This window comes from Candidatus Dadabacteria bacterium, from assembly GCA_009840385.1.
In the GTDB taxonomy this organism is placed as follows: Bacteria; Desulfobacterota_D; UBA1144; order Nemesobacterales; family Nemesobacteraceae; genus Nemesobacter; species Nemesobacter australis.
This window is the reverse complement of sequence record VXNX01000009.1, coordinates 1-215,172: the sequence shown is the minus strand read 5'-3', so window position 1 is coordinate 215,172 and position 215,172 is coordinate 1. Positions and strand designations below refer to the sequence as shown.

General features: G+C 48.9%; 192 protein-coding genes and 6 tRNA genes. 92 read left to right on the top strand and 106 right to left on the bottom strand.

Features of this window, described 5'->3' with window-relative positions:
- The coding region (locus F4X55_04170; GenBank protein MYC40192.1) for an AAA family ATPase at positions 1-2,992 on the top strand (2,992 nt) is incomplete at its 5' end.
- Positions 2,993-2,998: 6 nt separating this feature from the next.
- Positions 2,999-3,691 carry a glycosyltransferase family 2 protein gene (locus F4X55_04165; GenBank protein ID MYC40191.1) on the top strand — a complete coding sequence of 231 codons (693 nt, stop codon included), beginning with the start codon at positions 2,999-3,001 and terminating at the stop codon, positions 3,689-3,691.
- Between the two features lie 14 nt (positions 3,692-3,705).
- Here the strand turns inward: F4X55_04165 and F4X55_04160 are convergent.
- Both F4X55_04160 and F4X55_04155 read right to left on the bottom strand, forming a co-directional pair.
- A tRNA-Arg gene (locus F4X55_04160) sits at positions 3,706-3,779 on the bottom strand.
- A 39-nt stretch (positions 3,780-3,818) separates the two neighbouring features.
- Positions 3,819-4,640 (bottom strand): glutaminyl-peptide cyclotransferase, encoded by an 822-nt coding sequence (locus F4X55_04155; GenBank protein MYC40190.1) that lies wholly within the window; start codon positions 4,638-4,640, stop codon positions 3,819-3,821.
- A 163-nt stretch (positions 4,641-4,803) separates the two neighbouring features.
- Here F4X55_04155 and F4X55_04150 point away from each other — a divergent pair, with 163 nt between their 5' ends.
- The 5 genes from F4X55_04150 to F4X55_04130 are packed head-to-tail and all read left to right on the top strand — an operon-like array spanning position 4,804 to position 9,455.
- Positions 4,804-5,463, top strand: coding sequence for a metal-dependent transcriptional regulator (locus F4X55_04150; GenBank protein ID MYC40189.1), 660 nt, complete (start codon positions 4,804-4,806; stop codon positions 5,461-5,463).
- 11 nt (positions 5,464-5,474) lie between these two features.
- Entirely contained in the window at positions 5,475-6,458 is a 984-nt protein-coding gene (locus F4X55_04145; GenBank protein MYC40188.1) for a manganese transporter, read from the top strand.
- A complete protein-coding gene (locus F4X55_04140; protein ID MYC40187.1) occupies positions 6,458-7,234 on the top strand; it encodes a metal ABC transporter ATP-binding protein in 777 nt (258 codons plus the stop codon). The genes F4X55_04145 and F4X55_04140 overlap by 1 nt, the downstream gene beginning before the upstream one ends.
- The gene (locus F4X55_04135) at positions 7,234-8,358 is read left to right on the top strand and encodes a metal ABC transporter permease (GenBank protein ID MYC40186.1); all 1,125 of its coding nucleotides are present in this window, start codon (positions 7,234-7,236) and stop codon (positions 8,356-8,358) included. Before F4X55_04140 ends, F4X55_04135 begins: the two co-directional genes overlap by 1 nt.
- Positions 8,355-9,455 carry a metal ABC transporter permease gene (locus tag F4X55_04130; GenBank protein ID MYC40185.1) on the top strand — a complete coding sequence of 367 codons (1,101 nt, stop codon included), beginning with the start codon at positions 8,355-8,357 and terminating at the stop codon, positions 9,453-9,455. Before F4X55_04135 ends, F4X55_04130 begins: the two co-directional genes overlap by 4 nt.
- Positions 9,456-9,487: 32 nt before the next feature.
- Here the strand turns inward: F4X55_04130 and F4X55_04125 are convergent, their stop codons facing one another.
- Positions 9,488-10,195 carry a hypothetical protein gene (locus F4X55_04125; GenBank protein MYC40184.1) on the bottom strand — a complete coding sequence of 236 codons (708 nt, stop codon included), beginning with the start codon at positions 10,193-10,195 and terminating at the stop codon, positions 9,488-9,490.
- 113 nt (positions 10,196-10,308) lie between these two features.
- Here F4X55_04125 and F4X55_04120 point away from each other — a divergent pair, with 113 nt between their 5' ends.
- A complete protein-coding gene (locus F4X55_04120; GenBank protein ID MYC40183.1) occupies positions 10,309-11,517 on the top strand; it encodes a glycosyltransferase family 4 protein in 1,209 nt (402 codons plus the stop codon).
- A 1-nt stretch (position 11,518) separates the two neighbouring features.
- Here the strand turns inward: F4X55_04120 and der are convergent, their stop codons facing one another.
- Both der and F4X55_04110 read right to left on the bottom strand, forming a co-directional pair.
- Positions 11,519-12,865: a ribosome biogenesis GTPase Der gene (gene der, locus F4X55_04115; protein MYC40182.1), complete on the bottom strand. Its 1,347-nt coding sequence runs from the start codon at positions 12,863-12,865 to the stop codon at positions 11,519-11,521.
- A 51-nt stretch (positions 12,866-12,916) separates the two neighbouring features.
- Positions 12,917-16,666, bottom strand: coding sequence for a translocation/assembly module TamB (locus F4X55_04110; protein MYC40181.1), 3,750 nt, complete (start codon positions 16,664-16,666; stop codon positions 12,917-12,919).
- Between the two features lie 371 nt (positions 16,667-17,037).
- Between F4X55_04110 and F4X55_04105 the strand changes: the two genes are divergently transcribed.
- A complete protein-coding gene (locus tag F4X55_04105; protein ID MYC40180.1) occupies positions 17,038-18,408 on the top strand; it encodes a M23 family metallopeptidase in 1,371 nt (456 codons plus the stop codon).
- A complete protein-coding gene (gene rlmB / locus F4X55_04100) occupies positions 18,405-19,151 on the top strand; it encodes a 23S rRNA (guanosine(2251)-2'-O)-methyltransferase RlmB (protein MYC40179.1) in 747 nt (248 codons plus the stop codon). Before F4X55_04105 ends, rlmB begins: the two co-directional genes overlap by 4 nt.
- Here the strand turns inward: rlmB and ligA are convergent.
- The 3 genes from ligA to F4X55_04085 are packed head-to-tail and all read right to left on the bottom strand — an operon-like array spanning position 19,138 to position 24,674.
- Positions 19,138-21,201 (bottom strand): NAD-dependent DNA ligase LigA, encoded by a 2,064-nt coding sequence (ligA, locus tag F4X55_04095; GenBank protein ID MYC40178.1) that lies wholly within the window; start codon positions 21,199-21,201, stop codon positions 19,138-19,140. The genes rlmB and ligA overlap by 14 nt on opposite strands.
- Before the next feature lies 1 nt (position 21,202).
- On the bottom strand, positions 21,203-22,921 hold the full coding sequence (polX, locus tag F4X55_04090) for a DNA polymerase/3'-5' exonuclease PolX (protein MYC40177.1): 1,719 nt from the start codon (positions 22,919-22,921) through the stop codon (positions 21,203-21,205).
- Between the two features lie 16 nt (positions 22,922-22,937).
- Complete coding sequence (locus F4X55_04085) at positions 22,938-24,674, bottom strand: AMIN domain-containing protein (GenBank protein ID MYC40176.1); 1,737 nt, start codon at positions 24,672-24,674, stop codon at positions 22,938-22,940.
- Between the two features lie 105 nt (positions 24,675-24,779).
- On the opposite strand from F4X55_04085, the gene F4X55_04080 reads away from it, so the two are divergent.
- The 3 genes from F4X55_04080 (at position 24,780) to F4X55_04070 (ending at position 26,934) form a co-directional block, all read left to right on the top strand.
- Positions 24,780-25,547 carry an MBL fold metallo-hydrolase gene (locus tag F4X55_04080; GenBank protein ID MYC40175.1) on the top strand — a complete coding sequence of 256 codons (768 nt, stop codon included), beginning with the start codon at positions 24,780-24,782 and terminating at the stop codon, positions 25,545-25,547.
- A gap of 36 nt (positions 25,548-25,583) precedes the next feature.
- Positions 25,584-26,807 carry a 2,3-bisphosphoglycerate-independent phosphoglycerate mutase gene (locus F4X55_04075; protein ID MYC40174.1) on the top strand — a complete coding sequence of 408 codons (1,224 nt, stop codon included), beginning with the start codon at positions 25,584-25,586 and terminating at the stop codon, positions 26,805-26,807.
- 41 nt (positions 26,808-26,848) lie between these two features.
- A tRNA-Leu gene (locus F4X55_04070) sits at positions 26,849-26,934 on the top strand.
- Positions 26,935-27,009: 75 nt separating this feature from the next.
- Here F4X55_04070 and F4X55_04065 read toward each other — a convergent pair.
- Positions 27,010-27,615, bottom strand: coding sequence for a tetratricopeptide repeat protein (locus F4X55_04065; protein MYC40173.1), 606 nt, complete (start codon positions 27,613-27,615; stop codon positions 27,010-27,012).
- Positions 27,616-27,834: 219 nt separating this feature from the next.
- On the opposite strand from F4X55_04065, the gene F4X55_04060 reads away from it, so the two are divergent.
- Genes F4X55_04060 through F4X55_04050 form a run of 3 tightly spaced genes read left to right on the top strand, consistent with a single transcriptional unit; the run spans position 27,835 to position 31,662 of the window.
- On the top strand, positions 27,835-29,208 hold the full coding sequence (locus F4X55_04060) for a nodulation protein NfeD (GenBank protein MYC40172.1): 1,374 nt from the start codon (positions 27,835-27,837) through the stop codon (positions 29,206-29,208).
- A 12-nt stretch (positions 29,209-29,220) separates the two neighbouring features.
- The gene (locus tag F4X55_04055; protein ID MYC40171.1) at positions 29,221-29,973 is read left to right on the top strand and encodes a slipin family protein; all 753 of its coding nucleotides are present in this window, start codon (positions 29,221-29,223) and stop codon (positions 29,971-29,973) included.
- A 36-nt stretch (positions 29,974-30,009) separates the two neighbouring features.
- Positions 30,010-31,662, top strand: coding sequence for a hypothetical protein (locus F4X55_04050; protein MYC40170.1), 1,653 nt, complete (start codon positions 30,010-30,012; stop codon positions 31,660-31,662).
- Positions 31,663-31,690: 28 nt separating this feature from the next.
- Here the strand turns inward: F4X55_04050 and F4X55_04045 are convergent, their stop codons facing one another.
- Positions 31,691-33,124: an aldehyde dehydrogenase family protein gene (locus F4X55_04045; GenBank protein ID MYC40169.1), complete on the bottom strand. Its 1,434-nt coding sequence runs from the start codon at positions 33,122-33,124 to the stop codon at positions 31,691-31,693.
- A gap of 349 nt (positions 33,125-33,473) precedes the next feature.
- Here F4X55_04045 and F4X55_04040 point away from each other — a divergent pair, with 349 nt between their 5' ends.
- The 29 genes from F4X55_04040 to F4X55_03900 all read left to right on the top strand — a co-directional run bounded on the left by F4X55_04040 (position 33,474) and on the right by F4X55_03900 (position 69,672).
- Entirely contained in the window at positions 33,474-34,928 is a 1,455-nt protein-coding gene (locus tag F4X55_04040) for an aminotransferase class V-fold PLP-dependent enzyme (protein MYC40168.1), read from the top strand.
- A gap of 86 nt (positions 34,929-35,014) precedes the next feature.
- Entirely contained in the window at positions 35,015-36,016 is a 1,002-nt protein-coding gene (locus tag F4X55_04035) for an ABC transporter permease (GenBank protein ID MYC40167.1), read from the top strand.
- On the top strand, positions 36,013-37,011 hold the full coding sequence (locus tag F4X55_04030; GenBank protein ID MYC40166.1) for an ABC transporter permease: 999 nt from the start codon (positions 36,013-36,015) through the stop codon (positions 37,009-37,011). The genes F4X55_04035 and F4X55_04030 overlap by 4 nt, the downstream gene beginning before the upstream one ends.
- Before the next feature lie 24 nt (positions 37,012-37,035).
- Positions 37,036-38,013 carry an ABC transporter ATP-binding protein gene (locus F4X55_04025; protein MYC40165.1) on the top strand — a complete coding sequence of 326 codons (978 nt, stop codon included), beginning with the start codon at positions 37,036-37,038 and terminating at the stop codon, positions 38,011-38,013.
- Entirely contained in the window at positions 38,000-38,980 is a 981-nt protein-coding gene (locus F4X55_04020; protein MYC40164.1) for an ATP-binding cassette domain-containing protein, read from the top strand. The genes F4X55_04025 and F4X55_04020 overlap by 14 nt, the downstream gene beginning before the upstream one ends.
- Positions 38,981-39,081: 101 nt before the next feature.
- The gene (locus F4X55_04015) at positions 39,082-39,591 is read left to right on the top strand and encodes a DUF177 domain-containing protein (GenBank protein ID MYC40163.1); all 510 of its coding nucleotides are present in this window, start codon (positions 39,082-39,084) and stop codon (positions 39,589-39,591) included.
- Positions 39,592-39,611: 20 nt separating this feature from the next.
- Entirely contained in the window at positions 39,612-39,815 is a 204-nt protein-coding gene (locus F4X55_04010) for a 50S ribosomal protein L32 (GenBank protein ID MYC40162.1), read from the top strand.
- Between the two features lie 15 nt (positions 39,816-39,830).
- Positions 39,831-40,772 (top strand): ACP S-malonyltransferase, encoded by a 942-nt coding sequence (gene fabD, locus F4X55_04005; protein MYC40161.1) that lies wholly within the window; start codon positions 39,831-39,833, stop codon positions 40,770-40,772.
- The gene (gene fabG / locus F4X55_04000; protein MYC40160.1) at positions 40,753-41,502 is read left to right on the top strand and encodes a 3-oxoacyl-[acyl-carrier-protein] reductase; all 750 of its coding nucleotides are present in this window, start codon (positions 40,753-40,755) and stop codon (positions 41,500-41,502) included. Before fabD ends, fabG begins: the two co-directional genes overlap by 20 nt.
- 26 nt (positions 41,503-41,528) lie before the next feature.
- On the top strand, positions 41,529-41,795 hold the full coding sequence (gene acpP / locus F4X55_03995; protein ID MYC40159.1) for an acyl carrier protein: 267 nt from the start codon (positions 41,529-41,531) through the stop codon (positions 41,793-41,795).
- A 6-nt stretch (positions 41,796-41,801) separates the two neighbouring features.
- Entirely contained in the window at positions 41,802-43,034 is a 1,233-nt protein-coding gene (gene fabF, locus F4X55_03990) for a beta-ketoacyl-ACP synthase II (GenBank protein MYC40158.1), read from the top strand.
- A gap of 150 nt (positions 43,035-43,184) precedes the next feature.
- On the top strand, positions 43,185-45,851 hold the full coding sequence (gene acnA, locus F4X55_03985) for an aconitate hydratase AcnA (GenBank protein ID MYC40157.1): 2,667 nt from the start codon (positions 43,185-43,187) through the stop codon (positions 45,849-45,851).
- Between the two features lie 86 nt (positions 45,852-45,937).
- Positions 45,938-47,182: an isocitrate dehydrogenase (NADP(+)) gene (gene icd, locus F4X55_03980; GenBank protein ID MYC40156.1), complete on the top strand. Its 1,245-nt coding sequence runs from the start codon at positions 45,938-45,940 to the stop codon at positions 47,180-47,182.
- Positions 47,183-47,221: 39 nt separating this feature from the next.
- Positions 47,222-48,172, top strand: coding sequence for a malate dehydrogenase (gene mdh / locus F4X55_03975; protein ID MYC40155.1), 951 nt, complete (start codon positions 47,222-47,224; stop codon positions 48,170-48,172).
- 83 nt (positions 48,173-48,255) lie between these two features.
- Positions 48,256-48,987, top strand: coding sequence for a succinate dehydrogenase (locus F4X55_03970; protein ID MYC40154.1), 732 nt, complete (start codon positions 48,256-48,258; stop codon positions 48,985-48,987).
- Entirely contained in the window at positions 48,984-50,708 is a 1,725-nt protein-coding gene (locus F4X55_03965; protein MYC40153.1) for an FAD-binding protein, read from the top strand. Before F4X55_03970 ends, F4X55_03965 begins: the two co-directional genes overlap by 4 nt.
- Positions 50,708-51,439, top strand: coding sequence for a succinate dehydrogenase/fumarate reductase iron-sulfur subunit (locus F4X55_03960; GenBank protein ID MYC40152.1), 732 nt, complete (start codon positions 50,708-50,710; stop codon positions 51,437-51,439). The genes F4X55_03965 and F4X55_03960 overlap by 1 nt, the downstream gene beginning before the upstream one ends.
- Before the next feature lie 14 nt (positions 51,440-51,453).
- The gene (sucC, locus tag F4X55_03955; GenBank protein ID MYC40151.1) at positions 51,454-52,620 is read left to right on the top strand and encodes an ADP-forming succinate--CoA ligase subunit beta; all 1,167 of its coding nucleotides are present in this window, start codon (positions 51,454-51,456) and stop codon (positions 52,618-52,620) included.
- Between the two features lie 52 nt (positions 52,621-52,672).
- Positions 52,673-52,918, top strand: coding sequence for a hypothetical protein (locus F4X55_03950; protein MYC40150.1), 246 nt, complete (start codon positions 52,673-52,675; stop codon positions 52,916-52,918).
- Positions 52,919-53,120: 202 nt separating this feature from the next.
- Positions 53,121-53,906 (top strand): site-specific DNA-methyltransferase, encoded by a 786-nt coding sequence (locus F4X55_03945; protein ID MYC40149.1) that lies wholly within the window; start codon positions 53,121-53,123, stop codon positions 53,904-53,906.
- Positions 53,903-54,367 carry a restriction endonuclease gene (locus tag F4X55_03940; GenBank protein ID MYC40148.1) on the top strand — a complete coding sequence of 155 codons (465 nt, stop codon included), beginning with the start codon at positions 53,903-53,905 and terminating at the stop codon, positions 54,365-54,367. Before F4X55_03945 ends, F4X55_03940 begins: the two co-directional genes overlap by 4 nt.
- 12 nt (positions 54,368-54,379) lie before the next feature.
- The gene (locus tag F4X55_03935) at positions 54,380-55,681 is read left to right on the top strand and encodes a hypothetical protein (GenBank protein MYC40147.1); all 1,302 of its coding nucleotides are present in this window, start codon (positions 54,380-54,382) and stop codon (positions 55,679-55,681) included.
- A 49-nt stretch (positions 55,682-55,730) separates the two neighbouring features.
- Complete coding sequence (locus F4X55_03930; protein ID MYC40146.1) at positions 55,731-57,641, top strand: DEAD/DEAH box helicase; 1,911 nt, start codon at positions 55,731-55,733, stop codon at positions 57,639-57,641.
- On the top strand, positions 57,638-58,471 hold the full coding sequence (locus tag F4X55_03925; GenBank protein ID MYC40145.1) for a DUF3883 domain-containing protein: 834 nt from the start codon (positions 57,638-57,640) through the stop codon (positions 58,469-58,471). Before F4X55_03930 ends, F4X55_03925 begins: the two co-directional genes overlap by 4 nt.
- 54 nt (positions 58,472-58,525) lie before the next feature.
- The gene (locus tag F4X55_03920; protein MYC40144.1) at positions 58,526-61,936 is read left to right on the top strand and encodes a TM0106 family RecB-like putative nuclease; all 3,411 of its coding nucleotides are present in this window, start codon (positions 58,526-58,528) and stop codon (positions 61,934-61,936) included.
- Positions 61,937-62,282: 346 nt separating this feature from the next.
- A complete protein-coding gene (locus F4X55_03915; protein ID MYC40143.1) occupies positions 62,283-63,143 on the top strand; it encodes a sigma-70 family RNA polymerase sigma factor in 861 nt (286 codons plus the stop codon).
- A gap of 26 nt (positions 63,144-63,169) precedes the next feature.
- Complete coding sequence (gene dnaK / locus F4X55_03910) at positions 63,170-65,089, top strand: molecular chaperone DnaK (protein MYC40142.1); 1,920 nt, start codon at positions 63,170-63,172, stop codon at positions 65,087-65,089.
- Positions 65,090-65,178: 89 nt separating this feature from the next.
- A complete protein-coding gene (locus tag F4X55_03905; protein ID MYC40141.1) occupies positions 65,179-66,492 on the top strand; it encodes an ATP-binding protein in 1,314 nt (437 codons plus the stop codon).
- A gap of 171 nt (positions 66,493-66,663) precedes the next feature.
- Positions 66,664-69,672, top strand: coding sequence for a hypothetical protein (locus tag F4X55_03900; protein MYC40140.1), 3,009 nt, complete (start codon positions 66,664-66,666; stop codon positions 69,670-69,672).
- A gap of 456 nt (positions 69,673-70,128) precedes the next feature.
- Here the strand turns inward: F4X55_03900 and F4X55_03895 are convergent, their stop codons facing one another.
- From F4X55_03895 to F4X55_03870, 6 genes are read right to left on the bottom strand one after another with little or no spacing between them, the layout of a single operon-like run.
- Complete coding sequence (locus F4X55_03895; GenBank protein MYC40139.1) at positions 70,129-70,872, bottom strand: hypothetical protein; 744 nt, start codon at positions 70,870-70,872, stop codon at positions 70,129-70,131.
- A 19-nt stretch (positions 70,873-70,891) separates the two neighbouring features.
- Positions 70,892-71,395, bottom strand: a complete 504-nt coding sequence (locus tag F4X55_03890) for a TIR domain-containing protein (GenBank protein ID MYC40138.1) — start codon at positions 71,393-71,395, stop codon at positions 70,892-70,894.
- Between the two features lie 14 nt (positions 71,396-71,409).
- Positions 71,410-71,994 (bottom strand): 7-cyano-7-deazaguanine synthase, encoded by a 585-nt coding sequence (locus tag F4X55_03885; GenBank protein ID MYC40137.1) that lies wholly within the window; start codon positions 71,992-71,994, stop codon positions 71,410-71,412.
- Positions 71,985-72,689 (bottom strand): hypothetical protein, encoded by a 705-nt coding sequence (locus tag F4X55_03880; protein MYC40136.1) that lies wholly within the window; start codon positions 72,687-72,689, stop codon positions 71,985-71,987. The genes F4X55_03885 and F4X55_03880 overlap by 10 nt, the downstream gene beginning before the upstream one ends.
- Entirely contained in the window at positions 72,689-73,660 is a 972-nt protein-coding gene (locus F4X55_03875) for a hypothetical protein (GenBank protein MYC40135.1), read from the bottom strand. Before F4X55_03875 ends, F4X55_03880 begins: the two co-directional genes overlap by 1 nt.
- A 35-nt stretch (positions 73,661-73,695) precedes the next feature.
- The gene (locus F4X55_03870) at positions 73,696-74,130 is read right to left on the bottom strand and encodes a DUF4231 domain-containing protein (protein MYC40134.1); all 435 of its coding nucleotides are present in this window, start codon (positions 74,128-74,130) and stop codon (positions 73,696-73,698) included.
- 412 nt (positions 74,131-74,542) lie between these two features.
- Between F4X55_03870 and F4X55_03865 the strand changes: the two genes are divergently transcribed.
- The 6 genes from F4X55_03865 to lpdA (F4X55_03840) all read left to right on the top strand — a co-directional run bounded on the left by F4X55_03865 (position 74,543) and on the right by lpdA (F4X55_03840) (position 84,000).
- A complete protein-coding gene (locus F4X55_03865; protein MYC40133.1) occupies positions 74,543-75,409 on the top strand; it encodes a toll/interleukin-1 receptor domain-containing protein in 867 nt (288 codons plus the stop codon).
- A gap of 105 nt (positions 75,410-75,514) precedes the next feature.
- A complete protein-coding gene (locus F4X55_03860; protein ID MYC40132.1) occupies positions 75,515-76,426 on the top strand; it encodes a TIR domain-containing protein in 912 nt (303 codons plus the stop codon).
- Positions 76,427-76,497: 71 nt separating this feature from the next.
- Positions 76,498-78,168, top strand: coding sequence for a DUF262 domain-containing protein (locus tag F4X55_03855; GenBank protein ID MYC40131.1), 1,671 nt, complete (start codon positions 76,498-76,500; stop codon positions 78,166-78,168).
- Between the two features lie 413 nt (positions 78,169-78,581).
- On the top strand, positions 78,582-81,251 hold the full coding sequence (aceE, locus tag F4X55_03850; GenBank protein ID MYC40130.1) for a pyruvate dehydrogenase (acetyl-transferring), homodimeric type: 2,670 nt from the start codon (positions 78,582-78,584) through the stop codon (positions 81,249-81,251).
- A gap of 16 nt (positions 81,252-81,267) precedes the next feature.
- Positions 81,268-82,563, top strand: a complete 1,296-nt coding sequence (locus F4X55_03845; protein ID MYC40129.1) for a branched-chain alpha-keto acid dehydrogenase subunit E2 — start codon at positions 81,268-81,270, stop codon at positions 82,561-82,563.
- Positions 82,564-82,569: 6 nt separating this feature from the next.
- Entirely contained in the window at positions 82,570-84,000 is a 1,431-nt protein-coding gene (gene lpdA, locus F4X55_03840) for a dihydrolipoyl dehydrogenase (protein MYC40128.1), read from the top strand.
- A gap of 103 nt (positions 84,001-84,103) precedes the next feature.
- On the opposite strand, the gene F4X55_03835 is transcribed toward lpdA (F4X55_03840), so the two are convergent.
- A complete protein-coding gene (locus tag F4X55_03835) occupies positions 84,104-84,595 on the bottom strand; it encodes an N-acetyltransferase (protein ID MYC40127.1) in 492 nt (163 codons plus the stop codon).
- A 329-nt stretch (positions 84,596-84,924) separates the two neighbouring features.
- Here F4X55_03835 and rpsT point away from each other — a divergent pair, with 329 nt between their 5' ends.
- A complete protein-coding gene (gene rpsT / locus F4X55_03830; GenBank protein ID MYC40126.1) occupies positions 84,925-85,206 on the top strand; it encodes a 30S ribosomal protein S20 in 282 nt (93 codons plus the stop codon).
- Here the strand turns inward: rpsT and holA are convergent.
- From holA to F4X55_03815, 3 genes are all read right to left on the bottom strand, one after another.
- Positions 85,203-86,213 (bottom strand): DNA polymerase III subunit delta, encoded by a 1,011-nt coding sequence (gene holA / locus F4X55_03825; protein MYC40125.1) that lies wholly within the window; start codon positions 86,211-86,213, stop codon positions 85,203-85,205. The two genes, rpsT and holA, sit on opposite strands and share 4 nt — an antisense overlap.
- Positions 86,210-86,629, bottom strand: coding sequence for a nucleoside-diphosphate kinase (locus F4X55_03820; GenBank protein MYC40124.1), 420 nt, complete (start codon positions 86,627-86,629; stop codon positions 86,210-86,212). Before F4X55_03820 ends, holA begins: the two co-directional genes overlap by 4 nt.
- Before the next feature lie 105 nt (positions 86,630-86,734).
- Entirely contained in the window at positions 86,735-87,172 is a 438-nt protein-coding gene (locus tag F4X55_03815; protein MYC40123.1) for a hypothetical protein, read from the bottom strand.
- 292 nt (positions 87,173-87,464) lie between these two features.
- On the opposite strand from F4X55_03815, the gene F4X55_03810 reads away from it, so the two are divergent.
- The 4 genes from F4X55_03810 (at position 87,465) to recN (ending at position 92,967) form a co-directional block, all read left to right on the top strand.
- On the top strand, positions 87,465-89,099 hold the full coding sequence (locus tag F4X55_03810) for a hypothetical protein (GenBank protein ID MYC40122.1): 1,635 nt from the start codon (positions 87,465-87,467) through the stop codon (positions 89,097-89,099).
- 168 nt (positions 89,100-89,267) lie between these two features.
- Positions 89,268-89,870 carry an adenylyl-sulfate kinase gene (gene cysC / locus F4X55_03805; protein MYC40121.1) on the top strand — a complete coding sequence of 201 codons (603 nt, stop codon included), beginning with the start codon at positions 89,268-89,270 and terminating at the stop codon, positions 89,868-89,870.
- A gap of 136 nt (positions 89,871-90,006) precedes the next feature.
- Positions 90,007-91,263: a glutamate-5-semialdehyde dehydrogenase gene (locus tag F4X55_03800; protein MYC40120.1), complete on the top strand. Its 1,257-nt coding sequence runs from the start codon at positions 90,007-90,009 to the stop codon at positions 91,261-91,263.
- 42 nt (positions 91,264-91,305) lie between these two features.
- Complete coding sequence (gene recN / locus F4X55_03795) at positions 91,306-92,967, top strand: DNA repair protein RecN (GenBank protein ID MYC40119.1); 1,662 nt, start codon at positions 91,306-91,308, stop codon at positions 92,965-92,967.
- On the opposite strand, the gene F4X55_03790 is transcribed toward recN, so the two are convergent.
- Entirely contained in the window at positions 92,960-93,523 is a 564-nt protein-coding gene (locus F4X55_03790; GenBank protein MYC40118.1) for an arginine decarboxylase, pyruvoyl-dependent, read from the bottom strand. The two genes, recN and F4X55_03790, sit on opposite strands and share 8 nt — an antisense overlap.
- A 72-nt stretch (positions 93,524-93,595) precedes the next feature.
- On the opposite strand from F4X55_03790, the gene F4X55_03785 reads away from it, so the two are divergent.
- Positions 93,596-94,429 (top strand): deoxyribonuclease IV, encoded by an 834-nt coding sequence (locus F4X55_03785; protein MYC40117.1) that lies wholly within the window; start codon positions 93,596-93,598, stop codon positions 94,427-94,429.
- On the opposite strand, the gene F4X55_03780 is transcribed toward F4X55_03785, so the two are convergent.
- Positions 94,426-95,184: a hypothetical protein gene (locus F4X55_03780; GenBank protein ID MYC40116.1), complete on the bottom strand. Its 759-nt coding sequence runs from the start codon at positions 95,182-95,184 to the stop codon at positions 94,426-94,428. The genes F4X55_03785 and F4X55_03780 overlap by 4 nt on opposite strands.
- A gap of 53 nt (positions 95,185-95,237) precedes the next feature.
- On the opposite strand from F4X55_03780, the gene F4X55_03775 reads away from it, so the two are divergent.
- Genes F4X55_03775 through F4X55_03765 form a run of 3 tightly spaced genes read left to right on the top strand, consistent with a single transcriptional unit; the run spans position 95,238 to position 96,975 of the window.
- On the top strand, positions 95,238-96,119 hold the full coding sequence (locus tag F4X55_03775; protein MYC40115.1) for a hypothetical protein: 882 nt from the start codon (positions 95,238-95,240) through the stop codon (positions 96,117-96,119).
- A 9-nt stretch (positions 96,120-96,128) separates the two neighbouring features.
- The gene (gene ybeY, locus F4X55_03770; GenBank protein MYC40114.1) at positions 96,129-96,605 is read left to right on the top strand and encodes an rRNA maturation RNase YbeY; all 477 of its coding nucleotides are present in this window, start codon (positions 96,129-96,131) and stop codon (positions 96,603-96,605) included.
- 52 nt (positions 96,606-96,657) lie between these two features.
- On the top strand, positions 96,658-96,975 hold the full coding sequence (locus F4X55_03765; GenBank protein ID MYC40113.1) for a transcriptional regulator: 318 nt from the start codon (positions 96,658-96,660) through the stop codon (positions 96,973-96,975).
- A gap of 59 nt (positions 96,976-97,034) precedes the next feature.
- Here F4X55_03765 and scpB read toward each other — a convergent pair whose 3' ends face one another.
- Genes scpB through F4X55_03735 form a run of 6 tightly spaced genes read right to left on the bottom strand, consistent with a single transcriptional unit; the run spans position 97,035 to position 102,391 of the window.
- Positions 97,035-97,586 carry an SMC-Scp complex subunit ScpB gene (gene scpB, locus F4X55_03760; protein MYC40112.1) on the bottom strand — a complete coding sequence of 184 codons (552 nt, stop codon included), beginning with the start codon at positions 97,584-97,586 and terminating at the stop codon, positions 97,035-97,037.
- Between the two features lies 1 nt (position 97,587).
- Positions 97,588-98,349, bottom strand: coding sequence for a hypothetical protein (locus tag F4X55_03755; GenBank protein MYC40111.1), 762 nt, complete (start codon positions 98,347-98,349; stop codon positions 97,588-97,590).
- Complete coding sequence (locus F4X55_03750; GenBank protein MYC40110.1) at positions 98,346-99,011, bottom strand: site-2 protease family protein; 666 nt, start codon at positions 99,009-99,011, stop codon at positions 98,346-98,348. The genes F4X55_03755 and F4X55_03750 overlap by 4 nt, the downstream gene beginning before the upstream one ends.
- A gap of 10 nt (positions 99,012-99,021) precedes the next feature.
- Positions 99,022-99,915, bottom strand: a complete 894-nt coding sequence (gene xerD / locus F4X55_03745) for a site-specific tyrosine recombinase XerD (GenBank protein MYC40109.1) — start codon at positions 99,913-99,915, stop codon at positions 99,022-99,024.
- Positions 99,916-99,921: 6 nt separating this feature from the next.
- Entirely contained in the window at positions 99,922-101,178 is a 1,257-nt protein-coding gene (locus tag F4X55_03740; protein MYC40108.1) for an adenosylhomocysteinase, read from the bottom strand.
- A gap of 19 nt (positions 101,179-101,197) precedes the next feature.
- Positions 101,198-102,391 carry a methionine adenosyltransferase gene (locus F4X55_03735; GenBank protein ID MYC40107.1) on the bottom strand — a complete coding sequence of 398 codons (1,194 nt, stop codon included), beginning with the start codon at positions 102,389-102,391 and terminating at the stop codon, positions 101,198-101,200.
- Positions 102,392-102,523: 132 nt separating this feature from the next.
- On the opposite strand from F4X55_03735, the gene rpe reads away from it, so the two are divergent.
- The 3 genes from rpe to F4X55_03720 are packed head-to-tail and all read left to right on the top strand — an operon-like array spanning position 102,524 to position 104,703.
- Complete coding sequence (rpe, locus tag F4X55_03730; protein MYC40106.1) at positions 102,524-103,198, top strand: ribulose-phosphate 3-epimerase; 675 nt, start codon at positions 102,524-102,526, stop codon at positions 103,196-103,198.
- A 37-nt stretch (positions 103,199-103,235) separates the two neighbouring features.
- A complete protein-coding gene (locus F4X55_03725) occupies positions 103,236-103,892 on the top strand; it encodes a hypothetical protein (protein ID MYC40105.1) in 657 nt (218 codons plus the stop codon).
- 1 nt (position 103,893) lies between these two features.
- Positions 103,894-104,703: a hypothetical protein gene (locus F4X55_03720; GenBank protein ID MYC40104.1), complete on the top strand. Its 810-nt coding sequence runs from the start codon at positions 103,894-103,896 to the stop codon at positions 104,701-104,703.
- A gap of 38 nt (positions 104,704-104,741) precedes the next feature.
- On the opposite strand, the gene F4X55_03715 is transcribed toward F4X55_03720, so the two are convergent.
- The 9 genes from F4X55_03715 to F4X55_03675 all read right to left on the bottom strand — a co-directional run bounded on the left by F4X55_03715 (position 104,742) and on the right by F4X55_03675 (position 114,150).
- The gene (locus F4X55_03715; protein MYC40103.1) at positions 104,742-105,776 is read right to left on the bottom strand and encodes a histone deacetylase; all 1,035 of its coding nucleotides are present in this window, start codon (positions 105,774-105,776) and stop codon (positions 104,742-104,744) included.
- On the bottom strand, positions 105,751-107,025 hold the full coding sequence (locus tag F4X55_03710; protein MYC40102.1) for a bifunctional folylpolyglutamate synthase/dihydrofolate synthase: 1,275 nt from the start codon (positions 107,023-107,025) through the stop codon (positions 105,751-105,753). The genes F4X55_03715 and F4X55_03710 overlap by 26 nt, the downstream gene beginning before the upstream one ends.
- 44 nt (positions 107,026-107,069) lie before the next feature.
- Positions 107,070-107,447, bottom strand: coding sequence for a holo-[acyl-carrier-protein] synthase (gene acpS, locus F4X55_03705; protein MYC40101.1), 378 nt, complete (start codon positions 107,445-107,447; stop codon positions 107,070-107,072).
- Between the two features lie 34 nt (positions 107,448-107,481).
- Positions 107,482-108,195, bottom strand: coding sequence for a pyridoxine 5'-phosphate synthase (locus F4X55_03700; protein MYC40100.1), 714 nt, complete (start codon positions 108,193-108,195; stop codon positions 107,482-107,484).
- Positions 108,196-109,575, bottom strand: coding sequence for a phosphoglucosamine mutase (locus F4X55_03695; GenBank protein ID MYC40099.1), 1,380 nt, complete (start codon positions 109,573-109,575; stop codon positions 108,196-108,198).
- Between the two features lie 3 nt (positions 109,576-109,578).
- Positions 109,579-110,538, bottom strand: coding sequence for a hypothetical protein (locus tag F4X55_03690; GenBank protein MYC40098.1), 960 nt, complete (start codon positions 110,536-110,538; stop codon positions 109,579-109,581).
- Positions 110,538-111,335, bottom strand: coding sequence for a TIGR00159 family protein (locus F4X55_03685; GenBank protein ID MYC40097.1), 798 nt, complete (start codon positions 111,333-111,335; stop codon positions 110,538-110,540). The genes F4X55_03690 and F4X55_03685 overlap by 1 nt, the downstream gene beginning before the upstream one ends.
- 3 nt (positions 111,336-111,338) lie before the next feature.
- Complete coding sequence (folP, locus tag F4X55_03680; GenBank protein ID MYC40096.1) at positions 111,339-112,124, bottom strand: dihydropteroate synthase; 786 nt, start codon at positions 112,122-112,124, stop codon at positions 111,339-111,341.
- Between the two features lie 172 nt (positions 112,125-112,296).
- Positions 112,297-114,150, bottom strand: coding sequence for an ATP-dependent metallopeptidase FtsH/Yme1/Tma family protein (locus F4X55_03675; GenBank protein MYC40095.1), 1,854 nt, complete (start codon positions 114,148-114,150; stop codon positions 112,297-112,299).
- A gap of 317 nt (positions 114,151-114,467) precedes the next feature.
- On the opposite strand from F4X55_03675, the gene F4X55_03670 reads away from it, so the two are divergent.
- On the top strand, positions 114,468-116,312 hold the full coding sequence (locus F4X55_03670; protein ID MYC40094.1) for an ATP-binding protein: 1,845 nt from the start codon (positions 114,468-114,470) through the stop codon (positions 116,310-116,312).
- A 48-nt stretch (positions 116,313-116,360) separates the two neighbouring features.
- Here F4X55_03670 and F4X55_03665 read toward each other — a convergent pair whose 3' ends face one another.
- Positions 116,361-117,272 carry a cysteine synthase family protein gene (locus tag F4X55_03665; protein ID MYC40093.1) on the bottom strand — a complete coding sequence of 304 codons (912 nt, stop codon included), beginning with the start codon at positions 117,270-117,272 and terminating at the stop codon, positions 116,361-116,363.
- A gap of 35 nt (positions 117,273-117,307) precedes the next feature.
- Positions 117,308-117,493 (bottom strand): hypothetical protein, encoded by a 186-nt coding sequence (locus F4X55_03660; GenBank protein ID MYC40092.1) that lies wholly within the window; start codon positions 117,491-117,493, stop codon positions 117,308-117,310.
- Positions 117,494-117,613: 120 nt separating this feature from the next.
- On the opposite strand from F4X55_03660, the gene F4X55_03655 reads away from it, so the two are divergent.
- Positions 117,614-120,214, top strand: a complete 2,601-nt coding sequence (locus F4X55_03655) for a PBP1A family penicillin-binding protein (GenBank protein ID MYC40091.1) — start codon at positions 117,614-117,616, stop codon at positions 120,212-120,214.
- A gap of 43 nt (positions 120,215-120,257) precedes the next feature.
- Here F4X55_03655 and purU read toward each other — a convergent pair whose 3' ends face one another.
- The 6 genes from purU to F4X55_03625 all read right to left on the bottom strand — a co-directional run bounded on the left by purU (position 120,258) and on the right by F4X55_03625 (position 125,407).
- Positions 120,258-121,127, bottom strand: a complete 870-nt coding sequence (gene purU, locus F4X55_03650) for a formyltetrahydrofolate deformylase (protein ID MYC40090.1) — start codon at positions 121,125-121,127, stop codon at positions 120,258-120,260.
- Positions 121,128-121,195: 68 nt separating this feature from the next.
- Complete coding sequence (locus F4X55_03645; GenBank protein ID MYC40089.1) at positions 121,196-121,987, bottom strand: SDR family oxidoreductase; 792 nt, start codon at positions 121,985-121,987, stop codon at positions 121,196-121,198.
- A gap of 3 nt (positions 121,988-121,990) precedes the next feature.
- Positions 121,991-122,353 (bottom strand): zinc ribbon domain-containing protein, encoded by a 363-nt coding sequence (locus F4X55_03640; protein ID MYC40088.1) that lies wholly within the window; start codon positions 122,351-122,353, stop codon positions 121,991-121,993.
- Positions 122,354-122,595: 242 nt separating this feature from the next.
- Positions 122,596-123,258 (bottom strand): hypothetical protein, encoded by a 663-nt coding sequence (locus tag F4X55_03635; protein MYC40087.1) that lies wholly within the window; start codon positions 123,256-123,258, stop codon positions 122,596-122,598.
- Entirely contained in the window at positions 123,216-124,658 is a 1,443-nt protein-coding gene (locus tag F4X55_03630; protein ID MYC40086.1) for an iron-sulfur cluster-binding protein, read from the bottom strand. The genes F4X55_03635 and F4X55_03630 overlap by 43 nt, the downstream gene beginning before the upstream one ends.
- Positions 124,655-125,407: a (Fe-S)-binding protein gene (locus tag F4X55_03625; protein MYC40085.1), complete on the bottom strand. Its 753-nt coding sequence runs from the start codon at positions 125,405-125,407 to the stop codon at positions 124,655-124,657. Before F4X55_03625 ends, F4X55_03630 begins: the two co-directional genes overlap by 4 nt.
- A gap of 172 nt (positions 125,408-125,579) precedes the next feature.
- On the opposite strand from F4X55_03625, the gene F4X55_03620 reads away from it, so the two are divergent.
- Entirely contained in the window at positions 125,580-125,921 is a 342-nt protein-coding gene (locus tag F4X55_03620) for a histidine triad nucleotide-binding protein (protein MYC40084.1), read from the top strand.
- A 38-nt stretch (positions 125,922-125,959) separates the two neighbouring features.
- Here the strand turns inward: F4X55_03620 and ileS are convergent, their stop codons facing one another.
- The 3 genes from ileS to F4X55_03605 form a co-directional block, all read right to left on the bottom strand.
- Positions 125,960-128,779 (bottom strand): isoleucine--tRNA ligase, encoded by a 2,820-nt coding sequence (gene ileS / locus F4X55_03615; GenBank protein ID MYC40083.1) that lies wholly within the window; start codon positions 128,777-128,779, stop codon positions 125,960-125,962.
- A 79-nt stretch (positions 128,780-128,858) separates the two neighbouring features.
- On the bottom strand, positions 128,859-129,194 hold the full coding sequence (locus F4X55_03610) for a hypothetical protein (GenBank protein ID MYC40082.1): 336 nt from the start codon (positions 129,192-129,194) through the stop codon (positions 128,859-128,861).
- Between the two features lie 111 nt (positions 129,195-129,305).
- Positions 129,306-130,643, bottom strand: coding sequence for a hypothetical protein (locus F4X55_03605; protein MYC40081.1), 1,338 nt, complete (start codon positions 130,641-130,643; stop codon positions 129,306-129,308).
- Positions 130,644-130,895: 252 nt separating this feature from the next.
- Between F4X55_03605 and F4X55_03600 the strand changes: the two genes are divergently transcribed.
- Positions 130,896-131,765, top strand: coding sequence for a DUF547 domain-containing protein (locus F4X55_03600; protein ID MYC40080.1), 870 nt, complete (start codon positions 130,896-130,898; stop codon positions 131,763-131,765).
- Positions 131,766-131,985: 220 nt separating this feature from the next.
- Here F4X55_03600 and F4X55_03595 read toward each other — a convergent pair whose 3' ends face one another.
- A complete protein-coding gene (locus F4X55_03595) occupies positions 131,986-132,870 on the bottom strand; it encodes a hypothetical protein (GenBank protein ID MYC40079.1) in 885 nt (294 codons plus the stop codon).
- A 29-nt stretch (positions 132,871-132,899) separates the two neighbouring features.
- Positions 132,900-133,196, bottom strand: coding sequence for a hypothetical protein (locus F4X55_03590; GenBank protein MYC40078.1), 297 nt, complete (start codon positions 133,194-133,196; stop codon positions 132,900-132,902).
- A 237-nt stretch (positions 133,197-133,433) separates the two neighbouring features.
- Here F4X55_03590 and fsa point away from each other — a divergent pair, with 237 nt between their 5' ends.
- Complete coding sequence (gene fsa, locus F4X55_03585; GenBank protein MYC40077.1) at positions 133,434-134,078, top strand: fructose-6-phosphate aldolase; 645 nt, start codon at positions 133,434-133,436, stop codon at positions 134,076-134,078.
- On the opposite strand, the gene F4X55_03580 is transcribed toward fsa, so the two are convergent.
- The 16 genes from F4X55_03580 to F4X55_03505 form a co-directional block, all read right to left on the bottom strand.
- Entirely contained in the window at positions 134,056-134,823 is a 768-nt protein-coding gene (locus tag F4X55_03580) for a TlyA family RNA methyltransferase (GenBank protein MYC40076.1), read from the bottom strand. The two genes, fsa and F4X55_03580, sit on opposite strands and share 23 nt — an antisense overlap.
- The gene (locus tag F4X55_03575; protein ID MYC40075.1) at positions 134,807-135,691 is read right to left on the bottom strand and encodes a polyprenyl synthetase family protein; all 885 of its coding nucleotides are present in this window, start codon (positions 135,689-135,691) and stop codon (positions 134,807-134,809) included. The genes F4X55_03580 and F4X55_03575 overlap by 17 nt, the downstream gene beginning before the upstream one ends.
- On the bottom strand, positions 135,692-135,952 hold the full coding sequence (gene xseB, locus F4X55_03570) for an exodeoxyribonuclease VII small subunit (protein ID MYC40074.1): 261 nt from the start codon (positions 135,950-135,952) through the stop codon (positions 135,692-135,694).
- Complete coding sequence (locus F4X55_03565) at positions 135,942-137,801, bottom strand: hypothetical protein (protein ID MYC40073.1); 1,860 nt, start codon at positions 137,799-137,801, stop codon at positions 135,942-135,944. Before F4X55_03565 ends, xseB begins: the two co-directional genes overlap by 11 nt.
- A 322-nt stretch (positions 137,802-138,123) precedes the next feature.
- Positions 138,124-138,666, bottom strand: coding sequence for a hypothetical protein (locus F4X55_03560; GenBank protein MYC40072.1), 543 nt, complete (start codon positions 138,664-138,666; stop codon positions 138,124-138,126).
- A 70-nt stretch (positions 138,667-138,736) separates the two neighbouring features.
- On the bottom strand, positions 138,737-139,549 hold the full coding sequence (locus F4X55_03555) for a hypothetical protein (GenBank protein ID MYC40071.1): 813 nt from the start codon (positions 139,547-139,549) through the stop codon (positions 138,737-138,739).
- A 252-nt stretch (positions 139,550-139,801) separates the two neighbouring features.
- Positions 139,802-139,878: transfer RNA gene (locus F4X55_03550), tRNA-Met, on the bottom strand.
- 298 nt (positions 139,879-140,176) lie between these two features.
- Complete coding sequence (gene hemC, locus F4X55_03545) at positions 140,177-141,079, bottom strand: hydroxymethylbilane synthase (protein ID MYC40070.1); 903 nt, start codon at positions 141,077-141,079, stop codon at positions 140,177-140,179.
- Positions 141,048-142,376: a glutamyl-tRNA reductase gene (locus tag F4X55_03540; GenBank protein ID MYC40069.1), complete on the bottom strand. Its 1,329-nt coding sequence runs from the start codon at positions 142,374-142,376 to the stop codon at positions 141,048-141,050. The genes hemC and F4X55_03540 overlap by 32 nt, the downstream gene beginning before the upstream one ends.
- A gap of 29 nt (positions 142,377-142,405) precedes the next feature.
- Entirely contained in the window at positions 142,406-143,110 is a 705-nt protein-coding gene (locus F4X55_03535; protein ID MYC40068.1) for an SDR family NAD(P)-dependent oxidoreductase, read from the bottom strand.
- Positions 143,103-143,534: a 6-pyruvoyl tetrahydrobiopterin synthase gene (locus tag F4X55_03530; protein ID MYC40067.1), complete on the bottom strand. Its 432-nt coding sequence runs from the start codon at positions 143,532-143,534 to the stop codon at positions 143,103-143,105. Before F4X55_03530 ends, F4X55_03535 begins: the two co-directional genes overlap by 8 nt.
- Positions 143,528-143,950 carry a 6-carboxytetrahydropterin synthase gene (locus F4X55_03525; protein ID MYC40066.1) on the bottom strand — a complete coding sequence of 141 codons (423 nt, stop codon included), beginning with the start codon at positions 143,948-143,950 and terminating at the stop codon, positions 143,528-143,530. The genes F4X55_03530 and F4X55_03525 overlap by 7 nt, the downstream gene beginning before the upstream one ends.
- Before the next feature lie 51 nt (positions 143,951-144,001).
- On the bottom strand, positions 144,002-145,543 hold the full coding sequence (locus tag F4X55_03520) for an NADH-quinone oxidoreductase subunit M (GenBank protein ID MYC40065.1): 1,542 nt from the start codon (positions 145,541-145,543) through the stop codon (positions 144,002-144,004).
- Positions 145,544-145,766: 223 nt separating this feature from the next.
- Positions 145,767-146,702 (bottom strand): LLM class flavin-dependent oxidoreductase, encoded by a 936-nt coding sequence (locus F4X55_03515; GenBank protein ID MYC40064.1) that lies wholly within the window; start codon positions 146,700-146,702, stop codon positions 145,767-145,769.
- A 21-nt stretch (positions 146,703-146,723) separates the two neighbouring features.
- Positions 146,724-147,620 (bottom strand): radical SAM protein, encoded by an 897-nt coding sequence (locus F4X55_03510; protein ID MYC40063.1) that lies wholly within the window; start codon positions 147,618-147,620, stop codon positions 146,724-146,726.
- Positions 147,621-147,816: 196 nt separating this feature from the next.
- The gene (locus F4X55_03505) at positions 147,817-148,290 is read right to left on the bottom strand and encodes a hypothetical protein (GenBank protein MYC40062.1); all 474 of its coding nucleotides are present in this window, start codon (positions 148,288-148,290) and stop codon (positions 147,817-147,819) included.
- A gap of 614 nt (positions 148,291-148,904) precedes the next feature.
- Between F4X55_03505 and hflX the strand changes: the two genes are divergently transcribed.
- The gene (hflX, locus tag F4X55_03500) at positions 148,905-150,182 is read left to right on the top strand and encodes a GTPase HflX (GenBank protein ID MYC40061.1); all 1,278 of its coding nucleotides are present in this window, start codon (positions 148,905-148,907) and stop codon (positions 150,180-150,182) included.
- Positions 150,183-150,281: 99 nt separating this feature from the next.
- Here the strand turns inward: hflX and F4X55_03495 are convergent, their stop codons facing one another.
- Together F4X55_03495 and F4X55_03490 are read right to left on the bottom strand one after the other, a co-directional pair.
- On the bottom strand, positions 150,282-150,473 hold the full coding sequence (locus tag F4X55_03495) for a hypothetical protein (protein ID MYC40060.1): 192 nt from the start codon (positions 150,471-150,473) through the stop codon (positions 150,282-150,284).
- Positions 150,474-150,506: 33 nt separating this feature from the next.
- Entirely contained in the window at positions 150,507-151,523 is a 1,017-nt protein-coding gene (locus F4X55_03490) for a nitroreductase family protein (protein MYC40059.1), read from the bottom strand.
- A 183-nt stretch (positions 151,524-151,706) separates the two neighbouring features.
- Here F4X55_03490 and F4X55_03485 point away from each other — a divergent pair, with 183 nt between their 5' ends.
- Entirely contained in the window at positions 151,707-152,861 is a 1,155-nt protein-coding gene (locus F4X55_03485) for a thiolase family protein (GenBank protein MYC40058.1), read from the top strand.
- A 185-nt stretch (positions 152,862-153,046) separates the two neighbouring features.
- On the top strand, positions 153,047-155,632 hold the full coding sequence (gene clpB, locus F4X55_03480) for an ATP-dependent chaperone ClpB (GenBank protein ID MYC40057.1): 2,586 nt from the start codon (positions 153,047-153,049) through the stop codon (positions 155,630-155,632).
- A 163-nt stretch (positions 155,633-155,795) separates the two neighbouring features.
- Here the strand turns inward: clpB and F4X55_03475 are convergent, their stop codons facing one another.
- The 3 genes from F4X55_03475 to ispG all read right to left on the bottom strand — a co-directional run bounded on the left by F4X55_03475 (position 155,796) and on the right by ispG (position 159,150).
- Entirely contained in the window at positions 155,796-156,146 is a 351-nt protein-coding gene (locus tag F4X55_03475) for an STAS domain-containing protein (GenBank protein MYC40056.1), read from the bottom strand.
- Between the two features lie 147 nt (positions 156,147-156,293).
- Positions 156,294-158,027 (bottom strand): proline--tRNA ligase, encoded by a 1,734-nt coding sequence (locus F4X55_03470; protein MYC40055.1) that lies wholly within the window; start codon positions 158,025-158,027, stop codon positions 156,294-156,296.
- Positions 158,028-158,091: 64 nt separating this feature from the next.
- Complete coding sequence (gene ispG, locus F4X55_03465) at positions 158,092-159,150, bottom strand: flavodoxin-dependent (E)-4-hydroxy-3-methylbut-2-enyl-diphosphate synthase (protein ID MYC40054.1); 1,059 nt, start codon at positions 159,148-159,150, stop codon at positions 158,092-158,094.
- 234 nt (positions 159,151-159,384) lie between these two features.
- Here ispG and F4X55_03460 point away from each other — a divergent pair, with 234 nt between their 5' ends.
- From F4X55_03460 to F4X55_03445, 4 genes are all read left to right on the top strand, one after another.
- On the top strand, positions 159,385-159,783 hold the full coding sequence (locus F4X55_03460; protein MYC40053.1) for a metal-sulfur cluster assembly factor: 399 nt from the start codon (positions 159,385-159,387) through the stop codon (positions 159,781-159,783).
- 13 nt (positions 159,784-159,796) lie between these two features.
- On the top strand, positions 159,797-160,843 hold the full coding sequence (locus tag F4X55_03455) for an Mrp/NBP35 family ATP-binding protein (GenBank protein MYC40052.1): 1,047 nt from the start codon (positions 159,797-159,799) through the stop codon (positions 160,841-160,843).
- Positions 160,844-161,028: 185 nt separating this feature from the next.
- A complete protein-coding gene (locus tag F4X55_03450) occupies positions 161,029-161,979 on the top strand; it encodes a DnaJ domain-containing protein (protein ID MYC40051.1) in 951 nt (316 codons plus the stop codon).
- Positions 161,980-162,051: 72 nt separating this feature from the next.
- On the top strand, positions 162,052-162,288 hold the full coding sequence (locus F4X55_03445; protein MYC40050.1) for a DUF1844 domain-containing protein: 237 nt from the start codon (positions 162,052-162,054) through the stop codon (positions 162,286-162,288).
- A gap of 9 nt (positions 162,289-162,297) precedes the next feature.
- Here the strand turns inward: F4X55_03445 and F4X55_03440 are convergent, their stop codons facing one another.
- Genes F4X55_03440 through F4X55_03420 form a run of 5 tightly spaced genes read right to left on the bottom strand, consistent with a single transcriptional unit; the run spans position 162,298 to position 166,673 of the window.
- Entirely contained in the window at positions 162,298-163,200 is a 903-nt protein-coding gene (locus F4X55_03440; GenBank protein MYC40049.1) for a sugar kinase, read from the bottom strand.
- Between the two features lie 8 nt (positions 163,201-163,208).
- A complete protein-coding gene (gene mtnP / locus F4X55_03435) occupies positions 163,209-164,021 on the bottom strand; it encodes an S-methyl-5'-thioadenosine phosphorylase (GenBank protein MYC40048.1) in 813 nt (270 codons plus the stop codon).
- 38 nt (positions 164,022-164,059) lie between these two features.
- A complete protein-coding gene (gene rsmG, locus F4X55_03430) occupies positions 164,060-164,722 on the bottom strand; it encodes a 16S rRNA (guanine(527)-N(7))-methyltransferase RsmG (protein ID MYC40047.1) in 663 nt (220 codons plus the stop codon).
- On the bottom strand, positions 164,719-165,510 hold the full coding sequence (locus F4X55_03425) for a tRNA (adenine-N1)-methyltransferase (protein MYC40046.1): 792 nt from the start codon (positions 165,508-165,510) through the stop codon (positions 164,719-164,721). Before F4X55_03425 ends, rsmG begins: the two co-directional genes overlap by 4 nt.
- Entirely contained in the window at positions 165,507-166,673 is a 1,167-nt protein-coding gene (locus F4X55_03420) for an MFS transporter (GenBank protein ID MYC40045.1), read from the bottom strand. Before F4X55_03420 ends, F4X55_03425 begins: the two co-directional genes overlap by 4 nt.
- Before the next feature lie 123 nt (positions 166,674-166,796).
- On the opposite strand from F4X55_03420, the gene F4X55_03415 reads away from it, so the two are divergent.
- Positions 166,797-166,869: transfer RNA gene (locus tag F4X55_03415), tRNA-Lys, on the top strand.
- A 10-nt stretch (positions 166,870-166,879) separates the two neighbouring features.
- Positions 166,880-166,957: transfer RNA gene (locus F4X55_03410), tRNA-Glu, on the top strand.
- A gap of 170 nt (positions 166,958-167,127) precedes the next feature.
- On the opposite strand, the gene pckA is transcribed toward F4X55_03410, so the two are convergent.
- The 13 genes from pckA to F4X55_03345 all read right to left on the bottom strand — a co-directional run bounded on the left by pckA (position 167,128) and on the right by F4X55_03345 (position 180,541).
- The gene (gene pckA, locus F4X55_03405; protein MYC40044.1) at positions 167,128-168,687 is read right to left on the bottom strand and encodes a phosphoenolpyruvate carboxykinase (ATP); all 1,560 of its coding nucleotides are present in this window, start codon (positions 168,685-168,687) and stop codon (positions 167,128-167,130) included.
- 170 nt (positions 168,688-168,857) lie between these two features.
- Positions 168,858-169,760, bottom strand: coding sequence for an alpha/beta hydrolase (locus F4X55_03400; GenBank protein MYC40043.1), 903 nt, complete (start codon positions 169,758-169,760; stop codon positions 168,858-168,860).
- 7 nt (positions 169,761-169,767) lie between these two features.
- Positions 169,768-170,670, bottom strand: coding sequence for an alpha/beta hydrolase (locus tag F4X55_03395; protein ID MYC40042.1), 903 nt, complete (start codon positions 170,668-170,670; stop codon positions 169,768-169,770).
- Between the two features lie 152 nt (positions 170,671-170,822).
- Positions 170,823-171,044, bottom strand: a complete 222-nt coding sequence (locus F4X55_03390; GenBank protein MYC40041.1) for a hypothetical protein — start codon at positions 171,042-171,044, stop codon at positions 170,823-170,825.
- A 109-nt stretch (positions 171,045-171,153) separates the two neighbouring features.
- On the bottom strand, positions 171,154-171,783 hold the full coding sequence (nth, locus tag F4X55_03385; protein ID MYC40040.1) for an endonuclease III: 630 nt from the start codon (positions 171,781-171,783) through the stop codon (positions 171,154-171,156).
- A gap of 186 nt (positions 171,784-171,969) precedes the next feature.
- Positions 171,970-172,236, bottom strand: coding sequence for a ferredoxin family protein (locus tag F4X55_03380; protein MYC40039.1), 267 nt, complete (start codon positions 172,234-172,236; stop codon positions 171,970-171,972).
- A gap of 100 nt (positions 172,237-172,336) precedes the next feature.
- Complete coding sequence (secG, locus tag F4X55_03375; GenBank protein ID MYC40038.1) at positions 172,337-172,801, bottom strand: preprotein translocase subunit SecG; 465 nt, start codon at positions 172,799-172,801, stop codon at positions 172,337-172,339.
- Between the two features lie 3 nt (positions 172,802-172,804).
- Positions 172,805-173,599 (bottom strand): triose-phosphate isomerase, encoded by a 795-nt coding sequence (locus tag F4X55_03370; protein MYC40037.1) that lies wholly within the window; start codon positions 173,597-173,599, stop codon positions 172,805-172,807.
- A 98-nt stretch (positions 173,600-173,697) separates the two neighbouring features.
- Entirely contained in the window at positions 173,698-174,837 is a 1,140-nt protein-coding gene (locus F4X55_03365) for a pyridoxal phosphate-dependent aminotransferase (GenBank protein ID MYC40036.1), read from the bottom strand.
- A 38-nt stretch (positions 174,838-174,875) separates the two neighbouring features.
- Entirely contained in the window at positions 174,876-175,391 is a 516-nt protein-coding gene (gene def / locus F4X55_03360; GenBank protein MYC40035.1) for a peptide deformylase, read from the bottom strand.
- Positions 175,392-175,441: 50 nt separating this feature from the next.
- Complete coding sequence (locus F4X55_03355; protein ID MYC40034.1) at positions 175,442-175,732, bottom strand: integration host factor subunit beta; 291 nt, start codon at positions 175,730-175,732, stop codon at positions 175,442-175,444.
- 98 nt (positions 175,733-175,830) lie between these two features.
- Complete coding sequence (gene metH, locus F4X55_03350) at positions 175,831-179,532, bottom strand: methionine synthase (GenBank protein MYC40033.1); 3,702 nt, start codon at positions 179,530-179,532, stop codon at positions 175,831-175,833.
- An 85-nt stretch (positions 179,533-179,617) separates the two neighbouring features.
- The gene (locus tag F4X55_03345) at positions 179,618-180,541 is read right to left on the bottom strand and encodes an MBL fold metallo-hydrolase (protein ID MYC40032.1); all 924 of its coding nucleotides are present in this window, start codon (positions 180,539-180,541) and stop codon (positions 179,618-179,620) included.
- A 50-nt stretch (positions 180,542-180,591) separates the two neighbouring features.
- Here F4X55_03345 and F4X55_03340 point away from each other — a divergent pair, with 50 nt between their 5' ends.
- Both F4X55_03340 and F4X55_03335 read left to right on the top strand, forming a co-directional pair.
- Positions 180,592-181,827: a threonine synthase gene (locus F4X55_03340; protein ID MYC40031.1), complete on the top strand. Its 1,236-nt coding sequence runs from the start codon at positions 180,592-180,594 to the stop codon at positions 181,825-181,827.
- Between the two features lie 75 nt (positions 181,828-181,902).
- A complete protein-coding gene (locus F4X55_03335; GenBank protein MYC40030.1) occupies positions 181,903-182,175 on the top strand; it encodes a MoaD/ThiS family protein in 273 nt (90 codons plus the stop codon).
- A gap of 50 nt (positions 182,176-182,225) precedes the next feature.
- On the opposite strand, the gene dnaJ is transcribed toward F4X55_03335, so the two are convergent.
- From dnaJ to hrcA, 3 genes are read right to left on the bottom strand one after another with little or no spacing between them, the layout of a single operon-like run.
- Positions 182,226-183,305: a molecular chaperone DnaJ gene (gene dnaJ / locus F4X55_03330; protein ID MYC40029.1), complete on the bottom strand. Its 1,080-nt coding sequence runs from the start codon at positions 183,303-183,305 to the stop codon at positions 182,226-182,228.
- 27 nt (positions 183,306-183,332) lie between these two features.
- Positions 183,333-183,935, bottom strand: a complete 603-nt coding sequence (gene grpE / locus F4X55_03325) for a nucleotide exchange factor GrpE (GenBank protein MYC40028.1) — start codon at positions 183,933-183,935, stop codon at positions 183,333-183,335.
- A complete protein-coding gene (hrcA, locus tag F4X55_03320) occupies positions 183,932-184,969 on the bottom strand; it encodes a heat-inducible transcription repressor HrcA (GenBank protein MYC40027.1) in 1,038 nt (345 codons plus the stop codon). Before hrcA ends, grpE begins: the two co-directional genes overlap by 4 nt.
- Positions 184,970-185,146: 177 nt before the next feature.
- Between hrcA and F4X55_03315 the strand changes: the two genes are divergently transcribed.
- The 4 genes from F4X55_03315 to F4X55_03300 all read left to right on the top strand — a co-directional run bounded on the left by F4X55_03315 (position 185,147) and on the right by F4X55_03300 (position 188,452).
- Entirely contained in the window at positions 185,147-185,866 is a 720-nt protein-coding gene (locus F4X55_03315) for a hypothetical protein (GenBank protein ID MYC40026.1), read from the top strand.
- Positions 185,867-185,967: 101 nt separating this feature from the next.
- The gene (gene lpdA, locus F4X55_03310) at positions 185,968-187,398 is read left to right on the top strand and encodes a dihydrolipoyl dehydrogenase (GenBank protein ID MYC40025.1); all 1,431 of its coding nucleotides are present in this window, start codon (positions 185,968-185,970) and stop codon (positions 187,396-187,398) included.
- Positions 187,399-187,425: 27 nt separating this feature from the next.
- Positions 187,426-188,103, top strand: a complete 678-nt coding sequence (lipB, locus tag F4X55_03305) for a lipoyl(octanoyl) transferase LipB (protein MYC40024.1) — start codon at positions 187,426-187,428, stop codon at positions 188,101-188,103.
- A 31-nt stretch (positions 188,104-188,134) separates the two neighbouring features.
- Positions 188,135-188,452, top strand: coding sequence for a tetratricopeptide repeat protein (locus F4X55_03300; protein MYC40023.1), 318 nt, complete (start codon positions 188,135-188,137; stop codon positions 188,450-188,452).
- Positions 188,453-188,457: 5 nt separating this feature from the next.
- Here F4X55_03300 and F4X55_03295 read toward each other — a convergent pair whose 3' ends face one another.
- A complete protein-coding gene (locus F4X55_03295) occupies positions 188,458-188,892 on the bottom strand; it encodes an EamA family transporter (GenBank protein ID MYC40022.1) in 435 nt (144 codons plus the stop codon).
- A 139-nt stretch (positions 188,893-189,031) separates the two neighbouring features.
- On the opposite strand from F4X55_03295, the gene F4X55_03290 reads away from it, so the two are divergent.
- The 3 genes from F4X55_03290 to F4X55_03280 all read left to right on the top strand — a co-directional run bounded on the left by F4X55_03290 (position 189,032) and on the right by F4X55_03280 (position 190,792).
- On the top strand, positions 189,032-189,301 hold the full coding sequence (locus F4X55_03290; protein MYC40021.1) for a hypothetical protein: 270 nt from the start codon (positions 189,032-189,034) through the stop codon (positions 189,299-189,301).
- A 94-nt stretch (positions 189,302-189,395) separates the two neighbouring features.
- A complete protein-coding gene (locus F4X55_03285; GenBank protein ID MYC40020.1) occupies positions 189,396-189,776 on the top strand; it encodes a response regulator in 381 nt (126 codons plus the stop codon).
- A 95-nt stretch (positions 189,777-189,871) separates the two neighbouring features.
- The gene (locus F4X55_03280) at positions 189,872-190,792 is read left to right on the top strand and encodes a branched-chain amino acid transaminase (protein MYC40019.1); all 921 of its coding nucleotides are present in this window, start codon (positions 189,872-189,874) and stop codon (positions 190,790-190,792) included.
- Between the two features lie 47 nt (positions 190,793-190,839).
- Here the strand turns inward: F4X55_03280 and F4X55_03275 are convergent, their stop codons facing one another.
- Positions 190,840-191,460, bottom strand: coding sequence for a glutathione S-transferase family protein (locus F4X55_03275; protein MYC40018.1), 621 nt, complete (start codon positions 191,458-191,460; stop codon positions 190,840-190,842).
- A gap of 85 nt (positions 191,461-191,545) precedes the next feature.
- On the bottom strand, positions 191,546-193,015 hold the full coding sequence (locus F4X55_03270) for a leucyl aminopeptidase (protein MYC40017.1): 1,470 nt from the start codon (positions 193,013-193,015) through the stop codon (positions 191,546-191,548).
- Between the two features lie 166 nt (positions 193,016-193,181).
- On the opposite strand from F4X55_03270, the gene F4X55_03265 reads away from it, so the two are divergent.
- The 6 genes from F4X55_03265 to F4X55_03240 are packed head-to-tail and all read left to right on the top strand — an operon-like array spanning position 193,182 to position 200,783.
- Positions 193,182-194,330 carry a M20/M25/M40 family metallo-hydrolase gene (locus F4X55_03265; protein ID MYC40016.1) on the top strand — a complete coding sequence of 383 codons (1,149 nt, stop codon included), beginning with the start codon at positions 193,182-193,184 and terminating at the stop codon, positions 194,328-194,330.
- Positions 194,331-194,333: 3 nt separating this feature from the next.
- Positions 194,334-194,696 (top strand): cobalamin biosynthesis protein CbiX, encoded by a 363-nt coding sequence (locus F4X55_03260; protein MYC40015.1) that lies wholly within the window; start codon positions 194,334-194,336, stop codon positions 194,694-194,696.
- A gap of 17 nt (positions 194,697-194,713) precedes the next feature.
- Positions 194,714-195,442, top strand: a complete 729-nt coding sequence (locus tag F4X55_03255; protein MYC40014.1) for an HAD family hydrolase — start codon at positions 194,714-194,716, stop codon at positions 195,440-195,442.
- A gap of 15 nt (positions 195,443-195,457) precedes the next feature.
- On the top strand, positions 195,458-197,137 hold the full coding sequence (locus F4X55_03250) for a long-chain fatty acid--CoA ligase (GenBank protein MYC40013.1): 1,680 nt from the start codon (positions 195,458-195,460) through the stop codon (positions 197,135-197,137).
- Positions 197,134-199,368: a phosphoribosylformylglycinamidine synthase subunit PurL gene (gene purL, locus F4X55_03245; protein MYC40012.1), complete on the top strand. Its 2,235-nt coding sequence runs from the start codon at positions 197,134-197,136 to the stop codon at positions 199,366-199,368. The genes F4X55_03250 and purL overlap by 4 nt, the downstream gene beginning before the upstream one ends.
- A gap of 2 nt (positions 199,369-199,370) precedes the next feature.
- Entirely contained in the window at positions 199,371-200,783 is a 1,413-nt protein-coding gene (locus tag F4X55_03240) for an amidophosphoribosyltransferase (protein ID MYC40011.1), read from the top strand.
- A 33-nt stretch (positions 200,784-200,816) separates the two neighbouring features.
- Here the strand turns inward: F4X55_03240 and F4X55_03235 are convergent, their stop codons facing one another.
- The 11 genes from F4X55_03235 to tuf form a co-directional block, all read right to left on the bottom strand.
- Complete coding sequence (locus F4X55_03235; GenBank protein ID MYC40010.1) at positions 200,817-203,501, bottom strand: valine--tRNA ligase; 2,685 nt, start codon at positions 203,499-203,501, stop codon at positions 200,817-200,819.
- Between the two features lie 38 nt (positions 203,502-203,539).
- A complete protein-coding gene (rpoC, locus tag F4X55_03230) occupies positions 203,540-207,682 on the bottom strand; it encodes a DNA-directed RNA polymerase subunit beta' (protein MYC40009.1) in 4,143 nt (1,380 codons plus the stop codon).
- A gap of 18 nt (positions 207,683-207,700) precedes the next feature.
- The gene (gene rpoB, locus F4X55_03225; protein MYC40008.1) at positions 207,701-211,891 is read right to left on the bottom strand and encodes a DNA-directed RNA polymerase subunit beta; all 4,191 of its coding nucleotides are present in this window, start codon (positions 211,889-211,891) and stop codon (positions 207,701-207,703) included.
- Positions 211,892-211,944: 53 nt separating this feature from the next.
- Entirely contained in the window at positions 211,945-212,328 is a 384-nt protein-coding gene (locus F4X55_03220) for a 50S ribosomal protein L7/L12 (GenBank protein MYC40007.1), read from the bottom strand.
- Between the two features lie 38 nt (positions 212,329-212,366).
- Positions 212,367-212,888 carry a 50S ribosomal protein L10 gene (locus F4X55_03215; protein MYC40006.1) on the bottom strand — a complete coding sequence of 174 codons (522 nt, stop codon included), beginning with the start codon at positions 212,886-212,888 and terminating at the stop codon, positions 212,367-212,369.
- A 36-nt stretch (positions 212,889-212,924) separates the two neighbouring features.
- Positions 212,925-213,650, bottom strand: a complete 726-nt coding sequence (locus F4X55_03210) for a 50S ribosomal protein L1 (protein ID MYC40005.1) — start codon at positions 213,648-213,650, stop codon at positions 212,925-212,927.
- Between the two features lie 17 nt (positions 213,651-213,667).
- Positions 213,668-214,087 carry a 50S ribosomal protein L11 gene (gene rplK, locus F4X55_03205; protein ID MYC40004.1) on the bottom strand — a complete coding sequence of 140 codons (420 nt, stop codon included), beginning with the start codon at positions 214,085-214,087 and terminating at the stop codon, positions 213,668-213,670.
- Position 214,088: 1 nt separating this feature from the next.
- Entirely contained in the window at positions 214,089-214,649 is a 561-nt protein-coding gene (gene nusG / locus F4X55_03200; protein ID MYC40003.1) for a transcription termination/antitermination factor NusG, read from the bottom strand.
- Positions 214,650-214,674: 25 nt separating this feature from the next.
- Complete coding sequence (gene secE / locus F4X55_03195; GenBank protein MYC40002.1) at positions 214,675-214,878, bottom strand: preprotein translocase subunit SecE; 204 nt, start codon at positions 214,876-214,878, stop codon at positions 214,675-214,677.
- A gap of 15 nt (positions 214,879-214,893) precedes the next feature.
- Positions 214,894-214,966, bottom strand: a tRNA-Trp gene (locus F4X55_03190).
- Between the two features lie 24 nt (positions 214,967-214,990).
- On the bottom strand, positions 214,991-215,172 hold a 182-nt coding region (gene tuf / locus F4X55_03185), incomplete at its 5' end, for an elongation factor Tu (protein MYC40001.1).

Below are 215,172 nucleotides of genomic sequence, written 5' to 3'. Positions count from 1 at the left end.
CCGGGCGGGGGCGGGGTCGGGAAAGACGAGGGCGATAATAGCTAGGTATCTCGGCATTCTCGAGGCCGGTGAAGCGGATATTCCTCAGATCGTGGCCGTTACTTTTACGGAGAACGCTGCGAGTGAGCTCAAGTCGAGAATAAGCACGGAAATCTCAAAATATATTGATGCTCACGGCTACAGGGGAAATATCTCCGAAGGGTGGCGCAGGAGGTTCTTTTCCGCCCCCATAGGCACTATCCACAGCTTCTGTTCAGGGATACTGAGGGAAAACGTCTTTGATTCAGGACTTCCTTTGGACTTCTCTGTAATTGAAGGCTCCGAGAAAGACGCTTTTTACGAACAGAATATCGGCAAGTTCCTTCTTATGGGAATCGAGGACGGTGACCCAAGGCTGCAAAGACTTCTTAAGATGGAATCTTATGATTACGCTCAGATCTTGAAGATCATAGCCATGATACTGAAGGAAGCTGTGAGGCTTCACCTGGTTCCTCCTTTTCGCTATTGCGGGGAAGATGTCAGTCTTGAGAAGCCCGATCCGCAGAGACTTGAATCCATGAATGAAAGGCTTCACAAGGTGATTGAAGAATATATCTCCGTTCTTTCATCCCGTTCCGAAAAGAAAAAACAGGTTCTGCACGATCTCAGCGGAAAAATAGACATGACTCTGGGTATTGACCGGAACATCCGCTACCTAAAAGCTGTCTATGAACAGGCGAAAAGCGAAATGACAAAGTCCGAAGTTGAACGCTCAAGGCTTATGCTTCTCGATACGGTCTTTTCGGTAATGGGATACTACGACTCGGAAATTAACTCTATTTATCTTGATTTATCGGGCGACGCGTATCGTTTTCTAAAGCAGGTGAAAGTCTCCGAGGAGAAAATAGAGTATGAGGACATGATACGTCTCACGATCGAGTTGCTAAAAGAAAACCCGGAGATATTAGGCTATTACAGGAATTTCTTAAAGTTTATTATAGTTGATGAATTCCAGGATACGGACTCCCTTCAGCTCGAGTTGATGGAGCTTCTTACAGGCGGCGACTCTGGCGGCAGCCTTATCGTAGTCGGCGACGTAAACCAGTCCGTTTACGGTTTCAGGGGGGCCGAGCCAGAGATGTTCGGGAGAATACTTGGGGATAAGAACTTCGGGAAGATTTCCTTCGCGGCCAACTACCGCTCCCGTGACAGGCTCATAGAGTTTTTCAATCTTTTTTTCGCAGGCACTTTCCCCGAAGGATATTATGAAGAAATGACGGTTCCTGTCCCCCAGCCCGATCCCCGTATTCCGGTTGAGATTATTGCATGCGAAGGCACGAAAGCCGACGAGTCGGTTGAACGGGAAGCCCGTGCCGTGGCATCGAAGATAAAAGAGATACAGGAGTCTTCAGGGAAAATCGCCCTTCTGTTCAGAAGGTCTTCAAACGCCTCTGTCTACGAGAAGGCACTTGCACGGGAGGGAATCAGGTTTCAGTCCCGCATGGGGCGCGATTTCTATGATCTTCCCGAGGTAAGGGACGTTATGTCCATGCTCAGGTACTTTCTCAATCCACAGGATAAACTGGCGCAGGCGTCAGTGCTCAGATCTCCTTACTTCGGGGCTTCTGATGATGAGCTTTTCTCCCATTTTTGCGGGGAGGGGGAGCAAAACAGCTCCAGGGTCAGGGAATACCTCTGTTTTCTTGATGAAAAAAGAAGGGAGTACATTGACGGAGATGCTTTCAGGACTGTCTATTTCGCCGTAAACGGGCTTGGTTGTTCCGCCGCGGTCCAGGCGCTTCCCGGCGGCAGGGCCAAATATCTCAATCTCAAAAAAGTTCTTCTGGTAACGGAAAATCTGGTTTCCCACAAGGGATACGGGCTTTCCCAGGTGGTTGAACACTTTGATTCCATGCGCCGAACTTATGAAGAAGAGCAGGTGTTTGAGGAAACGAGGGACGACAGGGTAGTGAAACTCATGACGGTTCACGGGGCAAAGGGGCTTGAATTCCATACCGTCTTTCTCTGCAACACTAACTACCGGAGGGTAACGTCGTCCGAGAGGGTGATGGCGGATATAGAAAAAGGTTTCGTAGTGAGATACCCCGCCTCCTCTTCGGATGACTGGGAGGAGCTTAAATCCCGCGTCGAGAGAAGAGAAGCATGGGAAGAGAGAAGGGCTCTCTATGTGGCCATGACCCGGGCAGAGGAAAGACTTTTCATATGTTTTAGCGGACGCCGAATGGCCAGAGAAGAGCGCATACAGGTGGAGGCTGGCAGCTTCGCCGAACTTATCGATTCAAAGCTCTCCCTGTCTTCCCGTTGTCTTGAGATGCCGCAAGGGTTTACCGACGATGCCTGGGGAATTTCCTTCTCGGGGCTTTACGACGGGGAAGTTTCAAAGGAATCTGACACTATCTCGGACACTTCTTCCTCGGAAAGAGAAACTCCTCTGGACCTTAAGTACATGGAGCCCGTCTACAGCAAGGAAGATAAGCCGCAGCGTACGGAGATTTCCCCGCTTCCCGACCTGTTTTCTCCGACCGACCGCCTAAAAGACCCCGAAAGAGTGGGAAGCATAATGCACAGATTCCTTGAGACCTGGGATTTCAGGGAAGAAGCGGTTGAAAAGGAAATTGAATTCGTTCTGGGCGAATTTCTTGTTTCAACCCCCAATATGAAAGATTTGCTGCGGGAGCTTTCTTCAAACCTTCTTGAATCCGAGCTTTTTCCCTTTATCCGTGCGGCTCAGAAAGTCAGAAGGGAGCATAAATTCGTCTTTGACCCCGGGGAGAGCGTTTCGAAAAGAGGCAGGATAGATCTTCTGACCGAAGAAGAGGGGGGAATGCGTCTTTTCGACTACAAGTACAGAGAATCGATAGATGACGATGCCCGTGAGACTTATAAAGAGCAGATGGACGGTTACTGCGAGGCAATACGCTCAAAGTTTGAAAAACCGCTGCTCTCGCGCCACATAGTTCTTATTCCGCAAGTGGAGCTTGTCTCCATATAAGATTCCATGGAAAAGACGGTTGTTATAATCCCAGCCTTAAATGAAGAGGGCTCCATAGGACAGGTAATCGCGGATATTCCCCAGGACCTTGTAACGGAGATAGTTGTTGTCGATAACGGTTCGACCGATTCCACCGCACGCGTTGCTTCGGGTAGTGGGGCCACCGTTATAGACGAAGAGAGAAAAGGGTACGGACAGGCTTGCCTTGCGGGGATGAACTACATTAAGAATTCTTCATATCTACCTGATATCATAGTATTTCTGGATGGAGACTATTCTGATTATCCGGGAGAAATGAAAACCGTCATCTCCCCGATAACCGAGGGAGGATATGATCTCGTAATAGGGTCGAGAACCATCGGCGAAAGAGAGAAAGGAGCGCTTTTGCCCCAGGCCCTTATGGGAAACTACGTTGCAACCAGGCTTATAAAGCTGTTTTACGGAGTGGGTTTTACCGACCTGGGCCCCTTCAGAGCCATAAGATATGACAAGCTTCTTTCTCTTGACATGAGGGACAAGACCTTCGGATGGACGGTTGAGATGCAGATAAAGGCCGCCAAGAAGGGACTTCACTGCACCGAGGTTCCGGTGAGTTACAGAAAGAGAATAGGAACCTCAAAGGTAACCGGAACAATCACGGGAAGCCTGATGGCTGCGGTAAAGATTACCTGGATGATATTCAGGCAGCTTTTTTCGTAGAGTTTCTGCTGGCGCGTCCCCGGCAGGATTCGAACCTGCGGCCTCAGGATTAGGAATCCTGCGCTCTATCCAACTGAGCTACGGGGACACAGAAGGGAAAATGAGTCTACCCGCTTGGATTTCCCGTTCAAGGGGAAGCGGAATCGATTCTTATCTCAAAAACCTCGGACCAGTACTTTCCCGTTATAAAGAAAGTGTCAGAAGAGGATTTCCAGGCGATTCCGTTCAGCACTTCCGCTCTTTCGGGAAGGCTCAACCTTTTTCTTAATTCCCCGAGGCTTATGCGTCTCTCCACCACGCCGCTCTCGGGGTTTACGACCACGATATCGTCTGAGTTCCATATGTTGCAGTAGATTTTTCCCCCTGCGTACTCAAGTTCGTTAAGCATACTGACAGGGGATCCGCCTTCTTTGACGCTTAATGTCTTTGTTACTTCGAAGCTCTCGGGAGAGAGAAAATACAGTTTTTCGGTCCCATCGCTCATTATAAGGCTGGTTCCGTTGTCTGTAAGCCCCCATCCTTCGGTTGAATAGGTGAATGATCCCTTGCGCTGCAGGTTTTCCTTGCCGTATATGAAACCCCGACCGGACTTCCAGGTGAGCTGGTATATGCTCTTGCCTATTACGGTAAGACCTTCGCCGAAAAACTTCTGTGGGAGGTTTACCTTGGCAAGCACCTCTCCGGTGGCTGGGTTGGTTTTTCTAAGAGAAGACTTTCCGTAAAGGCCGGTACTTTCATAAAGGAAACCGTCTCTGTAGACAAACCCTTGGGTGAAGGCCGTCGGGTCGTGCGAAAAAGAGTTAAGCACCTTGAAGGTAGCGCGGGCAGGAGGATTCTCCTTGCTCTCCGTTGTGGAAGATGCGGAAAAAATAAGGAGAAAGAAGAAGATAAAACCTGTCAAACTTCCGGTAAAGACATTCTTTCTTCTGCTATATGGCTTCTTCCACATGGGGCTTATTCTAAGCCATAAACACCTCTTTTCGAAACCCCGCGATTTTTCCTTGACAGGCGATCTGTTTTTGCTAGAATTAAAAACAAATTTAGACAAGACTAAAATAATTTTTTGTCTGTCTGAATCTTAAGCGGTTTTTTTGAAGATAAAGAGAGAAAAGATGCTTTCACAGTCAATAGAGGATTACCTGAAGACTATTTACGAGGTTGAGGCTTCCGAAGGGAAGGTTTCGACCAGTGCGCTTTCGGAAAAACTGGGCGTGTCTCCGGCTTCGGTGACGAGCATGGTGAAGAAGCTCTCGGAGAAAAAGCTCATAACCCACAAGCGCTACCAAGGGGTGAAGCTTACACCCGCGGGCAGGAAAATAGCTCTTGAGATAATCAGACATCACCGGCTTATCGAGCTTTACCTAAAAGAAGCTCTCGGCGTTCCTTGGGACCAAGTGCACGAGGAAGCCGAGAAATGGGAACACGTGCTCTCAGAGGATCTTGAGGACAGGATTGACGAGTTTCTCGGCTATCCGGTCACTGACCCGCACGGTTCCCCGATTCCGCGTCGCGACGGCACTATGATCGTGAGGCAGTGCAGCGCCCTTGTGGAGATTGAGCCCGACACTTTGGTAAAAGTGGTCGAGGTGAGCGATCACGACCCGGAGCTGCTTCGTTACCTGGGCGGGATAGGTCTCTACCCGGAAACCGAGATGACGGTTGTCTCGAAGCAGCCGTTTCAGGGTCCCATAATCGTTGAACTGACCGGGAAGGAGTATCCGATAGGGCGAAACGCGGCCAAGTACATATTGGTTGAGGAAGCGAAGAACTGAGAGAGGAAAAAATGAAAATCATAACGGGGATGCGGTTTCTTCTGGTGTCCGCGCTGCTGGTCTTCTGCGCTGCCTGCGCCGAGAGCAGCGGGAGCATAAAAAGAGAAAGCACGATAAAGGTGGTTACGACCACATCGATAATCGGGGATCTTGTCGAGAACATCGCCGGGGAGGCCGTTGAGGTCACCTCCCTTATGGGGACTGGGGTTGATCCCCACCTCTACAAGGCAAGTGCCGGGGACGTGGAGAAGCTTGCCGGCGCCGACATGATCTTCTACAACGGCCTTAATCTCGAGGGAAAGATTACTGATGTCTTGGGGCAGATGAGAAAAAACGGGATATTCACCGTGGGCGTTGCGGAGGGGATTGACAAGTCTCTGCTTTTTTCTCCCGAGGAGTATCAGGGGTATTACGACCCGCATATCTGGTTTGACGTGGCTCTCTGGAAAAAGGCGGCTAAGGTGGTAATGGAGGCGTTTACACTCTACGACCCGGAAAACGCCCCCGTCTACAGACATAACGCTGAATCCTATCTCGAAAAACTTGACCTGCTGCAGGTCTACATACAGAAAAAAATCGCCACGCTGCAACCCGATAGAAAGGTGCTTATAACGGCCCATGACGCGTTTAACTATTTCGGAAAAGGCTACGGGTTTGAGGTAATGGGACTTCAGGGAATAAGTACCGACTCCGAAGCCAGCGTTGCGGACATAAAGAACCTCTCAAAAACAATCACCGAGCGGAAGATTCCGGCCGTTTTCGTTGAAACTTCAATCTCTCCGAGATACATGCGAGCTCTTCGGGCCTCCGTGAAGGCAAGAGGCTTCGATGTTCGCATAGGCGGAAGTCTCTACTCGGATTCAATGGGCAACCCGGGAACGGAAGAAGGCACATACATAGGAATGTTCAAAAGCAACGTGGATACCATAGTCGAGTCCCTGAGCCGGAGTATCGAGGTTGCCGATTCCAATTCCAAGGCCGCCGGAGATGGGTGATGAATACCGGAGAGCAGAATCCGGCCGTTCCGGCAATCCGTGTGACGGATCTTACGGTCGCTTACGGAGACAAGACCGTTCTTTGGGATATAGATCTTGAGATTCCCAAGGGCTCGATGGTCGGGGTCGTGGGGCCAAACGGCGCCGGCAAGACAACGCTCATAAAGTCTATCCAAGGGCTTGTTCCCCGCGTCGCGGGAGTCGTTTCCATCCACGGAAGACCCTACGAAAAGCAGAGAAAGGAAGTCAGCTACGTCCCCCAGAGGGGTTCTGTGGACTGGGATTTCCCCACGTCTGTTGTGGATACGGTGAAAATGGGAAGTTACGGGGATCTTGGCTGGATAAGGCGTCCCGGAAAAAGGGAACACGAAAGGGCGCTTAGTGCTCTTGAGAAGGTCGATATGCTTGAGTTCGCCCAGAGGCAGATAAGCCAGCTCTCGGGGGGGCAGCAGCAGAGAGTGTTTCTCGCTAGGGCCCTTGTTCAGAGCGCATCGGTCTATCTGCTGGATGAGCCTTTCCAAGGGGTTGACGCCACGACCGAAAAAGCCATAGTCAGGATACTGAAAGAGCTTGTCACCGGGGGAAAAACAGTACTTGCGGTTCATCACGATCTTAACACCGTTTCCGAATACTACGAGCGGATCGCCATTCTTAACGTGGGACTTGTGGCTTCGGGAAGGGTGGATGACGTTTTCAATTCTGAAAACCTCATGAAGGCTTACGGGGGCAAGACCTCCTTTTTTCCCGAGAGAAAAGCAGACAGAAGGGCAGTGTGATGCTCGAATTTGTGGTTGAGCTTTTCTCTGACTATACGGCCAGAACAATTCTTCTGGGAGCGGCTTCGCTTGGAGTTGTGAGCGGCGTGGTCGGCTCATACGCGGTGCTGAGAAAGCAGAGCCTTGTGGGCGATGTCATGTCGCACGCGGCGCTTCCGGGCATAGTGCTTGCCTTCATCATAGTGGGAGTTAAGGAGCAGCTGCCGATTTTTATCGGGGCTGCGCTCTCCGCCATCCTGGCAGTTTTTTTAATCAATCTCGTTACGGAGAACTCAAGGGTAAAAACTGACAGCGCTATGGGAATGGCTCTTTCGGTTTTTTTCGGACTGGGACTTGTCCTTCTTACCTACGCGCAGAGAATTCCAGATGCCAACCAGGCGGGACTTGATAAGTTTCTTTTCGGTCAGGCCGAGGCGCTTGTTGAAAAAGACGTTCTGGTTATAGGTCTTACAGGCTTTTTCGCCCTCCTAGTAGTGGGGCTTTTCTGGAAGGAGTTCAAGCTCCTCTGCTTCGATCCGGATTTTGGCGGAACCATGGGTTTTTCCATGAAATCTATGGACATGCTCGTTACGGCCGTGATAGTGTCGGCGATAGTGATCGGGCTTCAGACAGTGGGAGTCGTGCTTATGAGCTCAATGCTGATTGCCCCCGCGGTCGCGGCCAGGCAGTGGACCGGCAGCATGGGCTTGATGATTGTTCTCGCGGCTTTTATAGCGGTTATCTCCGGCGTTACGGGTGTTGCGCTGAGTGCGGGGCTTGAGAACGTGCCGACGGGACCCGCGGTTATAGTTTGCGTGAGTGTTATCGCTTTTTTCTCCATTCTTTTTTCTCCGAACGGGTTTTTCATCCTGAAGTTCAAAGACGCGAAGAGCAGGAGGGAAATAAAAAAGGACTATGTCCTAAAAACCCTACACGATCTCGCCCTTGAACATGACGATCCCAGCTACGCGCATTCCGAGAGACTGCTTGCGCTTGGGAGCGAAAAGGGTTTTAACGTTAAAAAAAGTCTCTGGGAACTTCAGACTGCGGGACACGTGGAGAGTGTCGGGGAGGATAACTGGCGTCTTACCCAAAGCGGTATTCGCGAGGTCAGGAAACTTTCCCCGTTGGAGAGAAACCGGTGAGTCCGCATCAATTTGATATACAGCTGGTAGCCGTTATAGTGGCGGCTTCATGCTCTATACCCGGGGCGTTTCTTGTTCTCAGAAGAATGTCCATGATGACCGACGCAATCAGTCATTCCGTTCTGCTTGGAATAATACTCGCTTTTTTCCTCGTCAAAGACCTGTCGTCACCGCTCCTCATAGTGGGGGCCGCCGTCAGCGGGGTGCTTGCGATCTCGCTGATAGAAGCGGTCAACCGCTCAAGGCTTGTGAAAAAAGACGCGTCCATAGGAATTGTCTTCCCCTTTCTTTTCAGCGTGGCAGTCATACTGCTTTCCAAGTACGCTCGAAACGTGCATATTGACACTCACTCCGTGCTTCTCGGAGAAATAGCTTTCGCACCCTTTAACCGGTTCATCGTGTCGGGCATGGATCTGGGACCCGTGTCGGCTTACGTAATGGGTTCGATTCTTCTTTTGAACCTTCTTTTCATCTCCTTTTTCTACAAGGAGCTTAAGGTGTCTACATTTGATGAGAGCTTCGCTTCGTCGATAGGCTTTCGCCCCCGCCTGATTCACTATCTGCTCATGGCGGTCGTGTCGCTTACATGCGTCGGGGCGTTTGACGCGGTGGGTTCGATACTGGTTATAGCTCTTATAGTGATTCCGCCGTGTTGCGCCTACCTTCTTACGGATTCGCTTTTCAGGATGATCTCTCTTAGCGTGGTTTTCGGCATTTCGGCGGCCATTTCAGGATTCTGGGTTGCCAACTGGCTTGATGTCAACATAGCGGGCTCGATGGCCTCTGTGTGCGGGGTGTTTTTTCTCGCGGTTTTCCTCTTTGCTCCGCAAAGGGGGCTTTTCGGCATAATGAGAGAAAAAAGAAGGCAGAGGATGGATTTTGCTGAGGCCTCGCTTCTCGTAAGTCTTTACAACCAGGAAAAGGGGGAGGCGGTAAAGAACCATCCCGACAGCAGGGGGATGTTCCGGTCAGCCGATTTTGCTTCTAAGGTGGTCGGATTTCTGAGACAGAAAGGAGAGATAGCGGTTACGGGTGGAGAACTCCTTCTCACTGAGAGAGGAAGGAAGAGGGCGCGGATGACCGTGGAGGGAAGATAGAGAGAACAGGGGTTCGAGAAACCCAACCCAGCCTATTCTATCTCAATTATGGTTGCCTTGACGGTTTTACTGTCATTCGTCAGTTTTCCGTCTATTTCGACCTTACGTCCGGGAGATATTTGGTGACACATAGGATCGTCTTCTCCCAGTATTTCCGTACCGTCCAGCTTGACAGTTATTAGTTCGGATTCTCTACCCTCAGACGATATCGTAACTTCTATCTGCCCGTTTATTTCCTCGTTTCCTTCAGTGCAGTCCTCGTTGTTGGAAACTTCTCCATTGAAGGTTATGTCAACCTCTTCCCGATCATAATCCAGGTCCCCGTCGACCTCAATGGTTATATCCTCAATCTCAATTGTTGCTCCGGGAAAAATCTCGATTCTTCCCCTGCCGATTGGAGAATTCTCGTCCCCGCTCTCAAAGATTTCAAGTTCGACTTCCGGATCGAGATCTCCTTCTATGGTGAATTCCTCATCTTCGGATACCCCGGTAACTTCGCAGCACTCTTCTTTGTCCTCTCCTCTAATGGTGCTTGCCTTTACGATAAAGCTTGAACCGTCGTGCGTCGCCGGTATGTTTTCTATTATTCCAATTATCGTCTCATTGGTTTTCACGTTTAGATTGCTGTTATTTCCGCTGCCGAAATCGATATCCAGGCCGCATCCCGAGACTGCAAATAAGGAAATAAAAAGGAAAAACAGGTAGATTTTCACGGTGCTTGCGCGGGTTTTGGTGTGCATTAAAGTCCTCTGAATTTTAATTGTACTGCAGCAGGTAATAACATGAAGATCGTATTAGTTTATTTCCCCACCCAGTTTAACTCTCAAGAGATTTTACCGCAATATCTGCCAATATGAAAAAAACAAATGTGCTTTTCATCAATCACTCGGTAAGGGACGGAGGACCGGGGAGAAGTCTCCTCTACATACTGAAGTATATCGACCGGGAAAAGATAAATCCGTTTGTGCTTGTCCCGAAACACGACATATTCTCTGAGAGTCTTAAATCCGAGGGAATTTTCGAAAACGTTATAGTTGACCCCAGGTTTCCAGAGAACATACAGAAATCAGCAATGGTAGCGGACACCACGCGTGCGCCAGGTGTGCTGAGAGTTTTTTCCATAATCGCAAACATAGTGAATATGCTCCGTCTGCTCTGCGGTTCCCCGAAGATAATCAGGGAAAACGGAATCGACATTATCTACTGCAACGGCACACTTGCCAAAATCGTGGGCACCCTGATCGGAAGGAAAAACAAAAAACCCGTTATCTGGCACGTAAGGAACATACAGCAGACCCGGTTTATGAAGTCTCTTATGGAAACGCTCTCGGGGTTTAGGTGCGTGAAAAAGATAATATGCGTTTCCCGGGCCACGGCGGAGCCGTTTCGAAGAGCAAAAAGCAAGATTCACGTCGTTTATAACGGTATTGATCCCGCGGACTTTGACAGGGAGTCCGTCCGGGGTTCTCTGAGGGAGGAATTTTCCATACCCACGGATACGGTGCTTGTCGGAAACACCGGAAGGGTGGTCCCGAGAAAGGGCTACGTGGAGTTCATCGACACTGTCAGCCGGATTGTTTCAGAGAACGACATGAAGGGGAAGGTAAAGTTCGTCATAGTCGGAGATACTCCGTGGTTTTTCCCGAAAAACCATCTGCGGGAGCTTGAAGATTACGCGGAGGGACTGGGAGTGCGGGACAGCTTTGTCTTTACCGGATACAGAGAAGACGTGAGGCCGTATCTAAAGGATTTTGACCTCTTCGTGATTCCGTCCAATTACCCGGATCCTTTTCCAAGGTCCGTTATAGAGGCGATGGCATTTGCTCTTCCCGTCGTGGGTTTTTCGATAGGTGGCATAGCGGAGGCCGTGGAGGACGGAGAGACGGGTTTTATCTGCGACCCCGGGGATTTTGAGAAGATGGGGGAGAGCATATCGATTCTTGCACGGGACGCGCAACTCCGGGGTCAAATGGGCCCGAACGCGAGGCGCAGGGTAATGGAAATGTGCTCGGCGGAAGATCGAACCGCGGATATACAGAAAATAATACTCGAGGCCGGGTGATCTAGACCTCTTTTCCTTCCCTGTCCCGAAACAGAAGCTTCAGGGGAACTCCCTCGAAGTCCCCGTACGCCCTTAGCTGGTTCTCAAGGAACCTCCTGTAGTTCTCCGGTATGCCCTTTGCCGAATTGGTGAAGATCGTGAAAGTCGGTGGCGCGGTGAAGGGCTGGGAGATATAGAAAAGCTTGATTTCCTTTCTCCTGTAAACCGGGGGAGGGTGGCGTTTTGTAAGGTCTTCGAGGAACCTGTTAAGCTTCCCGGTGGGCAGTTTCCTCCTGAAATTGCTCTCTACCCGCTCAACAACGTCGAAAATTTTTCCGACTTTTTTGCCGGTAAGCGCGGAGATTGTAAGCACGGGGGCGTAATCAACCCCGACTAGTCTCTCCTTTGTTATCTCTTCTATATCTTCGGGGTCCGCTATGTCTTCGGGAGCGAGATCCCATTTGTTAAGCAGTATTATAAGGGCCCTGTTTCTGTCTTTTACGAGTTCCGCGAGACGCGAGTCATGGTGAGTCGGGCCCTCCTGTCCGTCTATCATAAGCAGCACGATGTGGGCTCTTTCGATCGACCTTATGGCCCGAAAGACGCTGTGTTTTTCAACTAGTGCGTCTATTCTTGACTTTCTTCTTATCCCGGCGGTATCGATAAAAACGTATTTTTTCCCGTCTTTTTCATAGATGGAGTCCACGGGGTCGCGGGTTGTGCCCGGAGTGGGGCTCGTTATGAGCCTGTATTCTCCGAGTATCCTGTTCACCAGCGTGGATTTTCCAACGTTGGGTTTGCCGATAACGGCGATTCTGGTTCCCTCGGATTCCTCCGATTCTTCTTCCGGCTGTCCGGAAGCTTCTATGCAGGAAGCGATCTGTTCCACCAGTTCGTAGATATTTTTGTTGTGAAGCGCGGAGATCGCCATGAATTCATCTGAGCCCGTTCCGTAGAATTCGTAGGTCTTGAGCACCTGTTTTATGTTTCCATGGTCGACTTTGTTTACCGCGTAGATGACCTTTTTTTCGGTCCTTCTAAGATATTGAACTATCTCCGAGTCCTGAGGCAGAGCCCCGTCCTGGCCGTCAAAAAGCATCACCACGAGGTCCGCTTCGGAAATGGCCACGTCTATCTGCTCTTTTATAAGAGAGTAGTCTTCGTCGTCTTCGCCTAGGGAGAGACCTCCGGTGTCAACGAGAGTGAACTCCTTTTCCTTCCATCGGGTGTCTTCATAGACTCTGTCTCTTGTGACGCCCGGGATGTCCTCCACTATCGTCTTGTTCCACCCTATTATCCTGTTAAAAAGGGTGGACTTTCCGACATTTGGCCTTCCAACTATGGCTACGATCGGTTTTTGCCCGTTCATTGCGTTTCTCCGCTATTGGTCCCCGGATGAGTTTCCCCGAAGTTTAACGTTTTAGAAATTGAAATTGTAGAAGAAGTCGACTCCTGGGTTCTCTCCCCCCATCTGACTTTCTACCGAGAATCTTCTGTTGAGCTTCCATTCAAGATTGAGCTTGTTGCGCATCTGCGTTGTCTGGTCAATCGGTGTCTGGGAGGGAGATCTCTCGTAGCCGACAAAAATATCCCTTGTCACGTAGGAACCGACCTTGAGGGTGCTGTCCTCAAGTCCCCGCTCTCCTTCCTGGATGCTCAGAAGATCAAGACCGATTTCCGAGCTCAGGAGCTCGGAGATCCCGCCTGCGGCAACCGCCGTTGCGAATTTTCCCACAAAAGCTCTCTGCTGGGTCTGAAGTCTGTTGCTCGAAGCTCCGAAAACTATATAGGATATTATGTCAATCTCTTCAAGATCCGGGTTGCTTGACAGAGACAGGTCCGGTTCTCTCAAATTTCCGGTAACGGCCACATGCACGTCAACATCGCCGGCATCATAATATGCCTTAACGTTTAAAGCGGGATTATCCGACGCTCCCGTGAAGTTAAGCGTGGCGTCCTCTATGTCGAAAAGCTTTCCGAAGACGGTGTAATATCCCTCGGACGACACTATGTTTCCCTGCATGTTGAGATCTGTGCCCGGTTTTTTCTTAAGCCTGAGTTTTCCGCGCGTGTTAAAGTTGGCTTCCTTGGTTTTTATCCACGTGCCGGAAGAGATGTCAACTGAAATATTCATTTCGGTCTTCTCTCTGTAAAAATCGCTCTGGTTCTGTTCCTCAAGCGAGAACTCGCCGGCGAAACTCTCGGTTCTGTCTATGAAACTGATATCCTTTACGCTCTTCACTCTTCCGGGGTAAAGACGGATTCTGCCTGCCGTGACCTTCGTATCTCCCGTTACATTAAGAAACTCGCCTTTTTTCTCTATCTTCAGATTGCCGGACAGGTCTGTTTTTATTGAGTGGGGGTTAAAGCGGATTTTCTCCATATCAAGATCCGCGCGGTAAGTGAAATCAGAAAGGTTCATTCTGCCTTTCATGTAGGCTTTCCCCTTTGCCGAACGGAACTCCGTTCTGGGCAGGGTGAGTCTTGTGCCGTTAAATGAAAGTTCGGCGTGCTGGGTGGACAGACTGTTTCTAAGCTGGCTCAAAAAAAGCTTCATATCATTTACTTCAACGTTTCCTTTTACCCACGGTTTCTCCAGGGTGCCTTTAAGGGAAAGGCCTCCGGATGAGAAACTTCCTTCGATTTTCTCTATGGAGTTTGAAAAAATTTTCAGGAAGTCGAGTTTGTACCGGTCAGATGTCAACTCAAGGTCCATCGAAGATCCCATTATCGCCTCGAGGTAGCTTCGGGCGTCCTCTGGGACCAGCAGGTCTCCCCGCAGACTGAGGCTTTTCTTCTGGTCGAGCGAGGACACGAGATCGAGGGAAAGTTTTCCTTTTTCCCCGCGGAGGCTGACTTCCGTTTCTCCTGTTGAGGAGAATCCGTAGAAGAAGCCGTCTGATTTTACTTCGGCATGAACGGATGGGGCGGTAAAGGGGCCGCTGACTTTGACTTTTCCGTCAAGTGTTCCCCCCAGGTCGTGTCTTAGATTGAGGGCTTTCGATATGATCAGCGGATTGAAATTCGTCATGTCCGCCCGCAGTTCGACTGTCTTTTCCTTCCGGTTGATTTCTCCGAGAAAACTGGTGATTTTCCCTTCTCCGTAGAAAAATTCATCTCCCTTGAGCCTTGTTCTTTCAGAAGATATATCAAGGAAGATGTCTCCTTTGCTCCTAAACCGTTTTTCGGCCAGAAGACCTTCAAGATATGTCATTTTTATTTTTTTCTCGTGGCCCAAGATGCCGTCAACACTGAATTCTGAAGAGGCGAAGGAACCGTCTTTCTTGCTTAAAAGGGCACCTACTTCAATATGGGTTTCCGTTCCCCGCAGCTTTGCTTCGAGTGTGTCCGAGGAATTGCCCAAAACGCGGGCTCGCTGCGCTTTGAGTGCCATATCGAACGACACCTTGGGAGCGTTTTTCAGATCGATCCGTGTACTGGACTCAACCGACATGTCCTGAGCTATGAAATCTTTTTCATAAGCGAAGCTTTCTACCTGCGAGGTTGCCTTGATCAGTGGAGTGAAAATGTCTCCGCTGATTTTTCCTCTCGAGCTTATTTTTCCTAGAAACAGTGGGATTCTTTCGTCAACCTCGGAGAGGAAACCAAGGTTCTGCGCCGCGAATTCAAAGGAGAAGTCAAGACCCTTTTGGATTTCTTCTGTTTTCTCAGCGGATAAGGAGAATTCATCGGATGAGATATTTAGTCTGTTTATCGTCAGCACTCCTTTCTCAATGCCGGCATCAATTTGGGAATCTATGTTCGTTATCCTGTAAAATCCGTCTGTCCTCAGGTCGGCATTCACCCGCAGATCCACGTCTTCGAAGAACTTGCCTTTTTTTGGTACCGCTCCCCGGAAAGTCGCGCTTCCGTCAACATAGTTGTCAATCGTTATATCCGGGAATTCAAGCTTTAGCTTGAACCGTTTTGCTTTTGAGACTATATCGAAATCCGTACCCTCGTTTCCGAGCGCCAGATAACCTACGACCTGAAGTTTGCTTTGCTCGCCGTCGATTACGTCAAGGTAATCGGGCTCGACCCGCAGGGAATACGTTTCCCTGCTTGCCCAGCTGCCGCTTACCCTGAGATTTGAGTTTAACCTTGAATTATCTCCGAATTTCAGGGGGTAGGGCGTACGGTTGAGCATCTCGGTCAGCTCATCTGTGTCCGCGTCGTTTAGCTTTGCCGAGAAGTCAAACCAGTTTCTCTCTCCTTCCCCTAGCCATTTTTTAAAGTCTACGCTTCCTTTTATACGGGACTCTCCGAATCCTCCGCCTATCGTGCCTTCTATGAGTGCTTTTGTTCCGTTAATTCTGGCCGGTTTAAGATCCGTCCAGAACCGCTCCCCGTTAAGAAAAGAATCCCGGGCCGAGAGCTCCATCGTGCCGACCAGGTTGTCCCGGGAGTGCATTTTGACCTTTGTTTTTGCCTGAAGGTTAAGCTCTCCCTTGCCGTCTATTCCAAGTGAGTCGAAATACACTGTCATGTCAAATTCAGGGTTTCTCAGGTTTTTTGCGGTGCCGCTTCCCCTAATCGGTACCCCTTCAACCTCAAATCCGGCGTCTTCGAATACACAGTTCCAGGAAGCTATATCGATCTTTCCCCTGAGATTCCTTATCCTGATTGTGGGGGACACGTAGTTGAAATTTACGTCCTTGGCGTCAAGCTCGATCTTTTTCGTGAGTTCCACGATGTTTATGGAGAAAAACGACTCCTCCACGAGGTCAAACTCCCAAACCTTGTTTTTTGTGTGGTCACTGATCAAAACACGGGAGTTGCGGATTCTGTTGTTTGAGAATATAAGACTTATTCTTGGTTCCTGCGGACGCTCAGCGGCTTTATCCTTGGTTTTGAGTTTTTTGAAATTCCATAGCCCGCTGCTGTCTTTTTCAAGCAGGAGTTTTAGACCTTCTATCTCCGTGTTCGATAAGTAGAGTTTTTTTCTCGAGATTATTGAATAGAGAAGAGGGATCGAATAGTTAGTTGAGAGTTTTTCAATTTCTATGAAGTCCTCCCCCGCTATTTTTACCTCAATATCGTCTATCTCCATCGTGGAGATTATGCTTCCTTTGATATCCCCGAGACTGATATGGAAATTGGGGATCGAGTTAAGCCTTTGTTCTATGAGGTTTTTTGCGTATATGCGGCTTTGCTCGGTCTGGGAGAACAAAAAGAGTCCTACGACAAGGACAAAAAATACTGCCGCAAATATAAAGAAGATGGTTCTTTTACGCACTATCTTTAGGGAAAATGCTAGGGAGTTTACCCTCGGTCACGCTATAATGATCTGGATTTTCCTACCAAGCCTATTATACTTAAAAGCGGCCAAATAAAAACAGAATTTGACTGGGCTGTCCGGAAGGTCCTTTTCACAGCACTTTTCTGTTTACTGGGGACTTTTTCCGTAAAAAACCGCGTCGCGCGGGGATGGATCTGTATTCCCGAGACGGTTTTAACATAAAACATTTTTGTTGTCTAAGTTCTTCTTATGACATGAAAAACGAAGCGACTGCCACCGCAACTCAAAGGAGGTTGTTTTAAATGCTAAAGGTATCCGGGAAACGGGTTGCCGCTGTTTTTGGGATTTTGCTTCTGGTCATTGCCATCATAAAAGTTATCTCCATCGCTGAGATGAGTCCTCCCGTCATATCCATTGAGCGGGATATCAAGAATCTGGGCACAAAACCCTTTGAGGTGACCGTGTCCGATAAGGGCACCGGGCTTGCCAAAGTGCGTATCTACCTGCTTGACACTTACGGGGAGTCCGTTCTTGTTGAGAAGGAGTATAAGAAAGTAACAAAAAGCGATGTGATTAGCGTGAGCATCAACCCTGAAAAGCTTGGTATAAAAAGCGGTACGTCGGAAATTTTCATAGAGGTGACCGATAATTCCATGTTCTCTGGAAAGGCTGTTTTCAGCGAGAAAGTCACCCTCGATTTCCTCCCTCCGGAGATACAGGAACTCTCACCCATGCTGTATATAAGACACGGGGGCGCCGGAGTCGTTGTATACAAGACCTCAGAGGACACGGTCACAAGCGGGGTCGAAATAAAAGACCTTTTTTTTGAAGGTTACGGCGGATATTTCGAGGACCCTCTGATATACCTTGCCTTTTTCGCCTATCCGTACGATGCTCCCAAGGGAGAGAAGATAGAAATTTTTGCCACCGACGCGGCTGGCAACGAAGTCAGGGAGTCCGTTTCTTACCGGCTTCTGAGGGCGCCGTACTTAAAGGACGAAATAGCTCTCTCCGAATGGTTTCTCAAGAAAAAGGTTCTTCCGCTTTTCAACAAGGTTTACGGTTATGCCTCGGTTACCGATGACGGGAAAACCGATTTTCGTAAAGCGTTTCTGAAGATCAACAACGAGACGAGAAAGGAAAACGACAACAGGATATATGAGGTCGGAAGACAAAGCGGGGATAAGATGCTCTGGAAAGGAAAATTCAATCAGCTTCCCAATTCCAAGGTGGGCGCGACATTTGCGGATCACAGGAAATACCTGATGGACGGCGAAGTGATTGACAGGCAGTATCACCTCGGCTACGACCTTTCCGTTACCAGGAAGCACCCCGTTCCCGCCTCTAACAGCGGAGTGGTGGTTTTTGCCGATCACCTCGGCATATATGGCAATACGGTTATTGTTGACCACGGCCTGGGGGTTATGACGCTTTACTCACATCTGACTTCGATGGATGTAAGCGTCGGAGACAGCGTGGAGAAAAAAGACCGCTTGGGAAGGACAGGTACTACCGGGCTTGCCGTCGGAGACCATCTCCATTTCGGGGTTTACGTTCAGGGAGTTCCTGTGAGGCCGCTTGAATGGTGGGATGCCAAGTGGATTGACGACAACATATGGTACAAGATTAACTACGTAAAGAAGAATTTCGTGAACCGGGAGATTCCACGTTGATCGTTTACGGCAAAAACTCCGTTGCCGAACTCCTCCGCAATTCCCCCAAGCAGATAAAGAAAATCATGGTCTCGGAGAATTTTGACGTTTCTTCGGACCCGCGGATGAATGCCTCGATTAAGAAATTCCGCATAAAACTCTCCCGCCTTCCCAAAAACGCGATTACTGATATATGCAAAAGCCCGAATCATCAGGGCATTGCGGCTGAAATATCGGATTTTGCCTACAGTTCGGTTGAAGAGATGCTCGAGCTGGCGGGGGAGAGGCGGGAGAAGGTCTTTTTGCTGATCCTGGATCACGTGGAGGACCCCCACAACCTCGGCGCCATAATAAGGACCGCGGACTTTCTCGGAGTCCATGGAATCGTGATACCCGCTGACCGGGCGTGTGACGTGAATCCCACCGTGATGAAAGTTTCTTCCGGGGCTTCGGCCAACATGAAAATCGCCCGGGAGACGAATCTCGGCAGGGTGATTGATTCTCTTAAGAAAAAAGGGGTCTGGATCGCCGGGGCCGATGCCGGTTCCAAGGATATGGTCTACGGCTGCGACTTCGCTTCGCTTGATATCGCAGTGGTAATCGGAAACGAGGGTAGGGGAATGCGAAGCAAGACAAAGCAGCGATGCGATTTTCTACTTTCCGTTCCAAGGAAAGGGAAAGTGGAGTCTCTCAATGCCTCTGTCGCCGCTGGGATTTTTCTCTACGAAGTGTACAGGCAAAGACACGGAACTAAAGCCCTATGAGTTTCTTTAACTGTTCTTCGCTAATAATATCCGTTCCAAGCTCCCCGGCTTTTTGAAGCTTCGCGGTTCCCGGGTTTTCTCCCGAGACCAGAAAATCGGTTTTTCCGGATACCGAGTTAACGACTTTTCCCTCGAGCCTCTCAATCTCCAGCTTAGCTTCCTCCCTAGGAATCGATAGGGTGCCGGTAAGGACAAACGTTTTTCCGGCGATTTTTTCGTTCTCCCCTGACGGTTCGGGTTCTTCTTCTATCCTCACATGGCGCAGGAGTTCTTCCACGACGCTTTTTCTCTCTGGATTCTCAAAGAATTTTATTACGCTTTGAGCCAGTTCCTCGCCGACACCGTCTATGCGGAGCAGATCCTCGCTTGAGGCCTTCATCAGGTTCTCAGGGGTTCTAAATTCTTTTGCAAGTAACTGCGCGATTCGGGTTCCCACGTGTTTTATGCTAAGGGAGTTTATGAACCTCTCAAAACTTATATCCCTGCTTTTTTCTATTTCTTCGAGGAGGTTCTGGGCGGATTTCTCAGCAAATCCCTCGAGCCCTAGAAGCTGTTCCCTTCTGAGAGTGAAAATATCGGCTATATTGCGCAGAATTCTCTCGTTTATAAGCTGTGCAACCCTCTTTTTTCCAAGTCCCTCTATGTCAAAGGCGTTTCTCGAGACAAAAAGACTTATCCTTCCCCTGATTTGCGCGGGGCAGGAAGCGTTCGGACACAGATGAAAGGAGCCTTCCCTCTCAACCGAGGTTTCGCAGCGAGGACAGATCTTCGGCATGGAGAAACGTTTTTTTCTTTTCCCCCGCGAGGGAACCACTTCCACCACCTCGGGGATCACGTCTCCCGCTCTCTGCACCACTACAGTGTCGCCGACCCTCACGTCTTTTTCCCTCACGGTGTCCTCCGTGTGAAGAGATGCCCTTTTTATCTCGATGCCGGATATACTCACCGGTTCGAGCTCGGCTACGGGAGTTAGATGTCCCGTTCTTCCGACTTGGACGGTTATATCCCTTACTTTTGTGGTTATCTGCTTCGGAGAGAACTTTATGGCTACGCTCCAGCGGGGGTATTTTGCCGTCGTCCCGAGGATCTCCTGCAGCTCTCTGCTCCTTACCTTCACCACCGCTCCGTCAATCTCATAGTCGAGGGATTCCCTTTTTCCCTCAAGCTCTTTTCCGTACTCAATAGCCTCGTCAATACCCCGGCAGTTGCGGGGTTCTTCAAAGCTGAATCCCCACTTGCGGAGAGCATCGTATATTCCGAGTTCATCTCCTAGATTCGCTCCTTCGCAGCCCCCCACTCCCCAGGCGTAGAAGTGCAGGGGACGGCGCGCCGTAACGGAGGAATCAAGTTGGCGAAGTGATCCCGAGGCGGCGTTTCTCGGGTTTTTAAACAGCATCCTAAGAGGTTTGGTTTTTTTCTCTTCTCTCAGGAGAGTTTTGTTCTCTTTCTCAAGTTCTTCATTAAGTTTTTCAAGCTCTTTGTTGAGTTTTGAGAACAGGCTTCGCGGGAATATGACTTCCCCTCTGATCTCAACCAGCTTGGGCTTTCGGCCCCGCCCTGAGAGAATCAGGGGAACGGACCTTATGGTCTTTAAGTTTGGAGTTATTTCCTCTCCCGTTTTTCCGTCGCCTCTTGTGGCGCCGTGGAGGAGTTTTCCGTCAACATAGGTAAGCGACGCCGAAACTCCGTCGAATTTGGGCTGCAGGACGTATTCGATTTCTTCTTCGGTTTTTAAAAACCTCTTTATCCGTCTGTCAAACTCTCTGGTTTCGTGCTCATCTACGGCATTATCGATGCTCATCATGGGAATTTTGTGAGCGAAAGGACTGAACTGCTCAGAGACCTCTCCGGCGACCCTCTGGGAGGGGGAATCCGGGACGGCCAGATCGTAGGTTTCCTCAAGTTCCACCAGTCTTCTCATGAGCTTGTCGTAATCAGCATCGGGAATTTCGGGGTTGCTTTCCGCGTAGTAGAGGTGGTCGTGGCGGCTTATCTCTTCTCTCAGGCGGGATACTTCCGCCCGGGCCCGCTTTTTAGTGAGTCGTGGCATTTTATGAGTCGTGGCTTGCAAGCCATTTAAGAAGTTCAGAAAGGCTGTAAGTGTTCACTACATCCGTTTTTTTTACCCATCCGCGCCTTGCCGTGCCGACCCCGAAGATTATTCTCTCAAGATGCTGGGTTCTGTGGGCGTCGGTGGATACTATGATCTTCACTCCCGCCTCAACGGCTTTTCTGGCGTGGGTATCCTTAAGGTCAAGTCTTTTGTAGGATGAGTTTACCTCGAGGGCTTTTCCGTGGTTCTTCGCGGTTTCAATGACGGCGTCTATATCGACTTTGTAGGGGTCCCTCTGCCCTATGAGTCTTCCGGTCGGGTGTCCAAGAGCGTCCACGTTCGGATTTTCCAGGGCGCCGCATATTCTTTTTGTCATTTCGTCCTCTTCCATAGAAAAAGAGCCGTGAACCGAAGCGACGACGAAATCAAGCTCCCTCAGCACTTCGTCCGGATAATCAAGGGAGCCGTCAGGCAGTATGTCCACCTCAGAACCCATAAGCAGCCTTATACCTCCCCCTTCGGCGTTTATTTTCTCGACCTCCTCTTTTTTCTGCCATAGCTTCTTTACGCTGAGCCCCCTTGCTATTCTTGAGGAGGGTGAGTGGTCTGTTATGGCTATATATTCGTAGCCGAGCGATGCCGCCTTGTCAGCCATCTGGCGGATTGTCGACGCTCCGTCGCTCCAGGTTGAATGGGCGTGGAGATCTCCCCTTAAATCTTCTATTGCGAGCAAGGCGGGAAGCTCCCCTGTGCTCGCCGCTTCAATCTCTCCGCGGTCTTCACGCAGCTCAGGGGGAATGTAGTCAAGTCCCAGAGATTCGTAGATTTCCTCCTCGGAGGAAAAATACTCCACCCCGTTGCGGATACCCGTGAGATCGCTCTCAAAACCCCTCTCGGCGGCGATTTCCCTTATTCTTGCGTTATGGGAACGCGAACCGGTGAAGTTCTGAAGCGCGCAGGCGTAGAATCGGGGTTCCACGACCAGAAGGTCGGTTCGCACTCCGGTTTGGGTAAGAACCCGCGCGCCGTCCTCGGTTTTGCGGAGAACTTCCTTGACGAATCCCAGAGCTGTGAACTGTTCCACAACTTCCGCCCCATTGTCCGCCGAAGCGATTATGTCTATGTTTGCTACGGTCTCGCTCATCCTGCGAAGCGAACCGGCTAACTGCGCTTTTAGGACCCCGGGGAACCCTTCTATTTCCTCTTTTATCAATGTGGCAAGGGGATGGGCTTCTGTGAGTCTCATTCTCTTTTTTCCGCCTTCGAAAACCTCTATCGAGCGTGATATCTGCTCGATTTTTTTTCTTCCCACACCGTCTACTTCGAAAACATCCGGATTACCTATGGTTTTTTTAAGGCTTTCAATGTCGGTTACCCCGAAGGCCTGTACGAGGGCGCGAAGAAATTTCGGGCCGATTCCCCTTATTTCGAGAAGTTCCACAAGTTCGTCGGGAACCTGTTTTCTTATCTCTTCGTAGTAGGTGATCTTTCCGGTGAGGCGGTGCTCGATTATCTTTTTTGAGAGATCCTTTCCGACCCCCGGTATCGTGGAGAGTTCCTTTTCGCCGTCGAACTCATCAAGAGAATCCGGCATTGAGGAGATATTGCGGGAAGCTTTTCTGTAGGCATTTATCTTGAAACTGTTTTCATCCAGAATCTCTAGAGAATCCGCTATTCTTGCGAAGATTCTGGCTATCTGACTGTTTACGTTCTCCATAAGTACGGCGGGGGCCTCAGGAGACTTTCTGGGTCTGCATTGAGTACTTTTTTATTCCCAGAACTATTCCGTCCACTATTCTTTCTATATAGGCTTTGCTTTTCAGCCTTTTTTCCTCTCTGGGATTTGTTATGAAAGAGGTTTCAATCAGCAGGCTCGGTACGTCTGCGCCGATCAGCACGACAAAAGGTGCCTTTTTCACTCCCTTGTTGTTTACGTACTTGTATTTCACGGAAACGCTCTGGATTATGGATTTCTGCACGTAACCGGCGACCTGCTGGGACTCTTCTTTCTTGGCGCTGAGTAAATATTGCTTGAGCGTGCTTCCAAGCTCATTTAGTCCCTTGGTCGTGGTGGCGTTCTCCCGGGCCGCGAGCTGCAGCGAGGTCTGGTCGTCCGTGAAGCCCAGTATGTAGGTCTCTATCCCGTGCGCCTTTTTCCTTCTTGCCCCGTTGCAGTGTATGGATATGAAAATATCTGCTTTCCTTTTTTTCGCTATTGCCGTACGCTCCTCAAGAGGAATGAACCTGTCGCTGCTTCTTGTAAGGTAGACGTTTTCTATGCCGAAGCTCTTTCCCTCTTCTATAAGCCTCTCCCTCAGTCTCTTGGCTATCTTGAGGTTTACGTCCTTTTCCCTGAGGCCGCTTGGACCTATGGCGCCCGGATCATGTCCTCCGTGACCCGGGTCGATCACTATGGTTCTTACCTTGAGTCCCAGGGCCTGCTTGAGGCTCGCTATCTCTCCTTCGGGAATCTTGGAGCTGAGCGAGGGCTCTTGCTTGTCATATGAAGGAGCGTCCTTTGCGAATATCTTCTCCGGCTTTGCTCCCAGCCCCTTTATATCCATCACGAGCCGAAAAGACGGGTTCTGTTCCGATTTCGGCAGGGAAAAAACCTTGTGACCTTCAAGATCTTTTATGTACAGCACTATGCGTGATACTCCGGGGCGGTTTGTCGCGTAACTTATCTTCTCGAGAAGTCCCTTCGTTATGGGTTCGACCTTGACCGAATTGTCAAGGATGGTTTCCTCAAGGTCCACGTAGAGACGTGGAGGAGTTTTGAGTTCCGGGTCGGGGCGGAGCATATTGGATGTGTACTTGACGTTCTTATCGGTTTCTATTACGACCCGCGTGTAGTCGTCTGTTGACCAGTGCCTTATTTTTTTTATCAGGGCGTAGCCTTTTGGGTTTGGCGTGGGGATGGGTTCTTTGGGCGGCTCAGGTTCTGCTTTCTTGGGCGTTGGGGCTCCTGTGACTATCGCCAGTTTTTTCTTGGCGATCTCGTAGGTGTCTGAATCTTCCATTCCGTAGACGATTCTCTGGTACGCCGTGGCGGCTTCCTTTTTCTCGCCCCTGCGCTCATGGATTTTGCCCACCCGCAGCCACGAGTCATCGGCTAGGCTGTCGTCAGGATATTTTTTCAGGAACTCCCGCGAGTACTGGAGCGCTTTTTCTGCGTCCTCCGGCGATTTGAACTTCAGGGATTTTTTTTCGTAGACTCTGGCCGCTACGAAGAGGCAGAGCGGGGAATTCTTCCAGTCGGGGTTCTGGGAGTATATTCTGTAGAAAGTGCTTCCCACTAGATCCCAGGTCTCCCTTTTCTGGGCTTTCTCGGAATTTGACTCGAGCTGGCGGTAAAGCTTGAAGGTTTCTTCGTAAAGCGCCTCGTTTTTTTCCTTTGCTCCGGCTGGAGAAAAAACAAACAGGTAGATAAGGGCTATAAGAAAAGGGGAAAATTTTATGCGGCTTTTCACTTTACGCAGAAAGTATATTGGTTGTTACGCCGATGTAAATTTATTTTCGGAAGATTTGTATGTTATGTTGTTACAACGTTAATTCTACCATGTTTGGCGTGTTCTATGAAGGTCAGAGTACTTGGGTGTGCTACTTCAACCGGCGTTCCGATAGCGGGTTGCCGATGCGATGTGTGCACATCGGAAAATGTTAAAAACAAACGTACAAGAAGCTCCGTGGTTGTTGACGTAGCCGGGAAAAAAATACTTGTCGATACCTCAACGGATCTCAGGACTCAGGCTCTGCGGGAAGGGATAACCAGGGTTGATCTTGTTCTCTACACCCACTCCCATGCGGACCACACACATGGGATAGATGATCTTAAGGCGTTTAACTTCATAAATTCAATGGACATAGACTGTTACGCGAACCCGGTTACCCTTGGTGACATAAAGCGAAATTTCGCCTACATATTCGATTCCTTCCCTGCGGCAGGAGGAAAACCCAGGCTGAATTTCAAGGAGATAAACGGGGAGATAAAATTCGAGGGAATAACCATAGAGCCAATAGACATCTATCACCACAACTGGCAGATACTGGGCTACAGGATCGGGTCTTTCGCCTACCTCACGGACTGCAGCGCCATCCCGGAGCACTCCTATGAGAAGCTCCAGGGTCTTGATCTTCTTATACTCGGCGCTTTGAGGTACAAACCCCACAGGGCCCACTTCAACATAGAACAGGCGGTGGAGGAAATAGAAAAGCTGGGGCCTAAAAGGGCGCTTCTTACTCACATGGGACACGAGCTTGAGTACGAAACGCTTCTGGCGGAGCTTCCCGACCATATAGAGCCCGCGTATGACGGAGCTGAAATAGAACTCAGGGATCCCTGATGGGGTCTCCGCTAAAACGGCGTAAAAGGAAAAGAAATGCAGGATCTGGTTACAAAACTTGTTAAGAGAAATTCCTCGAAGATAGTCCTCTGCGTTCTTGACGGGCTCGGCGGGCTTCCCGTTGAGGGAAAAACGGAACTCGAGGCGGCTCGGACTCCGAATCTTGACCAAATTTCCTCGAATGCTTCTCTGGGGCTGCATGTGCCCGTTGAGAGAGGTATAACTCCGGGGAGCGGCGCCGCGCATCTGGCGCTTTTCGGTTATGACCCGGTTCGAAACGAGATAGGAAGGGGAGTGCTTGAGGCGCTCGGTCTTGGAATTGATCTGGGTTCGTCGGACATGGCGGTGAGGGGCAACTTCGCCACGGTGAGCTACGAAGGGGATACCCCGGTTGTTACCGACAGAAGGGCAGGCAGGATCGAGACTGAGGAGAACAGAAGGATTATCTCCAGGATTTCGTCAGCCGTTGAGGAGATATGCGGGGTCAAAGTGAGTTTCTATCCGGGCCTTGAGCACCGCTTCGTCGTGGTTCTGTCATTCTTGGCGCAGCTCACAGAATCAGACGCGCTTGTCTGCGACACAGACCCGCAGGCAGAAGGCAAAGCTCCTGTAAGGCCCAGCGGGGAGAACAAGGGTTCCCAGAAGGCGGCCGAAATCGCAGGAGAACTGATTGACAAGGCCTGCGAAGTGATAAGGGATGAGCCCGCGGCTAACTACATGCTTCTAAGGGGTTTTTCCATAAAGCCGAATCTTCCGACCTTCGATCAAGCTTACGGACTTCGGGCCGGATGCGTTGCCGCCTATCCGATGTACAGGGGAGTGTCGAAACTGCTCGGGATGGACGTCCTTGAGGTCACCGGAGATTCCATAGGTGATGAGATCCGGACGCTTTCTGCTAATTTCGAAGAGTATGATTTTTTCTACCTGCACGTAAAGAAAACAGACAGTTACGGAGAAGATGGCGATTTCGATGCGAAGGTGGGAGTAATAGAGGAATTCGATTCTCTTCTGCCCGAAATCACGGGACTCGGGGTGGATGTTCTTGCCGTTACGGGTGACCACTCGACTCCGTCAGTGATGAAGTCGCACAGCTGGCACCCTGTCCCCCTTATGATCAGTTCTGAATACTGCAGGGGAGGGGGCGTGGAAGGCTTCGCCGAATCGTCCTGTTTGCGCGGTGATCTGGGGATTATAAAGGCGACTGAGATAATGCCGCTTCTTCTTGCCCACGCGGGGCGACTTAGCAAGTTCGGCGCTTGAAATTTGTCTCTCGCGTGATACCTTTTACAGTCCGATTTTGTGCCGAAGTGGCGGAATAGGCAGACGCGCTATCTTGAGGGGGTAGTGCCCTACGGGCGTGCGGGTTCGACTCCCGCCTTCGGCACCACAACTGTTTCCTTCCGCGCAATATTTGTCTTGATAACTTGGTTCTATTATGGCTTTGATCAGCCTATAGCCCAGTCTAGTTTGGCGTTTCTCTGCGGATTTTCTCCGCTTTCTCGGGCTCTCCGGTATTTTCGTACACAAGACTCAGATGTCTTCTCGCTTGGACATAGTATGGACTTTCGCTTCCGTCCACTTCGGAGAAGTATTCTATGCTCTTATTCCATTTCTCGAGTTTGAAGTTGGACAGGCCGATTACTAGATTTGCTCCGTCGCGGAAAATGCCGTCTTCAGGATCCTCGTCGAGGAAAAGTTCAAGATGTTTTATTGCTTCTTCGTAGTTTTCAAGCTGATAATTTATCATTCCCATCTGGTAAAGAGCCAGAACTGAAACGTCAGCTTTGGGGTGCTCTTCGCGTAACGTTTGCAGCTGGGAAAGAGAATTCTCTATCTCTCCGCCGTCATAACTCTTAAGGGCCTTTTTGAACTGCTCGTTTGCCAGAAGGTCTTTTTCTTCCTGTTGCGAGGAAGCAAAACAGACGCCAAGCAGGACCACGACTATAACGCCTATGCCGATAAGTATCCTGTTGAAGTGGTGTGAGAGACCTTCAAGCGATTCCGCCAGAAATTCCCTGAATCTGTCGGGACGTTTCAGCTCTTTGGTTGTGTATTTTATTTTGGTCATGGATCGTAAGTCTTTACGCGTGCTGTCGCTTGGAGTTCAAACTTTCCCGGACTAAAATCCCGCATTATTACTGCCGGATTTACCATCTATGTTAAGATATTTCTTGGGTAAACATGATACGTTGTTTTTCGAGATAATGTCAAAGGTTTCTGCGGAATTATCTGTGGCGTCGGTTAAGGTCTCGGTTCCCTTCCCCTAGGGTTCCGGCGAGGAAGTGTTATGGCACGAATAAGAGGGAATTTTTCCCTATGCGTTTCGGTTTTTCTTCTGCTTCTTTCCGCGACGGTGGCTTATCAGTTCTCTGTCGCCGACGGGGAAGCTTCTCCTCAGGCGGGAGAAATAATCGAGATCGAGATAAACGGTTCGATAAACCCCTCGACGGTCGACTATATCAAGACGGCTCTTTTGGAAGCGCGCGCCCAGAACGCAAGAGCCCTGCTTATTCTTATGGATACTCCGGGAGGACTGCTTAATTCCACGAAGGACATAGTGAAAGAACTTCTAAATTCCGAAATTCCGGTGATCGTTTACGTTTACCCCAGGGGAGCGACTGCTACTTCCGCGGGAGTTTTCATCACGCTTTCAGCCCATGTAGCGGCTATGTCTCCCGGAACTAGCATAGGGGCTGCCCATCCCGTGATGCTGGGACGCGGTCAGAAGGGTCCGGGGAAGCAAGAGGAAAAGAATGATAAGTCTTCTGACGTTATGAACGAGAAAATCGAGAATTTCGCGTCGTCTTTTATCGAAAGCATAGCAAAGGAAAGGGGAAGAAACGCGAAATGGGCCGTCGACTCGGTTAGAAAAAGCGTTTCGGTGACGGCGGATGAGGCGCTTAAAAAAAAGGTGATAGACATTATATCCCCCGACATTCCTTCTCTTCTCTCCGAAATAGACGGTAAGGAAGTGAAACTGAGTGGCAAAAGCGCCCGCCTTGAGACTGCCGGGGCAAAGACGCAGCGCCTCGAGATGAGCCTCAGGCAGAAAGTTGTAAACATCCTCAGCACTCCCGACATAGCGTTTCTGCTTCTCTCGTTGGGTACGCTCGGAATATTCCTTGAGTTCTACAACCCGGGAATGATTTTCCCGGGCGTTGCCGGGCTCATTGCCCTGCTAATCGGGTTTGTTTCCCTCCAGATTCTTCCCTTTAATTACGCTGGGCTCATACTGCTTTTCGTCGCTATGGCGCTTCTGATATCGGAGGTGTACGTGACGAGCTACGGTCTTTTAAGCCTTGCTGCGCTTGCGTGTCTTGTGTTCGGAGGACTGCTGCTTTTCGATACGCCCGACTCTGACCTCAGGGTCAGCAAGGGAACTATAGCGGCGGTGGCCATAAGCATTGGATTGCTTTCGGTTTTTATTGTATATTTAGGCGTAAAATCGTTCAAAGTTCCAGTTCAGGGCGGTTTTGAGGGGATGGTAGGTCAGAAGGGCGAAGTTGTTTCCTGGTCCCAGAAAAGCGGAAAGGTCTACATCGGGGGAGAGTACTGGGAAGCGACGGGCGAGCGAGAGTTTTCACCCGGGGAAAAAATAAAGGTAACAGAGAGCAGGGGAGATCTTGCAGTCAAGATTTCCGCTTATGAAGACGAGGAGTAACTGAGCATGTCAATGACCGCGATTATAGTTCTTGTAATTGTCTTTCTCATTATCATTTCGGGGCTTAAGATCCTCTATGAATATGAAAGGGGAGTGATATTCCGCCTCGGAAGAATAGTCGGAGTCAGGGGTCCCGGATTCATTGTCGTCGTACCGTTTCTTGAGAGAATGGTGAGGGTCAGCCTCAGGCTCGTGACCATGGACGTTCCTCCCCAGGACGTGATCACCAAGGATAACGTTTCGGTCAAGGTAAACGCGGTCGTCTATTTAAGGGTGGTTGAGCCGAACAGGGCGATTCTGCAGGTTGAGAACTATCTCTACGCCACTTCCCAGCTTGCCCAGACAACCCTGAGAAGCATCCTCGGGCAGGTGGAGCTCGATGAGCTTCTCTCTGAGAGGGAGAAACTTAACGTCAAGCTCCAGGAAGTCCTCGACAAGCAGACAGACGCCTGGGGAATCAAGGTCACCATGGTTGAGGTTAAGTACGTCGACCTCCCGCAGGAAATGCAGAGAGCAATGGCCAAGCAGGCGGAAGCCGAGAGGGAGAGAAGAGCGAAGGTAATAAGCGCCGAAGGAGAGTTCCAGGCATCGACCAAGATTGCCGAAGCCTCTGAAATACTGTCGGCAAACCCTGTTTCTCTTCAGCTCAGGTTTCTTCAGACGATAAATGACGTGTCTTCCGAGAAAGCTTCCACAATTATTCTGCCTCTTCCGATTGACATGTTGTCGGCTTTTACAAAAAAAGACGAAAAAACGGATTCGTAAGCTGTTTCCCGGACCGAAACTCTTTGTAAAAACTTCATGAACCAACTTCTGCGTTTCTTTGTGCTCGCATTCTTAGTTGTATCCTCAGGTTTCCTTTTGGCTGCATGTTCCCGGAGCACGGACTGCCAGAATGAGAACGATAACGCCTCACTTGTCGGCAATGCTGACCCGAAGGCTTTTTCCGCCGGGGATTCGCTTATAAGGGAACTCGGCGAGGAGCCTGCAACCCTTAACCCCGTTATAGCCACGGATGTTTACGAAGGTATCGTTAACAGCGGAATCTACGAGACGCTTATAAGGAGGGATAACGAAACCCTTGAATTCGAGCCCCTTCTCGCAAAGTCCTGGGAAGTTTCAGAAGACCGTCTTTCCTACACTTTTCACCTGAGAAAAGACGTAAAATGGCATGACGGCACTCCTTTTACCGCAGATGACGTGGTTTTTTCCTATGAATCCATAAGAAACCCCAAAGTCGCTGCGGCTCATCTCCAAAGCTACTACCAGGACGTAAAGTCCTACACGAAGATCGATTCCCACACGGTAAGATGCGAGTACGGAAAACCCTACTTCCGCGCTTTTGAGTTCTGCGGTGGAATCCCCATAGTGCCGAAGCACGTATTCGGGAAAGGGGATTTCAACACGAACCCCGCAGGCAGAAGACCCGTAGGGACGGGTCCCTATGTCTTTGAGCACTGGGAGACCGGAAGGGAGATCAGGGTGAGGAGAAACCCGGATTACTGGGGCGAGCCCGCGTGGCTTAACGAAGTGGTCTACAAGATCGTGCTCGACCCCACCGTGAAGCTTCAGCTTCTCAAAAAGCAGGAGCTTGATCTGGCCGGGCTTCTTCCGCTTCAGTGGTCAAAGCAGAGCTGCGGGAAACCGTTTCGAAAAAAATTCTACAGGGCTTCCTATACGACCCCGGGTTATAACTACATAGGATGGAATTCAAGAAAGCCTTTTTTCAGCGATAAAAGGGTAAGACGGGCGATGACCCATTTTGTCGACAGGGAAACCATCCTGAGAGAAATCCTCCTGGGTCTCGGGGAGATAGTAACCACGACTTTTTACGTGAACAGTCCCGAGTATCCAAAGAACGTAAAGCCTTACGCCTACGACCCGGAGAAGGCGAGGGCGCTTCTTGACGAGGCGGGGTGGCGCGACAGCGACGGTGATGGAATAAGGGACAAAAACGGCATCCCTTTCCGTTTCGAGTTTTTGCTGCCCACCGGTTCTGAAACCGGTGAGAAGATAGCGACCATACTGAAAGAGGAGCTTTCCCGCTCCGGTATCGAGATGAGCATAAGAAAAATAGAGTGGGCGGTTTTTATCCAGAGCATAACCGAGCGAAAATTCGATGCCGTGACCCTGGGGTGGAGCCTTGGAGTGGAAAGTGACCCATACCAGCTCTGGCATTCCTCCCAGGCCGAGGAGGGCTCGAATTTCGTGGGATTCAAAAACCCCCGCGCGGACATCCTGATTGAGCAGAGTAGGGAGGAGTTTTCGCGGCCGGAGAGGATAAAAAAATACGAAGAGTTCTCAAGGATTCTCCACGAGGAACAGCCGTACACGTTTTTGTTCGCGAGAAAGTCCACCGTGGCCGTGCACAGAAGGTTTAATAACGTAAGGCTCTATCCGCTGGGATTTGATACCAGGGAATGGTTTGTTCCGGAGGGTTTACGCAAATACTAGAATTGAGGGAAGTTGACGCCGGGGCGGCTCAGGAAAAGACAACCTGAATATCCGTATATTCCACCAGACCTTCCTCTGCGAATTCAACACCGAAGCCGGAGCGTTTTACCCCGCCGAACGGGGCGTTGGGCTGGATCATTCCGTGCTTGTTTATCCAGACTGAACCGCATTCCATCCGGTTGGCGATCTCTCTTGCCTTTTCTATGTCCCGGCTCCAGACCGAACCCCCGAGGCCGTTCGGATTGTCGTTTGCCTTCTCGATCGCCTCCTCGATATGGTGATAGCGGATGATCGGCAGAACCGGGCCGAACTGCTCCTTGTCAACCAGAGGGTCTCCGTTTTCCAGGTCGGCTATGATCGTGAGCGGATAAAAATATCCCTTCCCGCCCATTTTTTCCCGTATCTCCCCGGGGTCTCCGCCCAGGAGCACGCGTCCCTTGGACTCCGCGCTTCGTACCAGGCCGGCCACGATATCGTATTGCTTTCGGTTCTGGATCGGACCCAAAACGACATCCTCGTTCGTACCCTCGCCAACCTTCATCTTCCGGGCCAATGCAACCAGTTCATCGCAGACCTCATCGTACACGTCATCATGGACGTAGAGTCGTTTTAACGCCGCGCAGGTCTGGCCGCTATTGATGAACGCGCCCCAGAAAAGCCCTTCGGCGACCTGCTTCGGGTCAACGTCCGGAAGAACGATTCCGGCATCGTTTCCGCCAAGTTCAAGAGTCAGCCGTTTCATGGTTTCCGCCGAGTTCGCCATAATCTTCTGTCCGGTCGCGCAGGAACCGGTGAAAACAATCTTGCCGATCCCTTCATGCGCCGTCATTGCGGCGCCCAGCCTGTCCTTGCCGGCGAGGCAGTTGACCACGCCTTCCGGCAGCACCTCGTTCATGAGTTCGGCAAGGCGCAGCGTTGACAGGGGCGTAAAGGGGGAGGGCTTGGACACTACAGTGTTGCCCGAGAGAACGGCGGGAACTATATGCCAGATCGCGATCAGAACCGGAAAGTTCCAGGGAGTAATCGAGCCCACGACGCCGATCGGCTTACGGTGAAGCTCGACCCTGCCCTCATCATTGTCCTGGAGGACCTTCACCGGCAGGGAAAGGCCGGCCGTATAGCGGGTCCAGGCTACCGCGGCGCCGATTTCCCAGCGTGAGCCGAGGCCATTTAGGGGCTTGCCCTGCTCAGCGGTCAGAATGCGGGCGAGTTCCTCTGAGTTTTCCTCGATTTTGGAGGCAATTTCCAGACATGCCGCCTGCCGTCGGGGTTCGGGCACTTCGCGCCATTTTTCAAACGCCGTCCGAGCGGCTCGCACGGCACCATCAAGATCTTTCTTTCTTGCCAGTGACGCGAGTCCGGCCAATTCTTCGTTAGCGGGATTCAGCACTTCAAAGCATCGCCCGGTAGGGACCTTCTTGCCGTTGATGATAAGGTGGAATGGTTTTGTTGTTGGGCTCATTCAGTTTCTCCTTTAATCACTGCAGTAAGTGCCGAAATATCGACCACAATATCTGATACTACCACATTCCTGCCTGTTGGTAATGTTTAGACCGAATGTCAAGGGGTTTCGACTTTTTCCCAAGATTGTATAATTACCATTACTCCCGACAATATTTCCTCTGCGTTAAACAGGTTAGAAGTGTTCTTTTTGTTTAACCAAGTTAAAAAGGGAGAAAATTAATAAAAATTTCAGCAGAAATGTGTTCCACTGTAGAAAGCAGAAGCGGACAAGCACTTTTTATATTTGCGCCCGCATTGTTTGTTTTCTTATCCGGCGCACTTTATCTCTGTGCCCGCGGGAACATGCGATGAGCAAAGCAAAAGGCGGTGATGGTGGGGTCAAAAGCGATCTCAGTATGTCACCGGAACAGATGCTGGAACTTGCACGCCAAACGGCAGAATTGGTAGTACAGCGCATTGAGAACTTGCCCGAAGAAGGTGCCTGGGAGGGAGAGTTCCGACGAGAACTTGAGGATCGGCTGCTGAAGCCTCCACCCGAGGAGAGCCGTTCGGCTTCGCAAGTGATCGAGGAGGCCGCACGCGAGATTCTTCCGATCGCACTGCGCTTGGACCACCCGCGTTGTTTTGGATTTATCCCTTCGCAGCCCACCTGGCCGGGAGTGCTGGCTGATTTCATGATTGCCGGATTTAACATCAACCAGTGTTCCTGGCTGACTTCGAGCGGTCCGAGCCAGCTCGAGCTCGTCGTGATTGACTGGTTTCGGCGCTGGATTGGCTATCCGGAGAGTGCGGGCGGACTGCTGACGAGCGGGGGCTCGGCGGCGAACCTTGATGCCCTTGTCGCGGCGCGGGAGGCCGCAAACCACCCGGAACGTGCCAGCTTGTACATGAGCGACCAGAGCCACAGTGCTCTCGTCAAAGCGGCCAGGATTATAGGTGTTCGTCCAGAATGCATTCGTATGATTCCGACCGACGGACGTTTCCGTATGGATATGGATGCGCTTGTCGAGACCGTGGCCGAGGACCGAGCCGCCGGACTCAGTCCCATTGCGGTGTGTGCAAATGCTGGAACATCCAGCAGCGGAGCTGTCGACCCGCTGGAAGCGATGGCGGACTACTGCGAGGCCCAGGATATATGGCTTCACGTCGACGCTGCGCATGGAGGTTTTGCCATCGTGACCGAGGAAGGCAAGAAGATCTTGAATGGAATCGAGCGAGCCGATTCAGTTGTGCTGGACGCACACAAGTGGTTCTTTCAACCTTATGAGACAGGCGGCCTGATGGTGAAGGATGTACGCACGCTTGAGCGGGTGTTTGCCACCAAGCACGATATTCTTCAGGACACGATTTGGGGTGCTAACCATCCGAATTTTTCGGACAGGGGCCTCCAACTCAGCCGTTCCATTAGGGCGTTAAAGATCTGGATGTCGGTTCAGACCTTCGGTGTGGCCGCGTTCCGGCGGGCCGTATCGCATGGGATGGCGCTGACGCACCGAATTGAGGAGTACGTCGAGGACAGTCCCGTTCTGGAGATGCTGACTCCTGCGACATTGGGGATCGTATGCTTCCGCGTAAACCCCGCGAACACCGACCTCGGCGAGGACATGTTGGAAGAAATCAACAGGACCGTACTCGCCCGTGTCTTCTGGGAAGACCGCGCTTTCATATCATCGACACTTCTTCACGGGACGTTTGCGCTCAGGATGTGCGTCATCAACTACTCGACGACCTGGAACGACGTACACGAGACATTGGAAGTCATCTCGAAATTCGGGACAGAGAGTTTGAACCGAACTGATTGATTCCAGTTAACCGTGCTGGGCGACGATAGTTTCCTGATTTTTCAATCCTGTTGTGTGTATAATTTCTCCCCTAAGGTTTTTTCCCAATGAAAGACTACATCCTGAAAAGACTTCTGCTGATGATTCCCACACTGTTCGGGATCACTCTTATCACTTTCTTGGTGATACAGCTTGCGCCGGGGAGCCCTGTTGAGAGCAGGATGTCAATTGATCAGGGAATAAAAAGCGATCAGGTGACCAAGGAGATAGTCGAGCAGACCAAAAAACTCTACGGTCTCGATAAGCCCGTTCACCAGAGGTATTTCATATGGCTCCGCCAGATCGTGACGCTTGATTTCGGAAATTCCTACAAGGACCACCGCCCGGTCATAGACAAGATAGCGGAAAGGCTCCCGATTACCCTCATACTGAACGCTCTTTCGATCTTACTCGTCTACCTGATAGCCATACCGATCGGGGCGTGGTCCGCCGTGCGGCAGTGGAGCTTTCTCGAGCGTGCAACGACATTCGTTCTTTTTCTTCTCTACTCGATTCCGAGTTTCTGGATGGCAGTGGTGCTGATCTATTTCTTCGGCGGCGGAGGAGCTTTGGATATCTTCCCCATATACGGCGTGCACTCAAGAGGGTATGAGTATCTTCCGTTTTTCGAGAGGACGCTCGATTTCCTCTGGCACCTTGTTCTTCCCGTGTTTTGCCTTACCTATGCCTCCCTCGCGTCACTCTCGCGCTACCAGAAAGGAAGCCTGCTTGAAGTGCTCCGGGAGGACTACATAAGGACCGCGAGGGCCAAGGGACTTGCGCCTAACAGGGTGCTTTTCAAGCACGCGCTCAGAAACTCGCTCATTCCCATAGTAACGATAATCGCCTCGATTCTCCCCGCCATGATAGGGGGAAGCGTTATCATAGAGACCATATTCTCGATCCCGGGGATAGGAAGACTGGGCTTTGAGTCGGTGCTTTCAAGGGATTACCCGGTCATAATGGCCGTTGCCACCATCTCCGCTTTTCTTACACTGATCGGCATTCTTATATCGGATTTAACCTACGCCGTGGTTGATCCCAGAATCGGCTTTGAGAGGAAGTCATGAAGCAGAGCTCAAGCGTCGGATACTGGGACAGGGTATGGATCGAGTTCAAAAAGGACTCTCTCGCCTACGCCTCGTTTTTTTTCATAATCCTCCTTGCGGTGACGGCGGTTTTCGAAAGTTTCCTCGCGGGCAACAGGCCGATAGTGCTCGTTGAAGAGGGCAAATATTATTTTCCGGTCGTTGTGGATTATCCTGAGTTCCGCGGGGTTGACCTTCGGGCCACATACCTTGACGATTCGGACTCGTTCGCGGTTTTCCCCCCGGTAAAGTACAGTCCCACGGAAAGCGATTTCTTCTCCGTTCTTGCGGCTCCCGACGGGAATCATTTCCTGGGCACCGACGACAGGGGAAGGGACGTGCTCAGCAGGATGATCCACGGGGCTAGGATATCCCTTTCAATAGGACTTGTCGCCGTCGGGATAGCTATGGTGATAGGAATAATACTTGGGGCCATGGCGGGTTATTACGGCGGCTGGATCGATTTTGCGATTTCAAGGCTGATAGAGGTGATGATCACTTTTCCCGTTTTCTTCCTGATTCTCACCATCCTCGCTTTCACCGAACCGAGCATTTATAACATCATGATAGTCATAGGGATTACGGGCTGGACGGGCGTGGCGAGGCTTGTTCGCGGGGAGTTCCTGAAACTCCGCAGGACAAACTACGTGGAGGCGGCATGGGCGCTTGGAAGCCGCGACCACAGGATTATACTGAAACACATGCTTCCAAACGCTCTCGCGCCCGTTCTGGTGAGCGCCACCTTCGGGGTGGCTGGAGCGATACTGGTTGAATCTAGTCTCAGCTTCCTGGGATTCGGGGTGACTCCGCCTGAACCCAGCTGGGGAGAGATAATTTCGCAGTCACAGAAGTATGTGGATTTTGCGTGGTGGCTTGTTCTTTTTCCGGGACTTGCGATCTTCGCGACGGTTACGGCGCTTAATCTTGTGGGGGAAGGGTTCAGAAACGCGATAGACCCGAAACTAAAGGAAAGATAAAATTACGTGATGGCAAACTCAGAACTGCTCGAGATAAAAAATCTTAACGTGTCTTTTCCCTCGAAGGGTGGAGAGCTTGAGGTCCTGGGAGACGTGAGCCTTCGGATCGGAGAGGGAAGGATAGTCGGGGTTGTCGGAGAAAGCGGCTGCGGTAAAACCCTTACCGCTCTTTCCGTCATGGGGCTTTTGCCCGCGCCGCCGGCCAGAGTGAATTCGGGGGAGGTGATATACAAGGGAGAGAACCTTCTTTCTCTCACCGAGCGGGAACTCAGGCATTACCGCGGAAACAGGATTTCCATGATATTCCAGGAGCCGATGAGCTCCCTTAATCCCGTTTACACCGTGGGAGACCAGATAGGAGAGGTCATACGGGTTCATGAGAACGTATCAAGAAAAGAGGAGAAAAGAAGGGTGATTGACCTGCTCGACACGGTGGGCATTCCTTCTCCCGCCGAGAGATACTCAAGCTATCCCCATGAGATGAGCGGAGGCATGTGCCAGAGGGTCATGATCGCGATGGCCCTTGCCTGTAGCCCTGAGCTGCTGATAGCCGACGAGCCCACAACCGCCCTTGACGTGACCATTCAGGCGGGAATTCTGTCCCTGATAAAAAGCCTTCGAGACAGGCTGGGGATGGCGGTTATGCTTATATCCCACGACCTGGGGGTTATCTCAAACGTTGCCGACGACGTTTATGTCCTTTACGCGGGGAAGGTGGTAGAGAGCGGAAGCGTAGAGCAGCTTTTCTCCGCCCCTGCGCATCCCTATACCATAGGGCTTATAAACTCGATTCCCGGTCAGTCGGAGGGCGAGGAGCTTCACTCTATAAAGGGTACGATTCCCTCTCCGGGAGAATTTCCCGAGGGATGCAGGTTCAACAACCGCTGCGAGTATGCGGAGGGAAAATGTTTTGAGATGCAGCCGGACCTTTACAGTGTTTCTGATTCTCACGGTTCGGCCTGTTTTCGCTACGAGATGTTTTTGAAAAATGGAAGAGAATAAAGCAATAGTAAGCATAAAGGGACTCAAGAAGTACTTTCCGATAAGAGGGGGCGTTTTCTCCAGGGTCTCCGATTACGTCCGCGCCGTTGACGACGTGGAACTCGAGATAAAAAGAGGCAGCACGGTGGGTCTTGTCGGGGAAAGCGGAAGCGGCAAGACGACGCTTGGGAAAACGGTGCTGAGACTTCTTGTACCAACGGCTGGAAAGATTTTCTTCGAGGGAGAAGACATAACCGCACTTGACTCGGCGCAGATCCGTCCCCTAAGAAGGGAGATGCAGATGATATTCCAGAATCCCTATGGCTCCCTCAATCCCAGAATGAACGTGGGTTCGCTTGTTTCCGAGGGAATAAGCATCCACAACACGGTAAAAAAAGAAGAGCGCCACGAATTTGTGGCCCGGCTTCTGGGCGAGGTGGGTCTCGGCGCTGACGTTATGGGTCGCTATCCCCACGAGTTCAGCGGGGGGCAGCGTCAGAGAATAGCCATAGCGCGCGCCATCTCCCTTCACCCGAAATTTGTCGTCTGCGATGAGCCGGTCTCAGCGCTTGATGTGTCCGTACAGGCGCAGATAATAAACCTGCTCAATGACCTTCAGAAAAAACATGGTCTCTCCTACCTATTCATATCCCATGACCTGCGCGTCGTAAAGCACATAAGCGATCTCGTGGCCGTAATGTATCTTGGAAAAATAGTGGAGATTGCTCCAAGCGATGAGATCTACTCAAACCCCGTGCACCCTTACACCAAGATGCTTATCTCCGCCATTCCCGAGATAAAAAGAACCAGAAGCAAAAACGGCAAGGAAGCATCGATATCGGGGGAAATACGGAGCCTGGCGGATATTCCCTCAGGGTGCAGTTTCCATCCGAGGTGTCCCCTGGCGACCGAGATATGCTCCAGGGAGACTCCGCGCCTTGAGAAGAAGGGAACCGATGGGCGAAGCGTTGCCTGTCATAACGTCTGAGAGATGTGCCTGTTTCCCCGGCGGCCATTTTTTCCGAATAACTTGCAATAAAGCGATTGTGGTTTATATTAGAGCAATTTTTGCAGGCGGGTTTCCGCGCGATGATAGTCAACGTATCGGAAATAGGAGACGGCGGATTAAGTCTTGATCTCAAGAAGGGCCCGGGGTGGCTGGGCGGTTCCGAGAAATCGGAGGTCGCGAGCGTGGATTCCGATATAGAGTTTCATATCGATCTTTTACGCACGGCGGGCGAGGTCAGCGTGCGGGGGAAAATCGGATTCCTGTCGGTCGCCCAGTGCTCCCGTTGCTTAAGCGACGTGAGCGTTGACACGAACCTTGAGGTAAAACTCCTTCTTTCGCCTTCGGAAGCGGAGGGGAAGGTGGAATCCGGCGGGGACATGGATTATGAGACTTACCGGGGGAGAACAATAGACCTTAACGATTACATGAGAGAGCAGGTGAATCTTTCGCTTCCCTACAAGGTGGTCTGCGCCGAGGACTGCAAGGGGCTTTGCGGCGAGTGCGGGCAGAATCTTAACGAGCAGCAGTGCGGCTGCGAGACTCGCCAGGAAGACTCGCGCTTTGCGGTACTTAAAGATATAAAGATATAGCTTCAAGTCAGGAGATTGAGATGGCATTACCCAAGAGAAAGACTTCCAAGTCGAAATCGAGAAAAAGAAGAACCCATTATACAGTCGCGTTGCCGGGAGCTTCCTTCTGTCCCGAGTGCAACGAGATGAAACCTCCCCACAGAGCCTGCCCCAGCTGCGGTTACTACAAGGGAAGAAACTTCTTCAGACAGGCACCCGACACGGAAGCCGTGGCGGAAGACTAAAAACACACTGAATCCATGATAGCTTTTCTTTTTCCAGGTCAGGGCTCCCAGTATACAGGTATGGGCGCTGATTTCTGCGCCGAGTTTGCGGTAGCGAAGCGGACTTTCGAAGAGGCAAGCGACGCCCTCGGAATTGACCTGGCGAATCTCTGCTTCGAAGGCGAAGCGGCGACCCTTGCCCTTACGGCAAACGCCCAGCCCGCGATACTTACCACAAGCGTGGCCGCCTTGAGGGTTTTGCTTGAGGAAACGGAAATAAGACCCGATCTGGTTGCGGGACACAGCCTCGGGGAATTCACGGCCCTTGTCGCTTCTGAGTGCCTTGGGTTCAGTGATGCGGTGCGCATGGTAAGAAAAAGAGGGGAATTCATGCAGGAAGCGGTCCCGCCGGGAGTCGGGAAGATGGCTGCCGTGCTGGGCCTTACGTCGCAGGAAGTAAACGAGCTTTGCGCAGAGGTCGCCGGGGGAGGAGCCGTGGTTTCCCCGGCGAATTTTAACTCTCCCACCCAGACCGTTATCTCGGGAGAAGCGGGGGCCGTTGAGGCAGCCTCGCAGATGGCTAAGGAAAAAGGAGCAAGACGGGTCGTCGAACTTGAGGTGAGCGCGCCTTTTCACTGCTCCCTTATGGAGCCCGCTGCGGTGCGGCTTGGCGATTTCGCCGCGGAAATAGATTTTCACCCCATGAGATATCCCGTGGTCACAAATACCGAGGCGCGGGCCAATTCGGATTCCGCAAGAGTAGCGGGCATTTTGGTGGAGCAGGTGGTAAGTCCCGTGAGATGGGCTGAGTCCCTAGAGTTTCTCAAAGACTCCGGAGTTTCTGAGTTTCTCGAAATCGGTCCCTCCAAGGTGCTAAGCGGTCTTGTGAAAAGAACTCTTAAGGGCGTGAGTTGCGCGGGTATTGAAAAACCGGACGAGTTAAATCATATTAAAGCAGATGAAATTGGAACTAACTAACCAAGTTGCTCTTATAACGGGCGGATCGCGGGGGATAGGAAAAGACATCGCGAAGAAACTCGCTTCGTATGGTGCGTATGTGCTGATTAACTACGCAGCCAACCGGCAGGCGGCCGATGAAACCTTAAAGGAAATAGAGGAGGCGGGGGGAAGCGGCAGGGCGGTCGGTTTTGACGTTTCCGATTTTGACGAGGTTCAGAAAATCGTGGGGGAACTCTCAAACGAGCTTAACGGAATACAGATACTTGTTAACAATGCGGGTATAAGGAATGACGGGCTTTTGATGAGGATGGGGCAGGAGGACTGGGACCGCGTCATGGATATAAACATCAAGGGGACGTTTAACTGTACCAAGGCGGTTTGCAGGGGCATGTTCAAGAACCGTTACGGAAGAATAGTGAATATTATCTCGGCTGCCGGGGAGACTGGAAACCCGGGGCAGGCTAATTACGCCGCTTCGAAAGCCGCGGTAATAGGCTTTACGAAATCAACGGCCAAGGAATTCAGTCCGAGAGGGATAACGGTGAACGCCGTAAGTCCCGGTTTTGTTGAAACGGATATTATCGCGGACCTTAACGAGGATATGAGAAAAAGATATCTTGAAGCTATACCTCTCGGCAGGTTCGGGCGCGTCGAGGATATCTCAAGTGTCGTGTGTTTTCTGATTTCCGAAGGCGCGTCGTACATAACCGGAGAGGTTATAAGGGTTAACGGCGGAATTTACATGTAAATTTTTTAGAGGAGGTAGTGACTCATATGTCAAAGGATAACGCAGAAATTTTAGCTAAGGTAAAGGAGATGATCGCGAGCCATCTCGGCAAGGCCGAGGATGAAATAACTCCCGATTCCTCTTTTATAGAAGATCTGGGGGCCGACTCGCTTGATCTTGTGGAGCTTATAATGTCCATGGAGGATGAGTTCGGGCTTGAGATCTCAGATGAGGATGCGGAGAACATAATAACCGTTCAGGACGCGATTAACTTTATCCAGAGCTCGGTTCAAGCCGCTTCGGAGGGTGACTGAGGAATAATGGGAAAAAGGGTAGTAATTACAGGTATAGGTCTCATAACGCCCCTTGGGGTTGGAAACGACGCCACGTGGTCTTCGATCTGTGAAGGGGTTCCGGGAGTGGGCAGGGTTTCCACGTTCGACCCCTCGGATCTTAAAACCCAGATTGCCGGGGAGGTGAAGGATTTTGAACCGACCCTTTACATGGAGCCGAAGGACGCGAAGAGGAACGACAGGTTCATTCAGCTGTCAATTGCGTCCACCAGGCTGGCACTTGAGGATGCCGGGCTTGAGGTCACCGACGATATCTCCGAACGCACGGGGACTTTTATCGGATCGGGCATCGGCGGAATGCAGACCTTCTACGATACAGTCTTAACCATGGAGAACAAGGGTCCGGGTCGCGTCTCTCCGTTTTTCATACCTAACATAGTGACCAACATGGCTTCAGGATATGTATCCATAAAGTTCAACGCCAAGGGTCCTAACTGCTCTTCCACGACCGCGTGTTCCGCAAGCGGCCACTCGCTTGCGCTTTCCGCCAAGATCATACAGGACGGCAAGGCGGACGTCATGATAGCCGGCGGATCAGAGGCGCCGCTTATACCTCTTACCTTCGCGGCCTTTAACGCCATGAAGGCGCTTTCTACCAGAAACGACGAGCCCGAGACCGCGTCAAGACCGTTTGAGATGGGACGCGACGGGTTTATTCTTTCCGAGGGAGCGGGGGTGCTGATTTTGGAGGAACTTGAGTTTGCGAAAAAAAGAGGCGCCAGAATATATGCGGAAGTGCTCGGGTCTGGAATGAGCGCCGATGCCTTTCACATTACCGCGCCTTCGCTTGAGGGTCCGACCAGCTGCATGAATGCCGCTTTGGAGGATTCGGGCCTTAATCCCGATGATGTCGATTACATAAACGCCCACGGAACATCCACGCGTCTTAACGACGTCAACGAAACCAGGGCGATTAAAAAGGTGTTCGGGGAATACGCTTCTCAGATTCCGGTGAGTTCCACCAAATCCATGACCGGCCACCTGCTCGGTGCTGCGGGCGCGGTGGAAGCGGCAATCAGCGTGTTTGCGCTTCAGAACGGTGTTTTGCCGCCGACTATAAACCTTTTTGAGAGCGATCCTGAATGCGATCTGGATTACATTCCTCACACTGCAAGAGACAGAGAAATAAAAGTGGCTCTCAGCAATTCCTACGGTTTCGGCGGAACCAACGTAAGCATCGCGCTTCGCAAATTCAACTGACCCCCCCCGGAGTCGCGGAAAATCCCCTCCACTTCCCCAATTGCTTCGCTTGAGCAGGCAGAGTGAACCACAATTTTGTTTTTTCTCTCTTTTTGGTAAAATACCCCGCTGACTCCGCAAACGCGGAACCTTTGAAGAGAGAGGTACAGTATGGCTTTAACTAATAATCTAGACACTCTCTCCGACCTTTCGGTCGGAGACAAAACCTACAAGATATATTCCCTTACAAAGCTTGAATCGCGCTACGGCGCATCGATTTCAAAACTCCCCTTTTCGATAAGAATACTGCTTGAGAACGTGCTGAGGAACTTTGACGGAGAGACTGTCACCGAACAGCACGTGGAATCCCTTGCCAACTGGGATCCCTCAAACGCAGAGGCCAAGGAAATTCCCTACAACCCCGCGAGGGTGATACTTCAGGACTTCACGGGAGTTCCCTGCGTTGTAGACCTTGCGGCGATGAGATCGGTGGTCGAGAAAAAAGGGGGAGACCCCTCGCTTGTAAATCCCATAGTTCCCGTCGATCTGGTAATAGACCACTCCGTTCAGGTCGACTATTTTGCAAGCGGCGATGCTTTCGGCAAGAACGTGGAAGTCGAGTACGAAAGAAACAGGGAAAGGTATACATTCCTCAAGTGGGCCCAGGGATCCTTTGACAATTTCAGGGTCGTGCCCCCAGGAACCGGGATAGTGCACCAGGTGAATCTTGAGTGCCTAGCGAGCGTGGTCGTCTCAAAGCAGGTCGACTCCGAGTCGGTGGCTTACCCGGACACCCTGGTGGGAACGGATTCCCACACGACCATGATAAACGGCCTGAGCGTCATGGGCTGGGGAGTAGGGGGAATAGAGGCAGAAGCCTGCATGCTGGGGCAGCCCCTTTACATGCTGATACCTGACGTCATAGGGTTCAGGCTCACCGGCCGACTCTCCCAGGGGGTTACCGCAACGGACCTAGTTCTCACGGTGACCGAGATGCTTAGGAAAAAGGGCGTTGTCGGCAAGTTCGTCGAGTTTTTCGGACCCGGAGTGAGCAATCTTGCCCTTTCTGACCAGGCCACAATAGCGAACATGGCTCCCGAGTACGGAGCCACCATGGGATTTTTCCCGGTAGACGCCGAAACACTTAGATACCTCGGGACGACGGGCAGGGATGACGCGGCCACGCTCGTTGAAGCCTATACCAGGGAACAGAAGATGTTCAGAACCGACGACGCAGAAGACCCCGTGTATACAGATACTCTAGAACTTGACATATCAACCGTTGAACCGTCTCTTGCCGGTCCGAGCCGCCCTCAGGACAGGATATCGCTTGGGGACATGAAAAGCTCCTACCACGAGAACCTTCAGGCGAGGGGACTTGCCGCGAACGGAGACGCCTCGCGCGCCGCGAACGGAATTTCAGACGGTTCGGTCGTAATAGCCGCCATCACGAGCTGCACCAACACCTCGAATCCCTCCGTTATGATAGGGGCGGGACTTTTCGCCAAAAAGGCCGTTGAGAAAGGGCTTTCCGTTAATCCTTACGTGAAAACGAGCTTGGCGCCGGGATCAAGGGTGGTGACCGATTATCTCGACGCCGCGGGACTTACCCCGTATCTTGAAGAACTAGGTTTCGGTCTGGTCGGATACGGATGCACGACCTGCATAGGCAACAGCGGTCCGCTTCCCGACGATGTGGACGCGGCGATAAGGGAAAACGATCTTACCTGCGCCGCGGTTCTAAGCGGAAACCGCAATTTTGAAGGCAGGGTGCACCCGCTTGTGAAATTCGCATACCTGGCGTCGCCTCCGCTTGTCGTGGCGTTCGCCATAGCCGGCAAGGTCGGAATCGATCTCTACACAGAACCTCTCGGGGTTGGAAGCGACGGGGACGAAGTGTACCTCAAGGACATCTGGCCGACGCAGGAGGAGATAATCGACACTGTGGCTGAGTCGATAAGCCCCGAGATATTCAACAATCAGTACTCAAGGGTTTTTGAGGGCGATGAAACCTGGAAGTCTCTTGAGGCTCCGCACTCAGACATTTATGAGTGGGATGCCGAATCGACTTACATACAGGAGCCTCCGTTTTTTGATGATTTCCCGCTTGAGCCCGAAGACCCCGAGGACATAGAAGGGGCGAACGTGCTCGCGCTTCTCGGGGACTCCATAACGACGGATCATATTTCCCCAGCGGGCTCAATCCCCAAGGACGGCCCCGCAGGCGGCTATCTTATCTCAAGGGGTGTTTCCCAAAGGAGCTTTAACAGCTTTGGCTCAAGGAGGGGGAATCACGAGGTTATGATCCGCGGGTCGTTTGCAAACATCAGGATAAGAAACAAGATGGTCGGAGGAAAGGAAGGAGGGTGGACGGTTCACGTTCCCACGGGAGAGGAAATGTCGATTTACGAAGCGTCCTCAAGATACATGAGCGAGGGAACGGATCTTGTAGTGATCGGGGGGAAGGAATACGGAACGGGAAGTTCCCGGGACTGGGCGGCAAAGGGAACCGCTCTTCTGGGCGCGAGGTGCGTCATAGCAGAGAGTTTCGAGCGGATTCACAGGAGCAATCTGGTGGGAATGGGGGTTCTGCCCCTTCAGTTCGAAGAGGGGCAGAGCGCGGAATCTCTTGGCCTGACGGGCTTTGAGACCTTCAGCGTAAGCGGGATTTCAGAGGATCTTTATCCGGGCAAGCGGATGACCGTAACCGTGACGGACACTGACGGCGGGCAGAGGGAATTTCACGCAACGTGCAGGCTTGATACGCCGGTTGAGGTCGAATATTACCGCAACGGCGGGATACTTCAGACCGTCCTGCGCCAGATGATATCGGGGTAGGTGGAGAGACCGATTTGAAAAGGGCGGTTTTTTTCATTATATTGTAAGATTTAAATTTTCGTTTAGCTCAAAAGGAGAGGTGTTCAATGACAGTCCCAAGCGGAGAAAAAATACAGATTGACGAGGAAAGCAGAAAGCTTGTAATTCCCGACAACCCGATAATTCCCTTCATAGAAGGCGACGGGATAGGCCCCGACATCTGGCACGCGTCCCAGATAGTGTTCGACGCCGCGGTCGAGAAGGCTTACGGAGGAAAGAAGAAGATAGCGTGGTTTGAGGTGCTGGCCGGAGAAAAAGCGTATGACCAGACCGGCGAATGGCTCCCCGAGGAAACCACCGAAACGATAAAGGAATACATAGTTGCAATCAAGGGCCCGCTTACCACTCCGGTCGGAGGGGGAATAAGGAGCCTTAACGTTGCGCTCCGCCAGATACTTGACCTGTACGCCTGCGTAAGGCCCGTAAGATGGATCAAGGGAACCCCCAACCCTCTTCTGGTTCCCGGCAAGCTCGACGTCGTGATATTCAGGGAGAACACCGAGGACGTGTACGCGGGAATCGAGTGGGAGAGCGGTACCCCAGAAGCGGCTGCTGTAAGGGAGTATCTCGTAGAGAATTACGGGGTGAACATCCGTGAGCTGAGCGGGATAGGAATAAAGCCCATAAGTCCTTTCGGAACCAAGAGGCTCGTGCGAAAGGCGATCGAATACGCAATAGAGTATAAAAGAAAGAGCGTCACCCTCGTCCACAAGGGCAACATAATGAAGTTCACCGAGGGTGCCTTCCGCGAATGGGGCTACGAGCTGGCAAAAGAGGAGTTCCCGGAGATCACCATAACCGAGGATGAACTCTGGGACGATTACGGCGGCAAGCAGCCCGACGGCAAGATCGTCATAAAGGACCGCATAGCCGACAGCATGTTCCAGCAGGTTCTCACGAGACCCAGCGAATACGACGTGATGGCCATGCCTAATCTTAACGGCGACTACATGTCAGATGCCTGCGCCGCGCAGGTAGGAGGTCTCGGAGTCGCTCCGGGCGGCAACATAGGCGATTACTTGGCATGTTTCGAAGCCACCCACGGAACCGCTCCCAAGTACACCGGGCAGGACAAGGTAAACCCGGGTTCCGTAATACTCTCGGGAGTCATGATGTTCCAGTATCTTGGATGGCACGAGGCTGCGGAGCTTGTTTTCAGGGCGATGGAGGAGACCGTTTTGCAGAAAACGGTTACCTATGACCTCGAGAGACAGATGGAGGGGGCGACCCTTCTTAAGTGTTCTGAGTACGGAGAGGCCATCGTGTCAAACATGGACAAGGTAATGGACTAGAGGGGCTCGCGGCACACAAATCTTTTCAGAAGGAGTGGGATCTTGAAGAACGGCAGAGCGAAAATTTCTGTGATAGGTGCGGGAAACGTCGGCGCGTCGGCGGCGTTTCGGATCGCGCAGCTTGAACTTGCCGACGTGGCTTTGATTGACATAGTGGAGGGAATTCCCGAGGGAAAGGCGCTTGACCTTGCCCAGATGTGCCCGATTACCGGAAGCGACGTAAATCTCGTCGGTTCAACCAACTACGAAGACACGGCCGATTCAGACGTGGTTATAATCACCTCTGGCATTCCGAGAAAGCCCGGGATGAGCCGTGACGATCTTATCTCGACAAACACCAAGGTGGTAAAGAGCGTTACGGAGCAGGTGGTTGCTCATTCCCCGGACGCTATACTCATACTGGTAACCAACCCGCTCGACGCCATGGTTTACGTGGCGCACAGGGTAAGCGGCCTTTCAGACAACAAGGTGATGGGGATGGCAGGAGTGCTTGATTCCGCGCGTTTCCGGGCGTTTATCGCGATGGAGCTCGGGGTATCGGTTGAGAACATAAACGCCTCGGTTCTCGGCGGACACGGAGACACGATGGTTCCGCTTCTAAGCAACACCACTGTGTCGGGTATTCCCATAGCGCAGCTTGTCCCCGCCGAAAGGCTCGACGCGATGGTCGACCGCACCAGGAAGGGAGGGGCCGAGATAGTAGCGCTTCTTAAGACCGGAAGCGCTTTTTACGCCCCCGCGGTAGCCGCGGTGGAAATGGCCGAGGCGATCATAAAGGACAAGAAAAAAGTGCTGCCCTGCTGCGTGTACGCGGACGGACATTACGGAGTGGAAGACACTTTCGTGGGTCTCCCCGTAAGGCTCGGAGCGGAAGGGGTCGAGGAGATAATCGGGGTTGAGATTTCCGACGAGGAGATGGAGGCTCTGCACGTCTCGGCGGGCAAGGTGAAAGAGCTTTGCGAAATAATTGACGGAATGGGAATCCTCTAGGGTTCCATTTACATTCCGCTCCCCGGCGCCGTTTATAATCTCGGACGGACGCTCCGGAAATATTTTTTGGAGGTTTCTGCAATATGGCTAACGGTACGGCGAGCAAGGCGCTCACCATGAGAAAGGATATGTGGTGGGTGGAGCCCCTCATAACCGGGGTGGTGCTGGGGGCTTTCGGGATCTACTCCACGTGGAGAGCTCTCTCGAACCAGTTTTTCTACACCGAGCCTTACCTCTCGCCTTTTTATTCCCCGCTTCTGCTCTTTGACTGGTGGCCGGCTTCCCCGGCAATACTTATTCTCTGGGCGCCGCTTGGATTCCGGGCGACCTGCTATTACTACAGAAAAGCATACTACCGGGCGTATTTCTTCTCGCCTCCGGGCTGCGCGGTGAAACCGGTCGGCAAAAGGGGTTCCTACACCGGAGAGTCGAGCTTTCCGTTCATCCTGCAGAATATCCACAGGTTTTTTCTCTACGCCTCTATCGTCATTCTGCTGTTTTTGTGGATTGACTCGTACGAAGCCTTTTTCTTCCATGACGGGATAGGGGTGGGCGTCGGAACCATCGTTCTGACCTTAAACGCGTTCCTGCTTACCATGTATTCGTTTTCCTGCCACTCGTTTCGCCATCTGATGGGAGGAAATCTTGACGTGTTCTCAAAGTGTCCGACCCGCTTTCGTCTCTGGGGCGCCATAAGCGTCCAGAACGAAGTACATATGAAATGGGCGTGGACAAGCCTTGTTTTCGTGGCTCTCACGGACCTTTACGTGTTCCTGGTAGCGAACGGCACAATTACCGATCTGAGGTTGATATAGACGTGGAAAAATACGAAACACACACTCATGACGTTATAGTTATCGGCGCAGGCGGGGCAGGGCTTCGGGCCGCCATCGAATCTTCCGCCCAAGGCGCCTCGACAGCACTTATATGCAAATCCCTGCTCGGCAAGGCCCACACCGTAATGGCCGAGGGCGGCGTTGCTGCCGCCTTGGCAAACGTCGACACAAAGGACAACTGGGAAACCCACTTCAAGGACACCATGAAGGGCGGGAAGATGCTTAACAACTGGCAGATGGCTCTTTACCACGCGCAGGAGGCTCCCGAGAGGGTGAGAGAACTTGAATACTGGGGAGCGCTTTTTGACAGAACGAAAGAGGGAAGAATAAATCAGAGGGCATTCGGCGGGCACACATGGAAGAGGCTTGCCCACGTGGGCGACAGAACCGGTCTTGAGATGATAAGGACACTCCAGGAAAAGGGGATACACTCGGGCATAGACGTCTACATGGAGTGCACGATAACCCATCTTGTAAAGGACGGAGACAGGGTAACAGGAGCCTTCGGCTACTGGAGGGAAAGCGGAAAATTCGTTCTTTTCCGCGCAAACGCCATTGTTCTTGCGACGGGTGGGGTGGGAAAGGCCTACAAGTACACCTCGAACTCCTGGGAATACACCGGAGACGGCCACGCGATGGCGTATGAGGCCGGAGCGGAGCTTATAGACATGGAATTCATACAGTTCCATCCCACCGGGATGGTCTGGCCCCCGAGCGTGAGGGGAATACTGGTTACGGAGGCGGTGCGCGGAGAGGGAGGCATTCTCACAAACAGCGAGGGCGAGCGATTCATGGAGAGATACGACCCAGAGCGCATGGAGCTTTCAACCCGCGACGTGGTAGCAAGATCCATATACACGGAGGTTGAGCAGGGCCGCGGTTCTCCCCACGGCGGAGCGTTCCTAGACGTCTCCCACAGGGGAGCCGATTACGTAAAGCGAAAGCTTCCAAGCATGTACCACCAGTTCATGGAATTTGCCGATATAGACATAACGAAAGGTCCGATGGAAGTGTTTCCGACCACCCATTACGTCATGGGGGGAGTAAAGGTTGAAGGAGATACCTGCTCGAGCACGGTTCCGGGGTTATTTGCCGCGGGCGAGGTCGCAGGAGGAATGCACGGGGCAAACCGTCTCGGCGGAAATTCCCTCTCTGATCTTCTTGTTTTCGGAAAAAGGGCGGGAGAAGGAGCAGCGGCTTACGCGAGCGGGAAATCCCACGCACAGATACCCGCCGAACTCGTTGAGGGATACGCAAACGAGCTCAGGGAGCCTTTTAACAACACGCAAGGGGAGAACCCCTACACTATCCATCAGGATCTCCAGGACGTGATGCAGCTCTACATAGGGGTGTTCCGCACGGAAGAGAACATACAGAAGGGCATAGACGAGATAGAGGGACTGAAGGAGAAGTCGAAAGTACTCAAGATAGAGGGCTCGGTGATGTTTAACCCGGGATGGCATCTCTGCAGGGACCTTAAGTCGATGCTGATCGTTTCGGAGGCGCTTGCGAGATGCGCGCTTGCTAGGAAGGAGAGCAGGGGAGCTCACAGCCGGGTTGATTTCCCTGAGAGCGACGATGAGAAATGGGGCAAGCTTAATTTCATTGTCTCCTTCAAGGAGGGGGCGATGGATGTCGGGACGAGGCCGATTGTGGAGATGCCCGAGGAGCTTTCGAAACTGTTTACGGAGGATAAGTGATGTCGGTAGCCAAGCTAAGAGTTTTTCGCGGTGACGCGCAGGGTGGAGAGGAAAAGGAGTACGAGGTCCCGGTAGATGAGGGGATGGTGGTCCTCGACGCGCTTTTCTACATACAGGCTAACTACGACGGCGACCTGGCGATAAGATGGAACTGCAAGGCGGCCAAGTGCGGCTCCTGCAGCACCGAGATAAACGGAAAACCGAAGCTTGCCTGTAAGACCCGCATGGACAGTTTCGCCGAGGGCGAAACAATTACCGTCTACCCGATAAAGGCGTTTCCCGTGATAAAGGATCTCGTGACCGACGTGTCGTGGAACTACGAAGTAAGCAAAAAGATTCCTCCGTTTACCCCCGCCGAAGATACCGAGTGGGTCATGTACCAGGAGGATGTGGAGAGGGGGCAGGAATTCCGAAAATGCATAGAGTGCTTTCTCTGCCAGAACGTTTGTCACATACTTCGCGACCACAACCGAAAAGATGCGTTTGCCGGGCCTAGGTTCATGATAAAGATTGCCGAACGGGAGATGCATCCCCTGGATGTCCTTGACAGGAGGGAGTTCGCGCGCGAGGAGGCGGGAGTCGGATTCTGCAACATCACGAAATGCTGCACTGAAGTGTGCCCCGAGGACATACACATAACCGACAACGGAATCATTCCGCTCAAGGAGAGAGTGGTTGACAAGTATTATGATCCGCTTTCCTGGCTTTTAAGGAAGATCAAGGGGAAATAGGAGAGGGCACCAGATTGAACGTACACGAATACCAGGCCAAAAAGCTTCTTTCTGATTTCGGAGTCAGGGTTCCGGGCGGACAGGTGGTTTTCAGCGCCGATGAGGTTTCGGAGGTGCTCGATACCCTTAACTCTGCAAAATACGTGGTAAAAGCCCAGATTCACGCCGGCGGCCGGGGCAAGGGAGGGGGAATAAAGGTAGTTGACAATTCCCACGACGCTATGGAGGCCGCGGATGAGATAATCGGCATGAACCTGGTCACTCACCAGACGGGCCCCGAGGGCAAGACGGTGGGCAGCGTGCTGATCGAGGAAGCTTCCAGTATAGAAAAAGAGTTTTATCTCGGCATGGTGATTGACCGCTCCCGGGAAAAAGTGGTCGTTATGGGAAGCCCTGAAGGCGGGGTTGAGATCGAGGAAGTGGCGGCCAAATCTCCCGAGAAGATAATCAAGGAACACGTCGATATCTCTCTCGGCATTCAGCCTTACCAGTGCCGGAAAATCGCTTATTTCATGGGCCTTGAGGGCGGTGCTGTGAGGCAGGCGGTATCGTTTATTTCATCCCTTTACCGGGTTTTTATCGAAAAGGACTGCTCCCTTGCGGAGATAAACCCGCTTGTTCTTACCTCCGATGGAAACATAGTTGCTCTTGACGCGAAGATTAACTTTGATGATAACGCGCTTTTCCGCCACCGCGACATCGCGGGGTTAAGGGACAGGGACGAGGAAGATCCGCTTGAACTTGAAGCAAGCGATGCGGGGATAAGTTTCATTAAGCTTGACGGAGACATAGGGTGTCTTGTTAACGGCGCGGGGCTTGCCATGGCGACCATGGACATTATCAAGCACCACGGCGGAGAACCCGCAAACTTCCTTGACGTCGGAGGAGGGGCCACTACGGAGCAGGTAACGAAAGCATTTAAGATGATCCTGAGCGACGAGAACGTAAAAGCCATCTTCGTTAATATTTTCGGCGGCATCATGAAATGCGACACCATTGCCGATGGCATCCTTGAGGCCGCGGCTGAGGTCGGAATAAACGTTCCCTTAGTGGTCAGGCTTGAAGGAACCAACGTTGAAGCCGGAAGGGAGATTCTTTCGAATTCGGGTCTTGACATCGAGACCGGGGCCGACATGAAGGAAGCCGCGTCCAAAGTGGTTGAAGCTGCCAGAGCTGGCTGATTTCAGTAAGTTGCTGCTGTAAAAGCTAGGGCTTTTTTCATCAGAGCAGTGTATAAAAGTTATCGTCGTAAAAGAAAACAAGAATCTGATGAAAAATGATCTCAACGAGCTTCCTTGGGATGCCGGACAATTTATTCAGGTAGAAAACTATTTGGAGGTTGCCGGAGTTTTAGACTCTCACCGGATATATGAAGAAATGCCACCTTCCTTTTTAATTTGCGAAAGATTTAAGACGTTATCAGCGTATATGCGAGGATATCTAAGCAGAGTATTTGTGGTAACACGTGTTCTTTCTTAGAACTCAGCTTTAATTTCATACGCTGTGTAAAGCTGGTAGAATCTTATTAATCTTGGGAAGATTTAGTAGTACGTGTCGGGAGAAGGAATTGGAATCAGTACGATCCAGACGAGCGGCATCTAATGATACGAAGGACCCTAAAACTCGGCGACTAAAGCGAGATATAAAAGTCCAAATTTCATGCGAAGATAATCTCAAATTTATGCGTCGTTTGGATGACGAATCAATGACCCTTATTGTAACCTCTCCCCCTTACAATATCGGGAAAGAGTACGAGGTTCGAAAATCTCAGGATGTTTACATCAAGGAACAGGCCGCTTGTATTGCGGAAGCCACACGTGTTCTAGCTCCCAACGGATCAATCTGTTGGCAAGTTGGCAACTATGTCGATGGTGGTGAGATATTCCCCCTCGACATTCTTCTCTATCCAATTTTCCGAAATCACGGCTTGAAGCTAAGAAACAGGATTGTATGGACCTTCGGGCACGGTCTACACTGCCAGAAGAGATTCTCTGGGCGTCATGAGACTATACTTTGGTTCACAAAATCTGATGATTACATATTCAATCTTGACGATATTCGTGTTCCATCCAAGTATCCCAACAAAAAATATTTTAAAGGTCCAAAAAAAGGCAGTGTATCGAGTAATCCTTTAGGAAAAAACCCATCCGATGTTTGGGACATTCCTAATGTGAAGTCCAACCATGTAGAAAAAACTGAACACCCTTGTCAGTTTCCCGTTGGCTTGGTTGAGCGGTTGGTTTTGGCCTTGACCAATGAGGGTCAAAATGTCCTTGATCCTTATCTTGGAGTTGGATCGAGTGCGATTGCAGCACTGAAGCATGGTCGCTGTGCATACGGCTGTGACCTTGACAAAAACTATATCAATATTGCACGCCGTCGCGTGCGTGATCTACGTAAAGGGAAGCTCCGTACCCGACCAATGAATGAGCCAGTTTACGATCCAAATTCAAAAAGAAACTCATGAAACTAGCATTTACCTATGGCAAACATTATAATGCGAGTGTGGAGTGGGAACAGCGTGGGCTTAGAAAGTGGCTGACTGGTATATTTGAAGCTTCTACAATCAATATTACCAGAGGGTGCACACCGCATATTCGTGAACACGTTGAAACCGAGTTTCTCAATGAAGGTTGGGCATTGGGAGTGAAACTTAATCAGGATTATGGTCTCGAGGTTACGGCTGAGAAAGAAGGTCTTGCTTTTCAGCTTCAGACAGGAAACATGAGCCGTGCACCATATGACTTATTAAAATTACAGTTTCTTTTCCAAAACGGGCGCATACAGGCAGCTGCTTTAGCTCTTCCTACTAAAGAAGCCGCGCGTGAAATCGGCGATAACATTGCTAACGCTGAGAGAGTTATTCGCGAATTAGAACTGTTTGATCGTGTCATAACTGTTCCTATTTTTATTATTGCTTTTGAGTAAAGGAGGAACCTATTGAGCTATCAAGTGAGAGTACGACCTAGGTCAGAACGAGAAGTCCTTATTAAACAACGCTGGGAGAACTCGAATGAGCAGGAGAAAATATACGACTTTCGGGGTGGCCCCTTCTCTTTGAAGGTGATCTCATTACCAATCGATGTGCTGGTTTATCGGATGGAGAACTGTCGAACCTTCAGTGCACAGCAAAGCGAAATTGCTACTGGGGATCTACCCAAAAACTTCTTTGAGAAAGGTCAAGAATCTTCAACGGCTCAACAGAGACAGCACCAAATTCTTCTGAAACTTGCAAAACAAGGTACATCCTCCGTTGTGCCGATTATCGATGTACTAAGGCAAGAAGAACAACGGGATACAATTTTGATTACCTATACTGGCATAGTGGTTAACGGGAATCGTCGTCTGAGTGCAATGCGTGAACTCTATCGTAATAATGATGGTTCAGTTAACGAACGCTTCAGTCATGTTCGATGTGCGGTTCTTCCCCCGGATACTACAAGAGATGAAGTAGATGATATTGAAGCCGATCTTCAAGCTAAGCAGGAAACTAAACTCGATTATGACTGGATTGGCGATGCGAGATTGGTCCGGAGACAAGTCAACAAAGGACGGACAACAAAGGAAGTTGCTGATCGCCTGAGGCGTAGCAAGGCAGATGTCGAAAAGGTCCTGCAGGCGCTGGAAGAGGCGGATCTATATCTAAATGAATGGGTCAAGAAACCCGGTCAGTATGATCTTGTTGCGGCGGAAGGGCAGCAGATTTTCGGAGATATTCCAAAAAGTATTGCTAAAAAGGACCCAAGCCTTCAAAATGCAAGCCGCGCTATTGCTTTCTCACTTTTTGAAAACAGAGATCGAGTATCAGGGCGTGTCTACAACTTGAATCCTTCCTTTGGCAAGTTGGCGCCGAAAGTGCTTGAATTGTTGCAAGCGCAGCTAGCCATTGACAATAATTCCGCAGATTTAGACGAGGATGTTGAAGATGATTTTGCGATTGATATTGAAAATGAAGAAGACAATTTGAACTACAGTTCAATAATAGAAGCACTTCGTAACGAATCTACAAAGGAAGAAGCTGTATCTGCCTTAATAGAATCCTGTGAAACTGCCATTGAACTTGACAAAGACCAGCAATCAGAGAAAGCAGCTCTGAAAGCACTGTCTCAGGCACACACAAAACTGGCCGGGATTGATATTACTCTTGCCGGTGATGACACATTAAGGGCAATGTTGAAGCAGATTGAGTCAATCAGAACTATTTTAGAGAGAGTGGAGGAAAGTATAAAAAAACGGCAGTAAACGATAGAAACGAGGAATTGGCCAAGATTAAAAAGGGTAAGGGAATAATATGAATGATATATCAACGGCTATCCGGATACTCCTAAATGATGATTACACAGGAACGCTTGCTATTTCCGAAGAAGATACCCAAACACCTGTCTGGTCTCGTATTAAACTCTCAATCCGCTCCAAGGGGGTGGATTGTATCGATACTGGTAACCGGATTAAACTTTCTTGGCCTAATACACTCAGTCTAGTTCGCGAATTCGGAAGCCGAGCAACACAACGTTCGTTAAATTTCCGATTTCGGCCTGAGGGTAAGGCTGCCGAAGAGTTGAAGAGGTTTGCCAACCAGGTGAAGGCAACACAAGAGCAAAGGAAAAGTCTGTCTTCAACCATCACTGAGCAAGAAATTGAAAACCTACTTGTTCAAGCAGGTTTTACAAAGCGTAGACTTAAGCCTTTTCAACTTCGTGATCTCCAACACCTGCTTTCACTCGCAAATGGTGCAAACTTTTCAGTTCCTGGTGCAGGAAAGACCACAGTAACCTTTGCGCTTCACCTATTGGCGCGTCATACAGGGCAACATTTGATAGTTGTTGCACCAAAGTCTGCAACTCAAGTATGGCTCGATATTGTCTCCGAGTGTATGACTGAGGATGCTTCAGACAATGGAAGTGAACAATTCACACTTCTAGATGGGTCCGAGCTAGATAACCGCCAAAAATTATTATCGGGTGCGACACGATTTATTATTTCATATGATCTTTTGATTAGACAGCAAGATATAATAACTTGTCACATTGCTTCCACCCCTACCCATCTGGTTCTGGATGAGTCACATCGAATGAAGGCCGGTTGGGAATCCCAAAGAGGAGCATTCCTTTTGAGTATTTCAGCTTTGCCAGTAAGGCGGGATATTTTGACAGGTACGCCTATGCCTCAGAGTGCCTCGGACATAGAGTCGCAACTTGATTTTTTATGGCCTGGACACGGTCTCGGTTTAGAGGTCGTACACGGTAAGTCTCCAAAAACTGTTTTAGGCAACCTCTACGTCAGAACGACAAAAAAAGAGCTGGGTCTACCAAAAGCAAACCGCAAATTTGTCGATGTTTCGATGAGTGAAGGACAACTTGCACTCTATTCCATTGTTCGCAATGAGTTTGTTCGAAGCTACTACAATAATTTGAGCCGAAGAATGGCTAAGGGGGAGTTTCTAAAAGCTCGACGCTCCGTTATGCGGTTACTACAACTCTCGGTGAACCCAGTGCTTGCGCTGACCGCTATGGCAAATGACTATATATCAATTAATTCTGCAGTAATAGAACAAGTTATGGATGAAGGTTATTCAAACAAGATGAAGGCTGTGATGGATGACGCGCGTGTATTAGCAAATGCGGGTGAAAAATGTGTCATTTGGACTATATTTACCAATACAATTTACAATTTCGTTTCCTCTCTTGCCGATTTGAACCCGGTTTTTATCCATGGAGGCGTTCCATCTGGTTCAACAAACGAAATCGAAACCAGAGAAGGGCGAATCAAGCGATTTCACGAAGATGATAATTGTTACGTTCTTGTGGCCAATCCAGCAGCCGCCGGTGAAGGAATAAGTCTACACACCGTCTGCCATAATGCTTTATACGCTGACCGAAGCTATGTTTCCACACACTATCTTCAATCAATTGACAGGATTCATCGACTAGGACTTCCCCCGAATCAGGAAACTAATATCTTTGTATATAGATCAATAGCACCTCCAAGAGTTGGAAGCATTGATTATTCGGTTAGCCGTAGGTTGGTGGAAAAGATCCGCAATATGCAACAACTCTTGGATGATCCAGATCTACACGAAATTGCGTTGGATGAAGAAAGTGCCGATGATCCTATAGATTATGACGTTGAACTCCAAGACATCATAGACTTAATTGCCGAAATGGAAAACAGAGCAGGAGATGTTCCAATGGAGGAAGCATGACAGCGCTCATTCCGATCGAGCGAATGTTTTCTCTTTCTGCATTAGAAGGACTACGGTTAATCAGGAAGTATTCTGCTCGCCAGCCCGAACTTAAGACTTTGGATATCATACCTCTAATCGAAAGTCTTGAGGTGGATGGTGCCAGCTTTGATTTAGAGGCATCCTCTTATCTTAACACACTTGTTGATGACGAATGCCCTACAGATGGAAAAGCCTTTTATCAAGAATGCATTAAAGCGATTCTTATCAAGCACCAACCAATCTGGTCCAAAACTATGCGAGTTGGACGTAAACGCTTTGTGCGTGGACTTGATACAAATGATCAGGATGTTTTTGTAGCCGCTGGTTTGATGGCAGACCCTCCATCCGCTGATGTTGTGACTTGGTGGGACGACATTACAGGACACGCGAAGCTAATTTCAGACCTTGAAAAAATGAAGCAAGCTAGAGTTGCTGAGTTACTCACAATTGAATATGAGCGGATAAGGCTAAAAAGTGAGGGGATTGAGAGAGAAGTTGAATGGCCAGGACTCGATGACAATTTCGCGGGTTATGATGTCCTCTCGTATGAAAAGTCTGACCACGGTACCATTGATAGTCGTATGATTGAAGTCAAATCTACGATTAATTCTCCCCTCAGGTTTTGGGTAACCCGCAATGAATGGAAGCAGGCTGAAAAGGCGGATACAGCATATCTATTTCATCTTTGGGATATGGCGAAAGATCCGCCTAAGCTGCATACTCGCAGTGTTGCCGACATTGCTCCTCACATCCCCTCAGATAACGGGAAGGGTGAGTGGTTCAATGCTACAATCTTAGTAGATACCTAGTGTGGCGTCCTAGTTATATCTTTAGCTATTGTATAGAGACAGTGTGCTTCAGCTATGAAAAAAACTGGCAGCAAATTTGACCTAACCGCCAGCGACCTCGTAGGTTATTTGAATTGTCGTTATCTATCCACCCTCGACCGTGCTGTGGCCGAAGGGGTACTCGCCAAACCAACTGTCTGGGACCCACTACTCCAGGTCCTGTTGAAGCGTGGTTCCATTCATGAACAAAATTATGTCGCCCATCTGGAGCAATCTGGCCTAGGAATCGTGCGCATTGACGGTTCGTATGTTACCGAAGAAGCGGTGGAAGAAACGCTTTTGGCGATGAGACAAGGTGTCGCTGTGATCGTGCAAGGTGCACTTTCATGTGATGGTTGGGGTGGTCGTGCCGACATTCTTCGTCGTGTCGAAAAGCCGGGTATCATCGGCGATTGGTCATATGAGGCAATTGATACCAAGCTTGCACGCGAAACTAGAGCGGGAACTATTCTGCAACTATGCCTTTATTCCGACTTGCTAACGAAGGCACAAGGTGTCACGCCCGATTATATGTACGTAGTTGTCCCTTGGTCTGATTTCGAACCGCGGAAATATCGTTTTGCCGACTATGCCGCGTATTTTCGCAAGGTACAGCGGGCACTTCGGGAATTCCTAATAAGTCAGGAAGCCGAAAAGACCTATCCCGACCCCAAAGAGTATTGTGATATCTGCCGCTGGCGGGAAAACTGTGACAAGCACCGCCGCGACGATGATCACCTTTGTCTCGTGGCTGGAATATCCAAACTCCAGATTAAGGAACTATCACAGCACAACATCACGACGGTACAGGACTTGGCTCTATTGCCGTTGCCACCGCCATGGGAACCAGAACGCGGCTCGGCAAACTTCTATGACCGAGTACGCGAACAGGCCCGCATTCAGGTCGAGGCGAGAGAAAGTGGCAAATGTAAATTTGAATTGCTGCCTGTTAAGCATGGCTTTGGCCTCTCTTGCCTTCCTGAACCTTCGCCTGGCGATATTTTCTTCGATCTCGAAGGCGATCCTTTTGTTGGAGAACATGGACTTGAATATCTGTTCGGTTATGTATTCAATGATGAGAGTGCTGACACTGTTTACAAAAACATCTGGGCTTTCTCACGCGCTGAAGAACGGCAGACCTTCGAGAATTTCGTCGATTTCGTTATGGAACGTTGGGAGCAATATCCCGACCTTCACATTTACCATTATGCACCTTACGAGACCTCAGCCTTAAAACGGCTGATGGGGAGATATGCCTCGAGAGAAGAAGAAATCGACCAGTTGTTGCGCGCCGGCGTATTTATTGATCTATATCAGGTCGTGCGCCACAGTATTCGTGCCAGCGTTGAAAGCTATTCAATCAAAGACCTGGAACCGTTCTACGGCTTCAAGCGCAATACGCAACTCCCGGATGCAAATGCAGCACTTGCAAATCTTCAAGCCAATCTGGAACTGGATGATATTCCTTCAATTACGGAGGAGACCAAAGCCACGGTGTTAGTCTACAACAAGGATGACTGTGCCTCCGTGGCAGGGCTGCGAGACTGGCTTGAAACGCAACGCGGTCAGTTACTAGCAGATGGGGCGGATATACCGCGTCCAGAACCGGGTGACGGTTCGCCAACAGAAAGAATCACTGACTGGCTTATGAAAATTAATCCGCTGATTGAACAACTGACTGCTGGCATTCCGACTGATCCAGAAAAACGGGATAAAGAACAACAGGGACTATGGGTATTGGCCAACATAATTGACTGGCACCGCCGGGAAGACAAAGCCGTATGGTGGGAATATTTCCGGCTGTGCGACCTTTCGGCAGAGGAACTGATGGATGAACGTACCGGGTTGTCAGGTCTCACCTTTGTCAATGAGGTGGGAGGTACGGAAAGAGCACCAATTCATCGCTATAAATTCCCGCCGCAGGAAAACGAATTCCGCGGCGGTGAGAATCTTTGCAATTGTGAAGATAACAAAATAGTGGCGAAGGTTGCTGCGATTTCTTTTGAAGACTACACCATTGATATCAAGAAACGGCAAGATAGCAAGGCGACCCACCCTCACGCTGTGTTCGCACACGACCATGTCTCTACACAGGTGCTCGCTGACTCGCTAGTGCGCCTTGCGGAACATGTCGTCAGTGACGGCTTGCGTGGTGAAGGCAAATATCGGGCTGCACGAGATCTCTTACTGAAAGAAACCCCTCGCATCGGTGGACAAAAGTTGCACCGTGAAGGCGAAGCGACTGTTGACGCAGCCGTGCGGCTATGCGGTCATCTAGAAGGGGGGATTCTAGCAATTCAGGGACCACCAGGCACAGGCAAAACATTTACCGGTGCGCAAATGATTTGTGAACTTGTGCACCAAGGCAAGACGGTCGGTATCACCGCGAATAGCCATAAGGTAATCCGCAATCTGATTGACGCAGCCATCGCGGCGGCAGAAGAAAGCGGAGTGGATTTACGTTGCTGTCATAAGGCTGCGGAGATCGAAGATGAGCAACCTCGCCTCTGCTTTACCAGGAAAAATGAAGAGCTGTTCGACATGCTTGGAAGTAGTGTCAATGTTGGTGGCGGTACAGCTTGGCTGTGGGCACGACCGGAGGCTTCTGAGATAATCGATGTGCTGTTTGTCGACGAAGCGGCACAAATGTCGTTAGCCAATGTGCTGGCGGTCTCGCAGGCTGCCAATACCGTTGTGCTGATCGGTGACCCGCAGCAACTTGACCAACCAATGCAAGGTAGTCATCCAGATGGCACTAACGTTTCCGCACTTGACCATGTTTTAGCTGGTAAGCAAACAATAAGACCTGAACAGGGTCTATTTCTTGAAGAAACTTGGCGGTTGCACCCCGACATCTGCAATTATACATCAGAACTTTTCTATGAGGGCAAGCTCAAAGCGAAGAAAGACCTAAAGCAGCAGGTGGTCCATGCATCTGGACCAATCAACGGCGCAGGTTTGTACTATCTGCCCGTCGAACACGAGGGCAATCAGAATTGCTCACCTGAAGAAGCACTGGCGATAGAAGCACTTGTAAAAAGATTGTTGAATAGTGACGCAACTTGGGTGGACCGTGATGGTAGCAAAAGACCTGTCACCCTTGACAATATCTTGATCATTACGCCCTACAACGCGCAAGTCTTTGAGATTCAGCGACTCCTAGCGGGAGCTAGGGTGGGCACGGTAGATAAATTCCAAGGCCAAGAAGCACCAATTGCAATTTATTCAACAGCAACATCAAGCCATAAAGATGCACCGCGGGGGATGGAGTTTTTGTACAGTCTGAACCGACTTAACGTTGCCACCTCGCGTGCCAAGTGCCTGTCAATTATGGTCAGTTCTCCACAGGTCTTCGAGGCGGAGTGCCGGACGCCTCGACAGATACAACTCGCCAATGCTTTCTGTCGCTATCTGGAACTGGCGGAAGAAATTAAACTGGTGCCTTAAAGATGCTGAGAACACACCTATAAAAATGAAAAACTGTCCTAAGATTGAGGTCCACTTCTATCGAAGGCACCAAAATTCTGTTTGGTGCTTAGGGAGGCGGTAAGATGACAATTGCGTAAAAAGAGGCCTTTGCTTTTATTGACGTTGAATCGGCTGGATTGTGTTTTTTAAAGTAGGTGCTTTGTGAACACTACCCCCCGGGCAATCAAAAAAACCACTTTATTTCAGGAAATTACGGTAAATACTTAACTTGGTTTCTATCAATTCTTCTCTGTTTTTTGTTTTGTCCCAAAACCTTGACATACACCTTTTGATGATTAGTTTGAGAAGTGGAGGTACATGGTAGATGCAAACGGCAGTTGCAACGTGCGATTCTCTTTCAGTTTTCATGCGAGAGATGGAAAAACATCCACTTCTCTCAAGAGAGGAAGAGTACGCGCTTGCAGTCAGGTATTACGAAAACGAAGATATTGAAGCGGCCAACAAGCTTGTAGTGTCGAACCTAAGGTTCGTGGTAAGAATCGCTTCTGAGTACAAATCTTACGGTTTTCCGATGATGGACCTTGTTCAGGAAGGCTCGATAGGACTGATGCGTGCCGTTCAGAAATTCAACCCCTACAAGGGGTATAGGCTCATATCCTATGCGGTGTGGTGGATCAGGGTAAGGATTCAGAACCATATAATGAAGTTCTGGAGCAACGTGAAGATCGGAACAACGCAGTCTCAGAGAAAGCTTTTCCAGAGAATAGAAGGGGCAAAGCGCAAGCTCGGGATAACTGCCGCCCGCATGGAAGACGACGACATAAGCCGTCTCGCGGACCATTTCGGCGTTAAGGAAGAGGAAATCTCCGAGATGCAGGTCCGCGCTTCCAAAAGAGACCTTTCCCTCTCGGAACGTCCCGCCGGGGACGACTCCTCAGCTACTTACGGGGAGTTGCTCCCTGACCCGTCGGATAACCAGGAGCAGGTGCTCGGCGAACTCGGGTTTGACAGCCTTGCCAGAGAGAATCTGCGCGAAGCTCTTAAAATGCTCTCAGAGAGGCAGAAGAAGGTAGTAAACGAGAGGTATTTCGCTGAACCTCCAAGAAAACTCCATGAAATAGCCCAGGACCTCGGGATTTCTCAGGAGAGGGTAAGGCAGATCCAGGCCGAATCCATAGGGAAGCTCAAGGGATACATGGCCGAAAAACTTGAAATTTACCCCTAATAAGAAGAAAAATCAGGAGGAATTAAATGGCTTCTAAGATAATAGGAATAGACCTTGGAACAACTAATTCATGCGTAGCAATCGTTGAGGGCGGCGAGCCGAAAGTGATAATCAACGAGGAGGGCACGAGAACCACCCCGTCGGTAGTTGCGTTTCTAAAAGACGGAGAAGAAGTTCTGGTCGGCGGACCGGCGAAGCGCCAGGCCGTGGCCAACCCCGAGAACACCGTCTACTCTACCAAAAGGCTTATGGGCAGAAGGTTTGAGGAGATATCGAGCGAAGCGGATGGCCTTGCCTACAGCGTCGTAAAGTCGGGCAAGTCAGACGCCTGGGTCGAGGTAGAAGGAAAACAGTATTCCCCCCCGCAGGTCTCAGCGCACGTGCTCATGAAGCTTAAGAAAGCTGCCGAGGATTACCTGGGTTCCGAAGTCACTGAAGCCGTTATCACGGTTCCCGCTTATTTTAACGACAGCCAGCGCCAAGCCACTAAGGACGCCGGAAAGATAGCCGGCCTTGACGTAAAACGCATAATAAACGAGCCGACTGCCGCGGCGCTTGCCTACGGGTTTGACAAGAAAAAGGAAGGGATGATAGTCGTCTACGACCTTGGGGGTGGAACTTTTGACGTATCCGTGCTCGAGGTAGGAAACAACGTTATAGAGGTAAAGTCCACAAACGGCGATACGCATCTCGGCGGAGACGATTTTGACAAGAGGGTCATTGATTACATCGTCTCAGAGTTCAAAAAGGATTCCGGAATAGACCTCGGGGTGGACAAGATGGCCGTGCAGAGGCTTAGGGAAGCCGCCGAGAAGGCCAAGATCGAGCTTTCAAACACCGTTGAGACGGAAATCAACCTGCCGTTTATAACAGCTGACGCAAGCGGTCCAAAGCACCTTGTGATGAAGATAACGCGCTCAAAGTTCGAGCAGCTGATCGAGGATCTCATAAAGGGCACCCTCAAACCCTGCGAGCAGGCCCTTAAGGACGCGGGGCTTCGCCCGGGCGAGATAGCCGAAGTAATACTGGTCGGCGGATCGACCAGAATCCCGCTTGTCCAGAAAGTCGTGACTGACTTTTTCGCAAAGGATCCGAGCAGGGGAATAAACCCTGACGAAGTAGTTGCCATGGGGGCGGCCATACAGGCGGGCGTGCTCGGCGGAGACGTGACCGACATGCTTCTTTTAGATGTTGTTCCCCTCTCCCTTGGCATCGAGACTCTCGGAGGGGTCATGACCACCATTATCGAGAGAAACACAACCATTCCCACCAAGAAAAGCCAGATATTCACCACGGCAGAGGACAACCAGAACTCGGTTGAGATTCACGTGCTGCAGGGAGAGCGACAGATGGCTGCCGACAACAGGACGCTTGCGAGGTTCATTCTGTCGGGAATTCCTGCGGCGGCAAGGGGCATTCCGCAGATAGAGGTCACCTTCGATACAGATGCCGACGGAATACTCCACGTATCCGCCAAGGACAACGCGACCCAGAAGGAGCAGAAAGTGAAGGTCGAGGCTTCAAGCGGGCTAAGCAGTGACGAGATCGACTCCATGGTCGAGGAAGCCGAGAAGATGTCCGAGAAGGACAAGGAGAAAAGCGAGCAAGTTCAGAAAAGAAACCAGCTTGACGAGCTCGTCTACAGGACCGACAAGAGTTTCCAGGAGCTTGGCGACGGCCTATCTGAGGATGAGAAAAAGGAACTTGAGCAGGCTCTTGAAGAGGGAAGGGAAGCCCTTAAGTCGGATGATCTAAGCAAAATCGATCTCGCAACGGAGAAAATAACCGCTGTCTCTCACAAGCTTGCGGAACTGATGTACAAAAAGCAGCAGGAAGAAGCTGCGCAGGACGCCGAGGATGGTGGACAGGAAAGTTCTGCATCCGGTCAGGGGAATTCCACCTCGGGCGACGATGTTATAGACGCCGAATTTACCGAACAGAAGTAATCGCTTGGCGTTAGACTTAACAATATTAAATCTTGATTGACTTAAGCGTGCATACCTGCCATTTTGATACGGGTTGAGGTACCAATTTAATGACTGAGTTGCTTTCCATGCCCTCAGAGCAAATCGACAGTTCTCACATTAAATCGTTTGTTGATTCGAGGGTTCCAGAAGGCGAACATATAGAATTTAAGGAGAGCCTGCCAGCCAAGGAAGGTGCTCTCGATCCATGGATGTCCGGTGGAAATGAAATCGGGGATCGGGCGAAGAATGTAATACTTGAAGAGGTTACCGCCTTTGCAAATGCGCATGGAGGAGCTTTATTTCTAGGAATCAAAGAATGTGATCTTGATAAGAAACCGGCCGTCACGGATGATATATCGCCGGTTCCGCGATGCGAAGAATTAGCAGAACGTCTCAAACTTGTGTTTCGTGACCGCGTGGAACCACAACTTCCAAGGCTTGAGATATTCGCTGTGCCTACTCAAGGTAAGAGCGGTGTTGTTATAATACGTGTCGGACGCTCGCGGCTGGCACCCCATCGGGTTACAAAAATCCTTGTCTGTCCCGTGCGGCGGTTTGACCGATGTGAAAAAATGACTATGCGGGAAATTCAGGACATGACACTCAACATGGCGCGGGGGCTTGAGCGTTTAGATGAACGGCTTTCAGTGCGCCGCAACCGTTTTCAAGAGGAATTTGAATGTCTTGAAACTCCTACGGATGCGTATGGAATCCGATTTACCGCCATGCCAATAGGAGATGAAATCCGTATTGACCGGGTTTTTCACCGAAGTGCAATCGTAAGTGAGTTCAATGAACCATGGCGAAAGATATATATTAAGCAAGACAACCAAGAACCTTATGTTCTGAGTGATATGGGAATTTCTTCCGCAAGTGTTCAATGTCGACCTATGTTGCGCGCGGCGAGAGAGGAATCTGATTGGGGTCCTGGAAACACGAATCGCTTATACAATAGCTATAGAGAACTTCACTGTGACGGCTTGATAGAGATAGGTTTTGTTTCATGTCTTAGAGCTGCTGGTTCGGGAGGCAAACTTGACCTTCCACGGAGTTTTCCAGTTGTTGTCTTTGCTAATCTAGTGGCTTGGGCTGACCGAGTCAGGAACCAAGCACTTGTTCCTACTGCCGAATATGTTCTCGATGCAGAGATTCGAGCAATAGGAAACTCTGCATACATAACATCTAATAACAGGCATATAGACACTATGTATCCAACAATATTGCAGCCAAGTTTGATAGAATTTCCCAGATATTCGTTGGGCAATCCTGAAGAGATTTCGGAACTCATTGGATTGTTTTACCGCGATTTCTGGAATTCTCTTGGTAAGGATATTGACACCGGGGAGTTTACTTTTGAGGTAAAAGGCTGGAGAGATGATTAAAATCTTTTCTGCAAAGCCCATCGTTAAACTTTAGTACGTAGTTTTGAATCTGAGTTGCCGCATGTGGGTAAGTGTTGAAAATCAATCGAAGCGAGTGGAAAAGAACGAAGAGCTAGGTCTATATACCCCCATATAATGCTGGTTTTCTGTCGCAATGAGTAAGAACAACAGATGACAAAGAAAAAGAGCAGCTTGAATTCAAAAAAAGGTTCTCAGTGGCGACGCTGGGATTTGCATATACATACGCCGGGAACAAAGTTAGCTGACTCTTATGGGAACGAAGAGAATGTGTGGGATGAATACATTGATTGTTTAGAGAAATCCCTAGTTCAAGCATTTGGCATTACGGATTATTTTAGTGCCGATGGCTATTTCTCTTTGTTGGAAAAATATAAAAAGAAATATCCTGAAACTGATAAAGTTTTCTTCCCGAATATTGAGTTTAGATTGGTTGAAGCAATTAGCCCGGAAAATAGCAACCCGAACATTCATGTGATCTTTGACAATGACACAGAGGTTTGCTCGAAAGATTCGATAAATCGTTTCTTGTTAACGCTTAAAACTTCAGCTAACAAGGAGACTGGAGCAAGAATTTCGTGTGCTGAACTTAGAACCCAATCACAATATAAGGCAGCGACCGTCTCTTTCGAAGAACTCAGAGAGGCTTTGGAAGAGACTTTTGGAGAAACAAGGCCTTACCTTATTGCGTTTCCAGCTAAAAACGATGGTATAAGGAGTACTGATAGCAGAGCACCTCGAAAAGTTTTGATTTCTGACAAGATAGACAAGGGAAGTCATTTATTTTTCGGTGATTCTAAAAGCAGGGGTTGGTTTCTACAACCTGATCGCTATAAAGACGGTAAATCACGGCCTAAACCAGTTGTCTCTGCAAGCGATGCTCACTCTTTTGACGACTTGGAGCGTTTAGGAGGAGATGTCTCTGGATATGAGCCGACATGGATTAAAGCGGATCTGACGTTTCGAGGCCTAGAACAAATTTGCTTTGAACCTGAAGCGAGAGTTCATATTGGTTCTGAACCAGAGGTTGAGATAAGGAAATCTAACCAAGCCACAAAGTTTCTGAAGGAGCTAGAAATTGACCAGAAAGAGGGATACGACGGAGTTAATGGCTATTGGTTTAAAAAAGTGAATATCCAGTTAAACCCGGAACTAGTTGTTATCATTGGTAACAAGGGGAATGGAAAGAGCGCTTTGGTTGATATTATCGGCCTTTTGAGCAATAGCAGACAGGAAAACAATTTTTCTTTCCTTATAAACAAGAAAGATAATAAAAAATTTCGGCAACGCGGATATTCAGAGAATTTTACGGCGAAGTTAAAGTGGCAGAGCGGTTCAACTATTTCTAAGCAACTGGACGAGGATATTGATGAAAGCCAGCCTGAAGCCGTTCGCTACCTGCCACAAAACTACTTTGAGCAACTAACAAACGAAATAGAGATTCAACAGTTTCGCAGGGAAATAGAGAATGTTGTTTTTTCACATGTTGAAGAAACTGATCGTATGGGGAAGGCAACATTTAAGGATTTGCAGGAGTTTAAAACTCAGCAAAGCAAGCAGGAAACCAGTCTGCTGAAAACTAAACTTCGTGAACTCAACATTGGAATAGTTGATTTAGAAGAACAATCTGATCCTCTATTTAGGAAGAGGCTAGAGGGGGAGCTGAGAGCTAGAGAAGATGAATTGAGTTCGCTGGAGGAAGCCAAGCCTGCTGAGATAAGCAAACCCGATGAAGAATCTGAAGAGCAAAAAGAGTTGACTGAACGGATAGAGCAACTTGAATTGCGCAGAAAGAAATTAGCATCTGAGGAAAGAAAATTTATTGATGAATTAACCCAGAAGAAGGACCTGTTGCAAAAACTAAAAGCACTTTTGCAGAATGTATCATCATTAGAAACGCACATCCAAAGGCAAAGATCTGAACTAAAGATTATCTGTGATGAACTGGGTCTTGATATTGAAAAAATAATTACAAGTAAGATTAATACAAAACCTATTGAGGATCAGATTATTATGGTAGAAGCTAAAATCCAGAAACTTGAAAGTGACAGCAATCTGGATTTTGTGAAAGATGCCCAACCAGAGTTTTTTGAGACTCTACCTGATTTAAAATCCGGGATCACACACCTAGTCGAGGAAATAAATGAATTAAAGGACAAATTAGGAACTCCTCAAAGAAAATATCAAAGCTATTTAGAGAAATTAGCTGTGTGGAATGCCCAAAAGGACGAAATACTTGGTGGTGCGGATGATCCAAAATCAGGAACCACAAGATATTTGAGAGGAAAAATTACATATATTGATCGTGAATTAAGTGAAGAAATTTCCCAAGCACGTGAGAGACGAAAAAAGATTGTTAAAGACATTTTTGAAAGTAAAAAACAAATTCTGAATTTTTATTCCGAGCTTAAACATAGCGTTGAATCCAAACTTGACTCTGTTAAGACTGACGAATTTGCAGTTGAAATTAAAGCGTCTTTTGTAACTGATAACTCGTTTGCTGATGATTTCTTGAAACTTATTAACAAAAAGAAACGTGGTTACTTCCATGGGACAAACGAACCTCAGAACCTTTTAAGGGACTTAGTTGCTGGAGTTGATTGGAACGATTTTGAATCAGTTTACGCATTTTTTGATAGAGTGATTCAGGAAATGTCGTTATATAACGAGGAACCTGTTCTAATACGTGATCAGGTTATGGATAGCAAAAAGTTTTACGATTTTATGTTTTCGTTGGAATACGTGACGGCAAAATATGAGCTCCAATTAGGCGGCAAAAATCTTAATGAACTATCACCAGGAGAAAAGGGATTGTTATTACTCGTTTTTTATCTCCAACTTGATAAGGAAACCATTCCTCTCATAATTGATCAGCCTGAGGATAATTTGGATAATGAGAGTATTTTTAGAGTTCTGTCACAGTGTATAAGAAAAGCTAAGAGGAGCAGGCAAGTTGTTTTAGTAACCCACAATCCTAATCTGGCCGTCGGAGCTGATGCTGAACAGATTATATGCGTCAAATTAGAAAAGGCGGAAAATTACAAATTCAGTTATGAAACAGGCGCGATTGAAAACCCTAGTATCAATCAAAAAATAGTAGATATTTTGGAAGGTTCACAGCCAGCATTTCTTAAAAGGCGTTTAAAATATCAAATATCCTAAAAAAATTATGCCCTCTATATTTGATCATCTTCCCAAATGAGAATTTGCCAGTAGTTTTGGTCAAAAAGTTGGCCATTCTCCGTTGGTGCCACTCTGTACGAACACACTACGGATGGAGAGATACGCTTGGACTCTATCGAGGTACAGAGTTCTCGTATAGTTGCAGCAAACAATAGGAAATCTAAAGGGTCAAGTTGGGTTATTATTCGAAACCCGTATCGAGCTTTCGGTGCCGGCAAGATTCGAAGTGGCCGCACTGTCCATTTTAAGAGGTCCTGTCCGGCAAGTTGAAATTTTAATGCCTCCCAATCATGACGAATTGCTTCGTACTCAAAGGGTATTGGAAAAACATCCGTGTCTCCGAATGTTTCCACATGCGCAAGAGCCCAATCTAGGCTTTGCTCCTGTAAGGTAACCATAAAAATACTGCTATCCGTTAAGAGCGATATACCAAAGTTAGTTGAAACTATCTGTTAGTAATTTAACTTCAAGAATGTTCTGAGGGGAAACTGGCTTCTTAATATAACCATCTTGGTCTATGCGACAAGCTTCGGGATTAACTTCAACATGAAATGAGGAAACTAAAATCTTCCCCCATGGATTCTCGGTAAAAGTATTAACTGTTTTGGGGTCTAATGAGCATCTAACTAATAATGGTTCACCTATTTGGTTTAGTTTCTTGCAGATTGAGCATTTTTTATTGGTGCCGCCCTGTATGAACAAAGGAGGTTGACAAAAGCATATTGGAATTTGTTCACCTCCATAGTGGTTCAGGAGATCCTCTGTAGCCGCATTATGTAAAGGATTTTCGGTAATAATAAAATTAAAAAAAATCATGAAATCTCGGTTACTAGCCTCTTCTTTACAATAGGTGCTATCCCAAGTGCTTTTTAGTTTGGATATCTCCTCATCTGTAAAGAGCTTCCCGTGTTCTTCAAGAAAAGTTTCCCTGATCTCATCACCAGAACGGCACAATAACCCGTACTTAACTATGCTTGTCTTGTTTGCACGAGTATAGTGAATTCCAATAACTCGATTAGACATGCAAAAATCATTTAGTTCCCGAACTAATGGCTGTACCCGACTATGTCTGACTAATTCTTGGGAGTATTCTTCTTGATGGCACAAGTCTCTAATTGATTCAAGCTTATGCTGCTCAGCCTCCGGCAAATGGTTTATGTTATTAAGATCGATATTCATATTTACCTTTGGGTTTCACTCATCGGTTTTCCGACTGTTTTTTGATAGCTTTTGCCAATTCCCGTTGGTTCCAAGGCACAACGGGAATATTATTTTCCTTAATCGCTTTTGGAAGTTGTCTGGGTGGTGTAGAACCTTTGTGCATGGCAACAACTCCTTTACCCATAGCAAGGCTCTCTCTTATTTCCCAATCAACCCACTTGCTGCTGGCTGTCTTTTCGGAAACATAAACAATTGTGACTGAACACTGCCTGATACGTTCCCGGATACGACGTCGAATGTACTCAGCTCTTTCGCTGTTAAAGGGTACTTTAACCGACCAATCATTGAATTCGATATCGGTATTCTCGTTTTTGGCTTGACCGCGCAGCAAGTTAACTTCATTGAGGTCTTCAGAATCAAAGCTTATGAACGCATTTACCTTTCCAGATACCCCTTTTTCTATGGATTTCTTGGCACTCTGCTCAAGTTCTTCTAGGTGTTCTGGGCTTAGACTGCCACCACCTGAGTATTTACCACCCATGATTCCTCCTTTGTCTAGGCATTGTCAATCTCAACACACGCTATACATACCCCGCAGGGTCTATCGCCTCCTGCGTGACAGGAATATGTGTTTTCTAGTCCGCGTGCACGGGCCATAGTCAGCACGTCTGTTTTTGAAAACTCTATTAACGGAGCGATGACATTAATATGTTTTCCCATGGCTGTTTCAATCACTTCTTCACACCTTTCAATGAATTTTTCGTCTTGATCTGGGAAAATATGGTCCGATTGATAAAGCAGACCTATTGCCACGCTATCGGCTTGGACCTTTAAGGCATAGGCTGCTCCGGCCAGCACAAAAAGAAGGTTGCGGCCAGGTAGGAAAGCATCTTCGTTTATTCTCAATCTGGAGTCTGTAATACCGCTCGGAATAATTTCTCCGAAACCTGAGAGGTCCATATAAGTGACCTCTGGCAGACCAAACTGTTCGTGTAGTCGCCTGCATGCCTCCCATTCTTTGGATACTCCAAGCTGCCCATAATCAACGAAAAGGGGAAATAACTCGACACCCTCTTCGTGAGCAAAAAGGCTCATGAGCATGGAGTCGACACCTCCGGATACAAGAGTCACTATCCCCATGTTTTATATTCCTTCCTTGCTACCTTCATAACTAACCACACGGCAAGATCAAACTGCTCTGGAGAATATCCTAAAGATAGGGAATGTTCAACGAAAGAGTTCTCAAGCGTTTCGTATTTGCGTATAGTCGGAATTGACTTCTCAAGAACCGTTGTCAAACCAACCCAATTCATATAGGTCAGAACATGAACATCCAAAACAGCAACGCTGTCGGCGTATCCTATATTGCGAAGAAACAAGCTGGACTGCTTTGGTCCCAATCCTGGGATTTCAGATATCAGGTATTGCCGCATCTCACGGAAATCGACTGTATTATCCAAGAGACTCTTAATTGAACCCCCGGAACCATAAAGTGATTCCGCCGCCTGCCGTATCTGATTTGCTCGAAGCTTATAAAACGGATACTTTCCCGAAAGAGTTGACAGTATGTCAGTTTCATATTGGTCGAAGTTTGATGTGCGGCGTGAGTGGCATAACAAACACATGTCGTCTAGCCGCTCTACCGCAGCACAAGCGGTTTCAAACCTGACCCGGCTCCCCAGAATGCAGGACACAAGTTCTCTCCAAAGATTGTCTTCACTGCAAGTTGGTGAAGAGGTGAATATTAGTTCTTGCTCTTCTAGGACGATACAAATATCTAGAATCGCGTTTTTAATAACCGAAAGCGGAAGTTGGTTTGCGAACGTTTTACCCATTATTGTTTGATTGCATCAACCAATAAAGAAGCCTGGTTTTCGGTTGTATACCGTCGCAGAAACGTTTCTGTATCTTCATTCTTTACAGCGTCATGTAGTTCCTTCATGAACTGTCTGTAGAAATTCAAGTTGTGCATCAAGACTGATTGCTTGTGGGGAAAATTCTCCGGCAGTTCTCGATTTGTTTGATGCCGGAAAAAGTCCCAATGTTGAAAATCGTGCTGATTACCTGTTTCGTGATCTATAACGCTTTTGCACCACTCCAATCCGTCAAAACTGTCTGCCCCGACCATTGAATAAGCAATGATTGAGACGGGGTCTCCCGTACCTAGCAAATGCAGGGGGCAATAAGTTTCCAGATCGTTTAGGGATTTTCGTATTTTTTTTATAGTCCGAATCCGTCCAATTATTCCTTTTCCTAATTCTCGTTCAGGAATCGCCAAAAGCAATGGAGAAAGTTGTTCTGCCACCCTTTTGGCTGAACCAGGCAGAAGTGTGGTTTCCCCGTGTATTATCGGACACACGATCCCATTGGTGTGATTTTGATCTTGAATAACTCTTGCAATCACATCCTCCGCAATTGTCTCTATGGAATCAGGGGGATTGTGATTGTCGTAACAAAAACAAAGATCATTTTTACAGGATTTTACGACTTCATGGAAATTATCTGCCTTCCAAGTTTTGTCTACTTTCCAAAACCCCTCGTAATTACCGCTATCCATCAGTATTACTGCCCCGTGTTTTTTGCTCTTATCAAGTGCGGTTTTTATGCGCTTTCGGTCTTGGTAAGTGCAGTTCGCAACATCATATGCCGAAATAAGAAAGAGCGAGTGTGCGGAAAAACCGAGAAGCTCTATATGATCAGTTGGTGTCATGTCGGTTTTTACTACACTTGAAACTGACGGGAAGAAGCACGGCAACGGCAGCACCGTTTCTGCAACGCGTAGTTCAGTTTTTCGATTTTCTGGCATTGTTATTCTCTTGTTTGCCAGCGAGATAATGTTTTCTAGTCGGCTTGTTTCTGGATTCTCAGATGTTGTTCCCAGTTTTTGTGCTCTTTGCTGATCAATGCTTCAATTCGTTCTACGAACACTGGAAAAGTTCCACTTTTTGCATAGAAACCAGTTTTAGTTCTAAACATGTATTTTTCACACTTCAGCGATTCTGCCGTTGTCCTGTATTCAATCCAATTCTTACGAAACTGGCAAATTGAAATAATCCCTGTTGCTATAGTTGCGAGTGCACCCAATATTCCTATGGCAAGCCGTATCCATATGCTTTCAAAAACTATGGATAGTATTGAAACCACTGGCACAGCCGCGGACATTACCAAAACAATGATTTGTAAAAGGTAAAAGTATCTTTTGTTAAGGGTACTTTTGCAGTCGTACCAATTGATTTGCTGTTCAACTCGATCCTTGAGATATTCTTCCGGCGTCATTTTCGTGGTTTTAATTGAGGAATGTTAATAGGACTATAATTCAGTTATTAGACAATTTCACTTCAACCATCTCAATGAAGTTTTTTGTAAGGACCGATATGCTGGGTGATTCAGAAAGCCGAGATTTGGATCTTTGGTCCCTAAGTTCTTCTTAACCATCTCCAATCTACTTTTACTGTGCGACTGGAAGCCCGTTGTAAACCTGACCCATGGCAAGTAAGTTCACCAATTCCACCATTATCCAACTAGGCCTTCGAGAGATGTTTTTTAAGAAGTATTCAATGTTTTCACCCATTGGTGAATTCTTCTTACCGTAGTATTGTACTATAGAGAATACTTATATTATACAGTATCTTGAAAGATACACTAATTTTTCTACCCCTCAGTGAAGTAGTGTGGGGCCAACTTAGAAATTGGAGGAGATACATTGCCAGTATTCATTAGTTACAACAAGGCCGACAGAGATTTCGCTGAGAATTTGGCACTTAATCTAGTTCAAGCAAAGCAGAATGTTTGGATCGATAAATGGGAACTCAATGCGGGTGACTCTTTGATCTCCAAGATCGAAGAAGCTTTGGGAGATGCGAACGCGATACTAGTTTTGCTATCTAAGGACTCTGTTGAATCTGAATGGTGCAAAAAGGAGTTGCGTGCCGGATTGATACGAGAATTAGAAGAAAAGTCGGTTTTACTAATCCCCATCATACTTGATGATTGTGAAATTCCTTTACTTCTCAAGGAAAAATCTTGTATTGATTTTCGTGAGGATATAGATGGAAGTTTCAACTTTCTGCTACGGTCTTTGTCGCGAATCTCGAATCCAGCGCAAGCAAGAGCTGAAATCTCCAATTTTTACACTGATTGGGCCATTGAAGTCGCTAGTTATGGTGATGAACTGGGAATTGAATGGACTTTTGTCAATCATGGAAAAAGTTTTCGGTATGTAGTACTGATTCAAGTGATTTATTGGCCAACTGGAAACATGCAGACGCTTTTCTCGGAATTGCCAACCGATATAGACCGGTTTGTTTTTGCATCCAATTCCATGAATCTCTTTTTAGATGACGAACCTGAAATTTCATTCTTAATCACCTCATCTCAACTTTTACGGAGAGAGCAAGTTTTTGTAGATGAATTTCATGGGGAGTCTGTTAACATCACAATTACTGTTCGTCGTTTGGGTGAAGATAATGGCATGGATACTATAGTTCGTGTAGAAGACAATCTACGTCTCGCGGTCAATCACACTCTTGGAGCTGTGAGACAATCGACAACATAATAAGGTTTGTAAGAGGATTATATGGATGTGCTAAAGAATGCGACCCTACCAATTTCGTTCCCTATATTTTGTCTTCTTACTCTAGATGATTAAGGATTACTATGTATGACATATAAATATGATGTCGCCTTATCATTTGCGGGTGAAAATAGAAATTTCGCTGAAGCTATAGCCACCGCATTACAAGCGGAAAAAGTCGAAGTTTTTTATGATGAATTCAATCCCGCTAATCTATGGGGAGAAGATCTATCGGTTAAATTGAGAGAAATATATTTCACTGATAGTCGGTACTGCATAATAATTCTTTCAGATTATTATCTAGAGAAAGTGTGGACTGTATGGGAGCTTAGAAACGCTATGGAGAAAAGCATTCAAGAAAAAGGAGAAGCATATATACTTCCAGTTCGTCTTGATGGTTTTTCCGGCGATGTTCCAGGACTTCCTAACACTATCGTATATGTTTCTGCAGAAAGTACGGAACCTGAAAAGATTGTGGACCTTTTCCTCCAGAAGATCGGAAGAAAGAAACAAGATGAGGGGCGAAAGCTGAACAAATCAAATTTCTCAAAGTCCTATATACCCAAGCTTAGGAGATCGTTTTCCGATCAAGAAAAGAAAAAGTTTCTTAGGGAATCTTTTGAGCATATAGTCTTCGCCATTGGTGAATTTGTGCGTGAAACTAAAAATGAATACCCGACCTTTGAATTTGAAGTCGAAAAGATAACAACAAGGAAAGTGCTGTTCACTCTTTACAATGAAGGAAATATATTGACTAGCCTGAAAATATGGATAAACGGTCAAATGTGGGGAGATGAAATTTGGATGCTACATGGGACCCATATAGATGTGAGTGAAGATAAATCAACAAACGAAATAATTTCTGTGGAAGAACACGAAGGAGAGCTTAAATTAAATTCCATGGGAATGCTAGCTTTTACAAATAATGTAGATTTCATGTCTCCGCAAGAGACAGCAGAATACATCTGGGAAGCTATCTGTTCTGAATTTTCATATTAAATTGAGTTGAGTATATAAATCCAGTACTTTTCTAACTTTAACGTCAAAAAAGACAGTTCCAAGAATTCCCAATGATCGACATTCAACCTCTGCATCTTACCTTCGCAAATCTACTCAACGGGCGTTTATTTAATATCCCAGATTATCAGCGTGCATACAGTTGGACTTCGCGTGAACGAAAAGACCTGTTTGAAGATATAAATAATCTTCAAGGTGAGAATGCGAGCCATTTTATGGCAGTTATTGTTTGTCTTCGGAAGAAGAAGATAACACTTGGTACTCATGAGTTCCATAAACTGGATATAGTGGATGGTCAACAACGTCTGACGACCTTGATCATTTTATTAAACGCAATAAGACTGGCGCTCAATTGCGAGGATGCCGGTGAAGAATTAACCGCTCGAGAACTTAAAGAGCTATTGGTTAAAGTCGGTGGTGACAATCTCCTTCTACTTCAAACAAACCATGATACAAGCCATCATTTTGCAGATTTCATTCGTTACGGTAAAAGTGAAGATCCTGAAAAAGGCAAAACGCTAGCGGACCGAGAACTTCTCGCAGCAATAGCAGACTGTAAAAAGTTCGTTAAAGATTGGGTAGAAAATGGCCATGAATTGACTCTCTTAGTTGGACACATCAAAAATCGACTATCTTTTATTTTGCACGAAATATCAGATGAGAAAACTGTTTATACAGTTTTTGAAGTACTCAACAGTCGCGGAATGGAGGTGTCTTGGCTGGATCGTCTCAAGAGTATCCTTATGGGTGCTGCATATACGCTGGAAGATGCAGATAGCGAACAATTAATAAAAGATTTACGTATTATTTGGAGTGATATTTACTCCACAGTTGGTCTAACTCAAGGGCTGAGTACGGAGGCACTGCGCTTTGCTGCAACACTTCGTGCGTCAACGCCACAAAATCGTCCAATGAGTGAGCAAGCTGCCGTGGACGAATTTCGATCAGCAGCACATGATGCAAGGGAGATAAGGGATGTTGCCCGGTGGCTTCTACAAGTAACAAAAGCATGTGATGCCGTTGTATCAAAACACCGACTGAATGCTGTTACCCGAATTTCACAGGCACGTTTGCTGGCTGTTGCAATACACCTCTGCGAAAGAGTGACAAAAAAAGATCAAGCCCGCTTATTGTCTATCTGGGAAAAGGTTTCGTTTAGAATTTACGGTATGCTTCGCCACGATGCGCGAACACGCGTGGGTGAGTATGCTAGGCTTGCAAGGAAAATAGTCCGGGAAAACCTTACTGTAGATGAAATATTCAACGAAATTCGGTCAATTGGAAATGATTTCCCAATTGAAGATGCGGTAAAAGCCTTGCGAAACGCAAACTGTTATGAGGGATGGCAAGAGGAATTGAGATATTTTATGTTCAGATATGAAGAGTATCTAACGAAGCAAAAGGGCAACAAATTTAAAAATGAACAGTGGGAGAAAATTTGGTCAGTAAGCCCCTCTAAATCAATTGAGCATATCTATCCACAAAATACCGCACCCGATCATGTTAAACATAGATTGGGAAACCTTCTGCTCCTGCCACCAAGTCTAAATTCTAGGTTGGGCGGCATGCCCTCAAAAAAGAAATTTGAAAAATATAGAGAAACTGGACTTCTCATCGCAGTTGAAGTGGCATCAAATAAACGCTGGTCAATTAAAGCCATTAGACTTAGAGAGCGTAAGATTTTGGAATGGGCTTCTCGTGAATGGGATTCTACCGAAGAGTGACTGACCTCCAGACAAATCCGACTTCCGCCAGATTTACGGCAACTGTCTTTTCCATCCCACGGGGGTTTATCTGAACAGATAAAAATAAACCGGAATCAGGCTAAAAATTTACGCGGCACCACTCCAAGGGCCTAAATAAATTCCTCCGCATCATATGGATCAGCGGACAGTGGCGTGTTTTTCATCAGAGTTGTTCCAGATAATCCTCGAGAAAAGAGGCACTAAAATAGTCTTGCGCCAGTAGTGATATTTTTTCCCTTGCGGTTAAACTGCTTCCTCGAATCCGGGTTTCCGCTTTGGGTCTGGCGTAATGCTTTGAGCATTTGAGGCCCGATTCTCAACTGCAAGGACAACGCGGTTGCTCTGCGTTGCAATTCCCCCGTGGCCCCGCTCCGCCGCGTTTTGCACGGATAATGGAAGAAGATCCTCAAATTTCGGAAGAAGAAGCTGAAGACCGGGAATGGATCGAGTCGCTTGAATACGTGATCGAGAATTCCGGTCGCGAGAGGGCAGCCGAACTGCTCAAAAAGCTCCGGATATACTCCCAGAAAAAAGGCGTAGAGCTTCCCTACGCCGCGAACACCCCCTACGTGAACACCATCGCCCTTGAGGACCAGCCGCCTTACCCCGGCAACTACGAAATAGAGCGCAACATAAGAAGCATAATAAGGTGGAACGCCATGGCCATGGTCGTGCGCGCAAACAGGATCAGTGACGGAATCGGTGGACACATCTCTACATACGCATCCGCCGCAACGCTCTACGAGATAGGTTTCCACCATTTCTTCAGGGCGGGAGACGAGGGCCGGGAAGGGGACATGATCTACTTCCAGGGGCATGCCTCGCCGGGCATATACGCAAGGGCGTTTCTCGAAGGCACGGTCTCTATCGAGCAGATGCGCAATTTCAGGAGGGAGCTCGGCGGAGACGGCCTCTCCTCCTATCCACACCCCTGGCTCATGCCGGACTTCTGGGAGTTCCCGACGGTCTCGATGGGACTTTCTCCCCTAATGGCGATTTACCAGGCCCGTTTCAACAGGTACCTAGAGGACAGGGACCTTAAGCCCTGCACCGACGCCAAGGTGTGGGCCTTTATCGGGGACGGGGAAACCGACGAGCCCGAGACCCTGGGGGCCATCACCCTCGCGTCTAGGGAAAAGCTCGACAACCTGATATTCGTGATCAACTGCAACCTCCAGCGCCTTGACGGTCCGGTGAGGGGAAACGGCAAGATAATACAGGAGCTTGAGAGGATCTTCAGGGGGGCGGGGTGGAACGTGATAAAGGTTGTATGGGGAGGAACATGGGATCCGATCCTGGCGCAGGATAAAGACGGCTTTCTGGTCGAGAGGATGGAAGCGGCCCTTGACGGGGATTACCAGAGGTACACCATTTCTCCCGGGAAATACATAAGGGAGCATTTTTTCGGCACCCGCCCTGAAATCCTGAAGATGGTCGAGAACCACACGGACGAGGAACTTGAAAAGCTCGCAAGAGGAGGCCACGACTCAGAAAAGGTCTACGCCGCCTACAAGGCCGCGGTTGAGAACACCGGTTCTCCCACGGTGATTCTCGCAAAGACCATAAAGGGTTACGGTCTCGGAGAAGCGGGGGAGGGAAAGAACATAACCCACCAGCAGAAAAAACTTAACGAAGAGGAACTCAAGCGCTTCCGGTCCCGGTTCTACATACCGATTACGGACCAGGAAATAAGAAGAGCTCCCTTCTACAGGCCCGCTCCCGACAGCCCGGAGATGAAATATCTCCGCGAAAGAAGAGAGGCCCTCGGCGGAACCATCCCGAAGCGGACCGTACGGGCAAAGCCCCTTGAGAAGATCCCGGAGCGAGTGTTCGAGGAGTTTAAAAAGGCCTCAGATTCCAAGAGGAAAGTAGCCACGACCATGGTGATCGTCCACATGCTCTCAAGGCTAATGCGGGACAGGGATATAGGAGATCTGATAGTCCCCATAGTCCCCGACGAGGCGAGAACTTTCGGAATGGAGGCGCTTTTCCGCCAGGTGGGCATCTATTCAAGCGTGGGACAGCTCTACGAACCCGTTGACGCGGATACCCTTCTTTACTACAAGGAGGCAAAGGACGGGCAGATACTCGAAGAAGGCATAACAGAGGCGGGCAGCATGTCCTCCTTCATAGCGGCCGGCACGGCCTACTCGACACACGGCATAAACACCATTCCCTTTTTCATCTATTACTCGATGTTCGGCTTTCAGAGAATAGGGGACCTTATCTGGGCCGCCGCCGACATGAAATGCAGGGGTTTCATGGTGGGAGGCACGGCGGGGCGTACCACCCTTGCTGGCGAAGGTCTTCAGCACCAGGACGGAAACAGCCATCATTTCGCCTACGCCTATCCGAACCTAAAGGCCTACGATCCGGCTTTCTCCTACGAGATCGCCGTGATAGTGCGCGACGGGATAAAGAGGATGTACCAGGACGGGGAGGAGATATTCTACTACATAACGGTGATGAACGAGCGCTACGTGCAGCCCGCCATGCCGGAGGGGGTCGAGGAAGGTATAATAAAAGGGATGTACAGGTTCGCGTCTTCTTCGCTCAAGGACTCGGGGAAAAAGGTCCATCTTTTCGGAAGCGGTGCCATCATGAACGAGGTTCTTTGGGCGAGAGAGGTTCTTGAGAGCGGCTACGGCGTCCCGACCGACGTCTGGAGCATCACGAGCTACAAGGAGCTTTACCAGGATGCGAAGGAGGCGGAAAGATGGAACCGCCTCAATCCCGGAGAGAAGAGAAGAAAAAGCTACATTTCAGAGAGCATGGAAGGGGAAGACGGGGTTTTCATTGCCGCGACCGACTATCTTAAGAGCCTTCCCGATTCGATTTCTTCCTATTTCCCCAAGCCCCTTGTCTCTCTCGGCACCGACGGGTTCGGGAGAAGCGACACCCGGGAGGCGCTTCGCGACTTCTTCGAGGTCGACTACCGTCACATCGCGATTGCGGCGCTCCATGAGCTTGCGAGGGGAGGCAGGATTGATGAGGTAGCCGTCGACGAGGCCATAAGCGAATTTGGAATCGACCGGGGGAAGCCCAACCCCGCGGTCACGTGACGAGGAAAATAAGTTGATAGAATTCAGGCTTCCCGAACTTGGAGAAGGGATAGAATCCGGGCAGGTGATAGAGGTTTTCGTTTCGCCCGGAGACAGGGTCACGCTCGAGCAGCCCCTGCTTGAGGTGGAAACGGACAAGGCCGCCGTCGAGATTCCTTCCCCGGCCGACGGAACAATTGTCGATGTGTGCGTAAGCGCCGGGGATACGGTGGAAATAAGCCAGGTGCTCGTGAGAATGAACGGGGACGATGAAGGCAAGGAACCCCCAGAAGATGTCCCCGTGGCCGCAGAAGAGGAAAAACCCGTCGCGGCGCAGTCGCCCCTTCCCGAAAAAGAACCCGAAGAGGAAAAGAAACAGACCTCACCACCCAAAAGCGCGCCCGCGGACGATATCGCCCCTCCTGGACCTCTCGCAGTGGCGGCGGCACCTTCTGTGAGACGTCTTGCGAGGGAGCTCGGCGTAGAGCTTTCATCCGTTTCGGGAACTGGTCCCCGCGGGAGGATACTCGAAAAGGACGTAAAGGTTCACGCCAAGGCCATAATAAGGTCTGCTTTCCCCGCCCAGCCGGTGGCGCCTCCGGAACCCGAACTTCCGGATTTTTCAAGATGGGGAGAAACGGTTACCGAGAGTTTCTCGACCGTGAGGAAGCTTACGGCCGAGCGCCTTTCCCAAGCGTGGATGGCCCCGCACGTAACGCAGTTTGACAAGGCGGACGCCACCCAGCTTGAGGCTCTCAGGAAACTTAACAGGGACAAGGTGGCGGAAGCCGGGGGGAACCTTACCGTAACCGCGATTCTGGTAAAGGCCCTTTCCTGGGCACTTTCTGAGTTCCCGAAATTTAATTCAAGCATACATATGGGCAGCCGCACGATCGTTTACAAAAAATACATAAACATCGGGGTTGCGGTGGATACGGAAAGAGGACTTCTTGTTCCGGTGATAAGGGATGTCGACCAAAAAGACATAACGCAGATATCGGTCGAGTTAACGGAGATCTCTTCTGCGGCGAGGGAGAAAAAGCTCTCTGCCGACAGGCTCCAGGGAGGAAGCTTCACCATAACCAACCTCGGGGGAATAGGGGGGACCTTCTTTACCCCGATTCTCAATCCGCCCGAAATCGCCATACTGGGAGTCTCAAGGTCCTCCTTTGAGCCTGTGTATGTTGATGGGGAGTTTACGCCGAGGTTCATGCTCCCGCTTTCGCTTTCTTACGATCACAGGATTATAGACGGGGCGGAGGCGGCCAGGTTCCTCAGGTGGCTCTGCGAGATGCTTGAGCGTTCTCCCGAGAGCATATTCGAAGGGGTGTAGCGGGCGATGGAGAGAGTGGTAACGGAAGTAGTGGTAATAGGAGCGGGCCCCGGGGGCTATCCCGCGGCGTTTGCGCTTGCCGACAAGGGAAAGAAAGTAACGCTTATAGATCCTGAGCTAAACCCCGGAGGAGTCTGTCTCTACAGGGGGTGCATACCTTCAAAGGCACTTCTTCACGCGGCAAAAGTAGCCGAGGAGGCAAGGGACGCGGCGGATTTCGGCCTTAGCTACGGGGAACCGGAGATTGACCCCGAGAAGCTTTTTTCGTGGAAAGACGAGGTGGTCTCAAAGCTAACGGGCGGGCTTCGCACGCTTGTTAGGGCGAGAAAAGTAAATTACCTGCGGGGAAGGGCGTCTTTTACCTCTTCCGGCACCCTTCGCGTCGTAACGGCCTCCGGCGAGGAGCGGGAAGTAGTGTTCGAAAACGCCGTTATCTCCACGGGTTCTGTCTCGAGGAGAATCCCGGGAGTGGATTTCAGTTCCCCGAACGTGGTCGATTCAGACGGCGCTTTGTCCCTGGGAGAGATTCCGAAGAGCCTGCTCGTGGTTGGCGGAGGCTACATAGGCCTTGAGCTTGGAACGTTTTTCTCTTCTCTCGGCACCGAGGTCACCGTTGTCGAGATGCTTCCCGGGATCGTCCAGGGGGTTGACAGGGATCTTGCGGCGGTCCTTAAAAAGAGGCTCGACCGGAAATTCCGCTCCATAATGCTTGAGACAAAGCTGATTTCTATCAATGAGTTAGACAACGAAGTTCAAGTTTCATTTGAAGCCGACGGGAAAAGCTTCCACGAGAAATACGAAAAGGTCCTGATCTCGGTCGGAAGAGTGCCGAACACGGAAGGTCTCGGCCTTGATAACACCCGGGTCGAGGTGGACGGGAAGGGCTTTATAGAAACGGATTCACAGAGAAGAACCGCCGATCCGGCGATTTTTGCCATTGGGGATGTTGCCGGGGAACCCATGCTTGCCCACAAGGCGACGTATGAAGCCAAGATCGTGGCGGAGGTTATAACCGGAGCCAAGACCCAGTACGACCCAAGAGCCGTTCCGGCGGTAATTTTTACCGACCCCGAAATCGCCTGGTGCGGGGTTACCGAAAGCGAGGCCAAGGAGTCGGGGATGGAAGTGAATGTGTCTAAGTTTCCATGGGCGGCATCGGGAAGGGCCCTTACGCTTAACAGGACCGATGGCCTGACGAAGCTCATAACCGATAAGGGGACCGGGAGGGTGATCGGCGTCGGAATTGTCGGACCGCAGGCGGGGGAGTTAATATCGGAATCCGTACTGGCAATTGAAATGGGCGCGACTGCTGAGGATATAGCTTTTTCAATACATCCTCATCCGACTCTCACCGAGACCATTATGGAGGCGGCAGAAGGCATATACGGGGCAAGCACCCACATTATGAAAAGGCGTCCGAGAAAGAAGTCACGGTAGGTATGGCACAGAAAAGCGCCCCGACATTGTCAATCCTGGAATGCAGGAAAGACGCCGCGGCAGGGCTCCTAGTGCGAACCAGGGGCATATGAACAGACCTTTTTCATGAAAGCTTCGAGAAGGCGGGCGCGTATTCGATGCGCGTTCCCTCGAATCCTCTTCCCGCAAGAGCCAGTCCCATCAGGTAAGGTCCGGCATATCGGCATGACATACCCTCCACGGTCTTTTGGCTGAATCCAAAACGCTGGTAATAGGGCGGGTCGCCAAGTACTACGACCGCCGTCCAGCCATCATCCCTTGCCCGTTTGAGCCCGTTCTCGATTAGGGTAGCGGCAATTCCCCGGCGGCGTCTGCTTTCCGTAACTGCAACTGGACCCAGAGCCAACGCGCCGGATGGCGCGAGCAGTTTGGAGAAAAGGGCCTGGCCGATGACTTTCCCACCTTCTACGGCGACTAAGGAGAACACCACATCGCCGTCTTCCCGCAACTGTCGCACGAGCCCCGCTTCAGAAGGAGAAGGGAAGGCCTCAAGCAGAAGTTCTTCAATTCCTTCCCGGTCGCTGTCCGTTTCAAGCCGTATGAGGAAATCGGTCATCTTCGGTCATCTGAGGTTCTTTCAGTCTTGAATGGCATATGTGCGCTCCGGAAAGATTAAAGGGTCTGAAAGAAATGGCTGGATTAGGTTTATGCTTTGTTCTCTATTAAAGAGTATATCTTTGTATACATCCTCTGAATCTGAATGTCTAATTATGATGCTAGGGTTGCAATGCAAAAAGTAGTTTCAACAATATCTCGTCGTCTTATAGCGAAAAGCGATTATATACCATCCGGGCAGGTAAATATATAATCCCCTTTAGTTCTTATTGACAATGCGGGGAGAAGATGTAGAATTCAACCTTCATTTTTAAACCCTGGAGGATTTTTATGGGCCTTAGAACGAAATCGGCGCAGAAAAAGCATCGCCAGAATCTTAAAAGACGGGAGAGAAACAGGTTCGTAACGTCCACTCTTAAAACCAAGATCAAGCGTTACTCGGAAGTTGTTGAGAACGAGGATATCGAACAATCCCAGACTCTTCTCAAGGAACTGGTTTCCCTCACCGACAAGGCCGCCACGAAAGGGGTTATTCACAAGAAAAAAGCCTCAAGATACGTATCGAGGTTCTCAAAGAAGCTTTCAGATCTTAGCCAGAGCGCTGGTTCCTAGGTTTCCTGCGAGCAGATCCCCAGCAGAAGTTTCTCAAGAAGTATGTAATTGTTCCCGGAACTGTTTTTGATTCCGAAGTCCGTTTCCTCTATAAGCCCAAGTATCCTGCCAAGATCGTTTTCCCTGAAGTTGCGCACGCTTTTTTTAAGGTAAAAGACGGCCCCTCGGGATGTCTTGATGGCTTTGGCGATCCCTTCGTCCGATTTTCCTTCCCGAAGAAACTGCGAGACCTTGAATATCTGGCGGAATCTCCAGGCTATCATGTAGAGTATGGACAGGGGGTCTTCCCTGTTTTTCTCAAGTTCCCTGAGTATTCTTAGAGATCCTTTTAGATCCCTGTTTGAAAGTGCTGTTGAAAGAGAAAATACGTTCTCAGTACTCTGTTTTTCCATAAGCTCCCTTAAATCCTCCTCGCCTATGGCTTTTTCCCCTTTACGGTAAAGGGATATTTTCTCAAGTTCATTCCTGATGAGGTTCATATCTTCGCCGAGCATGGTTTTTATGAACCCGACGGCTCCCGGGGCGAGAACCACCCCGAGTTTCTCAGCGAGGCGTCTTATCTCCCGGTCAACATTGCTGCCGCTGTCAAGGTCAACGAGCCTGATGCTCTTTGCGGGTTTGCTTTTACCCTTCCGGGACCCCTGGGAGAGCAGAACCAGCACGGAGAAAGAAGCTGGAGAGGCGGAATATTCGTTTAGGAGATCAAGATCGTCTTTCCCCAGCCCGTCGTAACCCTTTGCAACGATGAGTTTTTTCTCGTGAAACATGGGCAGGGTCCGCGCGTCCTCAAGTATTTCCGGGAGGGACACGTCGTCCAGGTTTTTGCTCTCAAAAAGCAGCTTCGGGGAAGCGGCCGAGAGGTTTTCTTTAAGTTTTTCGATGAACTCTTCGGCCAGAAGGGGCTGGGAGCTTTTAAGTACTGTGACCGGGTGGGCGCCGGTGTTTTTCTCTCTAGACACGACCTGCTTTTTCTCCTCGGCCGAAGCGGCCCGCGGTTGGAACCTTATCGGCCGTTTATTTCAAGTTGATTGAAGAAATACCCTATTTCGTAGGCGGCCGATTCCGGCGAGTCGGACCCGTGAACTATGTTCTTTTCTATGCCGGAAGCAAAATCCTTCCTTATGGTTCCGGGATCCGCTTCCTCCGGGTTCGTGGCGCCCATGATGGCCCTTACCCTCGAGATGGCATCCTCGCCCTCAAGAACCATTACTACGCACGGTCCGGAGGACATAAAGTCCGTTAAGCTTGAGAAAAAAGGTCTTTCCCTGTGCACATGGTAAAATCCTTCGGCCTGCCTTTTTGAAAGACGTATCATTTTTACGGCGACAACGCTTATTTCCTTCTCTTCGAACCTTCGCAGGACTTCGCCGATCAGGTTCTTCTCGACACCGTCAGGCTTTACTATCGACAATGTTCTTTCCATTTTTTGCCTCCATGCTTATGCGATTGGGAATGAGTGTTTTATTTTTAACTTCAGATCTGTGTTCAGAGCGGGTTTCGCTGATTCAACCGGGGTTCCGTATCGCATCTAGTATTTGTTTTCAAGGCCTTCCACGAGTTTTTTCTTTCTTCTGAAGCTTTTGAGCCTCAAGTAGACCTTGCGCCTGAGGTCCAGAGTCTCAGGCAGGTTGAGCTCCTTGCTTACCACCCTGCACAGTTTTTTCCCTTTAATGTCGGGTTCCCGGCTGATTACGTCGTTTATGAAAGATGTGATCTTTCTTTTTTCGCTGCCCTCTATTCTGTCTAAAAGCTCGCCTCTTTGCGAATCGGTGAGCTTTCTCAGATAAATGATCACCTCGGTCAGGGTAGGCTCATTGTCTCCGGATTCCTTCTGGTCCTTTTCAATAATCGTCCTCATGAATTCGCTTAGGGTTATTCTCTTCGCGCGCGCACGTGAACGCAGATAATTGTAGTGACTTGGGGGAAGTCTCAGACTCACAAGCTTGTCTTTGCGTTCAGAAGCCATAAACTGCTCTTGAGAACCAGGTTCCGGTTACTATGCGGAAGCGCTGCCGGGAAATCCTGCGCCGCTTTCGGAACTAGATTCTAATTATTATGGTATCAAGAATCAAGGGTTTGTTATATAATGTCCGAAGCGGATTTGAAAGAGGGTGATCCAAGGCATACTCCGTCTGCGACGGCTTATAACTACGCTGAAAACAGCAGCTGTGCGCCTCTTCCCACAACGAAACCTCGCTTCAGCGCTTTTGAGGATCTGAACTTCCTTGGGGGATAAAGCTCGAAGCGGCTTTGGTACTATGAGTAAGTTCAGATTATTTTTTATCGAGCCACTCAAGGCGGATGTATTCTCGGCCGGATTCCTTTTCTTTCTCCTGACCCTCCTCTCCGCGGTTCCCCACTCGACCGCGGTCACAATCCGGTTTCTCTACACCGACGCTGCGGGGGTCGGGTTTAACGATCCGACCGAACTGACGCAGGAAGACAAGGATCTGCTCGCCCGCAGCGGCAACAGCGCGAGTACGCTCGGAGAAGCGAGAAGAAACGCCCTTGAGCATGCCGCCAGCTTGCTCGAGGACAAGCTGCCCGGAGCGAATGTCATCCGGGTTGAGACATTTTTCAAATCCTTCAAAGATGAAACCGTGGTCGCGACTACGCGCATGCGGCGGATTCTGAGTTACGGTCCTCGGGAACTGCATCACATAGGGTATCCCCCGGCGCTTGTGGAAAAGATCGCGCAAAGAGAACTCTTGGATGAATCGATTCCTCATTTCATCATGGAGTTCTCCAGGAGTTCAGACTTTTATTACGGTTTTACCGACGAGGCGCCGTCGTTTTCCGTAGATTTTGTCACTCTCGCCATACATGAGATTATTCACGGGCTTGGATTTCATTCTTCTCTGCAGGAGGACGGTTCTTTTCCTCAAGTGACGCTTGATGTGGAGGACGGAACTCGGATCGATATAGAGCAATGGCAAAGGATTTACGATGTGCAGATGTATTCGGAAGCCGACAGCGAATTTGTCGTTAACCTTGAACCGCCGGGCAGAAGGCGGGCCGCTACTTCGGAGACCGGTCTCCTGTGGGATGGGACAGTGCGGCCCAGTCCCAGAAGGGAAAGCTCTTGCAGTTACGGGCAACGCATGGCTGAACTTAAATCCGCCGGCATAGATTCAGACGGCCGCCCGCAACTTCACGCCCCCTCAAGTTTTGACAGGGGTAGCTCCATAACCCATGTTCACACGGATACGGATGACATTATGGAATACCTTTACCCGTTTCCAAGAGATATGGATCTTAGCTTCGGCATGCTAAGGGATATGGGCTGGGAAATCAGTGACGACGGCTTTCCGCCGTCCTGCGTGCCGACTGGAGTGACCGTCACGCCGACTTCGGGGCTTGTTACCACGGAAGACGGCGGGACGGCGACATTTTCGGTGAAGCTTGAATCAGAGCCGATAAGCAGCGTCCTAATCCCCGTGCGCAGCAGCGATCCGGATGAGGGGGTAGCCGATACCCGGGCGCTTGAATTCACGCCCGCTAACTGGACCATGGCGCAGACGGTTACGGTGAGCGGCGTCAATGATGACGGTGAAGAAGACGGGCCGAAGCGCTACGTCATTCTGCTTGAGAGGGCTGAGAGTCGGGACAGGTTCTATCGTGGTTTTAATCCTGCTGACGTTTTGGTCACAAACCGGGATAATGATCCGGAGCCGGATACCACTTTGCCGGATTCCATGCCGCCGCCGGAGAGGGAGACGGGACAGGGTGGCTCGGGATGCGCAATCGCCGCGGAAGAGCAGGTGCGATATACATCTCGAAGCGGGATGCTTGCCCGGTTTTTGCCCGCCGCGCTCCTTGTTTTCGCAATTTTGTGCAGAAGCCTGCGAAGAGAAAAACCCCGCCTCACCCGGGCGGATTTTCTCTCTGATTAAGCGAATTCCCACTGGTGTGGACAACCCTTGTTTCCGTGCTGTATAATGTTGCCCCAAGAGCTTTGGGAAGAAAGAGGAATTAGCGCGAAAAGCTTGACTGTCTTAATCCGTTTTCCCTTCTCTTTTTTAAATCATATCCGCATCTTACAATCATTGGAGGCAACATAAATGGAAAGGTTTGTTATTCCCCACGAGCATGAAATTACCAAAGAGGACAGAAGAAGGCTAAACGGCCACGGTTCCCTGATTCTATGGTTCACAGGACTTCCGAGTTCTGGGAAATCCACTCTTGCCAATGAAATCGAAAAGGAACTTATACAGCGAAACCACCGCACCTACATACTGGACGGAGACAATGTCAGAATGGGTCTCTGCAAGGATCTTGGTTTTTCCGCCGAGGATCGCGAGGAGAATATAAGGAGAATAGGGGAGGTATCGAAGCTTTTCATGGACGCGGGAGTTCTGGTGCTCTCCGCCTTCGTTTCTCCTTACCGCGCAGACCGTGACGCCATAAGGGAGCTTGTGGAGGAAGGGGAGTTCATCGAGGTATTTGTCGACTGCTCGGTCGAGCAGTGCGAGCAGCGGGACGTTAAGGGCCTTTACAAGAAGGCCAGGGAGGGGGTCATAAAGGGATTTACGGGGATTGACGACCCGTACGAGGAACCTTCGAACCCCGAAATCGTGATTGACACGGAGAAACACTCGATCGAGGAGTGCAAACAGCAGATACTCGATTACCTGATCGCGCGCGACGCGGTGAATATAGGATAAGGGGAACCTGGGCGCCGTATCTCCGCGGCCGCTTCATTTATTTGCGGTTATAGATCATAATAGTAAAATTGCGTTAAAGTCTTTCTGAGAAACACAGATGTCTCTTTCAAACGATGAATCGGGGTCTTCTGACTCGATGAGCCCTGCGGAGCTGATCAGCGGCATTGCCGAGAATTCCAAAAAAGCCTCGAGAGTTTTGGCTTCCGCCCCGTCTTCCCAGAAAAACGACTTTCTTCTGCGTTTCGCGGAACTTCTGGTGGGAGAAACCGACAACCTGCTCTCTGAGAACGCAAAGGATGTTTCCGACGCCGAGGAAAAAGGCTTCTCGGCCGCCCTTGTCGACCGCCTGAGGCTTGCCCCCTCGAGGATAAGCGCCCTAGCCGACGGGCTGCGGGAGATAGCTGAACTTCCTGATCCCGTGGGCAAGATATCGGCGAAGTGGGACAGGCCGAACGGAATTTCGGTTGAGAAAAAAAGGATTCCGCTGGGCGTCATAGGAATCATCTACGAGTCAAGACCCGGGGTGACGGCCGACGCCGCGGGACTATGCGTCAAGTCGGGCAATTCCGTAATCCTCCGGGGCGGTTCCGAGACGATAAGATCCAACCTGGCCATTTCCCGGCTTATGGCCGATTCCCTTTCCCGAAGCGGTCTTTCTCCCTACACGGCACAGGTCGTCCCGGTTGCAGACAGGGAGGTCGTGACCGAGATGCTCAAGCTTGAAGACAAAATAGATCTCATTATCCCCAGGGGAGGGGAGGGGCTTATAAGGTTTGTCGCAGAGAACTCGAGGATTCCGGTTCTCAAGCACTACAAGGGCGTCTGCCACGTTTACGTGGATGAGCACGCCGACCTCGCAATGGCCGAAGAAATATGCCGAAACGCGAAGGTCCAGAGACCCGGGGTGTGTAACTCTATGGAGACCATGCTTGTTCACTCCTCGGTAGCGGGCGACTTCCTACCCGCCGCCATAAAAAGGCTTGAAGGAGAAGGAGTCACAATAAAGGGATGCGAGAACACAAGGGAACTTCTTCCCCAGGTGGCCTCGGCCGCCGAAGAGGACTGGTATGAGGAGTATCTTGACCTTGTCCTCAACGTAAGAATCGTTGCGACGATCGATGAGGCGATAGACCATATACAGACTTACGGTTCCATGCACACAGATGCCATAGTTACGGAAGACACTGAAAACTCTGAGAAATTCGTAAAAGAGGTGGATTCCTCCGCAGTCATGGTCAACACGTCGACCAGGTTCAATGACGGTTTCCAGCTGGGTCTTGGTGCCGAGATAGGCATAAGCACCTCCAAACTGCACGCGTTCGGTCCCATGGGGCTTGAGGAACTCACGACTTCTAAGTTCGTGGTAAGGGGAGACGGTCAAGTAAGAAGCTGAATCCCGATTGCGCAAAGACGCAGCGGGGTGCTTGGAAAACAGATGCTTGTTGAGCTCAGGCTTAAGAATTTCGCCATAATAGACGATATTTCCATCAGTTTCGGGGACAACCTTAACATAATCACGGGGGAGACTGGCACGGGGAAATCCCTGATCGTGGATGCGATAAATATAATTCTGGGCGACAGGTTTACCGCCGACCAAGTCAAATCAGGCGAGAAACAGGCATCGATAGAAGCACTTTTCGAAGTTCCGGGGGATCTTGGTATAGGGGAGAAACTTGAGCACTTCGGCATCGCAGACTCAGAAGGGGAACTTGTCATAAAAAGGGTTTTTAACCCGGGCGGAAAGAACAGGATATACATAAACGGTTCGATAGTGACGCTCGGGACGCTTTCGGAAGTGACCGATGGTCTGGTTAACATGTTCGGTCAGCATGAACACCAGGGTCTCCTCAAGAAGAGCAATTATCTAAGTTACTTAGACACTTTTTCTAAACTTGAACATGAAGTCTCTGAATACAAGGCCGCATACGCCGGGCTTGTGCGTCTGGAGAGTGAGCTTGAGGCCCTTAGGAAAAAAGAGCGGGAAGGGGCGGAAAAAGAGGATTATCTCAGGTTCCAGGCAGAGGAGATAAAAAAAGTCTCTCCCGCGCCGAATGAGGACTCAGAGCTTGAAGCGCAGAGAGTGAGGCTTGAGAACTCGGAGAGATTCTCATCTTCTCTCGCCAATGCGACTGGGCTTTTGTATGAAGGAGAGAGTTCGGCCGTGGGTTTTCTGAAGCAGGCCCTCTCGCGTCTTGAGGATGTTTCCGACCTTGATTCCTCTCTCGGGGAGCTTCGCGAGAGAATCGCGGCCGTACTTATAGAAACCGAGGATGTTTTCTATGGCCTCAGCGAGTTTGCGGGGAAAATCGAGCACAATCCCGAAAGACTCGAGGAAGTGCTCTTGAGGCTTGAGGAGATAGGGAGGCTTAAGAGAAAGCACGGGGACTCGATCGAGGAAATAATAAAAAAACAGCAGCAGATAGAATCCGAGCTCGAGGGTCTTGAGAACTCGGCTGAGATGCTGGGGGAAATCGAGCGAAAGAGGAATTCTCTGAGAGAAGAGGTCTCAGCCGTAGCATCCTCTATATCGGCTAAGAGAAAGGCGGGAGCTAAGCGGCTTGAGGACCTTTTCTGCGATCAGGCCGAGTCGGTGGGGCTTAAAAACGCTCGCTTTGAGGTGGGATTTACCGAAAAAGACCTCTCGGGAGACGGCCGAGACAACGTGCAGTTTCTTTTCTCAGCCAACCCTGACCAGCCGTCAAGACCCGTTAACAAGGTTGCCTCTGGAGGGGAGCTCTCAAGAATAATGCTTCTGCTTAAAAGCTTCGTTTCCACGGGCGATGCCGGCTCGATTTTCATCTTCGATGAGGTGGATGCCGGAATAGGGGGAGTCGTGGCCGAGAGCATAGGGGAGAAAATAAGGAATCTCTCCGATGAAAGCCAGGTAGTGTGTATAACGCATCTGCCTCAGGTTGCCAAGTTCGCGAACACCCACCTGCTTGTGGCGAAGGAGTTTGGCGAGGGTGGTACGGATGTCTCGGTGGATGCCCTCAGCGAAGAGGAGAGGGTCTTGGAAATAGGCAGGATGCTTGCCGGAAAAAGTGTTTCCGAAAAAACTTTTGAAGTTGCCCGAGAGCTGATAAAGGGAGCTAGCTGACCGTATTTGCCTGATAAGAACAGAAAACCACGGCGGTGAGAACCGTTGTCCAGAGTCCGTTTTTATCTCCTACGGCCGTCTGCGTTATGTTTCTGCTTTTTACCTTGTGTCCGCTTATCTCCCATATGTCTTTCTGTTCGTCATAGCTTTTATCGGGGTCAAAGGGAGCGTTAAGGGTGGTGGCGAGCATGTAGGCGGCAAGATCCTCTGCGTATTCCCCCGCGAGGGTTTCTTTCTGCCCGTAGCTGTGGTGCTCGGAGATGTATCCGTAGTGTGTCTTGTCCTTCGGGATCGCAAGGCCGGTGGACGCGGCGATGAGCCTGCTGGGCTCGTTCGTGGAATTCTCGCTCATTACCACAAACGCTATTTGCCCGGGGGAGAGCATGGTGAGTCCCTGTTTTCTGCTTACGAGCTGACAGCCCGGGGGAAATATGCTTGAAACCTTGACCAGATTGAACTCTGCGATCCGCGCATTCCTTAAGGCAAGCTCAAAGCTTGAGAGCCTCTCTTTGTGCTTGCCCACGCCCTTTGTGACAAAAGCCTTTGTCGGGGTCAACTCACCACTCCTTGTAAACCTGCATTCAAGTTATATTTACGGGGTGAATTTGTCAAACGAGGACTGACTGGGATGAAATTCGGAGCACATGTTTCAATAGCAGGCGGGATTGAGAATGCTCCGCTGAGGGCGAGGGAGCTTGGATGCGAGTGCTTTCAGATGTTTACCCGCTCCCCAAGGGGCGGCAGGCCCCCTGAGCTTGATGAGGGCCTGCTTGAGGCCTTTTTTCGAAACTGCAGTGAGGTCGCTATAAGCGATTACTATGTTCATACCCCTTATTTCATAAACCTGGCTTCAGGGAAGGAGGATCTCAGGAAAAAAAGCGTGGATCTGGTAAGGGAGGAGCTTGAGAGATCAAGCGCCCTTGGGGTGAAGTACATGATGACTCATATAGGAAGCGCCAAGGAAATGGAAAGAGATGTTGCGATAAGCAATGTGGTCGACTCCCTCTCGATGGTTCTCCGGGGTTATAGCGGCGAAACTCAGCTTCTGCTTGAGAACACCGCGGGCCAGGGGCATACGATAGGAGTGAGCTTTGAGGAGATTTCCCTGATATTGGAGCGCATGGCACATGGGGGTCTCGGGGTTTGTATAGACACGGCCCACATGTTTGCGTCCGGATACGATATAAGGACCTCTGAGGGCGTGAAGGAGCTTGTAGAGTGCATCAACACAGTATTTGCTCCTGGAACCGTAAGGCTTGTTCACGCGAACGATTCCAAGGCCGGATTCAATTCTCATAAGGATCGCCACGAACATCCCGGGCAAGGAGAGATAGGAATCGACTGCTTCAGGTCCATGATCGAGAATCCGTTTTTCGAAAATCTCGACATGATAGTGGAAATGCCTCCTCCCGAAGTGGCAAAAGACGTTGAGTTTCTTAAGAGACTAAGGGACGCAGGTTAGGATGAAAGCGAAAAACCGGCTTCCCCGGTCCGCAAACCGTCTACATAGATATTGTTTTCCTCGTCAATAGCGACCCTTTCGTTCGCGATCAGGTCATGGACCACGAAGGGAAACAGTTTCCATTCGCCCTGTTCTCTGATTTTCTCTTCCATCGCCGCCACGTCCCCCATACCAAAGCCTTCAAGCGATATGTCGGCTGACTGGGCGATCACGGTTCCGAACCTCGTTTCCGGGTCGTTTTCAAGATAGACGGTGCATCTTATATCCTTTTCCCCGTTTTCTAACGCTTGAACGCACGCGATTTTGCCTCTTACGAGGTAATCCTTGGTCGTGTCTCCGGGGTAGAGGTTTACGATCCTGTTCGGGAATCTCTCGGTGAACAGACGGCTAAGCCTTCTCCTGTATCCGGCCAGCACCACGAGGTCGGGCTCAAAAAGCTCTTCGATATGCGAGATTACGGACGAATCGTAAAGAACTCGTCCATCCTCATCTGAGGGGTGTTTTCCCAGGTCGCCAAAAAAGCTCTCGGAATTTATGGAGGAGGTGCTGATTCCGAGCGCTTCTGCTTTTGCGAGAACCGCCGCTCCGGGGCTGTTTGAAAAAACATGCTCTACGGCTCCGTAGTTTTTCCCGCCGTCTTGTTTAAGTTCTGTCTGCCGTGAGTGTATTTTCTCGAAATTCGTCCCTCTCCCCGAGGCAAGCACGAGAATTTTCATCGGGCGGCGGGTACCTGAGTAAAGCGGCGTTATTTGCATTGATTCTCCTATCGTTTAATTTTTATGCGGTTTAACGCAAGGGTAAACGCAGCATGGAGGAAAACAGAAACCTGATCACGAGAATCGTGACGTCCGTAGTGGCCGTACCGATACTTCTCCTTATATTTTACCACGGGGGAGTTTATTATCTCGCTCTCATCTGTCTGATCGGGGCCTTGTGCTCTCTTGAGTTCTTCGCGCTTGCGGGTCCCGATATACGGAAGACGAGAAAGATTTATATCACGGCCATTTCCCTGCTTCTGATCATAAGTGCGTTTTTTGACTTCATGCTCATGAGTCTTTTCTTCACCTTCCTGATATTTCTCTCCATAATTCTCGAATTTCGCAAAAAGGATTTCAGCGACTGTCTGCAGGACCTTGGCATGACCCTTCTGCCGCTTATATATTTCGGCTGGATGCTGGCCCACGGGGTGCTGCTTAGAAATATTTCGAGCAACGCGAGTGGTGGGAGCTACGGGTTCCTCGAAAGGGGTCCCGAGGATGTCGGCTTTTTCCTTGTGGTACTTGCCGTTTCATGCACTTTTCTTAACGACGCCGGGGCGTATTTCTTCGGAAAAAGCTTCGGTAAAAAGAAGCTTGCGCGTCACATAAGCTCTGGCAAGACCGTTGTGGGGCTCATCGGGGGATTCGTTGTTTCAGTCGTAAGCGCCTTTGTGGTGAACATGATATTCAGCAATCCTCTTCCCGCGGTCTGGGTGGTTATTTACGCCATAATAATAGTCGTGGCAGCGGTTGCGGGCGACCTTTTCGAATCCACCATAAAAAGAGGAGCTGGGGTAAAAGACTCGGGTTCTCTGCTCCCGGGACACGGCGGAGTGCTTGACAGGTTCGACAGTCTGATATTCGTTTTCCCCTGCACATATTACACTTCCCTGGTTTTCTACCGGCTCAGTGAGATGGGTATTGCCATATAGGGGGTGAAGATGGAAATATCCGTAGTGGACAGGGAGGAATTTGTTGATGGTCCCGCCATGGAAAATCTGATCCGCCTGATTGAGAAAATACTCCTATATCTTGATCTTTCCGCCCGAAGCGAGCTTTGCGTCTCGCTTGTGAGCGACAGGGACATGAGGGAGCTTAACAGGCAATACAGACAGATTGACGCGACTACGGATGTCCTCTGTTTTCCGCAGAGAAGCGAAGCGACCCCCTATCTTCTGGGCGATATAGTGATATCCTACGAAACGGCCGTCCGTCACTCCCGAAAGCTTGAGATCACCGTTGAAGAGGAACTGCGCCTGCTTTTGGTTCACGCGGTTCTGCACCTGCTCGGATTCGATCACAAGAGGAAAAAGGAAAGAGAGGCGATGCGGGAGAAGGAAAAGGAAGTACTTGACTACCTAGCTGAGGCGGTCTGTCTTGGTACCATGTTCTACGGAGAAGAGAAAACCCGGAAATAAAAGTTCGAAATCCCGAGAATTTATCTGAAAATCCAAGAAAAGGGAGAAAACAATGGCATTAACGCGTAGTTTCAGGGAGATCGTAAAGGAGCGTGCAATGAGAGACCCCGAGTTCCGCGTCGGACTTCTGACCGAAGCGATTGAGTGCGTACTCAATGATGAAATCGACGTGGGGAAAGTATTGCTGCGAGACTACGTTAACGCGACAATCGGTTTTCAGGAACTTGGAATTCTTACGCAAAAAAACCCGAAGAGTCTGATGCGCATGCTCAGTCCGAGAGGAAATCCGAGTCTTAAGAGTATTTCCTCTCTGCTTGCATCTTTAAAAAAACATGAAGGCGTTAAGCTTCACGTGCGAGCCACCAGATAATCGAAATACGTCCGCAGATTCACTATTTGCCATTAAGATGGTTGCGTAGGGCGTGTCGGTCACCCGGGTTCCCCCAGATCTTCCTTAATCTTCTCGATTTCCTTCACGGTGGGGAGATCCTTTATGTTTTTAAGGCCGAATGTCTCAAGAAAAAGGTCAGTTGTCCTGTAGAGAAAAGGTTTTCCCGGAACATCCTTTCTTCCGGATATCTCAATGAACCTTCTCTCGAGGAGCACGCTTACGCTGCTCGAGCAGTCCACTCCTCTTATCTTCTCGACCTCGATTTTCGTAACGGGCTGCTTGTAGGCCACTATCGCCAGCACTTCGAGGGCGGCCTTTGAGAGCCTGAACTTTTTTATTTCCTTGTTAAATTCGACTATGTATTCAGAATATTCGGGGCGGGTTCTGAACTGGTAGCCCCCGGCGATGTTGCTTAGGATGAAACTTCTTCCCATCCCATCCCACTGCTCCTCGAGCTCACTTAGTGCGTCGCTTATTTCCTTTTCCTCGAAGCCCTTTAGCGAATTCGATATTTCTTGAATTGTAAGAGGGGTTTTAGATACGAATATCAAGCATTCTATTATGTTTACAAGAGGGCTTCTGTCGTTCATTTTACTGTTTCAGAATTATTTTTATGGGTTCTTCGAAAGTCGGCTGAAAAACATCCAGAACACCGTCTTTCAGCAGTTCCAGTATCGAGATAAAGGTTACCACGAGTTTCATCCGGTTTTTATCCCCTTCGAAAAGATCCTCGAAGAGAACTTCTTTTTTCCTTCTCATTATCTCAATTACCTGGTTTTTTCTCTCTTCAACCGTGTAGGTTTGCAGACTGAAGAATATATCTTCGGTTTGCGACTTCTTGTTGTCGTTGTATATCCTTGAGAAAGTATCTACCAGGGTCCAGAGATCGAATTTTACAAATTCCGTTTCTTCCGCGGGCTCTCCGAACATTTCCTTGCGGTCATAACCCGCTAGGAAAACGTCTTTTCCGAGGATTTCCATCCCTCCGAGCTCCGCCGCCGCGTCTCTGTACCTCTCATACTCAAGCAGCCGCCTTACAAGCTCCTCCCTGGGATCCTCCTCCTCTTCTTCATCCTCGTCTTTTATTCTGGGAAGAAGCATCCGCGATTTTATGTACCCGAGTTCGGCCGCCATGGACATGTACTCTCCGACGACCTCGAGGTTTACCGCTTTCAGAAAGTCCAGATATTCAAGGTACTGCTCGGTTATATCGGCGATTGGTATGTCGTAGATGTCCACCTCGTTTTTCTTTATGAGGTGGAGCAGCAGGTCGAGGGGCCCGCTGAACATCTCGAGCCGTACGCTGTAGGCTGACTGCTGGTCCTCGGTTTTTCCGTTTTTCTCGGTGATCACTGTGGATTCATAGCCCGGACAAGGATCTCGAGTTCGCTCGGGCTGAAATTACACATTTGTATAAAGATACCCACGGGAACGAATATAAAGTAACCCAAAAATTTTCCGCCGAACAAAAAGAAGGCGAAAAGAATGAATATTCCGTAGGTTTCAAATTTTGCGTACCTGTAAGCGAGACTGTCGGGCAGCAGTCCGTAGAGCACCCGCGAGCCGTCAAGCGGCGGAACCGGGATCATGTTGAAAACGGCAAGCACTATCCCTATGTATATGAACCACACGAGCATCCGCACGGCCACGTCGACCCCGCTTCCCGGAGGTATCGTCGCGAAGTTCTCAAATACCGCCTTTAGAATCACGGCCGCAGCAATCGCCGTCAGAATGTTGGATACGGGGCCAGCAAGGGCGACCAGAAGCATGTCTTTTTTCGGGTTTCTGAAGTTTCTCGGGTCCACGGGAACGGGCTTTGCCCACCCGAAATGCACTATGAAAAGCAGAAGGGTCCCCAGGAGGTCAAGGTGCACGAGGGGATTAAGCGAAAGCCTTCCCTGTCTTTTCGCGGTGTCGTCCCCGAGCCTGTAGGCCACAAGCGCGTGGGCGTACTCGTGTATGGTAAGGGAAAAGAGAATTACGGGGACCAGTATTATGAAAAAACTATAGTTCATATCTATAAGTTTACGCTCTTGGGTGAGATTTTTCGTGTATGCGTTTCAGTCTTTCTTTCTCAACGTAAGTGTATATCTGGGTCGTGGATATGTCTGAATGGCCGAGCATGGCCTGTATCGCCCGCAGGTCGGCTCCCCGCTCGAGCAGATGCGTGGCGAAAGAGTGGCGGAGCACGTGAGGAGTTATGTGGGAGTGGATGCCGGCTGAGAGCGCGTAGTCTTTTATCATGCGCCAGAAGCGCTGACGGCTCATCTTGGAGGCGGTTCTCGAGGTTACGAAAAGATACTCCGAGTTCCTGCCGCGAAGAAGTTTGGGTCTTGAGTCTGAGAGATAGTCCCTTACTTTCCTGATGGCTGCATCACCTATCGGAACTATTCTTTCCTTGCTTCCCTTGCCGAGGGTGATGACGTAGCCGTGGTCAAGGTTGATGCGGTTTAGCTCAAGTGAGATCAGCTCTGATACCCTGACCCCGGTGGCGTAGAGAACCTCGAGCATCGCGCGGTCCCTGAGCGCCTCGTTGGACTTGCCTTTTTCAGGCTCCCGAAGAAGCCTCTCAACTTCGTCAAGGGAGAGAGTGTGGGGAAGGGTCTTCGCTGGCTTGGGAGAGACCGTGTTTCTCAGGGGATCCTCGGTTATGACGTTTTCTGTGAGCAGGAACCTGAAAAACTGCTTCAGGGAAACTATGTTTCTCGCCACGCTTCTGGGGGAGAGCTTTTTTTTCCTCAGGTGGTCGAAAAAAGCGGCTATATCAGGTTCGCTTACCGCGACGGGGTCTGATATTCCCCTTTTGTCGAGGAAAGTCGCGAGGGAGGATATGTCCCTTGAATAGGATTCAATGGTGTTTTTCGAAAGGCCCCTGTTCATCGTGAGGTATACAAGGAACGAATCGAGGTGCTCATCCATTTAATCTTATGTTCCAACCTGCCAGGAGCTTAGGTATTTTTTCTGTTCCGCCGTCAGAGTGTCTATCGTGACTCCCAGGGTCTTAAGCTTTATCCTGGATATCATGCGGTCTATTTTTTCCGGGACGTTGTGAACGTCGTTTGCAAGGGCCTGTGCGTTTTTCACTATGTGCTCGCAGCAAAGGGCCTGGTTGGCGAAGCTCATGTCCATTACGCTTGAAGGATGTCCTTCCGCAGCGGCGAGGTTTATGAGCCTTCCTCCGCCGAGAACGTTTATTCTCCTTCCGTTCTCAAGCGTATATTCTTCAACGTACTCCCTTATGACTCTTTTTGAGGTCGTTATTTCGGCAAGGGCGTCAAGATCGAGTTCCACGTTGAAATGTCCGGAATTGGCCACGATCGCCCCGTCTTTCATCTTTTGGAAATGCTTTTTCCTTATGACGTGTATGTTGCCCGTAACGGTGCAGAAAAAATCTCCCAGAGGGGCAGCCTTCTCCATCGGCATAACCCTGAATCCGTCCATCGTGGCCTCAAGCCCCGCAAGCGGTTCAACCTCGGTTACGATCACGTTCGCTCCCAGTCCCCTGGCTCTCATGGCAAGCCCCTTTCCGCACCATCCATATCCCGCGACTACAAAAGTCGTTCCGGATACGAGCCTGTTGGTGGCCCGGATGATCCCGTCAAGGGTGCTCTGGCCAGTACCGTAGCGGTTATCGAAAAGGTGCTTGGTATCCGCGTTGTTAACGGCGATTATCGGATACCTGAGGACCCCATCATCCGCCATGCTCTTAAGTCTTATTACTCCGGTTGTCGTCTCTTCAGTTCCACCGACCACGTCGTCCATCAGGTCTTCGCCGTCTTTGTGGAGTGTCGATACCAGGTCCGCCCCGTCATCCATGGTTACGTGAGGGCGGGCGGCCAGTACTGCGTTTATGTGCTTGTAATAGGTTTTGGTGTTCTCTCCCTTTATCGCGAAAACGGAGATTTTATGGTTCTTTACGAGATGTGCCGCGACATCGTCTTGGGTGCTGAGCGGGTTTGAAGCGCAGAGGTAGGGCTTTGCTCCTCCGGCCTTAAGCGTGGTCATAAGGTTTCCCGTTTCCGTGGTGACGTGAAGACACGCAGCGACCCTTACTCCTTTAAGTGGCTTTTCCTTTTTGAATCTTTCTTCTATCTGCTTTAGAACGGGCATTTCCTGCGCGGCCCATTCGCTTCTGAGTTTTCCCTCACGGGCAAGCTTTAAGTCTTTTACGTCGTAATCCATTTATTCCTCCGTTGCTTTTTCACCGTCCGCGGCGCGGATGTTTCTTGCTCAGGCCCAGTGCCTTTCTAAGTTTGGCTGCTCTGTCTGTCTTCTCCCACGAGAAAGTTTTTTCCTTTCTCCCGAAATGTCCGTAAGAAGCGGTCTTTTTGTAAATAGGTCTTTTGAGTCTGAGTTGCGAGATTATTCCCTCCGGAGTAAGATCGTCAAAAATCTCCTTTACTGCACCTGAGATCTTCTCTTCCGCCACGACGGCCGTTCCAAAGGTGTCTATCATTACCGAAACCGGGTCCGCGACTCCTATGGCGTAGGCGAGCTGCACTTCGCAGCGCGAGGCCGCGCCGGCCGCGACTATGTTTTTCGCCACGTACCTTGCCATATAGGCCGCGCTTCTGTCGACCTTGGAGGGATCCTTTCCAGAAAACGCCCCGCCGCCGTGTCTTGACCATCCGCCGTAGGTGTCGACTATGATCTTTCTTCCCGTGAGGCCGGTGTCCGCCACGGGACCCCCGGTTACAAATTTCCCCGTGGGGTTTATGTGAATTTTCGTATCTTTCGAAATTAGGTCCTTCATGCAGTGATTTATTACTTCTTGCCTGATTCCATTTTTAAGGTCCGCATACGAGACGTCCTTTGAGTGCTGGGATGATATGACTACCGCGTCCACTCCCACCGGCTCCCCGTTTTCATACCTGAAGGTGACCTGGCTTTTTCCGTCCGGCCTTAAAAACGGCAGAACCCCCTTTTTTCTTACCTCGGAAAGGCGCTTGGCCAGCTTATGGGCATAGAGTATGGGGGAGGGCATGAACTCTTCGGTCTCATCGCACGCGTAGCCGAACATGAGTCCTTGGTCACCAGCCCCTTGCTTGCCCTTGCTCCCTTTTTTGTTGACTCCACGCGCTATGTCAGGGGACTGCCTGTCGATCGTCAGGACAACAGAGCAGGTGTCCGCGTCAAATCCCATCGTGCTGTCGGTATAGCCGATCTCCCTTATCGTGTCTCTTGCAACCTGCCGTACGTCGACCTGGCTTTTTGTCGTTATCTCGGCGGAGATCACCACGAGGCCGGTTGTGATCAGTGTTTCGCATGCGACCCTGCTATCAGGGTCCTGCTCGATCATGGCGTCGAGTATGGCGTCTGATATCTGATCCGCAATCTTGTCCGGATGGCCTTCCGTTACGGATTCTGAGGTGAATATGAAGTTTTTAGGGGGCATTAAGTGACCTCAAAAGTCCAAGTAATATAATTATTCTGGTTTTTCTGTCAACAATCTGTCGCCTTGTGGCTGCGGGTTTACTATCGGGTAAAATACAAGGGAATCCCACTTGAACTCTGCGGAGAAAATTAAATGAAAAAACTCTTGGCTCCTTCAATACTGTCGTGCGACTACCTTCGCCTCGAAGACGAGGTAAATGCCGTCTGCGAGGCGGGCGCCGACCTCATACACGTGGACGTTATGGACGGGCATTTCGTTCCGAACATAAGCATAGGAATACCCGTAGTGGAGGCGATTGCCCGGATGGAGTCACCGCCCCAGATGGATATACATCTGATGATTGATAGTCCCGAGAAATTCACGGAGAAATTCATAGATGCCGGGGCTCCTTACGTGAAGATCGTCACCGTCCAGATGGAGGCCTGCAACCTTCTTTACAGCGCGCTCTCATCCATCAGGTGGAGAGGGGTTATGACGGGGGTGGCTCTTAACCCTGCGACTCCCATCGGCGTGATAGAGGAGAAGCTGATGGAGCTTATAGACGTGATAGTGATAATGACCGTGGAGCCAGGGTTCGGGGGTCAGAAGTTTATTCCCGAGATGCTGTCGAAAATAAGGGATCTCAGGTCTCTTCTTGACGGAATGGATGGAAAGAAACCGCTTATCGAAGCTGACGGCGGGATAAATCTCGAGAATATAGGGGAAGTGGTCGAGGCCGGAGCGGACATAGTGGTGACGGGCTCGGGCATATACAAGACAGAGAACTACGCCGATACGATGTCGGCCATGCGCGAGATTATGGGGTAGTGGGAGACGTTGGGGCTGCGTGTTTTTCCGGGGGAAGATGAAGTCCGAAGAGAGAAACTACATAGCAGACATAGAGCGGTATTTTCTCGGGCTTGCTGGAAAGGGCCTTATGCTCTCGGCCAGGGATTACGGCTTTATAAGGGAGCTTGGTGAAAGATCCGTTTCAAAGGAGATGGTGATTAAGGCCATAGCCTACGGTTTCGAGAAAAAAAGGCAGAGAGGGGCCCGGGATCCAAGAGGGCTTTTCAATATAAGACAGGAGATTGAAGAGTATCTTAAGATCCAGTTGGCAGAACCGGAATCAAGGCAAGTGGAACCGCGAAGCGCCGCTTTTGCCAAAAGCAGTATAATAGAAAATATCCTGAAGAAGCTCGATAAGATCATAATCGAGGAAAAAAGAGAGGATATAAGGGGGAAATACGAGGAACTCAGACGAAAAGTTCGCGAGACGGACAGTCTGGATTCCACCAACGTATACAAAGAGTTCGACTCTTTGTGGCGGGACTTCGTTGAAGATGTTTTCCGAGGTCTTTCCGTCGAGAGACAGAAACAGATAACGGCCGCCGCACGAAACAGACTTCCCAGCGAGGCAAAGCTCTACGACGAGGATGCGAAGGGAAGAACCCTCAATGCCTTTAGAGATGAGATTGTATGTGAAACCCTTGGTATAAATAATGTCTTCACTATGAAGTGATATGGCCACCAGAAAACATATAGCTACCGGTTGCCGAGGATGCTCCGGCAGGGGATACATGATTTCCTCTGAGAACGGTCAGTATGCCCGTGCGCAGATTTGTGACTGCGTTTCCGAATGTAGTAGTTGCGGGGGGTCGGGAACGGTGTTTTTGGAGAACGAAAGGGGTTACAGATATCTTGAGCGCTGCGGACTCTGCGGGATGGTAAGGCTTAAGATCAGAAGGTACAACAACGCGAAAATTCCATCAAAGTACGCAGGCGTCCTGCAGTCAGACGATATAGACCCTCGCGACCCGAGCCAGTATGAAGCGATGACCTACGTGAAGTCGTTTGTCGATAAATACCCGGAGGAAAAAGGCTTTCTGCTCATGGGGGGACCCGGTCTCGCCAAGACGCGCCTTGCCGTAGGGGTTATAGCGGAGCTTACGCTTCAGAAGGCCGTTGAATGCGTGTTTACCGATTTTTTCTTTCTGCTTGGAGATCTGCGGAAGGCCTATTCCGAGGGAATTCCCGAAAACGAGATAATAGGACCGCTTATAGACGCTGAGATCCTGGTGATAGATGAGATGGGAAAAGGCAGAAGTTCCGAATGGGAGCAGAACATCCTCGATCAGCTCATCTCCAAGCGCTATAACTCCTCAAAGAAAACCCTTGTTACAACCAATTACGTGGCTAGGGAGTCTCTGCCCAAAAAATCCAGGAATAAAACGGAAATACTTGAGGACAGGGTGGGGGAGAGAATAGCTTCCAGGCTTTATGAGATGTGCACCCCGCTTTTCATCGAGGGAAGCGACTACAGAAAAAGCTGAATCTCTGCCTGAAATATCACCAGGCTCTGCTAATTCTTCTAGAAATTCCAGTATTTCGAATAAATTCTTCTGATCTCGGAGACGGTATGTTCACAGGTCGTCCGCTTAGGGTCAAAACCCGTATCTGACACCTTAAGATCGAGTATCTCCTCGATGACAGACCGCATGATCAGTCCCATTTCCGCCGTGTTGTAGCCACCTTCGAGCAAAAAGGCGATATTTCCGTGGCAGTGTTCTTCAGCAAGTTGCATAACGAACCTTGTAAGTCTGGCGAACCCCTCGGAGGTAAGCAGCATTCCTCCCAGCGGGTCGACCTGATAGGCGTCAAAGCCCGCAGAGATGAGAATGAATTCCGGGGCGTACTGCTCCGCCACGGGCGCGAGTATCTCCGTAAATATTCTAAGGTAGTCTTCATCGCCAAGCATCGCGGGGCAGGGGACGTTAAGCGTGTATCCGAGCCCGCCCTTATATCCAAGTTCCTTAAGGCTTCCGGTGCCGGGGTAAAACGGGAACTGGTGCACTGAAAAAAAGAGCACTTTGTCCGATTCGTAGAAGATGTGCTGTGTTCCGTTTCCGTGGTGCACGTCCCAGTCTATGATCAGGACTCTTTCAAGACCGCAGTTGGCCAGCAGGTGGGCCGCAGCGACCGCAACGTGATTAAACAGGCAGAACCCCATCGCCCTGTCGTGTTCCGCGTGATGTCCGGGAGGTCGGGCAAGTACGAAGGCCGTGTCGATTTTCTCCGAGAGAATATCGTTTACCGAGCATATAAGTCCCCCGCTGCCGGCGAGCGCCGCGTCAAACGAGACCTCGCACGTCGACGTGTCGGGATCCAGTTGCGAGAATTCCTTTCCAGAAGTGCCTTTAACCATGTCGAAATAGGGCTTGCTGTGAGTGAGGGTGATTTCTTCCTCTGTTGCGGGTCTTGTCTCCATGGGGACCGTTTTCGCGAGAAGACCCGAACTCTCAAGCGCCCCCAGGATGCTCAGAAGCCTTTCCGGACACTCCGGGTGTCCGGGAGGGTTCTGGTGAGCCAGGAAAAGGTCGTTACTTACTATTGAGAGCTTTTTCATTTTCAATTGTCTCTTTAAGATAACCTATGAGGTAGAAGGAGCCACAAACGCAGGCCGCTTCTCCGTAACCGAGAAGTTTTTCATATGCTTCCCATGGATCTTTTACCGTTTCGACCGAGTCGAACCGTCCCTGGGTAAGCGCCAGGATCTTTTCCGTTCCCAGGTACCTTCTTTCCCCGGCAAGTTCCGTTATGATCAGTTTTCCTGAAATGCGAGAAAGTGTTTCGGTGAAACCTCCGATGTCTTTGTTCTCAAGCATCGTTATCAGGAAGTTGAATCTTGTTCCAGGGTGACAAGCCTCAAGTGACTTGACGAGATTCTCACCCGCGGCGACGTTGTGAGCGCCGTCGATTATAACGGGAACTTCCCTGTCCAAATATTCCATTCGCCCCCTTAAGCTGATTTCCGCGAGGGCCTTCCTTACTTTTTCCGGATCTGTTTTGTAGCGGGTGTGCATTGTCAGCAGTTCGGTCGTTGCTACTGATATTGCCGCGTTTTCAATCTGGTACGTGCCTGAAAGGGCGGTTTTAAGCCCCGGGAGGTTCCATTCCGATCCCATGTAATCAAAGCTTAGGTCCTCTTTTGCGCTGTAATTGAACTCCGCTCCGATTCTGTGACATCTCGCCGAGTTTTCCCGGGACCTCTGCTCGACTACGGAGAGGGCCTCGCCCGTGCATCCGGTTACCACAAGCCCGTTTTTCTTAATTATTCCGGCTTTCTCCGTGGCAATTTCCCTCAATGTGTTTCCCAGGTATTCGGTATGGTCAAAAGACACGTTCGTTATAACGCTTGCCAGATGGTCGCATACGTTTGTCGAGTCCCATCTCCCGCCCATTCCCACTTCAAGCACGCCTATATCTATTGATTTACGGTTGAAATAGAGAAATGCGGCCACGGTGAGCAACTCGAAGTAACTGAGCTGCACTTGGAGTTTCGCGCAAGCGGTAAAAACTGTGCCGAGGGTCTTTTCAAGTTCCTCCTTGGAGACTTCCTCTCCGTTCACCTCTATCCTTTCAGTGACGTTGATCAGGTGAGGGGAGGTAAACAGGCCGACTCGGTAACCGGTTGCTTCTAATATTGCCGCGATACAGGCCGCCACGGAGCCCTTGCCATTGGTTCCGGCAACGGTGACGTAATCTTTTTTTCTGTGGGGGGATCCCAGTTCTTCCAGAACCGAGGTGATCCTTTTGAGTCCCGGTTTTACGCTGTCCACCCCTTTGAGGCGGAGTTTATTCAGATTTTCAAACATTTTGGCTTCCCCAACAGGCAGGCCGGAAACTTGAATTGAAGGAATCAGTCTTCAAGTATAACTACGGCAACGGAGTATTCCCCGTCGTGTGATATGGTGGTGTGAATTTTGGTTAGGCCCCTTTGTTCGGCGATTTCTTTTGTGCTTCCCCGAAGGTCTATGAAGGGTTTTCCAAGTTCGTTCCGTTTGACCGTTATGTTATGGAACTTTATACCCCGTCTGAACCCGGTTCCAAGCGCCTTGACAAAAGCCTCCTTAACCGCGTAGTTGGCGGCGTAGCTTATATTTCTGTTTTTACCGTTGCCGCCCTGCGCAAGTTCGTCGTCGGTGAAGATTTTCCGAAGAAATTTCTCTCCCCATTTATCAATAAGGTTCTCTATGCGACTGTTGCGAACCATGTCAATTCCTATGCCTGAAACCATATTTTCGTACCTGTGCTCTGTTATAGTAAGAATCCTATAACAATTGAATCATATCTCTTACGGCTTTTTCCATTCCCGAGAAAACCGCCCGTGAAACTATGCTGTGACCGATGTTAAGTTCCTCAACCCCGTCGATTCTTGAAACCGCCGTCACGTTAACGTAGTTGAGTCCGTGACCGGCTGATACCCTGAGCCGGTGAGAGAGGGCATCCTCCGTCGATTTCCTGATCTTATCAAGCTCCATCATCATTTCGGTTTCGTTAGGGGCGTTTGCGTAACTTCCGGTGTGAAGTTCGACCATGTCGGCGTCCGTCTGCGCGCAGGCCGCTATCTGGTCGGGATCGGGATCTATGAATACGCTTACGAACAGTCCGGAGTCTTTTAGCTTTTCGATACCGGCGGCAATTCTCTGCGTATCCCCGAGCACGTCAAGCCCTCCTTCAGTTGTTATTTCCTGTCTTTTCTCGGGAACTAGGGTTACGACGTCAGGGACTGTCTCTTTTGCAATGTCGATCATTTCATCCGTGACGGCCATTTCCATGTTAAGCTTGGTTTGCACCGTTTGTCTCAGCAGAGAAAGGTCTCTTTCCTGAATGTGCCGGCGGTCTTCCCGCAGGTGAACCACTATTCCGCTCGCTCCGGCAAGTTCGGCCGCCATGGCGGCAGCCACGGGATCCGGCTCACTTCCCATCCTCGCCTGTCTAAGGGTGGCTACGTGGTCAATGTTTACGTTCAGTTTGGTCTTCATCTACGGGTTCCCCGTTCCTATGTTTTCACTTATTACGGAAGATACGCGGGAGGCGATTCTGTTTATCAGGGTTTCGCTCTCTCCCTCCACCATGACGCGCGCGAGCAGTTCAGTTCCGGAATACCTGAGGTTGATTCTTCCTTTATCCCCGAGAATGTCTTCCGACTCCCTGACGAGTTCAACAAGTCCGGGGATCTCTTCAAACGGTTTTTTCTCCCTGATCTCCAAGCTGTTGAGTATTTGCGGGAACATGTCTATTATCCCGGCAAGCTCAGAGAGCGGTTTCCCCTTTTTCTTCATTATGCTAAGAATCTGAAGCGAGGCGAGCAGACCGTCTCCCGTGGTTGAGTGGTCCAGAAAGAGCAGGTGACCCGATTTCTCACCCCCCAGATTTGCCCCCAGCTTTCTCATGGCTTCTACCACGTATCTGTCTCCCACGCGGGTTCTTTCAAGCTTAAGTCCCTTTTTGTTCAGGTAATTCTCAAGGGCCATGTTGCTCATCTGCGTAGCCACCACCGTGTCTGTTGACAGGATTCCTGCTTCCATCATTTCTGATGAGCAGATCGCGAGAACGTGGTCTCCGTCAACCTCGTTTCCGTTTTCATCGCAGAAAACGACCCTGTCGGCGTCTCCGTCAAGGGCTATCCCTATGTCTGAGCCGCTTCGCACGACTTCTTGAGAAAGTATCTCCGGTTTGAGGCTTCCGCAGTCGACGTTTATGTTTGTGCCGTCCGGTTCCGTGCCGATTGTTATTACCTGCGCCCCGAGTTCCTGAAAAATTATGGGCGCGACCTTGTACGCGGCTCCATTGGCGCAGTCGACCACGACTCTCAATCCGTCAAGCGTGAGATCCTTGGGAAAAGTGTTTTTGAGAAACACTATGTAACGTCCGACCGCGTCCTCGATTCTTTTCGCCTTTCCGGTTAGGGGAGGGGGGATTATCCGCTCTCCTCCAAGAACCATGTTTTCTATCTCCATCTCCGTTTCGTCCGGGAGCTTAAAGCCCGTGGAGTCAAATATTTTTATTCCGTTATCGGTATAGGGATTGTGGGACGCGGATATGACCACGCCGGCCGTGGCTCTCATGTTCGAGGTGAGAAAGGCTATCGCCGGAGTGGGCAGGGGGCCCACGAGCAGCACGTCGGCTCCCATGGAGGTTATGCCGGAAGCTATCGCCTGCTCAAATACGTAACCTGAAAGGCGGGTGTCCTTGCCGACTAGTATTTTCACGTTGCCGCCCGTTTTCTCGGACAGATATTTTGTGAGCGCCTTTCCGAGGGCAAGCGATATCTCGGGCGTCATCGGATAGGTGTTGGTAACCCCTCTTATTCCATCGGTTCCAAAAATCTTTCTCTCGGGAAATTCGGATAAAGAATTCATGATTTACGTCTTGGGGGATTCTTCGACAGGGGGCGCTTTGACCCTAACCCTGATAGTTCTCGGAGAGAGGCTCTTAAGTTTCAGCAGGTTCGTTGAACTTGGATATTGCACTTTTACCCTGAGCCTCTTCTGCCTGCTCTCTCCCATCTCTGCACCGTCTATGAAAACTTTGATCTCATTGCTCGTAAGATTATTTATGGTCTTGTACGGACCGTCGAACACCAAAGTGGCCTTGAGTTCTGAGTTCGTGCTGTATTCGAGCTCCCCGAAATTACGGGGGACTATGTCAAGATCTCGAAATTCTTTGGTCAGTATTATCTCTTTTATGTGAACCGTTACGTTAACATGATCGCCTTCGAGAACTTCCATGTATTGCGAGGGCAGCTGGAGCTGCGCCGGCGCCGTGAACTCGGCTTTTTCGCCTTCAAGCTTTATTTTCGCCGTTTCTATGGTCTCTAGTGTTGCAAGCTGTGAAGCGGGTCCTCTTACCTCCACGGATTCCGGGACGACCTTTATGTCTTTTGATATCTCGTAACCGGAATCCAGTTCTCCCAGCACGGGTTTTACCTTGAATTTCTTCGTTACTAGCCTGTCTATGTTGAGGGAAAGTTTCGTAGGTCTCGCCGCGACTATATCGATTCCTCTTGGAACTACCTGCGATGCCGCTCGCTTCAAGTCTATTTTGAGAACGCCCTGTTCTGTTTTCTGCAGGTCAACGGGAATTGATTTGTTCGAGTAGTCAAAGGAAGACAGCAGGTTTCTCGGTCCCCTGAGGGAGAGGTCAACGCTATCGGGTTGCTTGTTTGTAATAATAAGGCTCTCGGGCAGACCGCTTAGGTGCAGCGGAACCCTGAGATCCCTTTCCACGTCGAGCTCGAAGTTGGTAAATGCCCACAGGATTACCGCCAGCGCCACCGCTATTGTCTTTTTGGCAAGACCTTGAAAAAAGGGTTTTTTCTCCATCAGGCTTTTCCCGGTTGGGTTGTTTTTACAATGCTCGGACTCTCGGCGCTCAGTTCAGAAACCAGAGCTGGCCTGAGGAGTTTCTCGTTAGCGATTCTTTTAAGCTCTCCTCCCGCCGCGAGCGAAATTTTTCCCGTCTCCTCGGACACGACTACTATGACGGCGTCAGTCTCGCTGGACAACGCTATGGCGGCCCTGTGCCTTGTTCCGAGTTCCGTTCCAAGCTCAAGATCCGTGCTGATCGGGAAAAAGGATCCGGCTGAAACAATAACGTCGTCTTTGATTATCACTCCCCCGTCGTGAAGGGGGGATGCCGGATTGAAGATGCTTATGATCATCTCGCTTGATAAGCTGGCGTTAATAGGTCTTCCCGGGAACATCCTGAGGCTTTCCTGCCTCTCGATGGCTATGAGTGCCCCCATCTTGTTTGAAGAGAGAAAAGAACATGCGTCCGCAACTTCTTCTATCACCGTCTCGTTCGCACTCTGTTTTGCAAAACTGAAAAGAAGAGGTTTCTTTCCTATGTTCGCAAGACCCCTTCTTATGTCGTCTTGGAAGAGGATGATTACTATCAGTATTACGAAGCCGAGAAAGTGGGTGAGCACCCAGTTAAGCGTGAAAAATCCCCATTTTCTCGAGGCGAAATAGAGAACTACCATTGCCACGAGTCCGACCAGAATCTGCGAGCTTCTGGTTCCCTCTATAGCCTTCAGTATGTAGAAGAATATTATGGCGACGATCAGGATGTCCAGGCTGTCTGAGAAGAATCGAAAGTTCTGTATCGTAGAGTCTGTCATCTGCTAGTTGACCCCATATATGCTTTTTACCGTCCTGATTGCTTGAGTTGTCTCAAGTACATCATGAACTCTTACGATAGAAATGCCTTTGAGCATTGATATTATTACTGAACAAACGGATCCTATCAATCTTTGATCCGCAAGAGGGCTCCCCAGAATTTCCCCTATAAAGGATTTTCGCGAGGTTCCTATGCAGACCGGGAACCCGAGTTCGCAGAAATCCTCAAGCCTTCTTATGATCTCGAGGTTCTGCTCGGTGGTTTTTCCAAACCCGATTCCGGGGTCAATTATTATGTTCTCCCGCGGCACTCCCGCCGCCATGGCCGTTTGGGCTGAATTCGAAAGAGAGTCTGCTATATCGGGAATAAGTGAACTGTAGGAGGTCTTTTTCTGCATGTCCGCAGGTCGGGAGCTTGTGTGGTTTAGTATGATGGCGGCCCCGTTCTCCGATACTTTCTGCGCGATTTGGGGTTCAAATCTAAGTCCGCTTATATCGTTTACCATCGAAGCTCCCCGACTGAGAGCCTCCTCGGCGACGATCGCCTTTGTAGTATCTACCGATATCACGGTGTCAAATTCCCGCGAAGCCGCTTCTATTACGGGTATGACTCTCTCGAGTTCCTCTTCCGTGCTCACTCCCAGCGAACCCGGCTTCGTGGACTCTCCCCCTATATCGATGATATCGGCCCCGTCTTTGACAAGGGAGGCGATTCTGCGGATAGCGCTCCGGGTATCGTCGTACTTTCCGCCGTCATAGAAAGAGTCCGGCGTCACGTTCACGATTCCCATTACGAGGGGTTTTCTGCTCAGATCCAGTTTTTTTGAACCGAGTTTTATAAAATGAGATCCCGACGCGTTCTGATTTGCTTTGTGGACTGAGTGCTTTAGCAAACGGTTCTCACTCCCGGTTATGGTGAAGGCGGCCGAAAGACAGCGGCGCTGTGGGAAAAAGCCACGGGGATCAGACCCTGCTTGTTATATCAAACGGCTTTTTCACTTCCGGTCTGAACTCTTCTCGCATCTTTGACACCAGTTCGTCAAGTTCCGCCGAGTCTATTACCTCTTTTTCAAGAAGCAGGGAAGAGAGTTCATGCAGAATATCGAGATTGTCTTTGAGGAGCCCCAGCACCTCGTTGTAGCTTTCGTTTACGATCTTTCTTGTTTCCTGGTCTATCTGCACCGCGGTATCTTCGCTGTAATCGTTTTTTCTCGAGATTTCCCTGCCAAGAAAAGGCTGTTGCTCTCCCTTGCCGAAAGTTACTGGGCCCACGACTTCACTCATTCCCCATTCGCATACCATTTTTCTAGCTATGTCGGTAACTCTCTCAAGATCGTTGGCCGCACCGCTGGTTCTCTCGGAGAACACCAGTTCTTCCGCGGCCCTGCCTCCCAGAAGCACCTTTATGGTGGAAACGAGATAGCTTCTCGACAGGGTGTACTTGTCTTCGAGGGGCAGCTGCTGGGTTACCCCGAGGGCCATCCCTCTCGGTATGATCGTTACTTTGTGTATGGGATCGGCCTCGGGAGTGAGTTTCGCCACAAGCGCGTGCCCGGCTTCGTGATAGGCGGTAATTTTCCTTTCTTTCTCGCTTATCAGCATGCTTTTTCTCTCAACTCCCATGGTCACCTTGTCTTTTGCGTATTCAAAGTCCTCTATGGAGACCTGCTCCTTGTCGTGGCGGGCCGCGTGAAGAACCGATTCGTTAACCAGGTTCTCAAGATCGGCTCCGGAAAAACCGGGGGTGGATCTCGCGATAACCGAAAGGTCTACGTCCTCGGCTATCGGGGTGTCTTTTGAATGAACGACCAGGATAGCTTCTCTTCCCCTGACGTCGGGCCTCGGAACGACAACTTGGCGGTCGAACCTCCCCGGCCTGAGAAGGGCAGGGTCGAGCACGTCCGGGCGGTTAGTGGCGGCCATGACTATAATTCCCTCGTTTCCTTCGAAGCCGTCCATCTCGACCAGAAGCTGATTAAGGGTCTGCTCCCTTTCGTCGTGGCCTCCTCCGAGTCCTGCTCCCCTGTGTCTTCCCACGGCGTCAAGTTCGTCAACGAATATTATGCAGGGGGCGTTTTTCTTGGCCTGTATGAACAGGTCCCTTACCCTCGAAGCTCCCACTCCGACGAACATCTCCACAAAGTCGCTTCCGCTTATTATGAAAAACGGTACTCCCGCTTCTCCGGCTATGGCTTTTGCCAGAAGGGTTTTTCCCGTTCCCGGGGGACCGACCAGCAGAACCCCCCTGGGTATTCTTCCCCCAAGGCGCGTGAATTTTTCAGGACTTTTGAGGAATTCCACTATTTCGCTCACTTCCTCTTTTGCTTCTTCAACCCCGGCCACGTCCTTGAAGGTGATCTTGTTCTGGCCTTCGCCCAGCATCCTCGCGCGGTTTTTCCCGAAACTCATCGCCTTTGTGCCCCCGGCCTGAACCTGTCTCATGAAAAAGACCATGAGCGCGACCAGTATGAAAAGAGGTCCCCAGTTTATGAGTATCTGGGTAAGCGAACTCTGCTTCCGGTGGGAAAAGCTGAATTCTATGCCGCTTTCCTCAAGCTTGGCAATAAGCATTTCTCCCGCGGGACCCGTGGTCGTGAATCCGCGGTCTGCGGGATCGGCGTTTTTAAGTTCTCCCCTTATTATGTTTTCGCCGAACTCTATCTTCGCTATCCTATCGTTGTCGAGGTGTTCAAGGAACTTGCTGTAGGATACCTCCGAGTAGACGTTTGCGGGGGTGTTCATGAACTGGTATACCGCGAACACTCCGACGAATATCGCCACCCAAAGCACAAGGTTTTTAAAAATATTCGCTGACATGCCTTATTATTCCTCTATCTATGCGCAATCTTCGCGCGGATAAACATATCCAAAAGATAAAATAACACAGTTAAAATTTCATTTCAAACCGATTGTTAATGATACGTTTTATAGCACGTGATTTATCCACATTTTGTAGCGGAACATTTGTCTAGATTTATATTTTCCATAATTATGAAGGCGCCGTGGCTTTACATCAGTTCCCTAGGTCTACGCCCCGTGATACTGATGTAAAGAAAGCGAAAGTGGACAGTTGTATTTGTCATTAACAAGGGTTTGATAAATTTAACCGGATCAGATTTACTATGGTCTGACTCTTGGATTGTCAAAAGTGTTTTAAAGATAGTAAAAAAACACTTTTGAAAAACAAAAAGACTGCCTTAAATTGTAATTCACCCTTAGCTGTGTACGCGAAGAAAATTCAAATTGTCAACTACGGTCCGATTGACCAACTTGATATTATTTTTCCTTTTGAGAATGATGTGCCAAAACCTGTTTTACTGGTAGGCGAGAACGGTTCTGGGAAAAGCATCTTGTTATCTCACCTCGTCAATGGATTGATTTCAGCTAAGAACGTCGTTTATCCAGAAACTCCCGAAGTAGATACAGATAAAGTATACAAAATTCGGAGTAGTTCTTACGTTAAAACGGAAAAAAGTTTCTATTACTCAAGGGTTGCATTTGAAGATGACTTATTTCTTGAAGAATTAAGGTTGCTGCGACCAAAAGAAAAGTATCCAAGTATTCCAGCAGAACTTTTAGAGAAGAATGCTCAAAACGCATGGAATAGTCTGGATTCCAAACAACACGACCATTTCAAATCAAGCTTTCACCTCGAAAACAAACAAAAAATCCAGAATATTTTTTCAAAGAATTGTGTTCTCTATTTTCCTCCAAATCGCTTTGAAGAACCAGCGTGGTTAAATGAGGAAAACTTAAGAGCCAAGGCAAAATATATGGATTTAGAACACTTTGGCGACCATACGACTCGTAAGGTAGTTAACTATTCTCCACTTCACAATAATCAGAATTGGCTGTTTGATTTGGTTTATGACATGGTAGTTTTCGAGACCGAGGTTAAAAAAGCTGAAAGCATCTATAGAATTGTGCTTAAAATATTTACAAGCATAATACGCGGAAGTCCAAATATAAATTTCAGAATAGGCAATAGACTTAACAGAATTGTTTCAATTTGGACTGACCAAAAAAGACTCGTCCCCAATATTTTTCAATTGTCTTCTGGGGAATCTTCTCTACTGAACCTGTTTTTATCTATCCTAAGGGATTTTGATTTGAGCAATGCAGAATTTGCCGGAGCTAAAGATATAAGAGGGGTTGTCATAATTGATGAAGTTGATTTACACCTGCATGCGGTCCATCAATATGAAGTTCTGCCTGAATTAATAAAAATGTTCCCCAAGATTCAATTTGTTGTTACAACACATTCACCGCTTTTTATCCTCGGTATGAAGAAGCTCTTTGGAGAAGACGGTTTTGCTCTGTATAGACTGCCTCAGGGGAAGCAAATCGGGACAGAAGAGTTTAGTGAATTTACAGATGCTTATAACGTTTTTACAGAAACGAGCAGGTTTTTGGATGAGATACAAGAGGCAATTAAGAATGCGCAGAAGCCACAGGTATTTGTTGATGGTGAAACTGACCGAAAATATCTATTAAGAGCTTCTGAATTATTTGGAAGCGAAGAAAAGAAAATACTTGAGAAAATTGAGATACGGGCAGGGGGAGGTAATGGAAACTTAAAGAATGTCTGGAATGGAGTTAAGAAACTCCCACAAAATTTAGTACCCCAAAAAGTAGTGCTTCTATATGATTGTGAAGATGGAATTGGTCTAGAAGAAGAAGGGAACTTTTTTAGGCAGAGCATACCAAAACAGATAGAGCATCCCATACAAAAAGGAATTGAAAATCTGTTTAACAAAACGACTTTGGAGAAAGCAAAAAATCATAAACCTGCTTTCATAGACATTAAACATGAGCATACAGAGACGATACGAGGAAAAGAACAACCTGTTTCTGATGAATGGAAAATTAATCCAGATGAAAAAACCAATTTGTGCAAGTGGTTATGTGATTATGGCACTGTAGAAGATTTCGAGCATTTTCGGCAAATATTTGATATTCTGCGAAAAATATTAGAGTAAACTCCACTAATTCTTGTTGATTAATTGTAAAGAGAATTATACAAAATCCTAATCGTAAAGATCGGTCCCCAGGTACATTTCTCCGCTGTCACAGAAAGTTACCAGTACCTGGCTTCCTTCCTCAAGCTCCTCTGAAATCCCTAGGGCCGCGTAAAGGCAGGCTCCGGAGGATATTCCGACCAGTATGCCTTCCTCAGAAGCAAGCGCTCTGGCGCACTGGCGGGCATTCTCCGTGGAGACCGGATAAATTCTGTCGATTACCCCGGGGTCAAGCTTCTCGGGTATAAACCCGGGCGATATGCCGCAGATGCCGTGGGAACCTTCCTTTCCCTCGGAGAGGGTGGGGCATTCGGCGGGTTCGACCACCACTACGCTTAGCCGGGGATAAATTTTTTTTAGTTCGGAACCCACTCCCATTACCGTTCCTCCGCTTCCGACCCCGCACACAAACGCATCGAGACGGCCCAGCATCTGGTTTTCTATCTCCCTTGCGGTCTCCTCCTGGTGAATAGTGATGTCCGCGGTGTTTTTGAACTGGTTAAAAAAATAGAAGTCGGGGTTTTCGCGCTCAAGTTCCCGGGCTTTTTCTACCGACCCGCGAAGTCCGCGGTCCGCGGCGGTGAGAATCACCTGCCCCTTAAAGGCTTTTATCAGCTGTATTTTGTCTTCCGCCGTGTCCTCGGGCATCACAACGGCGAGATCGTATCCGTTTGTCTTGCAGCAAAGGGCGAGTCCTATCGCGGTGTTGCCGCTTGATGCTTCGATTATGGTCGTTTTTCCGGGCTCTACCAGATTTTCGCGTTCCGCTCGCCTTAGCATGGCGATGCACGCCCTGTCCTTTATGCTGCCCGCGGGGTTTAAGTTCTCAAGCTTCGCCCATATTGTCGAGCGGCTGTTTTTCGGGACGCTTTTGAGCTTTATTGCCGGAGTGTTGCCGATGCAGTCAATCAGGTTTGTCATTTGCGTGCTCTTCGCGCGGCCCTCGCCGCGCCCGGTCAGTCCACGAGAAAAGGAATTATATCTTTTAGTACGCTGCCGTCTTTGCTTTTGATCTCGGCCAGTATCTCTTTTATCTGCTCCCACGTCACGTCTTCTTTTCTCATCTCGTTTTTGAGCTTGAGCAGAAGCACTTTTATTTCCTGGTCCGTAACGTCTTTTATGTATGAGCTGAGGTCGGCCATCGTTTCATTTTCCAAAGAGTGCGTAATTGATTAATTGTCGATTAAGATAACCCAAAAAGATTTTTTAAGGTAACCTTTTTTCAAGTTGATTTCCATCGGAATTATATACTCTCAGCACAGATGAATTTGAATAGAGGGATCAATCTGGCGGGCAAAGACCCGAGCAAATTTCTCCGTTCCCGTTTCTTGATGCCTGCGGTGTTTCTGTCTGCTTGCGTGATCGGGATTATGGCGGTCTACATCTATTTCTCAAAAGATCTCCCCGATCTGCGGGATCTCACGAGATATCAGCCCGTTATTCTAAACGAATTCTACTCGTCCGAAGGGGAGCTCATAGCGCAGTCGGGGCTTGAAAGAAGGGCGCTTGTCAATCTCGAGAGCATACCTTCTTACCTTGTAAACGCCTTTATAGCAGTAGAGGACAGAAGGTTTTACCAGCACAGCGGGGTGGACGCTAAAAGCGTTGTGAGGGCCCTTTATCAGAACCTGGTTACGGGAAGAATCGTTTCCGGGGGGAGCACTATTACGCAGCAGATAACCAAAAACCTCATTCTGGGTCCCCAGAAGGCCTACACCAGAAAGATAAAAGAGGCGATTCTCTCTTACAGGATAGAGAGGAATCTCTCCAAAGACGAAATACTGTATCTCTACCTGAACCACATATACCTTGCCGACGGCGTATACGGAGTCGAGATGGCGAGCCGGAACTACTTCGGAAAATCGGCAAGGGACATAAACATAGCCGAGGCGTGTCTTCTGGCCGGAATCCCGCGAAGGCCGGAGCAGTATTCGCCGAGAACCAATCTCTCAAATGCGCTTAAAAGGCAGAAAACCGTAATAAACATAATGCGGGAGCAGGAATTCATAACCCCCCGCCAGCAGCGCGAGGCTCTGGCCTATAAGATAAAAGTCATTCCGAAACAGGAACCTAGGGGGGAATACATAGCGCCTTATTTTATTGAATACGTAAGGGAGTATCTTGAGAAAAGAGTCGGGCGCAAGGCTTACGAGAAGGGCGGCTACAAGGTTTACACCACGCTTGACATGGATCTCAATCTTGCCGCCTACAGGGCTGTTCGAAGAGGGATACGCAACCTTGAGAAAAGACAGGGCAGAACCAGGTTCACCATCGCCAGGCTCAGAACGGCCGAGAAGATCGAGGAATTTAAAAAGCAGCAGAAAAACCTTGTTCTCCAGAACGGCAAAACCTACAGGGCCGTTGTCACGGTCATAGGAGACATAGACGAGAGAACTTCTTTTGCGACTGTTGAAGTCGGCGGCAAAAAACGAAAATTCAGTTACATAGTCGATTCCGAGCGGTATCTTCCGCCCCCGGAGGGCAGGTACCTTCTTCCCGAGAAGCTGCATATAGGGGATGTCGTGAAGGTAAGGGTGTTTATGAGCGGGGAAAAAGTGGCGGACATAGTTCCCCTGTTTCGCCCACGGGTCCAGGGAGCCTTGCTTTCCATGGACACAAGGGGCAACGTCATTTCGATGGTAGGCGGATATGACTTTGGACTCTCGAAATTCAACCGGGCGACCCAGGCGAAGAGGCAGCCGGGTTCCGCTTTTAAGCCTTTTCTCTACTCGGCGGCTATAGACAAGGGATATACGCAGACAAGCAAGCTTCTTGACGTGCCGATTATCGTGGATGACTGGATTCCCGAGAATTACGATGAGGAATACATGGGATCGATTTTCTTCAGGGAATCTCTTGTTAACTCAAGGAATCTTTCCTCAATAAGGCTGATTATGGACATAGACCCTGAATACGTCGCGGGTTATTCTAGGCACTTCGGGTTTAAATCCAGAATCGGTCCTTATCCGTCGCTTGCTCTGGGAAGTTCCGAGGTGACTCTTCTGGAACTTACTACCGCGTATTCTGTTTTCGCAAATTCAGGAATATACAGACAGCCGAATTTCATACTCAGGATTTATGACAGAAACGGAAGCCTAATCGAGGATAACACGGGAGAGGTATACCTGCGGTATGAGAAGAAACTGAAACAGAAAAAAGAGAAAAAGGGTGGCGATGCGTCGGGGGAATGGGATTACCGGGAACGGGTCTCGCCCGAATCCCAGGAGGGCAGGCTGCAGTTTCTAGGCCTGTTCGCCGAGGAACAGAGGGACTTCCTTACCTCTGAAGAGTTCCGGTTTCTCATCAAGAAAGTACCCATTCATTACTTCGGTGAAGCAGGGGGCTTTGACAGGGTTATAAGTCCCGAGACAGCTTATATAATGACGGACATAATGAAGGCGGTTATCAGCGAGGGAACAGGACTGCTTTCCAATCCGCTTAACTCCAAGGCCAGAATCGCGGGCAAGACCGGTACCACGAATGATTACACGGACGCGTGGTTCATAGGATACAGTCCCATGGTCGTAACCGGGGTGTGGGTCGGCAAGGACGATAACACATCGCTTGGAGACAAGGAGTCCGGTTCTTTGGCCGCTGTCCCGGTCTGGAAAGAGTTTATGAGCAAGGCGCTTGATAAATACAATGACCGCACGGAATTTGAGGTCCCATCCGGTGTAAGGATTATGAACACCCCTCTGGGGAAGATTCCTTACAAGGTCAAAGCAACCATGTCCAAGGATGAAGTGCTCAGCGGGTTAAGAATGATGGTTGGATCTCAGGAAGAGAAGACGGGAGAGTTAGAGGATTACGATTACAAGATAGATTCTCTTTTCAGGGGCGATGAGGAAGATGGCGATGAATGATGGGCGGAAGGTCAGGTAAAAATTAAAACCAGCAGTCTGTAGTTCATTTATTGAACATTATTGTTCTGTTTTTGTATATCAGAATTTCTCTGTTGATGTGAGACCAGATTGCTTTTGAAAGAACCTGCTTCTCCAGATCCTCTCCCTTTCTCACCAAGTCGTCTATGGAATCGTTGTAGTTTACCCGTATTACATCCTGCTCTATTATGGGTCCGGAATCCAGATCCTCGGTTACGTAATGGCTCGTTGCTCCAACGATCTTAACGCCTCTTTTGTAGGCGTTGTGGTAGGGACGCGCTCCGGGAAAGGCGGGAAGGAAGGAATGGTGAATGTTGATTATCCTGTTTTTGTAGTGTGAAACAAAATCCTCGCTAAGTATCTGCATGTACCTGGCAAGCACTATGAAATCCACTTTATAGTCTGCGAGAAGTTCAAGCTGGCTGGCTTCCACTTCCTCTTTCTTATTTTCCACATCGTTGAACACATAATAATCCATGCCGTAGCGGTCAGCAACAGGTTTGAGGTTAAGATGATTGCTTATAATGACGGGAACTTCCACATTCCACTCCCTGACTCTTAACCTGTATATGATATCGGAGAGACAATGTGGGAGTTTTGAGACAAAAACCGCCATGCGCAGCACTTTCCCGGTGAAGAATATGTCGAATTTTATGTCGAATTCTGAAGCTACTTCCTCTTGGAAACGTCCGGAGAATTCCTCTTTGGGAATGGAAAATTTCTCCATTGACCACTTTACACGGACAAAGGTGACCTTTTCGTCTTTGTCCATGCAGTGCTGCATTTCATATATGTTACCGCCATGCCTGGATATGAAGTCGATTATTGCGCGGAGAAGACCCGGGCGGTCGGGAGAATGCGTAAGCAGTACTGCTTGTTCAGAGCTTTCTGGCATGATTAGGACCAACCTCTTGTAATGAAAATGCCATTATACCTTAAAAAACAATATAGTCCTACAAGTTTTTAAAACAGCCCCCTCAACAATCCTCCATCAACCTGGATAGTAGTTCCTGTCATGTAACTTGCTTTCTCAGAAGCGAGAAAGCAGGCTAGGGCGGCCAGTTCTTCAGGGGTTCCTATTCTTTGCAGAGGAATGTCCTTTTCCATCTCCTCTATGGCTTTTTCGTATTCAATGCCCGACTGCGCGGCCCGTTTTTCCGCAAGAGCCTTTATTCTGTCCGTATAGATTCTTCCGGGACAGATGTTGTTCACCAAGATGTTGTATTTTGCGAGTTCGTTTGAAAGGGTTTTCGAGAAGCCTATAAGCCCGGCACGGGAAGTGTTTGAGAGCATCAGCCCATCTATCGGTTGTTTAACGGCTATTGAGGTTATGTTTACTATTCTTCCCCAGTTCTGCTTTTTCATCAGAGGAACTACTTTCTTCGCCATATGAATGCCGCTTAGGAGGTTAAGTTCCAAGGCGTTTTGCCAATCGGGGGACTCAAAATCTTCGAAAAAGCCGAAAGGGGGTCCTCCGGCGTTGTTTATGAGAATATCAATTCCGCCAAGTGTTTTTACCGTGTCTTCTATTACACGGTCGATCTGTTCTTTGCTCGTTACATCGGCCGCGGAGGCAAAGACATCCACCGGAAAACGGGTTCTTATTTCGGAAGCCGTACGCTCTATATCGTCTTCTGAGCGCGAAAATATGGAGAGATTTACTCCTTCATCTGCAAGAGCGGCGGCTATTGCCTTTCCGATTCCCTTGCTGGACGCCGCCACCAAGGCGACTTTTCCCTTTATACCGAGGTCCATAAGCTATTTTTTCTTTTGCTTTGACTTTGCTTTTTTCGTATCGGACTTTATCGAGTCATATGTCTGACTGGAACCTGAAACAGCAGCTTGTTCCGTTGGAAGAACGGGACTCTCGGAAGAAGCGGCAGGAGAGGTGGCTTCTCCTCCAGTATCGTGATCTTTTAACTGCTTGGGTTCTGATACTTTTTTCTTTCCGTAATCGGTTTCATACCAACCCGAGCCTTTCAGATGAAAAGCGGAAACAGAGATGAGTCTTTTAAGTTTTCCTCCGCATTCCTCGCACTTTCTTGCAGGTTTGTCGTTAAAGCCCTGCAGGATCTCGAAGACGCCTTCACACTTTTGGCATTGATATTCGTAAATAGGCATGGCTTATAAAACCCCCATATTTCCAGAAAATCATCCGGACATATGAGAAAAAATCAAGCACAGTGGCAAAATAGGGCGCTTATCAGCTAGCTTCCCGAGATTTGCCCATAGATTTATATAAGTTTACATAATATACATTATCGGACATTGAATATTTTTGTTGAATGGCTCGGGATAGAGGATCATTTAGGGGATATTTAACAATAATCAAAGGCAGTTAGAGATAAAAGCTGATAGGTTTTTTAGACAATTATAACTATTGCTCTTCCTGGGCCATGAACTCCCAATGTGAGGTTAAGCTCTATATCAGCTGTCCTACTCGGTCCGGTTATAAAAGAAATACATGAACACAATTCATCATAACTTTCATAAAATTTCCCCAACCTCTCGAACAGAACGTGGATATTCGCGACAATGTTTTCTCTCTCAAGTATCGCAATATGTACGGGAGGCAGAAGCGAAGTAAGTCTTGGCTGCTTGGGACCTGACAGCAGAACCAGTGTTCCAGTCTCGGCAATAGCGAAATCAACTCCAGTTATCCCTACATCCGTATTCGCAAGATCGTTTTCAGAGGTAAATTCAAGTGATTTCAGGGGGTTCATGTTCCAGAAGGACACCGACTGGGCACCAATCTCGCGGATAAGTTCGTTTATTTTCTCAATCAGTTCCTCTTCTTCCTCGAGTAGATGAACTTCACCGGATACCATATTGAAATTCTCTATAAAATCGTTTTCTAACTTCTTTTGATCAATGGATAACTTGGGATTTAAAAAGACTCCCTCTGCGCTCTCGCTGATCTTTTCTTCTTCTATTAATGTAGAACGTAAGTTCTCTAGTATAAGTGCCTTGGATTCTTTAGAAATCATCTTAATGCTCCGTTTTTGCCATGATATTTCTCTTTCCATCTTGCTCTGAAGGGTTTTTTCGAGAAAGCGGGGAAGTTTTTTTCTCTAGTCCACTTTGAAAAAGGATATGGAAGTCTCTGTAATTCATTGTCTTTTTTGTAGAGACGTTGTAGGAAGATCATCGTTTTCCCCGTAAGATTGTAGTAAAATGGCTTACTGAAGACGAAACTCCAGATCCGAAAGGCAATATTCTCCATAAATGTTGCAGGATCCGGTTTTTTGCTGTTTTTCTCTACCACTTTTTGCCTAAGAGAGAGAAGAACATGGGGAAAATCGATTTTTACCGGGCATACGTCCCTACACGCTCCGCAAAGAGAAGATGCAAACGGCAGGTCTGCGGTTTTTTGTAGATCGTTTAATTGGGGAGTTATCACGGCCCCTATTGGTCCTGAATACACCCATCCGTAGCTATGCCCTCCAACTTGTCTGTATACCGGGCATATATTGATGCAGGCTCCGCATCTTATGCAGTAGAGCGATTCTCTGGTCTCCCTTGATTTTGCTATGTCGCTTCTTCCGTTATCAAGGAAGACTATGTGAAACTGCCGGGGACCGTCGCTCTCCCCTTCCCTCCTCGGGCCTGTTATAAGAGAAACATAGGTGGAGGATTTCTGGCCAGTGGCGCTTCTCGCCAGTAGGCTGAGAAAAATAGAGAGTTGCTCAAACTTAGGGACTATCTTTTCTATTCCCATGATAGCAACGTGTATATCGGGAAACGTGGTTGCTAGTCTGGCGTTACCCTCGTTTTCCACTATCGCTATGGTTCCTGTTTCGGCCACGGCGAAATTAACCCCGGAAATACCCATATCGGCCGAGAGGAACTTCTCTCTCAGTTCTTTTCTTGCTATGTTGGTAAGTTTCTGTGGCTCTTCATATTCAGGCACCCCGAATTTCTCGGAGAAAAGCTTTGAGATGTCTTCTTTGGTCTTGTGGATTGCCGGGGTGATTATGTGAAAAGGATGATCTTCACAAAGCTGCACTATGTACTCCCCGAGGTCTGTTTCCACCGTATTTATCCCGTTTGATATGAGGTGTCTGTTGAGCTCTATCTCCTCGGTGGCCATCGATTTGCTTTTGACGACGTTTCGGACGTTGTTTTCTTTGGCTATATTGACCACTATTGCGGAAGCCTCCTGGGCGTCTTTTGCCCAGTGCACCTTGCCACCCGCCCTCATAACGCTTTTTTCAAGTTCCAGAAGATAGCTGTCTAGGTTTTTGATTACTTCTTCTTTTATCCGCCTGGCTTCGGACCTGAGCTCTTCCCACTCGGAAACCCCGCTTACCGCTTTTTGTCTGGAGGCTCTTGATCTGTCGGTGAAATTTACAAGAGCCCTCTTCAGCTTAGGATCCCCGAGGGCCTTCACAGAGTTTTTCTTGAAATCTATGCGTTCCGTAATCATTTGGGACCCTCAAAAGCGAGAAGCTCGGCCAGATGAAGCACTTTTACGGGCAGTTTTTTCCTGGAAACAAGTCCCCTTATGTTCATAAGACACCCCATGTCGGTTGAAACGACGGCATCCGCACCTGAATTTGTTATTGAGTCTATTTTTTCCTGAAGCATGGACTTTGATACTTCCGGATATTTAATGGAAAAAGTTCCCCCAAAACCGCAGCAGGCGTCCGCCATAGTCATTTCAACCAGTTCAACCTCACTTAGGGACTTGATAAGTTCCCGGGGCTGGGAGCTTATTCCGAGTTCTCGAAGCGCGTGGCATGAATCGTGAAACGTAACCCTACCCCTGTATGCGGAGTCAAAGCTAAGATCTTCTTTCCTCTGGAAAACAAATTCGGAGAACTCATAGATGTTGGATGATATTCTTTCCGCGCGGGACAGAGCTTCGGGGTCGTCGTGGAAAAGTTCCTTGTAATAGTTTTTTACCATGGACACGCAGGAACCTGAGGGACAGACAATTGCTTCATCCGCATCGCCGAAGACATCAAGGAAATGATGAGCGACTTTCTCGGCTTCTTGTCTGTGACCGGAGTTAAACGCAGGCTGTCCGCAGCATGTCTGGTTTTGCGGAAACTCAATTTCCATTCCCATGCCTGAGAGGACTCTCAGCATCGCTTCTCCCACTTCGGGAAAAAAATTGTCTACTAGACAGCTTATGAAAAGATGGATTTTCTTTTTTCTCTCGGATGAGCTCATGTCTATATAAGATAACTCCAACCCGTCGGATTTCTACAATTCGCCATCAGTCTTCCGGCAAATGACCTTGCGTTCTGTGAACGGATCTCTGCTCTACCATGCGGTTTTAATAATGGAAACCCCGGGTAGAGATTTTTGACATCACAAAGGAGTTAATGGACAATCAGAAAGCATGAGCACAATTTTCACACAGATAATAAATCGAGAAATTCCAGCCGATATAGTGTACGAGGACCAGATCTGTCTGGCCTTCAGAGATATAAACCCCCAGGCTCCCGTTCATGTCCTTTTGATACCGAAAAAGGAAATAGTTTCAATGGCGACTGTTGAGACCGAGGATCAGTCGGTCTTGGGCCATCTTATGGTCAAGGCTTCGGAAATAGCTTCGACTCTGGGGCTTAGCGAGGGTGGATATAGGCTTGTCGTGAACACAAACGAGGACGCGGGACAGAGCGTCTTTCATCTGCATATACATATTCTTGGCGGAAGAAAACTCACTTGGCCTCCGGGATAGTTTGGTACTATAGAAACTGTTATGAACTAAAGACCGGCCTAAAGTCCAAGTGCCGAGGCATCCCTTTCACTGAGGAATCTTCCGTTTGACCTTTTCTTCACGGTTTTTCCCCTCTTCCAGGATCGCTCGCATCTTGGTTCTTCCGAAAGATCCACCAATTCCACCTGGATTCCGTCTCCAGCCGAGACTTCGAACCTGCTTACTCCGCAAAGGTCTTCGAGTTCCGGTTCGAACTTCTTTATTTCGTCGTAGAGATCTTCCTTGACCGTTACCGCAAGGGCTACATCAAGGGGATTGTTCATGCCGCCCTCCCCTCGCGCATCCTCAAGGGCTTTGAGGCACAGTTTCCTTATATCCATTACGTCATTCCAGGTTTTGTCAGCCTCGACTTTCTCAACGCTTGGGAACGTTTCGAGGTGTACGTTTACGTCGCCGTCTTTTTTCAGCGATTTATAGGCTTCAAACGAAGTGTGGACCAGAACGGGAGCCAGAAACTTTATGATCCCGTCGGCTACCTGGTACATGACCGTCTGGGAGCGCTTTCTTTTCCTGCTGTCCTTTTTCTCGCAGTAAAGCCTGTCTTTTATGCACGCCAGATAAACGGCGCTCATCTCGTCACAGCAAAAAGAAAAAATAAGGTCGCTTGCTTGCTTGTAGCGAAAACCCGAGTAGGCATCCAAGGCTTCGCTCGCAAATTTGGTAAACTCGCAATGCGCCCAGTGATCAATCGAGTATCTGTCTTCCTCTTCGAACTCAACACTGTCCTCTGCCGGATCAAAATCACTTAAGTTCCCGAGCAGGAACCTTATGGTATTCCTTATCTTTCTGTATTCGTCCGCGGCGACGTCGAAAAACTCCCAGTCGACCTTTATATCGTTTGAGTAGCTAAGCGAACTTACCCACCACCTGCATATGTCCGCCCCGTATTTGCTCAGTATATCTTCGACCTCGATTGCGTTGCCTCCAGATTTGCTCATCTTTCTGCCCCGGGCGTCCACCATAAACCCATGGGTAAAGAGAGCACGGAAAGGAGGCTCTCCGGTTGCTCCTAAAGCTACGAGAAGGGAGGACTGGAACCATCCCCTGTGCTGGTCAGAACCTTCAAGGTACATATCAGCCGGATAACCAAGATCCCTTGCGTTAAGCACGGAGTTCCAGGACGAGCCCGACTCAAACCATACGTCAAAAACATCGCCGCCTTTAAAAAGATCCTTTAAGTCCTGCTTTGATTTGAGCCAGGGAGGAGTTTCGGGATCGTCTTGGGGGTCGTAGTTTTCAAGAAGTTCGTGGGGCTCGGAGAAAAACCACACGTCAGAACCTTTTTCTCTTATTTTCTCGGTAACGGCGAGAACCATTTTCACCGTCATTACCGCCCTTCCCTCTCCGTCCGTAAAGTACGGAAGAGGAAGTCCCCATGATCTTTGTCTTGATATGCACCAGTCCGGTCTTGACTCAAGCATTCCGCCGAGACGGCTTCTTCCCCAGTCGGGATAGAAATCAACATTTTCCCTGACTGCGTCAATGGCGATCTCTCTCAGGGTTTTTCCGGCCTCGCCAAATGGCTTGTCCATGTGTATGAACCACTGGTCTGTTGCCCTGAATATAGTAGGCGTTTTGCTTCGCCAGTCATGCGGATAACTGTGGATATAGGGTTCTGAATGAAAGAGGTTTCCCGAATCGGCGAGTCTCTGGGTTATTATTTCATTGCTTTCCCAGACCCCCCTCCCCTTCAGCCAGTGCGGTACCGTATCGTCAAAAGTACCGTCTTCTCTAACGGGACAGTAAATATCAAGCCCTTCCCTGAGGCCGGTTCTGTAATCCTCATCGCCGTGGCCGGGGGCCGTATGAACACACCCCGTGCCGGTCGAGAAGGTCACGTAATCGGCCGTTACCAAGACCGATTTTCTGTCAATAAAGGGATGAAGGCAAGAGACGCTTCGCTCTGAGAACTCTTCCCCCAGGCAGGAACCGGCTTTTTCGTAATCTTTTTTTCCGGATTTCTCGAAGACTTCTTCGCAAAGAGCTTCGCCGATAATGAGGTTCTGACCATCTGAGAACCTGTAAAGACCGTATCTTCCCTTCGGCGCCACGGCAACGGCAAGATTCGCCGGAAGGGTCCATGGCGTCGTGGTCCATATCATAAGATGGACTTTGTCCATCCGCTCAGCGTTAAGAGACGGGGGAAGTGCCGATAGGTCTTCAATTTCAAACAGCACGTAGATACTTTTATCCTCTCTTTCATGATATTCGAGTTCTGCCTCGGCCAGAGCGGTGCGGTTCTCGATCGACCAGTGAACTGGTTTCAGGTCCCTGTAAACAAGCCCTTTTTCAAGCAGCTGTGAGAATGCCTCTAGAACCCCAGCTTCATAACTGGGGGTCATCGTCAGGTAGGGTCTTTTGTAATCGGCCAGTGTGCCGAGACGAATCATTTGCTTTGACTGTGTTTTTACGTATTTCGCCGCGTATTTACTGCAGTTGCGCCTGATTGAAAGTGCCGGCATGGTGGCCGCGTCTTCTCCAAGCTCCTTCAAGACCTTGTGTTCTATCGGAAGGCCGTGGCAATCCCATCCTGGAACGAATTCCACGTCAAACCCTTCCATTGTTTTCGACCTTACCACGAGATCCTTGAGAACCTTGTTCAGCAGGTGCCCGAGATGAATGGGGCCGTTTGCGTAAGGGGGTCCGTCATGAAAAAGAAATTTTTCGCTGCTGCGGTTTTTTTCGCGGATTTTCGCAAAGAGGTTTTCTTTCTGCCAGGATTTCTGAATGGCAGGTTCTTTTTGCTGCAGATTAGCCTTCATCGGAAAATCCGTTCTAGGAAGGTTAAGGGTGTCTTTGTAGTTTATCTTTTGCTGCATTTTATTTGCTAGAAATGGCTGCGGTTGCGGCTAGGTCTGGGAGTCCGGTATTTTTGGTCAGGCCGTCTCTCACGGATTATCATATGTCGTCGAAGAAAGATTCGAATTCTTCAAGCAGGGCATTTGAAAACTCCACCCATTCTTCCCATTCATCCATGTAGTCCCTTGATTCATCAACTTTTTTCTTGACGATTATTCCGTTGTTGAAGTTTTCCACAAGAAAATACCCGACTTTTTGGAGTTTTTTTTCAAGTATTGAGGAATACTGGTGAAGAATTAGTATTTTCTCTTCTTGAGCTTCCCTGTATTCTGCGATGAAATAGCCGTTATTCTGGGGTGAAGGCATATCCATTGTTACATGCTTGAACATTGTTGGATTTATGTTCTCAGCCTTCATTGATATGTAGAGCTCCATTCTTACCTCCGCCGAAGAAGAATTTTACAATATTTTTCAAATAATTTCTTGGAGTAAGATTCAGTGCTTGTCGATGACGAGCTCAAGGTTACGAGTTGAACTTAAATAAACCTAAAATTTGCTTGTCCCGTGTTTATGTCTTTGGTTTAACCTCCGGTGCCGTAACACGTCATAGCCCAGCGCCAGCAGAATGGGGGTGAACTCAAGCGGGCGCACCCATACCGGCTGCTGGTACGGCCCCATGGTGTAGTCGTTAAGGTTAAGCCCGGTTATATAGCTCGCAAGTACCGCAAGCGATGCCGTCCACGCCCAGGCGGTTGGGAAAACAGCGGCAAAGGGAAGAAGCCACAGCAGGTACCATGGATTGATAACCGTCGATACCGCTAGAAGCGCTCCGTAGAGCAAGTCACCCCGGGGTATCCGCTCGCCGCTTTTACGGTAGTGGATGCCGTAAGATATCCATAAAGCGGCAAACCCAAGGCCGAGCACGAGTTTGCTCTCAACCGTCCCCAGAACAGCTGAGAGGAGGCCGAAGAGCGCGGAATTGAACTCCCACTCCCGGGCAAAAACCGCAAACGATTGCATATCGGTTCCGCCGCTTAAGACAAAAGGCGCATAAAGCCCCAAGAACACGGCCGCCGACAGCATCCAATACCTCGGTGCGGCACGAAGAAGCAGCAGGGGGACAAGAAGTAGCGCGAACACCTTGGTCGCGGCGGCCATTCCAAGGCAAATGGATGCGGTTTTCCATCGGGATTTTCTTGAGAGAACAATCGCTGCCAGAAGAAAGCATACCCCTACTCCGTCGGGATGAGCGGTAAAGGCTATCTCCTTTACGACAAGTGGACACCACGCGTAGAGCATGACATTTCCGGCGGATGTCAGGCGGAAAAGCAGAGCTATGGTCGCAAGGTCAAATACTATGAGAATTGCCTGGAGCGCCGTCACGCTTCCCGGAGATAGGTAATAGCCTAGAAGGAAGACAAACTGGGTCACTGGGGCGTAGATGGTCGCCAACCCGGGGTTGTTTATCTGATCAAGAATCCCCTGAAACAGCTTCGGAACCGCGGGGTCGGCGAAAAAAGCTTCGGGGGCAATACCGTAAGGAGTGCCGGCCGTCGCGAAGCGGTAGCCGTCCCAGAGATACCTGTAGAAGTCATCCTCAAAAAAAGGTCCGCCCAGAAGGCCGCAGAACCTGAATACCGCCGCCCAGAGAAAAATGCGGCCGACCGGGAATCGCTCCCCCCGGCGGGAAATATAAAAATAGAGAAAAAACACCGGAAGCCCCGCGCAAGCCGCTGTAAGAAAGAACAAGGACAAAGCAGGTTCTCCGGGCTGGCGGGCGAAAAAGGCCAGAGCGCAGTAGGCGGCGGCGCACCATAATCCGGTTATGTCAGTCAGGCGGCGAGCAGCGGCCGAAGACCCGGCGTTTCCATTAAGAGCAGGCATCTCGGTTCAGAAATAACGCCAGTTATCTGGAGTCATTGCGTTGTCGGCAATTTTCAGAATTATTGCGTGCCCGATGAAGCTTTCTTTTCAATCTGCGAGATAAACCGGTTCCGCCAGGGGAAACAACAGAACAAGCCATCAAGAGATCTGGGTAACTTTTAATTCTCAAGGGTGGTGTTAGCATTAGGATTAATAATACACAATCCGCTTTTTTATTGTTTGCCCAGATTGCCTAATAGAGAGGACGCAAGGATGATAATCCAAAAAACCGCGAAACACGCAACCGCCGGAGGGGTTTTTGTTTTTATTCTCGTTGTTTCGGCCGTTTTATTTCTTTTTACATCTCCTGCTTCGGCTAAAACCAAGTCGGTTTCGTTCTGGGACGCAGCGAATGAGTCAAACCCGAAAAAGATTGACCACAGTGCCTGGCAACAGCTCCTTGACGGGTATCTGCGGGCTCACAGCGCGGGAATAAACAAGTTTGACTACGCGGCGCTCAAGAAAAACGCCAGGGACGGGGCGAAGCTTGAAAGCTATCTTGACTACCTGCAGAAGATTGACCCCAGGGATTATTCGAGGGCCGAGCAGAAAGCATACTGGATTAACTTCTACAACGCCCTTACGGTGAAAGTTGTTGCGGATGCCTTTCCCGTTAAGTCCATACTCGAAATATGCGAAGATCGAGTTTCCGGTTCGCAATGCTCGGGTCCGTGGAAGGAAGTACGCGCAAAAGTAGCGGGACAGGGTCTCACTCTTGACAACATAGAAAACGACATCCTCCGTCCCATCTGGAAGGACAACCTCATCCACTACGGGGTCAGTTGCGCGAGCTATGGATGTCCGAATCTTCTTCAGGTGGCTTTTACCCGAGAAAACACTCAGAAACTGCTAAACGCCGCGGCGCGGGAGTACGTGAATCACCCACGCGGGGTGAGCTTCATGGAAGACGATCTGATTGTTATCTCGAGCATCTACGATTGGTATTCGGAGGATTTCGGTAAAAGCAAGCAGAACATAATTCGACATCTTGTGAGCTATGCCGATGAGGGTCTGGCAAAAGAACTTCGGAAATTCAAAGGAACGATGGATTATGAATACGACTGGAGTCTTAACTGCCCCTGACTTGAAAGTTTCCTCCCACAGAATTAATTCAATAAATTTCCGTCAGCGAAGAGAACCGCATGAATGCAATCTGCATGGATAGTTCCGACAATCCGTTTCCCGTGGCGTAAAAAAACTCCGGTCATGCCGGACGGAAACCACCTAGTGTCCCGTCCGGCATGCCGGAACTGATTCAAATTGAAGAGAAGTCAGCTTACATCTGCTCTCCAGATCAGTCGCCTCAGAAAGAATAACCGAGAGAAACGGCGAAAATGTTAAATTCTGCTGTGTTGCGACCGGAAATAACCCTCGCGTATGAACCGCTTATGCTCGCGCTGTCACTCACTAGGAAAGTGAGCGTCGAACCGATGGTGTGAATGTCTTCTTCTACCAGCCAGAACCTCTTTCGATTTGGAACACCATCTATGTTAAACCCGGTACCGCCGAGATCAATTCCATCCGTTGCGTTCTCCATCGTGTAGTTAAGGCTTACCCCGAACATGTCCGCAAGAATAAGGCTTCCGGTAACGTTGGCGAAAACAACGTCCGGAATGTCTTTATTGAGCAGACGGTAACCAAGTTCGCCGGATACGGCGAAATTATCAGAGAGAAACCTGCCGACGATTCCCGACACCTCAACTCCGTCTCCCCCGTCGCCGATCGAGTTTATGTAACCCGTGTCGTAGCTTCCGGCCTTTATTCCCCCAAGGCGGACGGCTATGCTCGGGGCCGACTGGGTTACCGCTTCATCAACCAGACGAAGGGTTACGCCGGCTTTCACATCCGTTATGCCGCTTTCATCGTCAGACTCCTTCGGTCCAGTTCCGACTTTTGAAGCCTGGGATCCTCCCACAGCCAGATCAAGGGCCAATGAGTCCATAAGGCCGTACTTGACTTGGACCGTAGCGGTTTTCTGGATAAGGTGGTTACCATCCCCAAGAGCACCCCCATTGGGAGCTGCCTTGCTGCCACTCCAGTATTTTTCAGCGTTCTGGTAAATCAGGGAGAGGGAGACGGAGCCTCCTCCCGGTGCCGGAAGCCAGGCGGAGTTGCCCGCGTTGGCAAGCGGCAGGTAGCCGAAAACCGCAATAAGTCCAGAAATTGCAATCAAACTTAATTTTCTCATAATCATCTCTCCTTTTTTTCTGTATGGAATCAGAGTTTGTAGCGGCGGTTTAGATACTCGCTTACAAGCTCCTTCTCTTCATTGCTGAGGTCCTGCATTTCTCCAAGGCTTTCTTTGAGGTCCATGGCGCTTTCCTTGTTCAGGTCGCCCTTCTGCATTGAACAGGTATCGCAGACAAGCTTGCTGAACGTTATCGCCTTTCCCTTGGCGTAATCGCTTCTGGAACTCGCTCCACTCCCCGCGGAGGCGGAACCGGATGCGAAAGCCGGAACGTTAATGAGCAGCATTGCCACCGCAATAAGAAATAAAACGGTAAAGTATTTCATTAGGTCTTCCTCCTTTTAAAAAGTTGGAAAACAATTGTAACAATTGGTTATAACAAATACAATTATCCAGCTACTGCGAAACCTGACAAAAAGGCGTACTATACTTCCAGACAGATGGCATGCCATTAACGGAAGCATTTAAAAAATGTCTATTTCTGTTATTTTCTTCCCGAGGATGTACTGTGTTTCAGTAAAATAAACCGAAGAAAAACGGAACTTTCGCAAGAGGAGGGGAAAATGAAATTCTTTATAGATTCCGCGAACTTAGAAGAAATCAAAAGTGCCGCGGCTTTCGGAATAGTGGATGGGGTGACAACAAACCCCTCCCTCGTATCCAAGGAGGGAAGCCAAGAGAGTTTCGAGGACCTAGTCAAGGAGATATGCGACATAGTAAAGGGCCCGGTGAGCGCGGAAGTGCTTAGCACGGAGTACTCCGAGATGATCTCGGAAGGCAGAAAGCTGGCGAGCATAGACGAAAATATTGTCGTCAAGCTTCCCATGACCGAAGATGGAGTGAAGGCCACGAAAACCCTCTCAGATGAGGGTATAAATGTTAACGTTACCCTTGTTTTTTCTCCTTCTCAGGCACTTTTAGCCGCAAAAGCGGGAGCCGCTTACGTAAGTCCTTTTGTGGGAAGGCTTGACGATGTTTCGTCAAGCGGAATGGATTTGGTGCTCGATATCTGTGAGATCTACGCACATTACGCCTACGAAACCGAGATACTGGTTGCAAGCGTAAGACATCCCATGCACATAGTAGAAGCGGCTAAGATGGGAGCCGACGTAGCCACTTTCCCTTACAGGGTGTTTACACAGCTGTTCAAGCATCCCCTCACGGACATAGGACTCGAGAGATTTCTTAAGGACTGGGGGAAGAAGTAGATACGGCCCAGGAAGCGCAGACTAAGAACTCTCTGTTGCCTCCAGACCCTTTTATAGGAGATTCAATTAGACCTTGAACTCTAAATCCTAACTCACTGAGATGAAGTAATATTTTGTTATTAATTTCTTTGAGTTTATCTTCATTTTTTACTACCCCTTTCGCTCCAACGTCTTTTCTGCCCACCTCGAACTGAGGCTTTATGAGAGCAATAAGTGTCGCATTATCCGCAAGCACGGAAACGGCAGGTTTAATTATCATTGTAAGTGAAATAAAAGAGACATCGATCGTGACTATTTCGACTTTTTCTCCGACGTCTTCCGCCCGCAGGTACCTGCAGTTTATTTTCTCCCTTACTATTACCCGTTTGTCATTCCTAAGATTCCAGTCAATCTGTCCATGACCTACGTCAAAAGCGTAGACTCTGGATGCCCCGAACTGCAGAAGGCAGTCTGTAAAGCCACCGGTTGAAGCTCCTATATCGAGGGCGATTTTGCCTCCTACATCTATATTGAACTCAGTTATTGCCTTCTCAAGCTTAAGCCCTCCCCTGCTTACGAACCTTCTGGGGTCCTGCTCCACAACCACTTCGGAGTCTTTTTTTACCGCTGTTCCGGGTTTTTCCACCCTTTTCCCGTCTACCGTAACCCGTCCCGACATTATAAGCGCTCGAGCTTGGTTCCCGCTCTGGACCAGATTCTTCTCAACAAGAAGACTGTCAAGCCTTGTTTTATTCTTCTCTTTCACTCAACCAGGCTGCTATTTCTCTTAGAGGGTTTGGGGTTTTTTGAAAACTCTCAAGCTCGGCTATAGCTTGGTTTGTAAGTTCAGAGACCTTGGCCTTTGACGCCTCGACTCCCATAACTGATACGTAGGTATGTTTTTTTGTTCCGGATTCATCTCCCGGCTTCTGAGTGCTTTCCCTGATATCGAGAAGGTCGTCTTTTATCTGGAAGGCGATACCTATTCTCTCTGAATAGGACTTAAGGCTTAGAAGTTCCTCATCTTCCGCTCCCGCGAGCACCGCTCCGCTAAGAACGGATGCCGTGATCATCTTTGCCGTCTTCATTATGTAGGCATTCAAGATTTCGTCAACGGATGGATACTCGCTCCCATCCATTTCAAGGTCAAATGTTTGCCCCAGAACCATTCCCTTTGATCCTGAAGCCTCTGAGATAATGGAAATCACGCGCAATATAAGTTCCGACGATACACCTTCCCCAAGAAGTTTTTCCGTTATCAGATTAAAGGCATCGGTTAAAAGGGCGTCTCCTGCCAACGTGGCCACGGCTTCTCCGAAGACCTTGTGATTTGCCGGTTTCCCTCTTCTGGTATCGTCATCATCCATTGATGGCAAATCATCATGAATTATGGAATAGGTGTGGATCATTTCAATAGCGCAGGCCGCGGGCAAAGCGTTTTTGTAGCTTCCGCATATAAGTTCCGAGGCGGCGAGACACAGAATCGGTCTTAGTCTTTTTCCGCCCGGGTGGATGCTGTAGAGAATTGATTGGTGAAGTTTTGTTTTGACTTCGTCGGGTGGCAGGTATTCCCGCAGGGCATGGTCAACGATCTCTTTTCTTTTGTCGAGATAATCTTTTGTGTCAAAACTCATTTACTGGCTTTCGTCGTCAAAATCCTCAAGATCGAGGGTGCCGTCGTTTTTTTCCACTATAAGACTGATTTTCTTTTTAACGCTTTCAAGGTTTAAATAGCATTCCTTTATAAGGCTTGCTCCCCGCTCGAACTTTTCAATGGATTCATCAAGAGGAAGCTTTCCCGCTTCAAGCGCATCAACGATTTTCTTGATTTCTTCAAGCAGATCCTCAAAGGATTTTATCTCGGAGCTCATCTTCTCTTCACCTCTATATTTCAATCAACTCTTTTTCCGTTTCACTGAGAACATCAGGACTTGTGGAAAGTGGGTCCACGTCGAGAATTGATACAATATCACCCGCCTCAAGGTTAATGCCTTGGTGATAAACCAGCACCTCGTCTGTTCTTGTCCTCTCCACGATAAGTGGAATCAGGTGTTCCGGAAGCAATTTTTCAAAGTCCATTTTATCGATTACTTGAGACCTGAAAACGACGTATTCCTTCTCAAGAATTTTCGAGTATATGTCCATTACGTCAAACTTTTTTCCGAAAGCAAGGGGAACTCTGAATCTTTCCATATCTTCAATCTCGGAAGGAGACGCGTTCTTGTTTAAAAGCGCGCACACGTTACTGACCTTGAAATCTATTCTCACCAACCGGCAGGCAAGAACATTTACGTGATCACTTGTTGTAAGTGATATCAGGGTGTCCGGGGAAGAAATTTCCGTTTTCTCAAGTCCGTCCACAGTCAGACTGTTTCCTTCAACCGCATTAAGTCCCTCTGACTTGGAAAGATCCACTAGCCTTCTATTCGTGTCTATCAGACAGACTTCCTTGCCGGTTCTCTCAAGCAGTCTCGCTAGGAGCCTCGAGAGGTTGTTAGCTCCTACAAGCACCACTTTGTTTCTATTGTCGTTAACTCCCAGGACCCTTGAGACAAAACCTCCCGCACCTCCCTGAAGAAGAACCGAAACGGCTATGGTAAGAAACACAAGTCCTTGGACAATGTTGCCTCCTTCAATTTCATGTTGCTGCAGTTCCAGGGCGATAATAGAAGCTATTGACGCGGCAATTATTCCTCTTGGGGAAACGAAGGAAAGAAACATTTTTTCCCTGATTGAAAGACCGGAACGTATGCAGAGAAGAAATATTTCCACTGGCCGCACCACAAAAAGTAGCCCCAGCACAACCAACAGGCCATAGATGCCTAAATCCTTTATGTAATCGAGTTCCAGACTTGCCGCAAGGAAGATGAAGAGCAGGGAAATTACGAGAATCGTAAGCTTGCCCTTAAATTTCTTCATTTCTTCTTCCTCTGGAATATTCAAGTTTCCGATTATGGCTCCAGAAACGATAGCCGCTACAAGCCCCGCGTCTGCAGTTATCATTTCGGCGAACCCGTAGACAGCGAGCGCAGAGGCAAGCATGAAAAGATCTACGAAATCCTCCATGTAGATATAGAACCTTTTAACCGCGAAAGTCGCCGCATAACCTCCAAGGAAACCCAAAACCCCTCCTACTACAAACTTGTAAGCTACAAGAAGTATCATCCTGCCTATTTCCGCGACATTACCTTGAAGTCCTAGGGCAAAGCCAGAAGCGGCGTTAACGCTCTCAATAAGCACTACTTCAACTACGAAAATGGCTATCAAGGCTCCAATGGGGTCAATCAGCACTCCTTCGTATTCGAGTATGTGCTTTAGGTTAGGTTTGACTTTAAACCTTCTGAGCAGGGGATGAACGACGGTTGGACCCGTTACTATTACCAGAGAGCCGTAGACAAAGGCCATTTCCCAGGAAAGATCGGCAACGAAGTACGCAAGGATCGCTCCGCCTACCATGGTAATCATCGCGCCCACGGTTATAAGCAGCAGTATTATGTTCCCGTGGCTCAGCGCTTCTTCTTTGTTCAGATTAAGCCCCGCTTCGAAAAGGACGATAGCTACGCAGAGCTTTATTATTATTTCAAGCCCTTCTCCGAACTCCGAGGGGTGGACCAGAGATAGAAATTCCGGCCCTACAAGAACCCCGAAAATGAGGAAAAACACGATATTTGGAAACCCTGTCCTGATGGAGAGCATCTGGCCGATTACTCCCAGCACCAAGGCAAGGGATACCATAACGAGCAAAGAGATATCCAACCTTTTTATAGAAGTGGGGGTTCTAAAAAGAACCCATGAAAACAGATTATAACCCGAGCATGGTTAAAAATGAAACATAAATCATCTACATGAAGTGGCCGATTTACATATGAAATGAATAGTCAATACCGGAGCTGTTTTTATGCCTTAAGCAGGTTTTTAGAGGGGAAGAACCTGTATTTCACCAAGGATAGAAACAAGGAAGCTGCTGTTAGGTGTTACTTTCCTGAGAAATATTGGGGGATTATATATCCTGTTGACCGGTGAATTAAAAAGGGGGGCTATGTCTCGGAGACTACGTATGAGTTAATCAGAAAGGAGTTTCCATAAACTTTTCAAAAGCTTGGCACTCTTTGTATGTTTTATTCTGTGCATAGTCTAAAATTCTAGTCAGATAACTTATTTGGTTTTCATCGGAAAGGCGTGAAAGATTTAAGCGTTCAAGTCTAGCAAGAAGCATATCTACTTTCAGGGAGTCCTTAGGGGAAAGGAAAGGAGGATCAAAACCCCCGCTTTGTTCCGCCTGAATAGACTGAGCAGTGAGAGTTTCTATGGCATGCTCCAGTTCGGGGATTGACTGCCTGAATTCCCACTGGTTGGAATCGTGCCGTATCCAGTCCCAGTAATAGAAAAGCAGCCATGTCAGCACTGCGAGAATGCCATAGAAGGAAAAAGAGGTCATGATGCCGTTGTAAAGTCCAAATTCGGTGATGATGTCAACAGGAATGAGGGACCCCCTTGTATGAACTTGAAGAGAGCACCCCAAAGCTTCCAACGCCAAAATAATCCGCAGGATAGTACGTCGCCCTCTTGGCAGTATTGGCCCCAGATTTATAGGGATAGTATAGCTCATAGCTGCGGGAATTATGCTTAATTGCGGAAAGAACCGCAAGAAAAGAATGGTCGGTTAGTGTCGTGTTGGTTTAAAACAACGTTTTGGTAAGTTTCGTAACACCTTCGATAAGCTCAGTTACTTGATCTTTTGAGGGTTCTTTTTTCTTGTCGTGGTCACATAGATTTCTAAGGTCACCGAGATGCTGATTTGATCTCCACTGAGGAGTATTAATTACATTTTCCTTTTTCAGCGCATCATTAAAGTCTGCAATTGTGAGTTTCTTTTTCCTGAATTTGATTTGATGATTTCTGCAGACTTCCGCAAGATGCTTTTCCATCACAACTCCTGCCATTGCACCTCCAGCTCTGAGAAAGCCTTGGTTTACCAATGCCATTGCGGCTTCTAACTCAGAGTCAAATAGATCTGCTTGGACGATTTGTTTAATATCGAAGAGCGAACTCTCGAAACGCTTCTTGATGGCTTTGACCATAGCAAATTGCTGTCTGAACCGAGGGATTGCTGAGTCAATATCAACAACAACAACTTTCTCGTATTCACGGCCGCGAGTTATCTGAAGTCCCACAAGGTAGTCAGATATACGGTAGCTTTCGTAGTCTATCTCCTTGCGTGCCTTTGGCTTCTCATAGTGACCAACGAAATCATCCAGACGGTCTGGAAGTAATTGACGTATAAGTGCCTTTGCTTCTGAATACCAAATTTCGTATTCCTCGGAAAATTTTGGCAACTTGTCTAGGAATTCTGAAGCTCCATCTCCTAGTTTTTTCTTAAGGGCTTTTTCAAGAGCTTTTGGAGCACACTCATACTGCATAGCAAATTCTAGTATTTTTCCAGTTTCTATGAGTTTTTTTAGATCCTTCTTGTACCGTTCTAAGTTTTTCAATGGTAAAGCGCCCTCCCCGAAGATTATTTGGAATAAGGCTATTGTATCAGCTGCTTTCAACCATAGTAGGTAATGGAAATCTTCTTTTTAATGAAGCATTTCGGTTAGTTATGTATATAATTCCCACTTTATCCCGAACCAAGTGATAGACTACAGTTTATCTATACTATTTTTAAAGTGGGGCATAAAGGGGGATTATTCCGCCTTTCTTCCTAAAAAATCCTTTGCTTCCAGCGAGTTACAGAACAGAGGTGGTAGCGGGGGCGGGATTTGAACCCGCGACCTTCGGGTTATGAGCCCGACGAGCTACCAAGCTGCTCCACCCCGCGGCAGAATTTATAAAGTGTCAATTTTAATTAAAGCATTGGTTATGTCAAACTGGGCGCCTCCCGAAGATTTCCCTGTTTTCTAGGGGTTTTTCTTCCCAACCTATATTTGATATCTTTAGCCTTTCCTTGGCCTGACTTACCGATTGAAGCCAAAGGATGGAAGCTTATTCTTCGCTCAAGTACCGCCGGAACAAAAAAGCTGTCAGAGGAAATCATCCTTACCATTGTTCCCGAACCGAACGACGGTTCCCGGCAGGAAAACATCTAGAGCAACTACGACTTAAAAACCAAGCGGGTTTTATGGCGAAAACCCTGCCCGTTCCATAAGATCCTTGGCCATAAATGCTCCTTCAGCGGACGCTTTTTCCGCACTGCACTCCCAGGTGTTCCTTGAGACTGTGTTTTTCTCCATGTCTATGAAAACGGAATTCGCCGATATTTCCCCGAGATGTACCTCCGCACAGCATCCAAGTGGAATTTGACAGTCTCCACCGAAAGTTTTTAGAAAAGAACGCTCGAATATCGCTGCGGTTTCCGTATCTGTATGTGTAATTGCGGATACGAAGTTCCTTGTTTCCACATCATCTTCTCTGAATTCTACGGCTATTATTCCCTGACAGGGTGCCGGAACCATATAGCTCTGCGCAAAGTACTGGGTAATACGCTCGGAAAGTCCAAGCCGTTTGAGTCCTGCTGCAGCAAGAATTATTCCGTCGAGGCCTTCTGAGAGAATTTTTCTGAGCCGGGTATCAACGTTTCCTCGTATGGGAAGAACTTTTAGCTCTGGGAATCTGGAGAGGAGTTGCGCCTTTCTTCTTACGCTTCCGGTCCCCACCCTGCCCTCTCCACCGAGTTGTTCAAGGGTGTTGCCGTCTTTTGAAATAAAAACGTCCCTTGGGTCTTCTCTTTTGAGCGCAGAGCTTATGACGAGTCCGTCCGGAAGAACCGAAGGCATGTCCTTCATGCTGTGAACGGCAATGTCTATTTCGTCCGAGAGAAGGCCCTGCTCTATTTCTTTTACGAAAATCCCTTTGCCACCCATACCGGAGATGTCTTGTTCGGGGTTAATATCGCCCGAGGTCTTTATTTCCTTTATCTCCGTTTCTAGCGAGGGGAAAGCAGCGTGAAGTTCCGTTTCGACAAGGCGGGCTTGGTGCAGAGCAAGTCTGCTACCCCTGGTCCCAATTCTCAGCTTCGTCATAAATATCTGTTGCGTCCAGTGAGATGTCCATTGGGTCAAGCTCGAAAAGCCTTCTTGTTACCTCCGAGTAGAGGGCCGCTTCGTAACCAGACGTTCTTTTCTTCAGGTTGGTAACCGGGTCGTGAAATATTTTTCCGATTATGGAATTTGCCAAGCTCTCTATAATCTCTTTCTGCGTCCCGGTGCCGCCTTCGAGTTTTCTAAGCGCCTTCTCAACCTCGGTCTTTTTTATCTTCTCGAATTTTTGCTTGATATCAATTATGACGGGAAAGACCTTAAGGCTTTCCATCCAGTCCATAAACCTTTTCTCCACCTTTAGAACTATTTCTTCGGCTTTTTTGAGATTTTCCTTTCTGGAATTCAAGTTTTCGCCCTGAACTACTCTGAGATCGTCTATGTCGTAGAGATAAACCCCTGGGATTCTGTTTATCTTAGGGTCAATATCGCGCGGAACAGCTATATCGATCATGAAAATCGGATCGTTTTTCCTGAGTTTAAGGGACTGTTTTACGTGTTCGCTTCTTATTATATAGTCAGAAGACCCCGTTGCGGTCACAAGAATGTCAATGTCTTTCAGGCGGTAAAGCATTTCTTCAAACCTGATGGGCTTGCCGTTTAGGGACTGAGAAAGTTTTTCCGCGTTGCTGAAATTTCTGCTGGTTACGTACAGTTCCTTTATGTTGTTCGAGACAAGGTGTTTTGCGAAAAGCTCCCCCATTTCTCCGGTCCCAACCAGCATAACGGTCCGATTCGCCAGATTCTCGAATATCCTTTTGGCAAGCTCCACTCCTAGATAGCTTATCGAGACCGCCTGAGAAGAAATCCCCGTTTCGGCTCTCACTTTCTTTCCCGCAAAAAAGGCCCTGTTAAAAAGCCTGTTGAGTATAAGTCCGACCGTGTTCTCAGAATGCGCCACGCTGTATGAGCTTTTAAGCTGGTTCAGAATTTGGGTTTCTCCGATTACCATTGAATCGATGCTGGCGGCCACTCTGAAAAGATGCCTTACGGCGTCAGGTCCCACGCGGGTATGTATATAGGGGGAGAGACTCTGGCCGGGAAGCTTGTGGAAATCCAGAAGGAACGATTTGATTTCCCCCTCGCATTTCCCGCAATCTTCAGTCGCCGCGTAGACCTCAACGCGGTTACAGGTGGACACAATGCAACATTCAAGCACGTTTTCCCTGAGGCGAAGAATTCCAAGCGCTTCCCTAAGGTCCGTATCAGAAAAAGAAAACCGTTCCCGCACTTCCACGGGGGCTGTCTTGTAGCTGATTCCAATTGAAACTATTTCTATCATCTGCTTTTTCCAGAACCGGTCTTGCGCAGTTATAAACTACCCGTGGATGGAACTATATCAATTTCATCTATGTTCGCTTCCGGGGGCTGATTTATGACCGAGAGGACTGTTTTCGCCGTAACTTCAGGGGACATCATTTTTTCGCTGTCCCATTCTCCGCCAAGAGAATCCCAGATGTCCGTTTTGGTTGGACCCGGCAGAACCGCAGAAACCCTTATTTCCCTGTCCCTTAACTCTTCTCTCAGTGAATTGGTAAAACCCAAGACGGCGAACTTGGAAGCGCAATAGGCGGCCCACCCGGGAAAGCCTTTCTTTGAAGCGTTTGAGCCGATGTTTACGATATGGCCTCCTCTGGGGATAAGCGGGAGTGAGTGCTTTACCATGAGGAAGGTCCCTCTTGCGTTTACGGCCATCATTTCATCCCACTGCTCGGTGCCGGTTTCTTCTACCGAACCCGTGTAGACAATACCCGCGTTATTTATGAGTACGTCAATTCTCCCTTTTTCTTTCGCAACGCTCGAGATGAATCTTTGGATTTCAGCCTCAACCGATATATCAACGGAGGAAATAATGAAACTCCCGGCAAAAGAGGATATTTCGGCCTCAAGGGAAGCTGCGCTCTGGGGGGTTTTTGAACAAAGCGCCGTAAAGAAACCCGCTTCGAGCAACTCAATTGCAGTCGCTCTTCCTATGCCCCTTGCTGCCCCGGTTAGGACTGCGACTTTCTCAGCCATCTTGTTTTTCCTCGGAATACTCAAAATAACTTTTCGGATTCTCCCAGATCCTTATGTGATCAAGCTTACCCGGAATGATTTCCGTGAACTTTTGCCACAGATATTCCCCGATATTTTCAACGGTCGATATGTTTTTCTGAAAGAAAGGTATATCCCTGTCTATCCATTTATAGTTAAGTTCTTCGATTATGGGAGCTGCCTGTTTTTCAAAATCAACGCGGTTTATGATCATGCCAGTTTCATTGTCTATTTCCCCTCTTATTCCCACTTCTACGGAATAATCGTGTCCGTGTCCCGCGGGATTCGCGCATTTGTCGAATATGGCAAGATTTTCTTCGTCGGACAAACCTTCTATGAAAAGCCTGTGGCTCGCAGAAAATCTAAATACCCTTGTCAGAAGCACTTGTTCTTTTCTTTTCAGCATTTGCGGTAGTCGACGAAAAGATCGTCTGTTTCATATACCCTTATTTTATAGAGACGGCAGTCGTCCCTCTCAAGGACTTTCTCCTCAACCATTTCCCAGAGAACCTTGGCTATGTTTTCCGTCGTTGGTATAAGATCCTGAAAACGCGGATTGTCTTCATTTAAGTTCTTGTGGTCAAAATCGGCCAGAACAGAGGAAATGATTCGCTTCAGGTCAAAGAGGTTAATAATCATTCCCGTCTCCAGGTTTATTTCTCCCTCTACCGTGACTTCAAGCGCGAAATTATGCCCGTGTCCGCCCGGCAGGCTCGATTTGCCGTAAAACTCACGGTTTTTTTCCTCGCTCCAGTTCTTGTTCCAGTACCTGTGAGAGGCAGAGAACTCGACTTTTTTTGTTATGAGCTTTTTAAAAGACATCGATTCGATCAAGCCTGCAAACAGCCGCCTGAAAGCCGGCCGGTTATAGCTCTAAGGCCTGTTTCTCTGGGTTTCCGGCAGAGTGGCATCCACACGGAAAGCTTCTTGCTGTGTCCCATCTATTATTCTTGTTACCGTGGGTTCCATTTTTGAGAGAAATGGTTGCGGATAGACCCCCATCAGAACCATCATTACGGCGAGAGGAATCATAAGGGCTATCTCCCTGGGATTAAGATCCTTAAGTCCCAAATTTATTTTCTTTATTACAGGTCCAAACATCACCCTCTGGTATGCCCAGAGCATGTAAACGGCCCCAAGCACAAGTCCCGTGGCCCCAAGCGCGGCGTACCAGTAGCTTTCCGCGAACACTCCCAGCAGAATCAGAAATTCTCCGATAAAACCGTTTAGGAGAGGAAGCCCTATAGAAGAAAGCATGGCGATCATGAAAAATAGCGCAAAAATCGGCATCACTTTCGCAAGCCCGCCGAATTCCGAAATCATTTTGGTGTGGCGTCTTTCGTATATCATCCCGACAAGAATAAACAGAGCTCCGGTGGAAAGACCGTGGCCTATCATCTGGTAGATTCCGCCCTGCACACCGTGGAGGTTAAAGATGAACACGCCCAGCATTATAAGCCCCATGTGACTCACGCTTGAGTAGGCGACCAGCTTCTTGAGATCCGTCTGCATGAATGCCACCATCGCTCCGTAGATTATTCCGGTAATCGAAAGAGCTATGAGAACTCCGGTGTATGCATCTATCGCCTCCGGGAAAAACGGGATGAGAAACCTTATCACCGCGTAGGTCCCCATCTTAAGGAGCACGCCTGCGAGTATGACGCTTCCGGGAGTGGGTGCTTCAACATGGGCGTCAGGAAGCCAGGTATGGAACGGAAACATCGGAACCTTGATTGCAAAAGCCAGGAAGAACGCCAGGAACACAAGCCCCTGGGGACTCAGTATGCCGTCAAAAACGAGACTTGTTCTTTGGAGATCAAAGAGGTTCATTGACGCAAAGCCGAACTGGTCTATGTGAGCGTAGTACATGTAAATGATCGCCACCAGCATGAGCCCGCTCCCAAGCGCCGTATAGATGAAGAATTTTATTGCCGCATAGATTCTTCTGGAAGACCCCCAGATCCCTATGATGAAATACATCGGAATCAGTACCGCCTCCCAGAATATGAAGAAAAGAATCATATCCAGCGCGGTGAAGGTTCCGATGAGCGCCGATTCAAGAAAAAGAGTAAGACAGAGGAATGCCCTCCATCCGCCTTTTATTGCGTTCCAGGAGCAAAGAATCGTAATCGGGAAAAGGAAGGTCGTGAGAAGCACAAGCAGAAGGCTAAGACCGTCAACTCCAAGGTGATAAGATACTCCCAGGTCCGTAAGCCAGGGGATTTTCTCTTCAAACTGCATGATGGAAAGAGAACCGTTGAACCTGAAGAAAAGCGGGAGTGATACTACAAATTCGGCCAAGGTTATTAAAAACGCAACCGTTTTTAACTGGTGATCGGAAACCTTCTGGAAATATGGCAGAAGCGCAAGAACCACAGCTCCCAGAAGAGGAAGGAATATGAGCAGGGATAGAATGTTATTATCGATACTCACGCTCAGGCAGACCAGGGCAAAGAGAATAAAATCGCCGTAATTATACTTTTATAAAATTCCGTTCTCAACCACGTGAGTGAAAAAATTCCAATTGCAGCGGCAGGTTCCGGAAAAATGATTGATTATGGAAAGATATGCAGATTTATGGAGAGAGGAAAGAGCGGAAAATATCGTTTATTTTCCGCTCTTCTAGTCTGCAAAAAACTTAAGAATAAGCTTTAGCTGTTATCTCCATTACCTCTATATTACTCTGCTTTCCTACCGGTCCGGGAACCAATATGGCAAGATCGACCCCAGCCGTGAAATGCTCCTCGAGTTTTTTCTTGCAGTTATCCGGCGTGCCGGCAAGCGCCACCGAATCTATCAGCTCATCGGTGAAAACTTCGGCCGGATTTGCTCCGTCCTGCACTTGGTCGATTATATCCCCGAAACCTATGTTTCTTATGAGTCTCTGGTAAAAGGGAAACCTGGCGTACGGACCGAGCCCTCTTTTGGCTGCGGCAACGGCTGCGTCTCCATCATCCGAGACAAAGGACGGAATGCCGTTTGTAATCGATATGGCTGAAGGATCCCTTTCCGCTTTTGCGGCGCCCGCAGCAACATGCCCTTTTAAGGTAGCTATATAGGCGGGAGGGCATAGATACGGCATTATGCCGTCGGCAACCTCTCCGGCAAGCTCCGCCGCGGCTTTAGTGAGTCCCGCTATATGGACCGGGAGATCCGGCACTTGTCTTTTAAGAGAAAGCCTTGGAGACGTTCCGTCGGCAAAGGCCCTCACTTCCCCGACGTAGCTTCTCATCGCCTCAATCGGGTTTCCCATGTCTATATCGTATCTATTGTTAACAGGCTTGTGACTGACTCCGAGTCCGAGAATCATTCTTCCGTCCGTTATTTCCTGTATGGTAAGCGCAGTCGCGGTAGCCACTACAGGCTGGCGCATGTATATGTTGGCTATCCACGTTCCGACATTTATCTTCTCGGTGCACTCCGCAAACACCTGAGCGTTGGTTATGGCGTTGTAAGGCGGTACCTCGGGAGAGAAGATACCGTCAAAACCCGCTTCTTCAGTAATTCCCGCGAGCGCTCTAAGGTCACTCACACTGCATCCCCAAACCGGGGAAGTTGTTGCAATTTTTCCCATTTCAGCCTCCTTAAGTTTTTTTCAGTACTGGTTTACTACGTCTCTGTAATAATCCGGACGAAGAAAAGCTTCGTCTCTGGTTCTTAACACTTCTTTTATGTCTTCAAGAACTCTGCTTTTTTCCTCGGGGAATTTAGCCCTGACAGGAAGATAGTTCGATATATGGTTTGAATAGAAATAACCGTCGGAGAGCTCCGTATTCTCAACTATGGTTTCAAGTTCCTCTATCATCTGAAATTTGTCCGGAAGCTCAAAAAGCCCTTCCTGCCACTGCTCGTAAATAGGAGCTCCGGGACGAAGTTGAAGGGAGAGAGCTCCGACATATTCCGGATCGCATTCCGTAAGAAGTTTCCCTGTAGCCAAAGCGTGCTCCCTGCTCCTGTCTTTTCCGCCGATACCGAGAAGAACCATAACCGAATTCATTATCCCAGAGGCTTTCAGTTTTCTTGAGGCTTCAACAGTCTCGGCAAAGTTCGCCCCCTTCTCTATTCTCTCCAGCACAATGTCGTCTCCGCTTTCAAAACCTATGTAGACCATGGAGAGGCCGTTTTCCCGGAGACGCGTGAGGTCTTCAACAGATTTTCTGAGTATGTCTCCTACATTCGCGTACATAGTGATTCTCTCAAGACCCGGGGCTTTTTCGTGGAGATAGTCCATTATTTCCATGAGTTTTGCCGTGGAGAGAACAAGTGCGTTGCCATCCGCTATGAAAACCCTTCGTTCAAGCAACCCATTGCGCTCGGCGGCATCAATGATCTCCTTGATTTCGCCCATAGGCCTTACCCTGAATTTCTGGGTTTCTTTTCTGTACATGGCGCAATAGGTGCATTTGTTGTGGGAGCAGCCGATGGTAGCTTGCAGAATAAAGCTCTTGTGTTCGCTTGGAGGGCGGAAAAAGGGAGTTACATATTCAATCATCACTGTAGAAACTTAACAAAATTTCAAAACCTGTTCAATAAAGCTTTGCAATGATGCAAAGCATAGGTTATCTTTGCGCCATCATGTTCAATCTCGAACCACACGAAAAAGAAGGGTTTAAATACATACTCGGCGTGCCAATACTTATTGGACTCATAATGGTCATCGCCTTCTTAACACACCTTGTTCTTACTCCCTAGGTAGCGCCCCAGCGGATTACCCGCAGGATAAGTTCGTGGACCTCAATCTCCACTCCAGTACTGTCCCGGAAAAGATATCCCCCGCTCTTTTTCTCTTCCCAGTTTATTCCGAGGAGTTTCATATTTTTCTTCGGTTTTTGAGGGTCGGGATCAATTTTTCTTCCAACGAAGGTGACGGCTTTTTCGTTCCCGCAAAGAACCATAATCAGCTTTGAAGTGCCGAAAAGGATTAAAAACCCGGGAGTTTTTGCTCCAGTGTCAAAAACCGCGTGCATAAAACCCGGAGGCGGTGCAATCACGCTGATTGTGTCTCGGCCGTATTCCTTGTTTAAAGACTCCACATGGGTCTCAAAGCTGCGGCAGAGAAAATCTGAGGCTTCCTTCATCTCCTCATATATATCATCTGAGTCGTCTGAGACTTTTTCTTTTTCGTAAAACTCAGCGATCCATGGCTGTTTTTCCGTTTCCACGGCACATCACCCTGCCCTGCAGCTTTTAATCCGGAGTTTCTGGAAACAAAAAGCTTCGCTGTTCCCAGCCCTGAAAAACCCGTGAACTGGTATAGATTTTTCCCTAGTTTCGCCGAAAACGCTTCAAATTCCTTGCACAATATAATAATATAAGCATCAAGGGGAAACAAAAGATAGATAGAATCTACGGAAATACCTCGGGACTTACGAAAAGCGACCTGAAGAACCTGCTCAGGATATACAAGAGGAAAATCCCCCAAGATCGGTTACTAACCCCTGAACTCACCCGAACTCTTTTAGCCTTCTCGGGCGAACTTAAAAGAACTATAACGGTACTTATTAACCGCAAGGGAAAGATAAGATTTGTCTTCATCGGAGAACCTTGCGATTTTCCTTTTGAAAAACTGCTTGGAAGAAGGAGAAGAGCAAAATACAGACTCAGGGGCTTTCGCGCTCTAAGAACCAATCTCAAGGGATCCGGTCTTACAAATTCCGACCTGATAACTCTGGCAAGCGAAAGACTCGATCTGGTGGCTTCGGTATCTACTGGTCAAAACGGTTCAGCCGGACGCTTTGAGTATGCGAACCTTGTTCCACCGAATGGAGAAAGTCAGGTGAAATGGGAGATTTCGAAGTTTTCGGACCTGGGTCGAATAAACATTAATCTCGAACAGGAAATAGATGGTATAGAAGAATCTCTCAGGCATGCTTTCCTAAAGAACGGAGGCAAGGAAAACAGGGAAGGAGTGATGCTCGTGGGGTTCAGCACCAAATTCCGCTACCTGGCCGAGAAATCCCTTGGGGAACTTAACTCTCTGGCTCTTTCTGCCGAGAAAGTGGTGCTCGACAAGATGGTTCAGACAAGAAAAAACATAGATCCTCGTTACCTCGTCGGCAGAGGCAAACTCAGGGAAATTGCTCTTCACGCCAAGCACCTTGGAGCGGACACCATAATTTTCGACACGGAGCTTACCCCCGCCCAGGCAAACGCTATCGGGGAGGAATCCGGTCTCGATATAATGGACCGAAGTCAGCTGATAATACAGATATTCGCTAAACACGCCAAGACAAACGAAGGAAAGATCCAAGCAAGGCTTGCCGAATTTCAATACAATTTACCGAGACTTAAAGGCAAGGGAGCTGCTTTTTCCCAGCTGGGGGGCGGAATAGGAACAAGAGGTCCCGGAGAGAAGAAACTGGAGCAGGAAAGAAGAAACATAAGAAAACAGATCGAACAACTCGAAAAACAGATTGACGGTCTTTGCAGAAGAAGGGAACACACGAGAAAAAACAGGAAAACCTCGAAAATTCCGACCCTGTCTTTCATAGGGTACACAAATGTCGGCAAGTCAACGCTTTTTAATCGTCTGACTAAGGCTTCCATCATGACTCAGGACAAGCTTTTCTCAACTCTTAACCCGACAACGAGAAGGGTTATGCTTCCTGGAGGAAAGCACGTACTTATGACTGACACGGTAGGCTTTATAAGCAAGCTTCCAAAAGAACTCATAAATGCGTTCAGGGCTACGCTTGAAGAGATAGGAGAAGCTGACCTGCTGCTTCACGTCGCGGACGCAAGCGATCCCGAGGTCAGGGAAAAAATAGATTCGGTAATTAAGATCGTAGAATCCATGGAGTTCGAAGACATACCAAGCATTCTCGTGTTTAATAAGGTTGATCAGGCCGATGCGGATACACAAGCTGCTCTTCACGAGGCATTTCCTGAAACGCCGTTTGTATCAGCCAGAAACGGAAGAAATTTCAGAGAGTTACTTCTCTATATAGAGAAATTCGTTGAAGAAACCGATGCGGATGCCAAACTCCGGAATTCTAACTTGGGGGAAAAACTGAAAAGCAGTTTCTCGCCTTCCCTGCTGCATAGCTCGCCTTAGTTTCCCAAGGGCTTTAGCAGTCTTGTTTGTAAAAGCAATAAAAAAGGGGGATGACCGTTCGCACGAACATCCCCCTTTTTGTTTTTTACTTCCGTGACCTTACCAAGGCTTAGACTTGTCGTCTACTCCATCTAGATTCTGGAGCCACTTTGTATGGTCATAAAACGCGGCGCCGAAAGTAAGAGCCAGAGTAGCGATTATAATACCAATATCGGTATTTTTGGTTTGCTCGGCTCTCCTTTTTATTCTGTCATGAATCGGATCTGGAATATTCAGCGTTATCTCTGCCATTACCAAAACCTCCTTGTTTATTTTTGATAAGAACTAGTCGGCATCCCCTATGCCTTTTTCTTCCCTGTACTTCTGGATCTCCTCCCGCTTCACCGTCGGTTTGAGGGTAAAGCCCGAGGGGTCAGCGGATGCACCCGCGGCCGAAGCCTGAACTTCCTCGGCACTGAGGGGCTCAGGTTTCTTGTCTCCCGCAAGATCTCCAAGCTGGGAATCTTCAAGCTTCCAGTCCGTAAGCCACTCGTCTCCGAGACCGAAACGTTTGGTGAGCTTGTTGATCTCCTCAAGTCTTCCGGGAAGAGGTCCTGATGGCTGAAGCATGTTCAGATCCTCAAGAAGCTTTACTACCTCGGGATCTCTCGGGAAGGCGTTTCCGACCTGTTTTTCGAAGAACATGGTTTCAAACGGAGGTCGGCTTCTTGCTCCGCCGCCGTCCATGCTCTCAGCGGGATAACCGACGGTCATAAGCCAGCTGAACACGTAAGTGTCTGGAAGATTGAACTTTGCTTTCGTGTTCCTTCTGGCTCCACCGCTGGCGCCGTTAAGGCAGGTTCCGAGACCCAAGGACGTCGCAACAAGACAGGCATTCTGTATCGCGTTTCCAAGATCGATCGCGGCAAGCCGGTGCAGTACCGCATCGGGAAGCATTGCAGGAAGCGGGAACAGCCTGGATACCCTGTCATATTCCCAGCCGTGCGCCTTATCGAGTGCTCCGGTTCTTAGAAGGTCGTGGATAGACTGACCCATTGTGTCGTAGTTGCCCATGTCGTAGCACCAGAAGATAAGCACGGGAGCCATCTGCGTTGTAATCTGACTCCAGTCGGATATAAACTCCCATATTTCGGGATCTTCATCCCTGTATACAACTATTGCTCTTTGGCCATTGAAGTTGCCTGCCGTAGGAGAAAGCCTGGCAGCTTCCAGCATGGCCTGAACCTTCCATTTCTCAACGGACTGATGCGGCTCATACCATCTGATGGACCTTCTTAGTCCTATGGAACTGAAGGTGTCCATGATATTACCAACTTCGCTGGCACTTGGTACATCACTCATATTAATAACCTCCTATCTGGGTATTTTTTATTCAGAGTTAAACTCCAAAACCTCTCCAGACATCATACCATTAAATTGCGAAAATTTCATCATCGAAAATCAAAATCTCGTAAATTTTACAACGCAAACGATTTTGTATACATTTTATTGCCGAATTTAAAGTGCAAGCTGGAGGAATTATCAATGAGAGACGTTTACATTATAGGAGTGGGAAACACCGCCTGCGGAAGATTTCCCGACAAACCGGCTCACGTCCTCGCAAGAGAAGCCGCATGGGCCGCGATACAGGACTCGGAAATTCACGCGCGGAAAATAGAAATCGCGTTCTGCGGTCATGTCTACCAAGGCATGGGAGTCGGACAGAGAGCTCTTAAGGAAATAGGTCTCGTCGGACAGCCGACCATAAATGTGGAGGGTGCTTGCGGAAGCGGAACGCTTTCCCTCTGGGAAGCTTGGAGAACCGTAGCCTACGGACAGTACGACATAGCCCTCGCTCTCGGTGTCGAGAATCTGAGTAGAATTCTCTCCGGAGGTCCCCTACCCCTTGAGGAAGACGACCTTGAGGTTTCCATCGGCATGGGAATGCCCGGACTCTACGCGATAAGAGCTTCAAAGTACATGAGCGAATACGGAGTTACCCTGGAACAGCTGGCCGAAGTCGTCGTAAAAAGTCGCTACCACGCCTCCCTGAATCCTCTTGCCCAGTACAGAAAGCCCACCACGGTGGAAGAAGTACTGAATGCGCCGATGATTGCCGACCCGCTTACGCGCAACATGTGCTGTCCCGTTGGGGACGCGGCCGCGGCCGCGGTGCTGTGTTCCGAGGAACATGTCGGAGAACTTGCTAAAAAGATGCCAATAAAGATCCTGGGCTGTGTTGCCCAGTCGGGCAAGTACAGCAGTCCCACAGGCCTTACCTGCGATCCTTCCGAAAATGTCTGGAGAACCTCCCAGATGGCTTATGAAATGGCAGGACTGGGACCCGAGGACATGGACGTGGCTGAAATTCACGATGCTTTCTCAATAGCGGAGATGATGGTTGTGGAATCCCTGGGCTTTTGCGAAAAGGGAGAGGGAGCTACCCTCATAGACGAAAAAAGCACGTGGGTGGGCGGTGATAAAGTTGCCGTCAACCCAAGCGGCGGCCTGCTTTCACGGGGACATCCCGTTGGGGCTACCGGACTTCTTCAGACCGCTGAGATCGTAAGGCAGCTAAGAGAGGAAGTTGAGCCTGAACGCCAGGTGAAAGATGCCAAAGTCGGTATTATCGAGACCATGGGAGGCGCCCAGCCCGCCATGGACGGTATCACCTGCGTCGTGAGCATTCTTGGGAAATAATGTAGCGGCACTATAGTCTGCGTCCCTGCAATATCCCGGTTTTTATAGGCAACACAAAAAAGTTACGCGTGCGGTGCTTTAACCGCTCTTGGGGATTGTTGCGCAACTTTGTTCTGTGTTCCCTATCTTTTTTATTCCAGCCAATTTCTTGATTCCGGGCAAAGAAGAATTATTTTGTGTGTGAGATGATTTCGCCCGAAAAACTCACATTGAAGGCCCAAGAAGCTATCGTGGAGGCACGAAACGCGGCAAGCGACAACGAAAACCAAGTAGTTGACTTGCCCCATTTATTCGCGGCCCTGCTAAGTAAGCCCGGGATGCCAACCAGGATTCTGGAGCAGCTGGAATCCGACCCCCGGGAGCTTGCGCGGACGGCCGCCGAACAGATATCCAGGCTTCCCAAGGTAAAGGGAGCATCTGATCAGGTATACATGAGCAGAGAACTTGACTCTGCTATCCGGTCGGCTGACAAAGAAGCGCGATATCTCGGGGACGCCTATGTAAGTACCGAACACCTTCTGATTGGAGTGGTTTCTCACGCCACCGGGTCTCTTAAAGACAGCTTTTCGGAATCGGATGTAACCAAGGAAGGGATATTAAAATCACTAAAAGAACTGAGAGGTAACCAGACAGTGGACACGCAAAATCCTGAAGACACGATGGAACCGCTTCGCCAATACGGAAAAGATTTCACCGAGCTTGCCCGAAGCGGAGGCATAGACCCTGTTATAGGAAGAGACGACGAGATAAGGAATGTGATACGGGTACTTCTTCGAAGAACGAAGAACAATCCTGTCCTCATAGGGGAACCCGGAGTGGGGAAAACGGCCATAGTGGAGGGGCTTGCCCAGCGCATAGTCGACTCCGATGTTCCAGAAGGACTTAAGGATAAGAAGCTCATTTCCCTCGATCTGGGATCGCTTCTCGCCGGGGCGAAGTACAGGGGACAGTTCGAAGAGAGGCTCAAGGCGGTACTCAAAGAGGTTACGGAATCCCAAGGAGAGATAATTCTTTTCATAGACGAAATACACACCGTCGTGGGAGCAGGGGCGGCCGATGGAGCTATGGACGCGTCAAACATGCTCAAGCCGGCCCTTGCGCGCGGAGAACTTCACTGCATAGGTGCGACCACTCTTGATGAATACAGAAATCACATAGAAAAAGACGCCGCCCTTGAACGCAGGTTTCAGCAGGTCTACGTTGATGAGCCTTCCGTGGAGGAAACCGTGTCGATCCTAAGAGGTCTTAAGGAAAAATATGAAGTTCATCACGGCGTGAAAATCAAGGACGAAGCTCTTGTTGCCGCCTCCCAGCTTTCAAACAGGTATATCTCCGGGAGGTTTCTGCCGGACAAGGCCGTTGACCTTATGGATGAAGCCTCGGCGCGGCTCAAAATGGAGATTGACTCCGTGCCGACCGAGATAGACGAAATAAAAAGAAAGATAATGCGCCTTGAGATAGAAAGGGAGGGATTTAAAAAAGAGCAGGAACCTGAACTTCTGGGAAAGCTTGAAGGGATTGAAAAAAACCTCTCGGAACTAAAGAAGGAAGCGGAGATACTTGAGGCGCACTGGCAGAAGGAAAAAGACTGCATATCGAGAATAAGAAGGACCAAAGAGGAAATAGAGAACGGAAGAATCGATGCGGAGAGAGCGCAGAGAGAAGGAGACCTCTCCCGCGCATCCGAATTTCTTTATGGCAGAATCCCGGAACTTGAAAAGGATCTGGAGAGCCTCGGCGCGGAGCTTTCCGAAATACAGAGCCAAAGGAAAATGCTTCGCGAGGAAGTAAGTGCCGAAGATATAGCCGCGGTTGTATCGAAGTGGACGGGAATACCAGTATCAAGCCTGGTTGAAGAGGAAGTCGAGAAACTCGTTCACATGGAAGAAAGACTCTCGAAACGGGTGGTGGGGCAGCCGGAGCCGATAAAACTGGTCTCAAACGCGCTTCGCAGGTCAAGGGCCGGGCTCTCCGATCCGAGAAGGCCGATAAGCTCGTTTATATTCCTCGGACCTACAGGGGTTGGGAAGACTGAACTCGCCAGATCACTTGCCGAATTCATGTTCGACAATGAAGATGCGATTGTACGAATTGACATGAGTGAGTATATGGAGAAGCACTCGGTATCAAGACTGATCGGAGCCCCTCCCGGGTATGTCGGATACGAGGAAGGCGGGCAGCTTTCAGAAACCGTGAGGAGACGACCCTACTCCGTGGTGCTTTTTGACGAGATAGAAAAAGCGCACTCCGATGTGTTTAACCTGCTTCTTCAGATTCTTGACGACGGAAGACTCACCGATGGGCAGGGAAGAACCGTTGATTTCCGCAACACTGTAATAATAATGACCTCAAACTTGGGGAGCCAGCACATACAGGAATCGTCAGGGAACAGCGAGGAAATGGAAAACAGAATAAACGAGATGCTCAGAAACTACTTTCGTCCTGAATTTCTAAACAGAATTGACGAAGTTGTCATATTCAGCGCTCTGAAAAGAACAGACCTCATTAAAATAGCCGAGATACAGATCGGATATCTAAAAGAGAGGCTTGCGGAGAAAAATCTCGCTATACAACTTTCCGAGAAAGCCGTTACAAGGCTGGTCGATATTGGTTACGATCCCGTTTTCGGGGCGAGACCGCTTAAACGCGCCGTACAGAAATATATACAGGACCCGCTTGCAAACCAGATATTGAAAGGGAGTTTCAAGGATTCAGCCACGGTAAAAGTGGATCTGGACAAAGAAGGAAACTTCACTTTCAGAAAGAAATAGCTAAAGATTAAAGGCTAAACTTGGTAGTGAGAACCAGGGCGAGAACCGCAACCAGATTGTTTCGTTCACAAATCCTGTGAATCATTTTTTTTGTTAGTCTCGGCAACGTGATTCCGACGCTGTATGGGTTTAAGGATATCCGTTACCTGTATCGGACGGACTTTTAAGTTACCGCTGCTATGGCTTCGGAGCGGGAATCGAGCACCGGCATGATTCGGTCAAAACACGTGATCTCGAATACTTCTCTCATAGGTTTGGACAGGGAGCACACCGCGAACTTCGCTTTGTTCTCCTGCTGCCTTTTGGCGACAAGCAGGATCGAGCGCAGTCCCATGCTGTTGATGTAGTTCAGCCCTTCGAGATCCAGAACTATAGGAACATCCTGCTCCTGGATTCTCTGGAATATCTCACGGTGAAATTCCCGTCCGCTCAGGCCTTTGATCTCGCCGGATATGCTTATTATCAGAACTCCTTTGAACTGATCGAGCTGGATTTTAAATTCTACGTCACTCATTTTAAGCGCTTCTCTATACTGCCCGGACGCTGCAGTATTATCTCGAACTTGCTCCGTAGGGAACACATTAAGCCCATGCTCACATTCTATCACACTTTTGGGCAGTGTAAGTATATAAACCCCAGAATTTGCGCCCCGAGGTTCTTCTTATCTCTCTTCAGCCAAAAGAGCAGCAATTTCTCCTGAGGCTTCTTCCACGGTAATGCTTATTCTCTCACCGGAGTTTCTATTCTTTATCTCCACCTTGCCCTCTTTCAGGCTTCTTTGCCCGACAGTGACCTGAATCGGGATTCCGAGCAGATCCGAGTCTTTGAATTTCACGCCAGCGGTCTCCGCCCTGTCATCGATAAGAACATCCACTCCATCGTGGAGAAGCGCTGAGTATACTTTCTCCGCTACGTCCTTCACATCCTGCTGCTTCATGTTTATCGGAAGCACGGAAACTTCAAACGGAGCTATGGGGACGGGAAATTTTATTCCGTACTCATCGTTATTCTGTTCTATCGCCGCTGCTACCGTTCTTCCTATCCCGATTCCGTAACAACCCATAACAAGCGGTTTTTCGACCCCGTTCTCATCTACGTATGTGGCTCCCATGGCTTCGCTGTACTTGGTCCCCAGTTTGAAAACATGTCCGACTTCAATGCCTCTTGACGCCTTCAGAACTCCGTTTTCGGAAACCGGGCACGGATCCCCTTCCCTTGCCACCCTTATGTCCGCATAGGAATCGGCTTCAAAGTCCCGCCCGGGGTTAACGCCGGTTATGTGGTGGTCGCCTTTGTTGGCTCCCGTCACGGCGTTTTTCATATTGCGAACGGATTTGTCCGCAATCACCCTCACGTTCTTTCTCTTAAGTTCCACGGGCCCGCTGAATCCAAGCGGGCCTCCTGAAATTTCCAGAATTGTCTGCGGATCGGCAAGTTCCGTGACATCACACCCGAGAAAATTTCGAAGCTTGGTCAGGCTGAGATCTGTGTCTCCTCTTACAAGCGCAACGACTGGTTCCGTCTCGGTACGCACTATAAGGGTTTTTATCAGTTTTTCCGGCCCGACCTTTAAAAGCTGCGCCACCTCCTCGACCGTCTTAAGATCTGGAGTATGAACCTCGGAGAGTTCGTCAAGACCGGAGGTTGTTCTCAGCCCTTCCCTCTCGTCTTCTGAAACACCGATTTTTGCGAGTTCTAAATTGGCGGCGTAATCGGCTTCCGAGGAACTCATTATCACATCCTCTCCGCTGTCGGCCGTCACCATGAACTCATGAGAAAAACTTCCGCCGATGTTTCCGGAGTCAGCAGCTACCACACTAAATTCAAGTCCACATCTTTCGAATATGCGCACGTAAGCGTCGTACATTGCCTGATAAGAGCGATCAGCCTCCTCGTCAGAAATATCAAAGCTGTAAGCATCTTTCATTATGAATTCACGTGCCCTCATAACCCCGAAGCGGGGACGGATTTCATCCCTGAACTTCGTCTGTATCTGGTAGAAATTAACGGGAAGCTGTTTGTAGGAACGAATCTCCTTCCTAACTATGTCCGTTATTATCTCCTCATGGGTGGGACCCAGGCAAAAATCCCGCTCTGCACGGTCTTTGAAGCGAAGCAGTTCTTTCCCGTAGTAATCCCACCTGGCGCTTTCAATCCAGGGCTCAGCCGGAAGCACCGCGGGCATGAGAAGCTCGATGGCCCCGGCCCTGTTCATTTCCTCCCGCACTATGTTCTCAACTTTTCTTATGGATTTGAGTCCTAGGGGAAGGTAGTTGTAGATGCCGGCCGCAAGCTTTCTTATCATGCCGGCTCTTACCATAAGCTTGTGACTTATGATTTCGGCGTCCGAAGGGTCTTCCTTAACCGTGGGTATGAAATAGGAAGAAAACCTCATCTGTTTTTCTCCTTTAAAGCGATTTTGGAACTCAGCCGGGAAACAATTTTACGGGGTTCCGGGGTCAGTTGACGTAGTTTCGTTCTATTTCCTTGACAAGTTCTCCGACCAGATCGGCTTCCTTGAAAGATTTTATCAGCTTTCCGTCCCGATAAAGCATCCCCTTTCCCTTTCCCCCGGCTATTCCTATGTCGGCTTCCGAAGCCTCGCCAGGTCCGTTAACAACACATCCAAGTAGGGCAACCTTAACCGGCCTCGGAAGATCAAAGCCGGAAACGGCCTGCTCGACTTCCGAAACGAGTTTTTCAAGATCTATTTCAAGTCGCCCACACCCCGGGCACGAGATAAGCTCGATTCCATTGTTCCTCATTCCCAAGGATCTCAGTATGTTCATTCCGACAACAATCTCTTCCACCGGATCTCCTGTTAAAGAAACCCTTATTGTGTCGCCTATCCCTTCAGCTAGAAGCGCTCCGATTCCTATGGAGGATTTCACCGTCCCCATCCCCGGGGTTCCGGCCTCGGTGACTCCAAGATGGAGAGCGTATTCGGTTTTCTCAGCGAGCATTCTGTATGCGGCGATCATTTTCCTCACGTCCGTGGATTTAACGGAAATCTTTATCTCGTAAAAATCAAGGTCCTCGAGTATGTGCACGTGTCTCAGCGCGCTTTCGACCAGGGCCTCCGCGGTTGGATGCTTGTGCTTTCTGAGTATGTCTTTTTGAAGAGAGCCTGAGTTTACTCCTATCCTTATGGGAATTCCCCTTTCTCTGCAGGCATCAACCACGGCTTTTATTCTGTATTTGGCGCCGATGTTTCCGGGATTTATTCTCATCCCGTCAACTCCCTGCTTTATTGATTCGAGGGCAAGTTTGTAGTCAAAATGTATGTCTGAGACCAGGGGAATTCTTATTCCCTTTCGTATCGCTCCCAGAGCCCTTGCAGCATCCATGTCCGGAACAGCGACCCTGACAATGTCACAGCCCGCATCTTCAAGTCTTTTTATCTGGGAAACTGTCGACGCGACATCTCTTGTATCGGTAATAGTCATTGACTGGACCGATACGGGAGCTCCCCCGCCTATTTTCACGTTGCCGATTGATATCTGCCGGGATTGTCTCATGACTTGCGGAGAATGCTATTGAATAGTTATTATAGTGTCAAGAAAACGTAAGGTGGAAGGCATCTTCCAAAGTTTTTATTCACTTGGTTAAGATATTAAGAGATGTTTACTTCTTTTGAAGAGCCTGACAAAAAACAATGAAGTAACCTGCATTGCATAGAGAAAAGCCAATTCAACGAGCTTCTTATAGCTGCTAAGTATAAAAGGAAGAATCAGGAGGCAAAAATTATGGGGATGAAAAAAATAATTCAGATAGATAGAGGCGATTCCGCAAAGGATAAAAGCACCGTATCTTTTACCAAGTTCGACAAGAAAGAAAAGAGTGAAAATCGCCCGGAAATAACCGAAGAAATCATCTATGATGCTCTAAAAGAAGTGCACGATCCTGAACTTCCCGTGAGCATAGTGGATCTGGGTCTTATTTATGACACTCAGATTTCTGGGCGGAACGTTCAAGTTAAAATGACTCTCACCACTCCCGGATGCGCAATGGGGGCTCACATAGCCGGTCAGGCGGAGATGGCCCTGAAAAACGCGGGAGCCGATAATGTACTTATAGAGGTGATATGGGATCCCCCCTGGAACCCCGACATGATATCCGAAGAAGGAAAAAAGAAACTGGGTATCACTTAGGGGGATTTTTTCGGTGGAACTAACCAGGGAACGGATAATAAAAGTTCTTAAGGGCGTTAACTATCCGGGGTTTAACCGGGACATAGTGTCTTTCGGTCTGGTAAAGGACATTCTTGTCGAAGGCTCGAAGATAAACCTCTCCATAGTACTTCCCAAGCCCGATAAGAAGATCCAGTCCGCGATTGAGGAAGAGATCCGAAAAGCAGTCTTCGGCATACCCGGAGTCGAGGACCTTTCGATGAAGATCGGTTCTCGGCCGCAGAAGCAGATAGCCACCGACGCGGGCGGTGAAAAAAGCAAACTTCCCGACATAAAGTACTATATAGCCGTCGCAAGCGGCAAGGGAGGAGTCGGCAAATCAACCATAGCGACAAATCTCTCCCTGGCAATTTCCAAAAAAAGGGAGAAAGTCGGGCTTATGGATGCCGACATCTGGGGACCCAGCGCTCCCCTGATGATGGGAATAAGCGAAAAACCCCGCGCGACTGCCGACGACAAAATAGTTCCGATAGAAAAATTCGGCCTCAAGGTAATGTCCATCGGGTTTCTCGTGAACGAGGAGGATGCCGTGATATGGAGAGGGCCCATGGTTCACGGAGCTATAAAGCAGTTTATTGAAGACGTAGAGTGGAGCGGAACTGATTACCTGGTAATTGACCTCCCCCCGGGTACCGGAGACGCCCAGCTTTCCCTGGCGCAGACAGCTCCAATAAGCGGAGGAGTGATAGTGACTACTCCGCAGGATGTGGCTCTCGTGGACGTGAGAAGGGGAATACTGATGTTTAACAAACTTAATATCCCCATTCTTGGCATAGTTGAGAACATGAGCTATCTCGATATGCCGGATGTAGACGGAAAAATTGACATATTCGGCAGGGGCGGAGGAAGACGGATGGCGGAGAGGTTCGAAGTTCCGTTTCTGGGAGAAATCCCACTTGACCCCAGGATAAGAATCGGCGGGGATAACGGGACCCCGATTGTGGAATCCGATCCGCAAAGCGCCGCGGGAAAAGCTTTTTTCGAGATCGCGGACAGAATACTCGAATCAATAGAGAACTGACCGACGGATTTACCCACCCTCTTAGCTCTCAAAGGGCTGCCGATCAGTTATCTGCCGCCAACGAATACGAACGACTTCTCAAACAGGCATATGAAGCTTGTTTAGGAATATGATTCTGCTCAATTTCCTTGAATCTCAAGTAAAATTATTATATTGAGCATAAAGAGACCGGAGTTTTTGTTTTCATGAATGGGGAAAAGGACCTTTACGCAGTACTCGGCGTATCACGAAACGCGACACAGGACCAGATAAAAAAAGCGTATCGAGACCTCGCTAGAAAACATCACCCTGATATGAACCAGGGAGATAAAAAATCCGAGGAAAAATTCAAGGAAATCCAGCACGCTTACGAGACTCTCTCTGACCCGGAGAAGAAAAAAACCTATGATATGTTCGGAACAACAGGTTTCGGCGGACAGAACCCGGGTGCCGGCGGGAGTTATAGGCAGTATTCACGGGGTTTTCCAGGCATAGACGAGATTTTCAAAGATATCTTTTCCCAAGGGGGCGGAGCCTATGGTATGGGTGGCGCCGGAGGAAGTTTCGGAGATATTTTCGATCTTGGTGGCATGCGGCAGCAGCCCAGAAGACCGAAAAACATCCAGCATTCCGTAACCCTTGATTTTGAAACCGCCGTAAAAGGAGGAGAAAAAGAACTTCTGATGAAATCCCCGGAGGGCGAGACGAAGAAAATAACAGTCAAGATTCCGGCAGGAGTGAGAACCGGATCCAAAGTAAGGCTGCCGGGTAAAGGCGAACAGCTAAATTCCATGGCCGGGGATCTCATACTCGAGATAAAGGTTTTATCCCACCCGATTTTTAAAAGGGAAAATGACGACATATATATTGATCTTCCGTTGACGGTTTATGAAGCCGCCCTGGGAACGCTGATTGACGTACCAACCATAGAAAGCCCGGTAAAACTTACGATCCCTCCCGGGGTCGGAAGCGGCACAAAGATGAGACTTAGAGAAAAGGGAGTGAAAAATCCCAAAACCGCCAAGAGGGGAGATCAGTTCGTAGTTATTCAGATAGCAATGCCGCAGAAATCCGATAAAAACATCGAAGACCTTATGAGCGAGATAAAAGAGAAATATCCCTACGACCCTAGAAAAAAGCTTCGCCAGTATCTATAATTGACTCGTTAAGCAAGCACTTATGCGTAAGGAGAGTGACCTGCCGTGAGCGGCGAAAAAGAAGAATTGAAAATGGATTTTTCGGGGTTTATTCTTTCGTTAAACGCCTCGGCCCTTATTCACTTGGGAGAAATTCCCGATCCACACTCAAAAAAAAGAGAAGTTAATATTCCCGCAGCCAAGCACACCATAACCATACTCGAGATACTCGCGGAAAAAACCGAGGGGAATCTTACAGAAGAGGAAAAGCAGCTTCTCGACGACATGATTTACAACATCCGCATGAAGTACGTAAAGTCCCTAAGCTGATTTTCTCTTCTACATGGTCGAGAGTCTAAGAAACTCTACGTATCTTTGCTCTATTTCCTCTTTCTCAAGCGAACCGAGACGCCTTACGCTGAAATCCTCAACCGTAAATGAAGCCAGCACACTTCCGTAGGCCACTGCTTTTTTAAAACCGGCGAAGTCAAGGTCTCCATCCCGGGACGCAACGTAGCCCATGAATCCTCCGGCAAAAGTGTCTCCCGCTCCCGTCGGGTCAAGCACTTGCTCAAGCATGTAGCTTGGGGCAAAAAACAGGTCTTCCCGAGAAAAAAGCAAGGCTCCGTATTCCCCCCTTTTCACAATCAGAAACTCCGGTCCCATGTCCATTATCTTTCTTGCCGCTCTGGCCATCAATGGTTCTTCGGATAGCTGTCTTGCCTCGGAATCGTTTATTATGAGAATGTTGACTCTGCCGAGGAGTGCCTTTAGTTCCTCCAGTTTGTTATCTATCCAGAAGTTCATGGTGTCGCAGGCCACAACTCGGGGTGAGGTTACCTGCTCGAGGACCTTGATCTGGATTTCAGGGTCCGTGTTGGCTAAGAAAAGATAGTCTGCATCTCTGGATTTTTTGGGAACCACGGGGTCAAATGATCCCAGAACGCCAAGGATGACGGAGACAGTTTCGGGATCCTTCATGTCATAGTCGTATCTGCCTTCCCATCTGAAGGTTTCTCCGGCACTGATCGCTATTCCCTCCGTATCAATGCCCCTTGAGCGAAGCAGTTCGGAATAGGCTGGAGGAAAGTCTTCTCCGACGGAGGAAACCATATGAACATCCGTAAAATTACGGGCCGCCAGAGAGAAATAACAAGCGGATCCCCCAAGAACGTCCTCTTCTCTTCCGAAAGGGGTTTCTATGGTGTCAATACCTACTGATCCTACGACTACAATGCTCATCTGTACCTCTACATGTATTTTTTTATAATAGGCCCAAGCATCTTTCTAGTTTCTTCACTTACATGCTCCGGAGACGTTATTATGGAGCAACCGAGGGCACCGACACAGGGGCATTCCCTTTTTTCCGGGATAGTCTGGACTACGGCGGCCAATATCTTTTTTGCCGCATCGACATTTTTGTTCATGATTTCTATTATGTCTGAAACCTTAACGTCGTCGTGATCTTCGTTCCAGCAATCATAATCGGTGCTAAGAGCTATTACGGAATAGCAAATCTCGGCTTCCCTCGCGAGTCTTGCTTCCGGCATGGCAGTCATCCCTATCACGCTTGCTCCCCATTCTCTGTAAAGATGACTCTCCGCCCTGGTAGAGAACTGGGGGCCCTCTATACAGATATAAGTTCCTCCCGAGTGAACGGTCCCGGCAAATCCAATTGATGCCTCTTTAATACAACTGGAGAGGACAGAGCATACAGGCTCGGCCATCGAAACGTGCGCTACCAAGTCACCGTCAAAGAAGGTGGAAGGCCGCCCTTTTGTGTTATCAATGAACTGGTCAGGGATCAATATGTGCCCAGGCTCTATTTCCTCTTTCATGCTTCCCACGGCGCTTACGGAGATAATCCACTCCACTCCCATAGTTTTCATCGCGTATATGTTTGCCCGGAAATTTATCTCTGATGGAGATATAGTGTGCCCCGCTCCGTGTCTCGGGAGAAAAACCATGCGGGTTTCTCCAAGAGTTCCCGTAACGAGATTTGAGGAGGGGTTGCCCCACGGAGTTTCTATGGAAACGCTTTTAACGCCAGAGAGCCCTTCCATTTCATAAAGGCCGCTTCCGCCTATTACTCCTACGGTTTTCAAACTTCAGTCTCCATCTGGCGATGCACCGGTTTTGCTAGAATGATCACCCTGTTTTCACCTGAAAAAGGCAGCTTGAGCTCTTTTGTGAGAAGAAGTTCCATATCATCCGGATGCCGGCTCGCGTAATCTTCCCACTCTTTTTTCCCCCGAGGCCCCTTCATTATAACCATCTCCCCTCCGATATCCAGATAAGGAGTGCCGAGAGCAACGACAGTATTCACGCTTCCAACCGCCCGAGAGGTCACCCGGTCAAAACGCCCCCTCATACCCTCGCTCAGTTCCTCTGCCCTGACGTTATGAATATCGATACCTGAAAGTCCCAGAGACCTTTTTATCTCCTTTAGAAAAGCGACTTTTTTTCCCACTGATTCTACAAGAGTGACACTCAGAGAAGCATCGTAAATATAGAGCGGGATTCCGGGAAGCCCGGCACCCGTGCCTATGTCAAGCACCCTTGAACCCGAAGGTATGAATTCAGCCACGGTAAGGGAGTCGAGAAGATGCTTGATTATAATTTCCCGGTCACTGAGAACAGAGCTGAGGTTTATACGTTTCCCCCACTTGCGCAGGAGATCGATGTAAGAGAGTAAAAGATCTGTCCTGAGATTCTTTACACCTATTCGTCGCGCTCCCTCCCTGAGGAGTTGTTCATTAGTCATTTTGACTCGCGGTTGGCAGCATCGCTTGCCGCTTTAAAAGCGAAGGTAAGAAACCCCGTGTGCGCCACGGTCCTGTTATCCGGGCGGGTCTTTCCCGTTTTTACCTGGTAGTTTCTCATTATAAGCTCTACGGTTTCAATTCTGACAAATCCCGTCTCCTCAAGTACTTCCGCGGTTCTTTCCACCTGGTTGTAGGTCGGGGAAATACTCGCGATCCTCCCCCCTGAGGCAAGGGCTTCGTAGGACGCTGGAATTCCGTACCACGGGGAAGGAAGGTCGAGTATCGCGACGTCGACATCCCTTTCCTTAAAGCCCTCTCTGGCATCGCCGCAGTTAAATTCCACGTACCCTGAAAGTCCCGCCCGTCGCACGTTGTCTCTGGCGTTATTCATGAACTGTTCTCTTCTCTCGTACGTATAGACTTTTCCGGAGGGAGCAACTGAATTCGCAAGCGCGATGGTAAGAGCTCCCGAGCCGGTCGCGGCTTCAACAACCCTAGTTCCCGCTTTTACGTCCGTTTTAAAGAGAATCAGCGCCGCGTCCTTAGGGTAAACAATCTGCGTGGCCCTCCTCACCTTCATAATCTTCTGTTCAACGGTCGGAGAAAGAAGCACAAAATCATTTCCGAGACTCGAGACTATAGTCTCTCCCCATTTTTTCCCAAGCGCGGATGAAAGATCAAGTATCCCCATGTGGGAACTGAAGGATTTGCCCTCTTCCACCACTACCATGAAGCTTTTGTTGTCGGGAGAAACGAGAAGAATCGTGTCACCGGATCTTATTTTCATGAAAGCCGTTTTGCCCTCCCCGCACTTATGAAATATTTATAGGTGAAGATAATGCACCCGGCAAGCAAGAATATTCCCACTGCGGAATACATATTGCGAAAACCGTAATCGCGCGCTATGATCCCGAGGCCGAAGGCGAAAAAGTTTATCCCGATGCTAAACGACATATTAAATGCGCCCATGGCTGTTCCCCTCTCATCATCAAAGGCCCTGTCGATAATCATCGCACTTATAGTGGGATAGAGAATCCCGTAACCAATACTGAAGACGAAGGAAACTAAAACGGCACTCAAGGTCGAGTTTATGGAAAAAATCATGAGCAGAGACAAAACCATGATAAACATTGAAGGCAGGGCTATTTTCCTCCTCTCAACAATATCCGGGAGCTTTCCCCCAAGAACCCTGATTAATATCACGGTTATGGAATAGGTAAGAAAAAAACTCCGCGCGCTAATTCCACTTTCTTTAAGAAAAACAGAGAAAAAATTGAGCATGCTTCCAAGCCCAACGGCGATTATAAGGTTGGTCAGCAGAAGCACCCTGAACCTCTCGGAGAAGACGACGTTAAAAAATCCGCTGAAAACGGATCTTTTGGATACAGTAAAACTCCCCTCCCGCGCGAAAAAACAAAAAATAAAGGCAAGCAAGCTGAACAGGGAAGTATAGAGAAAAAAGACCGGGTAGCTGAACCTTTCAATCACCAGTTCTCCTAAAGGAGGTCCAACGGAGTAAGAAGCTATCGTGAAGGCACCGAAAAGGCCGAGTCCGTAAGCCCTTATTTCGCTGGGAACATAATCGGAGACCGCAGTAGCGGCAGAGGTAAAGAAAAAAGCGAAGGCAACTCCCTGCATAAGTCTCAGGATAAATATTTTCACGTCGACATCCGGTATAAAGATATAGAGAAGGGAAATCAGGAACATCAAAGAGGAACCCGCAAGCATGAATCTCCTTCGCCCGTAGTGATCTATCAGAAAAGCCGCAAAGGGAATGGCTCCTATTGAAGTTATGCCGAAAGTTCCCATGACGTACCCTATAAGAGCCTCGTCGCCTCCAATATCCCTTATGAAAAGCGGAAGCAGGAAAAAAGAGGAGAAATTGCAGAAAAAGAAAAAGTTCCCCAAAGTAACCAAGGAGAAATCTCTGTACTTTTGTAGGAGAAGCATCTTAAACGCTGACCTGAAAAAAAGAGAGTAAAGAAGGGGAGTTTACATGATTTTGTACCTTCTATCAGGACAACGGTGATTTTTTGACATGAAAGGGGCTCGTGATATAATACGGCATCTTCTGAGCCGTTAGCTCAGCTGGTAGAGCAACTGCCTTTTAAGCAGTGGGTCACAGGTTCGAATCCTGTACGGCTCATCTTTTCGCCGTCCCCGTCGTCTAGTCAGGCCTAGGACATCGGCCTTTCACGCCGGTAACAGGGGTTCAAATCCCCTCGGGGACGCCAGAAAAAAATCCCCGCTGGCGATTAAAAAACATAATGAAAGCAATCGGCTAGAGCCCACTACTCAAGTAGTTTCTATAAGGTAATTCTGTTATCAAGAGTGTGAAGTGCTACTCTAATTCATCGAGTTGAGTCGAAAATAAAGCAACGGGGGTTGAGATTGCCCGCTGACCCTAGAGATATTTTTCGTACTCCTCTTTGAAAAGATCCGACAGTGCATTGGCCTTGCGGTCATACTCTTCCGGATCATCCCATGAAAGCCTGGGCTGAAGGAGGGTTGAATCAACTCCTGGACACTCAACCGGTACGGACAAATCAAGTATGGGAATTTTGACAAACTCCTTATCGTCAAGCGAACCGTTTACAGCAGCGCTAACAAGAGCTCTTGTGGACGGGAGAGGCATTCTTTTACCGACTCCGAAAGGCCCACCGGAAATACCGGTATTAAGCAGCCAAACACTTACCTCGTGCTTCTCCATTCTTTCTTTCAGCATTCTGCCGTAGAACTTCGGAGGCCTTGGAAGAAAAGGAGACCCGAAACATGAACTGAAAGTTGCCTGAGGTTTGCTTACCCCCCTCTCCGTACCAGCAACTTTCGCCGTGTATCCGAGAAGGAAATAACGCATGGCCTGATCGGGATCGAGTTTCGATATCGGGGGCAGGACTCCGAAAGCGTCATAGGTCAGCATGAAAATACTTTTCGGAATGCTTCCTACTCCCTCAGGAACGATATTCTCAAGCATATCAATCTGATAGGCTCCGCGAGTATTTTCCGTATGCCTATCACTGTCAAAATCTATCTTTCCCGTCTCCAGATCAAGATCAACATTTTCCAGAACCGAACCGAAATTAAGCGCTGCCCGATAAATTTCGGGCTCAGTGGTCGGGCTAAGTTTTATGGTTTTTGCGTAACACCCACCTTCAAAATTAAAAACTCCTTCATCAAACCAGCCGTGCTCATCATCTCCGATAAGCGCTCTTTCAGGGTCGGCGGAAAGCGTGGTCTTGCCGGTTCCCGACAGTCCAAAGAAAAGCGCCACATTTCCATCTTCTCCGATGTTTGCTGAACAGTGCATTGGAAAAACGTCTTTTTCCGGCAGAAGAAAATTCATTGCGGCAAAAACCGATTTCTTCATTTCTCCGGCATAGCGCGTTCCCCCGATAAGAGCAATCCTCCGGCTCAGGTTAAGAAATATAAACGTCTCACTGTTAAGACCGTAGCTCTCAGGATCATCTGCCTTGAAGCCCGGGGCCGAGATGACGGTGAAACCCACTTCCTCGTGCGGAAGTTCCGAAGCGTCCGGCCTTATGAAAAGGTTGTTTACAAAAAGATTATGCCAAGCGAATTCATTTATCACCCTGACATTTGTTCTATAGTCGGGATGGGCGCAGACCTGCAGGTCTCTTACGAAAACGTCCTTCCCTTCGAAATAATTCATCACTTTTTCGTAAAAGTGATCAAATACCTCGGGCGATACAGGCTGGTTTACCGCTCCCCAGTCTATATCCTTTTCCGTAGAAGGTTCCTTTACCACAAACCTGTCCTTAGGAGATCTTCCTGTGTGGGGAGAAGTAAAGCCTACAAAAGTTCCGCTCTCGCCGATGTGTCCTTCATCTCTTTTAATTGCCTCTTCGTAGAGTTTGGAAACAGGGAGGTTGTAATATACGCCGGAAGGATTTTTGAGCTGATGTTTTTCTGAAAGTTCCTTTTCGATCGAAAAATTCTCGGACATGTTTGTTGCCTCCAAATTCCCTGTCGCCTACAGATTTACGAGTAATAAAGATGTCGCGGAAAATCGACTACTCCATTAAAGGAGTTGTAAGATATACAAAGTTTCCCTTTTTGCAAGACTAAAAAACAACTGATCTGCAGAATCCGCAAAGCCCGCTAAAGGAACTGATTTTATGTCTTTGCGCCAACCTCGGATATCCATCCAGTTATGGTATCTATTGAGACTTGGGGATTCTCTACGCAGTCATGTTTTGCATCCGGTATATAACATAGCGTCACGTCTTTGTTGCCTGCCTGATTCATTATGTTCTTAAGTTCCTTGGGCTCCCAGACATCGACGATGTCGTCCTCTGCTCCGTGGATAAACAGAACCGGGATTTTCACATCCTGTATAATCTCGCAGGTTTTCGCGTAGTAGGCATGAGGTCCTCTCATAAACCACCAAGTCCTGTAAGTAAACATCTCGGCATCGACCGGGTTAAAGGAATCGCCCCAGGCCCTGTAGACAATAAATACTTGGTCGTTTTTCTTTTTCTCCGGATTCGAACCCAGCACCTCCCTGGCTTTCAGATAAATAGCCTCATAAGAAGGAATGCTTCTGTTTCTCTCAAGCCTTCTTTGCTGTGAATAGGGAAGAGAGTAGGAACAGCCTTCCAGTATAAGTCCTTTTATCCCAAGAGAACCAGTCTGGGAGGCGTAGTAGACAGCCATGCTAGCCCCCAGGCTGTAGCCCAGCATGAAAATGTTGCGAAACCCCTCTTTTTGGAGGATATTCACCGATTCCTTCATCTCATGAATTGTGTCAGGAAATACCCCCTCCCCCATTATCTGGCCCATGAACGCCATGCGGGTATTCACAGAGAGCGTGCTTATGTTTCTTTCCTTAAGAAGCGGAGGGAGCCTGACCGGGGTTCCCCTTGTGAGAAAGTGTCCCAATACTCCGTAGAGATTTATGATTATGGGAGATTCATAAAGATCTTCTTCCGACGCAAACTCAGGGGTGACGAGAAGAGAATTCACCTCAAATCCATCTTCAGTCTCGTAAGTAAGAAGACTCTTTTGTTCGTTTATCATTGGAGAATCAGACGAACCTTCTGTCAAGCCACCTTACTATAATGTCACCCATTTCCTCCTCTTTCCCTTCGAGATTGTGACCGGTGTTCAGATAGTAGGCGGAAACGTCATCGTTTCCGTTATCTATTGCTATCTGTGCAAGGTTGTGAGTCTCATCGGGTTTTACAAACGCATCGTTCCAACCCTGTATAAGAAGAATCGGCAGTTTTATATTCTCTATCTGCTTATAGCTTTTTACGGCTACCGCTTCGGGGCCGGCAAGGAACCACCAGGTCTTGTAAGTATATATCTCAGTATGTTCCGGCCGGTAGGAGTTCCCTCTCGCCTTAAAGATAAGAATTGTTCTGTCCTGTTCTGAGTCATGAGGGTTGTCACCGAGTATAATCTTCGCCTCCTCATAAACCTCATCGTAAGAAGGCTGGCTCTCCCACTTATTCCATCTTCTTCTAATCGAGTCGGGAATCGAATAAGGAGTAGCGAGGGCAATCACGCCTTTTAGCAGTTCCGACTCATCGGAATCCGGCTGGCGGCTTTTTACCGAAAGGTATCTGAGAACCACTCCTCCCCCGAGGCTGTAGCCCGAAACTATGATTTTCTCATAACCGATCTCCCCCAAATACCTCACTACGCCATCTATCTGCGGAATGGTGTCGTCTACTATCCCAAAGCCGAAGAAAAGCCCGAAACTGGCCATCCTGGTATTTATCGAGATAGACGAATAGCCGGCCTTAGCAAGGAGTGGCGGCAAAAACCTCTGGCTTCCGTCAAGAAAGTTTCCCAGAAACCCGTGAACATGAATAATTATGGTCTTTCTCTTGTCAGAGTCGTTATTAAGCGCTCTGTAGTAAAGGGCGTTAACCCTTCCCTTTCCTACTGGCACAGAAATTAGTTCCTGCTCTACGTATTTCATTATCAAACGCCGGATTAAAAGACACTGATATTATAAAGACCATCCGGGCAAGTCAATAGCATTCGCGAGGAACTCCGAAGCCTGAGAAAATCGCAGGGCTAAAAAACATGCAGAGTCCAGAACTTGCGAGCGGCAAACCCAAGATCAGCAGTTCACATTGTGACTGAATCGGGGTTTTCCATCAGAAAATCCGCTTTCTTCTTTGCTTCCATCCAGTCAGACGCCTCTCCGACTTTTACGAGCGTGTCTTCTAAGGTGGCCTTCAGAAAAAGATCCCCCGTTTCCTTGTTCCAGAATATCTGCCAGTTATCACCCTGAAAACCTCTTAGCCATCCGAAAGGAAAGAATCCGGAATAATCAGCACTGGATTTCATCGGCTGTTTCTCCTCTTACGCGCGGTTAGATGCAAAGACCGGATAAAAAATACCCGCTGGTTTGGGTACCGAAAGCGCTTTCCAAAAATATTTTTAATATTGATGGCCATCATGATGCGTAAAGTTGTTCGAAATACAGGCATACGCTGGACACGCCGCACTTTGAGCATATAGGCTTTCTTGCCTTGCAGATATTTCTTCCGTGGTCACCGAGAGAATTTGAAAAAAATGTCCAGTCCTTTTCCGGAATACACTCCCTAAGGTCGAATTCAATTTTGACGGGATCGGAATTGGAGGTAAGACCAAGGCGTCGGCTTAACCTCATTATATGAGTGTCGACTATGATTCCGGGTTTTCTGAAATGATTCCCGATTATAACATTTGCCGTCTTTCTTCCTACTCCCGGGAGTCTTACAAGATCTTCCATTTCGCTGGGAACTTCCCCCGCATGCCTTCGCATTATCTCCCTTGAACAGTTTATTATCGATTTTGCCTTGTTTCTGTAAAACCCCGTTGATCTTATATCGTTCTGGAGCTCTTCTTCGGATGCCTTAGAAAAGGCCTCTAGGTTCGGGTATTTGCGGAAAAGCCCGGGGGTTACCATGTTCACTCGCTTGTCCGTGCACTGAGCGGAGAGAATAGAGCCGACCAGAAGCTGCGAGGCATTTTCAAAAACAAGATGGCATTTTGCGTCGGGATAGGTCTTTTTAAGAAATCGGAGCACTTTCCGTGCCTTCATCTTTACATCCCGGATACTCATCTCGAACAGCAAAAATATATACGCGAAACTTCTCAAGTCGCAAGCGGATACAATTTGATATTGAGGGAGAACTATGAGGTATTTTTTCTCTTGAGGACATAAAAAAAGGGGGACATGAGTTTCTCAGGTCCCCCTTTCTTCATCTTAACTTTTTCTTACTGAGGATCAGTCAGTTCTGGCTGGTTCAAGGCCTTCTTTGCCCTCAAAAAAATCTTTGTTTATGTCAATAAACTTCTGCCATTTCTCGGGCAATTCATCCTCGTGGAATATGGCATCCACAGGACAGGGGTCAACGCACGCTCCGCAGTCTATACATTCATCGGGATGGATAATGAGTTGATCATCTCCCTCATATATGCAATCAACAGGGCAAGCCTCGACACAAGCTTTGTCCTTCACTCCGATACATGGTTCGGCAATTATGTATGCCATCTTTAAAACCTCCGAATTGGCGCGTTGCCACCGTACGAACTTAACTTTTCTATATTAACTAAAGCTTTTCCAAATAAAAGGCACCCGGCAAGTGATTTTTTTACTCTTCGGGTGTTTCTCCAGAGTTTGTGAGTTCGGGGGTTCCTTGAGCCGGAGCGGCCTCGGGCGAGGAAGCAGGTGCCGATTCGGCTTCCGCATCTGTTTTAACTTCCTGCCATTGCTCAACTTTCTCCGTATCGCGGGCCTGTTCAAAAGGTTCTTCGCCTGGCTGAGAAAGTTCCTCAAAAACTTCACTAGGGGGTTTCTCCACAACTGAACCCGATATTGACTTTACGGAGGAATAACCAAGAAAAAGAGAGGTGATTACAAATATAAGTCCAAAAAGTCTGGTCATCTTTACAAGAAAAGGCATTGCCCCGCTTGAACCAAAGACCGACTCTGAACTCCCGCCTCCGAACATTGAACCTATGTCGCCGGATTTGCTCGGCTGAAGCAGTATGATCAGCACGAGAAGTATGCTGATTATTATGTGAATAATTTTTACCGACGGTATTAAGAACTCCAATTTTTAACCCCCAACGGATTTTATTATTCTGAGGAAAGAGTCAACCGAAAGACTGGCTCCTCCAACCAGAACTCCGTCAACTTCGTCAACGGACATAATTTCCACTATATTACCCGTTTTGACGCTCCCTCCATATAGAATTTTCACGCTATTAGCGGAACCAGGAAACATTTCAGTCAGAAAATCCCTTATATATTGGTGAATTTCAGCTATTTCTAAAGAAGTAGCGTTTTTCCCCGTCCCTATCGCCCAGACAGGTTCATACGCTATAACGACATCCAAGACCTGTTCTTTATCCAGAGCATGCAATGCACTCTCCATCTGAGTTTTTATTGGTGAAAAAAGGAGTTTTTTCCTCTTGGGAGCGTCTTCGCTTTCGCGAATCGCTTCTTCTCTCTGGGCCTCGGTCTCTCCTACGCAAAGGATTGCTTTTAAGCCACAGGAAATAGAGAGTAAAAGCTTTTCACGTATCTGTTCATCAGTTTCCCCAAGTAAGTGTCTTCTTTCCGAGTGGCCGAGAATAACCCATTTGCATCCAGCATCCAAAAGCATCGGCGCGGACACCTCACCGGTAAAAGCTCCGCCAATCCTGCCGAAAACGTTTTGAGCACCAAGATCTATATTTGAACCCGAGATGGATGCCCCTACCACATCAAGAGCCGTATAGGGAGGTACAAGCACTACCTGGCAGGCATCGTAATTCTCTCCTAGAAGATCGACTATTTCACCAGAGAACTCTCGTGCTTCCTCCCGAAGCAGGTTCATTTTCCAGTTTCCGACGACAAGCTTTTTATCCATCTTGTATCCTGTGACGAAAATTCGTCCTGTTTTAAAAAATGCAGAAAGCTACTTTCTGATTAACAGTTAGGCAAGTCCTTTTCTTTTTCAAAGAATATTCATCCCAGAAACTCGCCAAGCCTTCTTATTCCCTCCCTTATGGAGTCGACCGAAGTCGTATAGGAAAACCTCAGATAATCCTTTCCCCTGTCGCTGAAATCTATTCCGGGAGTCACACCCACGTGACAGTTCTCAAGAATGTCAAATGCGAGGCGCCAGGAGTCCCGGCTCCACCTGGAAGAATTCACGAAAACGTAGAATGCCCCCTTGGGCTCGACCGCGATATCAAATCCGATCGAGGAAAGTCCTTTTATCATCTCCTTTCTTCTTTTGTCAAACTCGGCTACCATGGCTTCGCTTTTGCCGCTTTTCTTCACTTTTTCAATAGCCTCCACTCCAGCTTTCTGGACGAACGATCCGGCGGAGATAAAAAGGTTCTGCTGAAGTTTCTGCACGTACCTTACGAGATCCTCGGGAACTATCATGTAACCAAGACGCCAACCCGTCATCGAATAGAGTTTGGCGAAGCCGTTTATCGCTATGGAGTCGTCAGTGAATTCCAGAACTGAGTTAACTCGCTCACCGTAGACAAGACCATGGTATATCTCATCTGAAATCACGAAAAGACCCATTTCGCAGAGCTCCCGGAAAACATCGGCGTCCATAACCGCCCCGGTGGGATTGGCAGGAGAATTTACCAGTATAGCCTTCGTTTTTTTGCCGATGTTCTTTCTGACTTCGGAGGGGTCGATTTGGTAACCATCGCTTTCGTAAACGGGTATCTTCCTCGCAACTCCCCTGGCAACGTTTATTATCTGAGGATAGCATGCGTAATGGGGATCCGTTATCAGTATTTCATCACCGGGGTTAAGAACTGTCAGCATCGCCAGCAGAAGCGCCGGGGAGCTGCCTATAGTTATTATTACCCTTTCATAACCCACTTCCACCCCGTAGGTGTGGCTGTAATCCTCCGCGACGCTTTGGCGAAGCTCGTCAATTCCAAGACTGCTTGTGTACTTTGTATAGCCTTCCTGTATCCACTGCACGGCGGCTGAGCATATCTCCTGCGGAGTATTGAGATCAGGTTCTCCTACCTCGAAATGGACGATGTCCCGACCCTCGCTTTCAAGCTGCTTCGCCCTTTCAAGGATGTCCATTACGTAGAAGGGTTCTATGTTTTTAACAAGATCCGAAATCATGTCGCGAAAGCACCTTGGGAATAGAGTAAAGCAAAAAGCTAACCCCGGGCGGATACGAACCGCTCGTTAATCTGTTTTACAAGAAGATCTCTTTTAAGCTTTCTGAGCCTGTCAAAAAACAATATACCATCAAGGTGGTCAATTTCATGCTGAAGAACCCTTGAGAGCATTCCATCCGCATCGATGGTGAAACGTTTGCCTCTTCTATCAAGGGCAGATACCCGGATATGTTCCTTTCTTCTTATGTTCGCGAAAAATCCGGGCACGCTCAGGCATCCCTCTTCCCCGATCTGAAAACCCCGAGAGGAAACAATCTCGGGGTTTATAAGTTCATAGAACTCCCTTTTATCTTCCTCTGGTAGGGGGACATCAATAAGGATAACCCGGATGTTCTTGCCGACCTGAGGAGCCGCAAGCCCTACTCCATCTGCATCGCGCATGGTCTGCGCCATATCATCCAGAAGACTGACCATGTCTTCGTTGAACTTTGTTACGGGCAGGGATTTTCTCTTTAAGGCTGGGTCGGGATAAACAAGGATATCAAGCACAGGCATCTGGGACGCTTATAGAACAAGGGTTGCTAGAAAACCCCGGCCGGGGTCCGTCACTCATCACCGTGTTTTTCCGTAAGTTTAGGGGCAAGCCAGTTGCTTACCCTAAAGAGCGGAAGGGTTTTCTCCCCGATGTATATTTTTTCGCCTGTCCTGGGGTTTCTTCCCTCATAAGGCTGGTAGCTTTTTGTAAAGAAACTTCCGAAATGTCTTATCTCTATTCTTTCCCCATCGCGAAGCATTTCGGTCATGGCATCAATTATGACGTCCAGAACCTTTCTGGACTCTTCGGAATTAAAATCAAATCTCCGGGAGAGTTCCTTTTCAATGTCCGATTTTTTCATAACATTTAAGAAAACAAGTAGAACTAGGACTCAAGAGTTCACTCTAGATATTTTAAAGCCGTTTGTCAAGAAACCATCTGTCCCTCGGATGAATTTTCTCAGTATCCAAGATTCGGACGGAGCCATTTCTCCGCCTGTTCAAGAGCGATTTTCTTTCTTTCCGAGTAGTTCCTAACCTGATCCTTCTGTATTTTCCCAAGGGAAAAATATCTGGATTCGGGATGGGCCATGTAAAAACCCGAAACTGAACTCGGCGGGGTCATGGCAAAGCTCTCGGTAAGTGATACCCCGGTGTGTTCTTCAGCTTCTAGAAGATCCCAGAGGATACTTTTCTCCGTGTGATCAGGACAGGAGGGGTAACCGGGAGCGGGCCTTATGCCCCTGTATTTCTCATTTATCAGGTCTTCTGAACTCAGTTCCTCCTGCTTACCGTATCCCCAGAGATCTCTTACTTTTTTATGAATCATTTCAGCAAGAGCCTCAGCCACTCTGTCTCCCAGCACGCTTGTCATAATCGAATTGTAATCATCCCCTTTTTTCTTAAAATCCTCGGAAAATTTCTCGACCCCTTCGCCGGCAGTTACCACAAAGCCTCCCATGTAGTCTTCTCTTCCCGAGGACCTCGGAGCTATAAAATCGGAAAGGCAGTAATAGTGCCCTTCCCTGGACCTCATTTCCTGCTGTCTTAGGAAATGAAACACTGCCTGAACCCGTCTTTCCTCTCCGTAGATCTCAACATCGTCTCCGGTGCTGTTTGCGCGGAACACTCCGACAATTGCACGGGGACTGAAGACCTTCTCCAAGATTATCCGCTTAAGGAGAGCCTGGCCGTCCCGGTAAAGTTTTTTTGCCTGATCTCCTTTTTCTGGGTGCTCAAGTATTTTCGGGAAAACCCCTTTAAGCTCCCACGCCCAGAAAAAAGGAGACCAGTCTATATAACCGGCAACCTCTTCAAGGGAGATGTTGTCGAATACAAAAACTCCAAGCCGCCCGGGACACTCTATCTCTACATTCTTCCAGTCAGTGGGAAACGCCTTCTCCCTGGCCTCTTCTATTGAGACATATTCAGCCCGGCCTCGGGCCTTTTCAAAACGCTGTTTTTGCTCCAAGTTGCTTTTTTCCAGTTCTTCCATGTAAACCCGGGCTTTCTCCGGATCCAACATCTCGTTGCAGGCACCTACCACAAGCGAAGCATCGGCTATGTGGTCAACTATGCCACCGTATCCCGGAGCTATTCTTATCGCCGTGTGAGCCCTGCTTGTCGTGGCCCCGCCGATAAGAAGAGGGATCCTGAAACCTTCCCGTTCCATTTCTCTCGCGTTATACACCATTTCGTCAAGGGAAGGCGTAATCAGTCCGCTTAGCCCTATGAAATCTGCCCGATGCTCTTTTGCAACATTTAGTATTTTCTCGCAAGGAACCATTACCCCGAGGTCTATGACTTCGTAGTTATTGCAGCTGAGAACCACGGACACTATGTTCTTTCCTATATCGTGAACGTCTCCCTTCACGGTGGCTATAACGAACTTTCCCTTGACTCCGCTGCTTCCTTCTTTTTCTTCTTCCATAAACGGCTGAAGGTACGCAACGGCCCTTTTCATTACTCTCGCGCTTTTCACCACTTGAGGAAGAAACATCTTGCCGTCACCAAACAGGTCCCCCACCACCTTCATCCCATCCATAAGAGGCCCTTCGATAACCTCAAGCGGGGTTCCGTACTTGGCCCTGGCCTCTTCCGTGTCATCCTCAATGAAATCCGCTATGCCGTTTACAAGAGAATGTTCGAGGCGTTTTTCAACCCCGAGTTCTCTCCACTGCCTGGTTTCCTTTTCCGCACCCGAGGATTTCACCCCTTCAAAATGTTTCGCGTATTCAACGAGACGCTCCGTGGCATCGGGATGACGGTTAAGAAGCACGTCTTCAACTCTTTCCAGAAGTTCGGGTTCAATGTCGTCGTAAACTGCGAGCATTCCCGCGTTTACTATTCCCATGTCAAGCCCGGCTTTTATCGCGTGATAAAGGAACGCGCTGTGCATAGCCTCACGCACAACGTTGTTTCCCCTGAAGGAGAAGGATATGTTGCTTACTCCGCCGCTTGTAAGCGCATTGGGACAGGATTTTTTTATTTCCCTTACAGCCTCGATAAAATTCACGGCATAGGAGTTGTGTTCCTCGATCCCGGTTCCGACCGTAAGAATATTGGGATCAAAGATTATGTCGCAGGGGTCCATGCCCACTTTTTCGGTTAATATGCGGTAGGCCCTTTTGCAGACCTCCACCTTGTCCTCTTTTGAGGCCGCCTGGCCTTTTTCATCAAAGGCCATCACCACGACCGAAGCGCCGTAACGCATAGCTTCTTTTGCCTGCTGGCAGAACACTTCCTCGCCTTCCTTCAGACTTATGGAATTCACGATGCATTTGCCCTGAATACATTTAAGCCCCTGTTCAATGACAGACCATTTGGAGCTGTCTATCATTACCGGAACCCTGGTAACTTCGGGTTCCGACGCTATGAGATTAAGAAACCGCTCCATACAGGCTTCAGAATCAAGAAGTCCTTCATCGAAGTTAACATCTATTATGTTTGCGCCGTTTTCCACCTGCTGAAGTGCTACCGAAACGGCTCCTTCAAAGTCCCCTTCCTTTACAAGCCTGGCGAACTTGGGAGAACCGGTAACATTGGTTCTCTCGCCAACCATTATAAAAGGTCCTCCGGCATCAGAGGTTACTGTAAGGGGCTCAAGGCCGCTTAGCCTGGTTGCATCTTCGTAAGCTGGAACTTGTCTCGGAGAAATATCCCTTAGCTTTTCCACCACCATTGCTATGTGCTCCGGAGTAGTGCCGCAGCATCCGCCGACTATGTTGAGAAAACCGCTCTCTGCAAAGTCCAGGAGAAGAGTAGAGGTGATCTCCGGTGTTTCATCGTACCCAGTCTCACTCAACGGATTAGGAAGTCCGGCATTCGGGTAGCAGCTTATGCGGCAGTCAGCTATCCGTGAGAGCTCCTCTATGTAAGGACGCATCTCTTCTGCTCCCAACGCGCAGTTTATCCCGACGCTGAAGGGTTTTGCGTGGCGAACTGAGTTCCAGAAAGCCTCTACCGTCTGTCCCGAGAGGGTGCGTCCGGAACGGTCCGTTATGGTAACGGAAATCATGACGGGGAGCCTCTCTCCGCGCGCATCAAAAAAGCTCTCAATTCCATATAGGGCCGCTTTCAGGTTCAGGGTATCAAAAGTCGTCTCGGGCATAAGTATGTCCGCACCTCCCTCAACAAGGGCTTCTGCCTGCTCTCGGTAAGCCTCTACAAGCTGGTCAAAGGAAACCGCCCTGTAAGACGGATCGTTCACGTCAGGGGACATTGACGCCGTCTTGTTAGTCGGACCCAGCGCCCCCGCGACAAAACAGGATCTACGGGGATTTTTCTCCATAAAATCAGAGGCTGCCTTCTTCGCGAGTTTCGCAGACTCGACATTAAGGGTCCTGACCCAGCTCTCAAGACCGTAATCGGCCTGAGCTATGGAGGTGGAGCTAAAGGTGTTGGTCTCAACTATGTCGGAACCGGCCTCGAAGTATTCTCTGTGGATCTCATATATGACATCAGGCCTAGTAAGGGAAAGAAGGTCGTTATTGCCCTTCAGGTCTACCGGGTGGTCAGAGAACAGATCTCCCCTGAAGTCCTCTTCTTCGAGGTCCTGGCGCTGGATCATCGTGCCCATGGCACCGTCGAGAAAAACTATTCTCTTTTCCGCAAGAGCCTCGAGCAGCGCGGAGACTTTTGTGTTTTTATCTTCCGTATTCATTCTGCCTCACCTCATAGAGAGACCCTATATTCTCCTTTTCCCGCCGGCAAACGCCGCTTCACGGAAACAAGGAAAGACACGGAGTTTACCATTTATCTCTGAGTTTTCTTAATTTTATGAAAACCGCCATCGGATCATTCTCCAAAGACGGGTCTTTCTCCCTGAGCGTGTCAATAAGGAGAGGGTCGCTTGTCCTCATAAACGGGTTATAGGTTCTTTCCTCCCCCAGTGTTGAACGGGGAAACCTGTCCTCGGAGACTTCCCGCAGCTTTTTCTTTGCATCTTCGTTATCCGGGGTAAGTCCAAGAGCAAACCTAAGGTTGGTTTCCGCATAGTCGTGGCCGCAGAACATCCTGAGCCTGTTGGGAAGATGGGAAAGCTTAGAGGCGAAGGTCTCATAGAGGTCCTCGACTTTTCCCCTGAATTTTACGTTTCCGCACCCCGAGACAAACACCGTATCACCGAGGAAAATGTTATCCCCGATTATAAAGGAGACGTGTTCCGGGCAGTGTCCGGGAGTATGGATTACCTCAAGCCGCTGTTTTCCGAAGTCTATTTCGTCTCCCTCTTCTATGCCCTCGCTTCTAGGAGCGACATAGTCAAGAGCCGTTTTGTGAATAAGTATCTTCGAGGAGAGAAAAACCTTCGTTATGGGGTTGTTTCCGGAAATATGGTCGGGGTGCGCGTGGGTATTTAGGACGTATCTAACCCTGTAATCCCTCTTCCTTATGATTTTCAAAAGAGCGACCGGGTCGAGCGGGTCTATAACTACGCACTCCCCCGTTTCCTCGCACGCCACTAGGTAATTGTAGTTGCTGTCGCTCTCGCCGACCTTGAAGCCGTGTATTGAGAATCCGTTCTCGTTAAGTACGCTCATCCGCGCCTCCTTTTTGCGTGAAAGTGTACCTGAAAGCCCTATTGCGGATAAAAACCGCAGAACCGCGCTATCGGCAAGCCGGGCAGAACCTATCCGACGCCCGCGGTGTAAGTCACGGAATTTCTTTGACATCAAAAGCCGTTAGGGTAGTTTTTACTCCCGATTGACCTTTTGGAGGCGCCATGGGCTTCGTAGAATCTCTTAAATGCAAGGAATGCGCTGAACTTTATCCCAAGGAACCGAAATACGTCTGTGAGACGTGCTTTGGTCCTCTTGAAGCCGTCTACAACTACGACGAGATAAAAAAGCATATCTCAAGAGAAAAAATAGCTTCCCGTCCGCAGAACATATGGAGATACAAAGAGCTCCTTCCAATCGACTCAGAACCCACCTTGGGAACCCAGGTGGGATACACCCCGCTTGTGCGGGCAAGAAACCTTGCAGAGGAGCTCGGGGTTTCGGAAATCTATGTGAAAAACGACGCGGTCTGCTATCCCACCCTTTCTTTTAAGGACAGAGTAGTATCCGTAGCGCTCTCAAAAGCAAGAGAGTTCGGGTTTGATACGACCGGCTGCGCATCCACGGGAAACCTGGCAAACTCCGTATCAGCGATTTCCGCTTCCGGGAATCTGAAAAGCATCATACTTATTCCCTACGACCTTGAACAGTCGAAAATACTCAACACGATAGTCTACGGAGCGAATCTCATAGGCGTAAAAGGCGGTTACGACGAGGTAAACAAGCTCTGCAGTGAAATTGCCAGTAAATACAACTGGGCCTTTGTGAACATAAACATGAGACCTTACTACTCCGAAGGTTCCAAGTCATACGCATTTGAGGTAATGGAGCAACTTGGATGGAAAGCCCCTAAGCACATAGTGGTTCCCATGGCAAGCGGTTCTCTTCTCACCAAGGTCTGGAAAGCCATAAAGGAATTCGAGCTGCTCGGAATCGTTGAGCCTCAGGGTTCAAAAATATACGGTGCTCAGGCAACAGGATGTTCACCCATATCAACCGCGTTTAAAAATGACTGGGAGATGTTCAAGCCGGTGAAACCGGACACTATAGCGAAATCCCTTGCCATCGGCACTCCGGCCGACGGCTACTACGCAATGAACATAATAAGGGAGAGCGGCGGAGCGGCGGAGGACGTAAGCGACGCAGAGATAGTGGACGCGATAGAGCTTCTCGCGAGAACCGAAGGCATCTATACCGAAACCGCGGGCGGAGTAACACTCGGAGTAACGAAAAAGCTTATAGACCAAGAAAAAATTCCCCGCGACGAACCCATCGTGGTATCAATAACGGGAAACGGCCTCAAGACCCAGGACGCTGTTGAGGGAAGACTGGGAGAACCCAATGTGATAGGTCCTACTCTTGAAGATTTTGAAGAGCTTTACAACAGTAAAAAACTGTAGTGTTACGTGTTATAGTGATTAGTATCCGGGTGGAAACAAAATTCGAATAAATCAAGGAAAAAACGGGAGAAAAACATGGTATCGGTAAGAATTCCAACCCCTCTTAGAAAACTCTCGGGAGACAGAGACGAGCTTGCCATAGAAGCATCCACGGTATCCGCTCTCATAGAAGAACTTGAGAGCGAGTGCCCGGGTATAAAAAACAGACTCTGCGATGAGAATGGAAACGTAAGAAGATTCATAAATCTCTACGTGAACAATGAGGATATAAGGTTTCTTGAGGGAGCAGACACTAAACTTAGCGACGGAGATGTCGTATCAATTATTCCGGCGATAGCCGGAGGATGAGTCGTAAGTATACGGCAAGAGTTTTAAAGAAACTAGAGAATACTTCAGGTTTAGTGGATTAATTCTTTTATTTTATTAAAGTATTTTTCAATCAAAGGTTCTTTCTTTCCGTTGTAGCTTCCGGCAAACTCCATTAAAGCTTCCTTCTGTTTTTTGGTAAGTTTTTGAGGTATTACCACTTTTACCACGACGTACTGATCACCAAGATTTCCAGATTCTACATTGACAAGCCCCTTTCCTCTGAGCCTGAAGGTCTGCTCCGGCTGAGTTCCGGCTGGAATTTTCATTTTTGTCGTGCCCTTTAGAATCGGAACATCTATCTCATCTCCAAGAGCCGCCTGAGTAAAGCTTATCGGGAATTCACACACTATGTCGTTTCCATCACGTCTGAAAATGGGGTGTTCCCTCACTCCCACCTGTATGTACAAATCTCCCGGAGGGCCTCCCTGTGCTCCAGGTTCCCCCTCTCCCCTTATCACAAGCCTCATTCCGCTGGAAATGCCGGCGGGGATATTGACCGTTACAGCCTTTTCGGTGTACGAAAGTCCGGAACCCCTGCAGTTCTTGCAGGGATTCGTTATGATTTTTCCGCTTCCTCCGCAGGAAGGACACCCTTGGCTTATTGAAAAGGGGCCCTGAGAAAAAGCAACTGATCCCCTGCCTCCGCAACGGTCGCAAATCGATTCTCCTCCCACCGCGGCTCCGGAACCGGAGCAATCGTCGCAGAGCTTTCTTTTTCTGACTTTTATCTCTTTCTGCGTTCCAAACGCAGCTTCGTCAAAATCCACTTCAAGGTCATACTGCAGGTTCGTCCCCTGGCGCGCTCTGCGCCTTCCCATTCCTCCCGCGAAAACGTCATCGAAAAGATCTCCGAAAAGATCACTGAACCCGGAGAAACCGCCCATGCCGTCGCCCGACATATGGCCGAAACTGTCATAACGAGCCCTTTTATCCCTGTCGTTAAGTACTTGGTATGCCTCGTTTATTTCCTTGAACTTCTCTTCGGCATTCTTATCCCCGGGATTGCGGTCTGGGTGGTACTTGAAAGCAAGATCCTTGTAGGAACTCTTTATATCTTCCGGGGAAGCGTTTTTTTCAACACCAAGTATTTCGTAGTAATCTTTAGGCATTTCAGGATTGGGGGATGGGGTTTCTCGTCAGTCTTTTTCTTCAGAATCTTCCTCAGAGGTTTTTTCAGGACCCTGAGACACGGATACCATTGAGGGCCTCAGCAACCTTCCGTTAAGAAGATAACCTTTCTGGACTTCCGAGATTATAAGCCCGCTTTCGTAAGCCTCCGAGTGCTCCTTATAAACAGCTTCGTGGTAACTGGGATCGAAACTTGTTCCTTCACTTGAGTCTATCGCGGTAACGCCAAAGTTCCCGAGACTCGTAAGAAATTGCGAGTGAACAAGCTTTATTCCATCAAGGAAAGCTACGAAATCAGTTTTTTCACCCAGCGATTCTTCAGAAAGTTCAATAGCTCTTTCAATGTTGTCAAGAACGAAAAGCAGTTCCTTTAACCTCTGCGCGTTTCCGAAATCACGTATTTCCTGCTTTTCCCTGGCAAGTCTCTTTTTATAGTTATCAAAGTCGGCTGAAAGCCTTAGATATTTCTCCCTCAAGGCTTCAAGCTCGGCGGAAACATCTTCTTCCGTCTCTTCCTCTTGCACCTCAGCACCGGAGAGTTCAGACTCTTCTGAATCTTCCGCGCTGTTTTTCTTGTTTTCTTCAATGTCCGCGGCTGTGTTCTCACTCATTCCGTAATTTCTCCGTCGTTAACCCTTTTTGTGACCATTTTCGCCGTGTAGTTCACAAGCGGGATGATTTTTGAATAGTTCATTCGCGTGGGGCCGAACACACCCAGGCTTCCATAGCTGTTCCCCTTGTAATAAGGCGCCGCAACGAGGCTGAAGCCGCGAGGCATTCCTTTTTCTGAACCTATAAAGACCTTTGAGCGGCCATCTTTTATAACCGACCTCAGAAGGCTGGAGAGAAATTCCTGGTCCTCAAGTATCTCGATTATAGTCTTATAGAGACTGGAATCTCCAAAACTCAGAGACTCAATAACCGAGGCCTTTCCTTCTACGAATATCCCCGCCTTCCTTTCTTTCTCAAAGAGTTCACTGCTTATCCTGAGCACCTTCTCAAGAATTTCGCTGTATTCGGTGGTGGTTCTCTTTATTTTCTCGAGCACCACCTTGCGTACCTGCTCAATTGTAAGGCCCAGAATCAGCCGATTGAGGTAGCCCCCTATCCTCTCGACCTGGGAATCCCGAATGGGTTTGGCAAGCCTGATATAGGTTTTTTCCGTAAGCCCGCCCTCAAACACCAAGACCATAAGACATTCCTTCTCCCCCATCTTCAGAAGTTTCGCAGACTTAACTTTGAGGGTGTTTCTCTGGGGAAGCATCGCCAAGCCCGCAAGTTTTGTAAAGTCGGAAAGTATTGAACTCGTGGCGCTTACCACGTGATCAAGCGTACCGTCAATTTCTTCATATTTGTTCTCAAGGAACTGTAGGCCGAAATCCTGTGAGTTTTCCACCCGGAGAATGTTTTCTACGTAATAATTTATTCCTTTCTCCGTGGGAAATCTACCCGAAGAAATATGACTCTGGGTGAGAAAACCCGCTTCCATGAGCGAATTAAGCTCCTGGCGGACTGTGGCCGGAGACCATTTTATACCGTATTTAGATATAAGGGTCGAAGAACCGATGGGGTTTCCGGTCTCAATAAAATGATCCACTACACAGGCCAGAAAAGCCTTGTTTCTTGGAGAGATTGGCTGCGTCATCTATTTTTGAAATATAATTTCACCACGCTACGTTGTCAACGGAGATAGTCGCAATTACCTTTACCCCTGAATACGTTTCGGTGTACCCTGCGTTTCATGTTACAAAATTAAGGTATTGATTCGGTATTATTAAACTCAGGCTGCAAATTACTGAAAGAGGACGGAGCAATCTGTTAAATGGAAAACACCAAAAACTACGAAATTCACCGCGTTGCGGAAAGGGTAAGACATCTCAAGTTGCTTGATTCAGAATTTGAGATGGGAGAAGAATTCTATCCTGCGCATCTGTCTGTGGCTCTTATCGACGCGGTCTTTACCCCTCGAAGCCATTACGAGAATCATGTTCTACCGGTCATCCGGCGCTACTGCGAGCATTTCAACATAGAACGAATCCGATCGGGAAAAAACCGGGAACTTCTTCCGCCAACTCACAAGCAGGAAACGCTCAAAAAACTTGTCTCCCACTACAAAACCCATGGAAAAAAGCACATGCGAGAAGAAATATTCAGGGCTAGGTACCGATCACCTGGGACAAAGATTTTCAAGTCCGATAATGTTTGTCGCGCCGCGAAAGAACTGCTAAAAATCAAAATCAATAACCTGCAGGACGTCTCTTCGACTCAGCCGGACGAGATCAAGAAATCTCTTTGTTCGATAAAGGGAATCGGCGCAGCTACGGCTCACATGTTTCTTATGTACTGCGGCAGGGATGACTACGTAAAAGGAGATGTTCACGTCTGCGCTTTTGTCGCCGAAGCCCTGGGTACGGAAAAGGTTGGACCACGAGAGGCTGAACAGATTGTAATAGGAGCCGCCGGGGAGATTGACATCACTCCAAGGGCCCTTGACTACGCGATATGGAAATACGGGTCGAATTTCTCCGGAGCAGACTCATAACACCAGAACATTTCGCATCTTACAGGACTTTTTGTTCCGCCCCGCCAAACAGCTCCCGCCCGCTTTGACGACGGGCCAATTATAAATATACTTACCCGCAAATGGAAAAATTCGACCTCGCAGTTATAGGATCCGGTCCTGGGGGATACATATCGGCAATAAGGGCCGCGCAGATGGGCATGAAAGTTGCCGTCGTGGAACGGGACAAACCAGGTGGAGTATGCCTTAACTGGGGATGCATACCTTCAAAGGCAATTCTCAAATGCGCCGAGATGTACTCGCATTTTCTTGACTCGAAACGTTACGGAATCACTCACAAGGGGCTATCCTTTGACTACTCGGAAGTAATAAAAAATAGCAGGAAAGCCTCAGCCTCTCTCAACAGGGGCGTAGAGGGGCTTTTCAAGAAAAACAACATCACCCTTATAAGCGGTACCGGAAGGCTTACGTCAAAGCACGGAATCTCCATTATGGGGAAGAAACCTCAGGATATAGAGAGCGAGAGGATACTTCTTGCTACGGGTTCCGTCCCTAGAACGCTTCCCGGCCTTAAAATCGACGGGAAAGTGGTAATGACAAGTGACGAGGCGATAATGCATCCCGAGGTTCCCCGCTCCGTAGTAATAATAGGCGGGGGATACATAGGAATGGAGTTTGCCTATGTCTACAACTCTTTCGGCAGCAAGGTAACAATAGTGGAAATGGAAAAACAGGTCCTGCCGGGAGCTGACGAAGAAATAGCAAAAGAGGCGAAGAAGATTTTCACGAAGCAGGGAATGACTATTCTCAACGAGACTGTGTACAAATCGCTTAAGAAGACCTCAGGTTCCGCAACCGTAACGGTGGAGAGCACTGTTTCGGGTGAACAGACCGCCCTGAAGGCCGACATGGTGCTTGTGTCGGTTGGAAGAAGGGCTGTCGCAAACGCGGCGCCGACTTCTTTTGCCTTCTACGAGACGGGCGACAGCATGGGTCTTGAAGACGTGGGCGTTGAGCTTGATGAAAGAGGGTTCATAAAAACAGACGATGACTACATGACCACCTGCGCCAATATCTACGCGATCGGGGACGTAATCGGAGGTCCCATGCTCGCGCACAAGGCCTCTGAGGAAGGAGTCGTCGCGATTGAGCGGATGAAGGGAATGAACTCTAAAGTGCATTACAACTCGATTCCGGGCTGCGTTTACTGTCAGCCGGAAGTGGCCATGATCGGCCTTACGGAAAAACAGGCAGAAGACCAGGGTTATGATGTGGATATAGGAAAATTTCCTTTCAGGGCCGTTGGAAAGGCGGTGGCGGTCGGAGAAACGGACGGCTTTGTAAAAATGATTTTTGACTCGAGGACAAAGGAACTTCTCGGGAGCCACATAATAGGCCACGGAGCGACCGAGATGATCGCGGAAATCGGAGTGGCAAAAACCCTGGAGACAACTCCTTATGAGATAGCCACTACCCAGCACGCCCACCCCACTCTCTCCGAAGCCGTGATGGAAGCAGCCCTTGACGCGCTTGGAAGGGTAAGGAACTTCTGAGGTACGAGGTATCTTGCCACTGCCCCAATGAGTACCCTGGACATATACGAACTCGGGACGATCCCCTACGAGAAGGCGCTTGAGTACCAGGAAAACCTTCTCGCCAAAAGAATCACAGAAGAAATACCGGACTCTCTTATTCTGCTTGAGCACCCGCCGACTATCACCACCGGAAGGAAGGGAAACACGGGAAACCTGCTTGTAAGAAAGGAATATCTTGAAAAACACGGGATCTCCTTCGTACACGCGTCTAGGGGAGGAGACATAACCTTTCACGGTCCGGGACAGATCGTCGGCTATCCCATACTGAATCTCAAAAATCATGAGATGGACATCCGAAAGCACTTGCGAAGCATTGAGGAAGTAATCATCAGAACGCTCGGCGACTTCGAAATCGAGGGCAGAAGAATAGACGGGGTCACCGGAGTCTGGGTAAAAAGAAGCAAGATAGCCTCCATAGGAATAGCGATCAGAAAATGGGTGACCTACCATGGATTTGCCCTTAACGTCAGCACGAATCTTGATTATTTCGAGCTGATACTCTCCTGCGGAATAACGGATGTGAGAATAACGTCTATCGGAAGCTGGCTTGGAAATGAAGAGAGTATTGGAATGGACGAGGTCACACAGTCCGTAATAAAAAACTTCATGGGTGTCTTCGGTTTTGAAGACTTCACCCTGAAAGGCGAAAAAGAGATAAACTAGGGATTCTCGGAATCAGGGTCGGCAGTTAAAAATGTCAGAAGAAAGAATTCAGAAATTTAAGAAGTTACTTGAGAAAAACCCCGCAAACCCCCTTGTTCACTACAGTCTTGCAAATGAATATTTCAAGCTTAACCGCTACGAGGAAACCATAGAGACGATTAACGTCTACCTTCGTCTTAAAGACGACGAAGGAGCCGCTTACAGGATACTTGGCCATTGCTACACTGAGCTCGGAATGCAGGACAGTGCAAAGGATGCTTATGAAAAAGGTATTGAGGCGGCATCAAGACACGGACATCCGGACATGGCTGAGGAATTCCGTGATTACCTGGAATCTCTGGATATCTAGACACGTTACTTCGCAAGCAGGTTCCATTCAATAAGTATGGAACCGACTACGATAAAGGCGATTCCAGTAATCCTCATGGGCCCCGGGGCCTCTCCCAGAAAAAGATAAGCGTATATGGCCGTAAACATGGGAAAAGTGGCCACTATTGCGACAATTTTTGAGGTATCGGCCATCTGAAGAGCCGTGAAATAGAGAAAAAGACCGATCAATCCTCCGATCAGTCCCGACAGAAGTATCCAGAAAAGCGTCCTGCCGTCGACGTCAACGACCTGGGCGAACCTGCCCGTAGCCAGCACTAAGCCTACGAGACACAACGAGGTGAAAATAAACCTTATCGTGATTACCGAAAGCGGAGAGGCATCCTTCAGGCTCAGTTTTTCAAAAATCGGGTTAATTCCGAATATCATAGCCACAAGAAAAGCAATCAGAGTAGCTTTCATCTTATTCTCCTTACGGTTTTTTGATTCCTCTATTATAACTTACGCCATACGTATTCAGCCTTATTCGCGGTTCGTAGAATCAATAACATCTACAAAAACTGTTAAAATTTACTATATTCAGTTGCAGGGGGAAATTGATATGGCTAAGGAAACTGGGTCCAATCGTCGCAATACGGTCAGCATATCGGCGCAGATTCCCGTGGAACTCGGTGAAATGCTCAGCGAGATTTCGAGAGCAGAGAAAAGGCCAAAGAGTTATTACGTAAAAAAGGCCTTGGAGTCGTTTTTGATGAGCAAGCTTGAAGACATCGAAGACTATGAAGAAGCCGATAGGGTTTACAAGGAATTTATCGCTTCCGGAGAAAAGTCAATTCCTTTTTCCGAAATACAGAAGAAATACGACCTCTAGACTTATGTGGGAAGTGAAATTTACGGGTAAAGCCAATTACCGCCATAGATGACGCCGGACTGGAATCTGCCATTTCTATTTATTATTTCACGCAATGAGAACCTCGCGAAAAACAATTTGTGTAGTTGCTGACGACGTGTTTTTCTCGTCAAAGATTGAGAACACGGCCAAAGACCTTGATATCGGTGTGATAAAGGTAAAAAACCGCGAAGAGCTTCCAGACAAAATCGAGGGGAAAACCATTGACCTTGTGATTATCGATCTTGCCTCAAGAAAAATTGACGCCGAGAAGGTATTTACCAAGCTAAAGAACTCTAAAAAACACGGCAAAGTCTTCTGCATAGGATATCTGCCGCATGTGGAAAGGGAGCTTGCCGATAAATTCAAGGAAAAGGGAGTGGACCTTGTTATTCCAAGATCGAAGTTTTCACGGGAAATGAGCGCGATAATCAAAGAGAATCTGAAACAGCAGTAAGAGAGATACCCGGTCCTCGATTAAGCTTGACAATGAAAAGGGGAATAATAATAATGTTTGCGAACTTTTCTTTCCCTGAATCGTGGTAACAGATTATGTCAGACGACCAATCCAGAATTTGGTTTAACGGAAAAACAGTGCCTTGGGACGAGGCGAACGTGCACGTCCTTACCCACACCCTCCACTACGGCCTCGGCGCCTTTGAAGGCGTAAGAGCTTATAAATGCTCTAACGGAAAGTCGGCCATCTTAAAGCTCACCGAACACATGGAGAGGCTTTACACTTCGGCGCATGTGGCCGGCATAGAGATTCCATATAAAATGCAGACCCTCTGCGACGCGATAATGGACCTTCTGCGTGAAAACGGACTTGATGAAGCTTACATCAGGCCAATAGCTTTCATCGGACCGGGGAAAAAAGGGATACTTCCCGGAGATAACGCCGTAAACGTGGCGATAGCCGTATGGCCGTGGGGGACATATCTGGGTGACGACGCGATTGCCAACGGAATCAGGGTAAAGATATCCTCCTATACGAGAATGCACGTTAACTCGTTTATGACCAAGGCCAAGATATGCGGAAACTACGTAAACTCGGTAATGGCCCGCCAGGAGGCGGCCGACCTCGGTTTTGATGAGGCAATACTGCTCGATTCGGAAGGTTACGTGGCCGAAGGAAGCGGGGAGAATATCTTCATCGTGAGAAACGGTATTCTCAAGACTCCTCCTCTAACTTCCATACTGGAAGGAATAACCAGAAAGTGCGTTCTGGACCTCGCCGCCGCCGAAGGCATCGTGGTAAAAGAGCAGCGTTTCACAAGGGACGAGCTTTATATCGCGGATGAAGCCTTTTTCACCGGTACAGCCGCTGAAGTTACGCCTATCAGGGAAGTTGACGGCAAAAAAATAGGTTCGGGAAAACCTGGAGAAATAACAAAGAAACTCCAGAAAAGATATTTTGCCGTAATAAAAGGCGAGGACGAGAAATTCAGCCACTGGCTTGACTACATTCCCTGAACCGCTTCCCCCATTTTTAACTCAATAGTAATGCGCCCGAAGCTTCTTCAAAGAACTTCATTGTTTGTCTCGCCCATGGCTACAAATCCGGGAACATTCTCAACTCGCTTAATCCAAGCCCGGATTGCAGGATATTCATCTAAAGCAAACCCACCTTCCTCAGCAACATGAGTGTACGCATAGAGCGCAATATCGGCAATTGAGAAAGTCTCGGCAACCAGAAAGATATGAGAAGCAAGATGTTTTTCCATAAGCGCCAGCGCGGCTTCGCCGGGCGCCTTCTTGGCTTCTAACGCAGCTAAAACGTCGCCTGTAAGCTCACGATGCTGGAGCAGAAAACGTGAAGTAGCGATATTTGGCTCATGGCTGTATTGCTCCCAGAACAACCATTGCAGAACCTGGGCTCGCTTGAAGGCCTCAGACGGCAAATAGTCGGTTCCTTCGGCAAAATGAAACAAGATCGCGTTTGATTCCGAGAGCACAGAACCATCTTCAAGCACCAGGGTCGGGATCTTTCCATTCGGGTTGATCGCCAGGAATTCCGGGGTTCGGGTTTCGCCATTCAAGATGTCTAGATTGACTACTTGAAAAGCCTTGCCGGTGAGCCAGAGGATCAGCCGGACCTTGTAGCCGTTGCCGGAAATCGGGTCATCGTAAAGTGTCAACATAGGTCTTCTTCAGTACATCCAAAGTGTAGGGGGATATGCTAGCAGAGCAGATCGTCGGGCACAAGAAGCAACCAGCAGAAAAAACCTACCTGTTCATCAGGTAGTTAACCATGGTTCTCACGCCAAACCCACTCGCCCCGTACTGATACCAGTCAGAAGATTTTTCCACGTACGAGGGGCCGGCTATATCTATATGAACCCACGGAACATCCGAAACGAAGTTCTCGAGGAAAAGCGCCGCGGTTATCGCCCCGCCCCACCTGCTCCCGACATTCTTAACGTCGGCCACTCGACTTCTTATTTCCTCTCTTAACTCCGCATCAAGGGGAAGTTCCCACATTTTCTCCCCGACATCGCGCGAGGAATTCAGAATCGACTTCACAAGATTCGCGTTATTACCCATAACCCCGGCGTTGTGAAGGCCGAGCCCGACTATGCAGGCGCCGGTAAGGGTAGCGAGATCCACTATCTCGGAAACTCCAAGGCGGACAGCGTAGCTGAGCGCATCGGAAAGCGCCACCCTGCCCTCGGCGTCGGTGTTTATGATTTCTATCGTTTTGCCGTTAAGGGCCGTCACCACGTCGTCCGGCTTGTAGGCCGACGCGCCGGTCATGTTTTCGGTGGCCGGGACAAGGCCGTGAACGTTGATGCTGGGAGTCAGTTCTCCCAGTGCCTTCATGGTGCCCAGTACGACCGCGGCACCGGACATGTCCATTTTCATAGTTCTCATGCTGTCTGCAGGCTTAAGGCACAGTCCTCCCGAATCAAAAGTTATACCCTTGCCGACAATAGCGACTTTCTTGCGAGACCTTACCGGAGGCGAGTAGGTAAGATGGATGAACCTCGGGGGCTCACTGCTTCCAAAAGAAACCGCGGAGAGTCCTCCCATCCCCATCTCCCTTATCTCTTCCTTGCCGAGAACCTTGCAGCTGAGGTGCTCTGACTCTTCGGAAATCGAAAGTGCGTGCTCAGCCAGGATTGAGGGCGTAAGCATATTCGGAGGATCATTCACAAGGTCTCTTGAAAAAGCCACGCTCTTTGAAACGGCGCTTGCGTGTGCGGCTTCTGTGCTGAAATAATCGGCCGAGATTCTCCTTGACGCCACACATACTTTTTCTATGCGATTTCTCTTTCTTCCCGAGGATTTAAGCTTTCCGTATTCATACGTGCCGCAGGCCATGCCCTCGAGAAAAACTTTAAGAAAGCCTCTGTCCACGTTGGAAAAATCAACTGAAACCGTGCGGGAGCGCTGGCCGGTTCTCGCGACTGCGATATTTGCGGCGCGAAAAGCCTCAAGTGACCCGAGATTTTCTCTTTTGCCAAGGCCAAGGAGAACAACCGTTTTCGTGTTGAAATCGCCCGGGGTATCAACAAGAATCGTTTTTCCGAAACCGCCCTTAAAATCGGACAGCTTCACTTTGCCTGAAAGAAACCCTCCGAGTTTACTGTCAATTTTCCTGGCAGCGGCAGGAAGCCTCTGCCCTTCATAGCATAGAAAAACGATTGAATCCGACTCAACGTCGGCAACATCACCCTTTATCAGAAAAAAATCCATTTTTTCACCATTTATCCAGATTTAAGAACACGGCCGAGATACCGATATTTTAATAGAGAAGTAATTCTACACTACCAACACCCGGTAAAACAAAAAGAATCTTTTAATACGGGGGTTTTTCAAATATCCTTTAACCGTCTAATCCAGCTAAAAAGAGAAAACCACCATGATCCAAGAAGAAAGAATGACCCGTCATCTGATGGACATCATACGTATAGACAGTCCATCAAGAAAGGAAAAGGATGTAGCCTTGAGGCTCGAGGAAGAAATGAAGGACCTGGGGGCTGACTGCTTCTACGACGACGCGGGAGACAAGGTCGGGGGAAACATCGGCAACCTGATAGTCAAGCTTCCCGGAACAAAGAAGGATGCGCCGCCCTTTTTCCTCTGCTCTCACATGGACACGGTAAGCCCCGGAGAGGGGATAAAACCGAGCGTTGAGGACGGCGTTATGAGAAGCGACGGTACGACGATACTGGGAAGCGACGATAAAAGCGGCGTGTCAATAATAGTCGAGGTGCTAAGAGCCCTAAGGGAAAACGATATTCCCTGCGGGGATATAGAGGTCGCGTTTACCATCTGCGAGGAAGTCGGCCTCCTCGGAGCGAAGTTCCTTGACTCTTCGAACTTCAACAGTTCCTACGGAATAGTCCTTGACAGCAGCACCCCGCAGAGACTTGTCCTCAGGTGTCCCTGCTCCGACATCATGGATGTAAAGATACACGGCGTTGAGGCCCATTCGGGACTCTGTCCCGAGAACGGAATAAGCGCGGTAGAGATCCTAAGCGACGCCGTCTCGAAAATGAAGCTCGGAAGAATAGACCATGAAACAACTGCGAACATAGGAAAGGTAAAGGGAGGATCCGCGACGAACATAGTCCCGGGCCTGGTTGAGATAAAGGCTGAGGCTCGAAGCCACGACGAAGGGAAACTTGACGCGCAGATAAAACACATGCGCGACTGCTTTCTCGAAGCAACAGAAAGCAGGGAACTCCTCCTCGACGGAGAAAGAGTCGGCGCGCGCGCAGAGATCGAAATAGAACGCGTGTATCCCGTAATGAACGTCTCCCCGGAGGCAATTGTGACGGAACTGGTACTCCAGGCCGCCGCAAACCTGGACCACGACATAGAACTTCACACAAGCGGCGGAGGATGCGACGCGAATTTCATAAACGAAAAAGGAATCGAGTGCGTAAACCTGGGAACAGGAATGTATGAGCTTCACACGGTAAACGAGTATCTCCTGCTCGATGAATTCCGCAGGTCAGCGGAGATAGTCCTTGAAACCATAAAGCTGCACTCGGAAAAAAACTAAGCGATGAAGGCTCTAATTCTAGTTGATCACGGAAGCACCGTAGAAGAGGCAAACGCGCTTCTTGAAGAGGTAGCCGATAAGGCAAGAACTTACCGCGACTCGCCGTTTGATATGGTTGAGCACTGTCACATGGAACTTTGCGAACCGTCAATAGAAGACGCTTTTCGCAAATGCGTCGCGGCCGGCGCGAGCGATATAACTGTCCACCCGTACTTTCTCGTACCGGGAAGACACTCAAAATCCGATATACCCAGGATGGTAGCGGAGGCAGCACGAGATTTTCCGCAAGTAAGCTACAGGGTCACAGAGCCATTAGGACTTCATGACAAGATAATAGAAGTCGTATTTGAAAGATCGCTTGTGTAATCCTCGTATAAAATCCGATGAAGAAATATTCAGCTGTCTTTTTTGACCTTTTTGACACGCTTGTAATGTTTGAACCGTCTCTTCTACCGAATGTAACACTTAATGGAGAGACTTGGAACTCCACCGCGCAGCATGTTTTCACACAGATGCGAGAGAGTCTCGGGGAAATGGAATTTGCGGACTTCTACGGACCTTTTGTTGAAAGTCACAGAGAACTCCTGGAACTTAGGCAAAAGGATTTAAGAGAGTATCCGAACAGAAAAAGATTCGAGATATTCATGGAGAAAACAGGTCTAAAAGGAGATGACGACTTGCTTGAGAGGTTCGTATGCTCACATATGGAAAGCCTCAGCGGAGCAATGGTGTACCCGAAGCATCACACGGAAATTCTTTTCTACCTCAAGGAAAAGGGATACAGGCTTTCGGTCGTCTCAAACTTCGATCACGCCCCCACGGCACGAAAACTGCTTGGAAAATTCGAAATTGCGGATTTCTTTGAACATATAGTTATCTCAGAGGAAGTGGGCTGGAGAAAGCCTCATAGGAGAATATTCGAGTTTGCCCTTTCAAGACTCGGCGAGAACGCGTCAGACGTCATTTTCATAGGGGATGATCCAGAGGCAGACATAATGGGATCTTCTGACTGTGGGATTGACTCCATATGGGTAAAAAGAAAAGAACTGTTCACCCGGGCAGAACCAAGATTCATCATAAAAGACCTGCAAGAGCTAAAGGAAATAATCTAGAAGAATACCGCCTTGATGCAAAGACTCACCCGCACAGAAAAAAGACTTCCCGGCACAAGAAGCAAAAACCAAATAGCCACAATACAGAATATGCTTGAGAGAAAGTCCTCTCTTTACGCAGACAAGATCGCGTATTCCATAAGAAAAAATGATCTGTCTGTAAGTTCTCTCACATTCAGCGAAGTTTTCACTCTTTTCACCCAGTTCTCAGCTCATCTCATGTCTCTAGGTCTTAAGAGAAGGGAACATGTGGCGATAGTGGGGGAGAACAGCCCCCAGTGGGCGATTTCCTACTTTGCGGTAATCTGGGCAGGCGCCATAGTCGTCCCGCTTGACGCAAGGGCGAGAACAGAGCACATAAAACAAGTCCTCGTGCTCTCAGATTCGAGGTTTCTCATTGCCTCGGCGGGGTTTACGGAAGCTTTGAGCAACACGGGAGCTGTCGAGCACATAATACCAATGGACGAGGCTCTTGAGGTTCGGTCGCACACTGAAAAAACCGTTCTCGCGGAAAAACTAGAACCCGAAGACATAGCCGATATAGTTTTTACCTCGGGAACCACGGGCAATCCCAAAGGCGTAATGCTCTCTCACGCGAGCATAATGTCAAACCTGGAGACACTTTACAGCGCTTTTCCCATAACAGTGGAAGACACAGCTTTTTCCATACTGCCCATTCACCACGTATACGAAAGAATAGGTGGAATACTGCTGTCTTTTTACTGTGGGCAAAGGGTGTTTTTCTCAAGAAGCATAAAACCGAGGGAAATGCTCTCAGACCTTAAGGTCGCAAGACCGACCGTATGGCTTAACACCCCCTTGATACTCGAGAGACTGCTTCAGAGAATCGAACAGAACAAGGCAAAGAATTTCCTCACAAGGGCCCTCCCCTCCAAGCTTTTCGGGAAAATGGCGAGAAAACGTCTGGGTCTTGACCGTCTCAAACTTATAGTAAGCGGTGGAGCCGCTCTTTCGGAAGCAGCCTCCAGAGGCCTTGAGAAATACGAATTTCCCCTCTTGCAGGGATACGGAATGAGTGAAACAGCTGCGGTTATATCCGCAAATCCTTTTTCGAAACCGAAAAACGCAAGCGGCGGCATGGTGCTTGAAAACAGCGAGGTTGAGATAAGAGATACAGACTCCGAAGGAATCGGGGAAATATGCGTGAGAGGCGCTAGCGTAATGAAGGGTTACTACAAAAACCCTGGCGCCACAAAAGAGATCCTCTCGGATGACGGCTGGCTCAGGACCGGTGATCTGGGTTATTTTGATCACGAAGGTTACCTTTACATAACGGGAAGAAAAAAATCGGTTATCGTAACTAGGGGAGGAAAAAACATCTCTCCCGAGGAAATCGAGGAGAAGCTCACCCCGCTTGAAACGATTGAAGAAGCGATTGTATTCAGCCCTGATGATGAAAGAATACAGGCCGTGATATTCCCGGAAGCGGAAGGAATTTCCAAAAAACTCGGTCAGCCCCCGCAACACGGAGACGATGAAAGAATCTGGGACGTTCTTAAAGACCAGATAACTGAGCTCAACCGCCGACTCGAACCTCACAAAAGAATCAGCCATTTCGCGGTTGCCAGAGAAGAATTGCCGAAAACAACTACGAGAAAAGTAAAAAGATATCTTTTCAGAGATATGGACATATCCAAGACAACGAAATTCATCCATCCCCCAGAAGACAAATGAAAGACAAGGCATCTCTCCAGTTCGCCATGGACCATGGCCTCACCGAGAGCGAATACGAAAAAATAGTCAAAACCCTGGGCAGGGAACCGAATTCAACTGAAATAGGAGTCCTTGGAGCCATGTGGTCTGAACACTGCTCCTATAAAAGTTCCAAGGTGCACCTTCGAAAATTTCCTACAACAGGAGCGCAGGTGATACAGGGTCCGGGAGAAAACGCCGGAGTTGTGGACATAGGGGATGGCTACTGCGTCGTTTTTAAAATGGAAAGTCACAATCATCCCTCTTTCATAGAACCTTACCAAGGCGCCGCAACTGGGGTCGGGGGGATACTCCGGGACATATTCACCATGGGAGCAAGACCGGTAGCGCTTTTGAATTCCCTTCGGTTCGGAAATCCCCATCTCCAGAAAACGAAATTCCTCGTAGAAGGAGTCGTATCGGGAATAGCCGGCTATGGAAACTGCATGGGCATCCCCACGGTAGGAGGTGAAATTTATTTTGACGACTGCTACAACGGAAATCCTCTGGTAAACGCCTTTGCTCTCGGAGTAACAAAAAAAGATAACGTTTTCCGCGGATACGCATCGGGCGAAGGAAATCCCGTAATATACGTCGGATCGAAGACCGGAAGAGACGGAATACAGGGAGCTATCATGGCGTCAGACACCTTTACCGAGGAAACCGAAGAAAAAAGGCCCGCGGTGCAGGTGGGAGATCCGTTCACGGAAAAGCTTCTTCTTGAAGCCTGTTTGGAGCTGTTTAAAACGGACTGTGTTGTTGGGATACAGGACATGGGAGCCGCGGGCCTTACATCTTCTTCAACAGAAATGGCCGATCGTGCAGGGACCGGACTTGAGATTGAAATTGAAAGGGTTCCCAGGCGGGAAGAAAACATGACCCCTTATGAAGTCTTGCTTTCCGAGTCGCAGGAAAGAATGCTCGTGGTTTTAGAAAAAGGCAGAGAGGATACGGCCCGGGACATCTTCAGGAAATGGAACCTTGATTTTTCGGTCATCGGCAAGGTAACCGATTCGGGGAAACTGACCGTTGTGGAAGAAGGGACCACGGTTGCGGACCTGCCCGTGAGTCTTATAACTTCAGGCGCGCCGACTTACGAAAGACCGATAAAGAAACCCGCTTACCTGGAAGAAACAAAGAAACTGAATCCAGAAAATCTCCCCGAACCCGACGACCTTCAGAGAGTTTTTCTTGAGATCCTGTCTTCTCCGACTGTCTCGAGCAAGAAATGGGTGTACGAGCAGTATGACCACATGGTAAGAACTGACAGCGTTTTGGGACCAGGAGCAGATTGCGCGATAATAAGGCTTAAGGGGACGCAGAAGGGAATTGCAATGACATCTGATGTGAATTCTAGATATTGTTATCTAAATCCCCGTGAAGGAAGCAAAATAGCTGTTGCAGAAAGCGTAAGGAATCTGGCTTGTTGTGGTGCTCGTCCTCTTGCAATTACCGATTGTCTCAATTTTGGGAACCCTGAAAACCCCGAGATAATGTGGCAGTTTTCAGAAAGTGTTGAAGGCATGTCGGAAGCCGCAAAGGCGTTTAACACGCCTGTGGTAAGCGGCAACGTCAGTCTCTATAACGAGACTGAAGGTGTCGCCATATTCCCTACCCCGACTGTGGCGATGGTAGGCCTCATAAAGGATACGGCCAAAATCGTCACTCCCTGGTTTCAGGATCCCGGAGACTTGGTGATACTGCTTGGGGGAGCTATGGAAGAAGATATAGGAGGAAGCGAGTATCTTAAGAATGAACATGGCTTGGTTGATGGGGAGCCGCCTTCAATTGATCTTGATAAGGAAAAAAGGCTTGCCGAGATGTTGATTGCGTGTGCTTCTCAAAGTATAATTAGGTCGGCGCACGATATATCTGAGGGCGGCTTTGCGGTGACGCTCGCGGAATGTTGTTTTAGTCCAGACGGCACAAGGGGGGTCCTGGTAAAAGCGCCCGACATAAATGAGAACTCTCTTAGAAGCGATCTGTTTCTTTTCTCCGAAACACAATCCAGGGTAATAGCAAGCATTAACGAGGATAGTTGGGAAAAAGTAAAAGAGATGGCAAGCGATTACGATGTCCCCGCGCTGCGTGCCGGAGTTGTTACTGATGACAACAGGTTCTGTGTCGAAGATTCAATTGACATGAAAATCTCAGCAGTTCATGACGCATGGTCTATGGGCTTTGAGAGAAGCCTTTCAGCCACAGAGGGGTAAAAATGGCGAAGCTACGCGAAGAGTGTGGAGTCTTTGGAATATATGATCATCCCGAGGCTGCCAACTTTACCTATCTCGGCCTCTACTCTCTACAACACAGAGGGCAGGAAAGTGCCGGCATAGTGTCAACCGACGGTGAAAAGCTTTATTCTCACCGGAAAATGGGGCTTGTAACCGAAGTTTTCGACGGAGAATCCATATCAAGCCTTCAAGGTACTACCGCAATCGGCCACGTAAGATACTCCACAACTGGCTCAAGCAACAACAAAAATACCCAGCCCCTGATAATGAACTACGAGAAGGGGGAACTCGCGGTCGGGCACAACGGCAACCTTACAAACGCAAAAGCGCTAAGACACAAGCTTGAAAAAGAAGGTTCAATATTCCAGTCAACAACGGACACTGAGGTAATCGTACACCTCATAGCAAGATCGAAGGAAAAGACTTTTCTCAAAAGAACCATAGAAGCCCTTACTGAGTGCAAGGGAGCATATTCTCTTGTGTTTCTAACGCCTAAAGGCCTGGTAGCTGCACGTGACCCCCATGGATTCAGGCCTCTTGTTCTCGGAAAGATTGATAATTCTTACGTTGTGGCTTCCGAAACATGTGCCTTTGAACTCATAGGAGCCAATTATATAAGGGAAATAGAACCCGGGGAAATAGTATTTATAAATGAGAACGGAATCAGGTCATTCAAGCCGCTTCCTAAAAAACAACACAAATACTGCGTATTTGAGAACATATATTTTTCTAGACCCGATTCATTCCTCCAAGGAAGAAACATTTATCAGATGAGAAAGAACATGGGCAAGCAACTCGCAATCGAGTCTCCGGCCGACGCAGACATAGTTGTAGCCGTACCCGATTCGGGGACGCCGGCGGCCATGGGATATGCCGAGCAACTTGGAATTCCCTTTGAAACGGGGTTTCTGAGAAGCCACTATATAGGAAGAACCTTTATAGAACCTCAGCAGTCAATAAGAAACTTCGGAGTGAAACTTAAGCTCAGCGTGATAAAGGAAGTTATAGACGGTAAAAAAGTAGTGGTAGTCGATGATTCCATAGTGAGAGGCACAACCAGCAGAAAAATTGTCAAGATGATACGCGATGCCGGTGCCAAGGAAGTTCACATGAGGATAAGTTCTCCTCCAATGAAATTTTCATGCTATTATGGCATAGATACTCCTCTCAAAGAAGAACTCATAGCGCATTCGCTCGAAGTGGAGAAAATAAAGGATTACATAACCTCCGATTCTCTGGGATACCTAAGCAAGGAAGGAATAACAAAAGCCGTTACCAACGGCGATAAAACCTCTAACGGAAGAGCAAACTACTGTTTTGCGTGTTTTGACGGCAACTATCCGGTGGAAATAACGGACGAAAAAATATCGCATCAACAGATGGATCTTTTTTAGACCTTTAGTACCGCATTTAAATGGCAGTTTGAGTTATACTGCCGAAAGTTTCCCGAGAATTTCCTCAAGCTTCTTTTTGTGGCTTTGAAACTCATCCAGCTTCCCCCTTTCCTTTTCCACAACATCCTCGGGAGCACGTTTGATAAAATCGCTGTTTGCAAGTTTACCCTCGGTCTTTTTAAGTTCCTGTGAAACTTTTTCCAGGTCCTTGCTCAACCTGGAAATCTCCTTCTCAAGATCAAGCAGATTCTCAACCGGCATAACTATTTCTACTCCGGAAACAACTTCTGAGATTGCTTTGCCCTGGAAATCCCCACCGCAGACAACGCAATCGCTAAGAGAAGCCATGCCGAGGATAACCTCAAGATTCTCCCTTAAGACATTTTCTGTCTCACCGCTCTCAGAATTAAGGTGGATAGACACTTTGTCCGACGGATGAACTCCCACAATGGCCCGCAGGTTTCTTATTCCGGTTACAATGCTTTTTATAAGTTCAATCTGGTCGGATTCTTCTTTGAACATCTCGTTTTCTCTCGGTGTCGGATATCGCGCGTCGAGAATACTCCTTGAGTCAAGCCCCTCCTCTTCATGAAGACTTATTCCCCTTTCCCTGAATATTCCGAAGATCTCTTCCGTAATATAAGGCGCAAAGGGATGAAGCGCCCGCAGAGAACGGAGCAGGACGCGCACAAGTACGTTAAGAGTAGTCTTTTTTGATTCGCTATCCTCTCCGTAAAGCGAAAACTTGGATATCTCGAGATACCAGTCGCAGTAATCATCCCAGATGAAGTGATAAAGCGCTTGCGAAGCCTTGTCGAACTCGTAGTTCTCGATGAATTCCTCAACTTCTCCCAGCGTAATATTCAATCTGGTAAGAATCCACCGGTCGGGGACGCTTAAGGAATCGGTGTCAATATCGGAGTCGTAAATAATTTCCGGTTCTAGGTTCATAAACACAAATCTGGTCGCATTCCATATCTTGTTCATGAAGTTCCTGTATCCCTCAATAACAGGGAAAGTAAGTTTTATGTCCCTTCCCTGAGCTGCAAGCGCCGCAAGGGAAAAACGAAGCGCGTCGGCGCCGTATTTTTCGATCACGTCAATAGGATCAATAACGTTGCCCGTTGTCTTGCTCATCTTGCGACCCTTAGCGTCCCTTATGAGCCCATGCACATAAACATCCCTGAAGGGCACATCACCCATGAATTTAAGTCCCAGCATTATCATTCTCGCGACCCAGAAGAAAATAATGTCAAATCCAGTAACCAGACACGATGTCGGATAGTAATGCCCGAGCGCTTCGGTATCCTGCGGCCACCCCAGGGTGGAAAAAGGCCAGAGTCCGGAAGAAAACCACGTATCCAGTACATCCGGATCCCTAACAAGTTTGACTTCCTCACCATAATGCTTCTTCGCAGAGGCGGCGACTTCGTTCTCATTCATGCCGACGAAGATCTCTCCGTCAGGACCGTACCATGCGGGTATTCGGTGTCCCCACCACAGCTGTCTTGAAATACACCAGGGCTCTATATTTCTCATCCATTCAAAATAAGTGTTTTCCCAAAACCCGGGATGAAACCGTATCTCGCCCCGTTCCACACACGAAATGGCTTGAACGGCAAGCTCCTCGGCATTTACGTACCACTGGTCAGTCAGCCAGGGTTCCACGACCGCCCCCGAACGGTCACCGTAAGGAACCGTATGAGCGGTTTGCTCAACCTTTACCAGAAAACCCCCTTCCTCAAGGTCCCTGACTACCGCTTTTCTTGCTTCAAACCTCTCAAGTCCTTCGTATTTGTCGGGAACGTCACCTTTTACATATCCTTGCTCGTCAAGAATGTTTACGATATCGAGACCATTTCGTTTTCCGACCTCGAAGTCGTTAAAATCATGCGCCGGAGTTATCTTCACGGCTCCCGTACCCTTCTCGGGATCGCTGTACTCATCCGCTATTACGGGAATCTTCCTTCCCACAAGAGGCAAAATCGCATTTTTGCCGACTAGATCGGTGTATCTCGGGTCATCCGGATGAACTGCAACTGCGGTGTCTCCAAGCATGGTCTCGGGGCGTGTTGTAGCTACAGTAAGGAACAGGCCTTCGTCCCCTTCTATCGGATACCTGATATACCAGTAGTTTCCCTGGGTTTCTCTCTGCTCCACCTCCAGATCCGATATGGCGGTACGAAGCTCGGGATCCCAGTTAACAAGCCTCTTGTCCCTGTAGATAAGTCCCTCGGAGTAAAGGTCAACAAAAACTTTTCTGACCGCCTCCGAAAGGCCTTCATCAAGGGTAAACCGCTCCATTTCCCAGTCGGGAAGCGCTCCGAGCCTTTTGAGCTGCTCGGTAATGCGACTGCCTGAATTCTCTTTCCACTGCCAGATCCGTTCAAGAAATTTCTCCCTGCCCAGATCGCTTTTCGTGAGTCCTTCGGAAGCAAGCTCTTTTTCAACCATCATCTGAGTCGCAATACCGGCGTGGTCCGTTCCCGGAACCCAGAGAACGTCAAAACCCTTCATTCTCCTGTACCTGACCAGAATGTCCTGAATGGTGTTGTTAAGGGCGTGGCCTATGTGGAGAGATCCCGTTACGTTGGGAGGAGGAATGACAATCGAGAAAACTTTTGCCGAGTCCGTTATCTCGGACTTGTGAAGTCCTGAGGAAACCCAGAAATCATAAGTTCTCTGTTCAACCTTGGCAGGGTTGTAGCTTTTTTCCATGGCTGATCGAAAGAAAGAAACAGACCGCAGAGGAAATATCAGCCTTCTAGCACAACATCTTCGCTCTTTTCTTCGATTTCCGGTACGGGTACCGGTATTTCGGGTGCTTCGGTCTCTATATTTATGTCCCTGTACATGGGGAGGCCGGTGCCAGCCGGAATCAACCTGCCCACTATGACGTTTTCCTTGAGTCCCCTGAGGTCGTCTTCTCTGCCCTCGCAGGAAGCCTCGGTAAGAACCCTTGTGGTTTCCTGAAAAGAGGCCGCGGAAAGCCAGCTGCGCGTACTCAGCGAGGCGCGGGTTATACCCAGAAGAAGCGGTTCGGCCGCTGCAGGGGTTCCGCCTTCCTGAACGATTTTCTCGTTTTCCTCGAAGAATACGGTTTTCTCTATAGCCTCGCCGACAAGCATCGTGGTGTCGCCGGGATCTTTTATCTTCACCCTTTTGAGCATCTGCTTGACTATAACCTCTATATGCTTGTCGTTGATCTTCACGCCCTGGAGTCTGTAGACCTCCTGAATTTCGTTAACCATATAATTGGCAAGGGCTTTTTCCCCCATGATATTCAGAATGTCGTGAGGGTTAACCGCACCGTCAACAAGCTGGTCGCCCGAAGATACGAACTCCCCTTCCCTGACCAATATATGTTTTCCCCTGGGCACCGTATACTCTTTTGGTTCCCCCATTTCCGGAGTGACTACAACCCTCTTTTTTCCCTTTACATCTTTTCCGTAGGAAATGAGTCCGTCGATTTCGCTCACAACCGCAGGATCTTTGGGTATTCTGGCTTCAAAAAGCTCGGCAACTCTTGGAAGTCCTCCGGTAATGTCCTTTGTTTTCGATGTCGCTCTCGGAATCTTCGCAAGCACGTCTCCCGCCTCTATATCATCCTTGTCACCAACCTCTATTATGGCGCCAACGGGAAGCGAATAAGGGATTTTCTTCTCCTTTACAGAATCTTTTTCTTCGGAGTTCAAATCTTCGGTTCTTACTTCGACATCAAGCGTGGGATGCATCTCCAGGTTCTTAGTCTCAACTACGACCCTTTTGAAAACACCCGTGACTTCATCCACCTGCTCCTTATAAGTGGCTCCGGCTTCAAGGTCCCTGAACCTTACGACACCCGGAACCTCCGAGATTATCGGGTTCGTGTAGGGGTCCCATTCCGCAAGCATCTTCCCCTTTTTTACCTTGTCTCCTTCCTTCACATTAAGCCTGGCTCCAAGAACAACGGGACATTTCTCCCTTTCATACCCCTTGCTATCCTCAATTGAGAGCACGCCGCTTCTGCTGGTAACCACCAGTTTGTTGTCACGCCCCTTCACGGCCTTTATGTTTTTAAACCTCACTATTCCCTCGTGCTGGCTCTCAAGAGTGCTCTCAGCCGCTCTCTGGCTCGCAGCACCACCTATATGAAAAGTTCTCATGGTAAGCTGAGTGCCGGGTTCCCCGATTGACTGGGCCGCGACAATACCTATGGCTTCCCCCATATTCACGAGCTTTCCTGTGGAAAGATTCCTTCCGTAGCAAAGCCTGCAGACGCCGGTTCTGGTCTCACAGGTAAGAACGGAACGGATACTCACCTCGCCTATGCCCGCTTCGTCTATTTCCTTAACCGTGGTCTCGTCAACTTCCTCATTTGCCTCAATGATAGTCTCTCCGGTCTTGGGATCTTCTATATCTTCAAGCGTTACTCTTCCCAGCACCCTCTCTCCCACTTTCTCGATTATCTCCCCGCCTTCAACCAGATCGCTGACCTTGATTCCCTCTATAGTGCCGCAGTCAAGTTCAGTAATCATTACGTCCTGAGCGGCATCGATCAGCCTTCGCGTCAAGTAACCCGCATTTGCCGTTTTAAGCGCCGTATCCGCAAGTCCCTTCCTCGCGCCGTGGGTAGAAATAAAATACTGAAGCACCGACAGACCTTCGCGGAAATTGGAGGTAATGGGGGTCTCTATGATCTCCCCCGACGGCTTCGCCATAAGTCCTCTCATGCCCGCAAGCTGCCTTACCTGGGTCTGGCTTCCTCTCGCACCCGAATCAATCATCATGTATATGGGGTTGGAACTCGGCCCGGTTATACTGGTCTTTTTGCCGGTCTTTATTTCCTCGGAAGAGATTTTTCTCATCATCGCCTGGGCAACTTCGTCACTTGTTTTCGCCCAGATATCTATCACCTTGTTGTATCTCTCCCCGTCGGTTATCAGTCCCTGGGAATACTGGTTCTGAACCTTCAAGACTTCATCCCTGGCATTCTCCAGAAGGTCTTTTTTCGATTCGGGAATAATCATGTCCGTAATCGAAATGGAAGCACCGGACTTAGTTGAATACTTAAATCCGAGAGTTCTCAGGCTGTCAGCCAGCAAGACCGTGCTTTTGCCGCCGGTTTTCCTGAAGCACTCATCGACAAGAGCTTCTATGGCTCTTTTTGTCATCGGCTTGTTAATAAGGTCAAAGGGAACGCCTTCGGGAACGACCTCGTACATTAGAATTCTTCCGACGGTCGTGGGATGGTTCTGCCCTTCAATCCTGACGGTTACGCTATCATGCAAGCCAATTTTGCCCAGCTCATAGGCAAAAACTACCTCGCGCACCGAGAGAACATTCCCTGAATCAGCACTTTTGTCCGACGCGGCATCCCTTGTCAGATAGTAAAGCCCGAGAACTATATCCTGAGTGGGAAGTATTATCGGCTTTCCATGCGCAGGGGAAAGAATATTGTTAGTTGACATGACAAGCGAGCGGCATTCAGTCTGCGCTTCAATTGAAAGCGGAACGTGGACCGCCATCTGGTCACCGTCAAAGTCAGCGTTGTAAGCCGGGCACACAAGGGGATGAAGCTGTATGGCCTTGTCTTCAATAAGCACCGGCTCGAAAGCCTGTATGCTAAGACGATGGAGAGTCGGGGCTCTGTTAAGAAGCACAGGGTGCTCCTTGATAACTTCGTCAAGAGCATCCCAGACCACCGGGGCTTCACTGTCAAGCAGTTTTTTCGCTATCTTTATCGTTGCCGCTTCGCCCCACCTCTCGAGCTTCTGGTAGATAAAGGGCCTGAAAAGCTCAAGCGCCATCTGTTTGGGAATTCCGCACTGGTGAAGACGCAGGTCCGGGCCCACGGTGATAACCGATCGGCCCGAGTAATCGACTCTTTTTCCAAGAAGGTTCTGCCTGAATCTGCCTTGCTTGCCTTTGATTATGTCGCTCAGACTCTTAAGAGGCCTGTGGTTGTGGCCCAGAACGGGTCTTCCCCTTCTTCCATTTTCCAAAAGCGCGTCAACGGATTCCTGCAACATCCTCTTTTCATTTCTAACTATTATGTCAGGAGCGCCGAGTTCAAGGAGCTTTCTCAGCCTGTTATTTCTGTTAATCACCCTCCTGTAAAGATCGTTAAGATCAGAAGCGGCAAACCGTCCCCCATCAAGAGGGACAAGAGGCCTGAGATCCGGAGGAAGAACAGGAATGGTAGTCAGAATCATCCATTCCGGCCGGTTTTTGGATTTGCGAAACGCCTCACATATTCTCAGTCTTTTCGCAATACGGGCTTTTTTAATCGGAGACCTGGTCTCTCTCATGCTTACTCTGAGATCCTGAGACAGTTCATTGAGGTCTATTGTCTTCAGCATCTCCCGCACGGACTCGGCCCCCATGCCGACGACAAACTCAGAACCGAACTGCTCCCGCTTGTCTCTGTACTCATCTTCCGTTACTACCTGAGCAAACTTGAGATCGGAAACCCCCGGATCCATAACTATGTAAGCCTCGAAATAAAGCACCCTCTCCAAGTCCTTTAAAGTCATGTCCAGAAGCATTCCTATTCTGCTTGGAATGCTGCGGAGAAGCCATATGTGCGCTACAGGAGAAGCAAGTTCTATATGACCCATTCTCTCCCTTCTGACCTTGGAGGAAATTACTTCCACACCGCATTTCTCGCACGTTACCCCTCTGTGCTTAAGTCTCTTGTACTTTCCGCAGGTGCATTCGTAATCTTTCACGGGCCCAAATATCTTGGCGCAGAAAAGACCGTTTCTCTCCGGCTTGAAGGTCCTGTAGTTTATAGTCTCCGGTTTTTTTATTTCACCATTTGACCATGACCTAATTTTTTCCGGAGAAGCTATGGAAATTTTTATGGTCGAATAATCAGAAGGGTTTTTCGGCTTTTCAAAGAGCGTGTCTATATCCATGGTACGGTTCCCTCCAAATTAATATTTAGGAAGCGAATCAATTTCCGCTTCTTCCTCAATAAGATCGACATCGAGTCCCAGCGCCTGCAGTTCCTTGCGCAACACTTTGAAAGATTCAGGAAGGCCTGGTTCAAAGTTCATATCTCCTCTCACGATCGAGTCGAAGATCCTGGTTCTTCCCGCCACATCGTCCGACTTTATGGTAACAAATTCCTGAAGCGTATAAGCCGCTCCATAGGCTTCAAGTGCCCAAACTTCCATTTCTCCGAGTCTCTGCCCGCCAAAGTGCGCCTTCCCTCCAAGGGGTTGCTGGGTTACAAGGGAGTAAGGCCCGATCGCCCTGGCATGAATTTTTTCTTCCACAAGGTGGTGGAGCTTTAACATGTACATTATTCCCACGCACACCTTCTGATCGAAAGGCTCTCCGGTCTGACCGTCAAAAAGGATGGTCTTTCCGTCTTCGTGGATACCGGCAAGCCTCTGTATCCGCGAGATTTCAGCTTCGTCGGCACCATCGAAAACCGGAGATTTCACCGGAATTCCGTCTTTGAATTCCACTACCAACTCAACAAGACTGTCCCTGTCAGACGACTCAATAAGCTTCCCTACTTCCGAAGAATCCGAATATATTTCCAGAAGCTTATCTCTTAAGGCTTCCGTGCCGAACTCGCCCTCCACATACTCGCTAAGCTGCCTTCCAAGTTCTCTGCCGCCCCATCCCAGATGGGTCTCCAGTATCTGCCCGACATTCATTCTTGAAGGCACGCCGAGGGGGTTAAGCACCATATCAACCGGCCTTCCGTCAGAGAGATAAGGCATGTCTTCCTGCGGAAGTATTTTCGACACGACACCCTTGTTGCCATGGCGTCCCGCCATCTTGTCGCCGACCTGAAGCTTTCTTTTAACCGCAATGCGGACTTTAACCACCCTGAGAACCCCGGGAGGCAACTCGTCGGGCTTTTTAAGCTTCTCCATGCGCTGTTCATAAGCAGCACTCACGTATTCAATACGCTTGAGAACCCTCTCGACTATTCCGACCAGTTCTTCACCCGCTTCGGGAAGACCCTTAATCCTGACATCAACCAGCTTTTCCAAGGGGATAGCATCGAGAATCTCCTCGGTAATTTTCTGCCCGCTCTTAAGAACCGTCTTCCTGTTAACCGTAATCTTGGAAAGGGAGGTCTTGCCGAGAACTATATGCTTTACCCTGTCGACCGCATCCCTTCTTAGAATGCTTACCTCGTTTTCCTTATCCAGCTTTAATTTCGAGATCTCATAGTTCTCGATAAACTTACTCCTGTCGTCCTTGTCCACCGAGCGGGATACGAGAGTTTCAACATCTATCACGGTGCCGTGCACCCCGGAAGGCACCTTGAGAGAAGAATCCTTGACGTCTCCGGCCTTATCTCCGAATATTGCCCTCAAGAGCCTTTCTTCAGGAGAAAGCTGGGTTTCGGCCTTCGGAGAAATTTTTCCGACCAGTATATCCCCGGGTTCAACTTCGGCACCTATCATTATTATTCCGCTCTCATCCAGGTTCCTCAGCGACTCTTCCGACACGTTCGGTATATCTCTGGTTATGTCTTCTCTGCCGAGTTTCGTTTCCCTCGCCGTACACTCAAACTCTTCAATATGGATCGAAGTGAACGCGTCGTCCTTAACAACTCTCTCGGATATCAATATCGCATCTTCAAAGTTGTATCCCCCCCACGGCATAAAAGCGACAACCATGTTCTGTCCGAGCGCGAGCTCGCCGTGGTCCGTTGAACACCCGTCAGCTATTACCTGCCCTTTTTTAACCCGCTGCCCCTGGCGAACTATGGGATTTTGATTCCAGCAGGAACTCTGGTTTGACCGGTGGAACTTTATCAGGTTGTAGATGTCAACCCCTCCTTCCCGGCTTCTTTCCGTAGACTTGACTACGATCCTGACCGCGTCCACAGATTCCACCACACCATCCCTTCTGGCGACAACGGTAACCCCGGAATCCTTGGCCACCTTGCTTTCAAAACCCGTCCCCACAAGCGGTGAAGTACTTTTTATCAAAGGCACGGCTTGGCGCTGCATGTTGGAACCCATGAGAGCTCTGTTCGCGTCATCATGCTCAAGAAACGGAATAAGAGAAGCTGAAACCGATACAAGCTGTGAAGGGGACACGTCCATAAACTCAACCTTCTCCCTCTCAACCATCATAAATTCCCCACTTCCCCTGGCGGAGACAAAAGGCAGTTTGAAAGACCCGTCTTCTTCAAGAGGGGCGTTTGCCTGAGCCACCACGTAGTCCTCTTCCATAAGAGCGTTCATATAAACTATTTCATCCGTAACACGCCCGTCCTTCACTTTCCTGTACGGCGTCCGGATAAACCCGGATTCGTCTATCTTCGCGTAGGTGCTAAGGCTTGAGATAAGTCCGATATTAGGACCTTCAGGGGTTTCTATGGGGCATATTCTCCCATAGTGAGAAGAGTGAACGTCTCTCACTTCAAATCCTGCCCTCTCCCTGGTAAGTCCACCCGGACCCAGCGCGCTCAGCCTTCTTTTATGAGTTATTTCCGAGAGAGGATTAGTCTGATCCATGAACTGAGAAAGCTGGCCCGTGGTGAAAAACTCTTTCAGAACCGATGTCACGGTTTTCGGGACGAGCACTTCGTTGGGCATAAGGTTCTCTATGGTCTGGTATCCCATTTTTTCCTTTACGAAACGGGCAAGCCTTTCGAGGCCGTGATAAAAACGGTCCTCTATGAGTTCCCCGACAGTTCTGACTCTCCGGTTTCCGAGGTGGTCTATGTCGTCTGTGGATCCCCTGCCGCCTTTTAAATCAAGCAAGTATTTGACGGTCAGCAGAATGTCTTCTCTGTCCAAAGTGAGATGATCTTCTTTTACCCCCTTCCTCTTAAGCTTATAGTTGATCTTGATTCTGCCCACTCTCGAGAGTCTGTATGACTCGGGAGTAAAGAACATGTTTTCAAAGAAAGTCTGTGCGACCTCGTTTGAGGGAGGATCCGTCGGTCTGAATTTCTTGTATATCTCTGTTACGGCTTCCTCGCACGAATCCACCTTGTCGGAGAGAAGCGTGGTCCGAAGGGAACTTACGAACAGGGTTTTGTCTATGTAGTAAACCCTGAGGGTTTCTCTGCCGATGCGGCGCAGTTCCTTGAGTTTTTCTTCTGTTATTTCCTCATTGAAATCAAGTATTACTTCCCCCGTTTCGGGATCGGAGACTACTTCGGCCGAGGGTTTTTCAATTATCTCTTCATCTGAGACGGGTACGGAAGTCATGCCGGCTTCTTCGAACCTAGGGAGAAGGTTCTTAAGCCTCCTTCCCTTTCTGCCTATAAGTTCCCCCGTTTCCGGATGGATTATGTCTTCAGTCGCTTTCTGATAGGAAATTATCTCGGTTGTTGTCTCCTTTTTAAAACCATCCGGCCCCGAGTCAAAAATTTCCGCGTTTACTTCCTTTCTAAGTTCTTGCGGTTCTATGTGGAAAGTCTCCACGGGATAGAAAAAATCCATTATCTGCTGTTCATCGTAGCCCATAGCCTTGAGAAGGACGGTGACATGGAATTTTTTCTTTCTGTCTATGCGCACATGGAGCATGTCCTTAAGATCGTATTCAAAATCAAGCCAACGACCGTTCTGGGGAACGATTCTCGCTATAAAGGCCCCTTCCTTTCCAGACAACTGGCTCTTACTTTTATCTCGATCAAAAAAGACCCCGGGAGATCTGTGAAGCTGGTTGACTATGACTCTTTCGGTCCCGTTCACTATGAAAGAACCGCTGGGGGTCATAAGCTGTACTTCTCCGAAATATATCTCTTGCTCTTTTATGTCGCGGAACTGCCTTTCGGTGTCCTTCTGCCCCTTCTCACCCTCGGGTATGTCCCATATTATAAGACGGAAGGTTACGTAAAGGGGAGCAGTGTAGGTATAGCCTTTAAGTCTGCATTCAGCGAAATCATACTTGGGTTCGTCAAGCCTGTAGTTGAGATACTCCAAGGACGCCTTGCCATTATAGTCCTCAAGGGGAAAAACGGCCTTGAAGGCTCCGTGAAGGCCGGTGTCCGAACGTTCATCCGGAGGAACATCGGCCTGCAGAAAATCTTGGTACGATTTTATCTGTACATCAAGCAGGTGGGGGATATCCAGAACCTGGGGGATCTTTGAAAAATCTTTCCTTAATTCCTGAGACTCTACCTTTTCTATGCTCAATACGCACCCCCTCGTTTTTTAATTTAAGTGAAAATAACCGGAAAAAATTATCGTCAGTTAACTTCAACGGTCGCCCCGGCGTCTTCAAGCTTTTTCTTGATCTCTTCAGCCTCATCCTTGCTCACTCCCTCTTTTACGGGCTTAGGAGCTCCCTCGACAAGTTCTTTGGATTCCTTGAGTCCGAGACCCGCAATTTCCCTTACCGCTTTTATAACCTGTATTTTCTTGTCTCCGAAGGAGCCGAGAATTACACTGAATTCACTTTTCTCTTCGGCCACAGGAGCGGCTTCGGCACCGGCAGCAGCTGCAACAGCGACTTGCGGCGCGGCAGCCTGGACACCAAACTTGTCTTTTATCTCCTCTATCAGTTCGGAGATCTCAAGCATGCTGGCTTGTTCAAGATAGGTGATAACGTCTGTTCTGCTAATATCGGGCATCTGTTTTATTCCTCCTTGATAAACAGTTCTACAACTTTTTATTCAGTCTTTTTTTCTTTTAAACCTTCGAGCACGCCGACAATATTCGAGCGTGCCTGCTCCAAAACTCCCACGAGGTTGCCCATCGGAGCGCTGAGAAGGCCTATAAACTCGGATAGAAGTTCCTGTCTTGACGGAAGCTTCGCTATCCGCTCTATTCTGGATACGTCGACTACTTCTCCCTCGAATATTCCGCCCCTTATCTTGATTTCGGGAAAATCTTCACCGTAATCAATAAAGACCTTCGCCGCCGCAGAAGATTCCCCATCGCAGATCGCTACCGCGGTGGGTCCTGAGAAAAGATCCTTCATCTTCTCTACGTCCGTTCCGAGCGAAGCTTTTTCCAAAAGAGTGTTCTTAACAACCCTGAATTCCGTATTGGTCTGCCTGAGCTTCTTTCTCAGGACATCTATCTCCTTTACTTTAAGCCCTTGGTACTCGACGATGAACACTGACGGCCCGGAATGAAATCTGGATGCCAAGTCATCAATTATTTTCTGTTTTTCGGCTTTGCTGAGCATAGTTTCTCTCTTTTCGTATCTAGTTTCGCGCTATGTTCACGCTGCGATTCCCATATTTTTAAGCTCGTTTCTAAGATCCGGCACACTTACTCCGATGCCGGGACCCATGGTCGCCGACACCGAAATCTTCCTCAGGAAAACACCCTTGGAAGCGGCAGGCTTCTCTTTTATCAGAAAACCCATAAAAGCGAGGAAGTTTTCCTTTAAGTTTTCTTTTCCGAAAGAAACTTTCCCGACAGGAGCATGTATAACGCCGCTTTTATCGTTCCTGATCTCAACACGACCGGCCTTTGATTCCCTCACCACGTTAGCAACATCCGAAGTCACCGTACCTACCTTGGGACTCGGCATCAGTCCTCTGGGTCCCAGAACTTTTCCCAGTCTACCAACTTTCGCCATCACGTCAGGAGTGGCTATAGCCACATCAAAATCAAGCCAGTTCTCCTTGGAAATCTTCTCAACAATATCGTCAAGACCCACGTAGTCAGCCCCGGCATCTTTTGCCTCAGCCGCCTTGTCATCCGCAGCGAATACAAGAACCGTTATTTTTTTCCCGAGACCGTGAGGCAGCACGACAGCGGAACGAATCTGCTGGTTTGCGTGCCTGGGGTCTATGCCGAGGTTTACGGCTACATCCACCGTTTCGTCAAATTTCGCGTAGTGTGCCTGCGCCACAAGCTCCATGGCCTCTTCAACCGTATACTCTTTGTGGGTATCCACCTTGGCGCTTACGTCAATATACTTTTTTCCTCTGATGGCCATGAAGTTTTCTCCAAACTTTATCCTTCTATATCAATTCCCATGCTTCTCGCAGTGCCGCGCACGACCATAAGGGCCGCATCAATTTCATCGGTATTGAGATCCTCTAGCTTTCTCTGCGCTATTTCCCTTGCCTGCTCTTCCGTAATCTTCCCGGCTTTTGTCCTAGGTGTAGACCCTGAACCCTTCTCTACGCCCGCAGCTTTTTTCAGCAGGTAAGAAGTAGGAGGAGTTTTTATCTGAAGATCAAAACTCCTGTCCGCGTAGACGGTTACCGTAACGGGAAGAAGCCCTTCGGTAGAAGATGTCTGGGCGTTAAAAGCCTTGCAGAATTCCATTATGTTAACGCCTCTTTGTCCGAGCGCGGGACCCACGGGAGGCGAAGGGGATGCCTTTCCCGCCTCAATCAGCAACTTTATGTAACCGCTTATTTCCTTCATTCTAGATTTTCTCCACCTGGTTAAAATCGAGCTCTATGGGCGTGGTTCTGCCGAAAATGCTGACCAATACCTGCACCCTGGCTTTCTCGGGTTTTACGTCTTCTATAATTCCGGAGAAATTGGCAAAAGGTCCCTCTATAACTCTTATGGATTCTCCTTTCTCAAAGGCGACACTCGGTTTGGGTTTGAGCGTACCCTCTTTCGCCCTCGTCTTTATCTCATTAACCTTTTCTTCGTCAACTTCGGGAATGGAATCAATATTTATCTTTCCATCAACCGGGCGGCCTCCCACGAAACTTATGACCTTAGGTATTTCCCTTACGAAATCCAGAGTCTCTTTGTTGAGGTCCATTTTAATCATTATATATCCGGGGAAGAATTTCCTTACAGAGGTTCTTTTCCTCCCGCCTTTCTGCGTCTCAACCACGGTTTCAGTAGGAATAAAAACCTCGTCAATAGCAAGGTTTTCATTGTTCATGCTCTCTATTCCGTTCTCTATCTGGGTTTTAACCCTTTCTTCAAAACCTGTATTGACGTGTACTATATACCACTTGCTCGGCATCCGAAGACTGCTCCCAATTCGTTCTTTAACTCAGTATAAGACCGAACAGAAAAGAGAACACGTAATCGGCCAGCATAAAAAAGAGTGCAAAGAACGCGGTAATAATAACAACCACTAAGGTTGATTTGACCGTGTCTTTACGCTCGGGCCAAGTTATTCTTTTCAGTTCTGTGGCAACACCACTGAGATACCTGGTCGTATCAACTTTGATTTTGTCAAATTTTTCCATGACCTGGCTTTTCTGCAGGGCAGGAGGGTCTCGAACCCCCAACCTGCGGTTTTGGAGACCGCTGCTCTACCAATTGAGCTACTGCCCTGTAGAGTCTCCCGTTAGTTACCCATCACTCAACAATCTTAGTTACTACCCCTGCCCCCACAGTTCTTCCACCTTCTCTTATCGCAAACCTAAGCTGCTCCTCCATCGCCACCGGCGCTATCAGCTCTACATCCATGCTCACGTTGTCCCCAGGCATTACCATCTCCACTCCCTCAGGCAATACCACCGCCCCTGTCACATCCGTCG

Bases quoted from the DNA above. Each gene is read 5' to 3' on its own strand.
- F4X55_03740 (MYC40108.1), bottom strand. From the start codon at position 101,178: ATGGATTACGACGTAAAAGACTTAAAGCTTGCCCGTGAGGGAAAACTC.
- F4X55_04055 (MYC40171.1), top strand. From the start codon at position 29,221: ATGACCGCGATTATAGTTCTTGTAATTGTCTTTCTCATTATCATTTCG.
- F4X55_03515 (MYC40064.1), bottom strand. From the start codon at position 146,702: ATGGGAAAAATTGCAACAACTTCCCCGGTTTGGGGATGCAGTGTGAGT.
- F4X55_04075 (MYC40174.1), top strand. From the start codon at position 25,584: ATGCAGGATCTGGTTACAAAACTTGTTAAGAGAAATTCCTCGAAGATA.
- F4X55_03395 (MYC40042.1), bottom strand. From the start codon at position 170,670: ATGAAATACGTAGAGCAGGAACTAATTTCTGTGCCAGTAGGAAAGGGA.
- F4X55_03775 (MYC40115.1), top strand. From the start codon at position 95,238: ATGGAGGAAAACAGAAACCTGATCACGAGAATCGTGACGTCCGTAGTG.
- F4X55_03655 (MYC40091.1), top strand. From the start codon at position 117,614: ATGAATTTGAATAGAGGGATCAATCTGGCGGGCAAAGACCCGAGCAAA.
- dnaK (MYC40142.1), top strand. From the start codon at position 63,170: ATGGCTTCTAAGATAATAGGAATAGACCTTGGAACAACTAATTCATGC.
- F4X55_03475 (MYC40056.1), bottom strand. From the start codon at position 156,146: ATGAGTGACGTAGAATTTAAAATCCAGCTCGATCAGTTCAAAGGAGTT.
- F4X55_04140 (MYC40187.1), top strand. From the start codon at position 6,458: ATGAATACCGGAGAGCAGAATCCGGCCGTTCCGGCAATCCGTGTGACG.
- F4X55_03645 (MYC40089.1), bottom strand. From the start codon at position 121,987: ATGGACCTCGGTATAAAGGGAAAAGTCGCCTTGGTGGCGGCGTCCAGC.
- F4X55_03275 (MYC40018.1), bottom strand. From the start codon at position 191,460: ATGTTGACACTTTACGATGACCCGATTTCCGGCAACGGCTACAAGGTC.
- F4X55_03290 (MYC40021.1), top strand. From the start codon at position 189,032: ATGGCTAAGGAAACTGGGTCCAATCGTCGCAATACGGTCAGCATATCG.
- F4X55_03270 (MYC40017.1), bottom strand. From the start codon at position 193,015: ATGGATTTTTTTCTGATAAAGGGTGATGTTGCCGACGTTGAGTCGGAT.
- F4X55_03335 (MYC40030.1), top strand. From the start codon at position 181,903: ATGGTATCGGTAAGAATTCCAACCCCTCTTAGAAAACTCTCGGGAGAC.
- grpE (MYC40028.1), bottom strand. From the start codon at position 183,935: ATGAGTGAGAACACAGCCGCGGACATTGAAGAAAACAAGAAAAACAGC.
- polX (MYC40177.1), bottom strand. From the start codon at position 22,921: ATGGAGAACGTAAACAGTCAGATAGCCAGAATCTTCGCAAGAATAGCG.
- ligA (MYC40178.1), bottom strand. From the start codon at position 21,201: ATGCCACGACTCACTAAAAAGCGGGCCCGGGCGGAAGTATCCCGCCTG.
- F4X55_03235 (MYC40010.1), bottom strand. From the start codon at position 203,501: ATGGAAAAAAGCTACAACCCTGCCAAGGTTGAACAGAGAACTTATGAT.
- F4X55_03685 (MYC40097.1), bottom strand. From the start codon at position 111,335: ATGACAGACTCTACGATACAGAACTTTCGATTCTTCTCAGACAGCCTG.
- F4X55_03690 (MYC40098.1), bottom strand. From the start codon at position 110,538: ATGGAGAAAAAACCCTTTTTTCAAGGTCTTGCCAAAAAGACAATAGCG.
- pckA (MYC40044.1), bottom strand. From the start codon at position 168,687: ATGTCCGAGAATTTTTCGATCGAAAAGGAACTTTCAGAAAAACATCAG.
- purU (MYC40090.1), bottom strand. From the start codon at position 121,127: ATGCCAGAAAGCTCTGAACAAGCAGTACTGCTTACGCATTCTCCCGAC.
- F4X55_03485 (MYC40058.1), top strand. From the start codon at position 151,707: ATGAGAGACGTTTACATTATAGGAGTGGGAAACACCGCCTGCGGAAGA.
- metH (MYC40033.1), bottom strand. From the start codon at position 179,532: ATGAATACGGAAGATAAAAACACAAAAGTCTCCGCGCTGCTCGAGGCT.
- nusG (MYC40003.1), bottom strand. From the start codon at position 214,649: ATGCCGAGCAAGTGGTATATAGTACACGTCAATACAGGTTTTGAAGAA.
- F4X55_04165 (MYC40191.1), top strand. From the start codon at position 2,999: ATGGAAAAGACGGTTGTTATAATCCCAGCCTTAAATGAAGAGGGCTCC.
- F4X55_03445 (MYC40050.1), top strand. From the start codon at position 162,052: ATGGATTTTTCGGGGTTTATTCTTTCGTTAAACGCCTCGGCCCTTATT.
- F4X55_04060 (MYC40172.1), top strand. From the start codon at position 27,835: ATGGCACGAATAAGAGGGAATTTTTCCCTATGCGTTTCGGTTTTTCTT.
- F4X55_03930 (MYC40146.1), top strand. From the start codon at position 55,731: ATGAATGATATATCAACGGCTATCCGGATACTCCTAAATGATGATTAC.
- F4X55_03640 (MYC40088.1), bottom strand. From the start codon at position 122,353: ATGCCTATTTACGAATATCAATGCCAAAAGTGTGAAGGCGTCTTCGAG.
- acpP (MYC40159.1), top strand. From the start codon at position 41,529: ATGTCAAAGGATAACGCAGAAATTTTAGCTAAGGTAAAGGAGATGATC.
- fsa (MYC40077.1), top strand. From the start codon at position 133,434: ATGAAATTCTTTATAGATTCCGCGAACTTAGAAGAAATCAAAAGTGCC.
- F4X55_03535 (MYC40068.1), bottom strand. From the start codon at position 143,110: ATGGCTGAGAAAGTCGCAGTCCTAACCGGGGCAGCAAGGGGCATAGGA.
- F4X55_04045 (MYC40169.1), bottom strand. From the start codon at position 33,124: ATGAGCCCAACAACAAAACCATTCCACCTTATCATCAACGGCAAGAAG.
- F4X55_03215 (MYC40006.1), bottom strand. From the start codon at position 212,888: ATGCTCAGCAAAGCCGAAAAACAGAAAATAATTGATGACTTGGCATCC.
- F4X55_04035 (MYC40167.1), top strand. From the start codon at position 35,015: ATGAAAGACTACATCCTGAAAAGACTTCTGCTGATGATTCCCACACTG.
- F4X55_03940 (MYC40148.1), top strand. From the start codon at position 53,903: ATGAAACTAGCATTTACCTATGGCAAACATTATAATGCGAGTGTGGAG.
- F4X55_04040 (MYC40168.1), top strand. From the start codon at position 33,474: ATGAGCAAAGCAAAAGGCGGTGATGGTGGGGTCAAAAGCGATCTCAGT.
- F4X55_03880 (MYC40136.1), bottom strand. From the start codon at position 72,689: ATGGGTAAAACGTTCGCAAACCAACTTCCGCTTTCGGTTATTAAAAAC.
- F4X55_03815 (MYC40123.1), bottom strand. From the start codon at position 87,172: ATGGCTTCTGAACGCAAAGACAAGCTTGTGAGTCTGAGACTTCCCCCA.
- F4X55_03365 (MYC40036.1), bottom strand. From the start codon at position 174,837: ATGATTTCGGATCTTGTTAAAAACATAGAACCCTTCTACGTAATGGAC.
- F4X55_03370 (MYC40037.1), bottom strand. From the start codon at position 173,599: ATGGATAAAAAGCTTGTCGTCGGAAACTGGAAAATGAACCTGCTTCGG.
- F4X55_03525 (MYC40066.1), bottom strand. From the start codon at position 143,950: ATGTCTTTTAAAAAGCTCATAACAAAAAAAGTCGAGTTCTCTGCCTCT.
- fabD (MYC40161.1), top strand. From the start codon at position 39,831: ATGATAGCTTTTCTTTTTCCAGGTCAGGGCTCCCAGTATACAGGTATG.
- F4X55_03620 (MYC40084.1), top strand. From the start codon at position 125,580: ATGAGCACAATTTTCACACAGATAATAAATCGAGAAATTCCAGCCGAT.
- F4X55_03895 (MYC40139.1), bottom strand. From the start codon at position 70,872: ATGAATATCGATCTTAATAACATAAACCATTTGCCGGAGGCTGAGCAG.
- F4X55_03300 (MYC40023.1), top strand. From the start codon at position 188,135: ATGTCAGAAGAAAGAATTCAGAAATTTAAGAAGTTACTTGAGAAAAAC.
- F4X55_03295 (MYC40022.1), bottom strand. From the start codon at position 188,892: ATGAAAGCTACTCTGATTGCTTTTCTTGTGGCTATGATATTCGGAATT.
- rpe (MYC40106.1), top strand. From the start codon at position 102,524: ATGAAAAAACTCTTGGCTCCTTCAATACTGTCGTGCGACTACCTTCGC.
- F4X55_03495 (MYC40060.1), bottom strand. From the start codon at position 150,473: ATGGCAGAGATAACGCTGAATATTCCAGATCCGATTCATGACAGAATA.
- F4X55_04050 (MYC40170.1), top strand. From the start codon at position 30,010: ATGAACCAACTTCTGCGTTTCTTTGTGCTCGCATTCTTAGTTGTATCC.
- F4X55_03345 (MYC40032.1), bottom strand. From the start codon at position 180,541: ATGTCAAAGAAATTCCGTGACTTACACCGCGGGCGTCGGATAGGTTCT.
- F4X55_03835 (MYC40127.1), bottom strand. From the start codon at position 84,595: ATGACCGATTTCCTCATACGGCTTGAAACGGACAGCGACCGGGAAGGA.
- F4X55_03945 (MYC40149.1), top strand. From the start codon at position 53,121: ATGCGTCGTTTGGATGACGAATCAATGACCCTTATTGTAACCTCTCCC.
- F4X55_03440 (MYC40049.1), bottom strand. From the start codon at position 163,200: ATGAGCATTGTAGTCGTAGGATCAGTAGGTATTGACACCATAGAAACC.
- F4X55_03605 (MYC40081.1), bottom strand. From the start codon at position 130,643: ATGCCTGCTCTTAATGGAAACGCCGGGTCTTCGGCCGCTGCTCGCCGC.
- rsmG (MYC40047.1), bottom strand. From the start codon at position 164,722: ATGACTAATGAACAACTCCTCAGGGAGGGAGCGCGACGAATAGGTGTA.
- mtnP (MYC40048.1), bottom strand. From the start codon at position 164,021: ATGGAAGGGCTCTCTGGCGTTAAAAGCGTTTCCATAGAAACTCCGTGG.
- F4X55_03315 (MYC40026.1), top strand. From the start codon at position 185,147: ATGGAAAACACCAAAAACTACGAAATTCACCGCGTTGCGGAAAGGGTA.
- F4X55_03610 (MYC40082.1), bottom strand. From the start codon at position 129,194: ATGGAGCTCTACATATCAATGAAGGCTGAGAACATAAATCCAACAATG.
- icd (MYC40156.1), top strand. From the start codon at position 45,938: ATGACAGTCCCAAGCGGAGAAAAAATACAGATTGACGAGGAAAGCAGA.
- F4X55_03575 (MYC40075.1), bottom strand. From the start codon at position 135,691: ATGAGTTTTGACACAAAAGATTATCTCGACAAAAGAAAAGAGATCGTT.
- F4X55_03870 (MYC40134.1), bottom strand. From the start codon at position 74,130: ATGACGCCGGAAGAATATCTCAAGGATCGAGTTGAACAGCAAATCAAT.
- F4X55_04145 (MYC40188.1), top strand. From the start codon at position 5,475: ATGAAAATCATAACGGGGATGCGGTTTCTTCTGGTGTCCGCGCTGCTG.
- secE (MYC40002.1), bottom strand. From the start codon at position 214,878: ATGGAAAAATTTGACAAAATCAAAGTTGATACGACCAGGTATCTCAGT.
- nth (MYC40040.1), bottom strand. From the start codon at position 171,783: ATGAAGGCACGGAAAGTGCTCCGATTTCTTAAAAAGACCTATCCCGAC.
- F4X55_03735 (MYC40107.1), bottom strand. From the start codon at position 102,391: ATGCCCCCTAAAAACTTCATATTCACCTCAGAATCCGTAACGGAAGGC.
- F4X55_04015 (MYC40163.1), top strand. From the start codon at position 39,082: ATGATAGTCAACGTATCGGAAATAGGAGACGGCGGATTAAGTCTTGAT.
- F4X55_04120 (MYC40183.1), top strand. From the start codon at position 10,309: ATGAAAAAAACAAATGTGCTTTTCATCAATCACTCGGTAAGGGACGGA.
- F4X55_04135 (MYC40186.1), top strand. From the start codon at position 7,234: ATGCTCGAATTTGTGGTTGAGCTTTTCTCTGACTATACGGCCAGAACA.
- F4X55_03675 (MYC40095.1), bottom strand. From the start codon at position 114,150: ATGTCAGCGAATATTTTTAAAAACCTTGTGCTTTGGGTGGCGATATTC.
- F4X55_03265 (MYC40016.1), top strand. From the start codon at position 193,182: ATGATCCAAGAAGAAAGAATGACCCGTCATCTGATGGACATCATACGT.
- F4X55_03920 (MYC40144.1), top strand. From the start codon at position 58,526: ATGAAAAAAACTGGCAGCAAATTTGACCTAACCGCCAGCGACCTCGTA.
- der (MYC40182.1), bottom strand. From the start codon at position 12,865: ATGAACGGGCAAAAACCGATCGTAGCCATAGTTGGAAGGCCAAATGTC.
- F4X55_03285 (MYC40020.1), top strand. From the start codon at position 189,396: ATGAGAACCTCGCGAAAAACAATTTGTGTAGTTGCTGACGACGTGTTT.
- F4X55_03765 (MYC40113.1), top strand. From the start codon at position 96,658: ATGGCATTAACGCGTAGTTTCAGGGAGATCGTAAAGGAGCGTGCAATG.
- F4X55_04065 (MYC40173.1), bottom strand. From the start codon at position 27,615: ATGACCAAAATAAAATACACAACCAAAGAGCTGAAACGTCCCGACAGA.
- F4X55_04150 (MYC40189.1), top strand. From the start codon at position 4,804: ATGCTTTCACAGTCAATAGAGGATTACCTGAAGACTATTTACGAGGTT.
- F4X55_04155 (MYC40190.1), bottom strand. From the start codon at position 4,640: ATGTGGAAGAAGCCATATAGCAGAAGAAAGAATGTCTTTACCGGAAGT.
- scpB (MYC40112.1), bottom strand. From the start codon at position 97,586: ATGAACGACAGAAGCCCTCTTGTAAACATAATAGAATGCTTGATATTC.
- folP (MYC40096.1), bottom strand. From the start codon at position 112,124: ATGGGAATCGTGAACGTGACGCCGGACTCTTTCTATGACGGCGGAAAG.
- F4X55_03250 (MYC40013.1), top strand. From the start codon at position 195,458: ATGCAAAGACTCACCCGCACAGAAAAAAGACTTCCCGGCACAAGAAGC.
- F4X55_03380 (MYC40039.1), bottom strand. From the start codon at position 172,236: ATGGCATACATAATTGCCGAACCATGTATCGGAGTGAAGGACAAAGCT.
- F4X55_03280 (MYC40019.1), top strand. From the start codon at position 189,872: ATGTCAGACGACCAATCCAGAATTTGGTTTAACGGAAAAACAGTGCCT.
- F4X55_03450 (MYC40051.1), top strand. From the start codon at position 161,029: ATGAATGGGGAAAAGGACCTTTACGCAGTACTCGGCGTATCACGAAAC.
- F4X55_03905 (MYC40141.1), top strand. From the start codon at position 65,179: ATGACTGAGTTGCTTTCCATGCCCTCAGAGCAAATCGACAGTTCTCAC.
- F4X55_04010 (MYC40162.1), top strand. From the start codon at position 39,612: ATGGCATTACCCAAGAGAAAGACTTCCAAGTCGAAATCGAGAAAAAGA.
- F4X55_03715 (MYC40103.1), bottom strand. From the start codon at position 105,776: ATGAAAAAGCTCTCAATAGTAAGTAACGACCTTTTCCTGGCTCACCAG.
- F4X55_03660 (MYC40092.1), bottom strand. From the start codon at position 117,493: ATGGCCGACCTCAGCTCATACATAAAAGACGTTACGGACCAGGAAATA.
- purL (MYC40012.1), top strand. From the start codon at position 197,134: ATGAAAGACAAGGCATCTCTCCAGTTCGCCATGGACCATGGCCTCACC.
- lipB (MYC40024.1), top strand. From the start codon at position 187,426: ATGAGTACCCTGGACATATACGAACTCGGGACGATCCCCTACGAGAAG.
- F4X55_03560 (MYC40072.1), bottom strand. From the start codon at position 138,666: ATGAGCTATACTATCCCTATAAATCTGGGGCCAATACTGCCAAGAGGG.
- F4X55_03540 (MYC40069.1), bottom strand. From the start codon at position 142,376: ATGATAGAAATAGTTTCAATTGGAATCAGCTACAAGACAGCCCCCGTG.
- ybeY (MYC40114.1), top strand. From the start codon at position 96,129: ATGGAAATATCCGTAGTGGACAGGGAGGAATTTGTTGATGGTCCCGCC.
- F4X55_03750 (MYC40110.1), bottom strand. From the start codon at position 99,011: ATGAACTATAGTTTTTTCATAATACTGGTCCCCGTAATTCTCTTTTCC.
- F4X55_03340 (MYC40031.1), top strand. From the start codon at position 180,592: ATGGGCTTCGTAGAATCTCTTAAATGCAAGGAATGCGCTGAACTTTAT.
- hrcA (MYC40027.1), bottom strand. From the start codon at position 184,969: ATGACGCAGCCAATCTCTCCAAGAAACAAGGCTTTTCTGGCCTGTGTA.
- F4X55_03890 (MYC40138.1), bottom strand. From the start codon at position 71,395: ATGGGTGGTAAATACTCAGGTGGTGGCAGTCTAAGCCCAGAACACCTA.
- F4X55_03960 (MYC40152.1), top strand. From the start codon at position 50,708: ATGTCGGTAGCCAAGCTAAGAGTTTTTCGCGGTGACGCGCAGGGTGGA.
- F4X55_03635 (MYC40087.1), bottom strand. From the start codon at position 123,258: ATGGAAAGAGAAATATCATGGCAAAAACGGAGCATTAAGATGATTTCT.
- recN (MYC40119.1), top strand. From the start codon at position 91,306: ATGCTTGTTGAGCTCAGGCTTAAGAATTTCGCCATAATAGACGATATT.
- F4X55_03810 (MYC40122.1), top strand. From the start codon at position 87,465: ATGAGTAAGTTCAGATTATTTTTTATCGAGCCACTCAAGGCGGATGTA.
- F4X55_03240 (MYC40011.1), top strand. From the start codon at position 199,371: ATGGCGAAGCTACGCGAAGAGTGTGGAGTCTTTGGAATATATGATCAT.
- rpoC (MYC40009.1), bottom strand. From the start codon at position 207,682: ATGGATATAGACACGCTCTTTGAAAAGCCGAAAAACCCTTCTGATTAT.
- F4X55_03970 (MYC40154.1), top strand. From the start codon at position 48,256: ATGGCTAACGGTACGGCGAGCAAGGCGCTCACCATGAGAAAGGATATG.
- F4X55_03785 (MYC40117.1), top strand. From the start codon at position 93,596: ATGAAATTCGGAGCACATGTTTCAATAGCAGGCGGGATTGAGAATGCT.
- F4X55_03210 (MYC40005.1), bottom strand. From the start codon at position 213,650: ATGGCCATCAGAGGAAAAAAGTATATTGACGTAAGCGCCAAGGTGGAT.
- aceE (MYC40130.1), top strand. From the start codon at position 78,582: ATGGAAGAAGATCCTCAAATTTCGGAAGAAGAAGCTGAAGACCGGGAA.
- F4X55_04020 (MYC40164.1), top strand. From the start codon at position 38,000: ATGGAAGAGAATAAAGCAATAGTAAGCATAAAGGGACTCAAGAAGTAC.
- dnaJ (MYC40029.1), bottom strand. From the start codon at position 183,305: ATGCCTAAAGATTACTACGAAATACTTGGTGTTGAAAAAAACGCTTCC.
- F4X55_04125 (MYC40184.1), bottom strand. From the start codon at position 10,195: ATGCACACCAAAACCCGCGCAAGCACCGTGAAAATCTACCTGTTTTTC.
- clpB (MYC40057.1), top strand. From the start codon at position 153,047: ATGATTTCGCCCGAAAAACTCACATTGAAGGCCCAAGAAGCTATCGTG.
- F4X55_03710 (MYC40102.1), bottom strand. From the start codon at position 107,025: ATGTTTGAAAATCTGAATAAACTCCGCCTCAAAGGGGTGGACAGCGTA.
- F4X55_03490 (MYC40059.1), bottom strand. From the start codon at position 151,523: ATGAGTGATGTACCAAGTGCCAGCGAAGTTGGTAATATCATGGACACC.
- F4X55_03255 (MYC40014.1), top strand. From the start codon at position 194,714: ATGAAGAAATATTCAGCTGTCTTTTTTGACCTTTTTGACACGCTTGTA.
- F4X55_03695 (MYC40099.1), bottom strand. From the start codon at position 109,575: ATGAATTCTTTATCCGAATTTCCCGAGAGAAAGATTTTTGGAACCGAT.
- F4X55_03915 (MYC40143.1), top strand. From the start codon at position 62,283: ATGCAAACGGCAGTTGCAACGTGCGATTCTCTTTCAGTTTTCATGCGA.
- F4X55_04080 (MYC40175.1), top strand. From the start codon at position 24,780: ATGAAGGTCAGAGTACTTGGGTGTGCTACTTCAACCGGCGTTCCGATA.
- F4X55_03860 (MYC40132.1), top strand. From the start codon at position 75,515: ATGACATATAAATATGATGTCGCCTTATCATTTGCGGGTGAAAATAGA.
- fabF (MYC40158.1), top strand. From the start codon at position 41,802: ATGGGAAAAAGGGTAGTAATTACAGGTATAGGTCTCATAACGCCCCTT.
- F4X55_03875 (MYC40135.1), bottom strand. From the start codon at position 73,660: ATGCCAGAAAATCGAAAAACTGAACTACGCGTTGCAGAAACGGTGCTG.
- F4X55_03400 (MYC40043.1), bottom strand. From the start codon at position 169,760: ATGATAAACGAACAAAAGAGTCTTCTTACTTACGAGACTGAAGATGGA.
- ileS (MYC40083.1), bottom strand. From the start codon at position 128,779: ATGCAGCAAAAGATAAACTACAAAGACACCCTTAACCTTCCTAGAACG.
- ispG (MYC40054.1), bottom strand. From the start codon at position 159,150: ATGAGACAATCCCGGCAGATATCAATCGGCAACGTGAAAATAGGCGGG.
- F4X55_04030 (MYC40166.1), top strand. From the start codon at position 36,013: ATGAAGCAGAGCTCAAGCGTCGGATACTGGGACAGGGTATGGATCGAG.
- F4X55_03595 (MYC40079.1), bottom strand. From the start codon at position 132,870: ATGAGAAAATTAAGTTTGATTGCAATTTCTGGACTTATTGCGGTTTTC.
- F4X55_03800 (MYC40120.1), top strand. From the start codon at position 90,007: ATGAGCCCTGCGGAGCTGATCAGCGGCATTGCCGAGAATTCCAAAAAA.
- F4X55_03780 (MYC40116.1), bottom strand. From the start codon at position 95,184: ATGCAAATAACGCCGCTTTACTCAGGTACCCGCCGCCCGATGAAAATT.
- F4X55_03665 (MYC40093.1), bottom strand. From the start codon at position 117,272: ATGACAAACCTGATTGACTGCATCGGCAACACTCCGGCAATAAAGCTC.
- def (MYC40035.1), bottom strand. From the start codon at position 175,391: ATGCCTGTGCTTGATATCCTTGTTTATCCCGACCCAGCCTTAAAGAGA.
- F4X55_03900 (MYC40140.1), top strand. From the start codon at position 66,664: ATGACAAAGAAAAAGAGCAGCTTGAATTCAAAAAAAGGTTCTCAGTGG.
- F4X55_04105 (MYC40180.1), top strand. From the start codon at position 17,038: ATGCTAAAGGTATCCGGGAAACGGGTTGCCGCTGTTTTTGGGATTTTG.
- F4X55_03425 (MYC40046.1), bottom strand. From the start codon at position 165,510: ATGAAAATAAGATCCGGTGACACGATTCTTCTCGTTTCTCCCGACAAC.
- F4X55_03925 (MYC40145.1), top strand. From the start codon at position 57,638: ATGACAGCGCTCATTCCGATCGAGCGAATGTTTTCTCTTTCTGCATTA.
- F4X55_03855 (MYC40131.1), top strand. From the start codon at position 76,498: ATGATCGACATTCAACCTCTGCATCTTACCTTCGCAAATCTACTCAAC.
- F4X55_03590 (MYC40078.1), bottom strand. From the start codon at position 133,196: ATGAAATACTTTACCGTTTTATTTCTTATTGCGGTGGCAATGCTGCTC.
- F4X55_03700 (MYC40100.1), bottom strand. From the start codon at position 108,195: ATGAAGACCAAACTGAACGTAAACATTGACCACGTAGCCACCCTTAGA.
- F4X55_03420 (MYC40045.1), bottom strand. From the start codon at position 166,673: ATGCTTCTCCTACAAAAGTACAGAGATTTCTCCTTGGTTACTTTGGGG.
- fabG (MYC40160.1), top strand. From the start codon at position 40,753: ATGAAATTGGAACTAACTAACCAAGTTGCTCTTATAACGGGCGGATCG.
- F4X55_03260 (MYC40015.1), top strand. From the start codon at position 194,334: ATGAAGGCTCTAATTCTAGTTGATCACGGAAGCACCGTAGAAGAGGCA.
- lpdA (MYC40025.1), top strand. From the start codon at position 185,968: ATGGAAAAATTCGACCTCGCAGTTATAGGATCCGGTCCTGGGGGATAC.
- F4X55_03530 (MYC40067.1), bottom strand. From the start codon at position 143,534: ATGCTGAAAAGAAAAGAACAAGTGCTTCTGACAAGGGTATTTAGATTT.
- F4X55_03625 (MYC40085.1), bottom strand. From the start codon at position 125,407: ATGAGCTCATCCGAGAGAAAAAAGAAAATCCATCTTTTCATAAGCTGT.
- lpdA (MYC40128.1), top strand. From the start codon at position 82,570: ATGGAGAGAGTGGTAACGGAAGTAGTGGTAATAGGAGCGGGCCCCGGG.
- F4X55_03510 (MYC40063.1), bottom strand. From the start codon at position 147,620: ATGATTGAATATGTAACTCCCTTTTTCCGCCCTCCAAGCGAACACAAG.
- xerD (MYC40109.1), bottom strand. From the start codon at position 99,915: ATGGATGAGCACCTCGATTCGTTCCTTGTATACCTCACGATGAACAGG.
- F4X55_03725 (MYC40105.1), top strand. From the start codon at position 103,236: ATGAAGTCCGAAGAGAGAAACTACATAGCAGACATAGAGCGGTATTTT.
- F4X55_03630 (MYC40086.1), bottom strand. From the start codon at position 124,658: ATGATTACGGAACGCATAGATTTCAAGAAAAACTCTGTGAAGGCCCTC.
- F4X55_03470 (MYC40055.1), bottom strand. From the start codon at position 158,027: ATGAGGTTTTCTTCCTATTTCATACCCACGGTTAAGGAAGACCCTTCG.
- F4X55_03720 (MYC40104.1), top strand. From the start codon at position 103,894: ATGGCCACCAGAAAACATATAGCTACCGGTTGCCGAGGATGCTCCGGC.
- F4X55_03220 (MYC40007.1), bottom strand. From the start codon at position 212,328: ATGCCCGATATTAGCAGAACAGACGTTATCACCTATCTTGAACAAGCC.
- F4X55_03460 (MYC40053.1), top strand. From the start codon at position 159,385: ATGAAAAAAATAATTCAGATAGATAGAGGCGATTCCGCAAAGGATAAA.
- hemC (MYC40070.1), bottom strand. From the start codon at position 141,079: ATGACGAAGCTGAGAATTGGGACCAGGGGTAGCAGACTTGCTCTGCAC.
- acnA (MYC40157.1), top strand. From the start codon at position 43,185: ATGGCTTTAACTAATAATCTAGACACTCTCTCCGACCTTTCGGTCGGA.
- cysC (MYC40121.1), top strand. From the start codon at position 89,268: ATGGAAAGGTTTGTTATTCCCCACGAGCATGAAATTACCAAAGAGGAC.
- rplK (MYC40004.1), bottom strand. From the start codon at position 214,087: ATGAAGGAAATAAGCGGTTACATAAAGTTGCTGATTGAGGCGGGAAAG.
- F4X55_03885 (MYC40137.1), bottom strand. From the start codon at position 71,994: ATGGGGATAGTGACTCTTGTATCCGGAGGTGTCGACTCCATGCTCATG.
- F4X55_03600 (MYC40080.1), top strand. From the start codon at position 130,896: ATGATAATCCAAAAAACCGCGAAACACGCAACCGCCGGAGGGGTTTTT.
- acpS (MYC40101.1), bottom strand. From the start codon at position 107,447: ATGGTTTCAGGCATAGGAATTGACATGGTTCGCAACAGTCGCATAGAG.
- rpsT (MYC40126.1), top strand. From the start codon at position 84,925: ATGGGCCTTAGAACGAAATCGGCGCAGAAAAAGCATCGCCAGAATCTT.
- F4X55_03390 (MYC40041.1), bottom strand. From the start codon at position 171,044: ATGAAATCCAGTGCTGATTATTCCGGATTCTTTCCTTTCGGATGGCTA.
- F4X55_03820 (MYC40124.1), bottom strand. From the start codon at position 86,629: ATGGAAAGAACATTGTCGATAGTAAAGCCTGACGGTGTCGAGAAGAAC.
- F4X55_03355 (MYC40034.1), bottom strand. From the start codon at position 175,732: ATGAAAAAATCGGACATTGAAAAGGAACTCTCCCGGAGATTTGATTTT.